Raw genomic sequence first — 230,686 nt, 5'->3', positions numbered from 1 at the left:
GCGTCCGGGCGTGGCAGACAAAGTGTTCCACATCACCGCGCAACACGAATGCCGCTTTAACTTCGCACTGAACAGCGTGAAACCGGCGTGGCCGGAACTGGCTTTGCCCGGCGCACACTCTGATATTGGCGGCGGCTATAACCCCGACGAGCACGAAGCCTACTTCCTTACCCGACCGGAGTTTGAAACCGTCCCCCTTTCCACCCCCGACACGGAAACGCGGATTTACCAACAGACCTGTGCGCAGCTTACAGCAATGGACGGCTATCCGGCGATAGCGCCACTGCTGAATGCGGTGGAGGTGAATGTTGATACCTGGCATGACGACAGAATGGCCGCCGACCGTTACGGAACGCTACAGAAACGCAGCGGTGCCGCGCTGGTTATCGACCGTCCGACGCGTAACGACTGGTCGAAGGTGGTGCTACGGGTGATGCTCGATGCGGCACAGGATGCCGGGGTAGAATTTTCCCCTATTTTACCTAAAGACGACAACCTGTCACTCCGGCCAGAGCTGAACAACCTGTGTGAAAAAGCGATTGTAATGGGCCGCGCCATAAGGGGAGGACAGCCTGCCCCCGGCTTTACCACGCCAGAAATTCTAATGCTGGCCGAAAAGTATATTCATTGCTCAGCCAACTGGAACAGCGTGGTGAGAGACGGCCTGGGAGGTATCAGCGGTGCAGTCAAACCAGCGAAGCTGGTGACGTTCACCAACCGGCCAGACGAGCGCTGGCAACGTACAGTTTACGATATGGACGGGAATAAAATATGGAAATAATCCGTGTGGCCTGGTTGTTTCCGTTGCTGATTCTGACGGCCTGTCAGGGGAAATCTTTGTCCGACACCGCCGCCCAAAACGATGAGCCAACAGAGTGGACTTTTGATTTTTTCACACCCAGGGCACTGCCCGCACTGGTGACGTACGCCGTTGTTCAGGATGCCGATGGCAAAGTTTATGAGTTTAATACCCTGAATCGTACATCTGCTCTACCAGACGTTATCGGCGAGTGGAACGACAAAGACCGTGTGTCTGGAGGCTACTGGAATCACGTTAAACGTCCCCCCCGACATATTATTTTTTGCTGGGACTCGATTATCGATAAAAAAGTCTATGAGACCGCACTGACGATCCCTAAACCTGTACTGGAGAAAATGCTCAGGCCGGGTGAGCGCAGAGATTATCGGGGGAGAATAGCGTATTACGACAGAGTGCAAATTGGTCTGGCTCCGGAGGGAAAAGTAGCCGTCTGGTTGCAGGGGATAAGCTCTGAGCCAAATTACCGCGTCATCCCATCAGTCCTGAAAACCGTCTCAGGGGATAAATTAGATATTTGCAAAGGAATAACGCGGTTTTCTAACGGCTATGAGTACGGAAAAGATACCGAGGATTTTATCAAAGGGAAAAAATATCCTTACGGTAGTTGGTAAGCAACCTATTGAACCCTGGAGGTTCTTCCCAAGATCCTTTGTGGCTTGGTGGTCAATTTTTAGTCTTAACGTACAATAATTTTCGATATCCAAACTGACCCCCTTATGACCATCGAGTATAAAGAGAAAGATCCCCGCATTGATTTACCGGCAAAAAAATAGCTCCCGCAGGAGCTATCTTTATCTGTGCCGCATCAGAACTTATAGCTGGCCGTTAATGAGAAATTACGCGGTTCGCCGTAAACGATATATTGGTTCACGCTGGTGTCATATTCTTTATCAAACAGGTTATTGATATTGGCCTGTAGCGTCAGCTGCTTAGTCACCTCATAGCGGCTGAACAGGTTCACCAGCGCATAGCTGCCCTGCTCCGCGTGCCAGGTGCCGTTGCCTTCCGGCGCGGGCACATCCTGCCAGACGTGCGTCTGCCAGTTTACGCCGCCGCCGACCGTCAGCGCCTGGAGCGACGGCAGACGATAGCTGGTGAACAGCTTCAGCGACGTGCGCGGCAGCTGAGGGTTAACCGCTTCGTCTTCGCTGTCTTCCGCTACATAACGGGTACCGCCCACGGTCATTTGCCAGTTATCGGTCAGCGCGCCGTTCACTTCAAATTCAATCCCGCGGCTCACGGTGCCCGATTTGCCTACGTAGGCGGTATCGGTCGATCCGGCAATGATCTGTCCGGTGCTCTGGGCTACGTTGTCCTGTTCGATGCGGAACACCGACAGCGAGGTCGTGAGGCGGCTGTTCATCCAGTCAGACTTCAGGCCTGCCTCGTAGTTTTTACCAACCACCGGCGACAGGTAGCTGCCGTTGATATCACGATAGGTCTGCGGCTGGAATACCGAGGTATAGCTGCCGTAGGCTGACCAGTTTTCGTTGATGTCATACACCAGGCCGCCGTACGGCGTGATATTGTTTTTCTCCATATCCTGGGTCAGCGTATTGGTGCTCCAGCGCGTATAGCGCGCGCCGAGGATCAAATGCAGCGGATCGGCCAGGGTAATACGGGTTGCCATATAGGCGGATTTCTGACGCGTCACGTCTTCCTGCGCGAGCGTTCGCTCGCTCCATTCTGTTTCCGGGTATTGGCCGTTATAGCTGTTGAAATCGCCCAGCATCTCTGAGGAAATGTTGTCAAAAGCGCTGTAATAAGTGTTCTTCTGCTTGCTGTAGCTGATGCCCGTCATCAGCTCGTGCTGGCGACCAAACAGCTCATAAGGGCCGCTGGCGAAGGTATCGACCGAGTCGACCTTGCGTTTACCGGTGTTATAACCGGTGCCGCCTACGACCGGATAATCCGCATAGGAAGAGACGCCCGCGCCGGTGTTCTTATCGAAGAAACCGTCGATATAGAGCTGACGGCTGTCAAGGAAGGTTTCGTTATGGGTGCCGTTTAGCGTCAGCATCCAGCCATTGTCAAAACGCTGCTTCAGGTTAACAAAAACCTTTTTGCTTTCTTTATCGTTATAGGCCCACTCTGGCGCCGTGTTATAGCCGCGACGATAGTCGGTGGGCGATCCATCGCTATGCCAGCGAGGCACGCCGCTCCAGGTTGGGCTGTCCGCGTTGGTTTGCTGGTATTCATAGCCAACGGAAAGCGTGGTGTAATCGGTCAGATCGGCATCCACCACGCCGTAGATAAATTTCTTTTCGGCGCCGTAGCGCTCAACGAAGCTGTTGTTGTCCTGATAACCGGCAACTACACGGCCTCGTACGTTGCCGGATTCGCTCAGCGGCGAAGAGAGATCGGCTACGTAACGCTGCTTGTCCCAGCTGCCGTAAGTGGCGGAAAGCTCGCCCGTCGCGGTTTTGCTGTCCGCATGTTTGCGCACCATATTGACCGCGGCGGAAGGGTTGCCCGCGCCGGTCATCAGGCCGGTTGCGCCACGTACGACTTCGATACGCTCGTACAGTGCCGTATCAGACTGGGCGTCGCCCAGATTCCAGCGCCCTTCAAATACGGTCGGGATGCCATCGACCATATAGTTGTCGATCAGGAAGCCACGCGAGTAATAGGTGCGGCGATCCATATCCGCTACGGACTGCATCACGCCCGTTGTATTGTTCAACACATCGCCCAGCGATTGCAGCTGCTGATCTTCCATGCGCTGCTTGCTGATAATACTGACTGACTGGGGAATATCGCGCGCAATCATCGGCATTTTGGTGCCCGAAGAGGTGACGGGAACGCTGTAATCGGTAGCGGAGGTATCGGTGACATTATCTGACGCGGCGCTCACCGTAAGCGTTTGTTCTGCGGTTTCCGCCGCTGCTGCCTGAGGCATCTGTAACGCCACGGCGACCAGCGCGGCGACGATGGAGTAAGAAGTGGCTACGCCGCCGTGCCGGCGGATTTCCCTGTTAATGTGCTGAGCAAAAAACATCACTACCTCGATCTTGTCATTAACGGCCTGAGCCGTTTAGCCACTGTGATTTTTGTTTTATGGAACGCTTTTACCGACGCTGCTACCCCGGCGATCGCCGAATGATACGGCCATCTACAAATGCGAATGAGAACTATAATTTTTTTTATTTCTTATGTAAAAGACTATTAATGAACTTTTCAGGATTTTGTAAGACGTAAGCCATGACGGGTAAACCGGCTACATAAGGGCATTCTGAAAAGGTTTACAACGGCGCTTTTTAGCCGTTAACATAGCGCCCAGACAGCCGGGCCAGCTCGGTTGCGTAAGCGTTAACGTCAACCAACGCATAATCAGCGGGCCGCGCCTGCTCTTTTTGCGATGTCGATAATGTCCCCAATTTTTACCCGTTCCGGTTTTTTCCTTACTGTTTTACTGCTTACCGCAGCCTGTTTGCGCGCCCCCCTGACGTCGATTGGCCCGGTGCTGGAAGATATTCGCCTGACCTTTAGCCTGACGGCTACCGACGCTGGCCTGCTTAATTTTATTCCGCTGATGATGTTTGCCCTGCTCGCGCCACCTGCAGCGTGGTCAGGCAATCGCTTTGGACTGGAGAAAACGCTGTGGCTCGCGGTCTGGCTGATCTTATCCGGTTCCGCTCTGCGCATTGCCGGCAGCAGCGCTGCGCTATGGCTGGGCACGGCGATCCTGAGCGGTGGTATTGCCGCCGCCAACGTGCTGCTGCCGCCGCTGATTAAGCGTGATTTCGCCCGGCATTCCGCCCGCTATATCGGTCTTTATGCCTGTGTCATGTCGATTACCGCCAGCCTGGCTTCCGGTATCGCGGTGCCGCTGGCATCGTTAACGAATGCGGGCTGGTTTTTTTCGCTGGCCGTTTGGCTGATCCCGGCGGCCATCGCGCTGGCGGCCTGGCTACCGCTGCTGAAACGCGCCCGGCAACGACAAACGACGCGCACACCGCTGGCGGTTTCTACGCTGCGCTCGCCGTGGCGTGCCGCATTAGGCTGGCAGGTTTCGCTGTTTATGGGATTGCAGTCGCTGGCCTTTTACACGCTGATTGCGTGGTTTACGCCCTGGGCTGAGGCGCAAGGATTCAGCCAGTTTGCCGCCGGCTGGCTGCTGTTTCTCTATCAGATTGTGGCAATCGTCGCCAATCTTGCCTGTATGCGGGCGCTGAAACGCCTGGCCGATCAGCGCGCTATCGCCCTGCTGGCTTCGCTGGCAATTTTTACCGGGCTGTGCGGCCTTTATCTGTTCCCTGCCCTGGCCGTGTTTTGGTTGATTATTGCCGGACTGGGCGCGGGCGCCTCTTTGGTGATAAGCCTTTCTCTGTTTGGTCTGCGTTCGGGCGATCATCATCAGGCTTCGCGCTTATCAGGCATGGCACAATGCGTAGGTTACGGTCTGGCCGCGCTGGGCCCGCTGGTTTTCGGCGTGCTGCACGAGCATTTTGACAGCTGGTCGGCCCCGCTGCTGTTTATGATTGCGTTAAGCCTGTTACAGGTGGCGATTGCGCCGCTGGCGGGAAGAAATAAGGTGATAGGTTAAGCCATTTGCCGCTTCGTTCCTGATTCGAAGCGGCACTTTACCCGCAAAAAATGCCTTTCTTACTGATAGTCTGTATCTGATTTAGCTGCGTTTTAGCCTGTATGAATGCGTGTTATCTCTGGAGTTTAGGTATGGAATTATTATCAGTACCTTTAGTATGATGTAACTAAAGTGCGATCATGACTCCCGTTAGCCGGTTTTTATCCATCACGATTATCGGAAAACTGAGATCTTGCCTGCTCAGGCGCGTCAGGTCTTTGTCTGCGCCGGTTAAAAAATGCGATAAGGCACATTTTAAGAAGAGACCTGACTGTTTTCAGACGCGGCCAGGCGCTAAAATAGCGCCTTAAAAGCCGTAGAGGATAGTGAGGTATAATGATCTGTCGTTTCACCCTGGCCGTAGCGATGGCCGCCATAACCCTGACCGGCTGCACCAGCCACAAGAAAGATGAACCGGCCACAACATCGATAACGGCATCGGCTAAAGATTTCTTTAAAGGCCCGGCCGTGGTTTCGGCCGAAGATTTCTCCACGGGGCCAACTCAGGTTGACGTTTCCCACGTCACCAGCCGTACCGATGACGGCTCTGCCGTTTATGTCACAGTGGACGGTAAAGATGCCGGCGCGCTGATCCGCGGTCAGAGCCTGCAACTGCATTTGCCCGCAGGCGAGCACCAGGTTGGCGGCTATGTCCCTACCCTGCTCGGCTTTGGGCGTGTCACTATCCCGGCGGTAAAAGTGACCACCACGCCGGAAAAAGTAAAAAAGGTAGCCTACTCCACCGGCCTGAAGACCCCTGCTTTTACTGAAACGGACGCAGGCCAGGGCTAAGTACACATCATGGTTGTATCCGGCCAGGGCAGGCTAAAAAAAACGGCGACCGCAGGGTCGCCGTTCAGCATATCAGCAGCTAAAAGACCGCATCAGAAATCCGCTTTCAGCACCACACGATAGTTCGCCTTACCGGCGCGCACGTGATCCAGCGCTTCATTGATTTTTGACATCGGGAAATACTCCACGCGCGGCGCGATATCGCGGCGTGACGCCAGCTTCAGCAGCGAGCGCAGCTGGCCCGGAGAACCGGTAGACGAGCCGGTCAACGCTTTATCGCCCATAATTAGCTGGAAAGCGGAGACTTCAAACGGTTTCAGCACGGCGCCCACGGTGTGGAATTTGCCCTGCGGCGCCAGCGCGTCGAAGTAAGGTTTCCAGTCCAGATCCACTGCTACAGTGCTGATAATCAGATCGAAACGGCCCGCCTGGCTTTTCAGCGCTTCCGGATCGCGGCTGTTGATGACCTCGTCAGCGCCCATTTCCAGGATGGACTGCTTTTTATCTGGCGTGGAGCTGAACGCCACCACTTCCGCGCCCATCGCGCGCAGGATCTTGATAGCGATATGGCCCAGGCCACCAATGCCGATGACGCCCACGCGGCTGGTCGCCGTGACGTTGCTCATCAGCAGCGGTTTAAAGACGGTGATGCCGCCGCACAGCAGCGGGCCAGCGGTCGCCGCGTCCAGGTTTTCCGGCAGCGGAATAACCCATTGCCAGTCGGCGCGAAGCTTCTCGGCAAAGCCGCCGTTGTTCAGAATGGTAGGGATTGAACCCTGCTCGCAGTTAACCTGCTCGCCATTGATACAGGCGTCGCAGTGCTGACAGCTTTTCGCCGTCCAGCCAATGCCCACGCGCTGGCCAACGGAAAGCCCTTTGGACTTCGCTGCTTCGCCCATGGCGGACACGCGACCAATCACTTCATGGCCGGCAATAGTCGGATAGCGTGAGATGCCCCACTCGTTATCGATCATTGAGAGATCGGAATGGCAGACGCCGCAATATTCCACTTCGACTTCCACTTCCTCGGCGCTCAGCTCCGGCGCATCATACTCATACAGCTCCAGGGCCTTACCGGCTTCCATCGCTGCATAGCTTTTGATTTTCATGCTCTCTTCCTCTGTTTCGTTAACGGACTGAGTTTAGCAAAGCTCGCCGGATGGTCAGGGAGCGAAACGAGTCATTAGCGGCAGGGAGTGTATCAGGATGTAAAAATTGACGATCTGCGCCGCAATATGTCCACTATTGCGGCAGCCCGTTGGAAGATGAAGCCGCTATTTGGTCAGATGCTGCGTCACGTTGCCGATGGCATCCACCACCTGCTCGGAGTTGTTCTGAATATTTACGATAACGTCGCCCGCTTCTTTTACCAGCGCCACGCCGCTGTCGGCCCGCGCCAGGTTTGCGGTAATATTTTTTTGCGCCAGCTGTGCCAGCTGCTGGTTACGATCGACCACGCTCGCGATCTCCTGGCTGGCGCTATTGATATTGGCCGCCAGGCTGCGCACCTCGTTAGCCACGACCGCAAAGCTGCGTCCATGCGTGCCCGCTCTGGCCGCTTCAACGGCGGCGTTTAACGCCAGCAGGTTGGTCTGATTGGCAATAGAACGGATCGTTTCCACTATCTCGCCAATTTGCGCGGACTGGGAGCTAAGGCCGTTGATGTCTCCTGAGACTTTATGCATCTCGCTGGCGACTTCGTTCATGCGCGCCACGCTGTTTTCAATCACGCTGACGCCGAGCCGCGTGTTTTGACTGGTTTCCACCGCCGCTTTATACGCGTGATCGACCGCTTCGCGCTCCTGCTGGTTTTTCTCTACCTGTGCCGTTACGTCGGTAGCGAATTTGACCACCTCATAAAGCTCGTTGTTAGCATCGAAAATCGGGTTATAGGTGGCGCGTAGCCAAATCGTTTCGCCCTTGCTGTTAACGCGGGGGAATTGCCCGGCGACAAAGTCGCCCTTTTGCAGCTTGTGCCAGAACTCGCTGTATTCACGGCTGTTATACACTTCCGGCGCGCAAAACATGCGGTGATGACGCCCGATAATTTGCTCATGGCTATAGCCGGTGGTTTTTAAAAAGTTCTGGTTGGCGCGTAATACTTCACCCTTCAGGTTAAAAGCAATCACCGCCATTGAGCGGCTGATAGCAGTCGTCATCGCCCGCTGCTCCTGCGCATCCTGAATATGGCTAGTAATATCGGAGGCTAGCTTAACGATTTTAATCACCCGGCCGTGGCGATCCTGTACCGGCACATAGTTAGCTTCAAGCCAGATCGGGCGCTGATGTTTTGCCAGCCGCAGGAACTTATCACTGAAGCTTTCGCCACGCGCAAGGCGCTGCCAGAACTGACCATATTCCGGCGAGTGGATCAGCTCGTCGGTACAGAAGAGCCGATGATGCTTGCCAACGATTTCGCTCAGTTTGTAGCCCATTGTCTCTAAAAAAAGCGCATTTGCCGTCAGGATATGACCCTGTGGCGTAAATTCGATCATGGCGATGGCGTTGTTCAGCGAGCTGAGCGTTGCGCGTAAATGGCTGGCGTTGGATTTCAGCCAGGATAATATCCCCGATTTGGTAGAGCCGATCATGTTGTAACCTTTTGTCATATTTATGGTATTCGTCACAAAATCGTTATCGGCACTTTGGGTAAAAAATTAACCTCGGCCGCGCCTGTTATTGCGATAGGCGCTGCTTTTTCCAGCTATTTTCCTTAAAAATTAACCTGTTCCTGACTTTTTTTTGCGTCATGAGCTGAGTAAAACACGCTTTACCCTCTTATTTCTGCATTTGATTTAAGTCCACTCGACTACAGTAAATAGAAATTTGGATTAAAACTTATTGAATCCTGACTAAAAAAGGTCTTTGCGTGGCTAAACTATTTTTACGCAGCGGAAGCCTGGACGCGGTTCTGCCTCTTGGCGAAAACGGTCAGCCCGTTTATTTATCAGCCCTGCAGCTGCGCGAGACGCTGCGCCTGCGGAAACAGCAGCAGATAGCTGACTGCCTGGCTATCCCTCAACCCAACGATGCCGGTGACCGTCTGGACTGGTATTCGCCCATTTCCGGCAAAGTTATCTCCTGGGCTGCGGCCAGCGACAGCGCACGCGCGCACGCGTTAAATCAGCTGGTTGCCTGTCAGCAAACGGTGGCCGACCTGTGCCAGCGTGCGCTGCAGTCGGATAAAAACAGTCAGAAACTTTTTGGCGCGCTGCTGGCTAAAGCGATTCAGTTTCCCGATCAAAACTTTGTCTATCTGGTCGGCGGCAAACCCGTTCTGACCTTCTGGGGATTTGTCAGCCTTGAGAAAAAAGGCCAGCTGGATCCGCTGGATTGTCTGCGCGCCGTCGAAGAAGAAGTGCCGTTGACGCTGTCGAAAATGACGGCGGCCGCGCCGGTGGTTGCCGTCGCGCCTGCGGTAAGCGCGCCGCCTGTCGCTGCCGCCGTCGCGCCTGTCGTTACGCCTGTCGTTACACCTGCCATTGCGGCTTATCAGACCTCCGCCGAGCCGGAAAATGCGCCTGAGCCGCCGCCCGCTGCATCAGCGCCCGTTAAACCCGAGCCTGTGAAAAATACGGCTAAGCAAAACCTGCTGCGCTATGGCTGGATACTGCCTGCTGCCGCGCTGCTGGTTGTGTTTGGCGTGCAGATGAAAAACTATTTTTCCGCCATGCGTCAGGAAGTGACAGCGTCACAAGCCGCGAACGTAAATGAGCCGAAACCTGCGGTTGCGCCCGAGAAAACCGCTGCTGATATCAAGCAATCTGCTGCCGAACCGGCTAAACAAACCGCTGAGACGAAGCCGGCTGCCGATGCGGCTAAACAACCTGCCGAAACGCAGCCTGCTGCTGATGCGGTTAAGCAGTCTGCCGTTGCGCTGCCGGTAGCACCCGCCAGCGTCGCGGCCGTTACGGTGACGCCGGCGCAGTCCGCTGCTGAGACCACGCCAGCCCCGGTTGAACAGCCGCCTGCCGTGCCTGCGGGTAAAGATGATTTAGTGCTGCCTGCGGACGCGGTCAAGCTAGGCTCTACCCGTTTCCTTAACGGCAACTGGCGCGTGATTGTCGGCATTAAAACCCCGCTCACCGGCAAGCCGCCCGTGCTGCGCTATCAGCTGCGCAACGGCAAAGGCCAGGCGCAGATGACCCAGGGCGACGGCACGGTTTGTCGCGTGGAGGTCTACGCGGGCGTGATGAAATCCGGCAACCTGGTAATTAATAGCCGCACCCGAGCAAAATGCAGCGACGGTTCGCGCTACCACATGCCCGAGCTGACCTGTGTACAGGGCGCCGAAGGCACCGCCGCCGCCTGTAGCGGCCAATATGATGCCGATACCGTATTACCGATGACGATGAAGCGCGAGAGTAAATAATGATGCTGGCGACCGCAGATTTTAAACCGAACATGACGCTGATTCAGAACAGCGGCATCCAGTTCCTGGATTTTGCCCTGACGCCGGATCCGGAAAACGATTTGCCGGGCAAATTTGTCCGCCAGACGGCCAACGGCCCGCTGCTGCGTCTGAACTTTAACGCGCAGAGCGGCAAATATTTGCTGCCGATCGCGGTGGGCGGCATGCCGGAAGTGGTGAAGCCCGAGTTTAGTTTCCCGCTGGCGCAGTCGCTGGCGCTGCTGGACGGCGTGTGGCTGCCGCTGCCCTTCTTTCGCTTTAATCCGCCCCGCACTTTTATCGGCGGGCCTGATAACTGGGCGCGCGTGCAGATTGTCGCGCTGGATAAGCCCGATCAAAACGGCAAGACGCATCGCATTTGCCTGGCTTTCGAAACCCGCACCTGGCAGGAAGGCGAAGACGAGTCGCTGGCGCTGGTGGAGAGCGACGTCAAAAACGGCGTCAGCTTCGCGCTGGCTTATCGCAGCAACGAGCTGGGCGAGTTTCTGGATCATACCTGGATCGACGGCTGGCTGCGCGAGGTCTTCAGCCAGCAGGCCGCCGCCGTCGAGCAGCGTCCGCAGGTTAATATCCGCACAGCGCTGCGCGAATTCGAATACCAGGCCCATTACCTGAATATTCTGCATATGCTCGGCCACCAGCTGGCGATGCCGGAGCTGAAGATCAGCGCCGCCACGCTACAGGAGCCGGCCATCCCGGTCGATTTGATCCTGGACGTTGGCAACTCGCATACCTGCGGCATTATGGTGGAAGATCACGTTGACGATCATCACGGCCTCAAGCACACCTATGAGCTGCATCTGCGGGATCTGGGCACGCCGCACCGCGTCTATAACGAGCTGTTCGAGAGCCGCGTTGAATTTGCCCAGGCCAGCTTTGGCAAGCAGAACTTCTCGATGGAAAGCGGACGCGATGACGCCTTTATCTGGCCTTCGATTACCCGCGTAGGCCGCGAGGCGAGCAACCTGGCGCTGCAGCGTTTAGGCACGGAAGGCGCAACCGGCATTTCCAGCCCGCGCCGCTATCTTTGGGATGAGGATGCCTACACGCCAGGCTGGCGCTTCAGCCGCACGCCGGGCAACGCCGCGCTGGAGCCGCTGGCAACCGCCGCGCCGCTGACTAATCTGGTTAATGACGAAGGCGAGCCGCTGTTCAGCCAGCCGCTGGAGGAGCGCCTGCCGGTCTTTACGCCGCAGTACAGCCGTAGTTCCGTAATGACGTTTATGCTTGGCGAACTGCTGGCGCAGGCGCTGCTGCAAATGAACAGCGCGCTGCAGCGCCAGAAGATGCTGCACAGCAGCGCGCCGCGCCAGCTGCGTAATATTATCCTGACGCTGCCTTCCGCTATGCCTAAACCGGAGCGCGAGATTTTCCGTCGTCGGATGCAGGAAGCGATCGCGCTGATCTGGAAAGCGATGGGCTGGCATCCGGCGGATGACGACTTTACCAGCGCCAAAGACAAGGCAAAAAGCAGCGTGCCGGTACCGGAAGTCCAGATGGAATGGGACGAAGCGACCTGCGGCCAGATGGTTTATCTCTATAACGAAACGCAGGTAAACTTCGGCGGTCGCGCCGAGGCGTTCTTTGTCAGCATGGCGCGCCCCGATCGCGTTCGCGCGCCCGACGAGCCGGTGGGCAAAACGCTGCGTATCGCCTCCATTGATATCGGCGGCGGCACCACCGATCTGGCGATCACCCAGTATCGCCTGGATGACGGCGTCGGTAACAACGTGAAGATTATGCCGCGCCTGCTGTTCCGCGAAGGCTTTAAGCAGGCCGGCGACGACATTCTGCTGGATGTGATCCAGCTTTACGTGCTGCCCGCCTTGCAGCACGCGTTCAAAGAAGCCGGTATGGTGAACCCGGAAGGCGTAATGACGCGGCTTTTCGGCCATGAAGGTCGTCTGGACGGACATTCCACGCTGCGTCAGCAGGTTACGCTGCAAATTTTCATTCCGGTAGGCCAGGCGATTCTGGAAGCCTATGAAAAATTCGATCCGCTGGAGCTGAACGCCGAGCTGGATGCCCGCTTTGGCGAGCTGCTGGCCCAGGCGCCGACGCAAAAGCTGCTCGACTATATCAACCGCGAGATCCAGCGCGAGCTGCCGAACGAGGCGGAAGCTTTCGATCTGCTGCGTGTCCCGCTGGTGGTCAGGCTGAGCAAGCTTCATGCGGAGTTCCTGTCGCCGCGTATGAATATTACCCAGAGCCTGCGCTCGATGTCGGAAGTGGTCGCCGTGTATGACTGCGATGTGCTGCTGCTGACGGGTCGCCCTTCGCGCTTCCCTGGCGTGCAGGCGCTGTTCCGCCATCTCCAGCCGCTGCCGGTCAGCCGTATTCTGTCGCTGGACGGCTACCACACCAACGACTGGTATCCCTTTAACAAACAGGGCCGGATTGAGAACCCGAAATCCACGGCGGCGGTCGGCGCTATGCTGTGCCTGCTGTCGCTGGATTTAAGGCTGGCGAACTTCTGGTTTAAGGCAGGTGATTTTCAGCCGTACTCCACTATTCGCTATCTGGGCATGCTGGACGGTAACGGCAGCCTGAGCGCCGAGAACGTCTGGTATGCCGATATCGATCTGGATGACGATAATTTCCGGCTCGACCCACGCGAGCGTTTTCAGGTTCGCGGCGCGCTGACGCTGGGATTCCGGCAGCTGGATAACGATCGCTGGCCCGCTTCGCCGCTTTACACCCTGTCGATCGCCGATCCGCAGCTGGCCCGCAGCGTGGCAGGCGACAAGGTGCTGAAGATCAAGCTGGCGGTGGCGGAAACCAAAGGCGAATTCGGCCCGGAAAGATTTGCTATTGCCGAGGCAACGCTGGACGACGGCAGCCGCGTGCCGCTGGAACATCTGCGGCTCAGGCTGAATACGCTGGCCAGCAGCGGCTCAGGATTAACCCATTACTGGATTGACAGTGGGAGCGTATATAAAAAATGAAAGCGTTGACGCCTAAGCCATCGGGGCAGTTCGGCAAAAAACTGGAAAACGTGACCAAGGGTATCGATCGCGCGCTGATTTGGCTGGAAAGCGCCCGTACCACCGCCCCACGTCTTAATATGGAAGCGGATCGCCTTGGCGTCCGGCTGCGGCATCAGCATAACAAGGCAACCCGGCTGAATGAGGCCGCGAGCAATGAGTGCGCGGTCGGCTTTTTCGGCCTGGCGCAGGCGGGCAAAGCCTGGCTGATCGCCGCGCTGGCCGCCAGTGAAAAAGGCCGGATGGAGCTGGCGCTGGGCAATACCACCTTTGACTATGCGCAGCTTAATCCGCAGCAGCAGAGCGCCACCATGGTGATGCGCTTCAGCGGCCGGCAGACCAGCACCGATAACGAATGGCCGGTGCAGCTGTCGCTGATGAGCGAAGAAGAGATCGCCGGCGTGCTGGCGCAAATCTGGGCCAAACGCAGCGGCAGCGAAACCATCGCGCTGGATGAGCAGCAGATTGCCGAGCGCATGAAAAGCGTCGCCGTTTATCGCCAGGCGCAGAGCGTGGAAGGCATGAGCAGCAATAACGTGGTGGCGCTGTGGCACCGTCTGAACGCCGCCCAGATTTGCCGCAGCAAGGCGCTGGAAAGTCATTTCTGGCCGCAGGCCGTGGAGCTGGCGCCGATGCTGGGCGTGGACGATCGCGCCCGCCTCTTTTCCCTGCTGTGGAATGAAGACCGCGATCTTTCCGCGCTTTATCGCCAGCTGGCGCACGTGCTGCATCATCTTTCCGGCGCGCGACGCGTGCTGGCGCCCATCAGCACGGTGGACGATCCCGGCCTGAGCGTATTAAACAGCAGCGGCCTGCGCTATTTTAACGCCTCATCGGATCGCGTTATTCAGGTAGTGCCGCAGCATAACGGCCGCAGCCTGAGGCCGGTTAACCTGGCGCTGGGCGAGCTGAACCTGCTGAGCCGCGAAGTGCTGCTGCCGTTCTACAGCGCGCCGCGTGAAAACCTGTTTGAACAGGTCGATCTGCTGGACTTTCCCGGTTTTGAAGAACCGTCAGTTCTGCCGGATGACAGCGCGCACGAACTGGCGCTGGCCTTTACCACCGCCAAGCGTCCTTTCCTGTTAACCCGCGCCGCAGAACGGCAGGATGTCGACTTGCTGATGGTCTGTAACGCTTCCAGCCAGCGCGCGGATACCCGCATCGTGGGCCGTGTGCTGGACAACTGGGTGAAGCAGACCCAGGGCCAGCCGCACAGCGGCCGCAAACCTGCGCTAATCTGGGCGCTGACGCCTTTTGACCAGCGTATTACGCACGGTCAGAACCACGACGCCGCCGTACAGCGCTACGTGGGCAATCCCGGCGATGCCTGGGGCACCATGCTGACGATGGACGATAAGGGCGTGAAGCGGATGGCGGGCTGGCTGACCAGCGAAGTCAGCCGCGAAAACAAAATGACGCGCTTGCAGGAACAGCTCAGCGAGATCCGTCGCGAGCTGAGCGATAACCTGCTGGGCCGCTGGTATCTGGCGGCGGAAAAAGAGGAGCCGGAGGCCCGCCTGCGCGTTGCCGAATCGCTGCTGAAGGCGTTGCAAACCAGAACCGGCGTGCACGGCGAGCTGCTGGAGCGGCTGCTGCCGACGCGCGAAACGCTGCGTCACCTGTTTATGCAGCAGCAACACCCCGCCGAGCGCCGCAGCAACGAAGAGTATGCCCTGACGGAAGAGGATCCCTTCGGCATTGGAATGAGTATCGATCTGTTGAGCAACGATCCTTTACCGCTGCCGCTGGATGCGCAGCAAACGGGCGAGGAGAGCGAAGCGGAAAATGGCTTTGCGCAACAGGTCTACCGTTACTGGATCAACCTGCTGGGACAGCTGCCCGAACAGGACGCGCTGCTGGAGCTGCTGGGCGTGACGCGCCCCACGCTGGAGATGCTGACCGAAGAGCTGACCACGGCCAGTATTCGTCTGGATATTGAAGGCGCGCTGGTGAAAATCCTGACGGATAAAGATGCGGCGAATACCCCGGCCGAGATGCTGGCCGATCGCCAGGTCTCCCGCGCGCTGAGCGTGCTGGGCGATTTCGTCGCCTGGCTCGGCTTCCAGCATCTGCCAGAGTCGGCGCGCCCCGACAGTAAAATCAATCGTGGCCAGAAGATCTTCGCCCGTCCGGAAACCCAGGCCGCCAGCCTGGGGCCGGGCCAGCGGCTGACAAAGCTGGCGCTGAAGCCTAATAACCATGCCGCCTACTATATCTATGACTGGCTGGTGGGGCTGAATGAAACCATTCTGCTGAACGCCGGTTATTCCGCCGCTCGGGAGATTGACGGCGAGCACCGCGCGCAGCTGGCTGAGATTTTGAAGCAGACAGGTAAGTAGCAGGCACGGGAGAAAGCCGTTGCAGGATGGCGGCGGTTTAGTTGAACCGCTGGTTACTTTCAATAAAGGTAAAAAACGCAGAGTACCCTTCCCATGTGCTCTGCGTTGCCATTTAACAGCAGCCCGAAATGAATACTTTTCAGGCTGCCTGACTCAGACCTGGGTTAGATCTCTGTCCATGGACGGCCGTCGCCGTCTGCCGCCCCGGTCGTGCTCTCCAGGCCGGGTTCGGTGCCCTGCCCAATCCACCATTTAGCCAGATAGTTTCGTCCTTTGTGCGTCACCCTGTCGCCTCCGACGTATATGCGACCGGCTTCCCAAAGCGGATAAAGCGGCGGAGCCAGCGCCACCGGTTCTTCAGGCACTTCAGGCACTTCAGGCACTTCAGGCACTTCAGGCACTTCAGGCACTTCAGGCACTTCAGGCACTTCAGGCACTTCAGGCACTTCAGGCACTTCAGGCACTTCAGGCACTTCAGGATGCTCCGTCAGCTCGTTATGCATAGAAAGATAAATATAATATTTTGCAAACAGGATATCACGCAGCGGACGGCTCAAAGCCATGACGGCCAGCCAGAGATCGTCTTTAGCCGCCGCATAATCCGCGCCCACAACCGCATGGTTAGCGGCAATCGCCAGCGAAGCGCTTTCCAGTCTCTCGGCCAGATCCGTTTCTGGGTTGTTGTTTAATTTTTCATTTTTCAGGCCGCTGGCCGTAATAACAAAATGATTGGTTTCGCCAGTAGCATCGATTATGCCGGATACGGCGGGCGACAAACGTAAACGAGAAGGTTCACGATGGTAGATTTCAATCCGATCCCCGTAAGAGAAAGCGATTTCGTCGTGAGCAATAAGGCGATCGTTGCCCAGAAAAGTTCTTTTATAGATTTCTCTGTTGCTGCCGTCGCGGATCGTAATCTGAGCATAGGTTTGATCCGGGAAATAAACGTGCGGACTGTTTCCACCCGCATTAATGCTGAGCAGGCCTTTGCTGTGGTCCAGCTCGACGCTGGCAAAACTGGCATCGCCCAGCCCCAGCAGGTTAAATACCTGATTAAGTAACGGTGAGGCTATTTTACGCTGGTAATGAATAACCTGCGCTGACTGCCCGGTTTTAACTTTCAGATAGCCTGGCTGCACAGCATACTTTTGGCTTTTACCGGTGGGTAAATGCAGCGTGTAAACGCCAACAGGCAGATCCTCAAGCAGCACTTCCTGCCGGTTAATTTTTACCTGCCGTACGACCGTTGCGCCGTCAAGCAGCGTCAGGGTTTCATTTTCAATCTGACGGAAGTCATCGATATCCAGTTTCAGGCTGACGCTGCCGGTCAGACCGGTTATTTTCAGTTGCTGAACATCCACCAGCGCCAGCGGACTACGCAAATTCAGCTGCTGCTGCAACGCCGCCAGCCGTCCCTCTTCTACCAGCTGATTTAACGGATAAACCGCCTTACCCTGGCAAAACAGATTATTGTCGCGCTGCTGGCGAGTGAGTGGCGCGCCAACCAGCTGCATAAAAGGCGTAACGTCAATTTTGGCGCCCGCTTCGGCAAAGCTGACAGAAAGCATATCCAGCAGCGAATGTTCTTCAGCAATAAAGCCGTCGCGGTTACTGAGCAGACGGTACTGCTGATTAAAGTGGGTAAAGGCTTCCATGCCCGCCTTGTTGACCATCTGCATCATAAAGTAGAGTTTCGAGCGCAGATCCCACTGATTTACTGGCGTGCCGTTACGCACAAAATCATTGATAACTTTTTCCACCGCAGCCTGTCTGCCGTAGTCGTACAGCCAGCCTTCCTGATATTGCCTGTCGCCCATTGTAAGATGCTGGTAGCAGGCACAGTGAATATTGTTCCAGACCTCGCGCACGTCGATAAATCTGTCCGACATGAATTTGCCTTCATAACCATGGGCAATTTCGTGCAGGCAGCCCCAGCCGGGCTCTTTGCTGAACAGCCAGAAGTCGCTAACGGTCGGGCTGGTTTCGGCGGTCCAGCGATCGCTGTAATAAGCCGCGCCCGGGCCGCTTTTGTCCGCCTTGATAAAGTAGCGGTTGCGGATATTCCTATCGGTAATAACAGGCGTCTGGAAAGAAAGGCCAAGCAGCGTGTTATAAAAATTAAAGATATTGCTGTAGCCTTCGATTAAACGGTCGATGCTATTTTGCGCGTGGAGCGTACGCAGTTTTTGTTTATCGGCTGCCGGAATTAAAATATCCACAAACTTGCTGCTGATTAATGCAAACTCAGCGTTCTGGCTGTCCCACAGCTGAAAGAAAGCGCTTTCGCTGCCGCCTTGCTCATAGACAGGCAGCGTGTTAGCCCTGTCGTCATATTCATATTCCACAACGGCAGTGGAAAGATCGTAAGGGGTATCAATAAAAGGCACAGAGGCCGCGCCGGCACTTAACTTCACCCAGGCGGAGCCAAAGCTGACAGAAGCTTCAGTTTGATCATCATTATTCAGTAAACGCAGCGTCAATGAGCCGTTATTGGGCGATAGCTGGCGGACTTTGATCGCCTGCCCTGCAGACAGGATAATTCCCAGATGCTGACGGTCATGATTAATTCCCTTACTCAGACCGGCCGCATCCATCCATACCGGCCTTTCCAGGGAATATATGTTTTTTACTTTACTCAGGGTTGCCATGATTATTTTCTCTTCAGGGGTTATGTCCAAAGAAAGATATCAGGCAAGCGTTATCGCCAGGCGGCAATTATTGATAACAGGTCAGCATTAAATGAAGGAGGTGGCTATATATTTAACTAATTAAAGGGTAAACGCCATGAAAAAAAGAATAGAAAAATATAATTACCCTGCTGGCTTAACAATAAAAGGTGACGCTCTTAACCCTGTCGCTAAATAATTTATTTTTTTAATAGTGAAATAATGGTTATTTAACAGGGTACTCTGTGGCAAAAATAGCAGAACGAAAAGGTAAGTTGGGCAGGTCTTCCGCCTATTTATTTAGTAAAGAGAGAATGCGACAGCAGTCGGGCCGCCGTCGCGTTTCTGTGTCCTATACAATAGCGGAAAGCTTAAACACGCTGACGCTACGCAGCAGATTTTCAGCCTGCTGCTGCAGGGACTGCGCCGCTACGGTCGATTCCTGCGACAATGAGGCGTTCTGCTGAGTGGCATCATCCATTTGCGTTACCGCGAGGTTAACCTGATCGATACCGACGCTTTGCTCATTACTTGCCAGCGAGATCTCTGCCACCAGCGAGCTGACGCGGTGCACGTTTTCCACAATATTTTCCATCGCCTGACCCGCGCGTTCGACCAGCGCGTTACCCGTATTGATACGGCTGACCGAGCTGTCAATTAAGGTTTTAATATCCCTGGCGGCAGCGGCAGAACGTTGCGACAGCGCCCGCACTTCAGCGGCCACCACGGCAAAGCCCCGCCCTTCGCTTCCTGCCCTTGCGGCTTCAACGGCGGCGTTCAGCGCCAGAATATTGGTCTGGAAGGCGATGCCATCAATCAGGCTGATAATATTGCTAATTTGGCTGGAAAAATGCTGAATCTCGCCCATCGTATGTACTACTTCCTTCACCACGCTGCCGCCCAGCTGCGCGGCTGACGTGGCATCCTGAGCGATATCGCTGGCATGACGTGCGTTGTCAGCATTTTTTCTGACTACGGATGTTAACTGCTCCATCGAGGCCGCCGTTTCTTCCAGCGCGCTGGCCTGTGCCTCATTACGACCGGAGAGATCCTGACTGCCCAGGGCAATCTGTGACGAAGCCGAGGCGATAGTTTCCGTGCCGTCACGCACGTCGGAAACGATACGCGTAAGATTGGTGTTCATCTCTTTCAGCGCGGCCATGAGTGAGGCCGTTTCATCACGGCCTTTCACCACGATTTGCGTCTGCAGATCGCCGGCCGCCACCGTCTGGGCGATTTTTACTGCCTGCGCCAGCGGCTGGGTGATGCTGCGTACCAGCCACCAGGTAATGATGCAGCCGGTCAACAGCGCTAACAGCATCGACAAGGCCAGGATCAGTCTGGTGTGCTGATAACTTTGCTGATTAGCAGCGGCGATCTGCTTATGTAGGCTTTGCGTGTGCGTCAGCACGTTGGCTACCACTTCGTCGATCATTTTTGTCGGCAGACGATCGACGCCGGTGACCAGACGATCGACGCGCTGCGCGCTGTCGGCATCACCCTGCTGGTAAGCCTGTAGCGCGCTGAGATAGCGCTCTTGCAGCTCGCCATGAAGCTTACGCGTCTCCCGCGCTTCACGGTTATCCATGCCTACCGTCGGCATCGTTTCGATCAGCGTGGCAAGCAGCTGCTGAGTCTTGTCGCCCTGTTCAATAAAAGCCGTCCTGTACTTAGCAAAAGCCTCCGGACTCTGGCCGCCGCGCAGCAGCGTATTTTTCCACTCCTGTACCTGAATCTTAAACTGCACTTGTGCATTTCGCGCGGTGTCGATAACCCGCTCAATCTGCATTTCCTGCTGCATGATCTGACTGCTTTGCTCAAGCGCGTTTTCGTTGATAGCGAGGCCGCGCAGGCCGATAAATAGCGTGGCGCAAAGCAATACTGCGGCCAGCAGGCCTAAACGCACGCCGATCTTATAATTAGAGAGTTTCATTTGATGCCCTGGTAGATGAAGCGGAAGCAATTTTCCGGTTCTTCAGGAGAAGTTATCGGCAGAAGAATAAAGAAGCTTTATAGCGGAGACTGGCCCCGAACGGGGCCAGTAAAGCAGCTTAAATCAGGCGGGCGTGGCGCAGTTCGCTTTTCAGATAGGCGTAAAACACCGGCGCGGCAACCACGCCCGCCAGGCCAAAGGCGGATTCAAACACCAGCATCGCCAGCAGGATTTCCCAGGTTTTGGCGTTGATACGGGTGCCAAAGATACGGGCATTGATGAAGTATTCCAGCTTGTGCACCAGAATCAGGAAAATCAGCGCGATCAGCGCTGCCTGCAAAGAGATGGAAAGCCCAATCAAAACAATAACCGTGTTGGAGATCAGATTGCCGATCACCGGCAGCATTCCGGCAATAAAGGTCAGGACGATAACGGTTTTGGCAAACGGAAAGTGCAGCCCGAACAGCGGCAGCACGCCGAACAGAAAGCCACAGGTCAGCAGCGTGTTGACCAGCGAGACTTTGATTTGTGCGAAAACCACATCGTGAAAAGAAGCCGCAAGCAGCGTCAGACGTTTTAGCATTGCCTGGGTTAGCGGCGCGTTGCTGGTATCGCTGCCGCTGATGCGCAGCGAGATAATCGCGCCCAGCAGCATTCCGATAAGCATAGTGGCAAAGGTGTGCGCGGCGGTACGGCCCAGCGTTTGCACCACAACCAGATGCTCGCGCAGCCAGGCCATAACCTGATGCTGCAGTTCATCGATATCTGCGGGCAGATAGCGCGTGACCACCGGCGACAGCGTATCCTGCGCATCTTCAAGCAGCTTGCTGGCGGCGGCATGGAAAGCCGCCGGACTGTGGAAGTCGTGCAGCAGAAAGCCAATCAGTTTGGTGATACCGCCCGCCAGCGCTAACAGCACCACCACGGTAAGAAAGAAAATGGTGATCCAACGCGCCAGCGGCCCTTTGACCAGCCTCTCTATCCAGGGCGTCAGCGCCAGAATGGTTTCGTAAACGATAAATCCGGCCAGAAAACACGGCAGCAGGCGTAAAGGAAAAATCATCAGCAGCGCGATAAAGACCAGCAGATAGCTGGCGGCTTCGCAAAGCTGGCGTTTGGTGAGGTTCCGTATCTCCATAGGGATTCCTGTCTGTCTGAAGTCAAAAAGCATTACAATTCAGACAGTATACAATCCTCCGCGTTTTTTCAGGCCTGTTTTGATTTGGTCGAACCTATATTTATGCACTGCGGCAGGAGAACGAAACGGAGGCGGGACGGAAAAGTTAGTTTTGCCCTGGTCGAACTGATATTTATGCGATGCGGCGAGGAACGAAACGGAGGCGGAACGGAAAAGTCAAAGCGGGCCGCTACGCCCGCCATTGAAAAGCAATCAGGCGCTGACCTGCACCTGACGACGCCATGCGCCCGGCGACTGGCCGAACTGACGTTTGAAGCTGCGGTTAAAAGATTGCTGGGAATCGAAACCGAATGAAATCGCCACGTCCAGAATAGGCTCGCCGCCTTTAGCCAGGCGCTCGGCGGATTTTTTCAGACGAGCGGATATATTCGCCTAAAGCGTGGCCGGTATGCTGCTTAAACATACGCTGCAGATGCCATTTGGAGTAGCCTGCCCGGCGGGCCACGGTATCCAAATCCATCTTGCCTTCAATATGCGTGTCGATCCACATTACCAGGTCGCTGATAAAATCATCATGGCTCATTGTCTTCCCCTTAGAATTATAACCTGTTTTTGCTGTTGACCTCCGCCGCCGGGCGGGGTAAAAGGTAACTGTCATTAGTGCATTTAGTAACGGTAAAACAGACGCGCGCTTAATGCAAGTATAATTGTTGCATTAAATGCGATCGCGAAGCGGCAAAAAGAGAGCGCACAACAAGCGGCGTAGTGCGTAAAGATTACGGCAGCCGTGGCGGCCCGACAGGATTTAAGACAATAAAAAAGCCGGGCATTGTCAGTGCCCGGCCATATTCAGGGTTATCTTGCCTTTCAGGTTTCAGCATTTTCACGGGTTTTCATCGCCTCGCAACTGCCTTCGGGATAGCGGCGGTCGCGCTCATAGATTTCCCGTAGCGCGTCGGCAACCGTCCGCTTCGCCAGCACGTTGAGCGACGCCTGCTCGGCCTCGTGAGCCAGCTCTTTAAAGAACCAGCAGGTGTTGGCGCTAACCAGACAACGCGCCGGCACTTCCGGGCGGCCTGCCAGCAGCGGTTTATCCTCCAGCACGGAAGTATAGATATCGCAAAGCGTAATCTCCTCCGCCGGACGCCCCAGCCGGATAGTTCCGGTACGGCCCAGCGTAGAGACGATAATGCCATCGCGGGTCAGCGGCACCATCATTTTACGGACAAAACTGGGGTTGGCCTCAAGGCCCATTGCCAGAATTTTGCTGGTGCTGCGTTTACCTTCCCGCTCCGCCTGGGCTATGCAGAGCACCATTTGGTTTCCCAGGACCAGTGACGCACTTTTTTAAATGGCGCATAGAAGCAGGCGGCGCTGGCCGCGCCCACCAGATGCCAGAAAATACCTGCAAAGATAAGGTGGCTCATGCTTTTTTTCCTTCATAGGAGGGTAAAATTCCCGGTAGGCTGAGTCTACGAAGGTTGCCTCTCTCCACACCTTTGGCTGGCTGCCTGCGCCGGCATGAAAATGGCAAAATCCACCGTCTTATCCCGTCTGCGATCACAGATACAGGTTATCTGTCTTTGTTCTGAAAAACAGCCAAATATCTCCATTAAACTGCTGTTTATTCAGCACTCTTCGTCAAATCTCTTTGTCTTTTTGCCAGTTTCACGCGTGGCGTGGCGCTCAGAGAAAGGCATTAACTCTCTCAATGCGGCAGCATAACTGCAACATTGCATTAACTAAAACACAAAATATCATTTACGGAGACGACGCCTGTGACGCGCCTGCATCATTGTTTTATTAACGGCCAGTTTGTTGAGAATCGCAGCGATCGCTGGATTGACGTAATTAACCCCGCTACCGAAACGCTGCTGTGCCGCATCCCGCAAAGCGATAAAGAAGAGGCCGATCGCGCCATCAGCGCGGCCAAAGCTGCCCAACCCGCCTGGGAAGCGTTACCGGCCGTTGAACGTGGACGCTGGCTGCGCCAGATTGCGGCAGGCATTCGTCGTCGTGAAGCGGAGCTGACCGCCACTATCGTGGCGGAAGGCGGCAAAACGCAGCAGCTGGCCCAGACGGAAGTGCTGTTTACCGCAGACTATCTGGACTATATGGCCGAATGGGCGCGCCGTTATGAAGGAGAGATTGTGCAAAGCGATCGCCCTGACGAAACCATCCTGATATTGAAAAAAGCGATTGGCGTGACCACGGGGATCCTGCCGTGGAACTTCCCTTTTTTCCTGATTGCCCGCAAAGCCGCTCCGGCATTGATAACCGGCAATACCATTGTGATCAAACCCAGCGAGCTGACGCCGGCCAACGCGATAATATTTGCTGAAATCGTTGAAGAGATTGGGCTGCCGCCGGGCGTGTTCAATCTGGTAACCGGCTATGGGCCGGAGGTAGGACAGGCTCTGGCCGCCAGCCCGGAAGTGGGAATGGTCAGCCTGACCGGTAGCGTAAACGCCGGGATCGCCACGCTGGAGGCGGCGGCAAAAAACGTCACCAAAGTCGCGCTGGAGCTGGGCGGCAAAGCGCCCGCCATCGTCATGAACGATGCGGATCTGGATCTGGCGGTAAAAGCCATCGTGGCTTCGCGCATGATTAATACCGGGCAGGTCTGCAACTGTACGGAGCGCCTTTATGTCCAGGAAGGCGTTTATGATGAGGTGGTGCGCCGCCTGACGGCGGCTTTTAATGCGGTCAGCTGCGGCGATCCCGCGCAGGACGACACGCTGGATATGGGCCCGCTGATTTCTGCCGACGCGCTGGCGCGGCTGGAGCACAAAGTGGCCCATGCTGTGGAACAGGGCGCGACTGTAGCGGCTGGCGGCAAACGCAAAGGCGATCGCGGGTTCTTCTTTGAGCCAACGCTGCTGACCAACGTACGCCAGGACATGGCTATCATCCGGGAAGAGACTTTTGGCCCGGTGCTGCCGGTTATCCCCTTCGCAACGCTGGATGACGCGATCGCGCTGGCTAACGACAGCGAATATGGGCTAACCTCCTCCATTTTTACCGAAAACCTGAATACGGCGATGCAGGCGATGAAAAAGCTGCGGTTTGGCGAAACCTACGTTAACCGCGAAAATTTTGAAGCGATGCAGGGTTTCCATGCTGGCTGGCGTAAATCCGGCATTGGCGGCGCCGACGGTCGCCACGGCCTGGAAGAATATCTACAGACCCACGTCGTTTATTTACAGGCACGCTGAATAACCAGGGCCGATGGTAGTCGGCCTTTTTCTTCTCACTCAAAAGTTACCACGCGCTTATAATTATGCATGTTACCTCCGCTTAGTTAATTTTTTTAAAATATAAAATATATTTTATTTCCAGCCTGATTTTTATCCCTCCTGATTATTAATACTCAACAAACCTTCTCAGCAAAATAATAAAGTGCGCGTTAAAACTTTTTTAATATCCGATGCGAGATCCGGATCACTGTTTATCCGGCGCGTTCAGGTTAGTTTCCTTGCCGCCGCCTGAGTAGTTTAATATCGCGCTCCGAGCGGAATAACCCATACTAAATTTTGATAATTTGGCAGCTTTTTAGATTATTATTTTAACCGGAGAGTACAATGCATATTCCTCAGGCAGCCGCAGAACCGCTTGCCGCTACGACGTGGCGTAAAACCGATACCGTCTGGATGCTGGGACTATACGGCACCGCCATCGGCGCAGGGGTGCTTTTCCTGCCGATCAATGCCGGCGTTGGCGGGTTAATTCCGCTGATTATTATGACCCTTCTCGCCTTCCCTATGACCTATTACGCCCATCGCGGGCTGACTCGTTTTGTGCTGTCGGGTAAAAATCCCGGCGAAGATATAACGGAAGTGGTGGAAGAACATTTTGGTCGCGGCGCAGGCAAGCTGATAACCCTGCTCTATTTTTTAGCTATCTATCCTATTCTGCTGGTTTACAGCGTGGCGATAACCAATACGGTAGAGAGTTTTCTGACGCATCAGCTGGGTATGATCAGCCCACCGCGTATGGTGCTGTCGCTGCTGTTGATCGTGGCGATGATGGCTATCGTGCGGTTTGGCGAACAGATGATCGTAAAAGCGATGAGCGTGCTGGTTTTTCCATTTGTCGCCGCGCTGATGGTGCTGGCCGTTTATCTGATCCCTCGCTGGAACAGCGCCGCGCTGGATACGCTTTCTTTTACTACGACCAGCTCAGGCAGCCTGATGTTGACGCTCTGGCTGGCGATACCGGTGATGGTATTTTCTTTTAACCATTCGCCAATTATCTCTTCTTTTGCCGTCGCCAAACGCAAAGAGTATGGCGCGGACGCCGAGCCGAAATGTTCCCGCATTCTGGCACGCGCGCACGGCATGATGGTGCTGACGGTGATGTTTTTTGTTTTCAGCTGCGTCCTCAGCCTGACGCCGGCCGATCTGGCCGCGGCTAAAGCGCAAAATATCTCCATTCTTTCTTATCTGGCCAATCATTTTAACGCCCCGGTTATCGCCTGGATGGCGCCGATTATCGCCATGATCGCTATAACAAAATCTTTCCTGGGACACTATTTAGGCGCGCGCGAGGGGTTTAACGGCATCGTAGCAAAATCGTTGCGCTCCGTCGGAAAAGAGATCGGGCCGAAAAAGCTTAACCGCCTGACGGCGCTGTTTATGCTGCTGACCTGCTGGCTTGTCGCCACGCTGAATCCCAGCATTCTGGGCATTATCGAAACGCTCGGCGGCCCGGTGATCGCCATGATCCTGTTCCTGATGCCGATGTATGCGATCCGCAGGATCCCGGCGATGCAGCAGTATCGCGGCCACCTCAGCAACCTTTTCGTGGTGCTGGCAGGCCTGGTCGCCATTTCGGGCATTGTTTACTCGCTGATGAATTAATCGGCCGGGCCTTCTCTTTTCGCGCGGAGTTTTTATGATTAGCGTTTTCGACATGTTTAAAATCGGTATCGGGCCTTCCAGCTCGCATACCGTCGGGCCAATGAAGGCCGGTAAAACTTTTATTGATGAATTAATTGCCCACCATCTGCTCCTTGACGCCACCTCGCTGGTTGTCGATTTATACGGCTCGCTTGCGGCGACGGGCAAAGGGCACAATACCGACACCGCTATTATTATGGGGCTGGCCGGCTGGCTGCCGGAAAGCGTCAATATTGATGCCATTGCGCCTTTTATGCAGCAGCTGGCTGCTACGGGTCGTCTTCCCCTGGCTGAAGGCAAACACGAAGTCGCCTTTCCGCTTGAGCAGTGCATGGTTTTTCACAGCGTGAATTTGCCGCTTCATGAAAACGGGATGCGTATTACCGCCTTTGCCGGTTCCCGGCGCCTGTTGACCAGAGTCTACTATTCCGTGGGCGGCGGCTTTATCGTTGATGAAGCGCATTTTCATCAGCCACGGCAAAGCGCCGTTGCGGTGCCCTGACCCTATAAAAATTCCGCCGACCTGCGCCAGCACTGCGCCGAAACCGGGCTGTCGCTTTCCGGGCTGATGATGCAAAACGAGCGGGCTTTACATTCTCCGCAGGAGTTGGATGCTTACCTGTTGCGGTTGTGGGAAGTCATGAGCAACGGCATTGCTCGCGGCATGACTACGGAAGGCATTATGCCAGGCCGTTTGCGGGTGCCGCGTCGTGCGGCAGCCCTGCGCCGCACGCTGGTCAGCAGCGATAAAACCACCAGCGATCCCCTGGCGGTAGTTGACTGGATCAATATGTTTGCGTTGGCGGTCAGCGAGGAAAACGCCACGGGCGGCCGCGTGGTAACCGCACCGACCAACGGCGCCTGCGGTATTATCCCGGCGGTGCTTGCCTATTACGATAAGTTTATTCGTGAAGTCAACGCCGGTTCGCTGGCTCGCTTTATCCTGGCCGCCAGCGCTATTGGCTCGCTGTATAAGATGAACGCCTCGATTTCGGGCGCGGAAGTAGGCTGCCAGGGAGAAGTGGGCGTCGCCTGCTCCATGGCAGCCGCCGGGCTGGCCGAACTGCTGGGCGGCAGCCCAGCCCAGGTTTGCATCGCGGCGGAGATTGCCATGGAGCATAACCTTGGGCTGACCTGCGATCCGGTGGCGGGCCAGGTGCAGGTACCCTGCATTGAGCGCAACGCCATCGCGGCCGTCAAAGCGGTTAACGCGGCACGGATGGCGCTTTATCGCGTCAGCGAGCCTCGGGTCTGTCTGGATAAGGTGATTGAAACCATGTATGAAACGGGAAAAGATATGAATGCTAAATATCGTGAGACTTCTCGTGGCGGCCTGGCAATTAAAGTGGTCACCGCCAGTTAAGCCAGGGTTGGCTTAGCCGTATCGATCGCCGCCCTGTTTGGCCCGCGTCATAGCCACGCGGGCTTTTTATCGCTTTAGAAAGGCGCGCGCCTGTCGCGTTTGGTTGCTGCACATAGCCTGAAAGGCGCATATCCGTTGTTTCAGGCTGGTTTTATAAGGCACGCATCTTTTGTTCCTGGCCAGTTGCCAGAGTTTTTAACAAAGGCTCGTTCCTGGCCGGTTGCCAGAGTTTTTACTAAAGGCATGAACCTTTCGTTTCGGGCTGCTTCTACAGCGCTTCACCCCGCTCGCCCGTTTGTTCTTCTCCTGGCCTGGTTTGACTTTTCAGTAGCGCCCAGCCGCTGAGCAGCGTCAGTGCCATCAGGTAATAGCCCGGTGCCAGGCTGGTGCCGGTCGCGCTAATCAGCAACGTACAGATCAGCGGCGCAAAACCACCAAACAAGGTCACAGCGACGTTGTAACTAATCGCCATACCGCTGGCGCGCGTGGTCACCGGGAAGAGATCGGCCATCATTGACGGCACCACTGAGAAGTAGACCGATTTCAGCAGCGCCAACCAGCCGACCAGCAACAGCAGCCTGCCCGCCGTCGGCTGGTTCACCACCAGCGCGAAAGCCGGATAAATAGTTACCAGCAGCAGCGACAGCGAGCCCCACATCAGCGGCCTGCGCCCGATTTTTTCCGCCCACAGCCCCATCAGCGGCGTGACCACCGTCAGGATTATGCCCGCAAGCAGCGTGGCGCTGAAGGCCGTGGTCGCAGAAAGATGCAGGCTTTTGGTGGCGTAGGTCGGCACGTAGTTAAGCATATAGTTGATGCCGGTTGAAATAATCATCAGGCCGATCGCCAGCAGCATCAGGCTTTTCTGCTGCCCTGCCAACAGCCGAAGCGGCGAGCGAATTTTCTCGCGGCGGCTGAAGCTTTCCGGCTCGTGCAAATGACGACGAATGTACAGCCCGACCGGGCCAATCAGCAGGCCGAAGGCAAAAGGAAGGCGCCAGCCCCAGCTTTCCATCTGCGCCTCGCTCAGAGAGTGTGCCAGCCCAAGACCAAACGCCGAAGCCATCAGCGTGCTGGCTCCCTGAGTGGCGAACTGCCAGCTGGCGATAAAAGCGCGGCGCTGCGGGAAGTGCTCAACCAGGAAAGCCGTCGAGCTGCCGAATTCGCCGCCGGCGGAAAAACCCTGGATCAGGCGAGCCAGCAGCACCAACACCGGCGCGGCCAGGCCGATAGTGGCGTAAGCGGGCATAAGAACAATGATAGCGCCGCCCAGCATCATCAGGGAAATGGACATCAGCAGCGCTTTTTTGCGCCCGACACGATCGGCATAGGCGCCCAGCACCACCGCGCCAAGCGGGCGGATCAGAAAAGAAACGCCAAAACTGCCGAAGGTCAGCAGCAGCGACACCGCCGGATCCGCCGTGGGGAAAAAAGCCTGCGCGATATAGCTGGCGAAGAAGCCATAAATCGCAATATCGAACCACTCCAGCGCGTTGCCGATACAGGTGGCGAACAGCGTTTTATACAGGTTGGGCGTGGCCGCTACAGAACGCTGCCGGTCGATTAAGGTACTCATTGCGCGCCTCCTTGCTGCTGCCTGAACCGCTGGTGGCTGGCAATCAGTTCGCTGCCCTTCTCGCCCAGATCCCACAGCAGCCGGGTCATTATCTGCAAACCCTCACGCGCAACAGATTGCAGCATGTGTTCATCCACGGCGTGTTGGCCGCAGGCCGGATAGGAGTGCGGGATCCAGAGCGTGGGCAGGTTCAGAATATGCGCGAAGACGTCATTCGGCAGTGAACCGCCCAGGTTTGGCAGCAGCGCGGGCTTTTTGCCGCTGACCTGCTGTATTGCCTCCAGCGCCCAGCCCACCAGCGGATTGCGCGGATCGAGCCGGGTTGCTGGCGAGCCGCGCAGCATCTTCACTTCTACCTGGCTGAATCCTGCTGCGGCCAGGTGCTCACGCAGGTGACGCTCAATGTTTTCCCAGTCGGTGCCCGGCACAAAACGCAGCTGGCAGACCGCCGTTGCGCTGCCGGGAATAGCGTTCATTGGCCGCGCCGGATTGCCCGTCAGAAAGGACAGCATCTCCAGAGTGTTCCAGCCATAGAGCCGTTCAGTGGGCGTCAGCCCCGCTTCGCCCCATTGCGCATCGATCTGCGGGCCGTTGACATCCTGTTGCAGGGTAATGTCGCTCAGGATCGCGCGGATCTCTTCCGTCAGCGCCGGCGGCTTCAGCGACGCAACCTGAAGCTGGCCATGCTGATTCACCAGAGAGGAAAAAGCGTTCGCCAGCTGGGTGCCAGGATTGCTGAGCAGGCCGCCCCAGTTGCCGGAATGGTAGTCGCGATCGCGGGTGTTGATGCTCAGCCGAACGTTTACCGCCCCGCGCGAGCCAAGAAACAGCGTGGGCCTTTCGGCACTCAGCCTGGGGCCGTCAGAGGCGATAAAAATATCTGCGCCGAGCAGTTCCGGGTTTTCGCGACAGATTTGCGCCAGGCCGGGCGAGCTGATCTCTTCGCCCATTTCGAACAAAAATTTGCAGTTAAACCCCAGCCTGCCGCCGCGAGCCGCGTAGATCTGTTCGAGCGCGGCGATATTGACCGAGTGCTGGCCTTTGTTGTCCGCGCTGCCCCGCCCGTACCAGCGGTCGCCCTCTTCCGTCAGCCGCCACGGAGCCAGCCCTTCGCGCCAGTTTTCGTCGTCGCCGAACACTACGTCGCCGTGTCCGTAGCAGAGCAGCGTCGGCAGCGCGGCGTCTTCAATACGCGAGGCCAGCAGAAACGGGTAGCGCGGCGCCTGAGGATTATCGATTGCGATTAGCTCAAAGCCCATTGCCTGCATGGCCGGGGCGATTTCCTGCTGCAGGTAGCGCTGGATCTCCGCCTCGCGGTTCTCCCGCTGGCTTTCGGAACGAATGGCGATGCGTCTGGCCAGCACCTGTTTAAACTCACCGCGGTCAAACCATGCCGTGGCCTGCGTCAGAAGCTGCTCGAGGGTCATAAGTCACCTGTGTTTGCTTTTATAGTGTTATGGCTTCCATCTAAGCTAAAATCTGGCTTTGCCACAATTATAAAAATATCAAACAAGCTTTGCTGCAAAAGCAAAGGTTCGCTGCACTACCAGGCAGCATGCACCATAAAGAGGCAGGTTTATGCTTAGTCCTGAAGTCCGCTATTTTCTGGCCGTCGCCAGTACAGGTTCGCTTAGCGCCGCCAGCCAGCAGCTGTTTGTGGCCGTTTCGGCTATCAGTCGTCAGATCCAGCGTCTGGAGGCAGATATTGGCGCGCCGCTGTTTGAGCGTCATGCGCGCGGTATGATCCTTAACGATGCGGGCAGAATTTTTGAGGGTCACGTCAGGCGAAGCCTGCTGGGCATGGAGCAGGCAAAAGCGGAAATCAAAGGCCTGAAGGCGGTACGGCGCACGGCGCTGCGCGTCGCCTGTACCGACGGCATGGCGTTCAGCCTGCTGCCGGGGCTATGTTCGCGGTTCCGTCAGCTCAATCCGGCGGTCAGCTTTAACCTGACCGTAGGAAGCGTTAAGGAGGTGGCGGATATTTTGCGCCAGGGCGAATGCGATGTGGCTTTTCAGTTCAGCCTGCATCCGGAGCGCGGCGTCGAGGTGCTGGGCTCCTGGCCCGCGCCGGTGCTGATGGTGATGCGTAAAGACCATCCGCTGGCGGAAAAGTCGATCCGGCTGCAGGATTTATCCGCCTGGCCGATGGCGCTGCCCGATCGCGCTACCACGGTGCGCCAGCTGTTTGATCTCTCCTGTCAGATGAACGGCACCTTTATCGAGCCGGTACTCACCTGCAATAATTTCAGCACGCTCTATGCATTTTTACAGCAAAACCCGCTGGCGATCACGCTATGCAGCCCGTTCACGGTGCTGTTCCAGTACGCCGGGCTGGATCTGGCGCTGCGTTCTCTCGGGATCGATCAGCTGACCCAGCGTACATTGCAGGTTCAGACCGTGACCGGCCGTCAGCGTTCAGCGGCGCTGAATCTGTTCCTTGCCTATGCCTGCGAAGAATTAGGCAAGCACAGCGGGAACGGGCGCTGAAATGGCCCGCTCCCGCGCCGAATAGCCGCGGCTATTTAAGATCGACCTGCCAGAAAAGGTGTTTGCCAAAAGGATCAACCTGATAGCCCGTCACCTCTTTGCGTACCGGTTCAAAAATGGTGGAATGGGCAATCATCACCGCCGGCATTTGATCGTGCATCATCTGCTGCGCCTGGCGGTAAAGGACCACGCGCTTCTGATGATCCTGTTCCGAGCGCGCCTCAGTAATCAGCGCATCAAACGGCTTGTAACACCACTTAGCCGAATTCGATCCGCCTTTCGCCGCGGTACAGCTGAACAGCGGCCCGAAGAAATTATCCGGATCGCCTGTCGCGGTGGTCCAGCCCATCAGCGCCGCCTGATGCTCGCCGTTTTTAACGCGCTGCAAATACTCGCCCCATTCAAAGGTGACGATATGGGCGTTGATGCCCACTTTTTGCCAGTCGGCTTGGATCATCTCCGCCATACGGCGCGCGTTGGGGTTGTAAGGCCGCTGAACCGGCATCGCCCACAGCTCTATGGCGGTGCCCGGCGCCACGCCCGCCTCTTTCAACAGCGCTTTAGCGCGCTGCGGATCGTAAGGATAATCCTGTAAATCGCTGGCGGCGCTCCAGACGTCAGGCGGCAGCAAATTTTTCGCCGTCGTGCCCGTCCCCTGAAAAATAGCGTCGATAATCGCAGGTTTGTTGATCGCCATCGCCAGCGCCTGGCGCACCCGGACGTTATCCGTCGGGGCTTTTTGCGTGTTAAACGCCAGAAAGCCCGTGTTGAGTCCGGGTTTTTGCATCACCACCAGATTGCTGTCCGCCCGTATTTTGGGCAAATCGGCCGGGTTGGGAAACGGCATCACCTGGCATTCATTTTTGGTCAGCTTGGCGAGACGTACCGAGGCATCCGGGGTAATAGAGAAAACCAGCCTGTCCAGCTTCGCTTTCCCCTGCCAGTATTCAGGGAAAGCGCGGTAAAGAATGCGCGAATCTTTCTGATACTGCGCGAGCACAAAAGGCCCGGTGCCGAGCGGATCGCTGTCGACCTTCTCCGGTGTGCCCGCTTTCAGCATGGCATCGGCATAGTCAGCCGAAAGAATAGAAGCAAAATACCAGGCCAGATCGGCCAGAAACGGCGCTTCGGCATGGGCCAGCGTAAAGCGCACGGTGTGCTCGTCCAGTTTCTCGATATTTTTAATCAGCGAGCCGAACTCCAGGCTTTCAAAGTTGGCGTAGGTGCCGCCGGAAACGTTGTGATAAGGGTGCTGCGGATCTTTCTGCCGCATAAAAGAAAAAATTACGTCGTCTGCGCCAAAATCGCGCGTGGGATGAAAATAGCGGTTGCTTTGAAATTTTACGCCTTTGCGTAAATGAAAGGTGTAAACGGTGCCGTCAGCACTGATATCCCAGCTTTCTGCCAGGCTTGGCATAAGTTCAGTGGTGCCGGGCTTAAAGTCCACCAGCCGGTTATAAACGGTCGCGGCGCTGGCATCTACGCTGGTGCCTGACGTATAAAGCTGCGGATTAAAATTTTCTGGCGATCCCTCCGAGCAGAATACCAGCGTATTGGCCGCCGCGCCCGTTGCCGCTGCCAGTAGCATAGCGGCTGTTACTCCTTTCAATACCGATTGCTTCATCCCCTTCTCCCCTGATTAACAGATTAAGTCAGTGCCGGATATCAATGCCGTGAAGCCTGAGTCGGAATCAAGCCGCAAACCACTATTAACCTTGTTTTATCCAAATAGCAAAGGGAATTCGGTTTGATATTTATCCATACAACTTACTGATGTTACGGTTAATCCTGAATGCGCGCCCCGGCAGAAGCGAAATAAAATAGCGCGTTGGAGATAACGCTGATTAAACAGACCTGCTGTTAAGATCGGCCAGGTTATTCAGAGGATGTTTACCGAGGGGATTTAATTAACGGGTAATTAGCAACACATTGCCAGTGCGCTATAAAGATATTTTCAGTAGAAAGAAGAAATAATACCCTGCCGGGCGGCAGGGTATCGGGGCCCGATTAGTTCAGCTTATAATCCAGCGTAATTTCCGCATTCATCAACTGGGAAACCGGACAGCCCGCTTTGGCCTGGTTGATGATTTCATCAAACTTAGCGCTGTCGACGCCCGGCAGAGCGATCTGGCTCTGCAGCGCGATTTTGGTGATCTTAAAGCCTTCGCCAACTTTATCCAGCGAGACGTCCGCCGTGGTGTCAATGCTGTCCGGCACCAGACCTTCGTTACCCAGCATCAGCGAGAGCGCCATCGAGAAGCAGGCAGCGTGTGCCGCGCCGATCAGCTCTTCCGGGTTAGTGCCCGGCTTGCCTTCAAAGCGGGTGTTGAAACCGTAAGGCTGTTCTTTCAGCGCGCCGCTTTCGGTGCTGATAGTGCCCTTACCTTTCTTGATATCGCCTTCCCAGTGTGCCTGACCTTTCTTATGAATAGTCATCAATATCCTCCCGTTTGCTTTGCATGAAGGGTAAGTATAGTGACTTTTCAGCAGTTTGCTGACGAAGCACTTGCAAATGCTCATTTACTAACCGTTAATAGAAGGAGACCACAGGAGAAATACCATGTTTAAAACTGATGATATTGTGCAAAGTAAAACCGGCGGCCCAAAGATGGTGGTATTGCAGGTTAAAGGCGAGACGCTTTATTGTGCCAGAGTGGATGACGCCGACAAAAAAGAGATCGAGGTGCCTGCCAGCTCGGTCAATCTTTACCATGAAGACGGCGACTTTGGCGTTTGCTGATAAGCAGGGCCGCCCGGCCCTTTTCTTCTCTTAAGCACAGGATTGTCTATGTCTCAGCAACTGGCCAGCCAGTTAACCAGCCGTTTTTTCCGCTATCTTGCCGTCACCAGCCAGAGCGATGCCGCCGCGACCAGCCTGCCCAGCACGCCCGGTCAGCAGACGCTGGCTAACCTGCTGGCGGAAGAGCTGCGCGCCCTGCGGCTGGAAAATGTGCAGGTCGATGAATGCGCGACCGTTACCGCTGTCCTGCCCGGCAAGGCGCCGGGCGCGCCGCGTATCGGTTTTATCACCCATATCGACACCGTCGATGTCGGCCTCTCGCCCCATATTCACCCGCAGATTTTGCGCTTTGAAGACCAGGATCTCTGCCTCAACAGTGAACAGGAGATCTGGCTGCGGGTGGCTGAACACCCGGAGATCGTCCCTTATCAGCATGAGGAAATTATCTTTAGCGACGGCACCAGCGTGCTGGGCGCCGATAATAAGGCGGCCGTTACGGTCGTGATGACGCTCCTGGAAAACCTCCGCGACGCAGCGACGCACGGCGATATCGTGGTCGCCTTTGTGCCTGATGAAGAGATCGGCCTGCGCGGTGCCAAAGCGCTGGATCTGGAGAAACGCTTTAACGTCGATTTCGCTTATACCATTGACTGCTGCGAGCTGGGCGAAGTGGTCTATGAAAATTTCAACGCGGCGTCGGCGGATATCCGCTTCACCGGCGTGCCGGCGCATCCGATGTCAGGCAAAGGCGTACTGGTGAATCCCCTGCTGATGGCCTGGGATTTTATCAGCCATTTTGACCGCCGCCAGACGCCGGAGCACACGGCCGGACGTGAAGGCTATATCTGGTTTAACGAGATGACGGCAAACGCGAGCGAGGCAAGACTAAAAGCCTCTATCCGTGATTTCGGGCTGACGGGCTTTGCGCAACGCAAGCAGCAAATCAACGAGGTCGCCGCCTTGATTGCCGGACAGTATCCGACCGGCAAGGTGGAGGTCAGCATCAGCGAGATCTACAGCAATATCAGCAACGCTATCGGCGAAGATCGACGAGCGATAGATCTGCTGTTTGCCGCGCTGGAGACGCTGAACATTACCGCGAAGGTTACGCCGATGCGCGGCGGAACCGATGGCGCGGCGCTGTCGGCGAAGGGCCTGCTGACGCCAAACTTTTTTACCGGCGCGCACAACTTCCATTCCCGCTTTGAATTCCTGCCGGTCTCCTCCTTTGTGAAGTCTTATCAGGTGGCAGAGCAGCTTTGCCTGCTGGCCGCGCGGCAGGCATAAAAAAAGCGCCGGGTTACGGCGCTTCAGGCTAAGGCATAACGAGGATCAGAAAGAGACCCAGTCATCGGCGCTGGCTTTCGCCACGGCTGGCCGTGCGCTAATCGGCGCGGCCTTGACGTAAGGCGTCGGTGACGGCCTGGCGGCTGTAGCCGGTGAGAGACGGAACTTAGAAACGGAGAGCGTCAGCTCTTCGGTCTGGCGCTCCAGCGCGCTGGCCGCTGTAGAAACCTCTTCCACCAGCGAGGCGTTTTGCTGCGTCACGCTGTCCATTTCGGTAATGGCGGTGCCAATCTGCGAAATGCCCTTGCTTTGCTCTTCCGAAGCGGAGGCGATCTGCTTCATGATCTCCACAACTTCCGCTACCGCCTGTAGCATGTCGTCCATGGTGCTACCGGCTTCGCCAACCAGTCGGGATCCCTGATTTACTCGAGTAACGGAATCTGCGATCAGCGTTTCAATCTCTTTCGCCGCCCCGGCGCTGCGCTGGGCAAGGTTGCGCACTTCGCTGGCTACCACGGCGAAACCACGGCCCTGCTCGCCTGCCCGCGCCGCCTCTACCGCTGCGTTCAGCGCCAGAATGTTGGTCTGGAAAGCGATGCTGTTAATCACGCTGGTGATTTCCGCAATCTTGCGAGAACTGCCGGAAATGCCCTGCATGGTATCCACCACGTCTTTTACCAGCTTGCCGCCCTTGCTGGCGGTGGTTGAGGCGCTCTGCGCCAGTTCGCTGGCCTGACGCGCGTTATCGGCGTTGAATTTCACGGTGGCCGTTAATTGCTCCATGCTCGCGGCGGTTTCTTCCAGCGCGGCGGCCTGCTGTTCGGTGCGAGAGGAAAGATCGTTGTTACCGGAAGAGATTTCCGCCGCGCCACGGTAGATATTATCCGTGCCGCTGCGGATGGCGCTGACGGCTTCACGCAGGCTATCCTGCATGGCGCGCAGCAGCGGCATCAGTCGGCCAACGCAGTTGCGGCCGATATCTTCCAGCGGATGGCTCAAATCGCCCTCGGCGATGCGGCGGAAGTGCTCGCGCATTCCATCCAGCGGGCGCACCAGCATTTTTACCAGGTAGCGGTCGGTAAAAAGCAGGATCAGCAGGCCGGCAATCACCGCCATAACAATGATCATTTTAGTCATGTCGGTCAGGTGATCGACGGTGACGCGCGTCACGTCCAGCTTTTCGCCAGCGGCAAGGTTGAATTTATCCACGCTGGCGCCAAAAGCGCGGCTGAGCGGCGGCGTCACGCTGGCGGCATGACGACGAAAATCGTCCGGCGACGCCTGCTGCGCCAGCTGCATCTGCGGCAGAACCCCTTCGTCCAGCAGTTTCTGCCAGCTGGCGATGACGGCAGCAGCGTAGCCTGGTGCCAGTGGGCCTGGCGCTTCGGCTTTGAAATCGGCCAGCAGCGTGGTCATGTTATCCAGCGCTTTTTGTACCGAGGCCATATCCGCAGCCGCCGTTGGGCTTCCCGCCTGGCGGGATTCTACTGCGCGCGTCAGACGAGTAATAAAGCGAAAATATTGATCGTTGCCCTTGCTCAGGGTGGTCATCTGGTTCACCAGCTCACGGTCAACCTCGTTGCCCTGGCCCAGCGAATTCAGCGCGCAGACGCTGTAAATGCCCACCGCCGTCCACAGCAGGCAGAAAAGCCCGAGGATCGACAGCATTACGCTGCGGATGGTAAAATCTTTTAGCAAATTCATAACTACTCCGTAACGATGTTAAAACCCGAGTGCTCGTCCTGCGTGGTGGACGCTTGACAGGAGTTATCGGCATCGCCAACAAAATCATGAGTAATTATTTCTTTCTTATTCAGGGCGTTACTGACCATAACGCAGCGTTAAGTCCTTGCTGCGCCTGTTATTTGTTTTTTAATCCGTTATAAATCCAGCGGGACGATGTTAAAAAATTATTCGCGGAGTTTAACAATATTTTTCATCAGCAGGCGAAACAGCTGCATCCGTCTGCGCATAAAGTTTTTCTCCAGCCTGAGCGTCGGGCCCGTTTCGCCGAAGCGCATCATTACGTCTGCGCCAGGCTGCCAAACCGGCCAGTCGGGTTCGCCTTCGAGCCGGTGAGAAAAGAGGCTGGCGTGGCGGGCAAAATTCAGCCAGTAACCGCTAACCTTTTTAGCAAACTCGCGATCGCCTGCGGTAAAGGGGCGATCGCCCATTTGCGTGGTCAGCTCGTCGAGGGTATTGAGCGTATAGGGGATCTCATTGCCGTGCCAGGTTCCTTCAGGATAAAGGTCACGCGAATTTTCTGATACGTAATCGAAGTAGTAGCGCCAGACAGGGATACCTTTGCGGGCGTGGGAGAGTGCGGCGATATAGCCCATGGCGGTAAAAGTCATATCACGCGCCACCTGCCTGCCGAGCTTGTCGTCATCATACAGGCCGTCGTACAGCAGGCGGATCATTTTCATACGCAATCCCAGGCGCTGCGTGGCGCGCAGCTGCCGGATAATCAGCGCGGGATCGACCCCAAAATAGCTGAGGACGCTGGCCTCATCGCTGTTGCTGCCGATCATTAACGGCAGTTTGTGCTGGGCGGCGTTGTTAAAGACTTTCAGCATGGGTACGGGTAAAACCCGATCGCCCGCTATCGCCACCGGGCCGTTAGCCAGCGAACTCTCCAGCGGCCAGAAGGCGTCGGCAGGCAGCGCGCGCAGCTGCTCCGCCGTGGCGTGCGGCAAATCAAAATGGCGGGCCAGCTTTTCGCCGTTTGCCAACGCCTTTTCGCGCGGTAGATCGGGCAGAGCATAGGGGCTTTGCGCGATGCCTTTATGGAACAATCCAACCGAAAGCGGCGAGGAAAAAAGCGAAAGCACGCTGCGCGCGCCGGATGATTCTCCGAAGATCGTTACGTTATGCGGATTGCCGCCGAAGGCAGCGATATTACGCTGTATCCATTGCAAAGCAGCGATTTGATCCAGCAGCGCAAAATTATTGACGACTTCGCCCGGCGCATACTCTTTATCCAGCGCCGGATGCGCAAAAAATCCCAGATGACCCAGCCGATAGTTAAGGGTAACCACCACCACGCCCTGCGAGGCCAGCGGCTGGCCGATATAGGGCGCCAGGCCCGCCGCGCCAATGGTAAAACCGCCGCCGTGGATCCAGACCATGACCGGCATTGGGCCCGCCGGCTCCGTTTCCGGCGTCCAGACGTTCAGATAGAGACAATCCTCACTGAACGCGCCCGGATCGCCGCCGCCCACCGCCATGCAATATTGCCGGTTCTGCCAGCTGGCCGCCCCCCATGCCGTGGCGTCACGCTCTCCCTGCCACGGCGTTACCGGCTTCGGCGATCTCCAGCGATACTCGCCGACAGGCGGCGCGGCATAAGGTATTCCCCTGAAAACAAAAACGTCCTTATCCAGACTGCCGCACAGGGTCCCTTCTGCCGTCCTTATCCTTATCAAGCGTTCGTTTTTCATTGCTGCGTCCTGAGTAATCTGCTGACTATTATTTGCAAGCGCCACGGCAAAGTCCAACAGGTGACCTCATTTACAGAAAATGCTTACGGTCCCTTAACATTTGGATCATGCTCTTCCAATTTTTCTGATTATTAATCAAATGATTATTATTTATCGAACCGTTCAGTTCATGCTGTAATTTGCAGCCTGCTAATCAACAGAACCGGGAAATCAACGTCGTTCTTTTGCAAGGCGTAAGGGGATATTTACAGCCAAAGTCAGCTCAAGCCGCATCGTTTCCGACACGGCTTTGATAACGAAATGGCGACGGCGGGCTGAAAGCTATTACCGCATCGTTTCCGACACGGTTTGATAACGAAATGACGCTGGCTGGCTGAAAGCTATTACCGCGCCGTTTCAGGCATGCGTTTGACGACGAAATGACGACGGCTGGCCGGAAACTATTCTTCGCTACGCTGGTGGCCGAAGCGGTATTTCGCCAGCAGCATCAGCGAGGTCAGCACAGCCGGAATAGCCAGGCTGGAGAAAACTTCCGTAATATGCCAGCCCATCGCCAGCATCTGCGCGCCGGCAAAGGCGCTGAGAATAGCGCCCATGCGCCCTACGCCGTGCATCCAGCTGGAGCCGGTCGCGCGGGCGTGGGTAGGATAATAGCTGGCCGACAGCGCGTTCATGCCGGTATTAGCCCCGTTAAGGCAGAAACCGCTGCAAAAAGCGACCAGGCTCAGCATTAGCGTATTTGCTGGCGCGTAGCCAATCGCTACCGTCGCGATAGCGCCGGTAAAGTAGATGGCGGCCAGCGCCAGGTTGGCGTTAAAGCGATCCATCATCCAGCCGGCAAACAGCGAGCCAACGGTGCCGCCGGCCTGATACATGGCGGTCACCAGCGCGGCCTGCGTAACCGTCATGCCCATATCTTTCACCAGCGAAGGTAGCCAGCTGCCGATCAGATAGACCAGAAACAGCCCCATAAAGTAGCTGCCCCACAGCAGCACGCTGCCGGAGAGATAAGGTCGCGTCAGCACCAGCTTCACCGCGCCCTCGCGCTGCGCTTTTTCCGCCATGGCGAACTGGCTTCCCTGCTGTACCTGGCCCGGCGCCATTTTTTCAACTATCTGCCGGATGCGCTCTACGGGCGCCTGCCGCGACAGCAAAAAGCGCACCGATTCCGGTAACCATTTCAGCAACAGCGGCACGATCAGCAGCGGCAGCAGCCCGCCCAGAATCAGCACGGCGTGCCAGCCGTAATGAGGGATTAGCCAGGACGCAGCAAAGCCGCCGCCCGCCGCGCCGAAGGTAAAGCCGCAGAACACCACGGTAATAATGAAAGCGCGCTTGCGTTCGGGAGAGTATTCCGCCACCAGTGTGCCCACGTTGGGCATGGCCGCGCCCAGCCCAAGGCCGGTAAGAAAGCGGAACAGCATCATCTGATCGGCGTTATGCGAAAAGGCGGTCGCCAGCGTCCACAGGCCAAAGAAAAAAACGCTGCTGATGATGATGACGCGACGGCCAAAGCGATCGGCTAGCGGGCCGGCAAACAGGGCGCCCAGCGCCAGACCGATCAGCGCGGCGCTGATGATAGCGCCCAGCTGCTGCGTGGTGACGCCCCAGGAAACCTTAAGCGCCGGCGCGATAAAGCCCATCAGGGCGATATCCATGCCGTCCATCGCCACTACCGCAAAGCAAAGGGCGATAATACGTTGCTGATAACGAGTGACGCCGCCTTCGTTGATCAGGGCGCGGACATCTGTCGCAACAATACTCTCCACGTTAACGCTCCATGGCCAGCAGTGTGCAAAGCGGCTGGCGTCGGTTCCGAAAAAAAGTGTTGGCTATCATAACGGATTGTTATCGATTTCACCCGGTGAATTACCCGTTTGTGTAGCAATTTCCCCGAAAAAAGCAAGCATCCGCAAGGAAAAAAAGGGCTTTTATCAGTAAAGGTGATGAGGCTATTGCCTCCGGGCGGCGAAAAGTGATGGAAAAACGCCCTTATGTTAATGAAATTTTGCAATAAGGTTAACAGTATTCCAACGCGCCGCTTGCCTGCCCGCCACCTTGCTGACTACGCTGCAGTTATGGAAAAAAATTACCTGTTTAATCAGCGCATTCGTCTGCGCCATCTGCATACTTTTGTCGCCGTGGCGCAGCAAGGCACGCTGGGGCGCGCCGCCGAGGTGCTGTCGCTTAGCCAGCCTGCGCTGTCAAAGACACTGAACGAGCTGGAAGAGATGGCCGGGGCCAGACTGTTTGAGCGAGGCCGTCTTGGCGCGCAGCTGACCACGGCGGGCGAGCAGTTTCTGACCCATGCGGTGCGGATTCTGGATGCGCTTAACCATGCCGGTCAGTCGCTCAGCCCCGTGGCCGCGCGCGATCCGGCCGTGCTGCGCATCGGCGTGTTAACCACGGTAGCGCTGGGGATGCTGCCTTCAATTCTGGAACGCTTTCACCAGCAGCAGCCCAGAACGCTGGTTCAGGTCGCTACGCTGCACAACAACGTGCTGCTTGCCGGACTGAGAGCGGGCGAATTTGAAGTTGGTATTGGCCGCATGGCCGAAACGGAGATGATGACCGGGCTGACCTACGAGCTGTTGTTTCTGGAGTCTTTGCGGCTGGTGGTAAGGCCCGAACACCCGCTATTAAGTGACAACGTCACGCTGTCGCGGGCGCTTAACTGGCCCGTAGTGATTTCACCGGAGGGCACCGCGCCGCGCCGTATCGCCGATGCGATGCTGAAAGATCACGGCTGCCGCCTGCCGGACGCGGTAGTGGAAACCTCTGCGACCTCGCTCGCCCGTCAGCTGGCGCTTCGCTATAACTATGTCTGGTTCGTGCCTTCCGGCGCGATCAAAGACGACCTGCTGCATAATGCGCTGGCCGCGCTGCCCGTCGCCTCACATGGGCCGGGCGAACCGGTTGGCATCATTACCCGTACCGGCGCGCCCCTTAGCCGCAGCGCCGAAGTGCTGATGGCGACCATCCGTAAATCCCACTCCGGCTAGCGGCTGCGCTTGGCGTGCCGTTCGCGATTGTCCAGGCGCGCCTGCTCGCTTTTACGTAGCCCCACATAGCAGGCGCCGTTGCCGCCGTGCTGCGGCTGAGCGCTGCAAAACGTCTGCACCTGATCAAACTGCTGTAGCCAGCGCGCCAGATAGCTGCGGACGATATTGGCGTGCGATTCATCCTCTTTGCCTTTGCCATGCACGATCAGCAGATTGCGGTAATTTTCGCGCTCCGCCTGCAGCATAAAGCTGTAAAGCGACTGACGGCAGATTTCCACCGGCTGACGCAGCAGATTAAGACTGGCATCGATCTGATATTTGCCCAACCGCAGCTTATCCAGCACGCCCTGCTGGATCCCCTCCGCTTTGTATTCCAACGGCGTTTCCCGGGGGATAACGGTCAAAAAGCCGCTGGTCAGCGGATTATCCAGCTGCTGCTCTTCCTGGCGCTGGCGAGGCGATTTCGTCGAAGGGGATTTTAACCAAAGAATGTTGCTGCAATCCTTGAGCGGCGTAACGTCTTCCATCGCGTCTTTAAACAGGTCTTCATCATTAAAGCTCATGATACAGGTTCCCCGGTGGCCACGATTAAGGATAGTGTAATGGTATCCTCACCGGGCCGCTCTGGCAAAACTTCAGGCGGACGCCGCCAGCGCATAACGTGCGCTCGCCTCGTCGGTGACCAGCCCGCTGATCCAACCGCCCTTTAGCACGGCGGCTATCGCCCGATGCTTTTCGCTGCCTCCCGCAAAGGCGACGATATTGCGTTGGGTATGGGCCGTCAGCCGCACGCTGGTCAAACGGCTGTCCAGAGCGGTTGCCGCTCTTTCGCCTTCCTCACCGATAAAATGGCCAAGCATCTCTGCGGCCACCCGATCCGCCAACAGCGTGGCCACTTCATCGTCGCTGATAAAGCCATCCGCGTTCAGCGGGCAGCCCGGCGAAACCTGACCAATGCCGACAAACATAATATCCGCCTGGGCGGCCTTCTCCGTAACGGTGCGGTAGATGCGATGATTGCACCACAAATCGCGATCGTCGACGCTGTCGGCATACAGCGGCGCGGGCAGGATAAAATAGCGTCCCTGCGTTTTTTCCGCCATCCACAGCGGCACATCGTAACGGGTACAGGAGCCGTCACTGGCGATAGCGCCGATCAACGAAACGCAGCTGTGCTGCGGCCTGTCCAGCTCTGGCAGCTCGTTGATAGTGGCCCGCAGGGTTCTTCCCGATCCTACCGCGACAATTTGCGGCCGCTCGCTTTTCAGCGTTTGCGCCATCACTTCCGCACCCGCTACGGCAATCATCTGCTGTAAGCCGCTGCCTTCCACATTGCCAGACGGCACTACCTGACAAAACGCCAGGCTGAATTTTTCCTGTAGCTGCTGCGCCAGCGTCATGCAGTCGGCCACGGCATGATTGACGCTGACGCTCACCAGCCCCTGTTCTGACGCCAGCGCCACCAGCCGCTGCGCTACCTGACGCGATACGCCAAGTTTTTCAGCGATATCCTGCTGAGTTTCTCCCGCCACGTAATACATCCAGGCTGCTCTGGCCGCCAGATCCAGCTTTTTGTCGTGCTTGCTCATTGTGATATCCCACTCCTTAAGCCCAATCCGAATAATTGCCCGATTGACGGGCAAAAGCAAATTTTGTGATCGCTCCCGCAGACCGTTGGTAAAAAATTCACCAGGCTGTAACGCAACTAAGCAAAAGCTCAACACAAGAGCAAAAGCCCATTTACAGGAGAGAATGATGACCGCTGCTTCCCCCTCTGTCTGGTTACATATCGGCGCCGGTTCTTTTCATCGCGCCCATCAGGCCTGGTATCTGCATCGTCTGTTGCAGCAGGACGGCCCGCGCTGGGAAATCGCGCTCAGCAATATTCGCGATGATGCCGTGCCCTTGCTGAATGCCCTGACGCAGCAAAACGGCGAATACGTGCTGGAAACGGTCACCCCAACAGGCGAACGTCAGTATGAGAAAATTACCTCAATCAAACATATCGTCCCGTGGGACGCCGGGCTGACGGCTATGGTTGCGCGAGGCGCAGACGCCGCCACGAAAGTGATCGCCTTTACCGTCACCGAGAGCGGCTACTACCTGGACAGCGACCACCGTCTCGATCCGCGTCACCCTGATATTACCGCAGATTTGCAGGGCGAAGCGCGCACGCTTTATGGCGCGTTACGCCGCGTTTTGCAGGCGCGAATGCAGGCGCATGGTCAGCCGGTTACGCTGTTAAACTGCGATAATCTGCGGCATAACGGCGAGCGTTTCCGTGAGGGCTTTCTCGCTTTTCTGCGTTTATGTCACGACGATGCGCTGCTGGCGTGGGTAACGGAGCAGACGACCTCGCCCAATACGATGGTGGATCGCATTACTCCGCGCCCGACGGCGGATATCGCCCCGCGCGTGCTGGAAGCGACCGGTTTTGCCGACAGCGCACCGGTTATGGGCGAAGCCTTTATTCAATGGGTGGTTGAAGATAACTTTGCCGCCGGACGACCTGCACTGGAGAAGGTCGGCGTGACCCTGGTCGACTCCGTTCTGCCGTGGGAAGAGGCGAAAATCCGCATTCTTAACGCCAGCCACAGCTGCATCGCCTGGGCAGGGACGCTGGTCGGACAGGACTTTATTCACCAGAGCACGCAGACCCAGGCGATCAAAGAGATGGCCTGGGAGTATGTGACCCAGGACGTTATTCCCTCGCTGTCGCCCAGCCCGCTTGAGCTGGAAGCATACCGCGACGTAGTGTTGGCCCGCTTTGCCAATCCTTATATCCGCGATACCAACCAGCGGGTCGCGGCGGACGGCCTGTCAAAAATCCCGGGATTTATTACGCCGACCCTGACGGAATGCTACGCCCGTGGCGAGACGCCTCGCGCGACGGCGGTGCTGCCCGCGCTCTTCTTCCTGTTTTTACAGCGCTGGCATCGCGGCGAGCTTCCTTATGTCTATCAGGATGGCGCGCTGGAAGCAGAAAGCTGGCACCGCATCATGGCAAGCCCGGACGCGCTCGCACGTTTTGCCGCCGACGAGGCGCTGTTTGGCCCGCTTGCCCACGATACCGCCTTTGCCACGCTGCTGGCGGAGACGGTTGCCACGCTCGATGAATGGGCCAAAGTCCCTCAACCGGTGAACGAGTAAGGAGTCGGTAATGTATCTCGGGATCGATCTTGGCACCTCTGAAATCAAAACGCTGGTTATCGATGCCGCAGGCGAAATCGTGGCCGCCAGCGGTGTAAAACTGGACGTACAGCGGCCGCAGCCCCACTACGCGGAGCAGGATCCGCACAGCTGGTGGCTGGCGCTGGAGCAGGCCATTGACGAGCTGCGCCAGCAGGCTGGTGCTCGCTGGCAGCAAATCCGCGCCATCGGGCTTTCCGGCCAGATGCATGGCGCGGTGCTGCTGGACAGGGAAAATCAGGTATTGCGCCCGTGCATATTATGGAACGACACGCGTAGCGCAGCCGAGTGCGAGGAGCTGACGCAACGGGCTGCCGACCTGCACAGCGTGGCGGGCAATCTGGCGATGCCCGGTTTTACCGCGCCGAAGCTGCTGTGGGTCGCCCGCCATGAACCCGAGATTTTTTCTCGCATCGCCAGCGTTCTGCTGCCTAAGGACTATCTGCGCTGGCAGATGTGCGGTGAAAAGATCAGCGATATGTCCGATGCCGCCGGTACGCTGTGGCTGGATATCGCCAGGCGCGACTGGTCGGATGCCCTGCTGGCGGCCTGCGGGCTGAACCGCGACCAGATGCCGCGGCTGACGGAGGGATCGCAGCCCGGCGGCAGGCTACAGGCTGATGTCGCGCGGCGCTGGGGCTTGCAGGAAGGTATAGTGATTGCGGGCGGCGGTGGCGATAACGCGGCCAGCGCGGTCGGGCTGGGGGCGATCGAACCCGGCGACGCTTTTATTTCCCTTGGCACCTCCGGCGTGCTGTTTGCGGTCAACGATCGTTTTCGTCCCGCGCCCGCCTCTGCCGTACACGCTTTTTGCCATGCCTTGCCCGATCGCTGGCACCAGATGAGCGTCATGCTGACGGCGGCCTCCAGCCTGCGCTGGCTGTGCGATCTGCTGAACGCCAGCGAAACCGATCTGCTGGCCAAGGTGGCGGCGCTAAGCGAGACAGTTCAGCGCAGCGCCCCGCTCTTTTTGCCCTACCTTTCCGGTGAACGCACGCCGCATAACGATCCGCAGGCCACCGGCGCTTTTCATGGTCTGACCCATGCCACTAACCGTGCAGCGCTGGCCTATAGCGTGCTGGAGGGCGTCGCCTTCGGCATTGCCGACGGCCTACAGGCGTTGCGGGCGGCGGGCACCGAGCTGGAAAGCTGTTCGTTGACCGGCGGCGGCGCGCGAAGCGGGTTCTGGGCGCAGCTGATTGCGGATACGCTGGATCTGCCGATAGTTACCCATCAGGGCGGCGAAGCGGGCGGCGCATTGGGCGCGGCGCGTCTGGGCTGGCTGGCCGACGGCGGCGATCCGGCCGAGGTCTGCCGTAAACCTGCCGTGCTGCGGCGCTATCTGCCCAATGCGCTTCGTCATCATCATTTGCAAAGGCGGCTCGACCACTTCCGCCTGCTCTACCAACAGCAGCGCGATGCTCGCGCATCCGGTTTCTGAACACTGATGCGGACGCCTCAGGCGTCCGTCACCTGCACGCCTGAGAGGAAATATGATGAAATCAGCCAATAACTGGTTCGGCCTCCCCTTGTCGTTAATATGGGGTTATATCGCCATCGCCGTCTTTATGAGCGGGGACGGCTTTGAAATGGCTTTCCTGTCGAAGCACATTACCGATCTCGGCTTTTCGCCCGCGCAGTCTGCGCTGGTGTTCACGGTTTACGGCGGCGCAGCGGCGCTGGCGGCCTGGAGCTCCGGCGTAGTCGCGGAGATCATTACGCCGCAGCGCGCAATGCGTATCGGTTTTCTACTGTGGGTAGTGATGCATATTCTGTTTATGACGCTGGGCCTGGGGCTGCGCAACTATCCGCTGATGCTGCTGTTCTACGGCATTCGCGGTCTTGCCTATCCGCTGTTCATTTATTCGTTTGTGATGCTGATTGTGCAGAACGTGCCTAAACACCAGCTCTCTTCCGCCATGGGCTGGTTTTGGGCGATGTATTCCATCGGCATCGGCTGCGTCGGCAGCTATCTGCCCAGCTTTACCATTCCCTGGCTCGGTGAAACCGGCACCCTGTGGTTTGCTATAGCCTGGGTAGCGGCTGGCGGGCTGATGGCGATGACTCTGCTGCGCAAGGTCGGCGGCGAGAGCGAGAAAGCCAATCTTTCCCCACGTGAAAAACTGACCGAGCTGTCGCGGGCCGTGACCATTCTCTTCACTAACCGCAACATCTTCCTGGCCTGCCTGATCCGCATTATCAATACGCTGTCGCTGTTTGGCTTTGCAGTGATTATGCCGATGCTGTTCGTCGGGCGCCTGGGCTTTACCATGTCGGAATGGCTGCAAATCTGGGCGGTATTCTTTTTCGTTACCATCTTCACCAATATTATGTGGGGTGTGCTGGGCGAATATATCGGCTGGATCCGTCAGGTGCGCTGGTTTGGCTGCCTGGGCTGCGCGATTTCCAGCCTGGCCTTCTATTACCTGCCGGTGACCTTTGGTCATAACTTCTGGATGGCGCTGGTGCCCGCCGTCATGCTGGGCATTACAGTCGCGGCGTTTGTGCCGATGACGGCGGTATTTCCCGTGCTGGAGCCGAAGCATAAAGGTGCGGCGATCTCCATCTACAACCTCTCCGCTGGCCTGAGCAATTTTCTTGCGCCCGCCATCGCCTCGCTGGTACTGCCCTTTTTTGATATCAAGGGCGTGGTCTGGACCTACACCGCGCTTTACCTGTTAGCCGGGGTGCTGACGTTGATTATTCAGGTAGAACAACCCTCCAGAAAAAGCGCCAAAAACAACCTTAATAACTACGGTTCAACGGCCGCGACGCCCGATAAAACGTAGGTTTGGCTTTTGGCACTTTTTTAAACGGGACGTCACCAAAAGTGACGTCCCTGTTTTTTATGTGGCTAAAAAGGCCTGGATGAGTTCCCTTTGCTGAGCAAAAAATGTTAAAATTGACCTCAATCAATAATCACTCGAGCCAACACTATGATCCCGGAAAAACGTGTTATCAACAGACGTATCCAGTCTGGCGGTTGTGCGATTCACTGTCAGGATTGCAGCATCAGCCAGCTCTGTATTCCTTTCACGCTGAACGAGCACGAACTCGATCAGCTGGATAACATCATCGAGCGCAAAAAGCCTATTCAGAAAGGGCAAACGCTGTTCAAAGCCGGTGACGAACTGAAGTCGCTGTACGCCATTCGTTCCGGGACCATCAAAAGCTATACCATTACCGAACAGGGCGACGAGCAGATCACCGGCTTTCACCTGGCGGGCGACCTGGTAGGCTTCGACGCCATCAGTGGCGGTCAGCACCCCAGCTTTTCTCAGGCGCTGGAAACCGCTATGGTCTGCGAAATTCCTTTTGAAACCTTGGACGATCTGTCTGGCAAAATGCCCAGCCTGCGTCAGCAGATGATGCGGCTGATGAGCGGCGAGATTAAGGGCGATCAGGAGATGATCCTGCTACTGTCGAAGAAAAATGCGGAAGAGCGTCTTGCCGCCTTTATCTATGGCCTTTCCCGCCGCTTCGGCGAGCGCGGCTTCTCCCAGCGCGAATTCCGTCTGACCATGACCCGTGGCGATATCGGCAACTACCTCGGCCTGACGGTTGAAACCATCAGCCGCCTGCTGGGCCGCTTTCAGAAAAGCGGTATGCTGGCGGTGAAAGGCAAATACATCACTATCGAAAATCATGAGGTGCTGTCGCAGCTGGCTGGTCAAAGCCGCGCGATTGCCTGATGCTATGCCGGACTGGTTCGCCAGTCCGGCTGCTTTTCTTCGACCGGTGACCCGGTGCGTTAATCCATCTGTTTTTCCATTCTCTGGCCCGGTGCGTTAATCCGGCCGGTTTTTCATTCTCTGGCCTGGTGCGTTAATCCGCCTGTTTTTCCATTGTCTGGCCCGGTGCGCTAATCCGGCCGGTTTTTCATTCTCTGGCCTGGTGCGTTAATCCGCCTGTTTTTCCATTGTCTGGCCCGGTGCGCTAATCCGGCCGGTTTTTCATTCTCTGGCCTGGTGCGTTAATCCGCCTGTTTTTCCATTGTCTGGCCCGGTGCGCTGACCTGGCAGTTTTGTCCATCCTGCCGCTTTCTTTCGGGGTCTGACGCTCCGTGGAACGAAAACTCAAGCCAGGAGATTATGGTAAGCCAGGATAAGCAAAAAGATCCTTATTAGATCCTTTTGCTTGTGAGAACCTTAGCTGTTTATATGGCTCTGAATTGGGCTTATGAAGAATTTCAATCGCAGTCAATTATTTTATTATTCCGACAAACCCATTTCGACCGTTTCAAGAGATTTAAGCATATAGGGGGTGAAATCTACTTCTTTCCCGTCGACGAGTTTGAGCATCGATCTTGAACCGCAGAAAGCAGAATAGCTCTGGTTTTGTATCAGGCAGAATGACATTTTTTTCTTCACCCCTTTCTTTTTTTCCTCCAGGGGAATATTGCGGTTTACTATCGCATAGCCACGGGCATTGACGGACCGGATATTATACAGATCCAGAGGCTGCAGCTCACTCAGGCTTTTAATGCCATAAACTTCAAGGGAACGTTGTGTACTTTCCCTGCTCAGGGCGTACTTTTTCTTTTTCCACTGTCCTGTTTTTTTATCAAGGTAGATCCTTTCAGGCAGGACCTGTCCCGGTCCGTATCCGTTGCTGATGACATCTACAGCATACAGACAAAGCCATGGGCTGGGACCTGATGGTGGATATTTATTATGCTCAGCTGGGTAGAATAATTTTAATGAAACAATTCCACAGCCTGTATCCGCCAGGTAGTCATATCGATGTAATGTTTTTTGGTAAAAAGGCAGAGCACTGAATTTGTCTGGAGTAGTAATCTCGGGGGTTATTTCTCCTGAGGAAAAAAACGGGATTGCCATCAGCAGTAATAATTTTTTCATCAGCCTTTCCTTAGCTGGTCTGATTCGGGTTTTTCGTTGACCGGGTTGTTATGGCTGTCCGGGAATTTCTGCTCGGTGAGGACGGCTATCGCGCTGCCGTAGACGCAGCAGCGGGTATCAAAGCCATTCAGCCCCTGATAGTGTTCGTTATCGATCTGACCCGGCAGGTTAACGGCGGCGCTGGCCTGCCAGAAGGCCTGGCTGCGATAGTAAATCTTTATCCCGCTCCGCCGGGGAGTGACGCTGCACCGCTCCAGCACATGTTCGGCATCAGCGTAGGGGGCCATACTCATTGAAACCCAGTAAAATCCGGCGCTGCTGGCCGCCTCATAGAGGTCGCTGCTGACGTTATTCCGCCACCGGATAATGTTCTCCGGGACGTGGTTTTCGGTATCAGACAGGTGATTGTCGGTGTAGCGAAGTGGGCGGTGTGCATACAGACGACGGTATTCATTTATCAGGGTGTTCCTGATATTTTCCGGGCAGGTTCGCCCCCTGAAGCTGAAATAATTAAAGTAGTTTTCAGGGTTAGTCAGCTGTAACAGGCCGCGCCCGTACCACGGGTAGTACCAGATGTTGTAGCGTCGAATGACCTGACGCGTGCGCGGGTCTGTTTCCGTATAGCGATACCCTTCCTCCATCGACCCCAGCCAGCCCGTTTCCTGAATGCCGTTTCCCAGGAAACAGGCGATGCGCAGCGGGGTGGTTATCAGGTATTTCTGCATTGCCCTGTTTATGTGCGTGCGGATGTTGTCCGCGACGCTGCCGGCGCCGTCCCGGTAGGTGATGGCCTCCCAGCGATAATCATTCCGGCCGGCCATTCTTAACAGGTTCCGGGGAACAAGCTGCTTCAGCTCTGACTTGCTGAGCCAGCAGCACTTGCGGAAATGGGCAATAAAAGCCGTCGGATGAAAATGCCACATCCGACCAGTACCGAGTTCTCCCGTGTCAAAGCACAGCGCTGAGGCATGACTTTTCAGCCGGGCATAGTCCTCATCAGACATGGCAGGAACATCGTCAGAGCCGGTTCTGAGCCAGGCATAGCGCGGGTCAAAGGTGGCGGCATTCCACTCCACCGGAAAATGGCAGACCAGACGGCTGCTCGGGTCGCTGAGGCGCCCGCTTTCCTGTAATGCGGCGATAAGAGGGGAATTACACTGGCTGTTGTTGTCCGTGTCATCGTCCACCATCCGCCACCCCGTCCAGTGCGGGAAGTCGGCATCGCTGAATTTTTTGATGTCAGGGGAAGCCAGATTGACCATGCCCGTTCCGCCGGGGAAGCTGACGGTACGCCACAGCGGGGCATCAGCGGGCGTCAGAGTTTCATGTCCGGTACTGATGACCCGGCCGAAACGGAGCAGTTCGAACCCGGCAGACGGATTCTGCGGGTACAGTCTACGGGCTGTCCGGTACAGACTGTATTCATACGGAATTTCATCATCAGCTACGGCATCGGTGTTGACCAATGGCTCCCCCACAGAGTCGAAAAGTGCCGCCGCAGTAGCGCTCTGTCTGCGGGTGACCATCGTACAGTCGCCTTTTTCGAAGGTCATGCTGACGTACAACGGTTCTGTGCTGGTATGGACAAAATTAAGGTGGTCTGTGACCGGTGAGCTTGCGTCAGGCACATGGTCATAAAACTGTGTGCCTGACGGTAAATAAAAATGGATATCGCCGTAAACCGTGTCGGTTCTGCCGTCACGGGTGATATCGAGTTCAGGCGTGGTGCGTCTGGTCAGTTTCAGCATGTTTTCGTTGTCACAGAACACCTCAAAGTGAAAGGCATTCACGTTATCCACCGTACCGCTCTGCCCGATGCGGTCCTTGCGCCAGATTCTGGCACCGTCCCTGATGGCGGGGGCCAGCCGTTCCCGTAGATGCATGTACAGGGAGTAATACACGACGCTACAGTTTTCACCGATATCGGTCTGATGCTTCAGCAGCACGTACCCGTCATTGGTTCTGCCATCATAATTCAGCGGGAATGCATCGCGTTTGTCTGTGGAAGACGGAGAACGAAAAGAAACAACCTCCCCGTCCGCAATGGCGCGGACGAACTCAATGCGGTCGTAGCCTTCCTCGCGGCGGTCGGTGTGGAGAACATGCACACCACCGTGCCATGACGCATGCCGGTTGAGCGGGAAGTCCCGGTTTATATCCACGGGCATCATTCTGTTGACCCATGACGGATCGCTTTCTCCGGCGTTCCGGGGGCGAACAAACGGCGGGCTGATTATCATGCTGACTCCCTGTCGGGTCCGAAATTTAAGAGGTCGCAGGGTAACGCACTTTTATTTATACAAACGTTGATGACGGACAGGGAAAGCGGCAAATCATTATGCTTCGCTCAGAATTTTATAGACTGTTGAGCGGGCAATATTCAGTCGGCGGGCTATTTCTGATGCATCCAAGCCTTCCTGCCGTAGAGCCAGCACCTGTTCCGGGTTGAGTGTTCGCTTGCGGCCAAAGCATATGGCTTTCAGCTTTGCCGCCTGTCTGCCTTCGTTTGTACGTTCCAGAATTCTCTGTCTTTCGGCTTGGGCTACAGCCGACAGAATAGTGACTACCATGTTTCCCAGAAACGAATGAGCAAACAGGTCAGTGATCTACTCCCGACTGTGGATTTGACAGAGCTGTTGCTCGAAATCAACGCCCATACCGGATTTGCTGATGAGTTTTTCCATGCCAGTGAAGCCAGCGTCAGAGTTGACGATCTCTCCGTCAGCAACAGCGCCGTACTAATGGCCGAGGCCTTCAATATCCTCCTGGAACCCCTGATATGATCATGTGATCCTGCCCTGACCCAACACCGACTGAACTGGAAAAAAGCAAACTACCTTCGGGCTGAAACTATCACCAGTGCGAATGCCAGGCTGGTTGATTTTCAGGCAACACTGGCGCAGGTCTGGGGTGGTGGCGAAGTGGCCTCTGCAGGCGGAATGCACTTTGTTACGCCGGTCAAAACAATCAATGCCGGACCGAACCGCAAATACTTTGGCCATAACAGGAGGATCACCTGATACAACTTTATGTCCGATCAGTATTCCGGCTTTCATGGCATCGTTATACCGGGGACGCTGAGGGACTCGATCTTTGTGCTGGAAGGCCTTCTGGAACAGGAAACAGGGCTGAATCCCACCGAAATTATGACCGATACCGCAGGGGCCAGCGATCTCGTCTTTGGTCTTTTCTGGCTGCTGGGATACCCGTTTTCCCCGCGCCTGGCTGATGCCGGTGCTTCGGTTTTCTGGCGCATGGACAATGACGCCGATTATGGCGTACTGAATGATATTGCCAGAAGGCAGTCAGATCCCCAAAAAATAGTCCTTCAGTGGGACGAAATGATCCGGGCCGCAGGCTCTCTGAAACTGGGCAAGGTACAGGCTTCGGTGCTGGTCCGTTCATTACTGAAAAGTGGACGCCCCTTCGGACTAACTCGGGCAATCATTGAAGTGGGACGCATTAACAAAACGCTGTATCTGCTTAATTATATTGATGATGAAGATTATCGCAGGCGCATCCTGACTCAACTTAACCGTGGAGAAAGCCGCCATGCCGTTGCCAGAGCTATCTGTCACGGTCAGAAAGGTGAGATAAGAAAGTGATATACCGACGGTCAGGAAGATCAACTGGGAGCATGGGGCTAGTCACTAACGCCGTCGTGTTATGGAATACTATTTATATGCAGGCAGCCCTGGATCATCTCCGGGCACAGGGGAAAACCCTGAATGATAAAGATATTGCACGCCTCTCACCGCTTTGCTTTGCCACGGACATATCAATATGCCCGGCCATTATGGCAAAACTGGTGACAAAAGGGCATCTGCGGCCATTAAAAGAGGCGTCAGAGGAAGACAATATTGTTTAATGTGAGTTTTCGTTCCACTGAGCGTCAGACCCATTTTCCGGCTTACCTCTTGCCTTTCACTATGCTGTCATAGCCCCCGTTTAGCCGTTTTCGCGCGGTGGAAAAGCGGGCAGACGACCGTACCAGCCGCTTTTAGCGATCCTTTTGTTATAATATTGATCTGGCTATAACTTTTTCTTTCTTTCCCGACGTTGATTGGGCTATCTTTTAAGCTAACCAGCGTATGGAGGACCCGTTATGGCTAAGTACCAAAACATTCTCGTGGCGATCGACGCGCAACAGGACGACCAGCCAGCGCTGCGCCGTGCTGTCTATCTTAATCAGCGCCTCGGTGGTCAGATCACGGCTTTTCTGCCTATCTATGATTTTTCTTACGAAATGACGACGCTGCTGTCGCCCGACGAGCGCGTCACCATGCGCAAAGGGGTGATTAGCCAGCGCACCGAATGGATCCGCGAGCAGGCAAAAGCCTATCTGGCCGCGGGCGTGAACATTGATATCAAGGTGGTCTGGCATAACCGCCCCTACGAGGCGATTATTCAGGAAGTGCTGGACGGCGGCTACGATCTGCTGCTGAAGATGGCACATCAGCACGACCGACTTCAGTCGGTGGTGTTTACGCCTACCGACTGGCACCTGCTGCGCAAGTGTCCCTGCCCGGTATGGATGGTAAAAGACCAGCCCTGGCCGGAAGGCGGCAAGGCGGTAGTGGCGGTAAATCTCGCCAGCGAAGAGCCACATCACGACCCGTTGAATACTCAACTGGTCAAAGAGACGCTGGAGCTGGCGAAACAGGTCAACCATACCGAAGTCCATCTGGTTGGCGCCTATCCTGTTACCCCGGTAAATATCGCCATTGAGCTGCCCGACTTCGATCCCAGCGTTTACAACGATGCGATCCGTGGTCAGCACCTGCTGGCGATGAAGGCATTACGGCAAAGCTTCAGCATCGACGAAAAGTTTACTCATGTAGCAAAAGGCCTGCCGGAAGAAGTGATCCCGGACCTGGCGGATCGGCTGGACGCTGGCGTGGTGGTGCTTGGCACTATTGGCCGCACCGGACTGTCAGCGGCTTTCCTGGGCAATACGGCGGAGCAGGTTATCGATCATCTGCGTTGCGATCTGCTGGCGATCAAGCCGGAAGGCTTCGTATCGCCGATCGAACTGGATGATGACGAAGACGACTGATCGTTAGTCAAAAAAAAGGCCGGGGAACTCCCCGGCCTCTTACCTTCAGCGCCTGTTACAGCGCTTTCAGAATGGCATCCACCGTGGCTTTCGCATCACCAAACAGCATCTGGGTGTTGTCACGAAAGAACAGCGGGTTCTGCACGCCGGCATAGCCGGTGTTCATGGAACGCTTAAAGACCACCACGTTCTGCGCTTTCCACACTTCCAGCACCGGCATCCCCGCGATTGGGCTACGCGGATCTTCCTGCGCCGCCGGGTTGACGGTATCGTTGGCGCCAATCACCAGCACGGTATCCGTTTCGCTGAAGTCGTCGTTGATTTCATCCATTTCCAGCACGATATCGTAAGGCACCCGCGCCTCGGCCAGCAGCACGTTCATATGGCCCGGCAGACGTCCGGCGACCGGATGAATGCCAAAGCGCACCTTAATGCCCTGTGCACGCAGCTTCTCGGTGATTTCCGCTACGGGATACTGCGCCTGCGCTACCGCCATCCCGTAGCCCGGGGTAATGATCACGCTGCGCGAGTTCTTCAGCAGTTCCGCCGTTCCCTGCACGTCGATTTCGCGGTACTCGCCCGCTTCCTCGCCTTCGCCGGTCGAGCTGCTGTCGGTGCCGAAACCGCCTGCGATAACGCTGATAAAGGAGCGGTTCATCGCCTTACACATAATGTAAGAGAGAATGGCGCCGCTTGAACCGACCAGCGCGCCGGTCACGATCAGCAGGTCGTTGCTGAGCATAAAGCCCGCCGCCGCCGCCGCCCAGCCCGAATAGGAGTTGAGCATAGATACCACGACCGGCATATCCGCGCCGCCGATGGAAGCCACCAGATGCCAGCCGAACGCCAGCGCAATGATGGTCATCAGCAATAGCGCAAAGCCCTGCCATCCCGTGCTGTCGGTGCGCACAAAGATAATCAGCAGGCAAAGCGATACCACCAGCGCCAGCAGATTAAGCCGGTGCCGGTGCGGCAGCGCCAGCGGCCGGGAAGAGAGTTTCCCGCACAGCTTGCCCCAGGCGACCAGCGAACCGGTGAAGGTCACCGCGCCGATAAAGATACCGATAAAGACCTCAGTGAGATGAATGTTCTCTATCACCGCATCCATTCCGGGCGCGTGATCGAGATAGCTGTTAAAGCCCACCAGCACCGCAGCCAGGCCAACGAAGCTGTGCAGCACCGCCACCAGCTCCGGCATTTCGGTCATTTCGACCTTTTTTGCCAGCCGCACGCCAATCGCGCCGCCGATCACCATCGCCAACAGCACCCAGCCGACGCTGCTGCTGTCGGGGCCAAGCAGCGTCGCCAGCAGCGCAATCGCCATGCCGCTGATGCCAAACAGGTTGCCCTGCTTAGCGGTTTCATGCTTCGACAGCCCGGCCAGGCTGCAAATAAAAAGAATTGCGGCAACAATGTATGCTGCAGTCACTAATCCGCCAGACATTGATTACCCCTTAGTTCTTACGAAACATTTTCAGCATGCGCTGAGTCACGGTGAAGCCACCGAAGATATTGATGCTGGCAATCAGCACGGCAATAAAGGAGAAGAAGCTGACCCAGCCGCCGTGCCCCATTTGCAGTACCGCGCCGACCACGATGATGCCGGAGATAGCGTTAGTGACCGACATCAGCGGCGTATGCAGCGCGTGGCTGACGTTCCACACCACGTAGTAACCCACCACGCAGGCGAGCGCGAACACGGTAAAATGGGTCAGGAAGGCGGGCGGCGCAACGTTAGCGAGCCAGCCGAACAGCACGATAGCCAGCGCAAACAGCGCATATTTTCGGAAGGGTGAAGCGGGTTTCGCTTCTGGTTTCTCTGGCGCTTTGGCGGCCGCAGGCGCCGCTTTCGGCGCGGCGGAAACCTGAATCGGCGGCGCAGGCCAGGTGATTTCGCCCTGGCGCACCACGGTTACGCCCCGGATGACCACATCGTCGAAGTCGACAGTAATCTCGCCATTCTTCTCCTTGCAAAGCAGTTTAAGCAGGTTGACGAGGTTGGTGCCGTAAAGCTGTGAGGATTGAGTAGGCAGGCGGCCCGGCAGATCGGTATAGCCGATAATTTTCACGCCGTTTTCAGTTGTGGTGACCTGGTCCGCTACGGTCAGCTCACAGTTGCCGCCGGTTTGTGCCGCAAGATCGACAATAACGCTGCCTGGCTTCATGGCAGCCACCATGTCGGCGGTGATCAGTTTCGGTGCAGGTTTGCCGGGGATTAGCGCAGTGGTGACAATGATATCCACTTCCTTCGCCTGCGCGGCGAACAGCGCCATTTCCGCTTTAATAAAGGCCTCTGACATCACTTTCGCATAGCCGTCGCCGCTGCCCGCCTCTTCCTCGAAATCGAGTTCAAGGAATTCCGCGCCCATGCTCTGCACCTGCTCTTTCACTTCCGGGCGGGTATCAAAAGCACGCACGATAGCGCCAAGGCTGCCTGCCGCACCGATGGCCGCCAGCCCGGCGACGCCTGCGCCGATAACCATCACCTTAGCCGGTGGCACTTTGCCTGCGGCGGTGATCTGGCCCGTAAAGAAGCGGCCAAACTCATGCGCGGCCTCGATGATCGCACGATAGCCGGCGATGTTAGCCATCGAGCTGAGCGCATCCAGCGACTGCGCGCGGGAAATACGCGGCACCGCATCCATCGACATCACGGTGACGTTGCGCGCCGCCAGCTTCTCCAGCAGCGCCGGATTTTGCGCGGGCCAGATAAAGCTGACCAGCGTACTGCCCTCACGGGTTTGCGTAATTTCTTCATCCCCGGGCGCGTTGACTTTGAGCACGATATCCGCCTGCCAGACGGCGTCGGTATCGACCAGCGTAGCGCCCGCTGCGGCATAAGCGTCGTCGTCAAAGCTGGCTAACCTGCCTGCGCCCCGCTCCACCGCCACGCTGAAGCCCAGCGCCAGCAGCTGCTCAACCGTTTTGGGCGTGGCGGCGACTCGCGTTTCATTGGGCAACCGCTCTTTGGTAATTCCAATCAGCATAGTATTCCCTTTCATCAGAGGTAAGACGATTTCTTACTGCGGCGGCGCGGCTTAAGCGCCACCTGTTTTACTGCGAACACTTTATAAACTACTGAAAACGGCACGGTCATACCAGCCGTTGCCGTACCGTTTGCCCTTTTTATATCTGAAAAATTCGGCGCAGGCGGCAAAAACGCGATTTTCAGCGCTTATTTCGCGATATTCCTCGCATAATCTGCTAAGGAAAAGTAACAAAACGGTAAAGAAGCGGCGACAAAAGGTAATATTTAACAGCCAATTAACTGTAATAACGATAGTATTTAGTGGCTTAAGTGGTAAAGCCGTTGGCAAAGGTATTATTTAACATTTTTTTAATATGACCTGCCGCCGCTGCGCTTATCGCGGTGCCGCCTGACTCAAAATGGCTGAGACAGGACGCATTATTACATGCAATAATCGAGAGCTAATCTGTTACACATCAAGAGTCCAGCACGTTTTCGTACTCATTTTTTTTGCGCAAGGCGAAGGATTATTTTTATGAAGCTGAAGATTACTATTCTGGCATCAGCCCTGTTGTCGCTCACCTCACTTTCCGCTTATGCGGCCCAGGAACTGACGCCGGAAAAAGCGGCGGCGCTGAAGCCTTTCGATCGCATCAGCATTACCGGCCGTTTTAATGCCATTAACGAAGCCAACGAGGCGATTTCAAAACGTGCCGACGAGCTGGGCGCGAAAGCTTTTTACGTACAAAGTATTAACGACAGCAACAACAATGGCGGCAACTGGCGCGTGGTGGCGGATATCTATCGCGACGATGCGCAGCCGGCGCCGAAATCGCAGGATCGCGTGATCAATGGCGTGCGCGAGCTGACCAAGTCGGAAGCCTATAAGCTGGAACCCTTTGATACGGTTTCCGTCAGCGGCTTCTACCACAGCCAGCCGGACGTTAACGACGCTATTACCCGAAAAGCGAAAGAGAAAGGCGCGGCTTCGTTCTTTATTATCCGTCAGATCGACGCCAACAGCGGCGGCAATCAGTATATTACCGCCTATGTTTACAAAGCCGATGCGAAAGCGCGCCAGGTGCAGTCTCCGGATCTGATCCCGGCCGATTCTCAGGCAGGTAAAGCTGCCATCGCCGCAGGCGGTACTGCCGCGAAGGCTGTGCAGATCCCCGGCGTCGCCTCTTCCGAAACGCCAAGCAATAAAGTTGGCCGCTTCTTTGAAACGCAGTCCTCTACCGGCGAACGCTATACCGTGAGAACGCCGCAGGGCAAAAGCGTGCAGGAAGTCAACGCCATTACCGCAGCGCAGATGCAGCCGTTCGACAGCGTAACCTTTACCGGCCACTTCGGTACGCCTACGGAGATCTCCGACGCCGTGGGCCGGGCCGCGATTGAGAAAGGCGCCAAGTATTATCATATTACTCGCCAGTGGTCTAACCAGAGCGGCGGCAACCTGACCGTTTCTGCCGACCTGTTTAAGTAAGCATCAGCAAAGGCGCGCCTGTACGTCTGGCGCGCCTCTCTCAGGCAAAACGCTACAGCGCTCACCGCCGCCCCGCTGCATAACTTCCCGCCATAATTTGCATACTCAATCACTTTTCGCCCTCTTTCGCATTGCATCTCGCTGGGCCACTCCGTAAAATCGCCGCCGGTTTCAGGGGATCTCTTCGGGTTTAGCCGTGCAAAGCGTATAAATTGCGAGCCATTCATCCTGTTATGGTTTTTTATTCTGGTTTTGGGATGCTTTTTTGGACAAAAAATTAGGTCTTACCGCGCTGACGGCGCTGGTACTGAGTTCCATGCTGGGCGCCGGCGTTTTTAGTCTGCCGCAAAATATGGCGTTAGTGGCCGGCCCGGCGGCGCTGCTGACGGGCTGGGCGATCACCGGCGTCGGCATTATTATGCTGTCGCTGGCGCTGCTGCTGCTGACCCGCCTTAAACCCGAGCTGGACGGCGGCATCTATACCTATGCCCGTGCCGGTTTTGGCGAGCTGGTCGGCTTCTGCTCGGCCTGGGGCTACTGGCTGTGCGCGGTTATCGCTAACGTCTCATATCTGGTGATTGTGTTCTCCGCCCTGAGCTTCTTTACCGACTCGCCGGGCCACGTGGTGTTTGGCGATGGCAATACCTGGCAGGCCATGCTGGGCGCTTCGGTGCTGCTCTGGCTGGTGCACTGGCTGGTGCTGCGCGGCGTGCAGACGGCGGCGAGTATTAACCTTGTCGCCACCCTGGGCAAGCTGGTGCCGCTGGGGCTGTTTGTGGTGCTGGCGATAGCGGCCTTCAATCTCGATCGTTTCCGCTTTGATTTTTCAGGTATCGAGCTGGGCGTGCCGGTTTGGGAGCAGGTCAAAAACACCATGCTGATCACGCTGTGGGTGTTTATCGGCGTGGAAGGCGCGGTAGTGGTTTCCGCACGGGCGAGGAACAAAAAAGACGTAGGACGCGCCACGCTGCTGGCGGTAATTGCCGCGCTGGTGGTCTATCTGTTGGTTACGCTGCTTTCTCTTGGCATTGTGCCGCGAGCGGAACTGGCCCAGATGCGTAATCCTTCGATGGCGGGCCTGCTGAACCGCCTGATTGGCTCATGGGGCGATATGGTTATCGCGCTGGGGCTGATCGTCTCGGTTAGCGGCGCCTATCTCAGCTGGACGATTATGGCGGCGGAAGTGCCGATGCTGGCGGCCGGAAACGGCACCTTCCCGCGCTCGCTGGCGAAACAAAACGCGCGCGGCGCGCCCTCTGCCTCGCTTTGGCTGACCAATCTGAGCGTTCAGGGCTGCCTGATCCTGATTTGGCTGACCGGTTCCGATTACAACACGCTGCTGACCATCGCTTCCGAAATGGTGCTGGTGCCCTATCTTCTGGTCGGTGCCTACCTGTTTAAAGTCGCTCGCGCGCAGCAGAAAACGGCGGCGCTGGTCGTCGCATTGGGTGCCACCGCCTACGGTTTGTGGCTACTGTACGCCTCCGGGCCGCTGCACCTGCTGCTTTCCGTGGTGCTTTATGCGCCCGGGATGCTGCTGTTTATCTGGGCGCGCCGCAACGGCCGGGGAAATGGCTATCTGAATAAACTGGAAAAAATAGCGATGGGCGTGCTGATTGCCGGTGCTGCACCGGCAACGTGGATGCTGCTGCGTTAGTGAGAAAAAGCGGGCATGGCGATCGTTAACCGATCGTCATGCTGTTCCAGCGAAAGTGGCTTGACGTACTCTTCGCGGATAGCCTCAAGCTGCTGTTCAGAAAGCGGATAAGGCAGCAGGATTTCAAAGCGTTCAATGTGCTGTTGTTCAGCCAGGGTTATCAATCGGGCGATATTTATCTCATCGCTTACCTGGGTAGAAATGATTTGCAGCGCCAGCGCTTTCAGCCTTTCCGATGGCGGACAGGACTGGTCGGGCGAGTTTTTGGTCACCATGCCGAAAATAGGCATGACGCCGTAAATAGCGTCGACAAAGCTCCAGCGTTTTTTACAGGAAGCCGCGAGAAAATCGATATAGTTCAGGCAGATATGGCAATCCCGTCCCGTTGAAGCCAGCTCTTTATCAGACACCCTTTTCTCCCCTTTCTCCGTTAATCAACGCACCGCGTCGTCAGGCAACAACCCTGTCGAATATAATGACATATTTTACGCCATTTATACTATACATCGAGAGTTATTTAGCCCTGACTTATAGTAGTCAGCGTAAACATTGGGTAATGTTGTTACTCCCAGGTAAAAAAATGTCGCTATGAATAAAATAGTATTCGTTGAGGACGATCGGGATGTGGGCGAACTTATCGCCGCCTACCTGAAGCGTCATGATATTGAAGTGATCGTAGAAAGCCGTGGCGACCGCGCCGAAGCCACCATTGAGGCCGCCATGCCGGATCTGGTGATGCTGGATATTATGCTGCCCGGCAAGGACGGCATGACGCTGTGCCGCGATCTGCGCGCCAGCCAAACATGGTCCGGCCCGATTGTGCTGCTGACCTCGCTGGACAGCGATATGAATCATATTTTATCGCTGGAGATGGGCGCCAACGACTATATCCTTAAAACCACGCCGCCTGCGGTACTGCTGGCGCGCCTGCGGCTGCATCTGCGTCAGGCCGCGACGCACAGCGGCGACGAGGCGGTGATTGCTCCGGCCGTGAGCGCACAGAAAACCCTGCGTTTCGGCACGTTGACCGTGGATGCCGTTAACCGCCAGGTCACGCTGGGCGGCGAAATCATCGCTCTTTCCACCGCTGACTTCGATCTGCTGTGGGAGCTGGCGACGCATGCCGGTTCGATTCTTAACCGTGATGCCCTGCTGAAAACGCTGCGCGGCGTGAGTTACGACGGCATGGACCGCAGCATCGACGTGGCGATCTCACGCCTGCGTAAAAAGCTGCTGGACAGCGCAACCGAGCCTTATCGCATTAAAACAATCCGTAATAAAGGCTATCTGTTTGCGCCACACGCCTGGGATACGCAATAAAAATCGTTCGTCTGGCGGATGTCGGTAAAATTTTGTTCTGCCGATCCGTGTCAGGACGATTGTGCAGCAGGCAGCCTTTTTGTTCTGCCGATTCGTTCAAGGACAATCGCGCAGCAGGTAGTCCTGTTCCCGACATTACCAGCCGGGACATGTAACCGAAACAGCGGCTCAGCACTTTAATAAAACCGAATAAACCTGTGACAAGGCCCACCGAAGTGGGCCTTTGCATTTTCAGTGGTAAAATCCGGTATGGCCCGGAGGGCCAAAATGCTGAGCCGCGCTCCGTGGAAGCGGCGGTGGCCCTATATGTTGACTGCCGCTGCCTGCTGTCCCTGGCGCACCAGCATGATGATGCCGGTCTGATGATGGGCTGGAATGATGATGCGTGCCGTCAGCCACTACGCAGCCAGCCAGGGCTGCGCTTCCCAATACTATGAGCAAACCTGATATTACTTTTTTTACAAACATAATCTTTTCCGGTTAAGTAGCACCCGCTCAGAATATGGCTGGGATTTTATACCAACGTTAAATGCAAAGGGAGTTTTACAGCATTCTTCAAATTTAATGCCCAGGATCAATTTAATACAGAAAATTTTTTCTGGCATGAGAAAACATGACACAAAAGCGAACACCCAAGGACATGCATCACTTTTTAGCGCCAAAATCCTTCTTTTCCTGTTCTGAAACCAGACGTTATAAGTTGATGATACCGTGAAAACAGATAAGCCTTTTCAACTTCTCTATAGGGTGAAAGAGGATTTATGCAAAGACACATTAACACATTCCAATTAAATAACTTTTTTGAAAATAAAAATCAAATAACCGCTATAAAAATAGCTATAAGTTCCAATATTAATAATTAAGTAAATCTGTTTTTGGAGAGAAATCCGTTGGGATTTTAAAGAATGTCTCTTTACAATCACCAGAGAAAAACACATAGTATTTTCATCTAACTCCCCTTCAGAAACGGCCTTATTTTAACTATCTTACCGGTAAGCTATTTCAATGGATAAAAGGATGAGTTATGGATAACTACTTAGCGAGAGCCCCCTTCACCCGTTACTTCCTTACAATGGCAGACCTTGAGGCACGGCAACTTTCAAGACTTGCTGCCCAACTGGCGGATCGCCACCTCAGAAATACAGCTGTAAGAATGGATTTCAGAGACAATATACAAAATTTTATCGTTCATCAGTTACAAACTATCCGAACCGCCCGGCAGGATCGTCTCTGCCAGCAATCTCTCAATAATCTGAAGCAGGAAAGAGCGTTTCTGGAAAGTCAGGATCGCCAGCTAAGCATGGGTAATGCTAAAATCGTTGCGACCGCTCAGTTAAGGCAGGAAAATGGAATATGGGGTTATGTAATTAATGGTGTTGGCGTAGTACTGAGTGGGTTTCAGATTGTTGCGGGTGGTGGGATATTAGCGGCTTCGATTGGATCGGGCAACATTATTGGAGTTGCATTTGGTGGTATGCTCGCCTTACACGGTCTTAACGCATTTCAGGAAAGCATTTCTGACTTTTTTGATGGTAAAAACGATCGTATTGGTGATTTAAAACAAGGTTATATCTACGCGGTGAAACTCCTTGGCTTCGATAGCAGAACCGGCAGGCTTGCATATAGCTATATGGATTTATTCTTATCAGCTTATGGTATGTCGCGACTGATTATGAAACCAGAAGCATGGAGGCTGTTTCACTACCTGAGATCGGATTATGTGCGGAACATTAAGAACATGTCACGAACCGACCTTCTGATTGAAATTGGAAGTGATGCCATGACAATTAAATCAATTCATGGTGAACATCATAACTAGCTGTTATTCCTGATAAACAGATATGCCTTGGCACCCAACTTTAACGGTGCCAGAAACCAGAAAACAATCAAAGTAAAAATTAATGTTAAAATGGTTGATAAAAAATCAGGCTGTCCTCTGATAAAATAAGCCCCTCCAAAATAAAAAAGCACAACTAAAAGAAATATTACACATCCAATAAACCTTTTCCTTAAGTCAATAAGCAGCGCCTGATACGTTGTTGTATCTTGTTCAACCCGATGTTTGAGCAAAGCAATTTCCCTGGCACTAAACCCCTGCTCTGAAAGTTTTTCTTCCATTTTAATATTTGTCATCTGTCATCCTTACTTGACGTTATCCCCATCAGTTATAATAACGCGCTCGATGCAAAGGGCAACACAAAACCCCATTTTTTCCGGGGCTATAACTGTACTATCAATAAGCTGTCCATGCTGAAACAGGGGTTCGCCGAATGTATAGCGGCGGTATTCATACTATAAAATTACCTCCCCCCGAGTTTTATACGTTAAGGGAGCAGAAAAAGCTTACGGGATATTTTCCAAAAATTTCCGTGACTCTTCAGCGGCGCGGATTTTGCACCACAAGGATACACAAGCTTTATTTTGTGTTCGTCTCCGGATCGAAGCGTGGTAGCCAGGCCTCTCACTATCGGGACTCTGGAACATCTATCCGGGACAGAGCCGTGAGGCGAGCAGGGTTTTATCGCCTCCCATATCAGTCAAGGCATACATTTTACCTGCTGGAGGCTATCTGCCGACGCAGGCCCGGCTTTCATTGCTAATCGGAGGATGCAGAAATGGTTTACACCGTCTGCTCACCGTGAATAAATGCACTGGGCCGAACTGTTGAACAAGCGCACAGGGGGATTACGTCCTGCCCCCACAGTGCCCTTTCAGCCATCGCGATATAGCTAAATTTATGTTTTTTAGGTAAAAAAAATGAAGAAGCTGTTTATTCAGTTTTATCTGCTGCTGTTTGTCTGTTTTCTGGTCATGGCGATGCTGGTGGGGCTGGTGTATAAATTTACTGCCGAGCGTGCCGGGCGAGAGTCAATGGATGACCTGATGAAAAGCTCGCTCTACCTGATGCGCAGCGAGCTGCGGGAAATCCCGCCCCGCGACTGGAATAAAACCATCGATAATCTGGATCTTAACCTCTCTTTTAAGCTGCATATCGAGCCGATGAACAAGTATCAGCTGGATGCGCCTACCATGCGCCGCCTGCGCGCGGGCGGGATCGTCGCCCTTGATGACGAATACACTTTTTTACAGCACATTCCGCGCAGCCATTATGTGCTGGCCGTGGGGCCGATCCCTTACCTCTTTTTCCTGCACGAAATGCGCATCCTGGATATCGTGCTGCTGGCCTTTATCGGCATTTCGCTGGCGCTGCCGGTGTTTATCTGGATGCGGCCGCACTGGAAAGACATGCTGCGGCTGGAGTCGGCGGCGCAGCGCTTCGGCCAGGGCCATCTGGACGAGCGGATCCATTTTGATAACGCCTCCAGCCTGTTGCGGCTCGGCGTGGCCTTTAATCAGATGGCGGACAATATCAATACGCTGGTGGTCAGTAAAAAGCAGCTGATTGACGGCATCGCCCATGAGCTACGCACGCCGCTGGTGCGCCTGCGCTACCGGCTGGAGATGAGCGATAATCTTAGCGCCAGCGAAGCCGCCGCGCTGAATCGCGATATCGGCCAGCTGGAGTCGCTGATTGAAGAATTGCTGACCTACGCCCGCCTGGACAGGCCAAAGGTCGATCTGCATCTTCAGTCGCTCGATCTGGCTGCCTGGCTGAGCGAACGGCTGGACGATATCCGCATGGTGCATCCCGAATTTACCCTGGAGCTGGATACGCCGCAGCGTCAGAACCTGGGCGTGGCGGACACGCGGCTGATGGAGCGAGTGCTGGATAACCTGGTCAATAACGCGTTGCGCTATGCCCGGCAGCGCCTGCGCGTCGGGCTGTGGTTCGACGGCGATACCGCTTGCTTGCAGGTAGAGGATGACGGGCCGGGCATTCCACTGGCCGAGCGCGAACGGGTATTCGAGCCTTTCGTGCGTCTTGACCCCAGCCGCGACCGCGCGACCGGCGGCTGCGGGCTTGGGCTGGCGATTGTGCACTCGGTAGCGCAGGCCTTTGGCGGCACCGTGACTATCGACGCCAGCCCGCTTGGCGGCGCAAGCGTTCGCTTTTGCTGGCCGGTTGATTTACCCTTAACGCCTCCTCGCGCTGTCTGACAGCGCCATGACTAAAAGGATATCTATGTCATCCGCCTATGCAAATCTGACCCGAACCTTTACCCGTCTTTCCCGCTTCGGCCATCTGTCAGCCATCGCCGGCTGGGATATGATGACCATGATGCCGCCCGGCGGCAGCAGCGCACGCGGCGCGGCGCTGGCCGAACTGAGCGTGCTGCGTCATGAAATCCTGACCGATAAAGCCGTGGCGCAATGGCTGGATCAGGCTGCCAATGAAACCCTGAATGACGTGGAGCGCGCTAACCTGCGTGAGATGCGCCGCGCTTACGATCAGGCCGCCCTGCTGCCTGCCGCGCTGGTCGAGGAAAAATCTCTCGTCGGCGCCCGCTGCGAACACGCCTGGCGTCAGCAGCGCCCCGCCAATGACTGGCAGGGTTTTGCCGCTAATCTGAAGGAAGTGGTGAAGCTGAGCCGGGCGGAAGCCGAACTGCGCGCGCAGGCGAACGGCTGCTCCCGTTACGATGCGTTACTGGATCTTTATGAGCCTGGCATGACCGCCGCTAAGCTGGACAGCACCTTCGGCGAGCTGAAGCAGTGGCTGCCTTCGCTGCTGGCGCGTATTGTCGAGAAGCAGTCCCACCAGCCGGTTGCCGTACCGGTTGGCCCTTTCGCGGTGGAGTCGCAGCAGCTGCTGGGCAACGCGCTGATGAAGCTGCTTAATTTTGACTTTAATGCCGGGCGACTGGACGTCAGCGCGCATCCGTTTTGCGGCGGCGTTCCGGAAGATGTACGCATTACTACCCGCTACAACGCTAACGAATTTATCAGCGCGATGATGGGCGTGATCCACGAAACTGGCCACGCCTGCTACGAGCAGAATCTGCCGAAGCAGTGGGCCGGTCAGCCCGTTGCACTGGCCCGCTCCACCGCGATTCACGAGTCGCAAAGCCTTTTCTTTGAAAAGCAGCTGGGCCGCAGCGCGGAGTTTTTGAGCCTGCTGCTGCCGCAGGTTAAAACGCTGATGGGCGACCGTCCTGAGCTGGAAGAAGCTAACTTTATCGCCCTTAACCAGCGCGTTAAGCCTGGTTTGATCCGCGTGGATGCGGATGAAGTGAGCTATCCCGCGCATATCATTCTGCGTTATGAGATCGAGCGTGCGCTGATCGAAAGCGAGATTGAAGTGGACGACATCCCGACGCTGTGGCAGGAGAAGATGCAGGCGCTGCTGGGGCTGGACACGACCGGCAACTATCGCGACGGCTGTATGCAGGACATTCACTGGACGGACGGCTCGTTCGGCTATTTCCCTACCTACACGCTGGGTGCCATGTACGCGGCACAGCTTTTCAACAGCGTGAAAAAGGCGCTGCCGCAGGTGCACAGCGATATCCGCGAAGGAAATCTGCAACCGATCTTTGACTGGCTACAGCAGAATATCTGGCAGCACGGCAGTCGTTTCACCACCCGTCAGCTGATTGAAAACGCCACCGGCGAAGATCTTAATCCGCGCTTTTTCCGGCAGCATCTGGAAAACCGCTACCTGTAACCAGTCCGCAAGCCCGTCGCGCCGGCGGGCTTTGTACAATCGGTAACACGCCGATACCAATCACTCACGGAAAGCCCGCCGCCCTTCCCTTATAGTCTCTTCACCGGCCCCGCAGTGGGCTGAAAAATGAAATAACACTTTGAGGGTTGTGCAATGAAAAAATTATTCGCTCTGGTTGTAGCCGCTGCTATGGGTATCTCTTCAGTTGCTTTTGCTGCTGAAACCACCGCCGCGCCAGCCACTACCGCACCGGCTGCTTCTACTACCGCCGCGCCAGCTCATGCCGCTAAGCATCACAAAGCGCACAAGAAAGCCGTGCAGAAAGCGCAGGCAGCTAAAAAACACAAGAAAGCCGTTAAACAGCCGGTAGCCCAGAAAGCTCAGGCAGCCAAGAAGGCCCACAAGAAAGCCGTTAAGCCAGCTGCACAGAAAGCGCAGGCTGCCAAGAAAGTACACCACAAAAAAGCGGCTAAACCAGTAGCGCAGAAAGCGCAGGCCGCCAAGAAAGTGCACCATAAAAAAGCAACCAAGCCAGTAGCGCAGAAAGCTCAGGCCGCCAAGAAAGTACACCACAAGAAAGCCGCTAAGCCAGTAGCGCAGAAAGCTCAGGCCGCCAAGAAAGTACACCACAAGAAAACCGCTAAGAAAGCCGCCGCGCCTAAAGCGTAATTGCCGAAGCAAGCCTTCAACTTAGTCTGTTCACTTAAACACCCGGTTCAGCCGGGTGTTTTTTTCCTGGAGTATCGGATGATGGTGCGCCGCTATTTATTCGAAATTATCCTGGCCTGTATGATTATCTGCGGCGCTATCGCCTTTAGCTTCTATCTTTAATATCCGTAGCCTGCTGATTTATAAATTAAACTTCCTTTTTACCGCCAGCCGACTATAGTTATTACCACCTGCGGTTTTTAATCTCCATTCAGAGAGAGACATGCGCCTGAAAGCTTTTTTTTTAATGGGATGTTTAGCCCTTTCATTTTGTAGCCACGCCGGTGACGACGACGCACAGGATGTCAGAACGCTGTTTTTCGGCAAAGACGATCGCCACCCTGTCAGCGATACCGCCAGCCAGCCGTGGGAAGCAATAGGCCAGCTGGAAACCGCCAGCGGCAACCTGTGTAGCGCCACCCTGATTTCGCCTCATTTAGCCCTGACTGCCGGCCACTGTCTGCTGGCGCCGCCGGGCAAAATCGATAAAGTCGTTGCGCTGCGTTTTATCGGGCATGATGGCGACTGGCGCTACGAAATTCACGATGTGGATACCCGGGTCGATCCCGCTTTAGGCAGAAAGCTTAAGGCCGACGGCGACGGCTGGATCGTGCCTTCATCGGCCGCACCTTACGATTACGGGCTGGTCGTACTGCATAATCCGCCTTCCGGCATAACACCCGTGCCGCTGTTTGACGGCAGCCGCAGCGATCTGACCGCCGCGCTGAAAACGCAACAGCGTCGGGTAACTCAGGCGGGCTACCCGGAAGATCATCTTGATACGCTCTATTCACACAGCAACTGTCTGATTACCGGCTGGGCGCAGAAAAATGTGCTGTCGCATCAGTGCGACACCCTGCCTGGCGACAGCGGTTCGCCGCTCCTGCTAAAAAGCGACAGCGGCTGGCAGCTGATTGCGGTACAAAGCTCTGCACCGGCGGCAAAAGATCGTTACGAAGCGGATAACCGCGCCATTGCCGTCACCGCCTTCCGGGACGGCCTGGAAACGCTGGCGCAGGAATAAAGGGATAAATGAATGCCGTCGGTTTGCGGCATTCAGGCAGGTTTTTAAGCTGTACTAGTGAATATCCTTTTTGCCTTTTCTCCAGCCGGATGCAGCAGGCAAAGCCGCTCACCAATCCTTAACGCGCTTTTACTGCTAATTCTTTTAGCAACAGCTATTTAAGTTTAAGAGCGTCCGCTGGCCTGTATTGCCAGCGGACGAGTTAATCTCAGAGCACTATCTCATCCATTGCCTGCTGAATACGCTTTTCCGAAACCGGATAAGGCGTGCCCAGCTGCTGAGCGAAATAGCTGACGCGCAGCTCTTCAATCATCCAGCGGATCTCTTTTACATCCTCATCATCGCGGCGAACCGGCGGCAGCTTGTTAAACCACCCCTGCCAGGCCTGCTGAACTTTCTCTATCTTGACCATTCTGGCGCGGTCGCTGTGCGGATCGACCGGCAGCTTTTCCAGACGGCGCTCGATAGCCTGCAAATAGCGAAGGGTGTCGGCAAGCTTGTTCCAGCCGTTGCCGGTAACGAAACCGCGATATACCAGGCCGTTCATCTGCGCTTTGATATCGGAAAGCGCCAGCGCCATCGTCATATCCACGCGCCCTTTCAGCCGCTTGTTGATAGCAAACACCGCCGTCAGGATCTGCTCGACCTTTTTGGCTATTTCCACCACGGTTTCGTTCAGCTCCGCTCGCACTTTTTCATGTAGCTGGCGGAAGCCCTCTTCCTGCCAGGTCGGGCCGCCATATTCAGCAATCAGCTTGTCCACGCCGCAGGCGATGCAGTCATCTATCAAATCCAGCACTTTGCCATAAGGGTTAAAGTAAAGCCCCAGCTTGGCTTTGTTCGGCAGCTTTTCATGCAGATATTTAATCGGCGAAGGGATATTGAGCAGCAGCAGCCTGCGCTGACCGCGCCACATCGCTTTTTTCTGCTCGTGCTCGGAATCAAACAGCCGGATCGCCACGCTCTCTTTTTCATCCACCAGCGCGGGCCAGGCCTTCACGCTGTAGCTGCCGCGCTTCTGCTCGAAATGGTCTGGCAGATCGCCGAAGCTCCAGATATGCAGGCCGCTCTGCTCCAGCCCGTCATCCGCCACCAGCGACAGCGTTTCCTGCACTTTGGCCTTCAGCTGCTCTTTCAGCGCGGCGAGATCGCGTCCTTCCGCCAGCTTGCGGTTATGTTCGTCCACCACGCGGAAAGTCATTTTAAGATGATCGGGCACCTGATCCCATTGCCAGGCCTCACGGTCGATAGTGACGCCGCTCATCCGACGGAATTCGCGCTCCAGCGCGTCCACCAGCGGCAGCTCCAGCGGCGTGGCGCGCGCCAGAAAAGCGTCGGCGTAATTCGGCGCGGGCACAAAGTTACGGCGTAACGGTTTTGGCAACGACTTAATCAGCGCGATAACCAGCTCCCGCCGCACGCCGGGGATCTGCCACTCGAAGCCTTTTTCCTCAACCTGATTCAGCAGCGGCAGCGGGATATGCACCGTAACGCCATCCGCATCGGTTCCCGGCTCGAACTGGTAGCTCAGCTTCAGCTTCAGGTTGCCCTGCTGCCAAAAGTTAGGGTAATCCAGCTTGCTGATGTTCTCAGCGCCTTCGCGGATCAGCATCTCTTTAGCAAAATTAAGCAGCTCGGGCTGCTCGCGGCTCGCCTTTTTCCACCAGCTGTCGAAATGGCGGGCGGAAATCACCTCGTGCGGAATACGCTGGTCATAAAAGGTAAACAGCGTCTCGTCATCCACCAGGATATCGCGGCGGCGCGATTTATGCTCCAGCTCTTCCACCTCTTCGCGCAGCTTAAGATTAGCGCGGAAGAAGGCGTGACGCGTCTGCCAGTCGCCTTCCACCAGCGCGTGGCGGATAAACAGCTCGCGCGACAGCACCGGATCGATCGGGCCGTAGTTGACCTTGCGCGCCGCTACGATCGGCAGGCCGTACAGCGTGACTTTTTCACTGGCCATCACGGCGCCCTGGCCTTTCTCCCAGTGCGGCTCGCTGTAGCTGCGTTTAATCAGATGCTGCGCCAGCGGCTCGATCCATTCCGGCTCGATACGGGCGGCAATACGGCCCCAGAGACGGCTGGTTTCCACCAGTTCAGCGACCATCGTCCACTTCGGCGGCTTTTTAAACAGGCCGGAGCCGGGGAAAATCGAGAAGCGGGCGTTGCGCGCGCCGGAGTACTCCTGCTTCTCGACGTCTTTCTGACCAATATGGGAAAGCAGCCCGGTCAGCAGCGCGGTATGCACGCCCCGGAAATCCGCCGGTTCGCTGTTCAGCGGAATACCCAGCTCGCGCACCACCTGCCGCAGCTGGGTGTAGATATCCTGCCATTCGCGCACGCGCAGATAGTTCAGGTAGTCCGTTTTGCACAGGCGTCGGAACTGGCTGGACGACAGCGCTTTCTGCTGCTCCTGAAGGTAGTTCCACAGATTGACGAAGGAGAGGAAATCGGACTCTTTGTCGGCAAAACGGCGATGTTTCTCGTCGGATGCCTGCTGTTTCTCAACCGGACGCTCGCGCGGATCCTGGATAGAAAGCGCGGCGGTGATAATCATCACTTCGCGGGTACAGGCGTATTTCTGCGCCTCCAGCACCATTTTCGCCAGGCGCGGATCGACCGGCAGCTGCGCCAGCGAACGGCCGGAAGGCGTCAGCTTGTAGTGCTGGTCGTCCAGGGTTATCGCGCCCAGCTCTTCCAGCAGCTTGACGCCATCCTGAATATTGCGTTTGTCCGGCGCTTCCACAAAAGGAAACGCGCCGATATCGCCCAAGCCCAGCGCGGTCATTTGCAAGATGACCGAGGCCAGATTGGTGCGCAAAATTTCCGGATCGGTAAAGGCCGGACGGCTTAAAAAATCCTCTTCCGAATAAAGGCGGATACAGATGCCCTCGGAAACGCGGCCGCAGCGTCCTTTACGCTGGTTTGCCGACGCCTGGGAAATCGGCTCAATCGGCAAACGCTGAACCTTGGTGCGGAAGCTGTAGCGGCTGATACGCGCCGTGCCGGGATCGATAACGTACTTAATACCGGGCACGGTCAGCGACGTTTCCGCCACGTTGGTCGCCAGCACGATGCGCCTGCCGCTGTGCGACTGGAAGACGCGGTTCTGCTCGGCGTTGGAAAGGCGCGCATAGAGCGGCAGGATCTCCGTATGCGGCAGATCGCGACGGTTCAGCGCATCGGCGGTGTCGCGAATTTCCCTTTCGCCGCTCATAAAGATCAGGATATCGCCACGGCTTTCCTGACCCAGCTCGTCCACCGCGTCAAAAATCGCCTGTAGCTGATCGCGTTCGGTGTCGTCCGCCTCTTCCACAATCGGCCGGTAACGCACTTCGACCGGATAAGTGCGGCCGGAGACTTCAATCACCGGCGCATGGTGAAAGTGCCGGGAAAAGCGCTGTGGATCGATAGTGGCCGAGGTAATGATAATCTTTAAATCGGGACGGCGCGGCAGCAGCTCGCGCAGATAGCCCAGCAGGAAGTCGATATTCAGGCTGCGCTCGTGCGCCTCATCAATAATGATGGTGTCGTACTGCATCAGCAGGCGATCCTGCTGGATTTCCGCCAGCAGGATACCGTCGGTCATCAGCTTGATCTGGGTCGTTTCGCTGACCTGATCGTTGAAGCGCACCTTGTAGCCCACGCAGCCGCCGAGCGAGGTTTCCAGCTCGGCCGCAATGCGATCGGCCACCGTTCTCGCCGCCAGACGACGCGGCTGGGTGTGACCAATCAGCCCCGTGATGCCCCGGCCCAGCTCCATGCAAATCTTCGGCAGCTGGGTGGTTTTCCCCGAGCCGGTTTCGCCTGCCACAATCACCACCTGGTGATCGCGAATAGCCTCGGCGATTTCCTGTTTCTTCTGGCTGACCGGCAGGTTTTCCGGGTAGCGGATGGTCGGCGTGGCCGCTTTCCGCAGCGCCACGCGCTGTTCCGCCGCGGCGATTTCGCCGCTCAGCTCATCGGCTATCGCCTGCTGAGCCGCAGGGTTCTTCACTTTTTTTGCGCCGTGCAGGCGCTTTTGCAGCCGCTGACGATCTCTGAGCATCAGCGCTTCCAGGCGCGGCGCCAGCGTCGTTAAAGGCGTACGGGGAGTATCAGACATAAAAAAGCTCGCTAATCGCCAGCAGGCTGGCAAACAAAGTATGAATAAAAAATTTTGCGTATTGTAGCACAGACAACCACTTAGCTACGGCTGCGGCGCGCTAACCTTGTTCAGTAAATTCGAACACGGGCTTCAGAATATTGCACTATCCCTACGGCTGATTTGCCAATAGAGTGTAAGTCATTGAGCGGACACATCCGCATAACAAAGGAAATTCATTATGAGCAAAGTTTTAGTACTGAAATCGAGCATTCTCGCAGGCTACTCACAGTCCAACCAGCTGGCCGATCACTTTGTTGCAGAGTGGAAAGCGGCGCACAGCGGCGATGAGATCGTGATCCGCGATCTGGCTGCAAATCCGATTCCGGTACTGGACGGCGAACTGGTCGGCGCGCTGCGTCCTTCCGATGCTGCTCTGACGCCGCGTCAGCAGGAAGCCCTGGCGCTTTCCGACGAGCTGATTGCTGAAATTCAGTCTGTGGATACCGTTGTTATTACGGCGCCGATGTACAATTTCAACATCCCGACGCAATTAAAAAACTACTTTGACCTGATTGCCCGCGCCGGCGTAACTTTCCGCTACACCGAGAAAGGCCCGGAAGGTCTGATCGTCGGTAAAAAAGTAATTGTGATCACCAGCCGCGGCGGCATCCATAAAGATACGCCAGCCGATCTGCAAACGCCTTACCTGAAGCTGTTCCTGGGCTTCCTGGGTCTGAGCGACGTACAGTTCGTTTACGCTGAAGGCATGGCATACGGCCCGGAAGCGGCCACCAAAGCCAGCGAAGAAGCGAAAGCCACGCTGAACCAGCTGGTTAACGCCTGATCTTTTCCTCAGATCTCGCCTGAAAAAGCAGCCGCCCGGCTGCTTTTTTATTGCCGCAGCGGCGCATCTTCGCCGTTTTTCAGCAGCGTCTGCACGTCTTTGTCCGCTTTAATCACGATTTCATGCTCGATTTTCACGTTCATATTGATGGTAATCGGCTCTTTTGGGGCAGCGACCTCAATACGGGGCACGCAGCCGCTGAGCAGCATCCCCGCGAGGATCGGCAGAGCTGTTTTCATTCGGTTTTTCCTTGTGCTGACAGCGTGGCGTGCTGCTCTGTCCAGGATTGCAAATTGTCACCAAAGCGCAGGCTACGCCACAGCTGAAAAATATTTTCCTGCTGCGTGTAGTGCAGCGAGACGTGCTGATTTTTATCGCTGAAGCGGCTGGTGCCGTTGACCTGCGCCGTCATGGTCATCTCGCCTTTATTATCAATATTCAGCGTGGCCCGACTGCGGGAAATTTCCATATAGCGCAGCCAGTCCATCGCCGCGCCGGTGGCAATATTACCGGAAGCCAGCGCGTCGGCGAAATCTTTATCCAGCCGCAGCGTCAGCGGGCCGCTGTTGGTGATCCAGCCCTCTTTGACCAGCCAGGCAGAATTTTGCAGCCACAGCGGCAGCGCGCCGTCAACGCGGCCGGACATGGCGATTTTTTTCGGCTGAATGGCCGTTACCAGCTCGCTCATGCTGATAGCTTTCAGCCGTAGCGTGGCCGCTTCGGTTTGCGGTAGCTGAAGGCTAAGCAAACTCAGCTCGCCGCCCAGCACCTCCACCCCGACGTTGCTCAGGCGCAGCGGCCGGGCGGCGCTCCACGGATACCAGCCCTGAAGATCGGCGCGAATATTTTTTAGCGCAAACTGGTTTTTAATTGCCTTGATGCGCAGCGAAACCGGGCCTTTGGCGCCAAAGTACCACTGGCCCGCTTGCAGCCTGAACGGCAAAGAGAAATCGATGCCGGTAAACTGGTTATCCGGCGTGCGCACGCTGCCGTCGCTGACCACCCAGTGGCCGCCTGCGGCAAAACCCTGATCCGCCGCCGCTGAAAAAGCGACCTGAGCTTTCAGCGTGCCGCCGCGAACAGACATTTTCAGATCGTCGTTCAACAGTGACTGGAAAACCCTTAGCGACTGCTGCGGCCACCAGGCCTGGCCACGCAGCCGCGTACCGTCCCAGCGGCCCTGTATCCGTACCGGGCCGACCGGATCGGCGGTCAGTTTGCCCTTATAGAGGAAACGAGCGGGATCGCTACCGTTGAGGTCAAGCATTAACTCTGCGGGCGGCAGATAGCCGCCGCTGTCGAGGCTGGTGCGCTGCGCGTTGAGCCGCAAGCTTGCGCTAAAAGCAGGGGTTTTCTCGTCGCGTAGCCAGCGAACCGGCCTGGCCAGCGTTAGCCTGGGCGCGGCCATTGTTACCCCGCCGTAGCGAATTTGATCGAATCCGGTGGACAAAGAAGCGAGTTCAATCTGCCGATCCTGCCAGCTTCCACGCCCTTTTACATCCCATTTGGCCGCCAGCGGCGCCATCAGCCCGTCGCCCCAATAGCGCCACAGCCAGCGGCCTTTGTCCGGCCAGAATCCCGTGGCGCGACCGTCCAGATGCAGGCGGAACCGTCCCATCTGGTTATCGTGCGCGCTAAGAATGGCCTGTAGCCGCCCCTCGATGCCCGCTGAAGAGACCGCCACCCCGGAAAGCGGCCAGCGCGCTTCGTCCACCTCCAGCGTAGAGAGCAGACGCCCGCGCATCCGCAACAGCGCGCCGGGCTGAAGGCGCAGAACGGGATCAAGCAGCGGGCCCTGTAACTTGCCGGGAATGCCGGCGAAAAAAAGCAGCTGCGCCAGTTTGCTCTCGCCCGTCAGGCGAAACGGCAGCTCGCTCTGCGTCCAGTCCAGATGGCCCGGCCCGACTGACAGCACGACATTGCCTTTGCCGCCGCGTCCCTGGGTCAGCACGTTGAGTCTCCCTGTGACTTCCATCCCCGGCAGCCCTTGCCGCCAGTCTTTTAGCGTCAGGGCCACGCCGCCGGACACCGGTTGTGCGGCCCAGGGCCAGCGCCATTTGCCCTGGCTAATCGCAATTTGCTGCGCGGAAACCCGCCACGGCAGCAGCAGCAGCGGCACCTCCAGATCCTGCGCCCTGAGGGTCAGCGTGCCGCTGTTCTGCTGCCAGTTGAGGCTGGCCCGCAGCGGCTGTGGAACGCTTGCCGTTTTCAGCGTGGCCGCCAGCTCGCCGCTATCCGGCAGCCGGTCAGGTATTTTCGGCATCGTCAGCAAACCGTTCATGGTGATGGGATCGGTCATGCCCGCTACGCTAAGCGCCAGCGACTGTACATCCAGCTGCTGGCCCGCCAGCACGGCCCGTAACGAAAGGTTTTCGCCCTGCCAGTGAATAAGCTGCCGTTGCGGATCGAGGTTGAGCCGCAGCGCTCCCGCCCAGCTTTGCCAGGGAAGCAGGCTGACGCGCTCAATGGCAACGTCTGCTTTTGGCAACATTGACTGCCACTCCGCCAGCGAACGCGGCGCGGCAGGCTGATCGCTGCTTGTTGACAGCTTGCTGAAACAGGCGCTGTTGACTTCAAGCAGCGTCGCGCCCAGCGTCCAGCGGCCTGCGGCTCTTCCCAGCGTCACGTTGCTCGCCTTTGCCAGCTCGCAGTCGCCTGTGCGATAGCGAAGGCCGGGCAGCCACAAGGCGCCTGAACGCCAGCGGGGGTTGCCATCCAGCCTGACCGTGGTGGCAGCGGGCAGCCAGAAGCCCGCCAGCCGCGGCAGCCACCAGCTCAGCGTCAGCAGCCCGGCGCCGCTTAAAACCGCAGCCGCTGCGATGGCGATAATAAATAGCTTCCAGCCCCGGCTCATACGTCAATCCATTCCTTAGGTTAAGGCGTAAATCATGGCACGTCCTGCGCGCCGCGAGAAGATTTTAGCGGGTAATTATTCACCTGCCGAACAAATATTGCCTGCCATTGGCTGACTAGCCGCCCAATGCAAAGTATTGTTAAGGGAGAGCTGTCTGACGGATACAGGAGATCATGCATGAAACTTGCGGTATACAGTACCAAACAGTACGACCGGAAATACCTTGAGCAGGTTAACGAAAGCTATGGATTTGAGCTGGAATATTTTGATTTCCTGCTGACCTCGCGCACCGCGAAGACGGCGGCCGGCTGCGATGGCGTCTGCATTTTCGTCAACGACGATGGCGGCCGCGAGGTGCTGGAGGAACTGGCGTCGCTGGGCGTCAAATATATCGCGCTGCGCTGTGCCGGATTTAATAACGTCGATCTGGACGCGGCAAAAGCGTTGGGATTGAAAGTGGTACGCGTGCCGGCCTACTCGCCTGAAGCCGTAGCGGAACACGCCGTTGGTATGATGATGACGCTGAACCGCCGTATTCACCGGGCTTATCAGCGAACCCGCGACGCCAACTTCTCGCTGGAAGGCCTGATCGGCTTCAATATGCACGGTCGTACCGCCGGTATTATCGGTACGGGCAAAATCGGCCTTGCCACGCTGCGTATCCTGAAAGGATTTGGTATGCGGCTGCTGGCTTTCGATCCTTATCCCAATCCCCAGGCGCTGGAACTGGGTGCCACCTACGTCGATATCAAAACGCTGTTCAGGGAATCGGATGTGATTTCGCTCCACTGTCCGCTAACGCCCGAGAATAATCATCTGCTGAATATGGCGGCTTTCCAGCAGATGAAAGATGGCGTGATGATTATTAATACCAGCCGTGGCGGCCTGATTGATTCTCAGGCGGCGATTGACGCGCTAAAAATGCAGAAGATCGGCTCGCTGGGTATGGACGTTTACGAAAACGAACGCGATCTCTTTTTCGAAGATAAATCTAATGACGTTATTCAGGACGATATCTTCCGTCGCCTGTCCGCCTGCCATAATGTTCTGTTCACCGGCCATCAGGCTTTCCTGACGGCAGAAGCCCTGACCAGCATCGCCGCGACCACCTTGCAAAATCTGCAACAGCTTGAAAAAGGCGAACTCTGCGATAACGAGCTGACGGGCTAACGCCGCTTTTTAGCGGGCGCAGCTGCCGCTGGCCAGCGCGCTTTCGCCGCAGCGACGCCCGTTGGCCAGCTGGCACATGCCTACAGCACTTCCATCCAGCTGGCGCGAAAGCGCCAGCGTTCCCCCGGCGTCTGAACAGGCGCTGGCGGCCAGGTCGGACATCACAACTTTAGGCGGCACGTGGGCGCTGGTAGCCTGCTGCGGCGGCTCGTTATCGTGGCTACAGCCGGTAAGCAAGACGCAACCAGCAAGCAGAAATATCGCTGCTCTCATCAGAAAACTCCGGAAGAAGGACTTGGGCGTGGGTCAGCATATGTCAGGATGCCGTCAGGGTCGAGCGCAGTCACGAATATTTACTAAATTAAAAATAATGAATGGCAATAGCCGCTGGTCTGATTTTACCAATAAGGTCATCAACGCAGACAGTAGTGACAGTGTCACCAGGATGAGCCTGGCTCCCGCCTGAAGCTGAGTATGAGCGTGACGTTGTCACCTTCATCGACTTTTAGCTGTTGGCATTACGTGCGTTGAAACTAAAGCCTGGCTGAATAAATAGCGTAACGACCTGAAGGCTTAAGCAATTTATGGCATGATAGCTTTCTCTCTTCGGCGGCTAATCCTGTCGAACGGAAACGGCCTTACACCGGGTTTTATCTAAGGAGAATAAAATGAGCGACAAACATGTGCGTATCGTGGCGAAGTTTACCGCCAGAGCAGGTAAAGCAGACGAACTGAAGAAAGTGCTAAACGCGGGCGTTAAGCCGGCACGCGCGGAAGAAGGCTGTATTCATTATGACCTGTACCGCAGCGTAGAAGACGGCAACGTGTTCCTTTTTCACGAAACCTGGCAGGACGCGCAGGCCGTAGAGACGCATGGCAATCAGCCGCACTTTAAAACGCTGATGGCCGATGCCGAACCTCTGGTGGCGCAGCCGCCGGAAGTGCTGAAGTTCTGAAGCAAGAACACCCTGTTCAGGGTGTTCCGGGCCTGCCGGCGCCGCTACTTCAAAAGTCGGGCGCGGCAGGTTTTCCCTTTGATTTTCACCTGCTGCAATTGCTTCATCACCTGGCGCGCGCTGCTCTGACGGATAGCGACATACGCCTGCGTTGGGCCAATATCGATTTTACCGATAGCGTCGCCGCTCAGCCCTGACTCACCGGTTAACGCGCCCAGAATATCGCCAGGGCGGATTTTTGCCTTACGCCCGCCGTCCAGGCTCAGCGTCGCCATTTCCGCCGGTAGCGGACGAGGCGCCACGCTTTTCAGCTCCGACACGCTGCGCCAGCTCAGCTTCTGCTGTAAAAAGTCTTCCAGCGCGTGGGCGCGGATCATCTCGTCCGGCGCAACCAGACTGATCGCCAACCCTTCCGCACCCGCGCGGGCCGTACGGCCAATGCGGTGCACGTGCACTTCCGGATCGTACGAAAGCTGATAGTTGACCACCATTGCCAGCGCTTTAATATCCAGTCCGCGCGCGGCGACATCCGTAGCCACCAGCACGCGACAGCTGCCGTTGGCAAAACGGATCAGCACCTGGTCGCGGTCGCGCTGTTCCAAATCGCCATGCAGCGCCAGCGCGCTGATTTGCTGCCCTTCCAGCGCGGCGGCGATATCGTCGCATTCGCGTCGGGTGTTGCAGAACACCACGCAGGAAGACGGCTGCTTATCGCTAAGCAGGCCGATTAACGCCGGCAGTTTCTCTCGCGAGCCGGCTTCATAAAAAGTTTGCTCAACCGCTGGCAAATCGCTGACCACATCTGTTTCCACGCTCAGCGGATCGCGCTGAACACGCTGGCTAATCTTTGCGATATCCTGCGGCCAGGTCGCGGAGAACAGCAGCGTCTGACGCGCGGGCGGCGTGTAGCTGATAATGGCGTCGATATCATCGCGGAAGCCCATCTCTAACATGCGGTCGGCTTCGTCCAGCACCAGCGTACTTAGCTGGCCCAGCTGCAAGGTTTCACGCTTCAGATGATCCAGAATACGCCCCGGCGTGCCGACGACGATATGCGGCGCATGCACCAGCGAATCACGCTGGGCGCCCATCGGCTGGCCGCCGCACAGGGTCAGAATTTTGATATTGGCGGTAAAACGCGCCAGGCGACGCAGCTCTTTGGTGACCTGATCGGCCAGCTCGCGCGTCGGGCAAAGCACCAGCGATTGGGTAACAAACTGCGTGGCGTCGATGCGCTGCATCACGCCGAGGCCGAAAGCGGCCGTTTTGCCGCTGCCCGTTTTTGCCTGCGCGCGGACGTCGCGACCTTCCAGGATCGCCGGTAACGATGCGGCCTGAATGGGGGTCATGGTGTGGTAGCCCAGCTCGTTCAGATTGGCGATCTGGCTGGCTGGCAGGGAAGTCAGGGTTGAAAAAGCGCTCACAAATTACTCTCTGAAAAACCGGAGGGGAAATTGCCGCTGAGTGTAGCAGAAAAGCGCTGGCGGACGTTACTGCCGCGGAGGGAATTGTGTGCCGGGCCGACGAAGGGATGCACGGGCAGCAAAAGCAGCGGCTGAAAAAAGCAGGCGCGGCTTCCGCTGCACGGTTAACGACGGGGAGCGGCCTCCCCGGCTTACTCAGATATTGGTGACGTCGATAAACATCGCTTTATCAATGTTGGTAGAGGAAACCGTCGCTTCGGTAAAAGCGTACTCCTCTCTTTCGCCTTCGCGATCCAACGGCAGATTGACGAAATCGAACAGATTGCGATCCGCCAGCTGGCTTGGACTGACGTTTTGCAGCGATTTGAATACGCTTTCCACGCGTCCCGGCTCTTTTTTATCCCACTCGGCAAGCATTGCTTTAATCGCCTGACGCTGTAGGTTTTCCTGCGATCCGCAAAGGTTGCAGGGAATAATCGGGAAGTCTTTCTGCTCAGCATAGGCGATCAGATCTTTTTCGCGGCAGTAGGCCAGCGGCCGGATAACCACATTGCGGCCATCGTCGGAACGCAGCTTGGGCGGCATTGCCTTCATGCGCGCGCCGTGAAAAATATTCAGAAACAGGGTTTCCACAATATCATCAAGATGGTGGCCCAGCGCGATTTTGGTGGCGCCGATGCGTTCTGCAAAAGAATAGAGCGTGCCGCGGCGCAGTCTTGAACAAAGCCCACAGGTGGTTTTGCCTTCGGGGATTTTCTCTTTTACAACAGAGTAAGTGTCTTTATCCACGATATAGTAAGGGATATTCAGGCTCTCGAAGTACTCTGGCAAAATATGCTCGGGAAAACCAGGCTGCTTCTGGTCGAGATTCACGGCAACCACCTCAAACTTCACGGGCGCAACCTTTTGCAGACCCAGCAAAATATCCAGCATGGCAAAGGAATCTTTACCGCCGCTCATGCAGGCCATCACCACGTCGTTCTCTTCAATCATATTGTAATCAATGATGGCGTTGCCGACGTTTCTTCTGAGGCGCTTTTGCAACTTGTTGAATTCGAGCGTCTCTTTTCTTGTATCAGTCTGATTCATAAATACTTATTACGCCGAGCGGACAAACCGGCGGCGGGTTTCCTGGTTGAGCGTTGGACTGTCGCGGATTATACGGGTTTTTAACAGAGGTGGAAATATTCGGGAAGCGGTCGTCAGCTGCAAAAAAGGCCGGCGATGTTAACCGGCCTGGCCGTGCTACATATGCGGCGGCGGATCGGTGATGGGATCCGGCATATCAGGCGGCGGATCGGGCATCGGCTGCGGTGTTGGAATAGGATCGGGAATCGGTACGGGATCGGTCGGCACCGGATCGGAAGCTCTTGGTGTATCCATTACGTAGTCGGACAGCATATCTTCCTCCTCGAACATAAGGTGAACTGTAAGCATAGGCACCACCGCCAGCGCTGGCAAACGGGCAAAAAAAAGCCGGCTTACGCCGGCCTGTATGAATTAAAAATGCTATGCAGTAATTCAAAAAAGGAAGTAAGACAATATGGAGCGCAACGCCCATCGCTTGACGTTGCATTCACCTGCGAGAAAGAGTTTGCCCCAGCCGTCTGCTCCTTTTATTGATATCGATCAGCTTTATTGCCCCTTTTTGCGCTTTATCGCGGCAGAGTGGCGGTAAATTACAGCCATTTACGGCGACGTAACCACCAGGCAACGCCAAGCACCAGCGCCACTAACAAAAAGCAGAAGGTGGCAAAGCCGAAGCGCCACTCGCCGCCCGGGATGCCGCCAAGGTTGACGCCAAACAGGCCGGTGAGAAAGGTTGTCGGTAAAAAGACCATCGCCAGCAGCGACATGGTATAGGTGCGACGGTTCATCGCTTCCGCCATCACCGTGCTGATTTCATCCGACAAGACTGCCGTGCGCGCCACGCTGGCATCCAGGTCGTCCAGCCCACGACCCAGCCTGTCGGCGATATCCTGCATGCGTCGTCGATCGTCATCGCTCATCCACGGCAGCCTTTCACTGGCGATACGCGAAAATACGTCGCGCTGAGGCGCCATATAGCGCCGCATAATAATCAGCTGTTTACGGATCAGCGCCAGCTCGCCTCTGGGCGGCACCTGCTGATCGACTACCGCATCTTCCAGTTCGATAATTTTATCGTGTAGGTCCTCAATAAACTCGCTGGTGTGATCGGTTAAGGCGTCGCAAACGTCCACCAGCCAGCCGCCGCCGTTGGTCGGGCCGTTGCCGTTTTGCAGATCGGTCAGCACTTCATCAATAGCGAACACCTTACGCTGGCGGGTAGAAACAATGAGCCGGTCATTAATAAATACCCGCACAACCACCAGCTGATCGGGACGCGATTCGGTATTCAGGTTGACGCTGCGCAGCGTAATCATCGTTCCGTCGCCCAGACGATTGACTCTTGGGCGCATACTGTCGCCGCCCAGGGCGTCACGCACGGCATCCGGGAGCAGCGGCGTGGACATCAGCCATTCTGCGCTTTCCCGGTGGGTGTAATTCAGGTGCAGCCAGCAGGGCTTGTCACAGTGAATTACGTCTTTATCATCAATCGGGATCAGTCCGCCCTTTCCGTCCAGCTGGCAGGAAATAATGGCGTCCGATACCTGTAAGGCCTTGCCTGCTATGCTTTCCACAACCTTTCCTCGCAGCATAATCAATGCGATACAGTCTAGCCTGCGCGAATGCCAATGCAAAACCTCCTTTCTGAGCACACAGGTTAAAAAGCGTGTCAGTGTGCAAATAAAACTCGATCCGCCTCACGATTCAGTCATCAACCCATCGCCGATGCTTGTTATTTGTTCGCCTTTAAGAAACTATCCTGAATGCTAATCAGGGTTGTCACTGTCTACGCAGGCAAAACCTGAACCGCTTATTTTCATGCCCGTGGCGAAAATAAGCGGTTCAGGTTTTTTTTTGGTTTTTTTCAGTTAAGGCGAAGGTGCAGGGAGCGTTTTATGAACTATCAGCAGCTGGCCCAACAAATTCTGCAAGGCGTGGGCGGCCGGGAAAACATAGCGTCACTGGTACACTGCGCGACCCGACTGCGCTTCAGGCTTAAATCCGTAGCGCTGGCCGATACGGCCTCGCTAAAAAACAATCCGGGAATTATTACGATCGTCGAGAGCGGCGGTCAGTATCAGGTGGTGATAGGCAATCATGTCGGCGACGTCTATCAGGCGCTGTTGAGCGAAGGCGGCTTAAGTGAAGGCGAACAGGCTGCCGCTGCGCCCGTAAAACTGTCTCTCTTTAATCGTTTTATCGATATCGTTTCGGGCATTTTCACCCCGTTCCTTGGCGTAATGGCCGCTTCCGGCGTGCTGAAAGGCCTGCTGGCGCTGGCGCTGGCGATCGGGCTGCTGCAGGAGCAGAGCGGCAGCTATCGGGTTCTTTTCGTCGCCAGCGATGCGCTGTTTTATTTTTTCCCCCTCGTGCTCGGCTACTGTGCCGGTAAAAAATTCGGCGGCAACCCTTTTACGTCGATGGCGATTGGCGCTGCGCTGGTGCATCCCTTAATGCTGGAAGCCTTTAATCAGGCGCAAAGCGGCGAAGCGCCGCTCTCCTTTTTCGGCGTTCCTCTGATCCTTATCAATTACGCCTCGTCGGTGATCCCCATTTTACTCGCCGCCTGGGTCGCCAGCCTGCTGGAGAAAATGGTTAATTCGCGCCTGCCGGATGCCATCCGGAATTTTATTACGCCGCTGCTTTGTCTGGGGGTGGTGGTACCGCTGAGCTTTTTAGTTATCGGTCCGGTCGCCACCTGGCTCAGTAACCAGCTGGCTGACGGCTATCTGTGGATTTACGCCCTGAGTCCGCTGATCGCCGGGCTTTTCCTCGGCGGTTTCTGGCAGGTGCTGGTTATTTTTGGCCTGCACTGGGGGCTGGTGCCGCTGATGATTAATAACCTCAGCATGCATAGCCAGGACTTTATGATGCCGCTGCTGTTCGCCGCCGTAATGGGCCAGAGCGGCGCGACGCTGGGCGTGCTGCTGCGAACCCGCGATCGCAGGCTGAAAGGCATTGCCGCTTCCGCATTCAGCGCCACCATTTTTGGCATTACCGAGCCGGCGGTTTATGGCGTTACTCTGCCTAACCGCCGTCCCTTTATTTTTGGCTGTATCGGCGGTGCGCTGGGCGCGGCGCTGATCGGTTTTTACCATGCCAGCGTTTATTCGTTTGGACTGGCCAGCATCTTTACGATTTTTCAGAGCGTGCCTAAAACGGGCATTGATATCACCGTTTATGCCGTGCTGGCAGGCGCCCTGCTGTCGCTGATTTTTGCGGCCGTCGCCACTTACTTTTTCGGTCTTGCTCCACAGCAGGAAACCGAAACCCTCGTCGATGCGACGCCGGAGCCTCCCCCGGAAAAGCTGACGCACACCTTTACCCTGACCAGCCCGCTAAGCGGCAAAGTAGTGCCGCTGGAACAGATCGCCGACGAAACCTTTGCCAGCGGCCTGCTGGGGAAAGGCGTAGGGATTGTGCCCGACTGCGGCCGTGTCGTTTCCCCACTGGACGGTCGCGTGGCTTCGCTGTTTCGCACCGGACACGCGATTGGCCTGATCGCCGAAAACGGCGTGGAGCTGCTGATCCACGTCGGGCTGGATACGGTACAGCTGAACGGCAACTATTTCACCGTTCACGTGGCGCAGGATCAGCCAGTGCGCCGTGGGGAGCTGCTCATTGAGTTCGATCTTCCGGCCCTGCGTGAAGCCGGCTATGACCTGACCACGCCCGTCATCATCAGCAACAGCGACGACTATCTTGACGTGCTTCCCGCCAGCGATCGGGAACAGGTAGCGGAAAACGGCGCGTTGCTGAAGCTGATTATGTAACTGCTTAAGGAGCGATTATGCATACATTTCCACAAAACTTTCTTTGGGGCGGCGCGATGGCCGCTAATCAGGTTGAGGGAGCATGGCGGGAAGGTGATAAAGGCCTGTCGACCTCCGATGTGCAACCGCACGGCATTTTTGGCGAACGCGTTGCGCGCCAGCCGGGCGATTTTAACATCAAGGATATTGCCATCGATTTTTATCATCGCTATCCGGAAGATATCCGGCTGTTCGCCGAAATGGGCTTCACGGTGTTACGCATCTCCATCGCCTGGACACGCATTTTCCCACAGGGCGACGAGGAGCAACCCTGCGAGGCCGGACTGGCTTTTTACGATCGCCTGTTTGACGAGATGGCTAAATATAATATTGCGCCGATGGTGACGCTTTCGCATTACGAAATGCCCTACGGCCTGGTCAGCAATTACGGCGGCTGGGGCAACCGTCAAACAATTGTTTTTTTTGAACGCTATGCCCGCACGGTATTTGAGCGCTACAGGCACAAAGTAAAATACTGGCTCACCTTTAATGAGATCAATATGTCACTGCATGCGCCTTTCACCGGCGTAGGCCTGCCGGAAAACAGCAGCAGACAGGCGATATACCAGGCCATTCACCATCAGCTGGTGGCAAGCGCACGGGCAGTAAAAGCCTGCCATCAAATTGTGCCTGAAGGCAAAATCGGCAATATGCTGCTGGGCGGCCTGCTTTATCCTCTGACCTGCCGTCCTGAAGATATGCTCGAAGCGCTACAAAAAAATCGTGAATGGCTGTTCTTTGGCGATGTACAGGCGCGCGGCGCTTACCCACCCTATATGGCACGCTTTTTTAAACAGCAAGGTATCGAAATAGCTATCAGCGAGCAGGACAACATCGATCTGCGCGAACCCGTTGATTTTATCTCCTTCAGTTATTACATGAGCGGCTGCGCCACGGCGGATAAAACAGCGGCCCTGGCGCGTGGCAACGTGCTGGATATGGTGCCGAACCCACATCTTCCCGCCTCTGAATGGGGATGGCAGATCGACCCGCAGGGACTGCGGCTGCTGCTGAATATGCTTGCCGATCGCTATCAAAAGCCGCTGTTTATCGTGGAGAACGGCCTGGGCGCCAGGGATAAGGCAGAAGCGGATGGCGCAATCAACGACGATTATCGCATCGCTTATCTGAACGATCATCTGGTGCAGGTGCGTGAAGCCATTAAAGACGGCGTGGAGGTCTGGGGCTATACCAGCTGGGGGCCAATTGATTTAGTGAGCGCCTCGAAAGCCGAGTTTTCCAAACGCTACGGTTTTATCTATGTCGATCGCGACGACCAGGGAAACGGTACGCTGGCGCGCAGGCCCAAAAAGAGTTTTTGGTGGTATCGCGAGGTTATAAAAACCCAGGGTGCCTCTCTGAGCCAGCGGTGAATAAATCCAGGCCGGACATGCTCAATCCGGAGGGCAGTTAACGCCTTCCGGCAATGTCGTTAATAGCCTGCCTGAATCGGTTAAAGGAATAACGGATGAGAAAGATCGCTTACACCTTTAAATTCAGAACGCTCATTACGCCAATCGTTTTTGGCCTGATGGTTTCAGGCCCGCCCGCTTACGCCAGCGAAGCCTGGCAGGGAGAGGCTCTGGGCTTTGTTCCTTCCAAGCCAGGGCTGCTCGGCGATATGGGTGGGGTAAGACCGGTTCTGGAGGCGGATGGTTTCCATTTCAACCTCGGCTATTTAAGTCAGGTTGCTTATAATGCTGCCGGTGGTTACAACCACGATCGTCATGCAGCCTATATCGATCAGTTTTCGCTGACGTTCGGGCAGGATCTTGAAGACCTGACGAATATTGCCGATGCCAAAATCGAGGGCAATATTGTTAATCGCAATCACGATGACAGCCTGACCTTTAAACGATTACAGGATCCCAGGGTCAGCGCTAACGATATTGCTCAGGAAAGCTCTGGCCGGGGTTCCATCACCCGTCTGGGCTGGTTAACTTTCGCCCGGACCTTTCACGATCGCCGTCTGCACTGGCGCATTGGTATGATGAACAAGGTGCAGGATTTCGATCAAATAATCCCCTGTGACTTTCAGCTACTTTCGCAGTGCGGCGGCAAATCAGCTAACTCTTTTACCTGGTATAACTGGAACGTGCATTACTGGGGAACCACGCTGCAATATAAACTTAACGATGAGCTGACCTTAAAAAGCGGCATAATGGAGCAGAACCCAAATGCTGAGTCGCGCGGCCATGCCTGGAGCGGGTCAACCAGAGGCAGCAAAGGCGTGGTGCTGCCGTTGGAGCTGGAAATAAAAACTCGCATAAATAACCTGCCCGGAATTTATAACCTGGGCCTGCTGTTTACCAATGCGCCGCAAACCGATTTTTATGCCGGAAAGTCCCAGGCTACCGGCGCTGACGATGCGGAAGGTTATCGTAGCCATCATCGAACCTGGTTTCTGTACGGCGGCTTTAACCAGCAGCTTACCCGACACAAAGACGATGCCACCCGCGGGCTGAGCTCTTCATTCAGTATGAGTTTAAGCGATAGGCGCAGTAACCTGCTGCATCGGGTCGCAGCCGTTTCGTTACGCTATCACGGCCTGGCCGATGCACGGCCCGATGACTGGCTGGGACTGGGCGCTACATGGATTGAAATAAGCAAGGATTACCGCCGGAACCAGCAATACCTTAACGAGCTACAGGGAACACACGACGATGTCGATGCGCTTTATCACCCTCTTCCTGGTCACACCGTTAACGCCGAGCTCTACTATCGCCTGCGTGCGACCTCGTGGCTGGAGGTTCAGCCAGTAGTGCAATACTGGCACCGTCCCGGTGCTTTACGGGAAACGCAGGACGCCTGGGTAACAGGAGTAAAAACGGTTATTACTTTCTGATTAAAAACATCGGCACGCCGCGATGAATTTTCTGCCGGTATAGGAGACTTCAGGCGGCGTTCTCTGATAGTGGATTTGTAAGCAGCCCTGATAAGGTTTGAAATCTGTAGCCTGTAATCCATATCACGTAAGCCGTACTTGTAATCCATAGCACGTAAGGCATAACTGATAATGCTTACTATAAGCCGCGGCCCGGTATCCCGATACCAGATTTCGTCGCCCTGCTCTTTGTCAGGCCTGCCCTGCGAGCTTACGCCTCATCCTCATGCTCTTCCAGGGCCAGCGTCTCTTTTCTGACCCGCTCAATATGAATGGTCAGAAACATGCGCTCTTCCGTTCCCAGCGTATAGGCATAATTTTTTACGATATGGCGGTCGATCTTCTCAACGCAGCGATAGGCTTGTGGGTAGCGGTTGCGCACCACGTCGTGCAGCGAGCGGTCGTCGCTGACCACGCCGTTTTTCCCCAACATCCGCTGGGCAAAGAACTTAAGATGGGTGACAAAGCGGTTATAGCTCAGCGAGTCGGGCTGATATTCGATCTGCAGATGATATTTCACGATATCCAAAATTTGCTGCATAAACCGCGTGATGGCGTGTACCTCCGGCATCGCGCTATGCAGCTGCGCGTTAACCAGATGCAGCGCAATGAAACCAGCTTCATCTTCTTCAAGACGCACGCCCAGCCGCTTCTCAATAATCGTCAGCGCCGCCAGGCCAAGCTCATATTCTTTAGGGTAAAGCGAGCGGATCTCCCAACGCAGTACGTTGCGCAAGGGAATTTGCTGCTGCTGGCGCTGAAGCGCGAAGTGGATATGATCGGTCAGACCAATCGCCACGCTTTCATGCAGAGCGGTGGTCAGCGCCTGCCTCGCCTGTGCGATAATGCATTCGCTGACGGCAAGCACCTCTGGCGGGATTTCCGTCAGCAGCTCGGCTAACCGCCCTGTCAGCTCGCTGCTTTGCAAGGCAAAGACTTTTTCCACCCGCGTGGGATCCAGCCGCTCGCCCGGTCGTTTCTGAAAGGCCAGCCCGCGCCCCATCACGACCTGCTCTTTGCCCTGTTTATCCAGCACTATCGCCACGTTGTTATTGAGTACTTTGATAATATCCATTTAGTTACCCACAAATAAAAAAACCTGACGGTCGGATCGCGCCGATGTCAGGTTTTGCCTGCAGCGAAGCAGTAGCAATCCAGCCGCTACCATAGATCATTGCGGGTGTAGCTCAAGCGCTGCGTGATGAAACTGTGAGATCTCTCGTAAATCGCGTTTTTCAGCCCGGCAGCGTGGCGGAACATTTGGTTTTTTCCAGTTGTTTCAACTGGATCATCCGCTGGTCAGCATGTTTCTGCGCCAGGCTTTTCGCCACGCCGTTGCCAATGCCGAAGTCACCGATAAAACCCAGTACGGTAAGCCCGCTGAACTCGCCGGTTTTATCAATCTGCTGCTGTACCTGCTGCTGGCTGGCAATTTCCTTTTGCACTGTCGGGCAGTCCAGAGTCGTTTTTTGTACTTCACTCACCGAGGGTGAAGAAGGATAGTGTTTCAACGCGCAGCCGGATAGCAGCACTAGTAAAGAAAGCAGCGTAACGATTTTAGTCATAAAGCACCTGATAACGGGGAGTCACTGTCCGTTATTATCTCTCGTCAATCCGATAACGATGCGTAAAGCACCTGCACGATTAGCTGGTTTATTGAGCGTTAGCGAAGAGGCCGCCTGCTATGGCCGGAGCGACAGCTGCTCCGGCGCGTACTTAGTTATGCTTAACGATATAAAGCATCCGGCTGTACGCCACATCCTCCGGATTCGTTATCGGATAACCTTTGACCCAGGGCTTGATCAGGCGGCCGTTAGAGAGTTGATAAAGAGGCGCGATGGGCACCCGATCCGCGAGGATTTGTTCCGCCCGATTGTAATTCTCATTACGGATCCCGGCATTGGTTTCCCGGCTCGCTTTGGTCAGCAAGTCGTCATAGGCCGTATCTTTAAAGCGCGAAATATTGCCGCTGTGGCTGGCGGTCAGCAGACTCAGGAAAGAGGAAGGCTCATTATAGTCGCCTACCCAGGAAGCGCGGATCACATCGAAACTGCCGCTATTGCGGCTGTCGATATAGGTTTTCCACTCCTGATTCTGTAGCTTCACGTTAACGCCCAGGTTTTTCTTCCACATAGACGCGACGGCGATGGCGACCTTCTGATTGTTTTCAGAGCTGTTATACAGCAGCGTCAGGCTGAGCGGGTGCGTCGGCCCATAGCCCGCCGCCGCCAGCAGCGTTTTAGCCTGAGCGTCCAGCTCTGCCTGAGAATGCTGCTGCAGGAAGCCCGGCTGCGGCTTAAAGCCGTTGGTAACGTCCGGCGTAAAATGCCAGGCGGGTTTCTCGCCGGTGCCCAGCACTTTTTCCGCAATAATACGGCGATCGATACTCCACGAAAGCGCTTTGCGCACGCGCACATCCGCCGTCGGCCCTTTCTGCGTGTTAAAAGCGTAGTAATAAGTGCCCAGCTGATCCGGCGTATACACCTCGTCAGGGATCTGTTTTTTCAGCAGGCCATACATGTTTTTAGGAAAAGATTCGGTAATATCGATATCGCCCGCGCGATAGCGTTTGGTCGCGCTTGACTCCTCGTTGATGGGCACGAAAGTCACTTTATTAATGACGCTATGCGCGTTATCCCAATAGCGATCGTTGCGCACCAGCACCAGCTTTTCATTTACCACCCTTTCCTGCAATTTATAGGCGCCGTTGCCTGTCAGCCTGTCGGGCTGCGTCCAGGCAGAGCCCTGCTGCTCCACTACTTTTTGCGGCACCGGATAGAGGCTAAAGTTAGCGGTCAGGCTGACGAAGTAAGGCACGGGCTTGTCCAGCGTCACTTTCAGCCGATGGTCGTCCAGCGTGCTAACCCCCAGCTTATCGGGCGTCATCTCGCCTTTAGTGATAGCGGCAGCGTTAGCGATCCCGGCCAGATCGGCAAACCAGGCGAAGGTGGAGGCGGTTTTCGGGTCGACCAGCCGCCGCCAGCTGTAAACAAAATCGCTGGCGGTCACGGGATCGCCATTCGACCAGCGGGCATCCTTACGCAGCGTGAAAATCCAGGTTTTATTGTCGGTAGTTTGCCACTGGATCGCCACGCCCGGCACGCTTTCGCCCTGCGCGTTTTGATTGGTCAATCCTTCAAAGAGATCGCGGATAACCTGGATTTCCGGCAGCCCTACCGCCTTAGCGGGATCGAGCGAGGCGGGTTCGTCTTTGATATGCCGAACAATTTCCTGGCGGGCGGCCAGTTCGGTGCCGGCCGGCACCTCTGCGGCGCAGAGAGAAGCGCTGACGCTCAGGGCCAGCAGCGTCAGCGTAAAACGAAAAGCGTTCCTCATCAGGATACCTCAGTCAGGGCAACGGAATTTAGAGGGAACTTTAGCGCAACTGATTGTGATAATTACAGCATTTTCCGGCTCGTCAGTTCACAACACGGAAAACATCCTCCTTTGAGTACGCCGAGTCTGCTATAAAAAGCTTTTAGACAAATCCTCTGGAGTCACTATGCCTCAGAATCATCCACGGCCCCGGCGCGGCAAGCTGGAGGCCGATCGCCTGCGCTATGGCAGCAGCGTGCTGGGCGCCCCCCTGCTCTGGTTTCCCGCACCGAATGCGGATGATGCCAGCGGGCTGATCCTGGCCGGGACACACGGCGACGAAACGGCGGCGGTGATCACCCTTTCCTGCGCCATGCGCACGCTGCACGAAAGGCATCGTCGCCATCACGTGGTGCTGGCGGTTAATCCCGACGGCTGCCAGCTTGGCCTACGGGCAAACGCGCGCGGCGTGGATTTGAACCGTAACTTTCCTGCGGCTAACTGGCAGCCGGGCGAGACAGTTTATCGCTGGAACAGCGCGGCGAATGAACGAGACGTGACGCTTTCCACAGGGGAAAGCGCCGGATCAGAACCGGAAGCGCAGGCGCTGTGTGCGCTGATCCATCAGCTCAAACCGGCGTGGGTGGTGAGCTTTCATGAGCCGCTGGCCTGTATTGAGGATCCGCTCGACAGCGAGGCGGGCCGCTGGCTGACCGAAAAGATGGGGCTGCCGCTGGTCACGTCTGTCGGCTACGCCACGCCAGGCTCGTTCGGCAGCTGGTGCGCCGATTTGGGGCTGCCGGTGATCACCGCCGAGCTGCCGCCCGTTTCGGCAGACGAGGCCAGCGAAAAATATCTGACCGCGCTGGTCGAGCTACTGAGTAAGACTTTCTGAAAGCGCGATTCTGCCGCAGCGGAACGGCAAGGCGGTCACGTCCTGCGCCAGCCAGGTAGGCCCGTCCAGATCGACAAAACGGGCCGTGCTGGCCAGCGGCAGCGCGGCGCGAATGGCTCTGGAGGTGCAAAGCATACAGCCCAGCATCACCTCCAGCCCGGCCGTTTTGGCGGCGGCGGCCAGCGCCAGCGCCTCGGTCAGCCCGCCCGTTTTATCCAGCTTGATGTTAATCATTTCATAACGTCCCGCCAGCTGAGGCAGGCTTTCGCGGGTGTGGCAGCTTTCATCGGCGCAGATCGGCAGCGGATGGATAAAGTTGGCCAGCAGCGCATCGTCCGCCGCCGGTAAGGGCTGCTCAAGCATCACCACGCCCAGATCCGCCAGCAGCTGACAGCGCGCCGCCAGGCCTTCGCTGTGCCAGGACTCATTGGCATCGACGATCAGCGTGGCGTCCGGCACGGCGGTGCGGATAGCCACCAGCCTTTCCGTGATCAGCGCGTTGTCCATTTTGATTTTCAACACCTTCGCGCCGTTCTGCCACAGCGCCAGCGCGCCGCTGGCCATGACTTCCGGCGAGTCGATACTGATGGTCTGAGCCATTTCCACCACATCGGGACGCACAACATGAGTCATCCGCCACAGATCGCTGTTTGCCCTGCGGGTTTCCAGATCCCACAGCGCGGAGTCGATAGCATTACGCGCCGCGCCAGCGGGTAACGCCTGCTGTAGCTGCTCACGCGTCATGCCCTGCTCCAGATCTTTGGTCAGCGCCGTGATTTGCGCCTGCACTGAAGCCGCCGTTTCACCATAGCGCGCATAGGGCGTGGCTTCGCCGGTGCCGACGATCCCCTCTTCCTCCAGTTCCACCACCAGCACGTCCGCTTCGTTGCGGCCGCCGCGTGCGATAACAAAAGGCGCGCGCAACGGCCAGGTTTCCGGCCAGACTTTGACACTTCTCATTAAAGGTTCCTTTTGGCAGAGCAATGATTCTTTCCACACCATAGCCATTCCACGGGGATTTTGACAATAAAGCGGGAAATGTTGTGTTTAGCGCTGTTGGAGTTTAGCCCCATAGCTTACACTCAGACATTCGTTTACCGCGTTAATAAGGAAAAGTTATGACTCAGACCGTACATTTTCAGGGCAATCCGGTCGCCGTGGCAGGCGAGCTGCCGACGCCGGGCCAGACCGCGAAACCATTTACGCTGGTAGCTAAAGATTTTTCTGATGTTTCGCTCTCGCACTATGCGGGCAAGCGCAAGGTGCTGAATATTTTCCCGAGCGTGGATACCGGCGTTTGCGCCGCCTCGGTGCGTAAATTTAATGAGCTTGCCGGAAAGGTAGAAAACACGGTAGTGCTGTGCATTTCTTCCGATCTGCCATTTGCCCAGTCGCGTTTTTGCGGCGCGGAAGGCCTGAATAACGTGGTTACGCTTTCCACCCTGCGTGGTGAGACGTTTAAAGAAGAGTATGGCGTGGCGCTTAACGACGGCGCGCTAAGAGGACTGACGGCGCGTGCCGTCGTCGTGCTGGACGAGCAGGATAAGGTGCTGCATAGCCAGCTGGTCGATGAAATCGCCACCGAGCCGGATTATGACGCCGCGCTGGCCGTGCTGAAGTAATTTAGTAAGCCGGTTAGTAACCGGCTTGTTATTTTTTAGGTGTTTTTATTAGCCACGTTTAATACTTTAGTTTTTCTTAAAAGAAAATCCATCTCCGTAAAATCTTACGGTTATCAATTCAAAAATTTTTAAATCTCAATCCTTTTGATGACCGTTAAACTCCCCTGCCATGCAGAAAAATATCTGCACTTCGTCCTGCAACTTATTGTAAGAATGAAATCTTTTTTTCTACATCATAAATCACTCGCAAAAATGATAATTACCATTATCATTTTCAGGTCTCGGCGTCATCTCAGGAAATCAAATTGTGTTGCCGCATATAAACTCAAAATTTATACGGGTAGCATTATGTTTAATATTTATAGCATTAACTATGTAGATCTTTCTTCGAGGGCAAAAATTGATTTGTATACCCTAAGGAAAAGCACTTTTTATGACAGACTTGGATGGGCTGTGACATGTATAAATGGAATGGAAAACGATCAGTTTGATGATGTACAAACAAACTATATTCTTGGTGTTGTCGATCAAGAAATAATATGCGGAACAAGAATAATCCCTATGAGTAATGCTAATATGCTTGAAAAAACATTCTTTAGCTTTTTCAAAGATATCGAAATACCGGAAGGAAAGTATATTGAATCAACACGCTTTTTTGTGGATAAAATGCGCACCAGAAATCTATTAGAATATAACTTCCCCGTCACTAAAATTCTTTTTTTATCGCTAATTAATTTTGCACGGAAACACCAATATGAAGGCATCATTGCTGTAGCCAGTCATGCTATGATGCAAATCATTGAACAATCAGGCTGGAAAATCACAAAACTGAAAACAGGACAGTCAGAGAAGGGCGAGCCTGTCCATTTATTATTAGGACATATTGATGATGAAAGTTGTAGGAAATTAAAAGAGGAAATCCTTGATAAAGAAAAAAAACTTCCTCAAACTTTGTTAGAACAGTGGCCTTTTGTGCTTAATAAGCTTTAATTTTTATCTAACTGGCCTCACAAGTTGAAGTTCCACGCCGAGACGCACTGCGTGCCTTGCATTTGTTACGCCTAACTTTTTAACGATATTAGACATATGAAACTTCACTGTAGTAGTTTTAATACCTAAAATCATTCCCGTTTCAGGGTAAGTTTTCCCCACACTTGTCCAATACAATACTTCATTTTCTCTTTCTGTAAAAAGATCAGTTCCAGATACAGTTTCCTCTTCGTTATCTGGCAATGAATTAAGCGCTAAGTATTTCTCATGGACGGTTGCAAGCAATAAGTCGATGAGAGCTTTATTTTCATTGAGACAGGATTTTATTTCTTCTTTTTTTTCAGGATCAATAATAAAAGAGAGAGTGGCAAGGTTATTTTTATAATCATGCAAAACACAGGTAAAACCATTAATGACACTATGCTTTTTTGCTTTGGCGAATATTCCTGATAAATCAAAATCGTTTCCAACCTTGATTTTCTCGTCCCAGAAGAATGGTGTGAGACGATTCAAAGCCGTAATAACCACGGGATCGGTGTATTGCAGGCTATTTTCTTGATAGTATTTCACCCATTCAGCAGGGTAATTAGTAACATGAAATATACGTGACAGATTTTTTTTAGAAAGGATAACGTAAGCCCATTTTAGCTCACCAAGATGGTGTAGTGCCGCTTCAATAAATTCTTTAAGAATATCATTGACTTGAAATTCCATCTTCATTTTCAACCTCCGGCAGTCAGTTTAGAAAATAATAATTTCGGTATTCTTTTTAATATGATACAGACATCCTTTAACATATCACTTTAAGGGCTTACAAATAAATCCTGGCAGCCACATTCACCATCTGTTGCTATTTTTAATCAACCATCTTAATAATAACCCTTGGTAAGGAAATTATGTTAATCATCACCAAGAGTTATACCATCCAGACGAGCTTATTTCTAGATGCCCCCCCTCATTTAGGGGGGCATCTGTTGCCTAACCCCAACACGAGAACCTTGTTACGGTCTTGCCTTAATTGATCAGATAAAATTTATCCGATGTCATTTTATTTTTCTTTAATGACTATGTGATCATATCAGCCATGACTCTTGCTGAACGATCATTAATCAATTATTTCCCTTCGCTGTCCGCTTTTTTACTCAGCCCATATTCCCTCAGCTTGTTGGCGATAGCGGTATGCGAGACGCCAAGCCGTTTCGCCAGCTTGCGCGTGCTGGGATAAGAGAGATAAAGTTTGGTCAGCACCGAACGCTCGAAGCGGCTGGTGATGTCGTCCAGCGATCCTTCCATTGCCTCTTCGCCAAGCTGAATATCCATCGAAAACTCCGGCAGAACGATATCCTGCGGCCGCAGCTCATAACCTTCCAGCTGGGTCAGCGCCCGATAAAGCGCGTTTTTCAGCTGGCGGACGTTGCCGGGCCAGGTATAGCGGCTAAGGAAGGCATTAAGCTGAGGAGAAAGCTTGGGTCTGGCGACGCCCTGCTCGTCGGCGAAACGCGCAACAAACATTTCCGTCAGCGGCAAAATATCCTGAGGGCGATCGCGCAGCGGCGGCAGGTTCAGCGTCAGCACGTTCAGTCGATAAAAGAGATCTTCGCGAAACTCGCCGCGCTGCACCATTTCCGTCAGGTTTTTCTGCGTGGCGCAGATTACCCGCACGTCTACGTGCACTTCATGCTCTTCGCCTACGCGGCGGAAAGTGCCGTCGTTAAGAAAACGCAGCAGCTTGGTTTGCATTCTTGGCGACATCTCGCCTATCTCGTCCAGCAGCACCGAGCCGCCGTTGGCCTGCTCAAAAAAGCCCTTTTTGCCTTCCAGCGCGTTGGGATAGGCGCCGGCGGCATGACCAAACAGCTCGCTTTCCGCCACGTCGTCCGGCAGCGAGGCGCAGTTCAGCGCCAGGAAAGGTTTTTTACCGCGCGCGCTGCGCAGATGGCAGGCGCGTGCCAGCATATCTTTGCCGGTGCCGGTATCGCCTACAATCAGCAGCGGCGCATCCAGCATCGCCAGCTTGCGCGCCTGGTCCACGACCTGACGCATTTTTGGCGTAACCGCCACGATATGCTGGAACTCGCTGTCGTCGTTAACCGCCAGGTTCTGTAGCTGTTGGCCCATTCGGGCGGTGGATTTAAGCATAACTACCGCGCCAGCTGGCCGGTCTGCCTGTTCGTGCTCGCCTGCGGTAAAAATAGGCGTGATTTCCATCAGAAAGTCGCGGCCCTGCAATACCACATGATGCGCCTGCGGCTCAATGCGCTCGTTTTCCAGCCAGCGCTGAAAATTAAAGCCGCCAATCAGCGCGCCTGCGCCGTAGTTACGCATTTTCTCTTCATTAAGCGAAAACAGCGCCTGAGCTGCCGGGTTCGCCAGCTCAATTTTGCTTTTCATATCGATGGAAAACACCGGCTCCGGCAGCGCAATCAGCAGCGCGCTCAGCGCCCGATGCTCGCGTTCGGACGGCAAAAACGCCACCGTGCGCACGTCGGTGACGCTGGGAATACGACGGATTTCCGCCATCAGCTGGCTGAACTGCTCGAAGGGCACAGCTGAAAAGTTAAGATAGATGCGGCCGATTGAGGCAATCTCGATGCCGCGCAGGTCGATGTTCCTTTCAACCAGCAGATCGAGCAGTTCGCGGGTCAGACCAAGTCGGTCGTGGCAAAAGACTTCCAGACGCATGTATAAACCTTTATCAATTCCGGGCGGACATTAATAATACCCCATTGCCGCAGGGGTCAGAAGCGTTCTGGAAGGAAAAGTTGACAGTTGCCTACTTCTGCAACGTCTCTTTCAATTTCACCACCAAGTCGCGGCGGAAATCGCCCAGCCTCGGCTTGTCGCCTTCCAGCCAGGGCAGCGGACGGCATAGCTCCATCGTCTTGATGCCCAGCCGCGCGGTGAGCAGGCCTGCGCCGATGCCCTGCGCGGCGCGAGCGGAGAAGCGCGCGGCAATGTCCTGCGACATCCAGTCCATACCCACTTCCCGCACCAGCTCGGAAGCGCCAGCGAACGCAATGTTTAACAGCACCAGCCGGAACAGACGAATGCGGCTGAAATAGCCCAGCTCGATGCCGTACAGCGCGGCGATACGGTTAACCAGCCGCAGGTTGCGCCAGGCGATAAACGCCATATCCACCAGCGCCAGCGGGCTGACGGCGATCATCAGCGTTGATTCGGCGGCGCTGCGGCCGATTTCGCGTCGCGCCTGACTATCCAGCATCGGCTGCACTATCTGTGCATAGAGCGCCACGACTTCGCGATCGTTATGCGTTTCGTGCAGCGAGGCATGCCAGCGTTGCAGCGCCGGGTTAGTGCGATCCAGCCCGGCCTGGCGCGCCAGCCTTTCACAAAACTCGCGCCCTTTGCCCATGCTCTGGCTGTTTAACAGCTCGCGACCGATATCTCGCTCTTCGGCCCGCTCGCGCAGCCGGTAAAGCCGTCGCCACTCGCCTACCAGGGAACCGGCGCCGGCCACGACGATCAGTCCGCCCGCCGCGTAGCCTCCCAGGGCGATCCAGTCCTGCGCCTGCCAGGCCTGATAAGTCCACTGCACGCCCTGCGCCGCCACGCTCAGGCCAAACAGCGCCAGACCGGTTTTTACCAGCGTGCGCCACAGGCTACGTTTAGGCCGCAGCGCCGCCTCGACCGCCTTTTCGCCCGCGTCTTCCTCTTCCACATGCGCTTCCGGCTCCGCAGCGATAAAGCTCGCCTCCTGCGGGGTAAAATGTCTGGCGGATTTTATAGCGGCATCTTTTTCCGCGGTCAGCGGCTGCGCAAAGTCGATACGCGGTTTAAGCGGTGCGTTCATCGCAGTTTATCTCCCAGTAAAAATTCCAGCGCCGCGTCCAGACGGATATGCGGCAAAGGCCTGTCTGCATCCAGCTGCTGCGGCCTGAACTGTTCAAAATGAAACCCCTGCTGCTGCCAGAATACGTTGCCCGGCAGGCGCGGCGGCACCTCGCCCGGATAGACGGTTAGCGGTTCGTTGTCGGTCAGCCGGTGACCGCGCAGCGCCGGTATCTTTTCGCCCTGATGATCGACCAGCCCGCTTTGCGTAGCCTGCACCGACGCCAGGCCCAGGCACTCCATATCGATACCCTCAAAAGCAGCATTCTGCCACGCATCCTGTACCAGCTGCTGCAACAGCGACACCAGGTTGGCGTGCTGATCGCTGGTAACGTGATCGGATTTGGTGGCGGCAAACAGGAGCTTATCGATTACCGGCGAGAAAAGGCGGCGGAACAGCGTGCGCTGGCCGTAGGAAAAGCTTTGCATCAGCTGCGTCAGCGCCAGCCGCATATCGTTAAACGCCTGTGGCCCGCTGTTAAGCGGCTGCAAACAGTCCACCAGCACGATTTGGCGGTCAAAGCGCAGGAAGTGGTTTTTGTAGAAGTCTTTAACCACGTGCTGGCAATAGTAGTTATAGCGCGCGCGCAGCATCCCGATATTACTGTTGGCATCCGCCTGCGCCAGCCTGGAGGCGTCCGCCTCTTCCGCCTGCGGCCAGGGGAAAAACTGTAAGGCTGGCGCGCCGGCCATATCGCCCGGCAGCACAAAGCGGCCAGGCTGGATAAAGTGCAGCCCTTCCCGTTTACACTTATGCAGGTAGTCTGTCCACGCCGCCGCGATTGCCGCCAGCCGGTTTTCATCCGCAGGCGCAAACGGATCCAGATCGGCGCAAAGCTTGCGCCATGGCGCTGACCAGCTGGCGCGATCGCCATTCAACAGACCCGTCATCTGTCGCGACCAGCCAGGATAGTCCTGCGCCAGCATGGGCAGATCCAGCAGCCATTCGCCGGGGTAGTCGACAATTTCAAGATAAAGCGTGGAGGCATCTTTAAAATGGCGCAGCAAAGATTCCTGCGAGCGATAGCGCAGCGCCAGACGCATTTCGCTGACCCCGCGCGTCGGCGTCGGCCAGGCGGGTGGCTCGCCATACAGCTGCGCCAGGCCTTCATCATAGGTAAAGCGCTGAATACCCATATCGCGCTGTGGCACGCGCTTAACGCCCAGCAGGCGACCTTCACGCGCAGCGGAAAACATCGGCAGACGCGCGTCGGCGTTAACGTTAAGCAGTTGATTGACCAGCGAGGTGATAAAAGCCGTTTTGCCGCTGCGGCTCAGGCCGGTGACGGCGAGGCGCAAATGACGATCTGCGCCCCGGTTCATTAATGAAAGCAGTTCTGTCTGAAGTCGTTTCATTGGTCCATATCCTTAAGGCCGACGGCTCAGAATAGCATAGCCGCGACGTTCAGGGTTTGTTCCAGCGCGCCGTTGCGCCCCGCAGCGCGCGGCGGATAAGCGGCTCCAGCGCCCAGGCTAACAATATTTTCAGCGGCCGACGCGCGACGGATTTCACCGCCCAGCCGGTCAGGCCAGCCGGGCCGTAGCTTAACGCGCCCAGCAGCACGAACTTACCGGCCTTTTTCAGCGTGGGCGCGGCGTTGCGGTGTAAAGCAGATTGCCAGTTACGCATGGTGTTCTCCGGGCGCCTACAGCTGACGGAATCGGCTGCGCACGCTAAAGGTTTCAGAAGTGACGTAGCGTTCTATATCGCGTACGCCTGGCTCACCGCCGCGCAGCTCCGCCTCCAGCTGGTCTAAAAGCATGTGTGCCGTCGGGGCGTTTTCCTCCGCGCTTTGCGGCTTCTCGTCCAGCACAAAGGCCAGCAGAAAATAGGCGATCAGCGTGAGCATAAACAGACCAAAGATCATCGACAGCACGACGATAACCCGCACCAGCCGTACCGGGATATCCAGATAGTCGGCAATCCCGGCGCAGACGCCTTTTACCTTGCCGCGCGCGGGAATGCGGTAAAGTTTCCTGCTGCTCATGGCTGCCTCCAGTTAGGGTGCTCGGCGTCGAGGATCTCCTCCAGCGCCTTGATACGTTCGCGCATCCTGCGGGCATCCTGAGTCAGCTGCTGCAGCCTTTGTAGCTCGCCTTGCGACAGTGTGGCATCACTGTTTTGACGCTTGCTGTAGTGCAGCCATAGCCAGATGGGGGCCACAAACAGCATAAATATCGTCAGCGGGATCGCCAGAAATAACGCGCTCATTCATTCTCCTTGAATTGATATGCCGGGCATTCCGGGGAATGCCACCGGCAAAGATTATTCGCTACGGTTCATTTTTGCCTTCAGCGCCGCCAGCTGCTCAGAGATGGCATCGTCGGCCTGAAGATCGGCGAATTCCTGATCCAGCGTTTTCTTTTTGCCAAAGCTGTGGCTTTCCGCCTCGGCTTCCATATGGTCGATGCGGCGCTCAAAGGATTCAAAACGAGCCATCGCCTCGTCAATTTTACCGCTGTCCAGCTGGCGACGCACGTCGCGGGAAGAAGAAGCGGCCTGATGACGCAGCGTCAACGCCTGCTGACGAGCGCGCGTTTCGCTCAGCTTTTTCTCCAGCTCACCGATTTCGCCCTTCATACGGGTCAGCGTTTCTTCGACCTGTTCGGCTTCGCGCGTGAGCGAGGCGGTCAGATCGTTCAGTCTTTGTTTCTCAATCAGCGCGGCGCGGGCCAGGTCGTCTTTATCTTTACGCAGCGCCAGCTCCGCTTTCTCCTGCCACTCGGCCTGCTGGATCTCCGCCTGTTCAATGCGGCGCTGCAGCTGCTTTTTCTCTGCCAGCGCGCGGGCTGAAGTGGAACGCACTTCCACCAGCGTATCTTCCATTTCCTGAATCATCAGGCGCACCAGCTTTTGCGGATCCTCTGCTTTTTCCAGCAGCGAATTGATGTTGGCGTTTACGATGTCGGCAAAGCGAGAAAAAATACCCATAATCTTCATCCTCTTAAATTGTTTTGGCGTTACGGGTATTACTATTCAAATCGCGTGCCAACTTTTATCTTATTGATTTTCCTTAATTACGCCGGTTTACAGCCGCGCCTTGTTTCTCTAAAGTGGCGTAATTAACCAATACCTGGTGAAAAAAATGGAAAAAGAAACCCTGCTTGGCGAGTCGAATAACTTTCTGGAGGTGCTGGAGCAGGTTTCACGTCTGGCACCGCTGAATAAGCCGGTGCTGGTTATCGGCGAGCGCGGTACCGGCAAAGAGCTGATCGCCAGCCGGCTGCACTATCTTTCCGAGCGCTGGCAGGGCCCTTTTATTTCATTAAACTGTGCGGCGCTGAACGAGAATCTGCTGGATTCCGAGCTTTTCGGCCACGAAGCCGGCGCGTTTACCGGCGCGCAGAAGCGTCATCTGGGTCGGTTCGAGCGCGCCGACGGCGGTACGCTGTTTCTGGACGAGCTGGCGACGGCGCCGATGCTGGTACAGGAGAAACTGCTGCGGGTGATTGAATATGGGCAGCTGGAACGCGTCGGCGGCAGTCAGCCTTTGCAGGTCAGCGTGCGGCTGGTCTGCGCCACCAACGCCGATTTGCCGCAGCTGGCCGAAGAGGGAAAATTCCGTGCCGATCTGTTGGACAGGCTTGCTTTTGACGTGGTGCAGCTGCCGCCGCTGCGCGAGCGTCGTAGCGATATCCTGGTGATGGCGGAGCATTTTGCTATTCAGATGTGTCGGGAGCTGGGCCTGGCTTTCTTCCCCGGCTTCTCGCCGGGGGCGCGGCAGGCTCTGCTGGACTATGGCTGGCCGGGTAACGTGCGGGAACTAAAAAACGTGGTGGAAAGGTCAGTCTATCGTCACAGCGAAACGGATCAGGAGCTGGATACCATTATTATCAATCCTTTTCAGCGCCTGTACGCCGCCCCCACAGCGCCAGCGGCAGAGCGGCTGCCCGCGCTGCCGCTGGATCTCCGCCGCTGGCAGCATCAGCAGGAAAGGGATCTGCTGCAAAAGAGTTTAAAGCAGGCGCTCTACAACCAGCGCCGCGCGGCGGATTTGCTGGGTGTCACCTATCACCAGCTACGCGCAATGATGAAAAAGCACAACGTGGAAATCGGCGCTGAAGACGGCGAGCTATAGGCAATTTTAGCCGCGCTGCTGGAGCAAATTGTGCCAGATAGCGTAACTCTCCTGCTCAAAGCAGACGATATTGACCTGTTCTACCGCCTCGTGCAGCCTGGCGGAGATCGCTTCAAAGGCAATTTCTGCCGCCAGCGTTTTGGGGAAACGATAGATGCCGGTGCTGATATTAGGAAATGAAACGGATTTGATCTTATGCTCGTCAATCAGGTCGAAGCAGCGGTGATAAGCGCTACGTAACAGGTCAGGCTCGCCGTTTTGCCCGCCGTTCCACACCGGCCCTACGGTATGGATAACGTAACGGGCAGGCAGGTTGCCCGCTCCCGTTATTACGGCATCGCCTTCTTTACAGCCGCCCTGTCGCGCGCGGATCGCCCTGCACTCTTCCAGAATCGATTTTCCCCCGGCGCGATGTATTGCGCCATCCACGCCGCCGCCGCCCAGCAGCGACGAGTTAGCCGCGTTGACCATCGCCTCGACGGGAATTTGCGTGATATCACCCTGTAATAATTTGATTTTATCAGACATAAGCGCCTCCTTTTAGCTACCAGTATAGTCGGCCGTGGCCTCTCTTTCACCGCGGCACGATCGTAGACCGCCGCAAAATGCGCAAAAAAAAAGCCCGCGCAGGGCGGGCTAAAAATACTGGAAGCAATGTGAGCAATGTCGTGCCCTTCTCCGGTAGAGCCACCGTTGAAGCGCAGAAGAATAATAATCATTCTCATACATAGCTGTAAAGTATTTATTGAGAATAATTCTCATTACCACACTAAGATCGGGCGTATTTCGCCAACCTGACCTTGCTCGCTGCCAGAAAACGCCTGACGTTTTTGACCAACGCTTCGCGACCTTTTATCAATAACAAAGGGGCATCAACCCCAAAGCACACAACGGCCCGCGTATGAAAAAACGTCAGTTGTCCCCGCAAACTTTGGGGGAGCACCAAGAGTGCGGTACACTGTGAGGATTGCCTGATATTTCAGATGACCTATGCGCAAACTACTCTGCACTTTTCTTGTCGGCCTTAGCCTGTTCAGCGCTATGGTTGCCGCCGCTCCGCCGGAAGACATCCGCCAGAGCGGCTTTGTCTATTGCGTGAACGGCGCGGCGACCACCTTTAATCCGCAGCTGGTCAGCGGCGGGCTGGTGGTTGATACGCTGGCTGCGCAGCTTTACGATCGCCTGCTGGATGTCGACCCCTACACCTATCGTCTGATCCCGGAACTGGCGGCAAGCTGGGAGACGCTGGATAACGGCGCGACCTACCGCTTTCATCTGCGGCACAACGTGCCTTTTCAGAAAACGGCATGGTTCACCCCTGGCCGACCTATGAACGCGGACGACGTGGTGTTCAGCTTTCAGCGTATTTTCGACCGCAAATCCGCCTGGCATGGCGTTAACGGCGGCAGTTATCCCTATTTCGACAGCCTGCAGTTCGCCGACAGCGTCGCCAGCGTGAAAAAGCTGAGCAGCGACACGGTCGAGATCCGGCTGAACGCGCCGGACGCTTCCTTTTTGTGGCACCTGGCTACCCACTATGCGCCGGTGCTTTCGGCGGAATATGCCGCGCAGTTGAGTAAAGTCGATCGGCAGGAGCAGCTGGATCGCCAGCCTGTCGGCACCGGGCCGTTTAAGCTTAGCGAATACCGCACCGGCCAGTATATCCGCCTCGCCCGCCATACTAATTACTGGAAAGGCATGCCGCGCATGCCGATGGTGGTGATTGATATGGGCGCGGGCGGCACCGGACGCCTTTCCAAACTCCTGACCGGCGAATGCGACGTGCTGGCCTATCCTGCCGCCAGCCAGATTTCAGTGCTGCGCGACGATCCGCGCCTGCGGCTGACGCTGCGGCCCGGTATGAATATCGCCTATCTGGCGTTTAACACGCGCAAAGCGCCGCTGGATCGCGCCGAGGTGCGTCAGGCGCTGGCGCTGGCAATTAACAATGAGCGGCTGATGGAGTCCGTTTACTACGGCACGGCGGAAACAGCGGCTTCTATTTTGCCACGTGCTTCCTGGGCTTATGATAACAACGCGCGCGTCACCGAATACAATCCGCAAAAATCACGTGAGATGCTTAAGGCGCTGGGCGTGGAAGATCTCCAGCTGACGCTGTGGGTACCGGCCACCTCGCAGGCCTGGAACCCCAGCCCGCTGAAAACCGCCGAGCTGATCCAGGCCGATCTGGCGCAGGTTGGCGTTACGGTCAAAATTGTGCCCGTCGAGGGACGCTTTCAGGAAGCGCGCCTGATGGAGATGAATCACGATCTGACGCTAACGGGCTGGGCTACCGACAGTAACGATCCCGACAGCTTTTTCCGCCCGCTGTTAAGCTGCGCCGCTATCGGCTCGCAGACCAATTTTGCGCACTGGTGCGACGCCGCTTTTGACGAGACGCTACAAAAAGCACTGCTCTCGCAACAGCTGGCGTCGCGCATCGAGTACTACGGCAAGGCGCAGGCTATGCTGGCGCAGTCGCTGCCGGTGCTGCCGCTGGCCTACTCGCTGCGGCTTCAGGCCTATCGCCATGATATTCACGGCCTGGTGCTCAGCCCGTTCGGCAACGCCTCTTTTGCCGGCGTTTATCGCGACCCAAGGACGAAGCCATGATTATCTATACGCTGAGAAGGCTGGTGCTGTGGCTGGTGACGCTGTTTCTGCTGACGGTGGTCGGTTTCAGCCTGAGTTACTTTACGCCCCACGCGCCGCTACAGGGCGCTTCGTTTAGTGATGCAATACTGTTCTGGTATCAGGGGCTGATGCAGTTTGACTTCGGCGTATCCAGCATTAACGGCGAGCCGGTTTCCCTGCAGCTGTTAGAAGTCTTCCCCGCTACGCTTGAGCTGTGCATTCTCGCTTTCGTGCTGGCGATGGCCGTTGGCATCCCGTTCGGCATTGCCGCCGGCGTGATGCGCAACCGCTGGCAGGATAAAGCGATCAGCGCGCTGGCGCTGCTGGGCTTTTCAATGCCCGTGTTCTGGCTGGCGCTGCTGCTGACGCTGTTTTTCTCGCTGGATCTGGGCTGGCTGCCGGTTTCTGGCCGCGTCGATCTGCTTTATCCCATGAAAAACATCACCGGTTTTGCGCTGATTGACGCCTGGCTGAGCGATTCGCCCTGGCGGCACGAGATGTTGAAAAGCGTGCTGCTGCACCTGATATTGCCGGTGACAGCGCTGGCCGTAGCGCCTACTACGGAAGTGGTGCGTCTGCTGCGTATCAGCACGCGCGAAGTGATGGAGCAAAACTATATTAAAGCCGCCGCCACTCGCGGTCTTTCACGACTGACCATTATCCGCCGTCATGTGCTGCATAATGCGCTGCCGCCGGTTGTGCCTCGCCTGGGACTACAATTCTCTACCATGCTGACGTTGGCAATGATCACTGAAGTGGTGTTCAGCTGGCCAGGTCTGGGACGCTGGCTGGTGGACGCCATCAGGCAGCAGGACTACGCGGCGATCTCCGCAGGCGTAATGATGGTTGGCGGTCTGGTGATTACCGTCAATGTGCTGGCCGATATTCTGGGCGCGCTGACAACGCCGCTGAAGCATAAGGAATGGTATGCCCTCCGATAACATTTACGCCGAAAAACGGCTGCCCAGCACTTTCCGCACCACGTGGCGGCTGTTTTATCATGACACCACCGCGATGGTCGGTTTCTACCTGTTTATCGCGCTGCTGCTGCTGTGCCTGTTTGGCCGCCTGCTTGCGCCTTACGGGCTGGCGCAGCAGTTTTTAGGTTATCAGCTGCTGCCGCCCTCGTGGTCGCGCTACGGCGATGTTTCATTTTTTCTCGGCACGGACGATTTGGGCCGCGATCTGCTGAGCCGTCTGCTGAGCGGCGCGGCGCCAACGGTAGGCTCGGCTATCGCCATTACCGTACTGGCCTCGCTTTGCGCCATGGTGCTGGGCGTTTTTGCCGGGCTGACCAGAGGATTGCGTTCGGCGGTGATGAACCACATTCTGGATACCTTTCTTTCCATTCCTTCGCTGCTGCTGGCGATCATCGTGGTGGCGTTTTTCGGCCCAGGTTTAAGTCATGCCTGGCTGGCGGTATTCCTGGCGATAATCCCTCGTCTGGTGCGCTCGGTCTATACCGCCGTGCACGACGAACTGGAAAAGGAGTATGTCACCGCCGCCCGTCTGGATGGTGCCTCCAGCATGAATATTCTTCGCTATGCAATTTTCCCCAATATCCTGGCGCTGCTGGTTTCGGAATTTACCCGCGCGCTGTCGATGGCTATCCTGGATATCGCCGCGCTGGGCTTTCTGGATCTGGGCGCGCAGTTGCCTTCTCCCGAATGGGGAGCCATGCTTGGTGATGCGCTGGAGCTGATTTACGTCGCACCCTGGACGGTGATGCTGCCCGGCGCGGCGATAATGCTCAGCGTGCTGATTGTCAATTTGCTGGGCGACGGTATTCGTCGCGCCATCGTTGCGGGAGTTGAATAATGCCGCTGCTCGATATTCGTAATCTGACCATTGAGTTTATGACCGCCGATGGCCCGGTCAAGGCGGTCGATCGCGTCAGTATTACGCTGACCGAAGGGGAAGTTCGCGGCCTGGTGGGCGAATCCGGCTCGGGCAAGAGCCTGATCGCCAAAGCGATCTGCGGCGTGACCAAAGATAACTGGCGGGTTACTGCCGACCGTATGCGCTTTGACGATATCGACCTGCTTAAGCTGTCGCCGCGCGAAAGGCGTAAACTTGTTGGCCATAACGTGTCGATGATTTTTCAGGAGCCGCAGTCCTGCCTCGATCCTTCTGAAAGCGTGGGTAAACAGCTAAAACAGGCTATTCCCCGCTGGACGTGGAAAGGCCGCTGGTACCAGCGTTTCGGCTGGCGGCATCGTCGCGCTATCGAGCTGCTGCACCGCGTGGGCATCAAAGATCATAAAGATATTATGCGCAGTTTTCCCTATGAGCTGACCGAAGGCGAATGCCAGAAAGTGATGATCGCCATTGCGCTGGCCAACCAGCCGCGCCTGCTGATTGCCGATGAACCCACTAACGCAATGGAGCCGACGACGCAGGCGCAGATTTTCCGTCTGCTTTCCCGGCTTAATCAGAACAACAACACCACGATTTTGCTGATCAGCCACGATTTGCAGATGCTGAGCCACTGGGCGAACCGCATCAACGTGATGTACTGCGGCCAGACGGTGGAAACCGCCACCAGCGAAGATTTAATCGTGCAGCCGCACCATCCTTATACGCAGGCGCTGATCAGGGCGATGCCGGACTTTGGGCGCTCGCTGCCGCATAAGAGTCGTCTGAACACCCTGCCCGGCGCGATCCCTTCGCTGGAGCACCTGCCCATTGGCTGCCGTCTGGGGCCGCGCTGCCCTTATGCGCAGAAAAAATGTATCGAAACGCCCCGCCTGGCGGGCGGAAAATCGCACCTGTTCGCCTGTCATTTCCCGCTGAATATGGAGAGTCAGTAATGGTTGAAACGCTGCTGGAGGTGCGCAACCTCAGTAAAACCTACCGTTACCGAACCGGCCTGTTTCGACGTCAGCATGTTGAGGCGGTCAAAGAGGTCAGCTTTACGCTACGTGAAAGACAGACGCTGGCGATCATCGGCGAAAACGGCTCCGGCAAGTCGACGCTGGCGAAAATGCTCAGCGGCATGATTGAGCCGAGCGCGGGCGAAATCCTGATTGACGATCGGCCGCTGCAATATGGCGATTACGGCTACCGCAGCCAGCGTATCCGTATGATCTTTCAGGATCCGTCCACTTCGCTGAATCCACGCCAGCGCATCGGCCAGATCCTGGATTTCCCGCTGCGTCTGAATACCGATCTGACCGCCGAAGCGCGGGAAAAGCGCATTATCGCCACCCTGCGCCAGGTCGGTTTACTGCGCGATCACGCTGCTTATTATCCTCATATGCTGGCGCCAGGACAGAAGCAGCGCGTCGGTCTTGCCCGCGCGTTGATCCTGCAACCTAAGGTCATTGTCGCCGACGAGGCGCTGGCCTCACTGGATATGTCTATGCGCTCGCAGCTGGTGAATCTGATGCTGGAGCTACAGGACAAGCACGGCATCGCCTATATCTATGTGACGCAGCATCTGGGCATGATGAAGCATATCAGCGATCAGGTAATCGTCATGCATCACGGCGAAGTGGTAGAGCGCGGCAGCACCGCAGATGTCCTCGCCTGCCCGCTACACGATCTGACGAAAAGACTGATTACCAGCCACTTTGGCGAAGCGCTGACGGCGGACGCCTGGCGTAAAGATCGTTAGTCCCGCTCTTTTAAACGCCCGTTCTGCCAGGAATGGGCGAATTTCCAGCCGGTTCCGCTGCTTCTTTCACCATTATGCTTTTCCGCTATTTATTAGCACCGATCGGTCTTTGCCGGTTATTCCGCTTGCGCGAGGATAGGCTTGCCCTCCGGTCCGTACTCAGGGCCAGCCAACTTGAAAAGGAATGACTATGGAACAGCGTCGGCTTAAAAGCCATAGCCACTGGTATCACGAAACCCAGGCCACGCTCGCCAGCCGGGCAGAGCCTCTGGTGCCCGAGGCCGCTGATATTGAAGACCGTTTTTTGCTGGGACTGGCCGCGCTTTGTGAAGGCGGGCTGCGGCAGACGCTACAGGAAGCGCAGCCGGCGCTGCTGGCTTCAAGAGATCTCTACTCGCTGCTGTTTCCTTCGTCGCTGACCGCCTCGCTGACGCATACGCTGACGTTATACGATCGTCTCAGCACCGCACTTACCGTGGCGCAGGTTACCGGCGTTCAGCGCCTGTGTAACCATTACGCCGCACGCCTCAACCCGCTAAGCGGGCCGGACTCTTCACGTGAGAGCAACCGTCGCCTGACGCAAATTACCGAATATGCCCGCCAGCTGGCGATGCAGCCGACGCTGATTGACGAGGCGGCATTGCAGCGGCTGGATGAGGCAGGCCTGACCGCGCCGGATATCATCACCTTTAGCCAGATTATCGGTTTTGTCTGTTATCAGGCGCGAGTGGCGGCTGGCGTGCATGCCCTGCTCGCCCTGCCGGTTCGCTGGATCCCTGGCGTAACCGTTCCGCCAGATGCGGACGAATGCGGCTTTACCGACCAGCATAGCTGGCAGCCCCGGCTGACGCCCGTTGAGCTGCGTTACGCCACGCACAGCCAGCTGGAAGCGCTGACCTTCTGCCAGCCGCAGCAGGCATTAAGCCGCAGCACCTGGCTGCTGGCGCACGACGGGGATGCCCTGTACGGCTGGGGTCAGCTGATTAAGGTACTGGAAGAGCAAACGATGACGCCGGAAGGCCAGCTTGCCGCCGCCGTAGCCGCACGGATCAACGGCAGTGCAGCCTGCTTTAACCGGTACGCGCCGGAAGCGCTGCGTAGCGCGTTAAAAACAGGCGTTGATGACGCGATCGGAAGCGCCAGCGCCGTCGATCGGGCAGTGATACAGACCGCCGCGCAGCTGACCCGCTCGCCGGAGCGCTTCAGCGCCGCGCATTTACAGCCGCTGAAAGAGGCGGGTTTTTCGCTGCAGAGAATGATGAACGTGATTTTCAGTACGGCGCTGGCAGGCTGGAATAACCGGCTGATGCAGTCGCTGGGGAGTTAGCGTTCGTCGCGGCTAACGTTCGCTAAGCCAGCGGCGTACCTCGTCAAAAAAGTGCTGGGAAAGCGGCGTCGCTCTGCCCGGCTCGGCAATGACCACTGCGGCCTGGCGGCTCATCGGCGCAATGGCCAGCGGGCGCGACTGCAATTCCGGCGTCATGGCCGGCAGCAGATGGCCGCGAGGCGAAATCAGGCAGCCCAGCCCTACCTGAACGCCCTGCGCCAGTTGAAACACGGAGGTGGTTTCCAGTATCACCCGCAGATGGATATCGGCTTCCCGAAAGTGGGTATCCAGATAGCGTCGGAAATAGCGCGTCTGCTCCGCCAGACACAGCGGGATCTCTTTAAGTTCGTTCAGGCTCAGCGGCGCTTCGCCCACCAGCTGCGGAAAATGTTCGGGATGGAAAACCACTTCCACGCCGTTGTCCGCCAGCGGTTCGGCCTGGAAATGCAGCTCGCGCAGCGTGACCAGCTCAAAGAAGCCAATGCCGACGTCCACCGTATAGCTGTTCAATGCGTCAAGCAGCTGATCGGCGCTGAGCACCGAGACGCGATAGTTAAGCTGCGGATAACGTTCCTGGATGCCTTTCAGCACCAGCGGCAGCGAGATGCTGCACTGCGGCACCACGCCAATACGTAGCGTGCCCGCAACGCCATGTTTTAACGATTCGACTTCCAGCTTGAGGCCCTGATAGACGGAGACGATTTCCCGCGCCCACGTCAGCACCCTTTCGCCTTCTGGCGTAAAGCCGTCGAAGTTATTGCTGCGGTTGATCAGCGATAGCCCCAGCTCGCGCTCCAGGTTTTTCAGACGCATCGACAGCGTCGGCTGGCTGACGAAGCTCGCCTCCGCCGCACGGCCAAAATGGCGCTCGCGCTCAAGGTTACACAGGTAAATAAGTTGTTTTATATCCATTTTTCTTATTTTTCAGAAGGTTATGTCAGACAGGCTTTATTGACTGGTAAGCAGGCATCCGGGCGCAAAATCAGCCCGGTCGACAGGCATTGCTGACTAAAGAAGATCTTCAGCCAGCGCGCCTGAGATGTCAATTTAAAGAGCCCTAAAGGCTAATGTCGTGCTGCTGAACGTCAATAATGGCTGTTGTCCGCGCTCATTCAGCAAAAGCATTTGTATGCAAGTTTCCCTGATAAAATTCCGTCGGAACAAATTTCAGGCTCAGGTACGTGCCTCCAGCCATTTTATAACATTGGGATTAATTTAGTGTGCCGGGTCAACCGGCTCTGATTATTTGCCTGCATACCTTACAGGCTTTTTTTACCTTCAGGCCAGATAGCTCGTTAATAATGGATTTTTATTATTGCAGCCCGACAATTGCGGCATTTTTTTTGGTGCGTAATAAAGTTGCCCGGCATCTCTTTACTGAAATGGTTAACGGTAGCTTTAGTTTTACGACAGAAGCCGTACATAAATACCGGGCCGCTCACAAAGAGATAAAGCCCTGAAGAGATATGCCGATGAACAACAGGGTTTAATTTCAGGAGAAAGAGATGGAAAACAAGTTCACCACCGCTAAAGATTTTAACGATGACGGCTTTTGGTAAAAATTGTTAAGTACGTTAAAAAAGCGGGGCATGAAGTCATTGAAAAAGCGCTTTGGTTCTATTTTTCTGCGCAGAGACCAGACACGCCAATTTGGGCAAAATGACGATTTACGCTGCGCTTGCTTATTTCGTTTTGCCGATTGATGCCGTCCCTGATGCTTTGCCCGTTGTTGGCTTTACGGATGACCCTGGTGTCCCGGCTGGGGCGCTGGCTGCTGTGTCGATGTATATCAACGAAGATGTAAAAAACCAGGCTACAGAAAAAATGGCAGACTGGTTCGACTAAACGTTATTGCTGATGACCGGTGACGATATCAGCCCAACGAGCGCGCCCGAAAGGGCTATCGGCGCTGCATTGGCTGTGGATCAAGAGCGTGGAAAATGACTTTAATGCCAAAGCCCCCATTACTGGGGGCGAACCACATTAAAAACTTTCCCAATCCCCGGCTGATACAGCGGCCGCCTTCGCGGGCGTACGGCTCACGGATGGCTTAACAAAGGTCTCGGTTTTTTTGTACATCCGCGTATCTGAAGTTAACTTAAAGGCAGACACCAGTTGGCTGAGCGTCTCCGCCTGATCCTGTAGCGATCTGGACGCGGACGAGGCTTCCTCGACCAGCGCAGCATTTTGTTGCGTCACTTCGTCCATCTGCCCGATAGCCAAATGAACCTGCTCAATACCGCGGCTTTGTTCCGCTGCCGAAGTAGCAATCTCATTGACAATAGTCGCGACCTGGTTGATTGAGCTGGTCACTTTTGCTGAGTTTTCACCCACGCTGGCCGCCTGCAGCGCCCCGCTTTCGACGTGCATAACAGAGGCGTTGATCAGATCTTTAATCTCTTTTGCCGCAGAGGAAGAACGCTGCGCAAGATTACGCACTTCGCTTGCCACCACTGCAAAGCCTCTGCCATGCTCGCCGGCTCTTGCCGCCTCAACGGCAGCGTTCAGCGCCAGAATATTGGTCTGGAATGAAATTCCCTCGATCAGCCCCGTTATTTCGGAAATTTTTCCGGAGCTGGTGCGGATATCTTCCATCGTATTCAACATATTCCTCACGGACTGACCGTTTTCTGTCGACAGCTTATTAGCGCTATCGGCCAGCGTGCTCGCCTCGCTGGCACTGAAGGAGTTATTTTTTACCGTTTCACTCAGTGCAGCCATACTCGAAGAGGTCTCTTCAAGCGAAGCCGCCTGCTGCTCGGTACGAGAAGACAAATCTTCATTACCTGCGGCAATTTGTGAAGATCCTGAGCTTACGGATAACGATGCGCTATTAACAGCCGTTAACGTCTCTGAAAACTTAGTCAGTAATTTATTAAACGCTGAAGCGGTTTTTCCTATTTCATCAGCGTGGCTGTCGTCAGCCTGACGAGTAAGGTCTAACGTGTTGCTGACTTCCAGCATTGTCTCTTCTATATTCAGAAGACTTCTTCTGATATTCAGAATGGTTTTTATGGCAAAAAAGCTGAGCAGCACAATCACCAAAATAACCGCAGTTGACATCATCCAGATTGTTTTTGAATAGATTTCTTTATTGATTTTTTTTAGCTCATTGCCAATCTGGATATTAAGTTCAATCTGCTTATTCAAATCTGATGCTAATTTTCTACCTGCAGCACCTATACCTGATTCACCCTGAAGCAAGGCCAGCGTTACGCTCTCATTTTGCGCGCGGGAAGCGTTAAGGAACGCCGGTAAGTCAGCCCGTACTGCGTCGATGTCACGGTAGATCTGCTCTGTCATACTACGATCTTCAGCACTGGAGATATCATTAGCCATGTAGTAATCAGTCAGCTTTTTCAATTCATCCAGCGTGTCGTCGATATGGCGTTCAGCGGCAGGCAGCTTTGTATCATCGGTAAGCGCCTGGTGCTTGTATAAGGCCAGGCCCAAACCGCTGGAAGCACTAATGGATTTGTTAAGATCCTTAATGCTGGGGATAGCATTATTCTGCACATATTCGAAGCGGGATTGAAAACCCGATATAATTGAGAACGATACCGCTGCCAGCGTGCATAAAGCCAGCGCCAACAGGGTAAACGTCAGGAACAAACGCTGCGTAATATTCATACCTACCTCAAACCTGATAATTTAATAAGCCCTAAGAAGACCTTTTGTCCCCAGGGTAGGGTTATCGGTATGCCATTGAAAAAAATTAGCCCTTGTATCAAGTTTAAATTTTTTTTCGTGCAGGGCAATACAACCTATTATTAATATTGATTTTATTACTTAAGTTACATTTGTTCACGTAATACTGACGTGCAAAGGATCCGTATTGTGCTATCGGCTTTTTATCGTTTTGGTCACCCGGCCCTTTTAATCTTCAGCCTGTAAGCCAAAACTCACTGTATGTGTTAATTAATTTAGCAAGTTATGTTTCATGTTTTAAGGATAAATCATCTGGACGCCCCTGTTTCTGGCGCCGTAACAGCCATTCCTGGCGCGGTCAGTATTAAACACGCCGATAAAAACCGCCCGGAGGCGGCTTAGCTTTTCAGCACTATTTAACCGTGAATAACAAAAAGGGATTTGCAATGTGGGCAGAGCAATGCCTGCTCTCGGGAAATTTTTGCAACTGAATGCTTAGAGCTTTTTCCGCATATAGGGCATTTGGCGTCAGCGTTTATTCTGGCGATACGGTCCATCATCTGAGCGAAAAAGGACATGGTATTTGGCCTTGTGAGAAGTGAGCCTGATTATACCATCCCTGCGCAAATTTTACTCAACTAACCTGCATTTTCGATCTGGATTAGGCTGCCGCACTTTAACGCCTGGCTTTCTCTGTGGGGAAACCTTGATCATTTGACTGTCTCAATGGTTGAACCGTGCGAATTCATCACGTAGACCTTGTCTCCCGGATAGATGTATTGATACAGCGTTCCATCCGCTTCTTTAAGGCCAGGCATTTTCACGCTATCCACCTCGCTGATAAGCACAGCTACAGCGTCCCCGACCAGTACGCCATCCCTTTCACTGATCATAATGGCCTCTTGCTGTAAGACTTTGCTTTTCTCTTCATTTTCATAGATAGCAGGCATTACCTCAGCAAAATCGGGATTGGGATGCTCTTTGGTCAGCGTCAGAACATAGCCGAAGGTTTCCGAACCGCGTCTTGCAATAGTGATATTGTTCACCTCACAGATATGCGTCACACCCCCGATGATACTTTTAACGGTCAGCATAGTGTTCTCCTTCTTCCGGACGTAAAAAAGCCCCGCGTTGGCGAGGCTCAGGTTGTTTGCGCACCTTATTCCAATAACGGACAGACAACGCTCAAAACGTTATCTCTTACGCTGATCCCCCTATAATACCCTTTATATAAAAAGGTTAATAAAGCGCAGGCGTAAAAAAAGGCCACCCAGGGTGACCTTCAGAACAAGTACTGGACCGCCGTCAGGGATTCGAACCCCAAACCTTCAGCTCCGTGGCTGATGCTCTCTCCAGGTGAGCTAACGGCGGTTTAATCCTGATGCCGGTTACGTTCCGGTAACCTGATGCCAGTTGCGTTCCGGTAACCTGATTCCGGTTACGTTCCGGTAAAATCGTTAGCGCAGCTTGTTCACCCGTCTCCCTGAGGAGAAGCAGGGTTGATACGTCCCTCGCGCAGGAGCATGTTCTGGTAGTGTAGTACACCGCAGACAGAAAAAAGGCCCTGCCTGAGCAGAGCCTGAAATTTGGTGCGCCTGTTTATCATCACTGATTAAGGGTCAGTCCGTCGGTCGGGCGGCGCATTGGCGACTACCTGATTAAGCATAGTTATGGTTCAGCAAATAGCAAATTAAGAGCCGATGGCCAGGCGCTGTGGTTCAGGCGAGATGACCAACCGCCGTGCCGGTAACAGCTGTTTAAAGTGGCCTGATGGCGGCACTTATGCTGCTAAACCTCTCTCCATACTTTGGCTCGCACGGCGGTATTGGCAGCATTTCAGGGTAAACATCCCTTAATAAGATTCGTCTCAGAACAAAATTTAACCACCGGGATGTGATTCGGATCACTTTATGGTCTGCGTATTACTTTAGGGTGGTGAGGCAAAACAGAGTTAACTTCGTTTTTTTGCCCGCGGCTCCCTGCGGGCTTTTTTTATATAAATAATGCTGAATAACGCCTTACCTGTCCGTGTCAGCACAGAGATGAGCATGATATAGCTGCTATTTTTACCAAAAGCGCGCACGGTTCAGGTTTAATAGGTGCTGATAAAAGCGCTAATATTTTCTATAGAGAGGTTACACTGAAAGCGAGCCAGAAAGCAGATAGTTAATTTAAAGCGAGGACAGATATTATAATAACCGTATTCAGTGGCACGAGGCCTTAACTATCCGTGTGCGATAAGATGGTTTCAGAATACAAGGTTTTTAGTGCCACTGTAAAATATAGAAAAGCTCATTAATTTCACCGCCTTTGTCTTTATTCCTTCACGGCGGCTAAGCCTTTAAAATTGATACCGGCACTGATATCCAGCTGCCTATTGAAGCGTGAACCACGGCGCGGTACACCGCCTCCGGTAAGGTTTTGCCCACGGAGGGCGCTCTTTCGTCCAGATAAGCGATAAACATCTGTTTATGGCCGCCGCTGCTCAGGAATATATTCAGATTGCTTATCAGATATCCAGCCTTGTCCCACGTCGTAGCCGCGCCTTTCGGCCAGGCGCCGCCTATAGCTTTAAGCACGGCCCATTCCAGGGCTTTGCCTTCCAGTTCGTCGGTTTGAACGGTTTCAGTCTGCATTATATTCCCCGTAAGCCTGCCTTGCCTGGCAGAAAAGCGTTAGCTGCTAAATTGTTGCCAGTTATTCCATACTTCGGTAACGAATGCACCCTGATAATGCTTTTGTCGCTTATATTCAGAATAGGACCATGTGTGTTTCGCCATCTTTTAATATTAACAACCCTCAGGCGAAACAGATTATTCTTATTTATAGACGCTTCCAGACTTATATTTATAACTCGGTGCCCAATATTAGTTTACATGCCAACACGATAAGGTTTATGTGACAACGTAACGATAGCGCCTGTTTCAGTTACTTCTCGCAGGCAGGATCGCCATGCCGCGATCGAAGACGACCGGTTTCCGTGTCTTTCAGATGAGATGCACCTGCGCGCCAGGCGCACGGGCAAAAACTTCAAAAGGGCCGGTAAGATCGAGCTGGGTTAAATCGGGGTAAAGCAAAAGGCCAATGGCAAGGGTTTGGGCAGACATGCTTTTCTCCTGAAAAAATGAAGTCCGTTTTTCGCATATTCACAGACAGGCGGCAAGCGTAAAAAAGCCGTCTTATACGGCGCACGCCCTTTCTCGCGATCTGAATTTTCTCCACCTGTTCCAAAAGAAGGATATAAACGAAGCGGCAAATCTGGAACCATGCAGATATAAAATTATCGGCAAAAGCGAAAATGAAGCTCCCACTTCTGAATAAGTTGTAGAAATTAATAATAATGCATAAAAAAACCCGCCACCCCTGAAACAGAGGGATGCGGGTTTTAGCCGGTTACGGGACAACCTTAAATTACTTTCTTCGGCCAACTTAATCAATCGGCTAATAGTTGAGCCAATTTAAACGGCCCGATACTACCTGTGGTCATCCCATACTACTTAGCTGCGGTGGCTGTTCTGCCCACCTTTTTTACCGGCTTCGGAGGCCTTATCACGGTCGTTTTTGAAAGAACCGCTGCTGCTCTGGCCGCCTTTCTTACCTGCTTCTGATGCTTTTTCACGATCCTCGGCGAAGTTGCCGGAATTTCCACGATGCTGAGTCATAATAGCTTCCTCTTCGTGTATTCAATTTCTCACCGGATAATATAGCTCGGCTACTGCTTTTTTTACCGAACGCCGGTGAACGTCGTGCATGAATAACTATAGCAACCTCTCATCAGCCTGCAAGAAAAAACCTTTATTTAATGGCGGATCGCCTGTTTCATTTTATATTCAACAGGCTTTCTCATACGCACCCTGAAAAAGCCAGCCAAATCAGTAAAGTATATAGACGCGAAAAATATGACATAATTTTTCAGGATTATTAATAATGTTTTAAAATAACAGTTAATAAACCACAGCAGGCTTAAGCCTTTATCTCTGTAATGAAATATACCCATTGCAATAGCAAGACGGCAGAAGGGCCGTCTGTCCCTGTCTGATTACGGCTCATCGCTGAACAGAGCGGTAAACAAGGCTCGCAGCCAGCGGTGCCCGGCGTCACGATGCGTGCGGTCGTGCCACGCCAGGATTTTGGTAAAGCCGGGAATGACCAGCGGCGGCGCCTGTATCGCCATTTTCTCGACGCCCACGGTCAGTCGATAAGGCGTTACCGCAATCAGATCGCTGAGCTGCAAAATTTCCGGCAGCATCAGAAAGCTGTTGATCGCCATGACCACCCTTCTTTCGCGTCCCAACGCCGCTAAAGCGCGATCGGTCACGCCGGAAAATCTGTCCCCGGTAAAAGAAACCAGAACCTGGTCAAGCTGGCAGAAACGGTCTAACGTCAGCGGCCGGGGGCCGGCATCAGGATGATCTTTGCGCATCATGCAGACATAGCGTTCATCAAAAAGGTGACGGGTGTGCAGCTCCTGCGGCGTGGTTTCAGGCGTGACCAGGGCGAAATCGATTTCGCCCCGCGCCAGCTGATCTGCGAGCTGGCCGGCCTCAACCGGCACCACAGCCACGCGAATGCCCGGTGCCTGTCGACGCAGCGCGGTCACAAACGGCACGATAACCGCTTTTAAAGCATAATCCGTGGCGGCGACGGTGATCTTCATCTCTGCGCTGGCCGGGTTAAACACTTTTCTTTGTAATAACGCTTCCGTTTCGCTGAGGATCCTTTTCACCGGCGCAGCCAGCTCCAGCGCGCGTGGCGTGGGCACTATCCCTCTTTGCGTTCGGCTGAACAGCGGATCGTCAAAACAGTCGCGCAGCCGCGTCAGCATTCCGCTGACGGCTGGCTGAGTAAGCGACAGCCTGGCTGCCGCACGCGTAACGCTGCGTTCATCCAACAATGCATCCAGGGTTTTCAACAGATTCAAATCCATTGTGCGGATATCCGTTTTCATCTCGCTTCGCTTCCCCTTTAGATATCATTCTTCATGATATCAGTAATAACAAACCCTGATTAGCCTTATATCAGCACTCTCCGCATACTCGCTTTACCAACAGCGACTGGCGCTGTGCTCTGTTTTTATGGGTGACTAATGAACGCTATTATCTGGCCTGAAGGCTATATTCCGGGTTTTTGTGATAACTTCGCCTCGAACGAGGTTATTGTGGCAGGTCTGTCCACGGCGGAAGTCTGGCCGCTGTTGAATACCCCAGCGCTGTGGCCAACCTATTATGAAAATGTTGCTGATATTCGTTTCTGTCACGGTAAAGGTCCGCAGCTGGCGCAGGAGGTGCGTTTCTACTTCACGACTTTTGGTTTTCCTGTCGAGGCGCAGGTAACTGAATGCGTAGCGCCATCCACCGGCGAACCGGCGCGCGTGGCGTGGCATGGCTGGTCCGGCGAAGGCGAAACGCGGCTGGATGTGCATCATGCCTGGCTGCTGGAAGATTTGGCCGGCGGACGCGTACGTATCCTGACCCAGGAAACCCAGAACGGCCATCCGGCTAAAGCACTGGCGAAAACCACGCCAAACCCGATGATTAACGGCCATCAGGCATGGCTGGATGGCCTGGTCGCCGCCGCCCTCGCCCGGAAAGCCTGACACGGCGAACGTTCTGTAAATGCGGCCTGCCAGGGACGGCAGCAGTCAGGCCACGCCCAGGGCAGCTTTCACCTCGCTGGCGATTTTTTCAACCTGCGGCCCGTAAATGACCTGGATATCGTGGTCGCTGACGCGGTTGATGCCGTTGGCGCCCGTGGTCATCAGCGTTTGATCGACGACCTCTTTCATCTCTTTTACCCGCACCCGCAGTCGGGTAAAGCAGCAATCGACGTCCTCTATATTGCCTTCGCCGCCCAGTCCGCTAATGATCACCCGAATACGCTGATCGGCCGCGACCGTTTTGCTTTCCGGCTCCGTCTCTTCCGCTTCCCTGCCCGGCGTTTCTACCCGCATACGCAGGATAACAAAGCGAAAACCGTAGTAGTAAACCGGCACGTAGATGGCGCCAAGCACCAGCGTCCACCACCATTGAGTTTTGCTGCCGCCAAGAATACCAAACACCACGAGATCGATAGCGCCGCCCTGAATATTGCCGATCATCAGGTGCAGCATCGACATCAGCATAAAAGACAGGCCGCTAAGGAGCGCGTGCAGCAGATAAAGAATGGGCGAAACAAAGATAAAGCAGAATTCCAGCGGCTCGGTGATGCCGGTCGTAAACGAAGTGAGCGCGCCCGCCAGCATCAGCGCTTTGACCCGCTGCTTGTGCTCCGGCCTCGCACAGTGATAGATCGCCAGCGCGGCCGCCGGCAGGCCAAACATCATCACCGGGATTTTTCCCTGCGCCAGGAACTGCGTGGCGTTTCTGATAATGTCATCCGGTACGGAGCCGGGATGGGTCAGCGCGGTATTAAAGATATTCAGCGCGCCCACGATGGTCTGATTATCCACGGTAGCGACGCCACCAATAGGCGTGAAGCGCACCGTTTCGTTAAGGATATGATGCAGGCCGGTAGGGATAAGCAGGCGTTCGCTGGTGCCATATAAGAAAGCCCCATACTGCCCGCTTTTGCCGATTAGCTCGCCAACCCAGGCGATACCGGCGCCGATAGTGGGCCAGATCGCCGCCAGCAGCACGCCCACCAGCGGCAGCACCAGCACGGTCACGATCGGCACAAAACGTCGCCCGCCGAAGAAGCTGATAGCGGTAGGCAGCTGCGTGGTATAGAAGCGGTTATGAATGGTCGCGGTCAGCAAACCGGCAATAACGCCGCCCAGCACGCTCATGTTATAGGTAAAGATACCCAGCATCGGGATATATTCCGCCGAGGTCATCATGGCGGCCGTTTGCTCCATGCCTTTCGCCTGCAGCGCTTCCGGCGTGGTCGTAGCCGCCGTCAATCCCTGCGCCGCAAGCGTGGCGCTGACGCCGACATGCATGGCGATAAAGCCGATAACGGCAGCAAAGGCGGCGGTCGGCTTTTCCGCTTTCGCCAGGCCAATCGCGCTGGCAACGGCAAAAAAGAGCGGCAGATTGGCAAACAGCGCGCCCGCCACCTTGCGGATAAAGCCAATAATCAGCTGTGGAACGTGCAGGCTGGCAAACGCATCGCCGGTTATCGCCGGGTTTTGCAGCGCGGCCGCCACGCCCAGAAAGATACCGGCGGCGGCGATAACGGAGATCGGCATCATCAGCGCTTTGCCGAAAGCATGAATTTTACTGGCAAATTCTTTCACAGGCCCCTCGTCTTTCCGGCTGAAAGCCTGAGTATGATCCAGCGCAAGACGGGACGCGGAGAAATGCATATGCTTCCGTATGATTCTTTGATATGTCTCACGCTTTAGCGATAAACCCCACCTATCGCATGATTAAAGCAATCAATTAGACAATTTTGTTAAGAAGTCACAGACTGTGCCGATAAAAGAAGTAATAACTTCTTAACAAGACAAAAACATTGTAACCACCTGCGAAGCACTATGAAATTTAAAACTGCAATAAAACCCTACCAGGCGGCGGCGGGCGGCTGGGGATCACTGGAAGCGACAACCCGTTTCGTTTTTGACAGCAAACAAGTTCTGAAAAATATGCGCAACCTGATGCGCATGAACAAAGCCAAAGGCTTTGACTGTCCCGGCTGCGCCTGGGGCGACGATAACAAAAGCACCTTCAGCTTTTGTGAAAACGGCGCCAAGGCCGTGACCTGGGAAGCGACGCGCCGCTTTATCGACGCCAGCTTCTTTGCTCAACACAGCGTTTCCGCCCTCTATAAGCAGAGCGACTACTTCCTGGAATATCAGGGTCGCCTGACCGAGCCGCTACGCTACAATCGTGAAACCGACCATTACGAGCCCATCAGCTGGGACGACGCGTTTGCCCTGATCGCCCGCCATATCAAGGCGATGGACAATCCTGACCAGATGGAGCTTTACACCTCTGGCCGCGCCAGCAACGAAGCCTCCTGGCTTTATCAGCTGTTTGGCCGTATGAACGGCAGCAATAACTTCCCGGACTGCTCAAATATGTGCCACGAGGCCAGCGGCACCGGCCTGAAGCGCAGCATCGGCGTGGGCAAAGGCACTATTCGCCTGGATGATTTCGATCATGCGGACGCTATTTTTGTTTTCGGCCAGAACCCCGGCACCAACCACCCGCGTATGCTGCACAGCCTGCGTCACGCCGCCGATCACGGTGCAAAAATCGTGACCTTCAACACGCTGCGCGAACGTGGCCTGGAGCGCTTTGCGGATCCGCAGAAGCCGCTGGAAGTGGTAACCAGTAAAGCGGGCACCATCAGCTCTACCTATTATCAGCCGAACCTCGGCGGTGATATGGCAGCGGTGCGCGGCATGGTGAAAGCGCTGGCGGAAACGCATTATGCCCGTCTGGCTGCTGGCGAACCTGGCCTGTTTGATGAAGTCTTTATCAATGCCAAAACCGAAGGCATGGAAGCTTACCTGGCTGCCGTCGAGGCGACGGAATGGTCGCATATCGTTCAGCAGTCCGGCCTGACCGAACAGCAGATCCGTGAAGCGGCCGCTATCTACCAGAGCGCCGAGCGCGTGATCTGTACCTGGGCGATGGGCATCACGCAGCACAAGCATTCTGTGGATACGGTGCGCGAGATCGTTAACCTGCAGCTGCTGTTTGGCCAGCTGGGCAAAAAAGGCGCAGGCCTTTGCCCGGTTCGCGGCCACAGCAACGTGCAGGGCAACCGCACCATGGGCATTGACGAGAAGCCTTCTCAGGCCTTCCTCGACAGCCTGGGCAAACACTTTGGCTTTGAGCCACCGCGCGAAATCGGTCACAACACGGTTGAAGCGCTGGAAGCGATGCTGCGTGACGAGATCAAAGTGCTGATCGCGCTGGGCGGCAACCTGGCCGCCGCCGCGCCGGACAGCCCGCGCACCGAAGAGGCGCTGCGTCGCTGCGGCCTGACCGTGCAGATCAGCACCAAGCTGAACCGCAGCCACCTGTGTCCTGGTGCCGTTGACGCGCTGATCCTGCCGACGCTGGGGCGTACCGAGCAGGATATCCAGGCGACCGGCCCGCAGTTTATCACCGTGGAAGACTCCTTCAGCATGGTTCACGCCTCTGAAGGCGTGGGCAAGCCTATCGCCGAGACGCAGCGTTCCGAAACGGCGATCGTTGCCGGTATCGCGCACGCCGTGCTGGGTTCGGAAAAAGTGGACTGGCTGGGCCTGGCAGCGGATTACAATCTGATCCGCGACCATATCGCCGCTACCATTCCGGGCTTTACGGATTTCAACGCTAAGTGCGATATCAAGGGCGGTTTCTATCTGGGCAACGCCGCGGCAGAGTTCCGTTTCAATACGCTGAACAATAAAGCGCAGTTCAGCGCCGCCAGCCTGCCGGACTCGCTGTTCCCGCAGCTGGATGTGGAAGTGCCGTTTACGCTGCAAACGCTGCGCTCGCACGACCAGTACAACACCACGATTTACGGCCTTGATGACCGCTACCGTGGCGTGTATGGCCAGCGCGAAGTGCTGTTTATCCATCCGGAAGATATGGCGCGTCTGGGCTTTGCGGCGGGCGACAAGGTGGATATCGAAACGCTGTGGAACGACGGGATCACCCGTAAAGTCAGCGAGTTCAAGCTGGTGCCTTACAACATTCCAAAAGGCAACCTGGCGGCCTACTATCCGGAAACCAACCCGCTGGTGCCGCTTTCCAGCTTTGGCGACGGCAGCGGCACGCCAACGTCTAAATCGGTGCCGGTGAAAATCACCCTGTCCGAAGTGAAGCCAGGCTTGCGTATCGCCTGAGTCACAATGCGCTAACACCAGGCCGGGATTTTCCCGGCTTTTTTATTTCTTACGGCTGGCGACAGGCATTCGCGGCTGGAAAATTCTTCCGCCCTTTTGCCGCCGCCAGCCCGTGCCAAAAAAAGCGCGGCAATTCAGCGCACAGCCTCGCAAAGCCCGCGATTTTCCGGGCTTTTTACTTGCCGCGGGGCGGTTAATCGCGTAAAACTGTCTGCCGCTCTTAGGCCACGAAAACGTTGAGATTATGTTCCAGGATAACCCGCTGCTCGCGCAGCTCAAAGAGAAACTCCACTCCCAGACGCCGCGTGTTGAAGGGGTGGTAAAAGGCACCGAAAAAGGCTTCGGCTTTCTGGAAGTTGATGCCCAGAAAAGCTATTTCATTCCGCCGCCGTTCATGAAAAAAGTGATGCACGGTGACCGCATTGTTGCCGTGCTGCAAACCGATAAGGATCGTGAAGTCGCCGATCCGGAAAAACTTGTTGAGCCTTTCCTGACGCGTTTTGTCGGCCGCGTGCAGAAGAAAGACGATCGCCTTTCTATCGTGCCCGATCATCCACTGCTCAAAGACGCTATTCAGTGCCGTCCCGACCGCAACCTGAATCATGAATTCCAGGCTGGCGACTGGGCCGTGGCCGAGATGAAGCGCCATCCGCTGAAAGGCGATCGCACTTTCTACGCCGAGCTGACCGCTTTTATCACCACCGCTGACGACCATCTGGCGCCGTGGTGGGTGACGCTTTCCCGCCACAATCTGGAGCGCGAAGCGCCGGAAGCCGTGGCTGGCGAGATGCTTGACGAGCAGCTTGAGCGCGAAGATCTGACCGCGCTGGATTTTGTTACCATCGACAGCGCCAGCACGGAAGATATGGACGATGCGCTGTACGTAGAAGCATTACCGGAAGGCCAGCTGCGCCTGACTATCGCTATCGCCGATCCGACCGCTTACGTGGCGGCGAACAGCGAGCTGGATGCTATTGCCGCCGAGCGCGCGTTCACCAACTACCTGCCGGGCTTTAACATTCCGATGCTGCCGCGCCAGCTTTCCGATGACGTCTGCTCGCTGCGTCCCAACGAGCGCCGTCCGGTGCTTGCCTGCCGCGTAACGGTAGCGGCCGACGGCACGCTGGGCGAAGATATCCACTTCTTCGCGGCCTGGATTGAATCCAAAGCCAAGCTGGTTTACGACCAGGTTTCCGACTGGCTGGAAAACAGCGGCGACTGGCAGCCGGAAAACGACGCGATCGCTACCCAGATCCGTCTGCTGCACAAGCTGTGCCTGGCGCGCGGCGAGTGGCGTAAAACCCACGCGCTGGTGTTTAAAGATCGCCCTGACTTCCGCTTCCTGCTGGGCGAAAAAGGCGAAGTGCTGGATATCGTTGCTGAACATCGCCGCATCGCTAACCGCATCGTGGAAGAAGCGATGATCACCGCCAACATCTGCGCTGCCACCGTGCTGCGCGAGAAGCTGGGCTTCGGGATCTACAACATTCACCTCGGTTTTGACCTGGTGAACGCCGAGCAGGCCGCCAGCGTGCTGGAAAACCACGGCGTGAAGGTCGATCCGCAGGCTATCGCCACGCTGGAAGGTTTCCGCGTGCTGCGTCGCGAACTGGACGCGCAGCCGACCCAGTTCCTGGACAGCCGCATCCGTCGTTTCCAGTCGTTCGCCGAAATCGGCATCGAGCCTGGCCCGCACTTCGGGCTGGGACTGGAAGCCTATGCGACCTGGACGTCGCCTATTCGTAAGTACGGCGATATGATCAACCATCGCCTGCTGAAAGCGATGATCAAAGGCGAAGCGGCTTCCCGTCCGCAGGATGAGATTACCGTGAAGATGAGCGAGCGCCGCCGCCTGAACCGTATGGCAGAGCGTGACGTGGGCGACTGGCTCTATTCCCGTTTCCTGCAGAAAGCGGCGGGCACCGACGAGCGCTTTGCGGCGGAGATTATCGATGTGTCTCGCGGCGGCATGCGCGTGCGCCTGACCGCTAACGGCGCCGTTGCCTTTATCCCTGCGCCGTTTATTCACGCGGTACGTGATGAGATGGTATGCAGCCAGGAAAGCGGCACGGTGCAGATCAAAGGCGAAGTGGTTTATCGCGTGACCGATCTGATCGAAGTGACCATCGCAGAAGTGCGGATGGAAACCCGCAGCATCGTGGCTCGTCCGGCAGCCTGATGCTCTGTCAGGCGGGACGCCCTGTCCCGCCTGCTTCTGTCGCCCTTGCTCTCTGAGGTCGCGCGGAGAAAAAAACCTCTTGCCTCACACTTCTTATTCCCCCTGCTTTCACTAACAAAATATCAACATTACTTTAGCGTTATCTCGCTGGGAGATAACAAGGAGTATTGTGATGATCAAGGTAAAATCGGCCATTGTCTGGGCCGGCGTGGCGATAGTCGGCGCGATCGCCTTCGCCATGCTGGCGCTCAGCCGCGGTGAACAGGTTAACGCGCTCTGGCTGGTGGTGGCCGCCGTGGCCTGCTACAGCATCGCATGGCGGTTCTACAGCCGCTTTATCGCCAAAAACGTGTTCGAACTGGACGACCGTCGGCTCACTCCCGCCGAAAGGCTCAACGACGGGCTGGACTACGTGCCCACCAATAAATGGGTACTGTTCGGCCACCATTTTGCCGCTATCGCCGGCGCCGGCCCGCTGGTCGGCCCGATTCTGGCGGCGCAAATGGGCTTTTTGCCCGGCACGCTGTGGATCCTGATCGGCGTAATGCTTGCGGGTGCGGTACAGGATTTCCTGATCCTGTTTATCTCCACCCGCCGCGACGGCCGCTCGCTGGGCGAAATGGCGAAACAGGAGCTGGGCGCGTTCGCGGGCGTTGTAACCATGCTGGGCGCGCTGGGCGTAATGATCATTATTCTTTCCGCGCTGGCGCTGGTGGTGGTCAAAGCGCTGGCCAACAGCCCCTGGGGATTGTTTACTATCGCGGCCACCATCCCTATTGCCCTGTTTATGGGGATTTATATGCGCTTTCTGCGTCCGGGAAAAATCGCAGAAGTATCGCTGATTGGTTTTGTGCTGATGATGGCGGCAATTATCTACGGCGGCAACATTGCGCAACACGAGTTTTGGGGGCCGTTTTTTACCCTCAAAGGCACTACGCTGACCTGGGTGTTAGTTATTTACGGTTTTGTCGCTTCCGTGCTGCCGGTGTGGCTGCTGCTGGCGCCGCGCGATTACCTTTCCACCTTCCTGAAAATCGGCGTGATTGTTGGTCTGGCTATCGGCATTTTGTTTGCCATGCCGGAGATGAAAATGCCCGCCGTGACGCGTTTTATTGACGGCAGCGGCCCGGTGTTCGCCGGCAGCCTGTTTCCTTTCCTGTTTATCACTATCGCCTGCGGCGCTATCTCCGGCTTTCACGCGCTGGTCTCCAGCGGCACCACGCCCAAGCTGATTGAACGTGAGAGCCATATCCGCATGATTGGCTACGGCGCGATGCTGATGGAATCGTTTGTCGCGATTATGGCGCTGATCTGCGCTTCGGTCATTGAGCCTGGCGTCTATTTCGCCATGAACTCGCCTGCCGCACTAATCGGCACTACGGTAGAATCCGCCTCGCAGGCTATTAACGGCTGGGGCTTTGTGGTGACGCCGGAAATGCTGAGCGGCATCGCCAGAGATGTTGGCGAAGGCACTATCCTTTCTCGTGCCGGCGGCGCGCCTACTTTTGCCGTAGGCATGGCGCATATCATTACCGAAGTGTTTAACAGCCGCGCCATGATGGCGTTCTGGTATCACTTTGCCATTCTGTTTGAGGCGCTGTTTATTCTGACCGCCGTGGATGCGGGCACCCGCGCCTGCCGGTTTATGGTGCAGGATCTGGTGGGCACCGTGGTGCCGTCGCTGGCGAACAACCGTTCCTGGCTGGGCAATATGGCGGGCACCACCGTGGCGGTAGCGGGCTGGGGGTTCTTTGTCTATCAGGGCGTGGTCGATCCGCTTGGCGGCATCAACACGCTGTGGCCGCTGTTCGGCATCGGTAATCAGATGCTGGCCTCAATGGCGCTGATCCTCGGCACCGTTGTCCTGTTTAAGATGAAAAAACAGCGTTACGCCTGGGTGACCATCCTGCCGACGGCGTGGCTTTTTATCACCTCAATGTATGCAGGCTGGCAGAAGATTTTCCACGAAAAACCGGCCATTGGCCTTCTTGCTCAGGCCAGAAAGTTTTCTAAAGGCATTGAGGACGGCATGATTATCGCGCCAGCCAAAACTGTAGCGGATATGCAGACTATCGTGTTCAGCAATCAGATCAACGCCGCGCTCTGCGCCTTTTTTATGCTGGTTGCCGTTACCATGCTTATCGCGGCTTTTTTCGTCATTCGTCGCGCATTAAACAGTCAAAGTCCGACGGTGCACGAAGCCGATATTTCCCTGCGAAGCGAGGCGCGTCATGGCTAGAGCGATTTTTTCCCGACCTGCAAGAAACCGGCTTCAGGTGATCCGCTGTCGACCTTTAGCCACAACGGTATTAAAAGAATCACTAACGTTACGTTTGTTAATGTCGCGGCTGGCGCAGTGTTTTCGCCTGATGGTTGGCGTTCAGGACTATCAAACCTACCTGCGACATATGCAGCAGCATCATCCCGCTAATAAGGCCATGACGGAGAAAGAGTTTCACCGCTACTGCCTGGAAGCCCGCTTTCCTTCCGTGGCGGGAAAAGTCGGAAAATGTCCCTGCTGATCTCCGCCCCGATCGCGCGGTCGGGGCTTTTTTCGCCATAGTTAATTTCCGACATAAAAAATATCTTAAACATTGCGCTTGTGATTATCCTGTTTGCCGAATACTGTTGCTAAAATAAGAAGATACAGCCTGTATTGCATCCTCCAGGGAGAAATCTGATGACCGATGAGCAAGGGCAATCACTACTTTATACCTGGTTTGGTACTAACAGCCCTCATTGGCGTTTAAAGTCCGACAGCGATGCGCTTTTATTTGCAGAGGATGAATCGGCCGATACGCACGTCGTTATCCCCTTAACGCCTACGCAGGCGAGCCTGCTGCGCGCGATGACCGTGATCACCTCCAGCGTGAACCTGACGGTGTCGCTGTATGGCGAGCCGCTTTCCATGCATCTGGTTGGCCGCCGCGTTAACCAGACCGAATGGGCGGGCAGCGCCTCCGCCTGGGGCGATACCGCAAGCGTGGCGCGCGATCTGGCGCTGGGCCTTTCGTTTGCCGAACAGGTGGTGTCGGAAGCCAACTCGGTGATCGTTATCCTGGACCAGCGCGGCAATATTCAGCGCTTTAACCGCAAAAGCGAGGAGTATACCGGGCTGAAAGAGCAGGAAGTTATCGGCCGCAACGTCTTCCAACTATTTATGACCCGCCAGGAGGCGGCTTCGTCACGTCGCAACATCAGCGGTTTTTTCCGCGACGGCAACTCTTACGAAGTGGAAAGATGGGTGAAAACCCGTCAGGGACAGCGTTTGTTTCTTTTCCGAAACAAGTTTGTCCACAGCGGCAGCGGGAAAAATGAAATCTTCCTGATCTGCTCCGGCACCGATATTACCGAAGAGCGACGGGCGCAGGAGCGTCTGCGGGTACTGGCGAACACCGACGGCATTACTGGCCTGCCCAATCGTAATGCGATCAATAACGCTATCGCAGAAGCGCTGGCGGAAGAGGTGCAGCAGCAGATCGGTATCGTCTATCTCGACCTGGATAATTTCAAGAAGGTTAACGACGCCTATGGCCATATGTTCGGCGATCAGCTGTTAAAAGCGGTGTCGCTGGCTATCTTAAGCTGCCTGGCAAAGAACCAGACGCTGGCGCGCCTGGGCGGCGACGAATTCCTGGTGCTGGCGGTCGGCGCGACGCAGCAAGAGCTGGAAGCGATGGCTACGCGCATTCTCGACAGGCTCAGACAGCCCTTCCGCATCGGGCTGATTGAAGTCTATTCCGGCTGCTCTATCGGCATCGCGCTGAGTCCGCAGCATGGCGAAGATCGCGAGAGCCTGATCCGCAATGCGGATACGGCCATGTATACGGCAAAAGAGAACGGGCGCGGCAAGTACTGCATTTTTGCGGCTGAAATGAATCAGCGGGTATTTGAATATCTCTGGCTGGATACCAATCTTCGCAAGGCGCTGGAGCAGGATCAGCTGATTATCCACTATCAGCCCAAGCTGGATCGGGCCGGTGAAGTGCATAGCGTAGAGGCGCTGGTACGCTGGGTGTCGCCGGAACGCGGGCTGGTTTCACCGGCGGACTTTATCTCCTATGCCGAAGAGTCGGGGCTGATCGTGCCGCTGGGCCGCTGGGTCATGCTGACCGCGCTTGAACAGATCCTGGCCTGGCGCAAAAAAGGCATCAACCTGCGCGTGGCCGTTAACGTCTCGCCGCGCCAGCTGCTTGATGAAAGCATCTATATCGATCTGAAGCGCGCGCTGGGCAAAGCGAACCTGGCGAGCTGCCCGCTGGATATTGAGCTGACCGAAAGCTGCCTGATTGAAAACGAGCAGCAGGCGTTGACGCTGATGAATCAGTTCCAGGCGCTGGGAGCGGAAGTGCATCTGGACGATTTCGGCACCGGTTACTCCTCCCTTTCGCAGCTGGCGCGCGTGCCGATTAACGCCATCAAGCTGGATCAAAGCTTTATTCGCGGCGTTAACAGTCAGCCGGTTTCACAATCGCTGGTGCGGGCGATTGTCGCGGTCGCGAAGGCGTTGAATTTGCAGGTTATCGCGGAAGGTATCGAAACGACAGAGGAAGAGACATTTATAATGGCGAGCGGTGTGGACGCTCGCCAGGGATTTTTATATGCCAGGCCTATGCCCGCAGACGCGCTGGAGCAATGGCTGGCAAAACGTTACGCCGGTGCTTAACCCGCTTTACGCATAACCTGCGCGCTGTGGCGGTTCTGCAGCTGTACCAGCCTTTCCATATAGGCTATATCCTTGGGTTCGATAGAAAAGGCGAATTCCACCCAATCTTCGGTGATATCCATCAGCTCTGCCCGCGTCAGCTGCAATACTCGCTGACGCGCCTTTAACATCGCTCTGACGCCGTTGAGTTTCGGTTTCATCGTGTCGATAAAGGTGCGGGTAGTCTGGTAGCCCTCGCCCGGCTGGAACAGCCGATCGACCAACCCTCGCGTTTCGAACCATTCCGCCGAATGCGACTCTCCTTCGCAGATCAGCTCTTCCGCCAGCTTCATGCCCGAACGCCGGGCCACCAGCGAATAGCCGCCCATGCCCGGAAACAGGTTGAACGCAATTTCCGGGAAGCCCATGCGCGCCGTGTCCTGCGCCAGGATAAAGTGGTGCGCCAGCGCGGCCTCAAAGCCGCCGCCCAGCGCGCTGCCCTCGATCATGGCGATGGTCACCGCGCCGGTATCAAACCCGCGCGCCGCCGCATGAATGCAGTCCACGCAGGCGCGCGCGTAGGCCCGCAGCGCTTCACGACGCCCGTTTTTAATGCATTCCACAAAAAATCCGAGGTCGCCGCCCGCATTAAACATCGTCGGCACCAGCGAGCCGGTTACCCAAAAGTCGATGGGCAAGCCGGAACGCTGCGCGGCATAGCTAAGGTTCATTATCTCTTCGATAAGCTCATGGTTAAAGCTGGGGCGCGGCTGCGCGCGTAGCATCATCCATAACGTGCGTCGTCCTTCTTCGTAGTAGGCGGAAAGCTGAGTGGTTTGTCCAGCTTCGCTAAACAGCCGGCAGGTGGTCTGATTAATTACGGTCATATTCTCATCCTCTGTTTATGGGTGCGCTTAAGCGCGCTCCAAGCGTAATGCAGAGTGCGAGACGGCTGTACTTTCGTTTGATTTTAAAGGTAAATTATTTTCACCCCGCCGGCCTGAAAGCCAGCGAGGTGCTAATAACTGACGGTTTTTACCGCAAAGACCGGTGGAAGGAAATAACGTTATGATTTCTGATTAAATTATTTTATCTGACCATACCAGGCATTGCTGCCGTGCTTGCGTAAATAATGGCAGTCCAGCAGCGGCTGCTGAATGGCGGGCAGCGACGGCGTTAACAGCTGGCTGTAAATGCCCATATAGGCGACTTCTTCCAGCACGACCGCCGAATGCACGGCTTTTTCCGGCGTTTTTCCCCAGCAAAACGGGCCGTGGGAATTGACCAGAACGGCCGGCACAGCCAGCGGATCCAGATCTTTTTCACGGAAAGTTTCGATAATCACCTGCCCCGTTTCCCACTCATAGCGGGAGCCGATTTCTTCCGGCGTCATTTGGCGACTACAGGGGATGGCGCCGTAAAAATCATCGGCGTGGGTAGTGCCCCAGGCGGGGATCTCTCTGCCCGCCTGCGCCCAAATGGTGGCATGGCGGGAATGCGTATGGACAATGCTGCCTACCTCAGGCCAGGCCAGATAGAGCGCGCGGTGCGTGTCGGTATCGGAAGAAGGCCGCATATTGCCTTCCCGCACCTCGCCGCTGTGCAGATCGACCACGACCATATCTTCGCGTTTCATCGCCTCATAGCTGACCCCGGAAGGTTTAATCACTATCAGGCCCTGCTCACGATCGACCGCGCTTACGTTACCCCAGGTGAACACCACCAGACCGTGGCGAGGCAGCGCCAGATTGGCTTCCAACACCTGTTGTTTCAGTTCTTCCAGCATTTGGTTTCTCCCACTTTTTTCTACATTGTCCCCGCTGGCCAGCCATCAGGGTATGGAGGCAATCGCTGGATGCGTGGCAGAAATTAGCTGGGTGACGGTAAAAAGCGTGGGAAATTAAGATTTTTTACCTGTGAAGACGATCGTCTATGCTTAGAATACGTGCCAGCAATACCTTTACAGAAATAAGTCTGAAACTTAACAAATGTGTAAGTGTTGCTTCACGAGTACGGTAAGAACGACGTGATATATGATGGCAATGTTTTATTTACGTGAGATAAATCGCTAAGAAACGGGCGTATCCGGGCCAAAAGGCAAGGTAAACCTCTATACTTATAGCGTTATTCCTGCAGCAGCAATGATGGAGAAGTGACTATGTCAGTAACAATTAAACGTATTACCGCTGGCCTGCTGGCCGCCACTCTGGTGCTTTCCTTAAGCGGATGCTCAAACTGGTCGAAACGCGATCGCAATACCGCTATCGGCGCGGGCGCGGGTGCTATCGGCGGGTCTATTCTTTCTAACGGCAGCGGTCTGGGCACCGTCGGCGGTGCCGCTGTGGGCGGGATCATCGGTCATCAGATCAGCCGTTAACGGCTGACCGTTAAGCAAAGAAAGCACAAGGCCGCGACAAAACGCGGCCTTTTTGCTTCAGCCGCCCGCCAGCTTCACTTTCAGTCCTTTAGCTTCCAGCAGCGTTTTCAGCAGATCGCGCTTGTCGCCCTGAATTTCAATCACGCCCTCTTTAACCGATCCGCCGCAGCCGCATTTTTTCTTCAGCTCGGCCGCCAGCTTTTCCAGCTCGGCATCCGGCAGATCGACGCCCGTGACCAGGCATACGCCCTTGCCTTTACGGCCGCTGGTTTGCCGCTGTATGCGCACGATGCCGTCACCTTTTGGCCGCTGTACCGCCGCTTTGGGTTCATCGATGCGTCCGGTTTCGGTGGAATAGACCAGACGGCTGTTGTTATCGCCCATTATGCCTCCTGAAGTGATGCGATGATGTTCTTCAACGCGGCTGCCGGGTCAGCGGCCTGGGTGACGGGACGACCAATTACCATATAATCCACCCCGGCCTGTAGCGCCTGCTGCGGAGTCATAATGCGCCGCTGATCGCCCGCCTCGCTGCCCGCAGGACGAATGCCCGGCGTGACCAATTTAAAATCGCTGCCCAGCGTCTGTTTGAAGCGCGCCGCTTCCTGCGCTGAGCATACCACCCCGTCCAGGCCGCACTGCTGCGTGAGCCGCGCCAGCCTTTCAGCATGCTCCGCTGGCGAAAGCTCGATGCCAATCCCGCGCAGATCCTCCGCTTCCATACTGGTCAGTACGGTCACGGCGATCAGCAACGGCGCGTCTTTACCAAAGGGCTTTAGCGCCTCACGAGCGGCCGTCATCATCCGCGCGCCGCCGCTGGCGTGGACGTTAACCATCCAGACGCCCAGATCGGCCGCCGCCGCAACGGCATGTGCGGTGGTATTGGGGATGTCATGGAATTTCAGGTCCAGAAACACCTCAAAGCCGCGCTGCTGTAAATCCCGCACCAGCTGGGGGCCAAACAGCGTAAACATCTCTTTGCCGACTTTCAGGCGGCAGCTGCGCGGATCGATACGGTCAACAAAGGCCATGGCGCTGGCGTGATTAGCGTAGTCCAGCGCCACCAGGATCCGGGAGCCGTGAGATGATTGCATGTTGAAACCCTCTGAAATAGCGCACCGCAGGGTGCAGGAGATAAACGGCAAGCATTCTACCTGCGACGTCGTTAAATTCACAGTTTAGCGGCAAGTTTTCCCTTTTCGCCTGCCAGACCATGCGGCTCTCATTGCTGCTGAAACCCTGATATGAAGTTTACTCATTAGTATGTTGTAACTATTTTTCACCTGTTAAAAAAGCCAGCGCTCCACAACAGGAGCCGCTGGCCGGTTTATTGCCCGTCCAGGCCGCGGATAGGTTTAACCGAGGACCAGGCGCGACAGGAAGGACAGTGCCAGTAAAGCGCATGGGCGGTAAAGCCGCACTTGTGGCAGCGGTAGCGCGGCTTGGTGCGGATCTGTTCGCCGACCATATCCCGCAGCACCATCAGGCTCTCTTTTGCCCTACCGTCTTCCGCTTCATGCAGGTGGTAATCCATCAGACGATGGAAAACGCGCATGGTAGGATGGCGCTGCAGCTGGCGATTAATATAGATCTGCGCCACTTCGCCGCCCTCGTCTTTTTCAATGACGTCAGAGAGGTAAAGCTCGGCCGCCGCGCCGGTATTTTCCTCAACGCAGCGCTTCAGATACTCGGCCCAGGCGTTGGGCTGTTGCAGCTGTTGATAGCAGGTTTCCAGCATCGCCAGCGTTTCACTGACCAGCTCTTTATCCTGTTCTATCACGCGCTGTAAAAACCCAACCGCTTTTGCATAGTCGCCTTTCGCCATGTGGATACGCCCCATCATGATCGAGACGCGGGCGCTCTGCCTGTCGGCAGATTCGCCTTTTTTCAGCAGGCCCATAGCGCGATCCAGATCGTCGCTGCCCATCGCCTGGAGCGCCAGCTCGCAGTAGAAATGCGCAATTTCCATACGCTGCTTTTCTTTGCCCAGCTTTACCAGCCGTTCGGCCACCTCGATGGCTTTTGGCCAGTCGCTGGTCGCCTGATGAATAAGCAGCAGCTGCTGCAGCGCGCCGACGCGGAAGTCCGTCTCATCGGTCAGCTGGCTGAACATTTCTTCCGCCCGATCGTAAAAACCCGCGGCCATATAGTCGCGGCCCAGCTGCTGCACGGCCAGCAGGCGCTGATCGTAGGTCAGCGAAGCGCTTTCCATCAGGGCCTGATGAATGCGGATAGCCCGGTCAACCTCGCCTCGCGAGCGAAACAGGTTACCCAACGTCAGATGCGCCTCTACCGTGCCGCTGTCTTCCTTCAGCATATCCAGAAAGAGATCGACCGCTTTATCCTGCTGATTGGACAGCAGGAAATTGACGCCGGCGACGTAATCGCGCGACAGGCGGCTCGCTTCCTGTTGCTTATCCTGCTGCGCGCTCCTGCGCCCCATATACCAACCATAGGCAGCGGCAACAGGCAGCAACAGAAACAGCAGTTCCAACATAGGGGATTATTCCTTAACGGCAGGCACGGCTGGCTGAGCCGCCGCTTCTTCTGCCTGCCCCAGCTTCTGCTGGAGACGTTTCAGTTTACGCTGAGAATTAGCCAGCGCCACGCGCAGACGGAGCCAGAACAGACCGCAAATCGCCCAGCCGATTAAAAAACCCGCAGCGAACAGCGTAGCCAGCAGCGTCGAAACGCGATATTCGCCCTGCGCCAGCAGATAGTTAAAGGTAACCACCTGATCGTTATGCGCGCCAAGCGTAATAGAGATAATGAAAATCACTAAAACCAGTAAAAAAATCAGCAAGTATTTCACAGTCCGTCCCATAGTCTGGTGATAACCAGATGAATTATGCCAAAAAATTAGCCCTGTTGCTTGCCTGATGCGCGCAGGGCGCATGAAATGCCTGCCCAATCCTCAGGTTATGGGGGCAAACGGCGCGAACACAATCACGCCTCGTCGCGTTCGCTTATTTCCTGCTCTTCCGCCGGCGGAACGGTGAGCGGCCCGCTGTAGCGCTGCACCAGCCAGGTCGCCAGCGTGACCAGCACCCAGCTGATAAGCGTTGAGGTAATCAGGTCGCGCGGCCAGTGCATTCCCAGCACCAGACGGCTTGCCATCACGCCAATCGCCCAGGCCACCAGCACGCACAGCGTGACGATACGGCGGCGAGGCCATAACAGCCCTACCGCCAGCAGCGCCCAGCTGGCTGCAAACATGGTATGACCAGAAGGGAAAGCATAGCCGGTTTCAAATTCCCAGTGCGCCTTCAGCCAGTCAGGCAGGCGAGGATCTTCCGCAATCGCTTCCCGCACCATTACGCTGCGCTGCTTGCGGGTTTGCTCGTAAAAGTATTTTTCATCAAGCCCGTGGTTTTGCTCCAGCCACAGCACATAAGGGCGCGGCTCGCGTACCTGATCTTTAATAAACGTTTTGGTGTACTGCCCGAGCAGGATTGCCGACACCACGATCAGCAACAGAATAATTGCCGACTTAAGACGATAGCGCAGGCACCACAGGAACCACGCGCAGAGGATCACGCTGGTTAAGGTTCCCCAGGGACTGGTCACGGTTTCGGTCAGCCAGAACAGCAGCTGATGGCCCCACCCTGTTTCCACCGGCTGCCAGCGCCAGCCGGACAGCAGCACGCCGAATGGCATAATCAACAGCAACAGAGCACCCAGCGTGGTGCGTTTGGCGATCTCAAACATGGCTTTCCCCGGCGATTCAGTAAGGCATTGATTTATTTCTGATGACAACGTGATAAAAAATAATAACATATTGATTGAGATGGCGATAATTGTGCGGTATTAAAACAATCGCTCGAAGAGGTTAACCGCCCGACGCCCGATTGTGGCAAAATAGCTATTATGAATGGTCGGCGCAAAGGTTAGCGCAGCCCCTGATGTATCTGGAGAGTCACATGCAGCTTAAACGGGTAGCAGAAGCCAAACTGCCCACGCCGTGGGGAGATTTCCTCATGGTTGGTTTTGAAGAACTGGCAACCGGTCACGATCATGTGGCGCTGGTTTATGGCGATATAACGAACAGCGAGGCGGTGCTGGCGCGCGTGCATTCCGAGTGCCTGACGGGCGATGCTCTGTTCAGCCTGCGCTGCGACTGCGGTTTCCAGCTGGAGGCGGCGCTGAACCATATCGCGGAAGAAGGCCGCGGCGTTCTGCTTTATCACCGTCAGGAAGGCCGCAATATCGGTCTGCTGAATAAAATCCGCGCCTATGCCCTGCAGGATAAAGGCTACGATACCGTTGAGGCTAACCACCAGCTTGGCTTTGCGGCCGACGAGCGCGATTTTACCCTTTGCGCGGACATGTTTAAGCTGCTGGGCGTTAATGAAGTGCGTTTGCTGACCAACAATCCGCGTAAGGTCGAGATCCTTAGCGAGGCGGGGATTAATATCATCGAGCGCGTGCCGCTGATTGTCGGGCGTAACCCTGAAAACGCGCACTACCTTGATACCAAAGCCGAGAAGATGGGTCATCTCTTGCCAAAAGAGTAACGGATACGGGGCCGACAGCGTCCCGTTTTGTTTTTCCGCGCGGCGCTTTCCCCCTTCCGCGCAAAAAAATGCCCCTTATCAGGGGCATTTTTATTTTAGCTCTCGACCAGCATGTTACGTATAACGTAGTGCAGGATGCCGTCGTTGCGGTAGTAGGTCAGCTCATTGCCGGTATCGATACGGCAGCGCGTTTGCAGCGTTTCCTGACTGCCGTCCGCACGGGTCAGCGTGACTTTCACCGTGCCGCCGGGCTTCAGCTGGCTCAGGTTTTCCACGTCGATCTGCTCGTCACCGGTCAGCCCCAGCGTTTTACGCGTTACGCCTTCCGGGAACTCCAGCGGCAGTATGCCCATCCCAATCAGATTTGAACGGTGGATACGCTCAAAAGATTCGGCGATGACCACGCGCACCCCCAGCAGGCGCGGGCCTTTAGCCGCCCAGTCGCGGCTGGAGCCGGAGCCATATTCTTTCCCGGCGATCACCGCCAGCGGCGTCCCCTGCTGCTGATATTTCATCGCCGCATCGTAGATCGCCAGCTGCTCGTCGCCGGGCACGAAACGCGTCATGCCGCCTTCCACGCCCGGCACCATTTCGTTGCGGATGCGAATGTTGGCAAAGGTACCGCGCATCATCACTTCATGGTTGCCGCGTCGCGAGCCGTAAGAGTTAAAATCGCCCCGCTCGACGCCATGAGCAAGCAGATAGCGCCCGGCCGGGCTTTCCGCTTTGATACTGCCGGCAGGCGAAATATGGTCGGTAGTGACCGAGTCGCCCAGCATCGCGAGGATCCTGGCGCCCTTGATATCAACAACCGGCTTCGGCTCTTTTTCCATATCATCAAAGAACGGTGAAAGGCGAATATAGGTAGATCCTTCGTCCCAGTCGTAGGTGGCCGCTTCGCTAACGCTGATGGCCTGCCAGTCCGGCGTGCCTTCAAACACTTCCGCGTACTCTTTATGGAACATATCGGTGGAAACCAGCTGTACCGCTTCCGCAATCGCTTCTGGTGACGGCCAGATATCTTTCAGATATACCGGCTTGCCGGTCTTGTCAGTACCAAGCGGATCCGTTTCCAGATTAACATTCATATTGCCGGCCAGCGCATAGGCCACCACCAACGGCGGCGAAGCAAGCCAGTTGGTTTTGACATAAGGATGGATTCGGCCTTCAAAGTTGCGGTTGCCGGAAAGCACCGCGCCAACCGTCAGGTCGCCTTTTTTAATCGCGCTCTCGATAGCGTCAGGCAGCGGGCCGGAGTTACCGATACAGGTAGTACAGCCGTAGCCAACAAGGTTAAAGCCCAGCTTGTCCAGATAAGGCGTCAGTCGCGCCGCCGCCAGATAGTCGGAAACCACTTTGGATCCCGGCGCCAGCGACGCTTTTACCCACGGCTTGCGGTCCAGGCCAAGCATTACCGCGTTTTTCGCCAGCAGGCCCGCCGCCATCAGGATACTGGCATTGGAGGTATTGGTGCAGGAAGTAATGGCTGAAATCACTACTGCGCCATCTTCCAGCTGATGCTCCTTGCCCGTGGCGCTGTCGCGATAGCTGACCGACTGGTGCTGTTTCTGCGCCCGATTGACTTCCAGCTCGTTACTGGCCTGGAAAGCCTGCGGCACTTCGCCCAGCGAAACGCGATCCTGCGGCCGTTTCGGCCCGGCCACGCTCGCTTCAACGGTAGCCATATCCAGCGCCAGTGAACTGGTAAATACCGGCTCATCGCCGGGATTACGCCACAGCCCCTGCGCTTTGGCGTAGGCTTCCACCAGCGCCACCTGTTCGCTGCTGCGGCCGGTAAGTTTCATATAGCCCAGCGTGACGTCGTCCAGGGGGAAAAAGCCGCAGGTTGCGCCATATTCCGGCGCCATATTGGCGATGGTAGCGCGATCCGCCAGCGGCAGGTCAGCCAGGCCATCACCATAGAATTCAACGAATTTCCCTACCACGCCGTGTTTACGCAGCATCTGGGTCACGGTCAGCACTAAATCCGTGGCGGTAATGCCAGGATTGAGTTTACCGTTAAGCTTGAAGCCAACCACGTCAGGGATAAGCATTGACACCGGCTGCCCCAGCATAGCGGCTTCCGCCTCGATACCGCCCACGCCCCAGCCCAAGACGCCCAGCGCGTTAATCATGGTAGTGTGCGAGTCCGTGCCAACAAGCGTGTCGGGATAGGCAACTTCCTCACCGTCCTGCATTTCATGCCATACCGCCTGGCCGAGATATTCCAGGTTGACCTGGTGGCAAATCCCGGTGCCCGGCGGCACCACGCTAAAACGGTTAAAGGCTTTCTGCCCCCAGCGCAAAAAGACGTAGCGCTCATGGTTACGCTCCATCTCCAGACGCACGTTTTCTTCAAAGGCGTCGTCGTCGCCGAAACGGTCAACGGTAACCGAGTGGTCGATAACCAGATCGACTGGCGAAAGCGGATTCACTTTAGCCACGTCCCCGCCCAGTCTTTTCACCGCTTCGCGCATAGCGGCCAGATCGACCACCGCGGGCACGCCGGTAAAGTCCTGCATCAGCACGCGGGCGGGCCGATAGGCGATCTCGCGGTCGGCATGCGCCTGAGCCAGCCAGCCTGCCAGCGCGCGAATGTCCTCATCGGTAACGGAATCTTCATCCTGCCAGCGCAGCAAGTTTTCCAGCAGCACTTTCAGGGATTTGGGCATACGGGAGAGATCGCCAAGCTGCCCGGCGGCTTTGGCCAGGCTGTAATAGTGATAACGTTGACCTTTAACTTCCAGCGCGTCTTTTGTTATTTCACGTAGGGTAGACGACATTACTCCTCCTTCGTTTATCTTCGCATAACCTGAATAAAAGCAGGGTTTGATTTAAAGATAGTACAAAGTTGGCGTAACGTTTTGATAACATCGATGAAGCATAAAAGAAAAACGCCCCGCTGATTGCTCAGCGAGGCGTCGTTAATATCTGTTTAAATATGCTTTATTAATGCATGACCATGCTCAGCCAGAGCAGGCTAGCCCAGAATAAGGCTGAAAACGTCCAGGCACTGAACCATGTCATTTGAGTTAAATTCATTTTTGCCCTCACTCAGGTCTTATAAGACCAAACGTATTACTTCAAAACCTCACGCCTTTGCGAGCAGGTTTTACCGTTTATCAATGGGTTGCCATTGTGGTTTCCCATCGTTGGGCCGACAGCGTGCCCTGACCAGAAATAGCTGGTCCGTTAAATAATGTTAATATTTATATTTGTCATGGTTAAAACAAAGAGTGAATATAAGCGTAAGGCTTAAGCTTTATTCGTTTTATCCGTCATAAAATCAATAAAGTTACGTTGCACTTCGCTCAGCCCCCAGCTTTCCGGGATGATGCTCTCTCTCGCTTTGCTTTTACACTCTACTTTTTTCAACTTAACAGCTTGCTGTGGTTTTTGATCCGAATACTGCAGGTGCATCGCTACCCCCATATCTGCCAAATCACGACTGCAACAGCTCCCCAAAACAGCGCCGATGCGGCGAATACCGCTAACCAGGCCTTACGTCTCAGATTGCTGTTACGCTGAACCTTCAGAGCCTTGTGACCGAAGTCGGTTTCTACAGAAATTCTGCTAGCCATAGTTTTTGATAATCACTCTCATTGAAACGATTGTTTTGAGCAATCAGAAATTAGGAGGAATCCTAAACATTTTATGGCGTGAAATCCAGCTATTTTTATTACGCCGAACGATTAATAGTATTCATTAAAGTTTATGAAATCTATTGATCGTACTTAACCAAACTCGCGTTAACAAATTACCCTTTAAGCCAAATTTACTGACAATAGCTGTTTTTTCGCACCATTGATAAATCAGCATTTATTGAAACCTCCTTGCCGTTCGCGCCCTGTTGCGCCTTGATAACCAGAGTATGAGAATCATCCTGGAGGTGCGCAAAGATGCCCGCTGAAAAATGTGTACTGTTTCTCATTTAATGAATAACTTTGGAAAAACATGTGATGGGGGCGGCATTTACGTAAAAAGAATAAAAAGATTTTATCAATTGCAGTAACAGGCAGGACCAATGATTATCGCAGAGCCGCGTCGCGGCTCTGAATAGGGATGCAGGGACGGAAAATTATTTGGCGGGTAATTTAATATCTTTAAACATTGCTTCAATATCTTCGTTCGAGCGCAGCCCCACGGCCGTATCGACGACGTCACGGGTCAGGTGCGGCGCGAAACGCTGAATAAAATCATACATGTAACTGCGCAAAAAGGTGCTGCGGCGGAAGCCGATTTTGGTGGTGCTGAAGCTGAAGACGTCCGTAGCTTCTATTCTGACCAGATCCGGATCCGAGACCGGATCGACCGCCATGCTGGCGATGACACCCACGCCCAATCCTAAACGTACGTAGGTTTTAATCACGTCCGCATCCGTCGCGGTGAAAACGATACGCGGCGTCAGGCCAGCCCGATTAAACGCCGTATCCAGCTCTGAACGTCCGGTAAAGCCGAAGGTATAGGTAACCAGCGGATACTCGGCTAACTCTTCGATAGAGACTTTTTCTTTGCCTGCCAGCGGATGATCCGGCGTCACCACGATGGCGCGATTCCAGTGATAGCAAGGCAGCATAACCAGATCGTCATAAAGATGCAGCGCTTCGGTAGCGATAGCAAAATCCGCGTTGCCTTTAGACACCGCTTCTGCAATTTGCGTAGGCGAGCCCTGATGCATATGCAGCGAAACGCGAGGATAGCGTTCGATAAAGCCTTTAATCACGTTGGGCAGCGCGTAGCGGGCCTGCGTGTGCGTTGTAGCAACATACAGCGAGCCTTTATCCGGCCAGGTATGTTCCCCGGCGACTGATTTGATGGCTTCGACTTTTGACAGCACTTCGCGGGCGATACGGATAATTTCCTGGCCTGCGGGCGTGACCTGCGTCAGATGCTTGCCGCTGCGGGCAAAGATCTGGATACCCAACTCGTCTTCCAGCATACGTACTTGCTTACTGATCCCGGGTTGCGATGTATAAAGCCCCTCAGCCGTTGAAGAGACGTTCAGATTGTGATTGACCACTTCAACGATGTAACGCAGCTGCTGCAATTTCATGTTTGATCCGTCCAGTTTGGCGCCGCGCGCCGACGGGCTGTGCTATCAGAGCACAACGTATCGGCCTAATGCGATTTTATAATAAGGAAAGGTATATCTATAACAATCATATCAAAGATGGGTGGAATGTATAGCAGGGCTAAAGCCGCAGGAGAAAAACGGGCCAGCTGAAACGCCGGCCCGACAGGTTATTTCTTACTGGCTTTCGCCGCTTTTTCGGTGACGGCCCATTTGCCGTCGACGTAGAACGCCGTCCAGCCTGTAGCCTTACCTTCTTTTTCCGTACTGACGTACTGCTGCTTCGTTTTGCGGCTGAAGCGCACTACCGTCTTGTTGCCTTCATCATCGGCAACCGGCGCGTCGGCCAGATAGCGCAGCTTTTCCGGCAGGCGATCGCGGAAGCGTTGCAGCTCTTCCACCAGCGGCGCGCGCGTTTCCCTGGATTTAGGGAAGGTGTTAGCCGCCAGGAAAACGCCTGCCGCGCCGTCGCGCAGTACAAAGTAAGCATCCGATTTTTCGCACTGCAGCTCCGGCAGCGGAACCGGATCTTCTTTCGGCGGCGCAACGTCGCCGTTACGCAGGATCTTACGGGTATTTTTACAGTCGTCGTTGGTGCAGGCCATGTACTTGCCGAAACGCCCCATTTTCAGGTGCATCTCCGAGCCACACTTTTCGCACTCTACGATCGGCCCGTCATAGCCTTTGATACGGAATTCGCCCTGCTCGATTTCGTAACCGTCGCAGCTTGGGTTGTTGCCGCACACGTGCAGTTTGCGCTGGTTGTCGATCAGATAGCTGTCCATCGCCGTGCCGCATTTGCCGCAGCGACGGCGCGCGCGCAGCGCGTTGGTTTCCGCATCTTCGCCTTCGAGAATATTCAGTACTTCATTCTCTGGGATCAGATTGATGGTTTGTTTGCAGCGCTCTTTCGGCGGCAGCGCATAGCCCGAGCAGCCGAGGAACACGCCGGTGCTGGCGGTACGGATACCCATCTTACGCCCGCAGGTTGGGCAATCGATGGTGGTCAGCACCATCTGGTTCGGCTGCATGCCGCCCTCTTCCGGATCTTTATCCGCCTTTTCCAGCTGCTGGCTGAAGTCGGCGAAAAATTTATCCAGCACGCCTTTCCACTGCGCTTCGTTGTTGGCAACCTGATCCAGGCTGTTTTCCATATGCGCGGTGAAGTCGTAGTTCATCAGCTCGCGGAAGTTTTCTTCCAGCCGGTCGGTAACGATTTCGCCCATCTTTTCCGCATAGAAGCGACGGCTTTCCACGCGCACGTAGCCGCGATCCTGAATGGTCGAGATAATCGAGGCGTAGGTAGAAGGTCGACCGATGCCGCGTTTTTCCAGCTCGCGCACCAGCGAGGCTTCGCTGAAGCGTGCCGGCGGTTTGGTAAAGTGCTGGCTTGGCTTCAGCTGCTGCAGCGCCAGCTCTTTACCCACTTCAACCGGCGGCAGCGTGCGATCTTCATCGCCCTTGCGCAGCGCAGGCATCACGCGGGTCCAGCCGTCAAAGCGCAGCGTGCGCCCTTTCGCCTTGAGTTTAAACTCGCCGGCGCTGACGGTCAGCGTCGTGGAGTCATACTGCGCCGGCATCATCTGACAGGCAACGAACTGACGCCAGATTAGCTGATACAGCTTCTGCGCGTCGGCTTCCATATCCTTCAGCTGCTCGGCCAGGACGGCGACGTCCGAAGGACGGATCGCTTCGTGCGCTTCCTGCGAGTTATCTTTGCTGGCATAGGCATTGGCGGCCTTCGGCAAATATTTTTCGCCAAATTCGTTTTCAATGTAGCCGCGCACCATGCTGACCGCATCCTGACTCAGATTGGTCGAGTCGGTACGCATATAGGTAATGTGGCCCGCTTCATAGAGGCGCTGTGCCATCATCATGGTTTTTTTCACGCCGTAGCCCAGACGGGTACTGGCCGCCTGTTGCAGCGTTGAGGTAATAAACGGCGCGCCGGGCTTGCTGCTGGTCGGCTTATCTTCACGGTCGGTAACCTGATAGCGCGCTTTTTCCAGCAGGCTGACGGCGGCCTGGGTCTGCTCGCCGTTAACCGGACGGAAAGGCTTGTCGTGCTGATGAGTCACTTCCATCGGCAGCAGCGTGCCTTCCGGCGTATTCAGATCGGCATGCAGTTCCCAATACTCTTCCGGCACGAACGCTTTGATTTCGCGCTCGCGCTCCACCACCAGCCGCACGGCGACCGACTGCACGCGCCCGGCGGACAGTCCGCGAGCGATTTTCTTCCACAGCAGCGGCGAAACCATATAGCCCACCACGCGGTCCATAAAGCGGCGCGCCTGCTGAGCGTTAACCCGATTGATATTCAGTTCGCCCGGCTTGTCGAAAGCCTGACGAATAGCATTTTTGGTGATTTCGTTAAACACCACGCGGCTGAAGCGCGAATCATCACCGCCGATCACTTCCCGCAGGTGCCAGGCAATGGCTTCCCCTTCGCGGTCAAGGTCGGTTGCGAGATAGATGTGGTCGGCATTTTGCGCCAGCGCTTTCAGCTCGGAGACCACTTTCTCCTTGCCGGGAAGGATCTGATAGTTCGCTTCCCAGCCGTGATAAGGATCGACGCCCATCCGGCTGACCAGCGCGGCCTTCTCGTCCTTTTTCACCTTTTTGGTGGTCTTACTGGTTGTAGAGTCAGCGCTCTTTTTAACTGTTGATCCACTGGTCGGCAAATCGCGGATATGACCGACGCTGGATTTCACCACGTAGTCGTTTCCGAGATATTTATTGATTGTTTTGGCTTTTGCCGGGGACTCAACTATTACGAGAGCTTTGCCCATATTTACCTTTACCTGATTAAAACATCCGAGAGTAAATTGTGCCGAAAGCCTGCGGGCAATCCAGCGCGTTAAAACCTTCATGGCCGACGGCAGAATCCGGCACTTTCCCTGTTAACGCTTCCCGCTCAGGAAGCCAACTCACTGATTAACGACACCTTTTACAAACTGTTAAGCGCATCACTAACAAAGCGTAAAGCCAGTTTTACGCCCGGAACCCGAAACGCCCACACTCTACCTGATAAAATCTGTTACGCAACTTAATTAGCATCCACAACGGATTTACGCCAGAAAGTCATAAAAAAGCGTGTGGGCAGGCAAGCGCCCATCGGCATTGAGTTTTTGCGGCAGCGCGGCGTAATATACTGCTCATCTGCCGTCTCTATAAAGGAGAGAATTCTGTGAAGCATACCCAGGCTATTGATAAATCCGCCCTCCTGCAAAAGGCGAACGAGCTCATCGCGGAGCACAAGGATTTTTTTCCCGGACTGAGCGCCACCGACGTGGAGCAGAAAGGCGACGTGCTGGTTTTTCACGGCGACTATTTTCTGGACGAGCAAGGCCTGCCCGGCAGTAAAAGCACGGTGGTGTTTAACGTTTTTAAGTTTCTGGCCACGGAGCTGTCGCCGCTTTATCACTTGCAGAAATAGCGCCCGCCAGGCAGGCGCTAACAGGGTTACAGCAGCGGCTTCTCGCCACGCTGCCACAGGCGCAGCAGCAGGCGTTCGACGCTGACGCTGGCGCTTTGCGTAAAGCGATCCATCATTTTTTTGCGCTTCACGTAGTGCACCGCAACCACTTCCCGCGCCTGCATCTGGTCGATAATCAGATCGTCGCTGGTGCCGATAGCGTCAACCAGGCCTTTTTCCAGCGCCTGGGTGCCGAACCAGTGTTCGCCCGTCGCCACGCTGTCGATGTCCAGCGTCGGACGCATCTGATGCACAAACTCTTTAAACAGCTGATGCGTCTCGTTGAGATCCTCGCGGAATTTTTCGCGGCCCTGCTCGGTGTTTTCGCCAAACAGCGTCAGCGTGCGCTTGTACTCTCCGGCCGTATGCAGCTCTACGTCAATTTCATTGCGCTTCAGCAGGCGGTTGAAGTTAGGGATCTGGGCAACCACGCCGATCGAGCCAATGATAGAAAACGGTGCAGCCACGATGCGATCGGCCACGCAGGCCATCATATAGCCGCCGCTCGCCGCTACCTTATCCACCGCCACGGTCAAACGGATGTTCTTATCACGCAGCCGCTGAAGCTGGGAAGAGGCCAGCCCGTAGCCGTGCACCACGCCACCCGGACTTTCCAGACGCAGCAGCACTTCATCCTGCGGTCTGGCGACGGCCATAACCGCCGAGATCTCTTCACGCAGCGAGGCAACCTCGTGCGCGTCCATGCTGCCTTTAAAATCCATCACGTACAGCGTGGGCTTGCTTTCGGCTGGTTTAATACCTTGTTTCGCCTCGGCTTTAGCGGTTTTCGCCTCCAGCTTGTCCTTTTTTTTCTGCTCTTTATACCAGCGTTTTTTGTCATGCGGCTTCATGCTCGCCAGGCGCATTTCATCCTTTATCTCCTGATACGCCTCATTCAGCCGCGTCAGGCGCAGCTGGCCGCCCTGAGCGCGTTTACGCATGGCCAGATGCGTAATCAAAATAGCAATGGCCGCGATCGCCACGACCACCGTGACCGTCTTGGCCAGAAAAAGTCCGTAGTAAGAGAGTAGTTCCACGCATTCCGCCTTATTTAACATCCAATTAGATCAGCAGCTAGTGTAGCCGAGTCGCTGCCCGTCGTCGCCCGGATCCGTTGAGTACGCAAAGATAGCGCTGCGCAGAGACCAGGCATTCGGGCGGTTTACTGTTGCGGTCAATGGATTAGCGGCGTTACCCTGTTTCCCTTCCGCACTAAGCATCGCCAGAGGCGCATCAATGAATTATCAACCTGCCAGTCAATTGCTCAACGATCGTATTATTCTTGTTACCGGCGCCAGCGACGGCATTGGCCGCGAGGCTGCTGTCACCTACGCTCGCTATGGCGCGCAGGTTATTTTGCTGGGACGCAACGCGCAGAAGCTGCAAAATGTGGCGGATGAAATCGCCGCTGTCGGCAAGCCTTCGCCGCTTTTCTTTACGCTGGATTTGGACAGCGCCACGCCCGAAGCGTGCCGTCAGCTGGCCGATGAAATTTCCCGTCATGTCCCCAGGCTGGACGGCGTGCTGCATAACGCGGGCCTGCTGGGCGACGTGGTGCCCATGACCGAGCAGGATCCCGCCGTCTGGCAGCAGGTGATGCGCGTAAACGTTGACGCCACTTTCTTCCTGACTCAGGCGCTGCTGCCGCTGCTGCTGAAGTCACAGGCCAGCTCGCTGGTGTTTACCTCTTCCAGCGTAGGCCGCCAGGGACGCGCGGGCTGGGGCGCCTACTCCGTCTCTAAATTCGCCACCGAAGGCATGATGCAGGTGCTGGCCGAAGAGTATCGCGGCCAGCTGCGCGTCAACTGCATTAACCCCGGCGGCACGCGCACCAAAATGCGTGCCAGCGCCTTCCCGCAGGAGAACGCAGGCAAGCTGAAAACCCCGGCGGATATTATGCCCACTTACCTTTACGTGATGGGCGATGACTGCACGGAAAGCGGCGTCAGCTTCGATGCGCAGCCAGGACGCAAACCGGGAGCAGCGGAATAATGGCCGACGATCGCCACCAGCAGCGTCAGCAAAAGCTGAAGGAGAAAGTTGACGCGCGCATTGCCGCCGCGACCGAAACGCGCGGCATTCTGATGGTGTTTACCGGTAACGGCAAAGGCAAGACCACGGCCGCTTTCGGCACTGCCGCCCGTGCGGTGGGCCATCAAAAGCGCGTGGGCGTCATTCAGTTTATTAAGGGCGAATGGCCAAACGGCGAACGCAATTTGCTGGAGCCGCACGGCGTGGAGTTTCAGGTGATGGCCACCGGCTTCACCTGGGATACGCAGAACCGCGAAACTGATACCGCCGCCTGCCTTGAAGTCTGGCAGCACGGCAAACGGATGTTGCAGGATGCGTCGCTGGATCTGGTGGTGATGGATGAGCTGACCTATATGGTGAGCTTTGACTATCTGCCGCTGGAAGAGGTCATGGCGGCGCTGCGCGCCCGTCCGCCTCAGCAGAGCGTTATCATTACCGGCCGGGGCTGTCATCGCGATTTGCTGGCGCTGGCGGATACCGTAACCGAAATGCGTCCGGTTAAACACGCTTTTGATGCGGGGATCCAGGCACAGCAGGGTATCGACTGGTAACAGGCAAAAAAAAGGGCGAATCGCTTCGCCCTTTTCTGTTAACGCTTGCTGGTCGTACGGCGGTTGCCGCTGACCTGAGTGTGGCGCTTGACGGCGCGACGGATCTGATTGGCCTTGGTACGGCGACGATCTTTTTCCAACGCCACTTTGCTGGTGGTTTCCGGCGGCAGCCCAACCAGCTCGCGCAGATAGTTGGTCGGCGGCAGATCCAGCTCCGTCCAGCCGCCGCGCGGCAGCCCTTTCGGCAGCGTGATGTCGCCGTAGCGGGTACGGATCAGACGGCTGACCTGCACGCCTACCGATTCCCACAGGCGACGCACTTCGCGGTTGCGGCCTTCGGTCAGCGTAACGCTATACCACTGGTTGATGCCTTCGCCGCCGGTAAACTTCAGCGTTTTAAACGACGCCGGGCCATCTTCCAGCTGTACGCCACGGCTCAGCTGCTTCAGCTTATCGTCATCGACCTGCCCAAACACGCGTACGGCGTATTCCCTTTCCACTTCCCGGCTTGGGTGCATCAAACGGTTAGCCAGCTCGCCATCCGTTGTGAACAGCAGCAGGCCGCAGGTGTTAACGTCCAGACGCCCTACGGCGATCCAGCGTGCGCCACGCAGCTTGGGTAAACGGTCGAATACGGTAGGACGGCCTTCGGGATCGTTACGGGTGCAGAGTTCGCCTTCCGGTTTGTAATAGGCCAGCACGCGGCAAACTTCATTAGTGGATTCCGCTACCGAAACCAGATGGCCGTCGATACGGATTTTTAATGCTTTACTCGGCTCTACGCGGTCGCCCAGCGTGGCCATTTTGCCGTCCACGCTAACGCGTCCGGCAGAAATCATGGTTTCAATTTCGCGGCGGGAACCATGCCCGGCGCGCGCTAAGACTTTCTGTAATTTTTCGCTCATGGCGCTGCCTCTTTGTCGCCTTCCCAGGCGTCATAAAATGAATGGGCCGTTACTCAGGAGGCGGGGCTTTTTGCGGCTGAATGCACGCGACGCCCGCCCCATTTTCAGGGGAAGCGCATTCTACACTAAGTTATCGGCTATTGATAACGCTACCGGGCCGTTTGCCAGGGAAAAGATGCGCCATCCTGAAAAGCGGCGGCGTCGCCCGCTATCGACGGACGGTCACTCATTCCCTGCGCTTACCAAAGCGGCCGCCCTAAGCCAATTTAACGCCGGGCCGCGCCGCGTTATTTAAGGCAAATGTTATCGCCTTGTTGATATATATTCACTTATTTTAAGTTAAATTAAAGTTAATGTATTTTCTGCCGATACTGCGCCGCGCCTGAATTTCACCTTAATTAAACCCAAATAGCCACCTCAGCAGAGGGTGAATCCATTAAGCAAAATGTTTCTCCGATGTTAAAACCACTTTTTTACGCCACACCAGTGATTCAAACTGACTTAACACAAATGACCCACACAAATGCTAAAGCCCTCTCCAAACAAATAGCTTATCGCCATTTTAGATTGAGTTAATTCATCGTAATTGCGGTTTTAATTATTTTCGGCTGTTTATTTATTTGATCCACTAATTAGTTTGTGTAGAATTCACTCAGGCCAAAAAGAGCCTGCACAGTGAACTGTTAAACAGTCACAATAAAAATTTTAGTTAAGTCGTAAATTATTTTTGCAGTAAACGTCAGTTAAAAAACAGAGGGGAGCACGACTCCCTGTATAACGCCGATTTCAATCGGCATCGGCCTTGCACGTCGTCAATCTTCACCAGGGATTTACTGACGTGTCCGACAAAGTGTAACTATTATGAAAAGAATAATGCCCCTCGCGGCGTTGGCTTTGCTGACGCTGACCGGCTGCTCTGTAGGTAAATATGAGTACAGCAGAGAAGCACTGAAACGTGTCGATATGAACTTTACCGGCATTCCTACCGTGCTGGGCGTCGGCTCGCTGGGTACCAGCATTCCGATTACGCCCGAGTACAGCCTGACTGCCGCTCACGTGGCTAAACTCTCCGTACAGCGCGTTAAGGCTTATCATCCTTACTGCGACCTGGCGATTATTTATCATAAAAACGACATGAAAACCCTGCCGAAATTTCGCGAAGGTGAAATTGGCGCGCCGGTGAAAATGTACGGCTACAGCTTTATTACCGCCATGCCGGTGGAATCTTCCGGCGTGAACCTGGCATTGACCGGTATTCGCAATGAGTGGAATAAACGTCCCTGCGTAGCGATGGCTTCCAATGCGGGCGTGGTGAAAGGCATGTCGGGCGGCGCGGTCTATAACGGCGATGATACAATCGGCGGCGTGATAGTCGGTTTTACCAATCAGATTAAGAGGCATAAGGCCGGTAGCGGACCGTTGAAAGATGTGTCACTTTATATTCCTTATGCGGACTTTAAAGACTGGCTGCAAAAAACAACGTCGTGAGAATAATATGCTCGCGTATTAATATCTGAAAAGTAATTATCTATGTTTATTTATTAAGGCTCGCCTTTTTGACGAGCCTGATATTATTCAGAGAAAAGGTTTAACGTCGCCTGCGCCTTCGCGCACGACCTGCGGCGTACTTTCGGTTAAATCGATAACCGTAGTAGGTTGCTGTCCCAGATAGCCGCCGTGAATAATTAAATCAACCTGCTTGCCGATCGTCTCCTGAATCGCTTCCGGATCGGATTCGGTAAAATCGTTGCCCGGCAGCATCAGCGAAGTGGACATTAAGGGTTCGTTCAGCGCCTCCAGCAGCGCCAGCGCCACCGGATTGGAAGGCACACGCAGACCAATCGTCTTACGCTTATCGCTCATCAGACGGCGCGGCACCTCTTTGGTCGCCTTCAAAATAAACGTGTAGTTGCCTGGCGTATTATTTTTAATCAGGCGAAACGCGGTATTGTCCACGTACGCATAGGTAGACAGCTCTGAAAGATCGCGGCAGACCAGCGTAAAGTTATGGTCGCTGTCCAGCTGCCTGATGCGACAGATGCGCTCCATCGCGTTTTTATCTTCCAGCCTGCAGCCCAGCGCATAGCCCGAGTCCGTAGGATAAACGATGACCGACCCTTTATGCAGCAGCTCTACGGCCTGTTTGATCAGCCGGGGCTGGGGGTTTTCCGGGTGTATATAAAAGAACTGACTCATAATCGACCTCATGCCTGTCGCGCGACGGGCGAACAGGATCAAATTTCAGGAAAGCGCAGCCAGACGGCTTCCACACCGGCCGGAAGCCATAATTTTTTTCCCAGCTCTATCCACGGACAGGGCTGATGGAAATCAGATCCCTGCGACGCGGCCAGCTGGTAGTCCTGCGCGTAACGCGCCAGCTGCGTGCGCTCGTTGGGCGCCTGCTGGCACTGTGCGACCTCCATTGCATCCCCCCCTTCTTCTTTAAAGTGGGCGATTAAACGCTTCAACCATTTTGCGGAAAGGCCGTAGCGGCCCGGATGAGCCAACACGGCACGCCCGCCAGAATGATGAATAGCATCAATGGCTTGTTTAATTGTACACCACTGTGGCGGCACGTAGCCGGTTTTGCCGCGCGCCAGGTAATTTTTAAAGACCTGCGCCATATTATCGGCCTTGCCCTGCGCAATTAAGAAGCGGGCAAAATGGCCTCGGGTGATCGCGCCGCCGTCGGCCAGCGCCAGCGCGCCTTCCAGCGCACCGGGAATGCGCGCTTTCTCCAGCCGTTCAGCTATCAGCTGCGCGCGAACCATTCGACGATCGCTCTGTGCCTGCAGAAACTGCTTCAGCACGGGATGCTCTTCTTCCACGCCCAGTCCGACAATATGAATTTCGTGATTTTCCCATAGCGAAGAAACTTCGACGCCCGCTATCAGCCGCAGCGGCAGCTGGTGTCTGGCGATGGCTTCGCGGGCGGGTTGCACGCCGTCAACCGAATCGTGATCGGTGATAGCAAGGACACCGACGCGTTGCTCCACGGCTCTGAGCACCAGTTCTTCAGGCGTTAACAGGCCGTCAGAGGCGCGGGTGTGGCTGTGTAAATCGTAGATGGGCCAGGGATTAAGCGGGGTTGCAGACAAAACGACTCCGGAAAGCGCTAAAAAGGTCGCTGCATGATACCCGCAATTGCGGGCAAGAGAAAAAGAGTATTGACATTTCCGCCACGAACCAGTTAACTAGTACGCAAGTTCACACACAAGGTAGCGAAAAATGAAAAACACAATGACAACGAACGGCTGGTGGCGTACTTCTTCCTGAACGGGCGGAGAAGTCGTGCACGCAGCTGTCGCTGTAACGCTACCCAGGCCCGCCGCAAGCGGGCCTTTTTTTTAGCCAAATTTGAGAACTGACCTTATGCAAACGCAAACTACAGTGAAGTTGATTACCGGCGCCGCGCCCTACCGTGAGGATCCGGCCGCGCTCTTCCACCAGCTCTGCGGCGCGCGTCCCGCTACGCTGCTGCTGGAGTCGGCGGACATTGACAGCAAACGCAACCTGAAAAGCCTGCTGATTATCGACAGCGCGCTGCGCATTAAGGCGCTGGACGATACCGTTACCGTCCAGGCGCTGTCGGAGAATGGCCGCGCGCTGCTGCCGCTGCTGGATGCCGCGCTGCCGGAGTCGGTTATCAATACCGTACGTCCCGACGGCCGCGAGCTGCGTTTTCCGCAGGATAATGCGGTGCAGGATGAGGATTCCCGTCTGAAGACGCTGTCGGTGTTCGACGCGCTGCGCCTGATCCCGCATTTGCTGAAAAGCCCGGCGGACGAGCGCGAGGCGATGCTGCTTGGCGGCCTGTTCGCTTACGACCTGGTGGCAGGATTTGAAGATCTGCCCGGGCTGGACAACGACCAGCGCTGTCCCGATTACTGCTTTTATCTGGCCGAAACGTTACTGGTGATCGACCATCAGAGCCAGAGCGCACGCTTACAGGCCAGCCTGTTTACGGCAGCGCCCGGCGAATTTTTACGCCTGCAGCGCCGTATCGAACAGCTGCACGGCCAGATGCTGCAGCCCGCGTCCGCTATTCCGGTGCAGCCGCTGGAGACAATGTCGCTTGCCGTCAGCCAGAACGACGAAGAGTATTGCGCCGTGGTGCGCAAGATGCAGGAAGCCATCCGCAGCGGCGAAATCTTCCAGGTGGTGCCGTCGCGCCGCTTCTCGCTGCCCTGCCCGTCGCCGCTGGCCGCCTACGACACGCTGAAGAACAGCAACCCCAGCCCCTATATGTTTTTTATGCAGGATCAGGATTTCAGCCTGTTCGGCGCCTCGCCGGAAAGCTCGCTGAAGTATTCGGCCGACAGCCGCCAGATCGAAATTTATCCGATTGCCGGAACCCGCCCGCGCGGTCGTCATGCCGACGGCTCGCTGGATCGCGATCTCGACAGCCGTATCGAGCTGGAAATGCGTACCGACCATAAAGAACTGGCCGAGCACCTGATGCTGGTCGACCTGGCGCGTAACGATCTGGCGCGCATCTGCGAGCCGGGCAGCCGCTACGTGGCCGATTTAACCAAGGTCGACCGCTACTCTTTTGTGATGCACCTGGTTTCCCGCGTGGTAGGCAAACTGCGTGAGGATCTGGATGTGCTGCATGCCTACCGCGCCTGTATGAATATGGGCACGCTGAGCGGCGCGCCGAAAGTTCGCGCCATGCGCCTGATCGCCGAGGCGGAAGGCACCCGGCGCGGCAGCTACGGCGGCGCGGTCGGCTACTTTACCGCCAGCGGCGATCTGGATACCTGCATCGTGATCCGCTCAGCCTACGTCGAGGACGGCGTCGCTACCGTTCAGGCCGGCGCGGGCGTGGTGCTGGATTCCAACCCGCAGGCGGAAGCCGATGAGAGCCGCAATAAAGCCCGCGCGGTGCTGCGCGCCATCGCCACTGCCCATCATTGCAAGGAGATTTTCTGATGGCTGATATTCTGCTGCTCGACAATATCGACTCTTTTACCTGGAACCTCGTCGACCAGGTGCGCGCTTTCGGTCATAACGTAGTGATCTACCGCAATAACGTGCCTGCCGACACGCTGATCGCCCGTTTGCAGGAGATGGACAATCCGGTGCTGCTGCTGTCGCCAGGCCCTGGCGCGCCGTCCGATGCGGGCTGTATGCCGGAACTGCTGCGGCGCCTGCGCGGACAGCTGCCGATTATCGGGATCTGCCTGGGCCATCAGGCAATTGTGGAAGCCTACGGCGGCCACGTCGGCCAGGCGGGCGAGATCCTGCACGGTAAAGCCTCAGCCATCGCCCATGACGAGTCGGCCATGTTCGCCGGGCTGAGCAATCCGCTGCCCGTGGCACGCTACCACTCGCTGGTCGGCAGCAACGTACCGATTGAGCTAACAATTAACGCGACTTTTAACGGCATGGTGATGGCGGTGCGTCACGACGCCGACCGCGTCTGCGGTTTCCAGTTTCACCCGGAATCGATTCTGACCAGTCAGGGCGCACGCCTGCTGGAGCAGACCCTGGCCTGGGCGCTGGCGAAATAAGGAGAGCATGATGAACGCAATACTGGAAAAACTGTACCAGGCGCAGACCCTGACCCGTGACGAGAGCCACCAGCTGTTCTCCGCCATTGTCACCGGACAGCTGGAGCCAACCCAGCTGGCCGGCGCGCTGATCGCCATGAAGATCCGCGGCGAACGGCCTGAAGAGATCGCCGGGGCCGCCACGGCGCTGCTGGCGGACGCCAAACCCTTTCCGCGCCCGGAGTACGCCTTTGCCGATATCGTCGGCACCGGCGGCGACGGTAGCAACAGTATCAATATTTCTACCGCCAGCGCCTTTGTGGCGGCGGCCTGCGGGCTGAAGGTGGCAAAACATGGCAACCGCAGCGTCTCCAGCAAATCCGGATCTTCCGATCTGCTGGCAGCATTCGGCATCAATCTGGCTATGCCAGCCGAACAGGCGCGCCAGGCGCTGGACGATCTTAACGTCTGCTTCCTGTTTGCGCCGCAGTACCATACCGGGTTCCGCCACGCGATGCCGGTGCGCCAGCAGCTGAAGACCCGCACGCTGTTCAACGTGCTTGGCCCGCTAATCAACCCGGCGCGGCCGCCGCTGGCGGTGATCGGCGTTTACAGCCCGGAGCTGGTGCTGCCGATTGCCCAGACGCTGAAAGTGCTGGGCTATCAGCGCGCGGCGGTGGTGCACGGCGGCGGCATGGACGAAGTGGCGCTGCACAGCACGACGCAGGTGGCGGAGCTGCGTGACGGCGAAATCACCAGCTATCAGCTGACGCCAGAAGATTTTGGCCTGAGCTATCATCCCCAGGAGGCGCTGGCGGGCGGCTCGCCGGAAGAAAACCGTGACATTCTGACGCGATTGCTCCAGGGTAAAGGCGAGCAGGCGCACGAAGAGGCCGTGGCCGTTAACGTCGCGCTGCTGCTGAAGATTTTCGGCCAGGAAGACTTACGGGAAAATGCGCAAAAGGCGCTGAAAGCGATCCGCAGCGGCCAGGCCTATGAGCGCGTGGTCGCGCTGGCAGCAAGAGGATAATATGGAAACCGTACTGAACAAAATTGTGCAGGATAAGGCGATTTGGCTGGCCGAGCGCCAGCAGCGCCAGCCGCTGGCCTCGTTTCAGAACGAGATCGAACCGGCGACCCGCAGCTTTTATCATGCGCTGTCAGGCGCCAGAACCGTTTTTATTCTGGAATGCAAAAAGGCCTCGCCCTCAAAAGGCGTGATCCGGGAAGATTTCGATCCGGCCGCCATTGCGGGCGTTTATAAAGATCACGCTTCGGCCGTTTCGGTACTGACCGACGAAAAATATTTCCAGGGCAGCTTCGATTTTCTGCCGGTGGTCAGCGCCGCCATTACCCAGCCCGTGCTGTGCAAAGATTTTATTATCGATCCGTATCAAATTTATCTGGCGCGCTACTACCAGGCAGACGCGATCCTGCTGATGCTTTCCGTAGTGAATGACGAGCAGTATCGCCAGCTGGCCGCCGTGGCGCACAGCCTGAATATGGGCGTACTGACTGAGGTGATCAGCGACGAAGAGCTGGCTCGCGCCACCGCGCTGGGCGCCAAAGTGGTTGGCATCAATAACCGCGACCTGCGCGATCTCTCTATCGATCTCGACCGCACGCGTCGTCTTGCGCCTAAAGTTGCCCATGGCGTAACGGTGATCAGCGAATCAGGCATCAATAACTATGCTCAGGTTCGCGAGCTGAGCCACTTCGCCAACGGCTTTTTAATCGGCTCCGCCCTGATGTCGGAGGCGGATCTTTCCGCCGCCGTGCGTCGGGTCATTATTGGCGATAACAAAGTGTGCGGCCTGACCCGCGCCGGGGATGCGCGGAGCGCGCTGGAAGCCGGGGCGGTCTACGGCGGCCTGATTTTCGCCGAAGGCTCGCCACGCAAAGTGACGCCGGAGCAGGCGAAAACGGTGATGGCGGGCGGCGCGCTGAAATATGTCGGCGTGTTCCGTAACAACTCCCTTAGTGACGTTGTCACTATCAGCCGCGAGCTGGGCCTTTCTGCCGTACAGCTGCATGGTGATGAAGATCGGGATTTTGTCGCCGAGCTACGCCGTCAGCTGCCGGATGAGGTAAAAATCTGGAAGGCGTTCAGCATTCGTTCCGCGCTGCCCGCCCGCGACTGGCCGCACGTCGATCGCTACGTCTTTGACAACGGCAGCGGCGGCACCGGCAACCGTTTCGACTGGGCACTGCTGGAAGGCGAAAAGCTGGATAACGTGCTGCTGGCGGGCGGCCTGGGCGCCGACAACTGCGTCAGCGCCGCCCGGCTTGGCTTCGCCGGCCTGGATTTTAACTCCGGCGTCGAAAGTGCACCCGGCCTGAAGGATGCGGACAAAATCGCCTCGGTGTTTCAAACGCTGAGAGCCTACTGACCGTCTGGCGTCGCTACGGCGGCGCAACTGCGAATAAGGAAGCGAAATGACTTTATTAAATCCCTGGTTTGGCGAGTTCGGCGGTATGTACGTGCCGCAGATCCTGATGCCCGCGCTGCAACAGCTGGAAGAGGCCTTTGTCAGCGCCCAGCGCGATCCTGAGTTTCAGGCGGAATTCCTCGGCCTGCTGAAAAATTACGCCGGTCGCCCCACTGCGCTGACGCTGTGTAAGAACCTGACCAAAGGCACCAAAACCCGTCTTTACCTGAAGCGTGAAGATCTGCTGCACGGCGGCGCGCACAAAACCAATCAGGTGCTGGGCCAGGCGCTGCTGGCGAAGCGCATGGGCAAAACCGAAATTATCGCGGAAACCGGCGCGGGCCAGCACGGCGTCGCTTCGGCGCTCGCCAGCGCCCTGCTGGGTCTGAAGTGCCGCATCTATATGGGCGCCAAGGATATCGAGCGCCAGTCGCCCAACGTGTTCCGCATGAAGCTGATGGGCGCAGAGGTGATCCCAGTGCACAGCGGCTCCGCCACGCTGAAAGATGCCTGTAACGAGGCGCTGCGCGACTGGTCGGGCAGCTATGAAAACGCCCACTATATGTTAGGCACGGCGGCGGGCCCGCATCCTTTCCCGACTATAGTGCGCGAATTCCAGCGCATGATCGGTGAAGAAACTAAAGTGCAGATCCAGGAGCAGGAAGGCCGCCTGCCGGATGCGATTATCGCCTGCGTGGGCGGCGGCTCCAACGCTATCGGCATGTTCGCGGACTTTATCGACGAGGCTTCCGTCGGGCTGATTGGCGTGGAGCCTGCCGGTCACGGTATTGAAACCGGCGAGCACGGCGCGCCGCTGAAGCATGGCCGCGTCGGCATCTATTTCGGTATGAAAGCGCCGATGATGCAGACGGAAGAGGGTCAGATTGAGGAGTCCTATTCGATTTCCGCCGGGCTGGATTTCCCTTCCGTGGGGCCGCAGCACGCGCATCTGAACAGCATTGGCCGCGCCGACTACGTTTCCATTACCGATGACGAAGCGCTGGACGCGTTTAAAATCCTTTGCCGCAGCGAAGGCATTATTCCCGCGCTGGAGTCTTCCCACGCGCTGGCTCACGCCCTGAAAATGATGCGTGAAGCGCCGGAAAAAGAGCAGCTGCTGGTGGTGAACCTGTCCGGCCGCGGCGATAAAGATATTTTCACCGTGCACGAGATTCTGACAGCGAAGGGAGAGATCTGATGGAACGTTATGACCAGCTTTTTCAGCGGCTGAACGCGCGTAAGGAAGGCGCCTTTGTGCCTTTCGTCACCCTGGGCGATCCCACGCCCGAGCTGTCGCTGCAAATTATCGATGCGCTGATCGCGGGCGGCGCCGACGCGCTGGAGCTGGGGATCCCCTTCTCCGATCCGCTGGCCGACGGCCCGACCATCCAGAACGCCACGCTGCGCGCCTTTGCCGCCGGCGTGACGCCCAGCCACTGCTTTGAGCTGCTGGCCGCCGTCCGCCAGAAGCATCCGACCATCCCGATCGGGCTGCTGATGTACGCCAACCTGGTCTTCGCCAACGGCATCGACAACTTTTATGCGCGCTGCCAGCAGGCGGGCGTGGATTCCGTGCTGATTGCAGACGTGCCGGTCGAAGAGTCCGCGCCGTTCCGCCAGTCGGCGATGCGGCATAATGTTGCGCCGATCTTTATTTGCCCGCCGAACGCCAGCGACGATCTGCTGCGCGAGATCGCTTCACACGGGCGCGGCTATACCTATCTGCTTTCCCGCGCGGGCGTAACCGGCACGGAAAGCCGTGGCGTCAGCCAGTCGTTGCATCATCTGGTGGACAAGCTGACCGAATACCACGCCGCGCCGCCGCTACAGGGCTTCGGGATTTCTGAACCGTCTCAGGTGAAGGAGGCGCTTGCCGCTGGCGCAGCGGGTGCGATTTCCGGCTCCGCTATCGTCAAAATCATCGAGCGTCATCACAATGAACCGGCCACGATGCTGGCCGAGCTGGAAGCTTTCGTCGCGAAGCTGAAGGCCGCCACGCGCTAACCGTCCGCCCTGTCGCTCTGGCAGGGCTTTGCCCCTCCTGTACTTTTATTATTTTTGCGGCTCAGTCGTGATTGCTGAGCCGTTACGCCCGCCCGATCGAGAGCAGGCCAGCCGCGTAGCCTCAGGCAGCAGCTTTACCGCCCCGTAAACAAGTAACACGCTCTTTTTGCGCTGTTTTGTGGAAAATTCGCCGCCCAGGTCTACGCTTCTTTTACAGAGCGAATCTGTAATCACGGCCCAGGCCATTCGGAAATAACAGGGAGATTTACCATGAAGCTGTTTAAAATGTTGACGGGTATGGTTATCGCAGCCGTTGTGGCTGTTTCAGTTAGCGCCTGCGCGCCAACGGCAAAGCAGGAAGGCACAGGCGGCTATATTGACGACACCGTCATCACCACCAAAGTTAAAACGCAGCTGCTGAACGATGAAGCGCTGAAGTCCCGTGAAATCAACGTGGAAACCTTTAAGGGCCGCGTACAGCTCAGCGGTTTCGTCAGCTCGGCCCAGATGGCCAGCCGTGCCGTGCAGGTGACCCGCAGCGTGAAAGGCGTAAAGTCCGTAGTAAATAATATGCAGATCAAATAACGCTTTTCGGGCGTAACAGGATCGACAAAAGGCGCAGCGTATGCGCCTTTTTGCTGTCTGACGGCGGCGATCAGAAGCGGTAACCCGCGCCAAAGAAGAACACGAACGGGTTGATATGGGTGTCGATACTCTGGCGGCCTGCGCCCGCCGCGTCAAAGCGCACTTTGGTATTAATATCCATGTACCACAGCGAGGCGTTCAGCATCCACTGCGGCGTTAGCTGATAGTCCAGGCCGACCTGGCCCGCCACGCCCCAGCTGTTTTTTACGCTCAGGTTGCTCAGGCCCGCATCGCGGCCGGTCTGGTTAAAATCGGTGTCATAAAACATGGTGTAGTTCACGCCGATACCGGCATAGGGCTGCAGCTTGCTGTTGTTATCCATGAAATACCACTGCGCCATCAGCGTTGGCGGCAGCTGATGCACGGTAGCCAGCGTGCCGGTAGAGGCCAGCCCGACCTTGTGACGGAACGGCGTGGCGCCCAGCAGCTCAACGCCGACATGATCGGTCAGCATATAGGTAAACGTCAGGCCCAGCTGGGTATTGTTGTTGATGTCGAATTCGCCCAGTCCCAGGACGTTATCCGAGCCGCCGGTTGGACGCACGGTCGCGGAACCCGCACGCATAAAGAAATCGCCAGCCTGATGTGCCGAAGCGGCTACCGGCGCGCAGGCCGCGACCAACAAGGCCAATACTGAAATTTTCATAATCACTCCTGTGTACATAGAAAAAAGCGCAAATTGTCACCCTTATTTTTAATGCGCTGATTTTATCTTTATTTTCAGAAAGATCATCCTCACAGAAACACAATAAACGGCAAATCCACTAAAAATTGATCTGGATCAAAACCACCTTTATTTCATAAAGAAAAATTAAGTTAAAAAGTGATCTGATGCGGGTTTATTGGCCAGATAGTGTTATATGAAGCGTGCAGGCGGTGTGCGTCAGACGGCACGAGAAATCGCCAAAGCGAAAGTTGTGTAAGCCAGGGTGCCAGGTTGGCTTAAGACCATGTACAATCGCCGGATCGCTAAATTCGGCTCTCAAGGAGTGTACATGTCATTCACGGCGGCTTCGTTATACCGTGACACGGGAAATTTCTTTCGCCATCAGTTTGTTACCATCGTACTGATCGCGCTGTTAACCTCTTTTATTACGGTACTGATCGGCCATGCGCTGACGCCTGATATTTCCGGGCTGGCGGATGGCAACAGCGGCTCAATGAGCCTGATGGAGTGGATCCGTACCATGACGCCAGAACAGCAGCAGCTGCTGCTGCACGCTTCCGCTGCGGGTACGCTTGCCTCGCTGGTCGGCAATACGCTGCTGCTGGGCGCGATGCTCTGCCTGATCCCTATGGTTACCGCCGGCGAGCGCGTCAGCGCCCTGCGCGCCATGGGCGCTTCCGCGCCGATGCTGCTGCGACTGCTGCCGCTGGTGTTTTTTATGACGCTGATTATTCAGCTCGGCTTTATGGCGTTGATGGTGCCCGGCATTATTTTCGCTATCATCCTGTCGCTGTCGCCGATGATCATGACGGCGGAAAAAGTCGGCATTTTCGCCGCGATGCGCGCCAGCACTCGGCTGGTGTGGGGACATGTTAAGGTGGTGGCGCCCGCTATCCTGGGCTGGCTGCTGGCGAAGGTGCTGGTGCTGCTGATGGCCTCGTCGCTGACCGTGCTGCCGGCCAACGTCACCTCGGTGCTGCTGAACGCGCTAAGCAATCTCGTTTCGGCGCTGCTGATCATTTACCTCAGCCGCCTGTATATGCTGTTACGTTAATCAGTCGCTGCGCGCTTCACCGGCGCGCAGCCGATGTGTTGATCTGATAACCGGAAGCCCTTATGAAGCAGTTACTCGATTTTCTTCCTCTCGTGGTCTTTTTCGTTTTTTATAAGCTCTACGATATTTTCGTCGCCTCGGGCGCGCTGATCGTCGCCACCGCGCTGGCGCTGGTGGCCAGCTGGCTGCTTTATCGCAGGCTGGAGAAGATGACCATCGTCACTTTTGTGCTGGTCGCCGTTTTCGGCACGCTGACGCTGGTTTTTCATAATGACGAATTTATTAAATGGAAAGTCACGGTTATCTACACGCTGTTCTCTGCCGCGCTGCTCTACAGCCAGTTCTGGATGAAACAGACGCTGATCCAGAGCATGTTGGGTAAAGAGCTGACGCTACCGCAGGCCGCGTGGCGCAGGCTGAACGTGGCCTGGGCGATATTCTTTCTGGCCTGTGGCCTGGCCAATATCTACGTCGCCTTTTGGCTACCGCAGGATTTCTGGGTTAACTTTAAAGTGTTTGGCCTGACCGGCCTGACTCTGCTCTTCACCCTGCTCAGCGGCGTCTATATCTATCGCCTGATGCCGCAGGAAGAAAAATAATTCAGCGCCGGATACGGCGTTTTTATGCGGAAGCAAGATAATGAGCGACGAACAACGACAGCCTGAGGGCGAAATGGTGCTGCGCACGCTGGCTATGCCTGCGGATACTAACGCCAACGGCGATATCTTCGGCGGCTGGCTGATGTCGCAAATGGATATGGGCGGCGCCATTCTGGCAAAAGAGATCGCGGGCGGCCGCGTGGTGACGGTGCGGGCTGACGGCATGACCTTTCTGAAGCCGGTTGCGGTAGGTGACGTGGTCAGCTGTTATGCGCGCTGCATTCGTACCGGCAGCAGCTCGATTACGATTAACGTAGAAGTCTGGATTAAGAAGGTGTCTTCAGAACCGATTGGCCAGCGCTACTGTACCACCGAAGCGGTATTTATCTACGTTGCCGTTGACAGCGAAGGCAAATCGCGACCGCTGCCACCGGAAAAAAGCCATTTTAGCGAAGCGTAACGGCATAAAAAACGGGAGCAAAATTTGCTCCCGTTTTTTTATGATGGGCAACATCACCCGTTACTCAATGCTGCTGCCGCCGTTGATTTTAAAGACAACGTTCATTTTCAAATCCTTGCCCGGCTTGCCCGCCTCATAGCGCCACTTACGCATGGCGTTTTTCACTTCACGCTCGAACATATTGCGCGGCTCGGCCTCGAGAATGCGGATATTTCCCACCTGCCCCGAGCTGTCCACGTCAAACTGCACGCGAACATGCCCTTCCAGACGCAGCGCAAAGGCGCGTGACGGATAGGCCGGTTTGCCAATGCTCATCGCTTTCGGGCCGGAAGAGACGGCCGTTGAAGGCGCTGCCGATGTTTTCGGCGCGGTAGAAGGTTTGGTCGCGGTAGCCGTACGATCGTTATTCAACGGCGCGGCCTGGCGAGGCTCCTCGCGCGGCTTCACCTCTTTCTTCGGCTTCACCACTTCCTTTTTAGGCTTAGGTTTGGGTTTAGGCCTGGGAACGGGTTTCGGGATCGGCACCGGTTCCGCTTTAGGCGGCTCCGGCTCCGGCACGGGTTCAGGTTCGGGTTCAGGCTCCGCTACCGGCTGCGGCGCAGGCTGGGGCGCTGGCTGTGGCTCCGGCTGCACTTCCGGCGCGACCAGAGAGACGCTGATAGGCTGAGACGCTTTTGGCACTTCCACGGTCTGGTGAAAAGAAGCATAAAGTATTCCGCCAATCACCACGGCGTGCAGACCCACGGAAAGCAGGGTCGGTAGCGAAAGTCGGCGAGGAAATGAAGTTTCTGTCAGCGTCGTCATAATCTTTCTGCTGTAAAAGTTGAGGCGTAAGTTTAAATGCAAATAGCAATCAGTTTCAACAACTCGCCTCTTTTCAGGCGTGAATTTGTCAGAAAATCGGTTAGCCTTACGCGCCGCGCCTGCAAGAGCATCTTTCATTTGCAGAATAGCGAACGATGCCTTAACGTGATCGCCAATCATTAGCGATGGACAGGAGTTAACGTGCTCTACGTAATTTATGCAGAAGATAATGCGGATTCACTGACAAAGCGGCAGGCGGTTCGCCCCGCGCATGTGGCACGTTTGCAGCTGTTACAGGATGAGGGACGCCTGATTATCGCCGGGCCGATGCCGGCGGTGGACAGCAACGAACCTGGCGTGGCGGGCTTTACCGGCTCTACCGTGATCGCCGAGTTCTCGTCGCTGGAAGAGGCGCAATCCTGGGCGCAGGACGATCCTTATATCGCCGCGGGCGTGTATAAGCAGGTTGCCGTTAAACCATTTAAGCGCACGTTTTAACGCCTTCCGCCTGGAACCCTGATGAAAATTGGCTATCTTTTCCCGGCCGCGGTCGGTATAGCAGGCGCGGCGCTGCTGATATGGTTTATCGCCAGCGGCGCCTGGATGCCGGGCGCCTGAGGCGCAGGCAGTAAAAGAAACCCGGCGCAAGGCCGGGTATTTACGCTCAGACCAGCTGGGTAATAAACAGAATAGAACGACGCTGCTGTTGGCTTAGCTGATGGCGAATGGCGTGCATCCGTCCGTAGCGTCTCGACTGCCCTTCCAGCCAGCGCGCCCGTCGGCGCTGAATTTGACGCGACATGCGCCAGCGTGCGACTTCATTTCTACTCCGTCTCATATTACCCTCTTCGCTTGCAAAAACTCGCGCCGCATTATAAAGACTTCTGTCTCTACGCCAAGTCCGATGACTTGAGGAAAAGGTTTCGTCCGCTCCGATCTGCACGTAAACTCCTGTAATCAGAGGTGAACAGGACTTCCGCTTTTATGACGACTTTTTATACTTTAATGAGCTGGCTGCTGCTGTTTGGTTACTGGCTGCTGATTGCCGGGGTCACGCTGCGCATTCTGATGAAGCGCCGCGCGGTGCCTTCGGCGATGGCCTGGCTGCTGATTATTTATATTCTCCCTCTGGTAGGCATCGTCGCCTATCTTTCCTTTGGCGAGCTGCATCTGGGGAAGCGTCGTGCCGAACGCGCCCGCACCATGTGGCCTTCCACCGCCAAATGGCTGAACGATCTGAAATCCTGTCACCATATTTTTGCCCGTGATAACAGCGACGTGGCGCGCTCGCTGTTTCAGCTTTGTGAAAACCGTCAGGGTATCGCCGGGGTAAAAGGTAACCAGCTACAGCTGCTCACCTCTACGGACGATACGATGCAGGCGCTGATCCGCGATATCCAGCTGGCTCGCCATAATATCGAGATGGTGTTTTATATCTGGCAGCCCGGCGGCATGGCGGATGAAGTGGCGGAAGTGCTGATGGCGGCGGCGCGGCGCGGCGTTCACTGTCGGCTGATGCTGGACTCCGCCGGCAGCGTGCAGTTTTTCCGCAGCGACTGGCCCGCGATGATGCGCAACGCGGGCATTGATGTCGTGGAGTCGTTGAAAGTCAGCCTGCTGCGCGTCTTTTTACGCCGCATGGATCTGCGCCAGCATCGCAAAGTGGTGCTGATCGATAACTATATTGCCTATACCGGCAGCATGAACCTGGTCGATCCGCGCTTTTTTAAACAGGATGCGGGCGTGGGCCAGTGGATTGACCTGATGGCGCGCATGGAAGGCCCGGTGGCAACCACCATGGGCATCATCTACTCCTGCGACTGGGAGATTGAAACCGGCAAGCGCATTCTGCCGCCGCCGCCGGACGGCACTATTATGCCTTTCGAGCAGGAAAGCGGCCATACCATTCAGGTTATCGCCTCCGGGCCGGGCTTTCCTGAAGATCTGATTCACCAGGCGCTGCTGACCGCCGTCTATTCGGCGCGCGAGCAGCTGATTATGACCACGCCCTATTTCGTGCCCAGCGACGATTTGCTGCACGCTATCTGTACCGCCGCGCAGCGCGGCGTCGAGGTGAGCATTATCGTGCCAAGACATAATGATTCACTGCTGGTAGGCTGGGCGAGCCGCGCTTTTTTTGCGGAACTGCTGGAAGCGGGCGTCAGAATTTATCAGTTTGAAGAAGGCCTGCTGCATACCAAGAGCGTGCTGGTTGACGGGCAGCTGAGCCTCATCGGCACGGTTAACCTGGATATGCGCAGCCTGTGGCTCAATTTCGAGATCACGCTGGTGATTGATGATGACGGTTTCGGCGGCGATCTGGCGCGCGTACAGGATGATTATATCGCCCGTTCGCGGCTGCTGGATGCAAAACAGTGGACGCGGCGCGCCTGGTGGCAGAGGATTGTCGAACGACTGTTTTATTTCTTCAGCCCGCTGTTGTAAAACGAGCGGCATTGCACAGCCCTGACGGGCATTATGGGAAATTTTATGGATTTAAATAACCGCCTTACCGAAGATGAAACCCTGGAACAGGCCTACGATATTTTTCTGGAGCTGGCGGGCGATAATCTCGATCCGGCCGATATCCTGCTCTTTAATCTTCAGTTTGAAGAGCGCGGCGGCGCAGAGCTGCACGATCCCGCCGAGGACTGGGCCGAGCATGTGGATTTCGATCTGAACCCGGACTTTTTTGCCGAGGTGGTGATTGGCTTGGGAGAAAACGACGGCGACCCGGTGACCGATATCTTCGCTCGCGTCCTGCTGTGCCGCGAAAAAGACCACAAGCTCTGCCATATTCTGTGGCGTGAATAAACCGCAGCCGCATCCCGTCGCCGGGATGCGGTCTGGTTTTTATAACGGATCGACCTTCAGGCAGGAGACCGCATGACGGAAGCTGCCTTCCAGCAGCGGACGCGTTTTGGCACACTCCGGCCCGGCTATCGGACAGCGGGTGCGAAATACGCAGCCCGATGGCGGATCGATCGGCGAAGGCAGCTCCCCTTCCAGCAGCTGGATAACCTTGTTTTTCTCCAGGTCGGGATCGGGGATCGGCACGGCGGACATTAAAGCCCTGGTGTAAGGATGCTGCGGGTTCTGATAAACCTCATCATAGGTGCCCAGCTCCACCGCATGGCCCAGATACATCACCAGCACGCGATCGGAGATATGTTTTACCACCGCCAGATCGTGGGCGATAAAGATCAGCGACAGCCCCATCTCGCGCTGTAGCTGCTGGAGCAGGTTGACCACCTGCGCCTGAATAGAAACATCCAGCGCGGAAACCGGCTCGTCGCAGATAATCAGTTTGGGCTCCAGAATTAACGCCCGGGCAATGCCGATGCGCTGGCACTGGCCGCCTGAAAATTCGTGCGGGTAGCGGTTAATCAGGTTCGGCAGCAGCCCCACCTTCATCATCATTGTTTTGACCCGCTCTTTGACTTCCTGACGCGCCATTTTGGGATGATAGGTACGCAGCGGTTCAGCAATAATATCGCCGATGGTCATACGCGGATTCAGCGAGGCCAGCGGATCCTGAAATATCATCTGGATATCGCTACGCGCCCTGCGCCACTCCTCTTCGCTTTGCCCCAGCAGGTCGCGGCCCAGCCAGGCGACGCGCCCTTCCGTGGCCTTGACCAGCCCGATGATGGCGCGGGCCAGCGTTGATTTCCCGCAGCCGGACTCGCCCACCACGCCCAGGGTTTCGCCTTCGTACAGGCGCAGGCTGACGCCGTCCACGGCCTTCAGCGTTTTCGGCGGCTGCCAGAACCACTGCCCGCTGTCTTTGATCGCGAAATGCACTTTCAGATCGGCGATTTCCAGCAGAACGTTCTTTTCTGTCGTGCTCATACCAGCTCCTCCGCAGGTTTAAAGCAGGCGCGCAGCCGCTCCTGTCCAAACGGCTCCAGCGGCGGCATCGTGGCGCAAATTTCCATCGCGTGCGGACAGCGAGGCTGAAACGGACAGCCTTTTGGCAGCCGCAGCAGGTTGGGCGGATTGCCGGGAATGGTGGTCAGGGATTCGCCCTCCGCGTCGAGGCGCGGCACGGCGTTGAGCAAACCAATCGAATAAGGGTGCGTTGGCTGATAGAAGATATCGCGCGCTTTGCCGTACTCCATCGTACGTCCGGCATACATCACCAGCACGCGATCGCAGATGCCCGCCACCACGCCCAAATCATGGGTGATCATAATAATCGCGGTGTTGAACTCTCTTTTCAGATCGTTGAGCAGCGTCATAATTTGCGCCTGCACGGTGACGTCCAGCGCCGTGGTCGGTTCGTCGGCAATCAGCAGCTTAGGCCGACACAGCAGCGCCATCGCGATCATCACGCGCTGCCGCATCCCGCCGGAGAACTCGTGCGGATACATCTTCATGCGCTTGCGCGCCTCGGGCATTTTCACCGCATCCAGCATCCGCACCGATTCTTCAAAAGCCTGCGCGCTGCTCAAGCCTTTATGCAGCTGCAACACTTCCATCAGCTGCTCGCCCACCCGCATATAGGGATTTAACGAGGTCATGGGATCCTGAAAAATCATCGCGATCTGTTCCGCCCGCAGCCGGTTAAGCTGCTTTTCCGGCAGGTTGAGGATCTCATTGCCGCGAAAACGCGCCGAGCCGCCGATGCGCCCGTTGCCCGCCAGCAGCCCCATCAGTGCAAAAGCCGTCTGCGACTTGCCGGAGCCGGACTCGCCGACGATGCCCAGCGTTTCGCCCGCCCGCAGGTCAAAATTAAGGTCGTTAACGGCGGTCACATCGCCGTCCGGCGTGGTGAAAGTCACGCGCAAATCTTTTACCGACAGCAGCAGTTCGCTTCCCGCCTGCGTGGCCATCGCTGGCTGTAATTGTGTAACGTTCATCGGGAAACTCCTTAGCGATCTTTCGGGTCGAGGGCATCACGCAGACCATCGCCGATAAAGTTGAAACAGAACAGCGTCACCACCAGAAAACCGGCCGGGAACAGCAGCAGCCACGGCGAGACTTCCATCGAGTTGGCGCCGTCGCTGAGCAGCGCGCCCCAGCTGCTCAACGGCTCCTGCGTGCCCAGGCCTAAGAAGCTGAGGAAGGATTCAAACAGGATCATGCTCGGCACCAGCAGCGAGGCATAAACCACCACCACGCCCAGCACGTTAGGCACGATATGGCGCAGCACGATGCTGGCGGTAGAGACGCCGCCGACATGCGCCGCCTCGATAAACTCTTTGCGCTTCAGGCTCAGCGTCTGGCCGCGCACGATACGCGCCATATCCAGCCAGGAAACCAGCCCAATCGCCACGAAAATCAGCAGGATATTACGGCCAAAAAAGGTCACCAGCAGGATCACGAAGAACATAAACGGAAAGGAGTTAAGGATTTCCAGCAGGCGCATCATCACCGAATCGACTTTGCCGCCCAGGTAACCGGCCAGCGAGCCGTAAAGCGTGCCCACCAGCACCGCCACCAGCGCGGAAGCGATGCCGACCATCAGCGAGATCCGTCCGCCGATCGCCACGCGCACCAGCAGATCGCGTCCCGACGAGTCCGTGCCGAAGTAGTGCTTAGACACCATATCCGGCGCGCTGGACATCATGCCCCAGTCGGTATCATCGTAGGTGAACGAGGAGAGCATGGGCGCGAAGATCACAAAGAGCGCAATCAGCACCAGCACGCTCAGGCTGGCCAGCGCCGCCCGGTTATGAATAAAGCGACGGCGGGCGTCCTGCCACAGGCTGCGGCCTTCGATCTCCAGCTTTTCGCTAAAGGCGTCGAGAGCTTCGCTGTTTTTCTTACTCAGTATCATGGCGAACTCCGCGATTAATAACGAATTTTTGGATCGATAACCGCATAAAGCACGTCAACGATCGCGTTAAAAAGAATGGTCAACACGCCGACCAGAATGGTCAGGCTGAGCACCAGCGAGTAGTCGCGGTTCAGCGCGCCATTCACGAACAGCTGCCCAATGCCCGGCAGGCCGTAAATGGTTTCGATAACCATTGAACCGGTAATAATGCCGACAAACGCCGGGCCAAGGTAGGAGAGCACCGGCAGCATCGCAGGCTTCAGCGCGTGGCGCAGAATAATGCGGCGCATCGGCAGCCCTTTCGCGCGCGCCGTGCGGATAAAGTTGGCGTGAAGCACCTCGATCATCGATCCGCGCGTGATGCGGGCGATACTGGCGATATAGGCCAGCGACAGCGCCACCATCGGCAAAATCATGTACTGGATAGCCCCGCCGTTCCAGCCGCCGCCCGGCAGCCATTTCAGCACGATGGCGAACACCAGCACCAGCAGCGGCGCCACCACAAAGCTGGGGATCACCACGCCGGTCATCGCCACGCCCATCACCAGGAAATCCCATTTGCTGTTCTGCTTCAGCGCGGCTATTACGCCCGCCGTCACGCCCAGCACAATCGCCAGGATAAAAGCAGCAAAACCCAGTTTGGCCGATACCGGAAAGGCGTGTCCGACCAGGTAGTTGACCGAATAGTCTTTGTATTTAAACGACGGCCCAAAGTCGCCGCGCGCCAGCTGGATCAAATAGTCCAGATACTGTTTCCAGATGGGATCGTTTAAATGATATTTGGCTTCGATGTTCGCCATCACTTCGGGCGACAGCGTACGCTCGCCGGTAAAAGGGCTGCCGGGTGCGAGGCGCATCATAAAGAAAGAGATAGTAATCAGGATCAGTAACGTCGGAATCGCTTCCAGAAAACGACGAAAAATAAATTTTAACATTGCCCGTACCTGCTGGCCTGTGCTTCAGCACTGCTCAAAAGAATTACATGGGGGAAGCGTTCCTTCCCCCGATTTTTTTAGTGTTTGATGATGTAGAGATTTTTATCGTACAGATAGTTCAACGGATCTTTGCCGGTATAGCCGCCGACGTAAGGCTTAACCAGGCGCGTATTGGCGTAGTAGAACACCGGCGCGATGGTCGAATCTTTATCCAGCTGCTGCTCCGCCTGGGTATAAGCTTTGCTGCGGGCCGCTTCGTCGCTGGCCGCCATGGCCGACGCCATAATTTTGTCGAAGGCTGGCGATTTATAGTGCGAGGTATTGTTGCTGCTGTCGGAGAGCATGGTGTTCAGGAACGAGGTCGGCTCGTTATAGTCCGCACACCAGGCGGCGCGCGCCACGTCAAAATTGCCCTGATGACGGGTATCCAGGAAGGTTTTCCACTCCTGGTTATTCAGCTTGATATTGACGCCCAGGTTTTTCTTCCAGATCGACGAGACGGCGATAGCCAGCTTCTTATGCAGATCGGAGGTGTTATAAAGCAGCTCGAAGGTCAGCGGCTTGTCGGCAGTGTAGCCCGCTTCCGCCAGCAGTTTTTTCGCCTCTTCGTTACGCTTCTCCTGCGTCCAGCTCATCCATTCCGGCTTGACCAGATTGGCACCGTCGGTGGCCGGCGGCGTATAGCTCCAGGCGGGCTGCTGACCCTGCGCCAGCACCTTGTTGACCATGATATCGCGGTCCAGCCCCAGCTTCAGCGCGGTACGGACGCGAGGATCGTTAAAAGGCGCTTTCTGGTTGTTGATTTCGTAATAATAGGTGCAGAGATAAGGGTCGACGCGCAATTCCTTCGGATTCTCTTTTTGCAGCTTTTTAAACAGCTCGATCGGCAGGTTGGTGTAGGTCATATCGCTGCCGTTGCTGCTGAAGTAGCGATTAACGTCGTTAACTTCAGAAGGGATGGGCAGGAAGGTGACCTTATCCAGCACGGTATGCGCGTTGTCCCAATATTGCGGGTTGCGCACCACGACGATGCGCTCGTTAATAATGTGTTCCTGTAGCTTATAGGCGCCGTTGCCGACCCAGTTTTCCGGCTGCGTCCACTTTTCGCCGGCCTTATCGATAGCGGGTTTATAGACCGGTGACATGGCGGCGTAGATCAGCAGTTTATAAAAATAAGGCACCGACTCGGTCAGCGTAACCTGAAGCGTGTGGGCGTCAAGCGCCTTTACGCCCAGCTGATCGGGCTTCTTTTTGCCCGCGATAATATCGTCGATATTGGCCAGATGCCCGTATTGCAGGTAGCTGGCGTAAGGCGATGCCGTTTTAGGGTCGGCCAGGCGCTGCCAGCTATAGACGAAATCCTGTGCGGTGACCGGCTCGCCGTTAGACCATTTAGCGTTGTTGCGCAGATGGAAAGTCCAGACTTTGCCGTCCTTGTTTTCCCAGCTTTCCGCCACGCCCGGAATGGGATGGCCGTTGGTGTCGTTGATCAGCAGCCCTTCCAGCAGGTCGTAGCTGACGTTAGATTCCGGCACGCCTTCAATTTTATGGGGATCCAGCGACTGCACTTCGTCGCCGTTGCCTTTAATCAGCTCCTGCTTAGCGGCAAGCTGCACGCCTGCGGGCACCGTGGCGGCCGATGCCATGCCGGTCAGCGCGCTCAGAATACCCAGCGCCAGCAGGCGCTTTTTCGTGATGTTGGTCATTTTGCTACTCCAGTTTTTATTATTACCGGGACGCTTTAGCTATCCCTCTTTGCCGGGCCACGGCTCATGACGGGGAACGAATACGTCACGGCCGTTTTTTATTTGCCCTGGCTGCTGTCATCACTAGCTATTACCTTCCTTACAAATCAATGCTTTATAATATATAAATATTTTATATCCGGCTGATCCTGCGGATCTTTACCGGTAAAACCGCCAACCCAGGGCTTGATCAACCTTGCGCTGACGCGGTAATAGACGGGAACGATAGCGGAATCGCGATCGAGCTGCTGCTCGGCCTGCTGATAAAGCGAGGCGCGCTGTGCGGCATCGTCGGCCGACAGCGTTTTTGCCAACAGCTCGTCGAATTTATCGCTTTTATAGAACGCCGTGTTGTTGGAAGACTGGCTCTGCATGGCGTTAAGAAAGGTGGAGGGTTCGTTGTAGTCGGCGCACCAGGTAGCGCGAGCCACCTCAAAATCGCCCTGATGCCGGGTATCCAGCATGGTTTTCCACTCCTGATTATCCAGCGTGACCTGCGCGCCCAGGTTTTTCTGCCACATTGAAGCCGCAGCGATAGCCTGCTTTTTATTTAAATCGGAAGTGTTATAAAGCAGCCGGAAACGCAGCGGTTTTTCCGCGCTGTAGCCTGCCTCGCTCAGCAAGGCCTTCGCCTGTTCGTTGCGCTGTTGCTGCGTCAGCTTCATCCAGGCCGGTGGAGGTAAATCCGCGCCGTCAATAAAAGGCGGCGTAAACCCGCCCGCCGGGATCTGCCCCTGCCCCATAATCTTGTTGGCGATAATATCGCGATCCAGGGTCAGCTTGACCGCTGTACGCACGCGCGGATCGTTAAACGGCGGTCGCTTATTATTCAGTTCATAATAGAAGGTGCACAGCAGCGGGCTGACGCGCACCTGAGTGCCCAGCGTTTTCTTCAGCATGGGGAAAAGCTCGGGCGGCAGCACGCTGTTGGTCATATCGATTTCGCCGCTGCGATAGCGGTTAACATCGGTCGCTTCAGACGTTATGGGCAGAAAGGTGGCCGTTTCGATAGTGGTCTGCGCATTGTTCCAGTAGTGAGGATTGCGCTTCAGCACGATTTTTTCGTTGATTACCCAGTCGCTGAGGGTATAAGCGCCGTTGCCGACGTAGTGCGCAGGCTGCGTCCACTTCTCGCCCCACTGTTCGACGGCTTTACGGTTTACCGGCTTTAGTGCCGCGTAGGCCGCCAGCGCGATAAAATAAGGTACCGGCTCGCTCAGCACTATCTGTAGATGAGTGTCGTCAACCGCGCGGATGCCAAGACTTGTCGGTGGTTTTTTTCCGGCCAGGATCTCGTCAATGTTTTCAATATGCGCGTATTGCAGATAGCTGGCATAGGGTGAAGCCGTATGCGGATCGGCCAGGCGCTGCCAGCTGTAAACGAAATCCTGTGCGGTTACCGGCTCGCCGTTGCTCCACGTGGCCTTACGCAGCGTAAAATTCCAGACCTTGCCCGCCTCGCTGTGCCAGCTCTCGGCCATACCCGGCACGATATGGCCATTGTTGTCGGTCGCCACCAGCCCTTCCAGCAGGTTGATCACCACGTTGCTTTCCGGCACGCCCTCAATTTTTTGCGGGTCGAGCGTGGAGACTTCGCCGCCGTTATTAATCGTGATGCTTTGCTGCGGGGCCAGTGCAATGCCTGCGGGCGCAGCGCTCAGGGAGGAAGCGGTCAACGCGCTACAGACAGCGACGGCCAGCTTCAGAGGCTTCAGCAATAATCTCATTAAACGATTTCTACCTCTGTACGAAAATTTCTGACGTAAACGTTGCCTGACAGGCTTTGCACATCTGATGCCAGTTTTGTCCGCTGCAGCAAAACCTATCAGATGCCGACTTTTCGCGCCAAGGTAAAATAACGAAAATGTTAACCAATTCGCTTTTATTACGCAGAAGTTAACGAATACATAACTTATTTTGAACAAAAAACAAAAGGCAACCCTTTGATTTGGAAATAATTTATTTAAAAATCCGCTATTTCTTGCCGTTATTTGTATGTTGCAGCAGAGATGAGGCTTTAACCCCTATTTCTCAGCATAAAATAATAGATGAAACCTTTATCATGACATTTACTGTGTGATGCACGCATCATAACAGCGATAAAATTTGTTATTGAAATAACATTTTCTGATGAGCTTCTGAAAAAAGGTTATTTTTCAGTAATTACATTAATAATCTGCGCAGCTGGTTAAGCCAGAAGAATACTCGCACCAAAAAAGGGCAGCGCGGCACTCTTTTGCACAATTTTGGGGCGCCATTTTATTGCATCGGTGAATTAAGCGCAGATTATGCCTCTACAGGCCCGTTTTATAGTGAGGAGTTTTATCCCACCAGCCCCGGAAACAGCGCCCTGACGCCGGTGACGATAAATTCGATACCCAACGCCATCAGCAACAGCCCCATAATACGGGTGATAACGTTGATTCCTGTCTGCCCCAGCGCCCTGACCATCAGCGGTGCCGCGCGAAACAGCAGCCAGCAGCAGACGGCGAAAAGCGCAATCGCCACGCTAAAGCCAAGCAGGTTTACCCAGCTGTGATAGCGGGTGCTCCAGACAATGGTCGAGCTGATGGCGCCAGGCCCCGCCATTAAAGGCAGCGCCAGCGGCACTACGCCCACGCTTTCGCGCACGGCGGTTTCTGTTTTTTCCTGCTTGTTCTGTTTATCCTCGCCCAGCTTGCCGCTGATCATCGACATCGCGATAGTCACCACCAGTATTCCGCCCGCAATGCGGAAAGAATCAATCGAGATACCGAACAGATGCAGAATGGCGTCGCCTAAAAATAGCGAGGTCCAGAGAATAATGGCGACGGAAAGGCTGGCCGTCAGGTTGGTTTTGTTACGGGCTGCCGGCAGCTGATAGCTGGTCATACTGATAAAGACGGGAATAATGCCGACCGGGTTTACCAGCGCAAAAAGCCCGACGAAAAATTTTATATAGCCTGAAAGATCGAGGATGGTCGGGTTCACGCTTTACTCCAGTAAGGGGGATGTCGCTTAACGCGTCGGTCAAGCCCGGGCTGCCGTAGATTTGCTCTCTCCGACAGCTGTTTAAGCAGTTAATTACTCTAATAATTCATATATTAGCAAACTATAGCGCTAATAATTTAGCCTGTTCGGCAAATGTAGCCTATTGAAAATTCAGGTAACAGGCCGCAAGGCTGATGCTGAAAGGTGTCAGCATGAATGCTTCTTGATCTACATCAAAATCATCGGCCAGACCTGTGCGTACTATTGTACTCAGTAAACGGAATTACCCGCAGATTCACCGCCTGTAACGGTAATGATGCGTAGACTCTTTTAGTAAACCTGTAGAACCTGGAAACCAAAAAGCCAGCACGTTTCGGTAACAACCAGGCGCCCTTGTCTATAATTGACAGTTCTGACTTGTTTACTAACAGAGTTTAACTTTCATCAGGAGAGCATTATGACCGTTACTAACGTTGCTGAGCTTAACGCACTGGTCGAACGTGTAAAGAAAGCCCAGCGAGAGTACGCGAATTTCACTCAGGAACAGGTCGACAAGATTTTCCGAGCTGCCGCTCTGGCTGCTGCCGACGCCCGCATTCCTCTGGCTAAAATGGCCGTAGCGGAATCCGGAATGGGGATTGTTGAAGATAAAGTCATCAAAAACCATTTTGCCTCTGAATATATCTATAACGCTTATAAAGATGAGAAAACCTGCGGTATTCTCGACACTGATGACACCTTCGGCACCATCACTATCGCCGAACCTACCGGCCTGATCTGCGGCATTGTACCCACCACTAACCCAACGTCCACCGCTATTTTTAAAGCGCTGATTAGCCTTAAAACCCGCAACGGTATTATCTTTTCTCCGCACCCGCGCGCTAAAGACGCCACCAACAAAGCGGCGGACATCGTGCTGCAGGCAGCTATTGCCGCCGGTGCACCAAAAGATATTATCGGCTGGATTGACGCGCCTTCCGTGGAGCTTTCCAATCAGCTGATGCACCATCCGGATATTAACCTGATCCTTGCGACCGGCGGGCCAGGCATGGTGAAAGCGGCCTATAGCTCCGGTAAACCGGCTATCGGCGTCGGTGCCGGTAATACTCCGGTCGTGATTGACGAGACGGCGGATATCAAACGCGCCGTAGCTTCCATCCTGATGTCTAAAACCTTCGATAACGGCGTAATCTGCGCCTCTGAACAATCTGTTATCGTGGTGGATTCCGCCTACGACGCCGTACGCGAACGCTTCGCCAGCCACGGCGGCTATCTGCTGCAGGGCAAAGAGCTGAAAGCGGTACAGGATATCATCCTGAAAAACGGCGGTCTGAACGCGGCGATTGTGGGCCAGCCAGCGGTGAAAATTGCCGAAATGGCAGGTATCAGCGTACCGTCCAGCACTAAGATCCTGATTGGCGAAGTGAAGCTGGTCGATGAGTCCGAACCTTTCGCGCATGAAAAACTTTCCCCTACGCTTGCCATGTACCGTGCAAAAGATTTTGAAGACGCGGTCAGCAAAGCGGAGAAACTGGTGGCGATGGGCGGTATCGGTCACACCTCCTGCCTGTACACCGATCAGGATAACGAGCGCGAGCGCGTTAACTACTTCGGCGACAGAATGAAAACCGCGCGTATTCTGATTAATACCCCGGCTTCGCAGGGCGGCATCGGCGACCTGTATAACTTTAAACTTGCTCCGTCACTGACGCTCGGCTGCGGCTCCTGGGGCGGCAACTCTATCTCCGAGAACGTAGGACCTAAACATCTGATCAACAAGAAAACCGTGGCCAAGCGAGCAGAAAATATGTTGTGGCATAAACTTCCTAAGTCTATCTACTTCCGCCGCGGTTCCCTGCCTATCGCCATGGAAGAAGTGGCGACCGACGGTGCCAAACGCGCCTTTATCGTTACCGACCGTTACCTGTTTAACAACGGCTATGCGGATCAGGTGGTATCGGTATTGAAATCTCACGGCCTTGAAACCGAAGTGTTCTTTGAAGTCGAAGCGGATCCGACGCTGAGCATCGTGCGTAAGGGCGCGGAGCAGATGAACTCCTTCAAACCGGACGTGATTATTGCTCTCGGCGGCGGTTCGCCAATGGATGCGGCAAAAATTATGTGGGTGATGTACGAGCATCCTGAAACCCATTTCGAAGAGCTGGCGCTGCGCTTTATGGATATCCGTAAACGTATCTATAAGTTCCCGAAAATGGGCGTGAAGGCGAAGATGATTGCCATTACCACTACGTCCGGCACCGGTTCAGAAGTTACGCCTTTTGCGGTGGTGACCGATGACGCGACCGGCCAGAAATATCCGCTGGCTGACTATGCGCTGACGCCGGATATGGCTATCGTTGACGCCAACCTGGTGATGAACATGCCGAAGTCGCTGTGTGCTTTTGGCGGTCTGGATGCCGTGACCCACGCGCTGGAAGCCTATGTTTCCGTGCTTGCTAACGAATATTCCGACGGCCAGGCGCTCCAGGCGCTGAAGCTGCTGCAGGAAAATTTACCGGCGAGCTATCGTGACGGCGCGAAAAACCCTGTTGCTCGTGAGCGCGTCCATAACGCCGCGACCATCGCCGGTATCGCTTTTGCCAACGCCTTCCTGGGCGTCTGCCACTCCATGGCGCACAAGTTAGGCTCTGAGTTCCATATTCCACACGGTCTGGCTAACGCCCTGCTGATCAGCAACGTTATCCGCTACAACGCTAACGATAACCCAACCAAGCAGACGGCGTTCAGCCAGTACGATCGTCCGCAGGCTCGCCGCCGCTATGCTGAAATAGCCGACCATTTGCGTCTTAGCGCGCCTGGCGACCGCACCGCGCAGAAAATTGAAAAACTGCTTGCGTGGCTCGAAGGAATGAAAGCGGAACTGGGTATTCCTAAATCGATTCGCGAGGCTGGCGTACAGGAAGCGGACTTCCTGGCAAAAGTGGATAAGCTGGCGGAAGATGCCTTTGACGATCAGTGTACCGGTGCTAACCCGCGCTATCCGCTGATTGCCGAGCTGAAGCAAATTATGATGGATACCTTCTACGGTCGTGAATACGTAGAGCCTTTCGATTCCGTAGCCGAAGCCCTGGTGGCGCAGCCGGTCGAAATGCGCAAGAAAGTGAAAAAATAATCTAACCTGACTGAAACCCGCCGCAAGGCGGGTTTTTTTTATCCTTAAGCCGGGCTAATCATCCTGCGCACATCAGGCGTTAAGAACCGCTCTGGTTTTGTCGCATCGCCTTTCCCCTTTTCAGGCTGGCTTGCGGCCTTTTTCCCCGTAAACCGCCTCCAGCGAGTGCTGCTCAAGCGCCGCCTTATAATGCTTACGGCAGACCGAGACGTAGCGCTCGTTGCCGCCGATCACTACCTGCTCGCCCTCATCGTAAGGCTCGCCGTTTTCATCGACTCTTAATACCATTCCCGCTTTTCTTCCGCAGTGGCAAACTGTTTTCAGCTCGACAAGCTTGTCGGCCCAGGCAAGAAGATAGTGGCTGCCGCTAAATAACTCCCCGCGAAAATCGGTTCGTAAACCATAACAGAGAACCGGGATATCCAGATTATCCACCACGTCAGATAACGCTTTTACCTGCTCTCTGGTCAGAAATTGCGATTCATCTATCAGCACGCAGTGAACCGGTTCCATTTGCTGTTCTGCTTTTATCTCATCAAAAAGTGCCGTGTCGTTATTATACAATTTTGCTGGAGAAGAAAGGCCAATACGCGAACTCACTTTGCCCGATCCAAAACGATTATCAATTTCTGCTGTATAGACCAGCGTGCGCATCCCGCGCTCATGATAGTTATATGAGGACTGCAATAGCGCAGTCGATTTACCTGCATTCATTACGGAATAATAAAAATAAAGCTGAGCCATCTGGCCTTGCTCCGAATTAAAGTTTAACGGGTTAAGATTATTGTATCACACTCATCAAAGACCAGGATGACCCTGCGGCGCGCCTTTTTCGTGCAGTATTGCGTAGCCGCTGGCGTAAAGACTGTACTAATGGACAGGCGAAATCGCCGGCCCCTTTTCGCAACGGGTTTTACCGCGGCTATTTTTATCGCATTTAACGATTAAAAAAAGGATTGTGTTCTTGCTATTATTCACTGCGTTTTCTGTGGGTTAGCTTTGAACACCATTTAGCAAAACAAGCCTACAACTTTGATTATAATTCCAGGCGTTGGGGTAAGCTGAAGTGGTTATCTGTTGCAACAATCAATCTTTTATTCATCTTAAGCCTATTTGTCCAGGGCTTAATAAGGGATTGTCAGCGTCGAAAGATAAACACATTTCTTTCCCTTACAAAATTAGCTATTGCAGTTCATTATGACGCACTCTATTATTATCAGGCAGAACATTCCCCCATTATAATTTTTGAGATTAGAACAATGAGCGAAGCACTTAAAATTTTGAACAACATCCGTACTCTGCGTGCACAGGCCAGAGAATGCTCGCTGGAAACTTTAGAAGAGATGCTGGAGAAGCTGGAAGTTGTTGTGCACGAACGCCGTGATGAAGAGAGCCACGCTCAGGCTGAAATCGAAGAGCGCACCCGTAAACTGCAGCAATATCGTGAAATGCTGATTGCCGACGGCATCGATCCTAATGAACTGCTTGCTACGCAGAACGCTGCAAAAAGCGTGGGTAAAGCCAAGCGCGCTGCCCGTCCTGCCAAGTATAAATATGTGGATGAAAATGGCGAAACGAAAACCTGGACCGGCCAGGGTCGTACGCCAGCCGTAATCAAAAAAGCTATCGAAGAACAGGGTAAAAAACTCGAAGATTTCATGCTGTAAATTTCTTCAGCGGATGAATTTTCATCCGGGCTACATAAAAAAAGGAAGCCGAAGCTTCCTTTTTTTATTACCGTTATACCTGATAGAAAGTGCGATACCAGTTAACAAATCGACTTACGCCTTCCTCTACACCAGTCTGTGGCTTAAATCCAATCGCCTTATAAAGCGCCGTGGTATCCGCGCTGGTCTCCAGCACGTCGCCTGGCTGCATAGGCAGCATGTTTTTCTCGGCGGTCATGCCTAACGCTTTCTCCAGCGCCTCGATATAAGCCATTAACGTCACCGGGCTGCTGTTGCCGATATTATAGACGCGATACGGCGCCGAACTGGTCGCCGGGCTGCCGCTTTCTACTGTCCAGCTGGCGTCTGGCTGAGGAATAACGTCCTGCAGACGTACGATGGCCTCGGCAATATCGTCGATATAGGTGAAGTCGCGGCGCATCTGGCCATTGTTATATACGTCAATCTTTTCACCCGCAATCATGGCGCGGGTAAACTTAAACAAGGCCATATCAGGGCGTCCCCACGGGCCGTAGACGGTGAAAAACCGCAGGCCAGTAGTTGGGATGCCATAAAGATGAGAATAGGTATGAGACATCAGCTCATTGGCTTTTTTAGTCGCCGCATACAGGGAAACCGGATGGTCTACCGTATCGTCGGTTGAGAACGGCATTTTGCGGTTCAGGCCATATACGGAGCTGGAAGAAGCATAAAGCAGATGACCGACTTTATTATGGCGGCATCCTTCCAGAATATTTAAATGTCCGATGAGATTGGCATCGGCATAGGCCAGCGGGTTTTCCAGCGAATAACGAACGCCTGCCTGTGCGGCCAGGTGAATAACGCGGTCAAAACCTTCGGCGGCAAAAAGCGCGGCCATCCCTTCCCTGTCGGCAAGGTCAAGCTCAATAAAAGTGAAGTTTGAAAAAGGTTTGAGTAAATCCAGGCGGGCGAGTTTGAGTTTTACATCATAATAGTCATTCAGGTTGTCGAGACCGACAACCTGGTGACCGGCGCCTGACAGGCGTTGTGCGACATGAAAACCGATAAAGCCTGCTGCGCCGGTAACCAGATATTTCATACTTCCCTCGTTAATTATGCAATTTGGATAGAAGCTCCGCGGCCGATTGCATAATAAACGAAACCGCGTTTGCTGACTCTTTCTGGATCATACAGGTTACGACCATCAAAAATCACGGGTTCTTTCAGCGCATTTTTAATGACATCAAAATCCGGCGCGCGGAAGTTTTGCCATTCGGTGCAGATAACCAGGCCATCTGCGCCCTGCAATGCCGCTTCTTTGGTGCCCATCAGCTTAAGATCGCTGCGGTGACCATAGATGCGCTGCGCTTCGTCCATCGCTTCCGGATCGAAAGCCTGAACGGAAGCCCCGGCCTGCCACAGTGCTTCCATCAGCACGCGGCTTGACGCTTCACGCATATCGTCGGTGTTTGGCTTAAAGGAGAGTCCCCACAGCGCAAAGGTTTTGCCCTGAAGGTTGTCGCCAAAGTGACGCTTGATAAAGTCCGGCAGCTTGTGCTTCTGCGAGTCGTTAACGTCTTCCACAGCCTGCAGCAGACGCGGCTTATAGCCAATCTGCTCGGCGGTGCGGATCAGCGCCTGCACGTCTTTCGGGAAGCAGGAGCCGCCGTAGCCGCAGCCAGGGTAAATAAAGGAGTAGCCGATACGGGAATCGGAACCAATACCCTGACGCACTTTCTCGACGTCCGCACCCAGGCGTTCAGCCAGGTTGGAGATCTCGTTCATAAAGCTGATTTTTGTTGCCAGCATGCAGTTAGCCGCATACTTGGTCAGCTCGGCGCTGCGGATATCCATCAGGATCATGCGATCGTGATTGCGGTTGAATGGCTCATACAGCTCGCGCAGCAGGTCTACTACCGCTTCGTTGTCGGTACCTACCACAATACGCTCAGGACGCATACAGTCGTTGACCGCCGCACCTTCCTTCAGGAATTCCGGGTTAGATACCACATCGAAAGCGATCTCTTTGCCACGCGCCTTCAGCGTTTCTTCCATCACGCCGCGCACGCGGTCAGCCGTTCCTACCGGTACGGTTGACTTGTCGATAACCACTTTATGATCGTTCATATGTTGGGCAATCGTACGCGCTACCGCGGTGACATATTTCAGATCCGCAGAGCCATCCTCATCCGGAGGCGTGCCCACAGCGATAAACTGCATAATGCCGTGGTTAACACCCTCTTCCGCATTGGTGGAGAACTTAAGGCGACCTGCCTCATAGTTCTGCATCACCAGCGGCGTCAGGCCTGGTTCAAAAATTGGAATGATCCCTTTCTTCAGATTCTCGACTTTGTTTGCGTCGACATCGATACAAAGAACGTCATGTCCGACTTCGGCCAAAACCGCAGCCTGAACCAGACCCACATAGCCGATACCAAATACGGTGACTTTCATTGAATTGTCCCGGTTAAAAAATTAATCTTATTTCTCGTTGCCAACGGTGCTTTCAAGCCATGCTTTGAAATCTGCACCCAGCGTATTATGACGCACGCCGTATTCGACGAATGCCTGCATATAGCCCAGTTTGTTACCGCAGTCGTGGCTGATGCCTTTCAGGTGGTAAGCTTCAACGGTTTCTTTGTCCATCAGCATAGCGATAGAGTCAGTCAGCTGGATTTCATCACCTGCGCCCGGAGGCGTTTTCGCCAGCAGAGGCCAGATATCCGCAGACAGCACGTAACGACCCACAACCGCCAGGTTAGATGGCGCTTTATCTGCTTTAGGCTTCTCTACCACACCGACCATCGGCGCGCTTTCGCCCGCTTTCAGCTCTGCGCCCTGGCAGTCAACCACGCCGTATGCGGTCACGTCTTCTACAGGCTCTACCATGATCTGGCTGTGGCCGGTTTCATCGAAGCGACGCATCATGTCGGCCAGGTTGTCCTGAGCCAGGTTAGATTCGTACTCGTCGATGATAACGTCAGGCAGGATAACCGCTACCGGCTCGTTACCGACAACCGGATAAGCGCACATTACCGCGTGGCCCAGGCCTTTCGCCAGACCCTGACGTACCTGCATGATGGTCACGTGAGGCGGGCAGATAGACTGGATTTCTTCCAGCAGCTGACGCTTAACGCGTTTTTCCAGCATCGCTTCCAGCTCAAAGCTGGTATCAAAATGGTTTTCGATAGAGTTTTTAGATGAGTGCGTTACCAGCACGATCTCGGTGATACCAGCAGCGATACACTCGTTAACGACATACTGAATTAACGGCTTATCAACCAGCGGCAGCATCTCTTTAGGAATTGCTTTGGTGGCAGGTAACATACGGGTTCCCAGACCAGCAACAGGGATAACCGCTTTTTTTACTTTGGACTTATAGGCAGACATCTAAGTACCTCTCTTTAGGCCGTTCAAGTTATTACTTGATATGTCGAGTTAAAAAACGAAGTGAGTATATCAGCTGAACCCGGATGGATTTATCCTGGTTCATTCATTTCCACGCAATTTAAGACTATTACCTAAGTGTAAAGCTTATCGCTGGTCCTGTCCCTGGCACGCAGCGATAAAAAGGAAAGGGACGTTTAATCGGTGGACAACATCAGGCGCAGCCTGCCGCCGGCGCCCCACACCTGACACTGCCAGGCATCGCAGCGCTGGCTGATTTGATTAAGATGCGTACTGCCCAGCGTGCCAAGCGGAACGCCATTACTCAGCTGTATTTGATGAGAATGAATATTCAGAGTGGCGTTTAAACCAGCAGAAACCAGGATAAGGTTTTTTAATCCCTGGTGATAATAGCCGACCAGCAATGGAAATTGCCCCTGAAGGTTGGCCTGGCGTAAAAGTAAATTAACCTGTTTCAGCAAACTATTTAGCTCGGGCAGACGTTGCGCCTGACCCGAAAGCTGATCCTGAAGCAGGCCGTTAAATAATGCCCTTAATAATAACGCGGCCAACACGCCGTTATCGCCCGCGCGCGTAACGTCCAGACAATAAAAAGCCAGGTCTTTATCAGAAAGCGCCGCGACGTCGAGCACCAGGCCCGGCTGTTCCGCCATCGTCAGCTGACGATAGTTAATGCGGCAGTTAGCGATTTCCTGCTGTACCGGCGGCTGCAGCTGCTTTAACAACTTTGCCGCCGCCTGGGGATCGCGCACCAGGGCGTCCCAGTCCTGAAAGAGCTGCTCGTCCTCTTCGACTTTGGAAGTAAACATAGAGGGATAGAGGCATTCGTAAACCGCCTCGCGCAGCCTTTCCAGATCTTTTAACGGCTTCAGCAGCACATCCTGCACGCCAAGGCGCAGTACGTGTGCGATATCAGACATGTTTTCAGTGGCGGAAATCACCAGGATCGGCACGGGGTTGCCCCGGGTGCGCAGATGTTCAACCAGCTTGATACCGTTCATGCGCGGCATAGCCAGGTCGCATATCATCAGGTCAAAGACCTGGTGCTGCATACTTTCCAGAGCCTGAACGCCATCATCGGCAAGCGAGGTAGTGGCGCCCAGCGCGCTCAGAAAATTATCCAGCAGAGAACGGAAAACCACTTCGTCTTCAACTATCAGGATCTGTTTTCCGCTTAATGGCTTCTCCATTGTCCCCCCTTGTGCGCCAGATAAGTCAATAGTGGCTCAAAAACCACAATTGCGCCTCTCAGATTTGCCCGAAGTCTGTTCATTTCTCTTCCGGCATTGCGTACTGACGGACCAGCGGAAGCAATTCATCCATCTTTTTCTCTACGGCAAGCCTGCCTGCCTCAATGGCCTCTTCCGCCCGATGAAAATCCAGGGTGGAAATCTGCGGGCAGAAAGGCTGTATCAGCACATCCGGCGGATCGCCGGCCATCCGGTTGCGCTTGACTCTGTTTTCGAGCACCTGAATCGAGGTAGTCATAATTTCCATCGCTCCCGGCGTTTGATTAACTTTTTTCTGGGCTAGCTCGCTCAGTTTTTGTCGCAGCTTGCCGCGCCAGCCATCGGCAGCAGCGGGCAGCTTCACGGTTTGTGGCGTAACGGAGAGTAAGTTTTGCTGCATCAGATGCGCGTCGTGCTGTAAATCGACGGCGATAACGATATCGGCGCCCAGCGCACGGGTTAAAGAAATGGGCACGGGATTGACGACGGCACCGTCCACCAGCCAGTAGCCGTTCCAGGCGACCGGCGAAAGCAGACCCGGCATACTGCATGAGGCGCGAATGGCCTGATGAAGATCCCCTTCCGTCAGCCAGAGTTCGCGTCCGGTACTGAGATTGGTGGTGACGGCGCCAAACGGCAGGCTGCAAGCCTCAATATGCGTATGCGGCAGCAGGCGACGTACATGGCTGAACACGCGCTCGCCGCGCAGCAGGCCGCCACGCTGCCAGGAGAAGTCCATCAGGCGCAGCACTTCCCAATAGCTGAAACCCTGCACCCAACCGGCGAGAAGAGGAAGACGTTGACTGGCATAAGCGGCGCCGACAAGCGCTCCCACGGAGCAACCTGCCACCACATCAATCCTGATGCCGGCTCGTTCCAGCGCCTCAATCACGCCGATATGAGCCCACCCTTTGGCTGCACCCGATCCCAGTGCCAGCCCAATCTTAACCTGTCTCATTCCACCTCTGGTGTTTGCTTAACGAACCAATGGCGCCACTCACACAGCTCGGTTACCATGACGCCCAAAACTCACTCTGCTTTTTATTATCCTCTGGAGACAACGTGTCTGAATCCTGCCCATGCTGTAGCGGATTGGAGTATAGCTTATGTTGCCAGCCCTGGCTCAATGGTGACGGCATTCCCCCTACGCCGCAAGCATTGATGCGCTCGCGCTATACCGCTTACGCCAAAGGCGATGCCGATTACCTGATTGCCACCTGGCATCCTGACTGCGATGCCGCGCGCTTCCGCGAGAGCCTGGAAGAGAGCTTTGCCGTGACCAGATGGCTTAGTTTACATATAGTTGAGGCACAAGCACCAGGGGATAATGCAGAAGGCTACGTCACCTTCTTCGCCCGTTTCTCTGAAAATCAGCGCAACAGCTTTATTCATGAACGTTCGCGCTTTCTTCGTCTGGCGCAACGCTGGTATTATGTTGACGGAACCTTCCCCGAAACAGGGCGAAATGACCGATGCCCGTGCGGCTCCGGAAAAAAATTTAAAAAATGTTGTGGCCAGTAATGGTCCCCCGCATTCCCTCAGAATTGCTTTGACAGGATTACCATCGCAATGCAAGCGCAAACACTACAACGAAAAGTTTTACGAACCATTTGCCCTGATGCCAAAGGCCTGATCGCCAAAATTACCAGCATTTGTTACCAGCACGAGCTGAACATCGTGCAGAACAATGAGTTTGTTGATCATCGCACCGGCCGCTTTTTTATGCGCACCGAGCTGGAAGGCGTTTTTAACGATGCCACACTGCTGGCCGAGCTGGACAACGCCCTGCCTGCCGGATCGTTCAGAGAGCTGAACGCTGCGGGCCGTCGCCGCGTGGTGATCCTGGTGACGAAAGAAGCGCATTGCCTGGGCGATCTGTTAATGAAGAGCACCTATGGCGGTCTGGATGTTGAAATCGCGGCGGTTATCGGCAACCACGAAACGCTGCGGACGCTGGTCGAACGCTTTGATATTCCGTTTATTCTGGTGAGCCATGAAGGCCTGACGCGGGAAGATCACGACAATAACATGGCGGCGGAGATTGACCGTTTCCAGCCTGATTATGTGGTGCTGGCCAAGTATATGCGCGTGCTGACGCCTGCTTTTGTGCAGCGCTATCCTAATCAGATTATCAATATCCACCACTCGTTCCTGCCTGCCTTTATCGGCGCGCGGCCTTATCATCAGGCCTACGAGCGTGGTGTGAAGATTATCGGGGCTACCGCGCACTACGTTAATGACAATCTGGACGAAGGCCCGATTATCATGCAGGACGTCATCCATGTGGATCACACCTACACGGCGGAAGATATGATGCGTGCGGGACGTGACGTAGAGAAAAATGTGTTGAGCCGCGCGCTTTATCAGGTGCTGGCGCAGCGCGTATTTGTCTACGGCAATCGCACTATCATTCTGTAAAGGTTAAAGACTGCTGTTTTGTCGGACAAAGCAGCAGTCAGAATAAAAAAGCGGCAAACGCGTTATAATCGCTGAATCCGGGCTTTACAGCGGGCCAGCATTTGATATGATGCGCCCCGCTTCAGCAAGCAGGAAGCAAGGCCAGTGGTGGGGTTCCCGAGCGGCCAAAGGGAGCAGACTGTAAATCTGCCGTCATCGACTTCGAAGGTTCGAATCCTTCCCCCACCACCATTTCCAACTTATGTTGGTTCGGCGTTTAAGCACGCTCTGTCATATTCCCCGCGGGGAAGGATGAGAAGCTTCGACCTCGAAGGTTTGACCCGAAGGGCACGGAACGCAGTGACGTGAATCCTTCCTGCACAGCAGCACAAGTTAGTTTGCACCATTTCCAACTTATGTTGGTTCGGCGTTTAAAGCCAACAAGTAGTACGCTTCCCCGGGTGGGGTTCCCGAGCGGCCAAAGGGAGCAGACTGTAAATCTGCCGTCATCGACTTCGAAGGTTCGAATCCTTCCCCCACCACCATTTCAGACCTCTTTGAATCCCAATGTTTAAGCACATTCTTCCAGATCCCCCACGGGGAAGGATGAGAAGCTTCGACCTCGAAGGTTTGACCCGAAGGGCACGGAACGCAGTGACGTGAATCCTTCCCGCACGATGCCAACCTCAGCACCACCATTTCAGACCTCTTTGAATCCCAATGTTTAAGCACATTCTTCCAGATCCCCCACGGGGAAGGATGAGAAGCTTCGGCCTCGAAGGTTTGACCCGCAGGGCACGGAACGCAGTGACGTGAATCCTTCCCGCACGATGCCAACCTCAGCACCACCATTTCAGACCTCTTTGAATCCCAATGTTTAAGCACAATCTTCCAGATCCCCCACGGGGAAGAATGAGAAGCTTCGGCCTAATCCTGTAAAGATGTATCAATAAAGTCACGGCGCGCGTTTTTTAAATGCCTTTGGCAAGCGGGATTGATGAAGAATGCCGACCACGGTCACCCCTTCAGGGTTCGGCACGAAAAAGATATAGTGTCTCTCATAAGGCCAGCTACGCACTCCCGGCCAGGTATTATCACTGGCGTCTTCGCCAATGCCGGGATTATCCGCAAGCCTTTGTATAGCAAGACGCATCCCTGTCAAATACGCCTTTGCAGTTTCACGGTTCCAGGTCTCCATTGAATAAGCTTTAATCTCTTCCACGTCCTGCTTTGCATCATCCGTAAGCGTATACTTTCCCATTACAAATCCTTCATGAGCTCATCAAATACGGCTTCGCCATCCTGAACCTGGCCGGCTTCCATCTGCGCAATCGAATGGGCCAACCTTGTGCGTAAGGCTTCCAGTTTCAGCTGTTCGATGACCTCATAATCTGCGGCAGAAACAACAACAACGGCAGGACGACCGTTACGGGTTATGCTGACTGGCTCGCGCTGTGCTTTGGTCATCAAATCACCAAACTGCGTTTTAGCCTGATTGGCGGTAAAACTTAACATAGAGGTTCCTCATGGGATAAATGGTGCGGATCGAACGATTCGTGTGAAGATAGAATAACCGAAAGCACGACGCCATGCTTTTTTATGACAAGCTCTGCAATAAGCCGGTCTGTCAATAGAGTAAAAGCGCGTTAATGACAGCCCGCGCCCGATTCTGCTACCATCCGCACATCTTTTTTCCCGCCACCGGGTGCAGTTATGAAATTCGTCTCTTTTAATATCAACGGGCTGCGCGCCCGCCCTCATCAGCTTGCCGCGCTCGTCGAGCAGCACCAGCCGGACGTCATCGGGCTACAGGAAACCAAAGTCCACGATGACATGTTTCCGCTCGAAGAAGTCGCCAGCCTGGGCTACCACGTGTTTTACCACGGACAGAAAGGCCACTACGGCGTCGCGCTGCTGACTAAAAGCGAGCCGGTAGCGGTACGTCGCGGTTTTCCCGGTGACGATGAGGATGCGCAGTGCCGCCTGATTATGGCGGATATCGCCAGCCCAATCGGCAATATTACCGTGATCAACGGCTACTTCCCTCAGGGCGAGAGCCGCGATCATGCGACAAAATTCCCGGCAAAAGAGAAGTTTTACCGCGATCTGCAAAGCTATCTGGAGCAGGAGCACCAGCCCGGTAATCCTGTACTGATTATGGGCGATATGAATATCAGCACGACCGATCTGGATATTGGTATCGGCGAAGAGAGCCGCAAGCGCTGGCTGCGCACCGGCAAATGTTCCTTCCTGCCGGAAGAGCGGGAATGGATGGATCGCCTGCTGAACTGGGGCCTGGTCGATACCTGGCGCGCGCAGAATTCTGACATCAACGATCGCTTCTCGTGGTTCGATTACCGTTCTAAGGGCTTCGATGACAACCGGGGCCTGCGTATCGATCTGCTGCTGGCAAGCCAGCCGCTGGCCGAGCGCTGCGTAGCAACCGGCATTGATTACGATATCCGCAGCATGGAAAAGCCTTCCGACCACGCGCCCGTCTGGGCCGAATTCCGCTTCTGATGGCGGCTGAACGGCTTGACGTAGTGGCCGCGCTGATTGTGCGTCAGGGGAAAATTTTGCTGGCGCAGCGCGGCCCGCATGGCGATCAGGCCGGCCTGTGGGAGTTTCCGGGCGGCAAAGTGGAGGCAGGCGAAAGCCAGCCTCAGGCGCTGCAAAGGGAACTGAAAGAGGAGCTGGGCATTGAGGCCGCTATCGGTGGCTATATCGTCAGCGAAAGCCGGGAAGTCAGCGGGCGGCAGATCCATCTGCACGCCTGGCTGGTAGAAGCCTTTACCGGTGAACCCGGGCTTAACTGTCATCAGGCGCTCGCCTGGTGTTTGCCGCAGGAAGCAATGCGTTACGAGCTGGCGCCAGCGGATATTCCCTTGCTGGCCGCCTGGCTCGCACAGATTACTTAATGGTCTGCCAAATCAGATTATTGGTGCCGTAAGATTTTTCATCGCGGCTGCACTGCAACAGCACCCCTTCCATCTTCACTACCGAACCTTCCGTATAGCTGCGATTTTGATAGGTACAGCAGCGCAGGCACGGCGGCTGATTGTTCTGCCCCTGCGTCCACGCTTCCGGCGGCATATCCACCATCACATCGGCATTGCCGCCGCCGCCCTGCGGTGGTTCCTGCTCATAATCGTCGTGGCCGGTGCTGAGATGCATGCCGCCTGCCGCATACAGCGGAGCACAAAACAGCAGCGCGACCGTGACTAAAATGCTTTTCATCGCTTAATTCCCCTTCGCTTTCGCCGCCTTACGCTGCGGCTTTTTACGGTTACCCGCCGGTGATGGAAGGCCACGGAACGCGTGCGCAGCGGGCTGCTGTCGCGCCTGATCGATCAGAGTATAGAGCGTCCCCACCAGCGGCTGCATAAAGTCCTGGTAGCGACACTGCTTCTCACTGATTTTGGTCAGCGTGGATTCCCACTGGGCGGTCATATCCGGACGCGCCGCCATTTCCGGCAGCGAGTGGATCAGCGCGCGCCCGGCGGGAGTCGCATTGATGTAACGCCCTTTCTTAATCAGGAAAGCGCGTTTAAACAGCAGTTCGATAATCCCGGCGCGCGTCGCCTCTGTTCCTAAACCATCGGTCGCACGCAGCACTTTCTTTAGATCTTTATCCTGAACAAATCGCGCAATGCCGGTCATGGCCGATAACAACGTGGCATCGGTAAAGGCACGAGGCGGCTGAGTCTGCTTGCTGACCACCTCTCCGCTTTCGCACAATAGCTCATCGCCTTTCGCCACTACGGGCAGCGGCGTGCCGTCGTTTTCCTCGTCCCGCTCTTTGCTGCCCAGCAGCGCGCGCCAGCCCGCTTCGGCAAGAAAGCGCGCTTTGGCGATAAATTTCCCGCCCGCGATGTCCAGCTCGATCACGCATTTACGGTAAATGGCATCGGGACAGAACTGCATCAGATACTGCGTGGCGATCAGGCGATAGATATTCGCTTCGTTTTCCGTCAGCCTGACCTGCCCGCTGCGCGCCGTAGGAATAATAGCGTGGTGCGCATCCACTTTCTTATCATCCCAGCAGCGGTTGCGGCGATCGCTGTCAAAATCGGCTGGCGGCGTGAGTTCTGGCTGATGCGCATTGATGGCGTTGAGCACCGCATGCCTGCCGGCAAAATGCTCATCGGGCAGATAGCGGCTGTCCGAACGCGGATAGGTGATGAGCTTATGCGTTTCATAAAGCTTCTGACAGGTATCCAGCACCGTTTGCGCGCTCAGGCCAAAGCGCCTAGCCGCTTCTATCTGTAAAGAAGAAAGCGAGAAAGGCAGCGGCGCGGTGTCGTTCTCGCGCTTGTCGTTATAGCTGGTCACGTGCGCTGGCTGGCCGCCGATACGCGCGACTACGTGCTCGGCGAGCTGGCGATTAAGCAGCCGTCCCTCTTCATCCTGATGCGGCTCGCAGGCTTCGCTCGGCTGCCAGGTAGCGACAAAGCGCTCATCCTTCGGCGTGACGATATGCGCCTTTACCTCGAAGAAATCTTTCGGCACGAAATTCTCGATCTCTTCATCGCGCCGTACCACCAGCCCAAGCACCGGCGTCTGCACGCGCCCGACCGACAGCACGCCATCGTAACCGGCATTACGGCCCAGCAGCGTATAGGCGCGGGTCATATTGATGCCGTAAAGCCAGTCCGCCCGCGCCCGCGCCAGCGCCGATACGCACAGAGGGATAAATTCGCGGTTCTCCCGCAGACGATCTATCGCCCTTGAAACGGCCTGTGGGTTCAGATCGTTGATCAGGCAGCGCTGTACCCGCTCGCGCTTCTGCGGCGGCAGCGCCAGATAGTCCAGTACTTCGTCCACCAGCAGCTGCCCTTCTCTGTCCGGGTCGCCCGCGTGTACCACGTCGCTGGCTTTCTCCAACAGCGTTTTAATGACGTTAAGCTGCTTTGCTACGGAAGGACGCGGCTGGAGGCGCCATTTTTCCGGCACGATAGGCAGGTCGGCCAGCGACCAGCGCGCATAGCGGCTATCGTAGCTGTCGGGCTGCGCCTGCTCCAGCAGGTGACCGACGCACCAGGTCACTACATCATCGCTGCCGCAGGCGATATAGCCGTCGCCCCGACGATGCGGCTTGGGTAGAACGTCCGCAATCGCGCGAGCGAGGCTGGGTTTTTCGGCAATAAACAAACGCATCCGGCGATGGCTTCCTTCAGGGGATAACAGTGGGTAGATGGTAGCGTTTTCAACAGACGGTGATAAGCGTTTCACCGTCCGTTCGCTTATTATCCCGGCAAAATGACGGTCAGGCGACTATTCTGCCTTTTTTGAAGGTGACAATCTGTCAGAAATAGCTGACAAAAGGCGTTGTATCGGGCGGAACAAGCGTGGTGGAGGATTTCAACTGCGGCGTGCCTAAATAAAGAAAGCCGACGATGGCGTCCTGCTCGCGGCAGTTAAACGCCTCGCGCACGGCCTGATGCTCGGTCCAGGCGCCACTACGCCAGATGCCGTTAAAACCTTGCGCCACGGCCGCCATCTGCATCGCCATCACCGCGCAGCCGGCGGACACCACCTGTTCCCAACGCGGCACCTTATGGTGCTCTTCACAATGGGCCACCACGGTGATAATCATCGGCGCGCGAAACGGCGACTGCTTAGCCTTCTCAATCGCTTTCGGCTCCATATTGTCGTCACGCGCGGCTTTTTCCAGCAGCTGGCTGAAGCGGTCGCGTCCTTCGTTCTCTACAACAATAAAACGCCACGGTTGCAGCGTGCCGTGATCGGGCGCGCGCATCCCGGCGCGGATGATATTTTCCAGCGCTTCTCCGGCGGGCGCAGGTTCGCTTAAACGTGAGGCGGAACGACGGTTGACTACCAGATCCAGTGCGTCCATAACTTACTCCTGATAAGAATGCTGAGCAGCTGAAGCTAGCACAGGATGATGATTTGTTACAGCATTCCGCTTTTTCCTGCTGACAAGTTTGCCCCTGCTCTTTAGGATGTCACCATCCCGACCCGGCACGGGCTGGTTTCCGTCGATTTTCCGGGTTTATTATCGCGATTATGGAGAGACTATGCGCACTTTGTGGCGAGCGATCGCTGGCGTTTTTAAATGGGCCTGGCGCCTGCTGAATTTTATTCGGGAATTTATTCTTAATCTTTTCCTGGTGCTGCTGATTTTGATCTGCGCCGTGGTCTATTTTCAGTTCACCAAATCATCCGCGCCTGTGGAAACGCAGAAAGGCGCGCTGGTGGTCGACCTTGCCGGTGTGATTGTCGACAAGCCTTCGGTCAGCAATAAGCTCAGCAAGATTGGCCGCCAGCTGCTTGGCACCAGCAGCGATCGGCTGAAAGAGAATTCGCTGTTTGACGTCGTGGACGCGATTCGCCAGGCGAAAAGCGATGCCAATATTACCGGCATGGTGCTCGATCTGCGCGATTTCGCCGGGGCCGATCAGCCCTCGCTGAGCTATATGGGCAAAGCGCTGCGCGAATTCCGCGACAGCGGCAAACAGATTTACGCCACGGGCGACAGCTACAGCCAGGCGCAATACTACCTCGCCAGCTTCGCCAATAAGATCTATCTGTCGCCGCAGGGCACGGTCGATTTACACGGTTTCGCCACCAACGGGCTTTACTACAAAACGCTGCTGGACAAGCTGAAGGTCAGCTCGCATGTTTTCCGCGTCGGCACCTATAAGTCGGCGGTAGAGCCTTTCCTGCGCGATGATATGTCGCCTGCCGCGCGTGATGCGGACAGCCGCTGGATTGGCGAGCTGTGGCAAAACTATCTTAATACTGTCGCTGCCAATCGCCAGGTAACGCCGCAGCAGCTGTTCCCGGGCGCACAGGGCGTGCTTGATGGCCTGCAGAAAGTAGGCGGCGATACCGCGCGCTATGCAAAAGATAACAAACTGGTGGATGAACTGGCTTCTCGTTCAGTCGTGGATGCGCAGCTGGGCAAAGTTTTCAGCTGGGACAAGCAGGCGCAGGACTTTAACGGCACCAGCATCTACGATTACCCGCTGAAGGACAAACCGGTGGCCAACGGCAATATTGCCGTCATCATGGCTAACGGCGCGATCATGGACGGCGAGGAAACGCCGGGCAACGTCGGCGGCGATACCACCGCGCTGGCTATTCGCAAGGCGCGCCTGGATGACAAGGTCAAGGCGATTATTCTGCGCGTCAACAGCCCTGGCGGCAGCGTCAGCGCGTCTGAAACCATTCGTGAGGAGCTGGCGGCGGCCAAAGCGGCAGGCAAGCCGGTGGTGGTGTCGATGGGCGGTATGGCGGCTTCCGGCGGCTACTGGATCTCTACGCCGGCGAATTACATTATTGCCAGCCCGAGCACGCTGACCGGCTCTATCGGTATCTTCGGGGTGATCAATACGGTTGAAAACTCGCTGGATGCGATTGGCGTCCATACCGACGGCGTGGCGACTTCGCCGCTGGCGGACGTGACGACGACCAAAGCACTGCCGTCGGAAGTGCAGCAGCTGATGCAGCTGAGCATTGAAAACGGCTATAAAAACTTCCTGGGTCTGGTAGCCAGCTCGCGGGGCAAAACGCCGGAGCAGATCGATCAAATCGCTCAGGGCCACGTCTGGACAGGCAGCGACGCCAAAAGCAATGGCCTGGTCGACGCGTTGGGCGACTTCGACGACGCGGTGGCGAAGGCGGCGGAGCTGGCGCATCTCAAGCAATACCAGCTGAACTGGTATCAGGATGAGCCGGGCTTTATGGATCTGCTGTTCAGCCAGATGGACGCTTCCACACGTGCGGCGCTGCCCGAGGCGCTGCAAGCGTATCTGCCTGCGCCAATGTATGACGTAATGGCCGCGATGAAAAATCAGCCGGGCCTGCTCGACAACCTGAACGACCCGCAGAATCGCTATGCGTTCTGCCTGACCTGTAGCCAGGTCAAATAAGCCGAAAGCAGCCCGCTGGTCGGGCTGCTTTTCCCGGTTTTTCCCCTTATACTGCCCTCTTTTTCAAGCCTGAGTAATCACATGCAAAAAAAATCCATCTATGTAGCCTATACCGGCGGCACCATCGGGATGCAGCGTTCCGAGCATGGCTATGTGCCCGTTTCTGGTCATCTGCAAAATCAGCTGGCGAAGATGCCGGAATTCCATCGTGCCGAAATGCCGGATTTTACTATTCACGAGTACCAGCCGCTGATCGACTCTTCCGATATGACGCCGCAGGACTGGCAAACGATTGCGGATGATATTCAGGCTAATTATGATAATTACGACGGTTTCGTGATCCTGCACGGCACCGATACCATGGCGTTTACCGCCTCCGCGCTCTCTTTTATGCTGGAAAACCTGGCCAAGCCGGTAATTGTGACAGGGTCACAGATCCCGCTGGCGGAGCTGCGTTCCGACGGTCAGCAAAACCTGCTTAATTCGCTGTTTGTCGCGGCTAACTATCCTATTAATGAAGTCGCCCTTTTCTTCAATAATCAGCTTTATCGCGGTAACCGCACTACTAAAGCCCATGCCGACGGCTTTAACGCTTTTGCCTCGCCTAACCTGGCGCCCCTGCTGGAAGCGGGTATCCATATTCGTCGTCTGAACACGCCTCCGGCTCCTGGCGGCCAGGGACCGCTCATTGTGCGCTCGATTACGCCTCAGCCTGTCGGCGTTGTCACGATCTATCCGGGAATTTCTGCCGACGTGGTGAGCAACTTCCTGCGCCAGCCGGTAAAAGCGCTGATCCTGCGCTCCTATGGGGTTGGCAATGCGCCGCAGAATCCGGCTTTCCTGAAAGAGCTGCAAGAAGCTTCCGATCGCGGCATTGTCGTGGTGAACCTGACGCAATGTATGTCCGGCAAGGTAAACATGGGCGGCTATGCGACGGGGAACGCGCTGGCGCTGGCGGGCGTGGTAAGCGGCTACGATATGACCGTGGAGGCAACGCTGACCAAGCTGCACTTCCTGCTCAGCCAGAACCTTTCCAGCGATGAAGTTCGCCAGCAAATGCAGGTGAATTTGCGCGGTGAGCTGACTCCTGACGAAAAGTGAGATAAGCATGAACCAGGCCCTGATCCTGATCGATCTGCAAAATGATTTTTGCCCCGGCGGCGCGCTGGCCGTGAAGGACGGCGACAGCACACTCGCCGTCGCTAACCAATATGCGGCAGAATTTCATCGGCTTCAGCGGCCGGTGGTGGCAACGCTGGACTGGCATCCGGCTAACCACGGCAGCTTTGCGTCAGTGTCGGGGCAATCGGTGGGCACGCTGGGCGAACTGGACGGCCTGCCGCAAATAGGGTGGCCGGATCATTGCGTGCAGCATAGCGCAGGCGCAGAGCTGCACCCTGAGCTGGATCGGCGCTATCTGACCACACAGATTTATAAAGGCGAGCAGCCGCTTATCGACAGCTATAGCGCATTTTTCGATAACGGCCACCGCAACAAAACAAGGCTGGATAGCTGGCTGAAAAGTCGGGGCGTCACCAGCCTGACGATGATGGGCCTGGCGACGGACTACTGTGTAAAATACAGCGTGCTGGACGCGCTGGCGCTCGGTTATCAGGTTCAGGTCGTCGCCGCAGGCTGTCGGGGCGTAAACCTGTCACCGCAGGACAGTGAAATCGCGCTGGCAGAAATGGCGGCTAAAGGCGCAGTCATTATTTAAACCGCGCCGCAGACGCTGCCTCGTTCGGCGTCGCATCCATGCAGCTTTTAGTCACCAGGCTAAGAGGGCCTGCTCGCCCGGTTATCAATACGTAGCCGAGCTTTATCACGATATCAAACGATGTTAGTGCAGCCTGATAGGCGTGATGTCGTCATCGATGCCAAATTCCTCTTTCAGCTGTTTCTTGCTTTTGGTCACCATCTCGCCGCCCTTGCCCACGCTCATATGCTGCGGCTCGTCGTTGTGACGCGCCTGCCATAGCATCACCAGCTGCAGGCTATTCTCTTTCTGCTCCGGTGTCAGGGCCACGCCGTCGGCCCATTTACCGGTTTCTACCGCCGTAGCCAGACGCTGATAAACCTCGGGCGTCATGGCAGCAATGATCTCATCCAGCTCCATAACGTCTATCCTTTAATCTGAGTGCCATCTTCATCGGTGAAACTTAATGAAGCGGAATTGACGCAGTAGCGCTCGCCTGTCGGCTGAGGGCCGTCGGGAAAAACGTGCCCCAGATGGGCATCGCAGGTACCGCAACGGATCTCGATTCGCTGCATCCCGTGCGAGTCATCTTCCAGATAGCGGATGGCGTCATCGCTGTAGGGCTGATAAAAACTCGGCCAGCCGCAGCCGGAATCATACTTGGTGCCGGACAGAAACAGCGGCGAGTTGCAAACGAGGCAGTGATAAATCCCTTCGTGCTTGTTATGCAGCAGCTTGCCGGAGTACGGCGGCTCTGTCCCGCGCTGCTGAGTGACGTAGCGCTGCATTTCGTTTAGATCGGTTTCAGGTTTCAGTGGGCGTTCGGCCATATCAGGTATCTCTGGCAAAGTGGTCTGAAGATTTCTACATTCTAACAAATGCATAACAACGTCAGGGGATTTTTCATGCTCAGGCGGAGTCTGAAAGTAAGCAGGCAATGAAATTGTGACCTGGATCACCCTTTAAAATCCCGACCCCTTTATATTCGGGCCGAATGCCCCAAACTAAAGGTAAGACGCTCGTCGCGGAAGGCGTTTTCAGGCAATTATTCCTGCTCCAGGGTTTGATTTGTCGCAACTATTGAAGCGATTCCGCTTGACGCCTGATAAGGTTTTTGTAATTTTACAGCCAACCTTTTATTCACTAACAACAGCTGGTGGAATATATGACTATCAAAGTAGGTATCAACGGTTTTGGCCGCATCGGTCGCATCGTTTTCCGTGCTGCTCAGCAGCGTTCTGACGTAGAAATCGTTGCAATCAACGATCTGCTGGACGCCGAGTACATGGCTTACATGCTGAAGTATGACTCTACTCACGGTCGTTTCGACGGCACCGTAGAAGTTAAAGATGGCCATCTGGTTGTTAACGGCAAAACCATCCGTGTTACCGCTGAAAGAGATCCAGCTAACCTGAAGTGGGACGAAGTCGGTGTTGACGTGGTTGCCGAAGCAACAGGTATCTTCCTGACCGACGAAACCGCTCGTAAACACATCCAGGCTGGCGCGAAGAAAGTTGTTCTGACCGGTCCTTCCAAAGATGACACCCCAATGTTCGTTATGGGTGTTAACCACAAGGCGTATGCTGGCCAGGAAATCGTGTCTAACGCATCCTGCACCACCAACTGCCTGGCACCGCTGGCAAAAGTTATCAACGACAAGTTCGGCATCGTTGAAGCGCTGATGACCACCGTTCACGCTACCACCGCTACCCAGAAAACCGTTGACGGCCCGTCTCACAAAGACTGGCGCGGCGGCCGTGGCGCATCTCAGAACATCATCCCATCTTCTACCGGCGCAGCTAAAGCGGTAGGTAAAGTGATCCCTGAGCTGAACGGCAAACTGACCGGTATGGCTTTCCGCGTACCTACTCCTAACGTTTCCGTGGTTGACCTGACCGCGCGTCTGGCTAAGCCTGCTTCTTACAAAGAAATTTGTGAAGCTATCAAGGCAGCGGCTGAAGGCGAGCTGAAAGGCATCCTGGGCTATACCGAAGACGAAGTGGTTTCTACCGATTTCAACGGCGAAACCCTGACTTCCGTATTCGATGCTAAAGCCGGTATCGCACTGAGCGACACCTTTGTTAAGCTGGTTTCCTGGTACGATAACGAAACCGGTTACTCTAACAAGGTTCTGGATCTGATCGCACATATCGCAAAATAATCGCGATTAGCTGATTCTGAGGGCGACTGCGGTCGCCCTTTTTTTTCGCTGAATAACAGGAGCTCCGATGAACGAAAAACTTTTTTCGCTGCCCGTAGCCGACCAAATCACGCCCTATATTTCACTGCGCTTAATGGGCGAGCTGCCCGTAGTAGTTATCGCGCATCCGAAGGTGCGCGCGGCGGTGACGCTTCAGGGCGCGCAGCTGGTTGCCTGGCAGCCCAGCGGCGAGAAACCGGTTATCTGGCTGAGTGAGAAAACGGCGTGGACGTCTGGCAAAGCCATTCGCGGCGGCGTGCCCGTCTGCTGGCCATGGTTTGGGCCGGCCGGCGAACCGGCGCACGGCTTTGCCCGCTCGCTGCCCTGGACGCTGTCGGCGCACGACGAGAACGAAGAAAGCGTGATGCTGACGCTGACGCTGGAAAGCAGCGAGCAGACGAAAAAATTCTGGCCGCACGATTTTACGCTGTTTGCCCGTTTCCGCTTCAGCGATCGCTGTGAAATTGAGCTGGAAGCGCACGGCGACTTTGAGGCCACCGGTGCCCTGCACACTTACTTTGCCGTTGAGGATATCGCGGGCGTAGAGGTGAGCGGACTGGGTCAGCCTTATATCGATAAGGTAAAAGAGAATGCTGAAGGCCGTGCCGAAAACGGCAGGCAAACCTATCCTGACCGCGTCGATCGCATATTTACCCAGCCGGAAGATTGCAGCACTATCCACGATACGGCGGGTAACAGGATCATAGAAGTTTATCATCACTATCATAGTGACGTTGTCACCTGGAATCCCGGCCCGGCGCTTTCGTGCAGCATGAGCGATATGGCAAACGAAGGCTATAAAAGCATGGTATGCGTGGAAACGGCTCACGTGACGCAGCCCATGGTCAGCGCGGGCGAGTCTCCGGCCCGGCTGGCAACCACGATTAAAGTGCGTAAACGCGCTTAGTGAAGACGGCGGGCCCAATGCCCGCCTGCGGTTCTACACCACGTCCAGCGGCATTTTGCGATTGGGCGGCGGGAAAGCTTCGTTGATTAACGCCAGCTCCTCATTGCTTAACACAACTTCCAGCGCGGCGGCGTTTTCAGCCACGTGCTGCAGCGAACTGGCTTTAGGGATCGCCATCACGTCTTCTTTGCGAATAACCCAGGCCAGCAGCAGCTGCGCCGTCGTAATGCCCTTTTGTTGTGCAATATTGTTCAGAACAGGATGGGTCAGCAAATCGTGCCGCAGTCGGCCAGCCTGCGCCAAAGGGCAATAGGCCATTACCGGGATCGCATGCTGCTGGCAGTCCGGCAATAAATCATACTCAATGCCGCGCGAAGCCAGATGGTAAAGCACCTGATTAGCCGCGCAGGCGTTGCCCCCCTCTTCGGCCAGCAGTTCTTTTAAGTCGCTACTGTCAAAATTTGACACGCCCCAGCGTCGAATTTTGCCTGCCTGCTGTAGCTTTTCCATCGCCGTGATGGTTTCTTCCAGCGGAACAGTGCCGCGCCAGTGGAGAAGATAAAGATCGAGATAGTCAGTTTGCAGACGACGTAAGCTGCGTTCGCAGGCTTCTACGGCATCCACTACGCCCGCGTTCCACGGATAAACTTTTGAAACCAGCCAGGCGCTGTCGCGACGGCCGCGCAGCGCTTCGCCTACCACCTCTTCCGCGCCGCCGTCCGCATACATTTCAGCGGTATCAATCAGCTTCAGCCCGTGCTCAAGGCCGGCCTGCAATGCCGCGACTTCCTGGCCTCGCTTGCTGCTTTCCTCGCCCATATACCAGGTTCCCTGGCCGATAGCCGGTACGCTCTGGTCGGAGAAAGTTACGGTTTTGGTCATCATGCCCTCCTGCACTGTTTCAGATCGCCATCATGATGCAAAAGGGCGCTGAGCGCCCTTTTATGATGCAGCCTTAATTAAAAGGTGTAGCTGATGCCGGTCCAGACGCTGACCTGAGAATCTTTGTCCACCATCGGGCTGTCTTTGACCTCGTCGCTCAGGCGCGTATAGCGACCGGCAACCGTGGCGTTCCAGCTCTGATTAATCGACCAGGCAGCCGTCAGCTCCAGGTAAGGGTTCCAGCTGTCGTCGGCCTCGTAGCTGCGCAATCCGCTACGGCGCGATTCATTCTTAGAAACGCCATAATAGTAATCGTTCTGGTTTTCGCTGCTGTAGAGCGCGCCGATGCCCGGCGTCAGGCTGAAATCGCCGAAGTGGAAGCTGTAGAGATAAGTCAGATCCCAGATATAGCCGTCGCTGTTATCCAGCATATCGCCAGCCAGCACCGTCCTGATCGTACCCCAGTCAGCCGTATGGCGATAAGCCAGGCCGCCCATCAGCGTCATATGACGCTTATCCAGCGCTTTCAGCTGTTTATTGTCGGTATCATCGGGATCGAAGTTCTGCGGCGAGCCCAACACCGTCAGCGACAGCTGATCCTGTGAATCTTTCCAGAGGTAGTAGCCCGCCGTCAGGCTGCGCACATAAAAGCTGTCGCCTTCATAGTTAATGACCGGTACCGGGTAATAACGATCGTCACCACCTTTGTAAGGGCTTTGGCTGTAAATCACCGAGGCGCCAAGCGTTAACGGATTAGCATGAGCTACGCCAGCGGTAAAACAAACGGGTAAAAGCGCGGCAAGCGCGCTAACTTTGAAATAGTTCACAATTAATTCATTCCATAAATATAACAATCAGCAGAGTGAGTTTATCAGTGTTACATCATTTGTTTAAAATTTTAAAGATTCTGCCGCACGCAGAATCAACTTTAACGCTGCCAGCGCCTGAAGATACCAGGCGTGCTTATTTACAAAATCCCGCCAGCCCGCATCAGGCAAGGGGCAGCGCTAAGATCAATTCTGACTTTGTTATTGAAATTGCATCAGAAATGCGAGGAGGTTCAGGAAATTTCCTGAATGCCAACTAAGCTTTAATCAAAGACGCTAAGTTTGAAGAGCAGAGTAACCATCTTTGTTGTGTATCCCGATTAGAAGTCAGGTTGGCATAAGGGTTGCTGTACTCATTATAAGTTCCTTCAGGGGCTTTCCCTCATTAGGCTCCTGGTACCTGTGCTAAAAACGAAAGGACGGGCATCGCTATGAATATATTCGATCACTATCGTCAGCGTTATGAAGCTGCCAAGGACGAAGAGTTCACACTGCAGGAATTTCTTACCGTTTGCCGGCAAGATCGTAGTGCATACGCCAACGCGGCAGAAAGGCTATTAATGGCTATTGGTGAGCCAATAATGGTCGATACTGCTCAGGAGCCACGCCTTTCCCGACTGTTTTCCAATCGCGTCATTGCACGCTATCCCGCCTTTGAGGAGTTTTACGGCATGGAGGAAGCGATTGAGCAAATCGTTTCTTATCTGAAGCATGCCGCGCAGGGGCTGGAAGAGAAGAAACAGATCCTCTATCTGCTGGGCCCGGTGGGCGGCGGTAAATCTTCGCTTGCCGAGCGTCTGAAATCTTTGATGCAGCGCGTACCCATTTACGTGCTCAGCGCCGACGGCGAACGTAGCCCGGTCAACGATCATCCGCTGTGCCTGTTTAACCCGCAGGAAGACGCCAATATCCTTGAAAAAGAGTACGGCGTGCCGCGGCGTTACCTCGGCACCATTATGTCGCCCTGGGCGGCCAAACGGCTGCATGAGTTTGGCGGCGATATCTCCCGCTTTAAAGTTGTAAAAGTCTGGCCGTCGATTCTGGAACAGCTCGCCATTGCCAAAACCGAACCGGGCGATGAAAACAACCAGGATATTTCCGCGCTGGTAGGTAAAGTAGATATCCGTAAACTGGAGAACCACGCACAGAACGATCCGGACGCCTATGGCTATTCTGGCGCGCTGTGCCGGGCTAACCAAGGGATTATGGAATTCGTAGAGATGTTTAAAGCGCCAATCAAGGTGCTGCATCCTTTACTGACCGCGACCCAGGAAGGTAACTATAACGGTACCGAAGGGATTTCCGCCCTGCCTTTCAACGGCATTATTCTGGCGCACTCCAACGAATCAGAATGGGTGACCTTCCGTAATAACAAAAACAACGAGGCGTTTCTTGACCGTGTTTATATCGTCAAGGTGCCTTACTGCCTGCGCGTGTCGGAAGAGATCAAGATCTACGACAAGCTGCTTGACCACAGTGAGCTGACGCACGCGCCATGCGCGCCAGGCACGCTGGAAACGCTGGCGCGCTTCTCCATTCTTTCTCGCCTGAAAGAGCCGGAAAACTCCAGCACCTACTCGAAAATGCGCGTCTATGACGGCGAAAGCCTGAAAGATACCGATCCAAAAGCTAAATCCTACCAGGAATACCGTGATTACGCCGGGGTCGATGAAGGGATGAACGGTTTATCCACCCGCTTCGCCTTTAAAATCCTGTCCCGCGTGTTTAACTTCAATCATACCGAAGTTGCCGCCAACCCGGTGCATCTGTTCTACGTGCTGGAGCAGCAGATCGAACGCGAACAGTTCCCGCAGGATTTAGCCGAAAAATACCTTGAGCACCTGAAAGGCTATCTGATCCCGAAATATGCCGAGTTTATTGGCAAAGAGATCCAGACCGCCTACCTGGAATCTTATTCAGAGTACGGTCAGAATATCTTTGACCGCTACGTAACCTATGCCGATTTCTGGATCCAGGATCAGGAATACCGCGACCCGGATACCGGCCAGCTGTTCGACCGCGAATCGCTGAATGCGGAGCTGGAAAAAATCGAGAAGCCTGCCGGGATCAGCAATCCGAAAGACTTCCGTAACGAAATCGTCAACTTTGTGCTGCGTGCCCGTGCCCACAACAGCGGGCGTAATCCAAACTGGACCAGCTATGAAAAACTGCGCACGGTAATCGAGAAGAAAATGTTCTCGAATACCGAGGAACTGCTGCCGGTTATTTCGTTCAATGCCAAAACGTCCACGGATGAACAGAAAAAACATGATGATTTCGTCGACCGTATGATGGAAAAAGGCTATACCCGCAAGCAGGTTCGTCTGCTGTGCGAATGGTATCTGCGCGTGAGAAAATCATCCTAAACCCGACTTCATAAATGCATTCCCGTGGGTCAGCAAACCTGGCCCAACGGCAACGTTGTTTGGGGGAATTATGGCCTATTTTATCGATCGGCGTCTTAACGGTAAAAACAAAAGCGCGGTGAACCGTCAGCGCTTTTTACGCCGCTATAAGTCGCAAATCAAACAGTCGATCTCCGAGGCCATTAATAAGCGTTCGGTAACCGACATTGAGAGCGGCGAGTCAGTTTCTATCCCCGTTGATGATATCAACGAACCGGTATTTCATCAGGGCCGTGGCGGCCAGCGCCATCGCGTGCATCCCGGCAATGACCATTTTGTGCAAAACGATCGTGTCGAACGCCCTCAGGGAGGCGGCGGCGGTGGCGGTAGCGGACAGGGCAATGCCAGTCAGGATGGCGAGGGCAAAGATGAATTCGTCTTTAATATCTCTAAGGATGAGTATCTGGATCTGTTATTTGAAGATCTGGCCCTGCCGAACCTGAAAAAGAATCAGCATCGTCAGCTGAACGAGTACAAGGTGCATCGTGCCGGCTTCACCTCTAACGGCGTGCCGGCAAATATCAGCGTGGTGCGTTCGCTCCAGAACTCGCTGGCGCGGCGTACGGCCATGACAGCCGGGAAGCGGCGAATGCTGGGCGAGCTGGAGGCCGCGCTGGAAGCCGTGCAGAAAGCCGAACCGGCCCAGCTGCTGGAAGAAGAACGCCTGCGCCAGGAGATTGCCGACCTGCGCGCCCGTATTAAACGCGTGCCCTTTATTGATACCTTTGACCTGCGCTATAAAAACTTTGAGAAGCGTCCCGAACCGTCCAGCCAGGCCGTGATGTTCTGCCTGATGGACGTTTCCGGCTCCATGGATCAGGCCACCAAAGATATGGCTAAACGCTTTTATATTCTGCTCTATCTGTTCCTGAGCAGAACCTATAAAAATGTTGAGGTGGTCTATATTCGCCACCATACGCAGGCGAAAGAAGTGGACGAGCAGGAGTTCTTCTACTCGCAGGAAACGGGGGGCACTATTGTTTCCAGCGCCCTGAAGCTGATGGATGAAGTGGTGAAAGAGCGTTACGATCCGGCGCAGTGGAATATTTATGCTGCTCAGGCTTCCGATGGCGATAACTGGGCGGACGATTCACCGCTCTGTCATGAAATCCTGGCCAAGCATATTTTGCCGGTAGTGCGTTATTACAGCTACATCGAAATTACCCGCCGCGCCCATCAGACGCTGTGGCGCGAGTACGAGCATTTACAGGCGATGTTCGACAACTTTGCTATCCAACATATTCGTGAGCCGGAAGATATTTATCCGGTATTCCGTGAGCTTTTCCACAAGCAGGCGGAAAACGCCTGAAAGTAGTGATAAATCAGTCAGCATTTCGGGCTGGCTGATTTTCTTACCCGCTTAGCAACATTCAGCGCTGCCTGAAGCCGCCTTTCAACCCCGGGCTGTTTACAGCTTTGGCAAAATGACGTGCCGGGCCGGGCAACGTACTATGCCTGGGTCAGGCAGCAGCCTTCTGAAAAAACCTTGCTCCTGAAGAGTGCATTGCGTTTCGCTTTCGATGCTTAAGCGTTTTTACCCTTCTCTCAGCCTTCGCCGCCGTCAGGCCAGGCTTACGCTAAAAACGACGTCCGATGCAACGCTTACCGCTGCTGATTATGCAGTAAATACCCCTTCTTTCTCCCGTTTCGCTCCCATCCTTCCCGCCAGTCCCTCTCAAGCTAACGACATTAATCGTATTCTGATGTCAAAAGCACAGGCTATTTGTTACTATTATTCCCGCGATCGTTCCAGAATTTCTAAATTATCATACACTTGTTAGCTGCAGCAGCAGAAAACACGCCAAAACAGCCGTGGCGAAACAAAATTGCCCCTATTCCTATATTCAGGGTATGCTTACGCCTCGCCATCGACGCAGTTTTTTTATCAGATACAGGAGATTGCCCCATTGGAAGCCAGTGCTATCTATAGTCTGTTTATCATCGGTTCAGTGCTGGTGGCGGCAAGCATCTTGCTCAGTTCCTTCTCTTCAAAGCTCGGCATCCCTATTCTGGTTATTTTCCTCGCGCTGGGCATGTTGGCCGGCGTGGACGGCATTGGCGGCATCGCTTTTGATAATTATCCTGCCGCTTACCTTATCAGTAACCTGGCGCTGGCGGTGATCCTGCTGGATGGCGGAATGCGCACCCAGGCCAGCTCGTTCAAAGTTGCGCTGGGCCCGGCGCTCTCGCTGTCGACCATCGGCGTGCTGATTACGGCCGGGCTGACCGGCATGGCGGCCGCCTGGCTGTTTAACCTGAGCATGATTGAGGGCTTCCTGGTCGGGGCGATTATCGGTTCGACCGACGCGGCGGCCGTATTTTCGCTGCTCGGCGGTAAAGGGCTGAATGAACGCGTCAGCGCCACGCTGGAAATGGAATCCGGCAGCAACGATCCTATGGCGGTGTTCCTGACCATTACGCTGATCGAAATGCTGGAACAGGGTCAGACCGGCCTGAGCTGGATGTTTATCGTGCATCTTATTCAGCAGTTTGGTTTGGGTATCGTGTTGGGCCTGGGCGGCGGCTGGGGGCTGTTGCAGCTGATTAATCGCGTCTCGCTGCCCAGCGGGCTTTATCCGCTGCTGGCCGTCAGCGGCGGCATTCTGGTGTTTGCGCTGACCACCGTGCTGGAAGGCAGCGGCATTCTGGCGGTCTATCTTTGCGGCTTCTGGCTGGGCAATAACCCAATCCGCAACCGGCACGGCATTCTGCAAACCTTTGACGGCATGGCCTGGCTGAGCCAGATCGGTATGTTCCTGGTGCTGGGGCTGCTGGTGAATCCTACCGATCTCTGGAATATCGCCTTACCGGCCATGCTGCTGTCGCTGTGGCTGATCCTGTTTGCCCGTCCGCTCTCCGTTTTTGTCGGCCTGCTGCCGTTTCGTGGGTTTACCACGCGTGAGCGCTTCTTTATCAGCTGGGTTGGTCTGCGCGGTGCGGTGCCTATTATCCTGGCGGTTTTCCCGATGATGGCCGGACTGCCGCATGCCTCGCTGTTCTTTAACATCGCATTCTTTGTGGTGCTGGTTTCGCTGATGGTACAGGGAACCTCTCTCGGCTATGCTGCCCGTAAAGCCAGGGTGATCGTGCCGCCTACCGCCTCGCCTGTTTCCCGCGTGGGCCTGGATATCCACCCTGAGAATCCCTGGGAGCAGTTTGTCTACCAGCTGGGCGCTGATAAATGGTGTATCGGCGCCGCGCTACGCGAGCTGAAAATGCCGCGCGAGACGCGTATCGCCGCGCTTTTCCGCGATAATCTGCTGCTGCATCCAACCGGCAATACCCGTCTGCGCGAAGGCGACGTGCTGTGCGTGATTGGCCGCGAAAAGGATCTGCCGGAACTGGGCAAACTGTTCAGCCAGTCGCCGCCCGTTTCGCTCGATCAGCGCTTCTTTGGCGACTTTATTCTTCAGGCCGATGCTCGCCTGCATGACGTTTCAGAAATTTACGGCATCGAGCTGGATGAAGAGATGAATATGCAGCAGACGCTCGGGCATCTGGTCGCCAGCATGATCGGCGGCGCGCCGGTGGTCGGCGATCAGGTGGAATGGAAAAACATGATTTGGACCGTGGCGGAAAAGCAGGATAACGAAATAGTGAAAATCGGCGTGCGGATGGCGGAAGAGCGAGAATAATCCTGGGGCCGACTGGCAAATAACGACTACGCTTAAAGTTCGTGTCTAATCCGGAAGGGAGAAAATCATGGGTCATGTCGTAAAGATTGGTCGCTATGAAATTATCGACGCAGAGCTGGATGCGCAAAATGTCGATACGGTCATTATTCCCTGCAAGACCAACCCGGCGCTGAGCTATCAGCTCGACGGGTGGGATAATGAGACCAGCGTGCCCGCCTGGATTGATGGCGAACCTGTCGATCTGGCTATCGGTCACTACGATACCGAGCAGGATCAGTGGGTACTGAAAAAGCCAGCCTGAATCTGAACCAAAGCCGCTTATCTTGCCGCCGCGTTATTTCGCGGCGGTGAGCTATAATAATGTCTTATATTTGTTATACGCCTGTCATAAATTATCTTTTGCAATTTAATTTCCCGCTTCGTTTACTTTCCATTTCCTTTCAAAAAGCATTTTTCCCATTTTAGGAATTACCCGTATTAACTAACTCTCTGCTCTCCTGCATACTCTGTCACTGCTTCATGATGAAACAACGCCGACGTGTTTCATTTATTTAATCTCCTGAAACATACGGCCGTTAACTATTTAATACGCTGAAATTAAAACACTTAATTTCAGTATGATAACCCCTGAACGCGTGCTTGATCCTCGTCAGGTCAGCAATCCCTTATGAAAAGAGAGCAGGCATTATGGCAAGTACTCTGGTACTGAATGACCGTCGCCGCGCATTTAGCGGCACCCGGAAAAACATTATCGCCAAGCTGGCATTAAGTCTTAGCGACTTAATCTCCATTAACCTGGCGCTGTTTTTATCCACGGCAACCGTACGAGGTATTTGGGGGAACCTGGATATATTTCTTCCCCCGCAGGAAGTGCAAATACGCTTTACCGCCCAGTTTGTGATGTCCGTGGTCTGTACGGCCTGGTTCTGGATGCGGCTTCGTCACTATACCTACCGCAAGCCTTTCTGGTTTGAGCTGAAAGAGATCATTAAAACCCTGGTGATTTTCTCCCTGCTCGACTTGGCGCTGATTGCGTTTTCAAAATGGGATTTCTCCCGTCTGCTGTGGAGCTTCACCTGGATCTATGCGCTGGTCCTGGTGCCGCTGCTGCGCTCCAGCGTCAAGCACGCCATTCTGAAAGCGGGACAGTGGCAGAAGCAAACTATCATCATCGGCTCCGGTAAAAACGCCCGCGAAGCCTATGCGGCGCTGCAAAGCGAAGAGATCCTGGGCTATGAGGTAAAAGCTTTTGTCGCCTCTAACGGCCATACCGGCGCGGAAAGCCTGAACGGCGTGCCGGTTATTACCGCGAAGGACATCGTCTGGGACACGGTCGATCTGGAAAACACCCAGTTTATCGTTGCCATGGAGTACGAGCAGCAGGCGATGCGCGATAAGTGGCTCAAGCTGCTGTCGAAAAAGAAATGCCGCAGCGTTTCGGTCGTCCCGACGCTGCGCGGTGTGCCGCTCTACGGCACCGATATGTCTTTTATCTTCAGTCATGAAGTGATGATCCTGCGCGTCAGCAATAACCTGGCCAAACGCTCTTCACGCTTCCTGAAGCGCGTGTTCGACGTGGTGGTCGCCTCGCTGCTGCTGCTGTTCCTGGCCCCGGCTTTCGGCCTGATCTGCTGGCTGGTGGGCCGGGACGGCGGTAACAAAATTTACGGTCACGAACGCGTCGGTCAGGACGGCAAGAAGTTTAAATGCCTGAAGTTCCGCTCAATGGTCACCAACTCGAAAGAGGTGCTGGAAGAGCTGCTGGCAACCAGCGCCGAAGCGCGCGCCGAATGGGATAAAGACTTCAAGCTGAAAAACGATCCGCGCGTAACCAAAATCGGTGCTTTCCTGCGTAAAACCAGCCTGGACGAGCTGCCGCAGCTGTGGAACGTGATCCGTGGCGAGATGAGCCTGGTGGGGCCGCGTCCGGTGATTGAAGCGGAGCTGGAGCGCTACGCGGGCGACGTTGACTATTATCTGATGGCGAAACCGGGGATGACCGGCCTGTGGCAGGTTAGCGGCCGTAACGATATCGACTACGATACCCGCGTCTATTTCGACTCCTGGTATGTGAAAAACTGGGCGCTGTGGACGGATATCGCCATCCTGTTTAAAACGGCTGGCGTGGTACTGCGTCGCGACGGCGCTTACTGAGTTCCGGGGCGGCTGCTGCGGCACCGCCCCATAAGTTTTCCTTTTCTTTTCTCCCCGTTATCACTACTCTGTGCGGCTTGCTTTTTTTACTGGACGCCGCCGCCTCGATGCAAAAATTCACCTTACTTCTTCTCAGCCTGGTTCTGTTAGCACCGCTTGGCATCGATCTTTATTTGCCTACGCTGCCCGATATCGCGCTTGGGCTGAATACGCCGGTCAGCACCGTGCAAACGACTATTCCTCTGTTTCTGCTGGTGATGGGCCTGGGGCAGATTGTCGCCGGCCCGCTGGTGGATAACCTGGGCAGAAAGCCCGTGGCGCTGGCCGGGCTGCTGCTGTATATCGTTGGCAGCGTGCTGGCCGCCACCGCTTCCGGCTGGCCGCAGTTCCTCTGCGCGCGCGTGGTGCAGGGCTGCGCCGTTTGCTGTACCGCCGTGGTCGCCTTCAGCGGCGTGCGCGACAGGCTTGACGGCGACGATGCCGCCCGCGCCTATGGCTTTCTGAACGGCGCGCTGAATATCGTGCCCGCGCTGGCACCAATGCTGGGCGGCTTTCTTGCCGAGGCCTTTGGCTGGCGCGCGCCCTTCTGGTTTTTAACCGCCTATGCGGTCGTCATTGGTCTGCTGGTGATTTTCTTTTTACCGGAGACCCGCCCGGCAGGCACGCTGGCCGTAAAAGGCATTCCGCTGCGTCAGTACTGGCAGATCCTGCGTCAGCCTCGCTTCCTGGCTTTCGCCTTTGCCAACGCGGGCGCGCTGGGGATGGTATTAACTTACGTCTCGCTGGCGCCGCAGGTGCTGATGACCGAGGGCCAGCTCTCTGCGCTGCAGTTCTCCATCGCCTTTGGCGCCAACGGCTTCTGGATCATGCTGGTCAGCGTGCTGGTGAATAAGATGATCCGCAAGCTGGGTCGCCCGATTTGTCTGGCGACGGGCAGCGTGGCGATGACGCTGGGCGCGGTGATGCTGTTGGGCGGCGTGCTGCTGTTACCGCTGGCATGGCAGCATCACTGGGCGCTCTATATGCTGCCGGTGGCGGTATCCGTCGCCGGGCTGGCTTTTACCGTCGGCCCGGCCACCAGCTACGCGCTGGAGCCCTATCAGAAACAGGCGGGCGTCGCTTCCGCGCTGGCGGGCTTTATCCAGATGGCCGGCGGCGCGTCGGGTGGGCTGTTGGCGATGGCGCTGCCGCTGGCGGAAAAATCCGCGCTGGCGCTGATGATGGTGGTGGGCGCGATACTGACGGGAACGGCCTGGTACTACAGTAAAAAAGTGCGCGGCACGCTGACCGCGCTTTAACCTTAAACGACGTTTACCGGTACGCGAGGCGCGAGCGCGCACATCAGCTCATAGCCTACCGTACCGGCCGCTTTTGCCACCTCGTCGATTTTGATGTTGTTACCCCACAGCTCCACCTGAGTACCGATGCCCGCCTGCTGGCAGGGCGTCAAATCCACCGTGATCATATCCATGGAAACCGCGCCGACAATCTGCGTTCTGACGCCATCAACCCAAACCGGCGTGCCGGTTGGCGCATGGCGCGGATAGCCGTCGGCATAGCCGCAGGCAACGATGCCGATACGCTGCTCGTCGCTGGCGCGGTAGCGTGCGCCATACCCTACGCCATCGCCGCGCCTGAGCGACTGGACGCCGATGATTTCACCGTTCAGCGTCATGGCTGGCCGTAGCCCGCTGCTGGCGACATCCTGCCAGTCGCCGCTTGGCGAAGCGCCATAGAGGATAATGCCCGGACGCACCCAGTCGTAATGGGTGTGGCTGTGCCACAACGTCGCCGCCGAATTCGCCAGCGAGCGCGGGCAGTTCAGCCCCTCCGCCGCCTGATTGATGCGCGCCATCGGCGCCGTCACGCCTTCATTGCTTTCCGCTTCGGCAAAATGCGCCATCAGCGTGATCTCGCCAACGTTCGGCAGCGTTTTAAGCTTGTGCCACACCTGCTGTACCAGCGCGGGCTGAAAGCCAAGACGGTTCATGCCGCTGTTCATTTTCAGGTAAATATCCAGCGGCGCGGAAAGCTTCGCCTTCGCCAGCGCCTGGATCTGCCAGTTGCTGTGCACGCTGGTGGTCAGCCGGTAGCGATCCAGAATCGGCAGCTCGTCCGCATGGAAAAAACCTTCCAGCAGCAGGATGGGCTTATTCCAGCCGCTTTCGCGCAGCAGAATAGCCTCTTCAAGATTCAGCAGCGCAAAACCGTCGGTCTCTGACAGGCTTTGCCAGACGCGAGCGATACTGTGTCCGTAGGCGTTGGCTTTTACCACCGACCAGACGCGGGAGCGAGGAGCAGCCTGGCGGGCGACGGCCAGGTTATGCCGCAACGCGCTGGTGTCGATAGTTGCGACAATAGGACGAGACATAACTTCTCCTGTTATAAGCGGAAACTAGCGCGCGCCGTGCAGTATTGGGCCTGTAGTGGGCAGAAATCCCGGCAGATAGCGCATAACCGATAAATCGTCAGCGGCAATCGCCGGAGCGCGTCCTGAGATAATATCAGAAAGCAGCTGTCCGGAGCCGCAGGCCATGGTCCAACCGAGCGTTCCGTGACCGGTATTCAGATAAAGATTTTTAAACGGCGTGCGGCCGACAATCGGCGTGCCGTCCGGGGTCATCGGACGCAGCCCGGTCCAGAACGTCGCCTGGGCGAGATCGCCGCCCTGCGGATAGAGATCCCGCACCACCATCTCCAGCGTTTCGCGTCTGGCGGGCAGCAGTTTGGTATTGAAGCCGACGATCTCCGCCATGCCGCCCACGCGGATCCGATTATCAAAACGCGTAATCGCCACTTTATAGGTTTCGTCCAGCACCGTGGAAACGGGCGCCGCCTCCGGATTGGTAATCGGGATAGTCAGCGAATAGCCTTTCAGCGGATAAACAGGGATAGCGATAATGTCGCGAAGCAGCGAAGTGGAATAAGAGCCGAACGCCACTACGTACGCGTCCGCCGTCACGATCTCAGCGCCGCATTTCACACCAACAATCTGGTTATGCTCCTGCAGCAGCGCGTCAACGGGCGTATTAAAGCGGAAAGTCACGCCTGCCGCCTTCGCCATCTCCGCCAGCCGACGGGTAAACAGCTGACAGTCGCCGGTTTCGTCGTTAGGCAGGCGCAGACCGCCGGTCAGCAGATGCCTGGTCGTCGCCAGCGCGGGTTCCGCTTCGGCCAGCTGGCTGGCTTCCAGCAGTTCATAGGGCACGCCCGCCTCTTTTAATACCGCAATATCCTTGGTGGCGCTTTCAAACTGCTGCGCGGTGCGGAAAAGCTGCAGCGTTCCACCCTGGCGTCCCTCATAGGCAATACCCGTCTCATGGCGCAGCGCCTTCATGCAGTCGCGGCTGTATTCAGCGATGCGCACCATGCGGCTTTTATTTTCCTGATAGTGGCGCATATCGCAGTTACGCAGCATTTGCCACATCCAGGCCAGCTGGAAACGGCTGCCGTCCGGGCGGATAGCCAGCGGCGCATGACGCTGAAACATCCATTTTATCGCCTTCAGCGGCACGCCGGGCGCCGCCCACGGTGCCGCATAGCCGGGCGAAATTTGTCCCGCGTTGCCCGCGCTGGTTTCCAGCGCCACGTCGGGCTGACGGTCGATAACCGTCACCTCATGCCCGCTTTGGGCCAGATACCAGGCGCTGGCCACGCCCACCACGCCACTTCCCAGAATGACAACTCGCATCGCTACTCCACCGCCGGTTTCTTAAAGATGAATACACTGGATACAGGCGGCCGCTGCGGTGAAAAAAGCTGCGGGATGACAGCGGACGCCCTGTAAAAATATTGCCCTTCTTTTTTACCCTGGGCGGGAATAAAAACAAGATGCCGATGATAAATCGGAGTTTAATATTGCAATAGTTGCGACGGCAGCAGCAAATAATCATGAAGGCGCTATTTATTCCTTTCCGCAGCAGAATATGATTACGCCATATTTTCCGCTTATATACAGGATATTATCCTGTCCGGATTATTATTTTTTGCGCTTTGCCTGACGTTAAAATGATTTTCCGGCTTCCGCTCTATTTTCTGCCGAAGATTTCCATTGTATTCCCCTGAGCGATCGGAGAGAGTGAACTATCATTGAGTTACTGGCTTCAATTCCAGGCCTGTTCCGACGGCGGCAGCGTCATGGCAGGTCGTAATGAAAACGGATGTTTGTCGCTACTGATGTAACGTCGAAAACCGGTTTTAAAAAAGGGGTGCGCTATGACGACTATCTTTGATGAGTCCATTACGAACAGCCAACGACTCAGCGACGGTCCCGACTGGACGTTCGATCTGCTGGACGTCTACCTTGCAGAAATTGACCGCGTCGCCAAACTCTATCGCCTTGATACCTATCCGCATCAAATCGAAGTCATCACTTCTGAACAGATGATGGACGCTTATTCCAGCGTCGGGATGCCCATCAACTACGCGCACTGGTCATTCGGTAAAAAATTTATCGAAACCGAACAGCGCTATAAGCACGGTCAGCAGGGCCTGGCTTATGAAATCGTCATTAACTCCAATCCGTGTATCGCCTATCTGATGGAGGAAAATACCATCACTATGCAGGCGCTGGTGATGGCGCACGCCTGCTATGGCCACAACTCCTTTTTTAAAAATAACTACCTGTTCCGCAGCTGGACGGATGCCAGCTCTATCGTTGACTACCTGATTTTCGCCCGTAACTATATCAGCGAGTGTGAAGAGCGCTACGGCGTGGAGGAAGTCGAACGGCTACTGGATTCCTGCCATGCGCTGATGAACTATGGCGTTGATCGCTACAAGCGCCCGCAAAAGATCTCCTTGCAGGAGGAGAAGGCCCGTCAGCGCAGCCGCGAAGAGTATCTGCAAAGCCAGGTGAACATGCTGTGGCGCACGCTGCCGCGTCGCGAAGCGGAGGCGGCCCATACCGAAGCAGCACGCTATCCCAACGAGCCGCAGGAAAACCTGCTCTATTTTATGGAAAAAAACGCGCCTCTGCTGGAGTCGTGGCAGCGAGAAATCCTGCGTATCGTGCGTAAAGTCAGCCAGTATTTTTATCCGCAGAAGCAGACGCAGGTGATGAACGAGGGCTGGGCGACCTTCTGGCACTACACCATCCTTAATCATCTGTATGACGAGGGCAAAGTCAGCGAGCGCTTTATGCTGGAGTTTCTGCACAGCCATACCAACGTGGTTTATCAGCCGCCCTATAACAGCCAGTGGTATAACGGTATTAACCCTTACGCGCTGGGCTTCGCCATGTTTCAGGATATCAAGCGCATCTGTCAGGAGCCGACGGAAGAAGATCGTTACTGGTTCCCGGATATTGCCGGTTCAGACTGGCTGGAAACGCTGCACTTCGCGATGCGCGAGTTCAAGGACGAGAGCTTTATCAGCCAGTTCCTGTCGCCCAAAATCATGCGGGATTTCCGCCTGTTTACGGTGATGGATGACGATCGCAATAACTTCCTGGAAATTGCCGCTATCCATGACGAGGCGGGCTATCGGGCGATCCGTCAGCAGCTTTCCGCGCAGTATAATTTAAGCAACCTGGAGCCTAATATTCAGGTTTATGATGTCGATCTGCGCGGCGATCGCTCATTAACGCTGCGCTACGTGCCGCATAGCCGCGCGCCGCTGGATAAGAGCCGCCGCGAAGTGTTGAAGCACGTGCATCGCCTGTGGGGCTTTGATGTCCATCTGGAGCAGCAAAATGACGACGGCAGCACGGAAATCCTCGACCGCTGTCCGCCCCGCCCCACTTCCCTGTAATAACCTGAAAAGCCGGTGCTGAAGACCGGCTTTTTTACGGCTTATCCAGAGATTTTACAGGAATACTAACGACGTATGCCGGATTCAGCGGGCATGGTGTTTTGCATGCCGTGCCAGATTTCACCGCTGCGATGGCCGTAATCGCGCACCGTTTCCACAATCTTGTCCAGCTGCTGGGCCTGACAAATCGTCAGCAGCTGCTGATAGAATTCACGCGCCACGCGACGCGCTTCCGGATTTGAAAAATAGTGACGGCCTACGCGGGTGTACAGCCCTTTCAGCCCGTTAAGGATCAGGCCGTAGATAGGATTACCGGAGGCAAAAGCCAGCCCGCGAAAGATATTGTAATCCAGCTCGGTATAGGCTTCCGCCTTGTCTTCTACCTGCTGCGCGGTGACCAGAACCGCCTCAGCTTTATCCGGATGAATACGGATAGCGCGGCGAATAAATACGGAGGAAATATCGGTGCGAACCGAAAGCAGGCTGTCGATAAGCTGCGGCACGCTGTCATGATCGAGACGCGCCAGCGTTTCAAGGATGCTTAAGCCCGAGGTTTCCCAGAAATTATTTACCCGGGTCGGCTTGCCGTGTTGAATGGTCAGCCAGCCGTCGCGCGCCAGGCGCTGCAGCACCTCACGCAGCGTGGTGCGGGTCACGCCGATCAGCTCTGACAGCTCGCGCTCAGCAGGCAGAATTGACCCCGGCGGGAAGCGGCTGTTCCAGATACTTTCGATAATATATTCTTCAGCGAAGCCCGCAGGGCTCTGGGCCTTAATAACCATAGCGTATTGTTTCCGTTGCGTTCAGGGCTGCAAAAATTCGGCTCATCATACCAGATGGCTTAGCCGTCACCTAGACTGACGAAAGCGTAAAACGCTGCCGAAATCGCATTTCTCCTGAAATTAAGCCCTTGATTTACGTTATTAAGCCGTGGCCGCTTTCAGCGCGCCGTCGAAGCGATACATTTTTTTACACAGCGGCTAAGCCGCGCCGTATTCAGCAGCGTAAATTTACCGCATAGTGGCTGGCACGGCAGCCCTTTTGGTTTACACTGCCGGTTCAACGCTTATTACAGGGATTGATTATGTTGCACTATTTTAATAGCCGTTCTCGTGGTCGCGGCGCCTGGTTGCTGATGGCGCTGACGGCTTTTGCTCTGGAGATGGTTGCGCTCTATTTCCAGCACGTGATGCTGCTAAAGCCCTGCGTGATGTGTATTTACGAACGCTGCGCCCTGTTCGGTATTCTTGGCGCTGCGCTGGTGGGCGCTATTGCCCCCAAAACGCCGTTGCGCTGGGTGGCGATCCTGATTTGGATCTATAGCGCCGTGGAAGGCGTGCGTCTGGCATGGGAGCATACGATGATCCAGCTGCATCCGAATCCTTTTACCACCTGTGATTTCGCCGCCCGCTTCCCGCAGTGGCTGCCTCTTGATAAGTGGCTGCCGTCGGTATTCGTTGCGACGGGCGACTGTGCGGAAAATCAGTGGTCGCTGTTTTCGCTGGGTATGCCGCAGTGGATGACGATTATCTTTGCCGCCTACCTCGTTGTCGCCCTGCTGGTGCTGCTTGCGCAGTTTTTCACGCCGAAAAAACGCGATCTTTTTTCCCGCTAAACGCTCTCCTTCTCCCGGTCGTGCCCGTTGTCTGCGGGCGGCCGGGCTTTGCCTTTTCCCACACGCCGCGTTGTCAGCCCTTAACAAGGCGGCTACGCTTTAGGCATACTTCGATGCGAAAAGGGAAACTATGAAAAACATTGCGTTAGCCCTCTCCTTTGCTTTTTCCGTTACGCTACTCTCCGGCTGCGCCCACTGGGGCGCCAATGATACGCACAGCCCGCCGCCGGCGCCGCCGAGTGGACAGCAGCCTCCGGGCGCACCGGGCGGCAGCGGCCCTGTCGGTCAGCCTCAGTCCTGAACCCGCCTCCCCTGAAGTCACGCGCTCAGGGGATTTTTTTGTCTTTCTCCCTCCGGCACCTTAAAGCCAGGCCGGGTTCAGAACGTCATTTCACCGTTTACCTCCCCTTTTTTAACCTGCTTAAAACATAAGAAATATTGTTAAGTTAATATCACGCCGCTTATTAAATCGTAACGAGTTAATCGCGTAAATATATGAAATAAATAATAAAAAACACTATTGCCAATTCTTCACCAAAGGAATACAGTGCAGTTACTGTATAAACATACAGTTAAAAACTCACTAACAAAGGATGGAAACATTATGGCTGATACACTGATTTTTAATGAAGTTGCTTCATTCGCCGCGCTGCGTGCTCGCAAACCTGCCGCTGAAGGCGAACGCGTTTTCCTGAGCTCCTGGAATGCCCGCGCTGCCGGCGACCGCTCTGTCACCTTCGGCGAAGGTTGGTTTACCGGTTATCTGGTCGCGGCGGCGGACGACGGCGGCTTTATCGCCAGCAACGGCGGCGCGTACCACTGGCGTCGCGACAGCGATATTGAAGCGTTAACCGTTCATGACTTCGGCGCCGTACCGGGCGGCAAGGTTGACTGCGCGCCTGCCGTTAAGGCGATGTATGAATTTATGACCGGCAGCTTCGCCCGCGGCTTTACCGACGGCCTTTCCAGCAAAGTCGGTATCCGTTTCGGCACGGGCACCTACCTGGTTAAGCCGCTCGACCTGCGCACCTATGGCGACAAAATCCCGGCCAACCATTCGGAACTGCCTTATAACCCAAGCGGCTACTTCGCCGCCGGCGATTTCGTGATGCGCGGCGTGACCACCAGCTTCGGTAAGCAGATCGGCACGCGTATTATCTCTGACAAATCCGCTTCGGCCGTGCTGGCGCTGAACCACCGCTACTTTTCCATCTACGGCATTGAGTGGGAAGGCCAGCAAACGGTGAAGCAGGACGAAAAAACCAATATGCTGATTGGCGCAACGGTGGGCGTGTTTAACGATACCGCCTCCAATAAACAGCCGTTTATCACTAACGAATGCGTGGGCGGCACCTTTGCCAACGTCTCCTACTTTAAAGCCAGCAATACCGGTGAAGCGGCGATTTACTACCTCGACAGTCTTGACAGTAAATTCACCCAGATTTACTGCAGCCGCGTGGCGGGCCCGGTGATTAAGGTAGGCTGGAGCAACCGTCCGTCCGGCGCCTGGGATCACTCCACGGCGATTGAGCTTACGGAATTTAACTTCCAGTACTGCTACGCGCCGGCTATCTGGATCCCTCGTCATGGTCAGGGCCTGATCCGTAACGGCTGGATCGAACACAGCGCCGTTCCGATGGATATCAACAACGGCCAGTGGCTGATTGAAGCGCTGAGCATTGAGTCCTCTACCTACGATGCCGTGTTCTTTAATTCACGCGTTATTATGTCGCAATGGTCAAATCCGACCGGCGTGGAGTACGACCGCACTTCTGCGCCAGGCAGCGCAACCTGGTTCAGCTATCCGAAAAACCCGGACGGCAGCGATATTGTCGCCAGACTCTCCGGGTATGAAATGGGCATGTCGCTGTTTCAAAACAGCGGCACCTATCTGGACCATCCGCTGCGCGCGCAGTGGCTGAGCGGCGTGCTGCGCGGCACCATTGACAGCAGCCAGCGCTGGTTGAATATCGGTACGTTTCGGATGCCGAAAACCGGCAGCCACTGGAAAATTGAGGTGGACTGCCGCAGTACCTACGGCGGCATCGGTGGCGACACCGCCATGCCGATCCAGAACGACCGTGCAGCCGGTACGCTGCATATCCACGTAGCGCGTGGCGCGGGCTCGGTTCCGGCAGTAAGCTACTGGATGGAAGGCACGCCGGGTATTAGCGAAGTGCAGTATATCCCTCAGGATTTTAACGATATCCTGCCGGGCCTGTGGGTCAAGCTGCCTGATACCATTGCCGAATATGGTGTGCACGTTCGCGGCACAGGTGAAATGCGCGAGGATAACGGCAGCTGGGCAAGGTTTACGCCAAGCGGCGTGACGCAGAGCGCAGCGCCGGAAGGCGGCGTGGCGGCGCAGGCGCGGATGTCGATGAACAACGGCCTGGCCGGTTTTGGCGCACAGGATGATGTTGCCGGGATCAGCACTCGCTCCCAGGCCTCGACTACCGTGCCGGTTGAGCAATCTAAACCGCGGCAGTGGATGCGCATTAACATCAACGGAATTGAATACGCGATGCCTTATTACGCCTTTACGCCGCAGATTGACACCCAGCCGGCAGCCACGGTTTCCGTCGCGGCGGGCGGCACGTTAAACCTGACCGTTGCGGCTAAGGATGCCGCAACCTGGCAGTGGCAGAAGTCGACCAACGGCACTACCTGGACGAATATCGCCAATGCGAAAAGCGCCACCTGGAGCAAAGCAGCCGTGACTACCGCCGATGCCGGCCAGTATCGCTGCGTGATCAAGGGACAGGTCGGTGCCGTGGACGCCACCGTGACCACCAACCAGGTAACCACGAACGTCTCAGTGGTCACCGTCACCGCTTAATACAGTACGGGGTGGCGACGCTTTGCGTCCCGCCCCCAGGCTACAGGCCGCATCGGAAACGATCTGCTCAGAACGTCAGGATGTGCCTGTAGCTGCCTTATGAACGCATTCCTTTATGTACCACCTCCAGCACCTTTCCCAGATCCTGTACGTCAACCTGCCCCGACGCCGAAGCGTCGCCAAACATAGCGAAAGTCAGCGCTGAACCGGACAGTTCTCCGCTCATACGTGACAGCACGCCCGTTTCACCCATCGACATCGTTAACAGCGGGCGCTGCGCATAATGCTGATGCATATCCAGCGTAGCGTTAAGCAGGGTCAGCACGTCTTCCGGGCCTTTCGGCATCGCCGCCAGCTTCAACACATCCGCGCCGCGCCGCTGCTGCTCGCTCAGGCGGGCAATAATTTCCTGAGCGGAAGGCGTAGCGTGCAGCTCATGGCTGGAGAGAATGATATGTTTACCCTGTTGATGCGCCAGCCCGATCAGCGGATCGGTCAGCGTGCTGTCGCGGTACATTTCAATATCCAGCAGATCGAACTGGCCAGCCGTCAGTAAGGCGTGATACAGCGCGGCATACTTCCGATCGCTGATGGCTTTCTTGCCGCCTTCGGCTTTGGTGCGAAACGTCAGCAGCAATAGCTTGTCGCCAAGACGCGAGAACACCTGCCGCGTTAAAGCCGCCATCGCGTCGGTATCGTCAACGTTGTCCAGCGGATCGAGCCTTAGCTCCAGCATATGAAAATCGCTTCTGTCCGCAATCTTATCAACGAAGGCTAAAACCGCCTTTTCGCTGCTGGCAGTGGTTGGGATAATTACTTTGGGCTGACCTTCGCCAATAGCGATCCCTTTCAGTTTCAGAACGGGTTTATCAAGCTGAGGCGGTGTCGAAGCTTCGGAGGCCGCTGCGGCGGCAGGTGTGGAAGACATAAGCGAAAGGGCGACCAGTGCGCCTCCGCAACCGATAAACTCTCTGCGATGCATAACGCTTTACCTCCCGGTTAAGGGTAAAGATTTTAAGCATAGCAAAGGAAATCAAGCCGGTAGCGCACTGCCCTTGACGGATGCCAGACGCTAATCGATCTTACGACAGTCGTACGAGCCGGAAATTTTTATCTGGCTGCGGCTGCTGCGCAATACCTCAACGTCAAGCGTGGCGCTACCCGCCTTATTCAGGTATGTCATCCCGTAATCGCCCTGAAATTTGGTAGCAGCCACGGTCCAGTGCATTTTCACATTGTCGACATCGCCTTTCTGCTGCAGCCAGCTGACCTGCTGCCTGCGGGTTTTTACGCCGTCCACGGTCGCCCAACTGCCGTTCGCCGTCTGCCCGGCCAGACGAAAAGGCCCGCATTTAATATCCGCCAAAGCAAGCTGTGGCAAAGCAAGTGCCACGGCAAGCATGGAAAGAAGGATCGGTTTCATTTTTACCTTGCGAATATAATTATCCATTGTAGAAGTGAGCATCTGGTGTTCCTTATTGAGTAAACTGCGGGCAATACCTGGAGCGGCATCAACGTCTACTGAATAATAGCTTACTTAGCGTTTAGCGCGGCGCACCCTGAGTTTAATTAGCCGACTTTTCTGCCCTACCTCAGAAATAATGCAAACCTGTCATTACTCCGGAAACAGCGCATTATTCTGGCATCTCTGTTTTGTATGGCTATGCTTTATGCATTCTTACACCGATGAGCCGTCGCCATGCAAAATTTTGATCCGCAGATGATGGTGCTGCTTTATTTTGTGCTGCCCGTCTGGCTTATTGCCGGTTTCGCCGACTATTTATGCCACAGAGCCACAAACATAGAGACTACCGCCGGGCTGAAAGAAACCTTTATTCATCTTCTGATGTTTCTGGAGATGGGCGCCCCGCTTCTCGCTGCGCTTTTCCTGGATATCAATGCGCTGGTGATTGGCTTTATGATCGTGATGTTCTTCTGCCACGAAGCGACAGCATTGTGGGATGTCAGCTATGCCGTAACCACCCGGCGCGTATCGCCCGTAGAGCAGCATATCCACAGTTTTCTGGAGATGGTGCCGTTAATGGCGCTGTTGCTGGTGATTTCGCGACACTGGTCGCAGTTTCTGGCGCTGTCTGGCCTGGGCGCAGAGCCTGCCCGCTTCGATCTTCATCAGCGAGCCGATCCTTTACCTGACGCATATATTGCCTGTGTTCTGGCCGGAATACTGTTTTTTGAACTTATACCCTATCTGGAAGAATACTGGCGGGGTAAGCAGGCTCAAAATAAGGGCTATAAAAAAGACTAATAACTTCACTTTTTATAAAGTTCAGATAGAGAATTTACCTGTATAAATAAATTTAACCCCGGCATTAAATGCCGGGGCTGGCGTATTAAGCGATAAATTTCCGTTCGCTTTTATTCAGACTTGCGTCCGCCGCCGTGGCTATGCTCACCCCCTTTCTTGCCTGCTTCTGATGCTTTTTCACGGTCGTTAGCAAAATTACCTCCGCTATTTTGACCGCCTTTTTTACCTGCCTCAGAAGCTTTTTCACGGTCTTCTGCAAAGTTTCCAGAACCGCCACGATGTTCAGCCATAATCTCCTCCTGAATACAAACTTCATTAGTTAATTGGCAACCGGCTTTTACGCCGGGAATTTCGTGTTGCGTAATTAAGAGTAGATAAAATCTTTGTATTTGCAAAAGTGTTAACCGCTTCGCTTAATAAAAAATTATACAAGCACACCGACGTGTACAAATTTAAATATAAGGCGCGTGATTTTTTCCGTTCAAGGATAATAATTTATCTAATGGAATAAGAATAACCCCAAAGGTGCAAGAAACAAAAAATTACATTTTGATATTTAAGAAAACACCAATGAAACAGACGAATTACCCTACCTCGCTGGTTACCTTGTCGTTCTTTGCGAATATCTGTGGACAGACTGCTCACTAACAAGCTGTTTTCGTTTAACTTTCTTGGGTGAAACTATGCGAACGGCTGATTTGCACTGCAACAACGTATTGCCGTCGTCTGGCTGTATTGGGCACAAATGTGCGGTCAGGCCAGACGGCGAGCTGATTTTGGCAGCTAACAACGTATTGCCGTCTACCATACACCCCAATCAGTCCATGGAAAGGTCAGAAATGGCCTGAAGCCAGCCCCTGAAGCAGTGAAAAGGCCAAATGACGAAGCGCAACGTTAATGCGTCGTGAGCTTGTTTTAAGCGTGCTAAAAAGCAAGCCGGCTCATCTTACGGAATGGGGATAACAGCCGGGCTTAGAAACAGAGCGGGACAACTGTCCCGCAGTCAGTCTGCGCTCTTATCGTTAGAGTGCGCAGCAGGACAGCTATTGCTGCATGTTAGCAAGCGTTTTTTCCTCGGTCGTCTCCTCGACGACCATGACCAAAGGGCATTTTTTAACCTTACAGGCCTGGGAGTAGGCAAGTTCACAAACCTCACACAGATCGCGTACCTCTGATTCGTATTCATATTCCATAAAATAACGAAACGTAGCGCTGCGCGATGCTGTTCTCCAGAACCTCTGCTGTTCCAATATTTCATCAAGTTGCCTGAAAGTCAGGGCTGAAGGGTTATGGAAACCCACTCTCACACGGTATGTAGTCATACCCTGATTATTTGCAGAGTGACGCAACTTATCCAGGCGGTGCTGATTCTCATTGAGATAGGCAAAACCTAAACTGCGTAGTCAGGTAACAGCAGTTTAACCCTGGTAGCTGGAGGATGTGGCCTTCTCTGCCAAACCAGAGGCCGGTCTCGCTATCAGCTGGCGCAGAGGATGCTCTTACGCCTCGCCTGCGCTGATTCACGAGTAGCTCCAGTTTAAGCGGGAGGAGAACGCAATCAGCAGCAAGGATCGGCGAGGTTTTGTCCGCAATGCCAATCGGTCAATTAGCTTTTTCAAAACAATCCCGTTGCCTTAGCCCGGGCCCCTCTCATCACGGCACGCCATTCCTTCTGTTTTATTGCTGTTTTAAAGTGAGCGGTTCAGATGCCTGCGGTAGAGCTATTGGCTAAATAGCCAGTAACTTATTGCGAGAGGTAAAGTGGGCCGAGGTTGACTCAGCATCAACGAGCGGAAAGTCAAACCAGCCCGGGCGGCACGCAGATATGTACCAATAAATTTCTTATAAAAATCATTTAAGTATGGTAAAAAAGCACTCGGTAACGGCTTGAATTTATATTTGGGGTACGGAAATGAATGGACTTCTTCATAGGTTTATAAAAAAAGGCGAAAGGGTAAATTGCCTTTTACTCTTTTTAGCCGCGCTGGCATGTTTTTTTTATATCAATAAATCGAATCCTCCGATGTCTTCGCCTGATGAACATTATCACATCGTAAGAGCCGATACATTATCGCGAGGAGAAATCCTGCTTGAAAATGAGCAAGGAAGGATCACCGGTACAACCCTGGACAGTGCTTATGTTGAGTTTATGAGCCTGTTTACTATGCTCGGCTTCGATAAAAATAAGATATCAATGGCCGGGCAAATTAACCAATCAAAGTCACTTAACTGGGGCGATAAAAAGCAGTACCTGAAAGCGCCGAATGTTTCGCTTTATTTTCCAGCCATATACATACCTCAATCAATAGCGTTAATTACCGGTAAAGCTTCAGGCATGAGTATATATAACACCTACATGCTTGCGAGAATAATCACGTTCATCTCGAGTATGCTTATAATTTTCCTGGCATGGAGAATTTACCCTATACCGGCGCTGGCTATAGCCGTTATGGCTTTGCCCATGAGTGTATTCCAGTTCTCCTCCGCCAGCATAGACGGAACGGTAATTGCTCTTACTTTCCTTATCATGTCTCTGTACGCTGCACTGATAAAGCAGGATGCAGAAGCCAGCACACATAGATGGCAAACCGTTCTTATCTATTCTCTTATATTTATTGTCGGCACCTGTAAGCCCAATCTTGCTGCGCTGCTTATCCTGCCATTCAGCCTCACATTTATCACCGGCAATAAAAAACACCTATTATATTCATTAGCTACAGCCTTACCCATCATCGCCTGGACAGTGATAGCGATTTTGCATACCAACGATGGCGGAGTGAGGCATAGCGGCATCTCGAATGCCGGAATATTTTCGCATTACCTGCACCACCCTATAGAGATGATAAACATCATTTTTGGAACAATGTTTGATCCCTTTTTCATCAACTCATTTGCTCATCAGTTTGTTGGTGTGCTGGGTTGGCTGGATGTGCCTTTGCCGGAATGGGTATTCAGGCTGTTTGTTGTGCTGTTAGTTACGCTTGTCATTATGGCATTAAAAGAATTCAAGCCGCTTTATAAAAAATCATGCTACATAGCCATCCTGGCGGGATTTTCTGCCAGCGTTATTCTGATTTTTTTCGCTTTGCTTATTCAATATAGCCCATTCCCAACCACGAGGGTGATAGGTATCCAGGGACGTTATTTTATTATGCCCGCTATCGTACTTTCTTATATTTTTAGCGCAAATAAAATAACGCAAAAAGAAACCGCTATTCTTTTTGTTATGTTTGCCATATCAACGCTTATGGTGAAAGAGCTGCTGTTTAAGCATTACTTTTGATGAACAGGGGCGCAAGCCCCTGCCCCAGCCAGAAAATTATCATGAGCCGGGTTTTATGGCTGATTAGTAATTTGACAGGCGTTTGCATCTGTCCGGCGCATAAAGGTTCGGGATGTCTGCCATAGCGAGAGAAATGCCGCGTCTCAGTGGTTTCAGCAAGATCAACGGCAAACAGATAAGCAAAAACAGCGTGGATCAGACTGGCCTTTTAAAGGCCAAATTCACTCGCGATGCCCCACCCATGCTCCAGAGCAGCGCAAGCTAAGCTAATCCTTTCAAATCAGTCTATTTACCGTACCAGCGCGGCTTATTGATGATGTGATCTTCCCAGTCCTGCACTTCGCTTTCGCGTACGGCAATATGGCGAACAGAAATACGTGCCGCGTGCATCGCCGCCTTGCTGCCGCTGCGCAACGGATGCCAGACGGGCAGATTCTTGCCTTCGGCCAGCACCCGGTAAGCACAGCTCGGCGGCAGCCAGGAAAACGTCGGCAGGTTATCGCGCGTCAGCTTGATACAGTCTTCTTCCAGCTCAAAGCGGCGTTCGTAGTTACGGCACTGGCAGGTTTTAATATTCAGCTGATTGCAGGCGACGTTAGTGAAGTAGATTTCATCCGTATCGGCATCCTGCAGCTTGTTCAGACAGCACTGGCCACAGCCGTCGCACAGGGATTCCCATTCCTCATCGCTCATTTGCTCCAGCGTCTTTTGCTGCCAGAAAGGGGTATCACTCATTTTGCTGTCCTGTTTAGTTAAAAGCCCGCACCTTATAAACAGTTCGGGCCTGAGTTGCAAGTCTTACAGCACGCGCGTCGCCACGCCGCGTCCGCCCAGCGACACTTCCAGCGTATCGCCAGAGGACATCGGGCCAACGCCTTCAGGCGTGCCGGTCAGGATAATATCGCCCGCGCGCAGCGTGAAGAACTTACTCATATAGGCAATCAGCGGCAGGATTTTATGGATCATATCCGCAGTGGAACCCTGCTGACGCACTTCGCCATTGACGATCAGCTTTAGCTCGATATCCTGCGGATCGGCGCCCAGCTCGCTGGCGGCAATAAAACCGGAAACCGGGCAGGAATTGTCGAAGCCTTTCGCTTTTTCCCACGGCTGTCCCGCTTTTTTACAGCCGGCCTGCACGTCACGCAGCGTTAAATCCAGCGCCACGCCGTAGCCTGCAATAGCTTTCGCCACGTGCTCTTCCGTTGCCTGTTTCAGCGTGGCGCCAATCAACACTGCCAGCTCAACTTCATGATGCACCGCGCCCAGATCTTTCGGGATCGACAGCGGCTGACGAAGATCGCACAGCGCGGTTTCCGGCTTGATAAACAGGACAGGCTCAGCAGGCGTCGCGCTGCCCATCTCTTTAATATGTTTTGCATAGTTGCTGCCTACGCAGACCACTTTGCTCACCGGGTAATCTAATAAAGCGCCCTGCCAGTTATGATGCTGATACATACTGTTCCCCTGCCTGTTTGCGTGAGTGGTCAGTGGACCACATCCTGTTGAGAAATGGCGTCGGCCATCATGCCGATACTGATGGCGAAATAATATGATCGGTTCCAGTGCATAATGACGCGGAAGTTGTCGTAAACCATAAAGGCCCGGCCCGGCGCGTCGTCGGGCAAAATAATCCAGCTGCGCTGCGCATTATCCGGCAGCGGCGCATCATCGCTGAAGCGTACGCCCAGTTTTTGCCAGTCGCCAACCGATTTCGCCTGGTCGGTTTTCAGCCCTGCCTGCGCTTTAGCAAAATCGACCGGCAGGATCACCTCCTGGCCCCAGCGCCCGCCGGGCTTCCAGCCTTCCGTTGCCAGATAGTTGGCCGTAGAAGCAAACACATCCTCCACGTTATTCCAGATATCGATTTGCCCGTCGCCGTCGCCGTCCGCGCCGTAGCGCAGGAAAGAAGAAGGCATAAACTGATTCTGCCCCATCGCGCCAGCCCAGGAGCCCTTCATCTGCGCCGCGCTGATATGCTGCTGCTGAATAATCCGCAGCGCCGCCATCAGCTCTTTAGTGAAGAAGGCTTCGCGGCGTCCTTCAAAAGCCAGCGTAGAGAGCGCAGAGACGATCTCTTCTTTTCCCTGGATTTTGCCGAAGCTGCTTTCCATCGCCCAAAGCGCCACTATATATTCCGGCTGCACGCCATAACGCTGGCTGGCCGTTTGCAGCTGCGGCAAATACTGCTGGAAGTTTTCGCGCGCACGCTGCTTTTTCCATTCCGGCAGCACGCGCGTCAGATAGTCGTCCAGCGTGACTTTCTTTTCTAACTGGTTACGGTCGGCAGAAATAGCGCGGTCGACGAAATGAATATTGCTGAAGGCAGTGTCGATAGTGGCGGCATCTATGCCCTGCTCCCGCGCCTGGCGCTTAAGCTCCTCGACATAGGCGGGAAACTCCGCCGGATCGCGCCCGGTTGCGGCCAGCGTGGTTTTCTGCTGCGCCGGCGCGGCGTTTTTTTTCTCAAGGGCTTTACTGTTCTTGCTGGCACAGCCGGCCAGCAGCAGGGAAAAAATAAGCGTGGTGAAGAGAGGTTGCTTCATAAAAGGCCCTTTTTACGTGCTTCCCGCCGTCAATAATATCCGGCGGGAAGAAAAGCGGTGGGAAAATAGCTTGCAGATGATTCCTAATTAATCTTTTTTACCTTTTCCCAGATGCATCTTAAGCAGACTTTCCATCGGCGGCGGCACCTGTAAATAATAACCTTGCTCCAGCAGCGCCGTTTTCACTTTTGCCTGGTCCGCATTGGCCAGGCGTTTACTGCCGTCCAGCGGCAGGACCATCGCCAGCTGGGGTTTACCAAATCCCTGAAGCAGTTCAGCAGGCACGCGCGAGAAATCGTCTTTTTTTTCAACATAAAGATAAGTCTGGTCACGTTTAGGACTTCTGTAGATCACACAAAACATATTTTTTACTCGAATTAACCTGGTCGGTGGCTTGCCTGAATATAGCAGTAACTATAACATGCTTGCTGAACTTCGGAATATCGTCCGGGCGCGATTAACCGTCACTCTGACGGAGATTTCGCCGGGATTTGAAATAACAGGACTGAGCGGGACAGATGTCACAAACGCCAATCGAGTTAAAGGGCAGCAGTTTTACTCTGTCTGTAGTTCACTTACACCACCACGATGCGGATGTGGTGCGCCAGGCGCTTCAGGATAAAGTCAGCCAGGCTCCCGCTTTCCTGAAAAACGCGCCGGTTGTGCTGAATGTTTCCACCTTAACCAGCGAGGTTAACTGGCGGCAGATGCAGCAGGCTATCGCGTCGACCGGCCTGCATATTGTCGGCGTCAGCGGCTGCAAAGACGAGGCGCTCAAGCGCATGATTGTGCGCGCCGGCCTGCCGCTGCTGTCTGAAGGCAAAGAACAAAAGCCCGCGCCTGAAGCGCCGGAGCCGGCTAAGCCCGTTGAGATCCCGGCGGCCAGAACGCGCGTCATCAACGCGCCCGTTCGCTCTGGCCAGCAAATATACGCGAAAAACAGCGACCTGATCGTCACCAGCAGCGTCAGCGCGGGTGCCGAACTGATAGCCGACGGCAATATCCATATCTATGGCATGATGCGCGGCCGGGCCTTAGCCGGGGCCGGCGGCGATCGCGACTGCCAGATTTTTTGCACGAATTTATCCGCAGAGTTAGTGTCCATTGCCGGTGAGTACTGGATTATGGACCAAATCCCTGCTGAATTTTTTGGAAAAGCGTCACGTCTTTGCTTAAAAGATGGCGCCCTGACTATACAGACACTGAACTGAGCCAGGCTCACGAGCCCTTTCTTTTCTTAAGGAAAATTATTATATGGCACGCATTATTGTTGTTACATCGGGTAAAGGAGGCGTGGGCAAAACCACGTCCAGCGCGGCCATCGCTACCGGTTTAGCCCAGAAAGGTAAAAAAACCGTCGTGATCGATTTCGATATCGGTCTGCGAAATCTCGACCTGATCATGGGCTGTGAGCGCCGGGTAGTCTACGATTTCGTTAACGTCATCCAGGGTGACGCCACGCTTA

General features: G+C 55.4%; 197 protein-coding genes, 3 tRNA genes and 7 pseudogenes (2 of these 207 cut by a window edge). 99 read left to right on the top strand and 108 right to left on the bottom strand.

All coding sequences use genetic code 11. The features are described 5' to 3' along the window. Both QZH36_RS01815 and QZH36_RS01810 read left to right on the top strand, forming a co-directional pair. Positions 1 to 781, top strand: the 3' end of a protein-coding gene (locus QZH36_RS01815) for a type VI secretion system family protein (protein ID WP_301729521.1). It extends 1,094 nt beyond the left edge of the window; 781 of the gene's 1,875 nt are visible here — the last part of the coding sequence; its start codon lies off the left edge, out of view; it ends in the stop codon at positions 779 to 781. Continuing rightward, a complete protein-coding gene (locus QZH36_RS01810) occupies positions 772 to 1,431 on the top strand; it encodes a DUF2931 family protein (protein WP_301729520.1) in 660 nt (219 codons plus the stop codon). The genes QZH36_RS01815 and QZH36_RS01810 overlap by 10 nt, the downstream gene beginning before the upstream one ends. A 194-nt stretch (positions 1,432 to 1,625) precedes the next feature. On the opposite strand, the gene fhuE is transcribed toward QZH36_RS01810, so the two are convergent. Continuing rightward, entirely contained in the window at positions 1,626 to 3,818 is a 2,193-nt protein-coding gene (fhuE, locus tag QZH36_RS01805; RefSeq protein ID WP_301729722.1) for a ferric-rhodotorulic acid/ferric-coprogen receptor FhuE, read from the bottom strand. 360 nt (positions 3,819 to 4,178) lie between these two features. Between fhuE and QZH36_RS01800 the strand changes: the two genes are divergently transcribed. Together QZH36_RS01800 and QZH36_RS01795 are read left to right on the top strand one after the other, a co-directional pair. Next, positions 4,179 to 5,366 carry a CynX/NimT family MFS transporter gene (locus QZH36_RS01800; protein WP_253454042.1) on the top strand — a complete coding sequence of 396 codons (1,188 nt, stop codon included), beginning with the start codon at positions 4,179 to 4,181 and terminating at the stop codon, positions 5,364 to 5,366. A gap of 375 nt (positions 5,367 to 5,741) precedes the next feature. Continuing rightward, positions 5,742 to 6,197, top strand: coding sequence for a hypothetical protein (locus QZH36_RS01795; RefSeq protein ID WP_253454040.1), 456 nt, complete (start codon positions 5,742 to 5,744; stop codon positions 6,195 to 6,197). A gap of 92 nt (positions 6,198 to 6,289) precedes the next feature. On the opposite strand, the gene ahr is transcribed toward QZH36_RS01795, so the two are convergent. After that, entirely contained in the window at positions 6,290 to 7,306 is a 1,017-nt protein-coding gene (ahr, locus tag QZH36_RS01790; protein ID WP_253454038.1) for an NADPH-dependent aldehyde reductase Ahr, read from the bottom strand. A gap of 165 nt (positions 7,307 to 7,471) precedes the next feature. After that, complete coding sequence (locus QZH36_RS01785; RefSeq protein ID WP_301729721.1) at positions 7,472 to 8,788, bottom strand: methyl-accepting chemotaxis protein; 1,317 nt, start codon at positions 8,786 to 8,788, stop codon at positions 7,472 to 7,474. 278 nt (positions 8,789 to 9,066) lie between these two features. Between QZH36_RS01785 and QZH36_RS01780 the strand changes: the two genes are divergently transcribed. From QZH36_RS01780 to QZH36_RS01770, 3 genes are read left to right on the top strand one after another with little or no spacing between them, the layout of a single operon-like run. Then, entirely contained in the window at positions 9,067 to 10,569 is a 1,503-nt protein-coding gene (locus QZH36_RS01780; protein ID WP_301250764.1) for an SrfA family protein, read from the top strand. Positions 10,570 to 10,571: 2 nt separating this feature from the next. Then, complete coding sequence (locus tag QZH36_RS01775; RefSeq protein WP_253460964.1) at positions 10,572 to 13,553, top strand: virulence factor SrfB; 2,982 nt, start codon at positions 10,572 to 10,574, stop codon at positions 13,551 to 13,553. Beyond that, positions 13,550 to 15,931, top strand: a complete 2,382-nt coding sequence (locus tag QZH36_RS01770; protein ID WP_253454033.1) for a virulence factor SrfC family protein — start codon at positions 13,550 to 13,552, stop codon at positions 15,929 to 15,931. Before QZH36_RS01775 ends, QZH36_RS01770 begins: the two co-directional genes overlap by 4 nt. Before the next feature lie 164 nt (positions 15,932 to 16,095). Here QZH36_RS01770 and QZH36_RS01765 read toward each other — a convergent pair whose 3' ends face one another. From QZH36_RS01765 to QZH36_RS01740, 6 genes and pseudogenes are all read right to left on the bottom strand, one after another. Next, positions 16,096 to 18,579 (bottom strand): putative mucin/carbohydrate-binding domain-containing protein, encoded by a 2,484-nt coding sequence (locus QZH36_RS01765; protein ID WP_301729519.1) that lies wholly within the window; start codon positions 18,577 to 18,579, stop codon positions 16,096 to 16,098. Positions 18,580 to 18,949: 370 nt separating this feature from the next. Further along, a complete protein-coding gene (locus tag QZH36_RS01760) occupies positions 18,950 to 20,530 on the bottom strand; it encodes a methyl-accepting chemotaxis protein (RefSeq protein WP_253454029.1) in 1,581 nt (526 codons plus the stop codon). A gap of 118 nt (positions 20,531 to 20,648) precedes the next feature. Beyond that, a complete protein-coding gene (locus tag QZH36_RS01755; RefSeq protein WP_253454027.1) occupies positions 20,649 to 21,668 on the bottom strand; it encodes an AI-2E family transporter in 1,020 nt (339 codons plus the stop codon). A 252-nt stretch (positions 21,669 to 21,920) separates the two neighbouring features. Continuing rightward, positions 21,921 to 22,251: pseudogene (locus QZH36_RS01750) on the bottom strand (helix-turn-helix domain-containing protein). Positions 22,252 to 22,535: 284 nt separating this feature from the next. Then, complete coding sequence (locus QZH36_RS01745; RefSeq protein WP_301729518.1) at positions 22,536 to 22,985, bottom strand: RrF2 family transcriptional regulator; 450 nt, start codon at positions 22,983 to 22,985, stop codon at positions 22,536 to 22,538. Beyond that, positions 22,982 to 23,095 (bottom strand): annotated as a pseudogene (locus QZH36_RS01740) (L-rhamnose/proton symporter RhaT); the annotation flags it as partial. The gene QZH36_RS01745 and the pseudogene QZH36_RS01740, both read right to left, overlap by 4 nt. 351 nt (positions 23,096 to 23,446) lie before the next feature. Here QZH36_RS01740 and aldA point away from each other — a divergent pair. The 3 genes and pseudogenes from aldA to QZH36_RS01725 all read left to right on the top strand — a co-directional run bounded on the left by aldA (position 23,447) and on the right by QZH36_RS01725 (position 27,929). After that, entirely contained in the window at positions 23,447 to 24,883 is a 1,437-nt protein-coding gene (gene aldA, locus QZH36_RS01735) for an aldehyde dehydrogenase (RefSeq protein ID WP_301729517.1), read from the top strand. Positions 24,884 to 25,249: 366 nt separating this feature from the next. Next, complete coding sequence (locus QZH36_RS01730) at positions 25,250 to 26,527, top strand: HAAAP family serine/threonine permease (protein WP_301729516.1); 1,278 nt, start codon at positions 25,250 to 25,252, stop codon at positions 26,525 to 26,527. Between the two features lie 34 nt (positions 26,528 to 26,561). Beyond that, positions 26,562 to 27,929, top strand: a pseudogene (locus QZH36_RS01725) (L-serine ammonia-lyase). Between the two features lie 268 nt (positions 27,930 to 28,197). On the opposite strand, the gene QZH36_RS01720 reads toward QZH36_RS01725, so the two are convergent. After that, the gene (locus tag QZH36_RS01720) at positions 28,198 to 29,505 is read right to left on the bottom strand and encodes an MFS transporter (RefSeq protein WP_301729515.1); all 1,308 of its coding nucleotides are present in this window, start codon (positions 29,503 to 29,505) and stop codon (positions 28,198 to 28,200) included. Beyond that, entirely contained in the window at positions 29,502 to 30,932 is a 1,431-nt protein-coding gene (locus QZH36_RS01715; RefSeq protein WP_301729514.1) for a M20 family metallopeptidase, read from the bottom strand. Before QZH36_RS01715 ends, QZH36_RS01720 begins: the two co-directional genes overlap by 4 nt. A 151-nt stretch (positions 30,933 to 31,083) precedes the next feature. Between QZH36_RS01715 and QZH36_RS01710 the strand changes: the two genes are divergently transcribed. After that, on the top strand, positions 31,084 to 31,992 hold the full coding sequence (locus QZH36_RS01710) for a LysR family transcriptional regulator (protein WP_301729513.1): 909 nt from the start codon (positions 31,084 to 31,086) through the stop codon (positions 31,990 to 31,992). Positions 31,993 to 32,023: 31 nt separating this feature from the next. Here the strand turns inward: QZH36_RS01710 and QZH36_RS01705 are convergent, their stop codons facing one another. Together QZH36_RS01705 and QZH36_RS01700 are read right to left on the bottom strand one after the other, a co-directional pair. Then, on the bottom strand, positions 32,024 to 33,580 hold the full coding sequence (locus QZH36_RS01705) for an ABC transporter substrate-binding protein (protein WP_445235111.1): 1,557 nt from the start codon (positions 33,578 to 33,580) through the stop codon (positions 32,024 to 32,026). 419 nt (positions 33,581 to 33,999) lie between these two features. Then, entirely contained in the window at positions 34,000 to 34,428 is a 429-nt protein-coding gene (locus QZH36_RS01700; RefSeq protein ID WP_125287630.1) for an OsmC family protein, read from the bottom strand. A 124-nt stretch (positions 34,429 to 34,552) separates the two neighbouring features. Between QZH36_RS01700 and QZH36_RS01695 the strand changes: the two genes are divergently transcribed. Together QZH36_RS01695 and pepT are read left to right on the top strand one after the other, a co-directional pair. Continuing rightward, positions 34,553 to 34,732: a GDFGVC terminal motif YodC-like protein gene (locus QZH36_RS01695; RefSeq protein ID WP_125287631.1), complete on the top strand. Its 180-nt coding sequence runs from the start codon at positions 34,553 to 34,555 to the stop codon at positions 34,730 to 34,732. Positions 34,733 to 34,780: 48 nt separating this feature from the next. Further along, positions 34,781 to 36,019: a peptidase T gene (pepT, locus tag QZH36_RS01690; RefSeq protein ID WP_301729511.1), complete on the top strand. Its 1,239-nt coding sequence runs from the start codon at positions 34,781 to 34,783 to the stop codon at positions 36,017 to 36,019. 45 nt (positions 36,020 to 36,064) lie between these two features. Here pepT and QZH36_RS01685 read toward each other — a convergent pair whose 3' ends face one another. The 3 genes from QZH36_RS01685 to QZH36_RS01675 all read right to left on the bottom strand — a co-directional run bounded on the left by QZH36_RS01685 (position 36,065) and on the right by QZH36_RS01675 (position 41,228). Beyond that, complete coding sequence (locus tag QZH36_RS01685) at positions 36,065 to 37,723, bottom strand: methyl-accepting chemotaxis protein (protein WP_301729510.1); 1,659 nt, start codon at positions 37,721 to 37,723, stop codon at positions 36,065 to 36,067. A gap of 206 nt (positions 37,724 to 37,929) precedes the next feature. After that, positions 37,930 to 39,459 (bottom strand): carboxylesterase/lipase family protein, encoded by a 1,530-nt coding sequence (locus tag QZH36_RS01680; protein ID WP_301729509.1) that lies wholly within the window; start codon positions 39,457 to 39,459, stop codon positions 37,930 to 37,932. Positions 39,460 to 39,899: 440 nt separating this feature from the next. Then, positions 39,900 to 41,228 carry an MFS transporter gene (locus tag QZH36_RS01675; RefSeq protein ID WP_301729508.1) on the bottom strand — a complete coding sequence of 443 codons (1,329 nt, stop codon included), beginning with the start codon at positions 41,226 to 41,228 and terminating at the stop codon, positions 39,900 to 39,902. 309 nt (positions 41,229 to 41,537) lie between these two features. Between QZH36_RS01675 and QZH36_RS01670 the strand changes: the two genes are divergently transcribed. After that, a complete protein-coding gene (locus tag QZH36_RS01670; protein ID WP_253453985.1) occupies positions 41,538 to 42,461 on the top strand; it encodes a LysR substrate-binding domain-containing protein in 924 nt (307 codons plus the stop codon). Here QZH36_RS01670 and smrA read toward each other — a convergent pair. Together smrA and QZH36_RS01660 are read right to left on the bottom strand one after the other, a co-directional pair. After that, positions 42,458 to 43,024 carry a DNA endonuclease SmrA gene (smrA, locus tag QZH36_RS01665; RefSeq protein ID WP_253453983.1) on the bottom strand — a complete coding sequence of 189 codons (567 nt, stop codon included), beginning with the start codon at positions 43,022 to 43,024 and terminating at the stop codon, positions 42,458 to 42,460. The two genes, QZH36_RS01670 and smrA, sit on opposite strands and share 4 nt — an antisense overlap. Positions 43,025 to 43,096: 72 nt before the next feature. Continuing rightward, positions 43,097 to 44,050 carry a sugar-binding transcriptional regulator gene (locus QZH36_RS01660; RefSeq protein WP_301729507.1) on the bottom strand — a complete coding sequence of 318 codons (954 nt, stop codon included), beginning with the start codon at positions 44,048 to 44,050 and terminating at the stop codon, positions 43,097 to 43,099. Positions 44,051 to 44,216: 166 nt separating this feature from the next. On the opposite strand from QZH36_RS01660, the gene dalD reads away from it, so the two are divergent. The 4 genes from dalD (at position 44,217) to fnr (ending at position 49,342) form a co-directional block, all read left to right on the top strand. Next, positions 44,217 to 45,611 (top strand): D-arabinitol 4-dehydrogenase, encoded by a 1,395-nt coding sequence (gene dalD / locus QZH36_RS01655; protein ID WP_301251723.1) that lies wholly within the window; start codon positions 44,217 to 44,219, stop codon positions 45,609 to 45,611. A gap of 10 nt (positions 45,612 to 45,621) precedes the next feature. Then, positions 45,622 to 47,091 (top strand): xylulokinase, encoded by a 1,470-nt coding sequence (xylB, locus tag QZH36_RS01650; RefSeq protein WP_301729506.1) that lies wholly within the window; start codon positions 45,622 to 45,624, stop codon positions 47,089 to 47,091. A gap of 55 nt (positions 47,092 to 47,146) precedes the next feature. After that, positions 47,147 to 48,439 carry an MFS transporter gene (locus tag QZH36_RS01645; RefSeq protein ID WP_253453976.1) on the top strand — a complete coding sequence of 431 codons (1,293 nt, stop codon included), beginning with the start codon at positions 47,147 to 47,149 and terminating at the stop codon, positions 48,437 to 48,439. A gap of 147 nt (positions 48,440 to 48,586) precedes the next feature. Next, positions 48,587 to 49,342, top strand: coding sequence for a fumarate/nitrate reduction transcriptional regulator Fnr (gene fnr / locus QZH36_RS01640; RefSeq protein WP_125287641.1), 756 nt, complete (start codon positions 48,587 to 48,589; stop codon positions 49,340 to 49,342). A gap of 519 nt (positions 49,343 to 49,861) precedes the next feature. Here fnr and QZH36_RS01635 read toward each other — a convergent pair. From QZH36_RS01635 to QZH36_RS01625, 3 genes and pseudogenes are all read right to left on the bottom strand, one after another. Next, complete coding sequence (locus QZH36_RS01635) at positions 49,862 to 50,509, bottom strand: hypothetical protein (protein ID WP_253453975.1); 648 nt, start codon at positions 50,507 to 50,509, stop codon at positions 49,862 to 49,864. Then, the gene (locus tag QZH36_RS01630) at positions 50,509 to 52,749 is read right to left on the bottom strand and encodes a M23 family peptidase (RefSeq protein WP_301729505.1); all 2,241 of its coding nucleotides are present in this window, start codon (positions 52,747 to 52,749) and stop codon (positions 50,509 to 50,511) included. Before QZH36_RS01630 ends, QZH36_RS01635 begins: the two co-directional genes overlap by 1 nt. A 96-nt stretch (positions 52,750 to 52,845) precedes the next feature. Further along, positions 52,846 to 53,088, bottom strand: a pseudogene (locus QZH36_RS01625) (helix-turn-helix domain-containing protein); the annotation flags it as partial. Positions 53,089 to 53,112: 24 nt separating this feature from the next. Between QZH36_RS01625 and QZH36_RS01620 the strand changes: the two are divergent. Both QZH36_RS01620 and uspE read left to right on the top strand, forming a co-directional pair. Further along, positions 53,113 to 54,377: pseudogene (locus QZH36_RS01620) on the top strand (Tn3 family transposase); the annotation flags it as partial. Positions 54,378 to 54,614: 237 nt separating this feature from the next. Next, complete coding sequence (gene uspE, locus QZH36_RS01615) at positions 54,615 to 55,565, top strand: universal stress protein UspE (protein WP_253453971.1); 951 nt, start codon at positions 54,615 to 54,617, stop codon at positions 55,563 to 55,565. A 55-nt stretch (positions 55,566 to 55,620) separates the two neighbouring features. Here the strand turns inward: uspE and pntB are convergent, their stop codons facing one another. After that, positions 55,621 to 57,009 carry a Re/Si-specific NAD(P)(+) transhydrogenase subunit beta gene (gene pntB / locus QZH36_RS01610; protein WP_253453969.1) on the bottom strand — a complete coding sequence of 463 codons (1,389 nt, stop codon included), beginning with the start codon at positions 57,007 to 57,009 and terminating at the stop codon, positions 55,621 to 55,623. Between the two features lie 10 nt (positions 57,010 to 57,019). Further along, the gene (gene pntA / locus QZH36_RS01605; RefSeq protein WP_301729504.1) at positions 57,020 to 58,552 is read right to left on the bottom strand and encodes a Re/Si-specific NAD(P)(+) transhydrogenase subunit alpha; all 1,533 of its coding nucleotides are present in this window, start codon (positions 58,550 to 58,552) and stop codon (positions 57,020 to 57,022) included. Positions 58,553 to 59,068: 516 nt separating this feature from the next. Here pntA and ydgH point away from each other — a divergent pair. Together ydgH and QZH36_RS01595 are read left to right on the top strand one after the other, a co-directional pair. Then, on the top strand, positions 59,069 to 60,019 hold the full coding sequence (ydgH, locus tag QZH36_RS01600; protein ID WP_253453965.1) for a DUF1471 family protein YdgH: 951 nt from the start codon (positions 59,069 to 59,071) through the stop codon (positions 60,017 to 60,019). Between the two features lie 265 nt (positions 60,020 to 60,284). Beyond that, positions 60,285 to 61,676: a basic amino acid/polyamine antiporter gene (locus QZH36_RS01595; RefSeq protein WP_301729503.1), complete on the top strand. Its 1,392-nt coding sequence runs from the start codon at positions 60,285 to 60,287 to the stop codon at positions 61,674 to 61,676. On the opposite strand, the gene QZH36_RS01590 is transcribed toward QZH36_RS01595, so the two are convergent. Continuing rightward, entirely contained in the window at positions 61,673 to 62,086 is a 414-nt protein-coding gene (locus QZH36_RS01590) for a hypothetical protein (protein WP_125287647.1), read from the bottom strand. The genes QZH36_RS01595 and QZH36_RS01590 overlap by 4 nt on opposite strands. Positions 62,087 to 62,264: 178 nt before the next feature. On the opposite strand from QZH36_RS01590, the gene rstA reads away from it, so the two are divergent. After that, the gene (gene rstA / locus QZH36_RS01585) at positions 62,265 to 62,996 is read left to right on the top strand and encodes a two-component system response regulator RstA (protein ID WP_301729502.1); all 732 of its coding nucleotides are present in this window, start codon (positions 62,265 to 62,267) and stop codon (positions 62,994 to 62,996) included. Positions 62,997 to 64,020: 1,024 nt separating this feature from the next. Continuing rightward, entirely contained in the window at positions 64,021 to 64,815 is a 795-nt protein-coding gene (locus QZH36_RS01580; protein ID WP_301729501.1) for a DUF4225 domain-containing protein, read from the top strand. Here the strand turns inward: QZH36_RS01580 and QZH36_RS01575 are convergent. After that, on the bottom strand, positions 64,812 to 65,129 hold the full coding sequence (locus tag QZH36_RS01575) for a hypothetical protein (protein WP_301729500.1): 318 nt from the start codon (positions 65,127 to 65,129) through the stop codon (positions 64,812 to 64,814). The two genes, QZH36_RS01580 and QZH36_RS01575, sit on opposite strands and share 4 nt — an antisense overlap. A gap of 624 nt (positions 65,130 to 65,753) precedes the next feature. Between QZH36_RS01575 and rstB the strand changes: the two genes are divergently transcribed. From rstB to QZH36_RS01555, 5 genes are all read left to right on the top strand, one after another. After that, positions 65,754 to 67,055 (top strand): two-component system sensor histidine kinase RstB, encoded by a 1,302-nt coding sequence (gene rstB / locus QZH36_RS01570; protein ID WP_253453955.1) that lies wholly within the window; start codon positions 65,754 to 65,756, stop codon positions 67,053 to 67,055. Positions 67,056 to 67,080: 25 nt separating this feature from the next. Further along, positions 67,081 to 68,562: a carboxypeptidase M32 gene (locus QZH36_RS01565; protein ID WP_301729499.1), complete on the top strand. Its 1,482-nt coding sequence runs from the start codon at positions 67,081 to 67,083 to the stop codon at positions 68,560 to 68,562. Positions 68,563 to 68,715: 153 nt separating this feature from the next. Beyond that, a complete protein-coding gene (gene asr, locus QZH36_RS01560) occupies positions 68,716 to 69,231 on the top strand; it encodes an acid resistance repetitive basic protein Asr (RefSeq protein ID WP_253453951.1) in 516 nt (171 codons plus the stop codon). Between the two features lie 78 nt (positions 69,232 to 69,309). Beyond that, positions 69,310 to 69,393, top strand: a complete 84-nt coding sequence (gene ydgU, locus QZH36_RS21505; protein ID WP_495849197.1) for a small membrane protein YdgU — start codon at positions 69,310 to 69,312, stop codon at positions 69,391 to 69,393. A 100-nt stretch (positions 69,394 to 69,493) separates the two neighbouring features. Continuing rightward, positions 69,494 to 70,294, top strand: a complete 801-nt coding sequence (locus QZH36_RS01555) for a trypsin-like serine peptidase (RefSeq protein WP_253453949.1) — start codon at positions 69,494 to 69,496, stop codon at positions 70,292 to 70,294. A gap of 208 nt (positions 70,295 to 70,502) precedes the next feature. Here QZH36_RS01555 and hrpA read toward each other — a convergent pair whose 3' ends face one another. Next, positions 70,503 to 74,399: an ATP-dependent RNA helicase HrpA gene (gene hrpA, locus QZH36_RS01550; RefSeq protein ID WP_301729498.1), complete on the bottom strand. Its 3,897-nt coding sequence runs from the start codon at positions 74,397 to 74,399 to the stop codon at positions 70,503 to 70,505. Between the two features lie 220 nt (positions 74,400 to 74,619). On the opposite strand from hrpA, the gene QZH36_RS01545 reads away from it, so the two are divergent. Then, on the top strand, positions 74,620 to 75,225 hold the full coding sequence (locus QZH36_RS01545) for an FMN-dependent NADH-azoreductase (protein ID WP_253453945.1): 606 nt from the start codon (positions 74,620 to 74,622) through the stop codon (positions 75,223 to 75,225). 47 nt (positions 75,226 to 75,272) lie between these two features. Here the strand turns inward: QZH36_RS01545 and QZH36_RS01540 are convergent, their stop codons facing one another. Together QZH36_RS01540 and QZH36_RS01535 are read right to left on the bottom strand one after the other, a co-directional pair. Further along, positions 75,273 to 75,464, bottom strand: coding sequence for a YnbE family lipoprotein (locus QZH36_RS01540; RefSeq protein WP_253453943.1), 192 nt, complete (start codon positions 75,462 to 75,464; stop codon positions 75,273 to 75,275). After that, positions 75,461 to 78,079, bottom strand: coding sequence for a YdbH family protein (locus QZH36_RS01535; protein WP_301729497.1), 2,619 nt, complete (start codon positions 78,077 to 78,079; stop codon positions 75,461 to 75,463). The genes QZH36_RS01540 and QZH36_RS01535 overlap by 4 nt, the downstream gene beginning before the upstream one ends. Before the next feature lie 177 nt (positions 78,080 to 78,256). On the opposite strand from QZH36_RS01535, the gene QZH36_RS01530 reads away from it, so the two are divergent. Next, positions 78,257 to 79,249 carry a 2-hydroxyacid dehydrogenase gene (locus tag QZH36_RS01530; RefSeq protein ID WP_301729496.1) on the top strand — a complete coding sequence of 331 codons (993 nt, stop codon included), beginning with the start codon at positions 78,257 to 78,259 and terminating at the stop codon, positions 79,247 to 79,249. A gap of 9 nt (positions 79,250 to 79,258) precedes the next feature. On the opposite strand, the gene QZH36_RS01525 is transcribed toward QZH36_RS01530, so the two are convergent. Then, positions 79,259 to 79,522 (bottom strand): putative hemolysin, encoded by a 264-nt coding sequence (locus QZH36_RS01525; protein WP_125287660.1) that lies wholly within the window; start codon positions 79,520 to 79,522, stop codon positions 79,259 to 79,261. A gap of 395 nt (positions 79,523 to 79,917) precedes the next feature. Between QZH36_RS01525 and QZH36_RS01520 the strand changes: the two genes are divergently transcribed. Next, complete coding sequence (locus QZH36_RS01520; RefSeq protein WP_253453937.1) at positions 79,918 to 80,205, top strand: putative quinol monooxygenase; 288 nt, start codon at positions 79,918 to 79,920, stop codon at positions 80,203 to 80,205. Between the two features lie 44 nt (positions 80,206 to 80,249). Here QZH36_RS01520 and dbpA read toward each other — a convergent pair whose 3' ends face one another. The 4 genes from dbpA to zntB all read right to left on the bottom strand — a co-directional run bounded on the left by dbpA (position 80,250) and on the right by zntB (position 84,292). After that, positions 80,250 to 81,629 carry an ATP-dependent RNA helicase DbpA gene (dbpA, locus tag QZH36_RS01515; protein WP_301729495.1) on the bottom strand — a complete coding sequence of 460 codons (1,380 nt, stop codon included), beginning with the start codon at positions 81,627 to 81,629 and terminating at the stop codon, positions 80,250 to 80,252. Positions 81,630 to 81,824: 195 nt separating this feature from the next. Beyond that, the gene (gene ttcA / locus QZH36_RS01510) at positions 81,825 to 82,718 is read right to left on the bottom strand and encodes a tRNA 2-thiocytidine(32) synthetase TtcA (RefSeq protein ID WP_253453932.1); all 894 of its coding nucleotides are present in this window, start codon (positions 82,716 to 82,718) and stop codon (positions 81,825 to 81,827) included. Between the two features lie 156 nt (positions 82,719 to 82,874). Further along, the gene (gene ynaL, locus QZH36_RS01505; protein WP_301251677.1) at positions 82,875 to 83,066 is read right to left on the bottom strand and encodes a proline-rich small protein YnaL; all 192 of its coding nucleotides are present in this window, start codon (positions 83,064 to 83,066) and stop codon (positions 82,875 to 82,877) included. Between the two features lie 242 nt (positions 83,067 to 83,308). After that, a complete protein-coding gene (gene zntB, locus QZH36_RS01500) occupies positions 83,309 to 84,292 on the bottom strand; it encodes a zinc transporter ZntB (protein ID WP_253453929.1) in 984 nt (327 codons plus the stop codon). 321 nt (positions 84,293 to 84,613) lie between these two features. On the opposite strand from zntB, the gene bglF reads away from it, so the two are divergent. The 3 genes from bglF (at position 84,614) to QZH36_RS01485 (ending at position 89,375) form a co-directional block, all read left to right on the top strand. Continuing rightward, positions 84,614 to 86,491, top strand: a complete 1,878-nt coding sequence (gene bglF / locus QZH36_RS01495; RefSeq protein WP_253453927.1) for a PTS beta-glucoside transporter subunit IIABC — start codon at positions 84,614 to 84,616, stop codon at positions 86,489 to 86,491. A 17-nt stretch (positions 86,492 to 86,508) separates the two neighbouring features. Further along, positions 86,509 to 87,903, top strand: coding sequence for a 6-phospho-beta-glucosidase (ascB, locus tag QZH36_RS01490; RefSeq protein WP_301729494.1), 1,395 nt, complete (start codon positions 86,509 to 86,511; stop codon positions 87,901 to 87,903). Between the two features lie 158 nt (positions 87,904 to 88,061). Beyond that, a complete protein-coding gene (locus QZH36_RS01485; protein WP_301729720.1) occupies positions 88,062 to 89,375 on the top strand; it encodes a carbohydrate porin in 1,314 nt (437 codons plus the stop codon). Positions 89,376 to 89,625: 250 nt separating this feature from the next. Here QZH36_RS01485 and licT read toward each other — a convergent pair whose 3' ends face one another. The 3 genes from licT to QZH36_RS01470 all read right to left on the bottom strand — a co-directional run bounded on the left by licT (position 89,626) and on the right by QZH36_RS01470 (position 92,750). After that, entirely contained in the window at positions 89,626 to 90,489 is an 864-nt protein-coding gene (gene licT, locus QZH36_RS01480) for a BglG family transcription antiterminator LicT (RefSeq protein ID WP_301251672.1), read from the bottom strand. Positions 90,490 to 90,649: 160 nt separating this feature from the next. After that, positions 90,650 to 90,979: a hypothetical protein gene (locus QZH36_RS01475; protein WP_301729493.1), complete on the bottom strand. Its 330-nt coding sequence runs from the start codon at positions 90,977 to 90,979 to the stop codon at positions 90,650 to 90,652. Positions 90,980 to 91,130: 151 nt separating this feature from the next. Next, the gene (locus tag QZH36_RS01470; protein WP_301729492.1) at positions 91,131 to 92,750 is read right to left on the bottom strand and encodes a peptide ABC transporter substrate-binding protein; all 1,620 of its coding nucleotides are present in this window, start codon (positions 92,748 to 92,750) and stop codon (positions 91,131 to 91,133) included. 166 nt (positions 92,751 to 92,916) lie between these two features. On the opposite strand from QZH36_RS01470, the gene mpaA reads away from it, so the two are divergent. Continuing rightward, complete coding sequence (gene mpaA, locus QZH36_RS01465) at positions 92,917 to 93,624, top strand: murein tripeptide amidase MpaA (RefSeq protein WP_301729491.1); 708 nt, start codon at positions 92,917 to 92,919, stop codon at positions 93,622 to 93,624. Here the strand turns inward: mpaA and ycjG are convergent. Then, entirely contained in the window at positions 93,604 to 94,584 is a 981-nt protein-coding gene (gene ycjG, locus QZH36_RS01460; protein ID WP_301729490.1) for an L-Ala-D/L-Glu epimerase, read from the bottom strand. The genes mpaA and ycjG overlap by 21 nt on opposite strands. A 158-nt stretch (positions 94,585 to 94,742) precedes the next feature. Between ycjG and tpx the strand changes: the two genes are divergently transcribed. Together tpx and QZH36_RS01450 are read left to right on the top strand one after the other, a co-directional pair. After that, a complete protein-coding gene (gene tpx, locus QZH36_RS01455) occupies positions 94,743 to 95,246 on the top strand; it encodes a thiol peroxidase (RefSeq protein WP_253453915.1) in 504 nt (167 codons plus the stop codon). 348 nt (positions 95,247 to 95,594) lie between these two features. Then, positions 95,595 to 96,236, top strand: coding sequence for an acyl-homoserine-lactone synthase (locus tag QZH36_RS01450; protein ID WP_253453913.1), 642 nt, complete (start codon positions 95,595 to 95,597; stop codon positions 96,234 to 96,236). A 3-nt stretch (positions 96,237 to 96,239) separates the two neighbouring features. Here QZH36_RS01450 and QZH36_RS01445 read toward each other — a convergent pair whose 3' ends face one another. From QZH36_RS01445 to pspA, 8 genes are all read right to left on the bottom strand, one after another. Next, entirely contained in the window at positions 96,240 to 96,956 is a 717-nt protein-coding gene (locus QZH36_RS01445; protein ID WP_301729489.1) for a LuxR family transcriptional regulator, read from the bottom strand. Positions 96,957 to 97,349: 393 nt separating this feature from the next. Then, positions 97,350 to 98,918 (bottom strand): transcriptional regulator TyrR, encoded by a 1,569-nt coding sequence (gene tyrR / locus QZH36_RS01440; RefSeq protein ID WP_253453909.1) that lies wholly within the window; start codon positions 98,916 to 98,918, stop codon positions 97,350 to 97,352. Positions 98,919 to 99,009: 91 nt separating this feature from the next. Then, on the bottom strand, positions 99,010 to 100,047 hold the full coding sequence (locus QZH36_RS01435; RefSeq protein WP_301251666.1) for a YcjF family protein: 1,038 nt from the start codon (positions 100,045 to 100,047) through the stop codon (positions 99,010 to 99,012). Then, positions 100,044 to 101,441, bottom strand: a complete 1,398-nt coding sequence (locus QZH36_RS01430; RefSeq protein WP_301729488.1) for a YcjX family GTP-binding protein — start codon at positions 101,439 to 101,441, stop codon at positions 100,044 to 100,046. Before QZH36_RS01430 ends, QZH36_RS01435 begins: the two co-directional genes overlap by 4 nt. A 49-nt stretch (positions 101,442 to 101,490) precedes the next feature. After that, a complete protein-coding gene (gene pspD / locus QZH36_RS01425; RefSeq protein WP_253453899.1) occupies positions 101,491 to 101,715 on the bottom strand; it encodes a phage shock protein PspD in 225 nt (74 codons plus the stop codon). 16 nt (positions 101,716 to 101,731) lie between these two features. After that, a complete protein-coding gene (pspC, locus tag QZH36_RS01420; RefSeq protein WP_253453896.1) occupies positions 101,732 to 102,073 on the bottom strand; it encodes an envelope stress response membrane protein PspC in 342 nt (113 codons plus the stop codon). Continuing rightward, a complete protein-coding gene (gene pspB, locus QZH36_RS01415) occupies positions 102,070 to 102,297 on the bottom strand; it encodes an envelope stress response membrane protein PspB (RefSeq protein WP_253453894.1) in 228 nt (75 codons plus the stop codon). The genes pspC and pspB overlap by 4 nt, the downstream gene beginning before the upstream one ends. Positions 102,298 to 102,351: 54 nt before the next feature. After that, entirely contained in the window at positions 102,352 to 103,017 is a 666-nt protein-coding gene (pspA, locus tag QZH36_RS01410) for a phage shock protein PspA (protein WP_253453892.1), read from the bottom strand. 154 nt (positions 103,018 to 103,171) lie between these two features. Here pspA and pspF point away from each other — a divergent pair, with 154 nt between their 5' ends. Further along, a complete protein-coding gene (gene pspF, locus QZH36_RS01405; protein ID WP_301729487.1) occupies positions 103,172 to 104,164 on the top strand; it encodes a phage shock protein operon transcriptional activator in 993 nt (330 codons plus the stop codon). A 6-nt stretch (positions 104,165 to 104,170) separates the two neighbouring features. Here the strand turns inward: pspF and QZH36_RS01400 are convergent, their stop codons facing one another. Next, positions 104,171 to 104,692 carry an O-acetyl-ADP-ribose deacetylase gene (locus QZH36_RS01400; protein WP_253453888.1) on the bottom strand — a complete coding sequence of 174 codons (522 nt, stop codon included), beginning with the start codon at positions 104,690 to 104,692 and terminating at the stop codon, positions 104,171 to 104,173. A gap of 462 nt (positions 104,693 to 105,154) precedes the next feature. Between QZH36_RS01400 and sapA the strand changes: the two genes are divergently transcribed. The 6 genes from sapA (at position 105,155) to QZH36_RS01370 (ending at position 111,741) form a co-directional block, all read left to right on the top strand. Next, a complete protein-coding gene (gene sapA, locus QZH36_RS01395; protein ID WP_253453886.1) occupies positions 105,155 to 106,777 on the top strand; it encodes an ABC transporter substrate-binding protein SapA in 1,623 nt (540 codons plus the stop codon). Further along, positions 106,774 to 107,739 carry a putrescine export ABC transporter permease SapB gene (sapB, locus tag QZH36_RS01390; RefSeq protein WP_125287685.1) on the top strand — a complete coding sequence of 322 codons (966 nt, stop codon included), beginning with the start codon at positions 106,774 to 106,776 and terminating at the stop codon, positions 107,737 to 107,739. The genes sapA and sapB overlap by 4 nt, the downstream gene beginning before the upstream one ends. Beyond that, positions 107,726 to 108,616: a putrescine export ABC transporter permease SapC gene (sapC, locus tag QZH36_RS01385; protein ID WP_253453884.1), complete on the top strand. Its 891-nt coding sequence runs from the start codon at positions 107,726 to 107,728 to the stop codon at positions 108,614 to 108,616. The genes sapB and sapC overlap by 14 nt, the downstream gene beginning before the upstream one ends. Beyond that, positions 108,616 to 109,608, top strand: a complete 993-nt coding sequence (gene sapD, locus QZH36_RS01380) for a putrescine export ABC transporter ATP-binding protein SapD (protein WP_253453882.1) — start codon at positions 108,616 to 108,618, stop codon at positions 109,606 to 109,608. The genes sapC and sapD overlap by 1 nt, the downstream gene beginning before the upstream one ends. Then, a complete protein-coding gene (sapF, locus tag QZH36_RS01375; RefSeq protein ID WP_253453880.1) occupies positions 109,608 to 110,414 on the top strand; it encodes a putrescine export ABC transporter ATP-binding protein SapF in 807 nt (268 codons plus the stop codon). The genes sapD and sapF overlap by 1 nt, the downstream gene beginning before the upstream one ends. Before the next feature lie 190 nt (positions 110,415 to 110,604). Next, positions 110,605 to 111,741, top strand: a complete 1,137-nt coding sequence (locus QZH36_RS01370; protein WP_301729486.1) for a CMD domain-containing protein — start codon at positions 110,605 to 110,607, stop codon at positions 111,739 to 111,741. Positions 111,742 to 111,753: 12 nt separating this feature from the next. Here QZH36_RS01370 and QZH36_RS01365 read toward each other — a convergent pair whose 3' ends face one another. After that, complete coding sequence (locus QZH36_RS01365) at positions 111,754 to 112,653, bottom strand: LysR family transcriptional regulator (protein WP_253453876.1); 900 nt, start codon at positions 112,651 to 112,653, stop codon at positions 111,754 to 111,756. Between the two features lie 747 nt (positions 112,654 to 113,400). Here QZH36_RS01365 and QZH36_RS01360 point away from each other — a divergent pair. After that, the gene (locus QZH36_RS01360) at positions 113,401 to 113,586 is read left to right on the top strand and encodes a YkvA family protein (RefSeq protein ID WP_301729719.1); all 186 of its coding nucleotides are present in this window, start codon (positions 113,401 to 113,403) and stop codon (positions 113,584 to 113,586) included. Between the two features lie 138 nt (positions 113,587 to 113,724). On the opposite strand, the gene QZH36_RS01355 is transcribed toward QZH36_RS01360, so the two are convergent. The 8 genes and pseudogenes from QZH36_RS01355 to QZH36_RS01325 form a co-directional block, all read right to left on the bottom strand. Beyond that, positions 113,725 to 115,371, bottom strand: coding sequence for a methyl-accepting chemotaxis protein (locus QZH36_RS01355; protein WP_301729485.1), 1,647 nt, complete (start codon positions 115,369 to 115,371; stop codon positions 113,725 to 113,727). Positions 115,372 to 115,805: 434 nt separating this feature from the next. Then, positions 115,806 to 115,967, bottom strand: coding sequence for a YnfU family zinc-binding protein (locus QZH36_RS01350; RefSeq protein ID WP_301251653.1), 162 nt, complete (start codon positions 115,965 to 115,967; stop codon positions 115,806 to 115,808). Between the two features lie 132 nt (positions 115,968 to 116,099). Continuing rightward, positions 116,100 to 116,483: a hypothetical protein gene (locus QZH36_RS01345; protein ID WP_253453872.1), complete on the bottom strand. Its 384-nt coding sequence runs from the start codon at positions 116,481 to 116,483 to the stop codon at positions 116,100 to 116,102. Positions 116,484 to 116,684: 201 nt separating this feature from the next. Next, a tRNA-OTHER gene (locus QZH36_RS01340) sits at positions 116,685 to 116,760 on the bottom strand. A 962-nt stretch (positions 116,761 to 117,722) separates the two neighbouring features. Further along, on the bottom strand, positions 117,723 to 118,025 hold the full coding sequence (locus QZH36_RS01335; protein ID WP_253453870.1) for a hypothetical protein: 303 nt from the start codon (positions 118,023 to 118,025) through the stop codon (positions 117,723 to 117,725). A 354-nt stretch (positions 118,026 to 118,379) separates the two neighbouring features. After that, positions 118,380 to 118,496: pseudogene (locus QZH36_RS21365) on the bottom strand (DJ-1/PfpI family protein); the annotation flags it as partial. A gap of 390 nt (positions 118,497 to 118,886) precedes the next feature. Further along, on the bottom strand, positions 118,887 to 119,051 hold the full coding sequence (locus QZH36_RS01330; RefSeq protein WP_301251651.1) for a con-10 family general stress protein: 165 nt from the start codon (positions 119,049 to 119,051) through the stop codon (positions 118,887 to 118,889). Positions 119,052 to 119,428: 377 nt separating this feature from the next. Continuing rightward, positions 119,429 to 120,337, bottom strand: coding sequence for a LysR family transcriptional regulator (locus tag QZH36_RS01325; RefSeq protein WP_301729484.1), 909 nt, complete (start codon positions 120,335 to 120,337; stop codon positions 119,429 to 119,431). Between the two features lie 138 nt (positions 120,338 to 120,475). Between QZH36_RS01325 and QZH36_RS01320 the strand changes: the two genes are divergently transcribed. Then, positions 120,476 to 120,985 carry an SRPBCC family protein gene (locus tag QZH36_RS01320; RefSeq protein ID WP_253453863.1) on the top strand — a complete coding sequence of 170 codons (510 nt, stop codon included), beginning with the start codon at positions 120,476 to 120,478 and terminating at the stop codon, positions 120,983 to 120,985. Positions 120,986 to 121,030: 45 nt separating this feature from the next. Here the strand turns inward: QZH36_RS01320 and QZH36_RS01315 are convergent, their stop codons facing one another. Beyond that, positions 121,031 to 122,578, bottom strand: a complete 1,548-nt coding sequence (locus QZH36_RS01315) for a PTS transporter subunit EIIC (RefSeq protein WP_369894825.1) — start codon at positions 122,576 to 122,578, stop codon at positions 121,031 to 121,033. 285 nt (positions 122,579 to 122,863) lie between these two features. Here QZH36_RS01315 and QZH36_RS01310 point away from each other — a divergent pair, with 285 nt between their 5' ends. From QZH36_RS01310 to pdeR, 5 genes are all read left to right on the top strand, one after another. After that, complete coding sequence (locus QZH36_RS01310) at positions 122,864 to 125,170, top strand: FdhF/YdeP family oxidoreductase (protein ID WP_253453861.1); 2,307 nt, start codon at positions 122,864 to 122,866, stop codon at positions 125,168 to 125,170. A gap of 244 nt (positions 125,171 to 125,414) precedes the next feature. Then, entirely contained in the window at positions 125,415 to 127,349 is a 1,935-nt protein-coding gene (locus QZH36_RS01305; RefSeq protein ID WP_301251650.1) for an exoribonuclease II, read from the top strand. 172 nt (positions 127,350 to 127,521) lie between these two features. After that, a complete protein-coding gene (locus QZH36_RS01300; RefSeq protein WP_301729483.1) occupies positions 127,522 to 129,588 on the top strand; it encodes a carbon starvation CstA family protein in 2,067 nt (688 codons plus the stop codon). Then, complete coding sequence (locus QZH36_RS01295) at positions 129,581 to 129,871, top strand: YbdD/YjiX family protein (protein WP_253453855.1); 291 nt, start codon at positions 129,581 to 129,583, stop codon at positions 129,869 to 129,871. Before QZH36_RS01300 ends, QZH36_RS01295 begins: the two co-directional genes overlap by 8 nt. A gap of 158 nt (positions 129,872 to 130,029) precedes the next feature. Further along, positions 130,030 to 132,015, top strand: a complete 1,986-nt coding sequence (gene pdeR / locus QZH36_RS01290) for a cyclic di-GMP phosphodiesterase (RefSeq protein ID WP_253453853.1) — start codon at positions 130,030 to 130,032, stop codon at positions 132,013 to 132,015. Here the strand turns inward: pdeR and QZH36_RS01285 are convergent. Together QZH36_RS01285 and QZH36_RS01280 are read right to left on the bottom strand one after the other, a co-directional pair. Continuing rightward, entirely contained in the window at positions 132,012 to 132,881 is an 870-nt protein-coding gene (locus QZH36_RS01285; protein ID WP_253453851.1) for a crotonase/enoyl-CoA hydratase family protein, read from the bottom strand. The genes pdeR and QZH36_RS01285 overlap by 4 nt on opposite strands. Before the next feature lie 197 nt (positions 132,882 to 133,078). Continuing rightward, on the bottom strand, positions 133,079 to 133,780 hold the full coding sequence (locus tag QZH36_RS01280) for an L-ribulose-5-phosphate 4-epimerase (RefSeq protein ID WP_253453849.1): 702 nt from the start codon (positions 133,778 to 133,780) through the stop codon (positions 133,079 to 133,081). A gap of 372 nt (positions 133,781 to 134,152) precedes the next feature. On the opposite strand from QZH36_RS01280, the gene osmB reads away from it, so the two are divergent. Continuing rightward, on the top strand, positions 134,153 to 134,371 hold the full coding sequence (osmB, locus tag QZH36_RS01275; RefSeq protein ID WP_125287704.1) for an osmotically-inducible lipoprotein OsmB: 219 nt from the start codon (positions 134,153 to 134,155) through the stop codon (positions 134,369 to 134,371). Between the two features lie 57 nt (positions 134,372 to 134,428). Here osmB and yciH read toward each other — a convergent pair whose 3' ends face one another. The 5 genes from yciH to pgpB form a co-directional block, all read right to left on the bottom strand. Then, entirely contained in the window at positions 134,429 to 134,755 is a 327-nt protein-coding gene (gene yciH / locus QZH36_RS01270; protein WP_301729482.1) for a stress response translation initiation inhibitor YciH, read from the bottom strand. Further along, a complete protein-coding gene (gene pyrF, locus QZH36_RS01265) occupies positions 134,755 to 135,516 on the bottom strand; it encodes an orotidine-5'-phosphate decarboxylase (protein ID WP_394148070.1) in 762 nt (253 codons plus the stop codon). Before pyrF ends, yciH begins: the two co-directional genes overlap by 1 nt. Positions 135,517 to 135,698: 182 nt before the next feature. Continuing rightward, positions 135,699 to 136,868 (bottom strand): lipopolysaccharide assembly protein LapB, encoded by a 1,170-nt coding sequence (lapB, locus tag QZH36_RS01260; RefSeq protein WP_253453843.1) that lies wholly within the window; start codon positions 136,866 to 136,868, stop codon positions 135,699 to 135,701. A 6-nt stretch (positions 136,869 to 136,874) separates the two neighbouring features. Next, the gene (locus tag QZH36_RS01255) at positions 136,875 to 137,183 is read right to left on the bottom strand and encodes a LapA family protein (protein WP_253453841.1); all 309 of its coding nucleotides are present in this window, start codon (positions 137,181 to 137,183) and stop codon (positions 136,875 to 136,877) included. Between the two features lie 134 nt (positions 137,184 to 137,317). After that, positions 137,318 to 138,079 carry a phosphatidylglycerophosphatase B gene (pgpB, locus tag QZH36_RS01250; protein WP_253453839.1) on the bottom strand — a complete coding sequence of 254 codons (762 nt, stop codon included), beginning with the start codon at positions 138,077 to 138,079 and terminating at the stop codon, positions 137,318 to 137,320. A 212-nt stretch (positions 138,080 to 138,291) separates the two neighbouring features. Between pgpB and ribA the strand changes: the two genes are divergently transcribed. Then, a complete protein-coding gene (gene ribA / locus QZH36_RS01245) occupies positions 138,292 to 138,885 on the top strand; it encodes a GTP cyclohydrolase II (RefSeq protein ID WP_125287710.1) in 594 nt (197 codons plus the stop codon). 95 nt (positions 138,886 to 138,980) lie between these two features. Here the strand turns inward: ribA and acnA are convergent, their stop codons facing one another. The 5 genes from acnA to topA form a co-directional block, all read right to left on the bottom strand. Continuing rightward, positions 138,981 to 141,668 carry an aconitate hydratase AcnA gene (acnA, locus tag QZH36_RS01240; protein WP_253453837.1) on the bottom strand — a complete coding sequence of 896 codons (2,688 nt, stop codon included), beginning with the start codon at positions 141,666 to 141,668 and terminating at the stop codon, positions 138,981 to 138,983. A 472-nt stretch (positions 141,669 to 142,140) separates the two neighbouring features. After that, positions 142,141 to 142,305 carry a YciX family protein gene (locus tag QZH36_RS01235; protein WP_253453836.1) on the bottom strand — a complete coding sequence of 55 codons (165 nt, stop codon included), beginning with the start codon at positions 142,303 to 142,305 and terminating at the stop codon, positions 142,141 to 142,143. A gap of 2 nt (positions 142,306 to 142,307) precedes the next feature. Beyond that, entirely contained in the window at positions 142,308 to 142,466 is a 159-nt protein-coding gene (locus tag QZH36_RS01230) for a YmiA family putative membrane protein (RefSeq protein ID WP_125287712.1), read from the bottom strand. Positions 142,467 to 142,963: 497 nt separating this feature from the next. Next, positions 142,964 to 143,938, bottom strand: coding sequence for an HTH-type transcriptional regulator CysB (cysB, locus tag QZH36_RS01225; protein WP_253453834.1), 975 nt, complete (start codon positions 143,936 to 143,938; stop codon positions 142,964 to 142,966). A 188-nt stretch (positions 143,939 to 144,126) separates the two neighbouring features. Further along, complete coding sequence (topA, locus tag QZH36_RS01220; protein ID WP_253453832.1) at positions 144,127 to 146,745, bottom strand: type I DNA topoisomerase; 2,619 nt, start codon at positions 146,743 to 146,745, stop codon at positions 144,127 to 144,129. 398 nt (positions 146,746 to 147,143) lie between these two features. Here topA and QZH36_RS01215 point away from each other — a divergent pair, with 398 nt between their 5' ends. Continuing rightward, positions 147,144 to 147,392, top strand: a complete 249-nt coding sequence (locus QZH36_RS01215) for a DUF2498 family protein (RefSeq protein WP_301729480.1) — start codon at positions 147,144 to 147,146, stop codon at positions 147,390 to 147,392. Positions 147,393 to 147,418: 26 nt separating this feature from the next. Here the strand turns inward: QZH36_RS01215 and sohB are convergent, their stop codons facing one another. Continuing rightward, positions 147,419 to 148,468: a protease SohB gene (gene sohB, locus QZH36_RS01210; RefSeq protein ID WP_125287716.1), complete on the bottom strand. Its 1,050-nt coding sequence runs from the start codon at positions 148,466 to 148,468 to the stop codon at positions 147,419 to 147,421. Between the two features lie 199 nt (positions 148,469 to 148,667). Here sohB and QZH36_RS01205 point away from each other — a divergent pair, with 199 nt between their 5' ends. Continuing rightward, a complete protein-coding gene (locus QZH36_RS01205; protein WP_301729479.1) occupies positions 148,668 to 149,423 on the top strand; it encodes a YciK family oxidoreductase in 756 nt (251 codons plus the stop codon). Beyond that, complete coding sequence (gene cobO / locus QZH36_RS01200) at positions 149,423 to 150,013, top strand: cob(I)yrinic acid a,c-diamide adenosyltransferase (protein ID WP_253453826.1); 591 nt, start codon at positions 149,423 to 149,425, stop codon at positions 150,011 to 150,013. The genes QZH36_RS01205 and cobO overlap by 1 nt, the downstream gene beginning before the upstream one ends. A 38-nt stretch (positions 150,014 to 150,051) precedes the next feature. Here the strand turns inward: cobO and rluB are convergent, their stop codons facing one another. After that, on the bottom strand, positions 150,052 to 150,918 hold the full coding sequence (rluB, locus tag QZH36_RS01195; protein ID WP_253453824.1) for a 23S rRNA pseudouridine(2605) synthase RluB: 867 nt from the start codon (positions 150,916 to 150,918) through the stop codon (positions 150,052 to 150,054). An 861-nt stretch (positions 150,919 to 151,779) separates the two neighbouring features. Here rluB and QZH36_RS01190 point away from each other — a divergent pair. Next, positions 151,780 to 152,406, top strand: a complete 627-nt coding sequence (locus tag QZH36_RS01190; RefSeq protein WP_253453822.1) for a serine protease — start codon at positions 151,780 to 151,782, stop codon at positions 152,404 to 152,406. 87 nt (positions 152,407 to 152,493) lie between these two features. On the opposite strand, the gene QZH36_RS01185 is transcribed toward QZH36_RS01190, so the two are convergent. Then, positions 152,494 to 153,114 carry an L-threonylcarbamoyladenylate synthase gene (locus QZH36_RS01185; protein ID WP_253453820.1) on the bottom strand — a complete coding sequence of 207 codons (621 nt, stop codon included), beginning with the start codon at positions 153,112 to 153,114 and terminating at the stop codon, positions 152,494 to 152,496. A 38-nt stretch (positions 153,115 to 153,152) separates the two neighbouring features. After that, positions 153,153 to 154,016 (bottom strand): RNase RNM, encoded by an 864-nt coding sequence (gene rnm, locus QZH36_RS01180; RefSeq protein ID WP_301251638.1) that lies wholly within the window; start codon positions 154,014 to 154,016, stop codon positions 153,153 to 153,155. Positions 154,017 to 154,290: 274 nt separating this feature from the next. On the opposite strand from rnm, the gene QZH36_RS01175 reads away from it, so the two are divergent. From QZH36_RS01175 to QZH36_RS01150, 6 genes and pseudogenes are all read left to right on the top strand, one after another. Continuing rightward, positions 154,291 to 155,850: an anthranilate synthase component 1 gene (locus QZH36_RS01175; RefSeq protein WP_253453816.1), complete on the top strand. Its 1,560-nt coding sequence runs from the start codon at positions 154,291 to 154,293 to the stop codon at positions 155,848 to 155,850. Next, positions 155,850 to 157,440 (top strand): annotated as a pseudogene (gene trpD / locus QZH36_RS01170) (bifunctional anthranilate synthase glutamate amidotransferase component TrpG/anthranilate phosphoribosyltransferase TrpD). The gene QZH36_RS01175 and the pseudogene trpD overlap by 1 nt, the downstream one beginning before the upstream one ends. Before the next feature lies 1 nt (position 157,441). Beyond that, positions 157,442 to 158,800 (top strand): bifunctional indole-3-glycerol-phosphate synthase TrpC/phosphoribosylanthranilate isomerase TrpF, encoded by a 1,359-nt coding sequence (trpCF, locus tag QZH36_RS01165; RefSeq protein WP_301729478.1) that lies wholly within the window; start codon positions 157,442 to 157,444, stop codon positions 158,798 to 158,800. 46 nt (positions 158,801 to 158,846) lie between these two features. Then, positions 158,847 to 160,037, top strand: coding sequence for a tryptophan synthase subunit beta (trpB, locus tag QZH36_RS01160; RefSeq protein WP_301729477.1), 1,191 nt, complete (start codon positions 158,847 to 158,849; stop codon positions 160,035 to 160,037). Continuing rightward, positions 160,037 to 160,843: a tryptophan synthase subunit alpha gene (gene trpA, locus QZH36_RS01155; RefSeq protein WP_253453811.1), complete on the top strand. Its 807-nt coding sequence runs from the start codon at positions 160,037 to 160,039 to the stop codon at positions 160,841 to 160,843. Before trpB ends, trpA begins: the two co-directional genes overlap by 1 nt. Before the next feature lie 270 nt (positions 160,844 to 161,113). Beyond that, positions 161,114 to 161,428 (top strand): BON domain-containing protein, encoded by a 315-nt coding sequence (locus QZH36_RS01150; RefSeq protein ID WP_125287728.1) that lies wholly within the window; start codon positions 161,114 to 161,116, stop codon positions 161,426 to 161,428. 70 nt (positions 161,429 to 161,498) lie between these two features. Here the strand turns inward: QZH36_RS01150 and ompW are convergent, their stop codons facing one another. Next, on the bottom strand, positions 161,499 to 162,134 hold the full coding sequence (gene ompW, locus QZH36_RS01145) for an outer membrane protein OmpW (RefSeq protein ID WP_253453809.1): 636 nt from the start codon (positions 162,132 to 162,134) through the stop codon (positions 161,499 to 161,501). Positions 162,135 to 162,483: 349 nt separating this feature from the next. On the opposite strand from ompW, the gene QZH36_RS01140 reads away from it, so the two are divergent. From QZH36_RS01140 to yciA, 3 genes are all read left to right on the top strand, one after another. Beyond that, positions 162,484 to 163,209, top strand: a complete 726-nt coding sequence (locus QZH36_RS01140) for a YciC family protein (protein WP_253453807.1) — start codon at positions 162,484 to 162,486, stop codon at positions 163,207 to 163,209. A gap of 62 nt (positions 163,210 to 163,271) precedes the next feature. Further along, a complete protein-coding gene (locus QZH36_RS01135) occupies positions 163,272 to 163,808 on the top strand; it encodes a septation protein A (RefSeq protein ID WP_253453805.1) in 537 nt (178 codons plus the stop codon). Between the two features lie 40 nt (positions 163,809 to 163,848). Further along, complete coding sequence (gene yciA, locus QZH36_RS01130) at positions 163,849 to 164,268, top strand: acyl-CoA thioester hydrolase YciA (RefSeq protein ID WP_253453803.1); 420 nt, start codon at positions 163,849 to 163,851, stop codon at positions 164,266 to 164,268. A gap of 60 nt (positions 164,269 to 164,328) precedes the next feature. Here the strand turns inward: yciA and tonB are convergent, their stop codons facing one another. Beyond that, a complete protein-coding gene (gene tonB / locus QZH36_RS01125; protein ID WP_301251630.1) occupies positions 164,329 to 165,072 on the bottom strand; it encodes a TonB system transport protein TonB in 744 nt (247 codons plus the stop codon). A gap of 201 nt (positions 165,073 to 165,273) precedes the next feature. Here tonB and QZH36_RS01120 point away from each other — a divergent pair, with 201 nt between their 5' ends. Next, a complete protein-coding gene (locus QZH36_RS01120; RefSeq protein ID WP_253453799.1) occupies positions 165,274 to 165,570 on the top strand; it encodes a YciI family protein in 297 nt (98 codons plus the stop codon). A 21-nt stretch (positions 165,571 to 165,591) separates the two neighbouring features. Further along, positions 165,592 to 165,690, top strand: a complete 99-nt coding sequence (locus QZH36_RS01115) for a YoaK family small membrane protein (RefSeq protein ID WP_148101246.1) — start codon at positions 165,592 to 165,594, stop codon at positions 165,688 to 165,690. Positions 165,691 to 165,736: 46 nt separating this feature from the next. On the opposite strand, the gene QZH36_RS01110 is transcribed toward QZH36_RS01115, so the two are convergent. Next, positions 165,737 to 165,910, bottom strand: a complete 174-nt coding sequence (locus QZH36_RS01110) for a YciY family protein (RefSeq protein WP_125287735.1) — start codon at positions 165,908 to 165,910, stop codon at positions 165,737 to 165,739. Positions 165,911 to 166,056: 146 nt separating this feature from the next. Here QZH36_RS01110 and cls point away from each other — a divergent pair, with 146 nt between their 5' ends. Both cls and QZH36_RS01100 read left to right on the top strand, forming a co-directional pair. Next, positions 166,057 to 167,517 carry a cardiolipin synthase gene (cls, locus tag QZH36_RS01105; protein ID WP_253453797.1) on the top strand — a complete coding sequence of 487 codons (1,461 nt, stop codon included), beginning with the start codon at positions 166,057 to 166,059 and terminating at the stop codon, positions 167,515 to 167,517. A gap of 45 nt (positions 167,518 to 167,562) precedes the next feature. Further along, positions 167,563 to 167,886 carry an HI1450 family dsDNA-mimic protein gene (locus QZH36_RS01100; RefSeq protein WP_125287737.1) on the top strand — a complete coding sequence of 108 codons (324 nt, stop codon included), beginning with the start codon at positions 167,563 to 167,565 and terminating at the stop codon, positions 167,884 to 167,886. 39 nt (positions 167,887 to 167,925) lie between these two features. On the opposite strand, the gene oppF is transcribed toward QZH36_RS01100, so the two are convergent. The 7 genes from oppF to QZH36_RS01065 form a co-directional block, all read right to left on the bottom strand. Next, positions 167,926 to 168,924 (bottom strand): murein tripeptide/oligopeptide ABC transporter ATP binding protein OppF, encoded by a 999-nt coding sequence (gene oppF / locus QZH36_RS01095; protein ID WP_253453794.1) that lies wholly within the window; start codon positions 168,922 to 168,924, stop codon positions 167,926 to 167,928. Continuing rightward, entirely contained in the window at positions 168,921 to 169,934 is a 1,014-nt protein-coding gene (locus QZH36_RS01090; protein WP_253453792.1) for an ABC transporter ATP-binding protein, read from the bottom strand. The genes oppF and QZH36_RS01090 overlap by 4 nt, the downstream gene beginning before the upstream one ends. Before the next feature lie 11 nt (positions 169,935 to 169,945). Beyond that, positions 169,946 to 170,854, bottom strand: a complete 909-nt coding sequence (oppC, locus tag QZH36_RS01085) for an oligopeptide ABC transporter permease OppC (RefSeq protein WP_125287740.1) — start codon at positions 170,852 to 170,854, stop codon at positions 169,946 to 169,948. A gap of 14 nt (positions 170,855 to 170,868) precedes the next feature. Next, positions 170,869 to 171,789 (bottom strand): oligopeptide ABC transporter permease OppB, encoded by a 921-nt coding sequence (oppB, locus tag QZH36_RS01080; protein WP_253453790.1) that lies wholly within the window; start codon positions 171,787 to 171,789, stop codon positions 170,869 to 170,871. 77 nt (positions 171,790 to 171,866) lie between these two features. Further along, a complete protein-coding gene (oppA, locus tag QZH36_RS01075) occupies positions 171,867 to 173,495 on the bottom strand; it encodes an oligopeptide ABC transporter substrate-binding protein OppA (protein ID WP_301729476.1) in 1,629 nt (542 codons plus the stop codon). 146 nt (positions 173,496 to 173,641) lie between these two features. Continuing rightward, entirely contained in the window at positions 173,642 to 175,261 is a 1,620-nt protein-coding gene (locus tag QZH36_RS01070; RefSeq protein WP_301729475.1) for an ABC transporter substrate-binding protein, read from the bottom strand. 595 nt (positions 175,262 to 175,856) lie between these two features. Further along, positions 175,857 to 176,504 (bottom strand): YchE family NAAT transporter, encoded by a 648-nt coding sequence (locus QZH36_RS01065; RefSeq protein WP_125287744.1) that lies wholly within the window; start codon positions 176,502 to 176,504, stop codon positions 175,857 to 175,859. Between the two features lie 457 nt (positions 176,505 to 176,961). Here QZH36_RS01065 and adhE point away from each other — a divergent pair, with 457 nt between their 5' ends. Further along, positions 176,962 to 179,637, top strand: coding sequence for a bifunctional acetaldehyde-CoA/alcohol dehydrogenase (adhE, locus tag QZH36_RS01060; RefSeq protein ID WP_301251624.1), 2,676 nt, complete (start codon positions 176,962 to 176,964; stop codon positions 179,635 to 179,637). A 120-nt stretch (positions 179,638 to 179,757) separates the two neighbouring features. On the opposite strand, the gene tdk is transcribed toward adhE, so the two are convergent. After that, positions 179,758 to 180,381 carry a thymidine kinase gene (tdk, locus tag QZH36_RS01055; RefSeq protein ID WP_125287746.1) on the bottom strand — a complete coding sequence of 208 codons (624 nt, stop codon included), beginning with the start codon at positions 180,379 to 180,381 and terminating at the stop codon, positions 179,758 to 179,760. Positions 180,382 to 180,896: 515 nt separating this feature from the next. Here tdk and hns point away from each other — a divergent pair. Beyond that, positions 180,897 to 181,304, top strand: a complete 408-nt coding sequence (hns, locus tag QZH36_RS01050) for a histone-like nucleoid-structuring protein H-NS (protein WP_253453780.1) — start codon at positions 180,897 to 180,899, stop codon at positions 181,302 to 181,304. A gap of 73 nt (positions 181,305 to 181,377) precedes the next feature. On the opposite strand, the gene QZH36_RS01045 is transcribed toward hns, so the two are convergent. The 5 genes from QZH36_RS01045 to rssA form a co-directional block, all read right to left on the bottom strand. Beyond that, complete coding sequence (locus tag QZH36_RS01045) at positions 181,378 to 182,385, bottom strand: NAD-dependent epimerase (RefSeq protein WP_253453778.1); 1,008 nt, start codon at positions 182,383 to 182,385, stop codon at positions 181,378 to 181,380. 14 nt (positions 182,386 to 182,399) lie between these two features. Further along, positions 182,400 to 183,740 carry a UDP-glucose dehydrogenase family protein gene (locus QZH36_RS01040; RefSeq protein ID WP_253453776.1) on the bottom strand — a complete coding sequence of 447 codons (1,341 nt, stop codon included), beginning with the start codon at positions 183,738 to 183,740 and terminating at the stop codon, positions 182,400 to 182,402. Between the two features lie 27 nt (positions 183,741 to 183,767). Further along, the gene (gene galU / locus QZH36_RS01035; RefSeq protein WP_125287750.1) at positions 183,768 to 184,676 is read right to left on the bottom strand and encodes a UTP--glucose-1-phosphate uridylyltransferase GalU; all 909 of its coding nucleotides are present in this window, start codon (positions 184,674 to 184,676) and stop codon (positions 183,768 to 183,770) included. Between the two features lie 194 nt (positions 184,677 to 184,870). Beyond that, positions 184,871 to 185,884: a two-component system response regulator RssB gene (gene rssB, locus QZH36_RS01030; protein WP_301251621.1), complete on the bottom strand. Its 1,014-nt coding sequence runs from the start codon at positions 185,882 to 185,884 to the stop codon at positions 184,871 to 184,873. A gap of 79 nt (positions 185,885 to 185,963) precedes the next feature. After that, the gene (gene rssA / locus QZH36_RS01025; protein WP_301729474.1) at positions 185,964 to 186,881 is read right to left on the bottom strand and encodes a patatin-like phospholipase RssA; all 918 of its coding nucleotides are present in this window, start codon (positions 186,879 to 186,881) and stop codon (positions 185,964 to 185,966) included. Positions 186,882 to 186,985: 104 nt separating this feature from the next. Here rssA and QZH36_RS01020 point away from each other — a divergent pair, with 104 nt between their 5' ends. The 4 genes from QZH36_RS01020 to QZH36_RS01005 all read left to right on the top strand — a co-directional run bounded on the left by QZH36_RS01020 (position 186,986) and on the right by QZH36_RS01005 (position 188,865). Further along, entirely contained in the window at positions 186,986 to 187,444 is a 459-nt protein-coding gene (locus QZH36_RS01020) for a YchJ family protein (protein ID WP_253453771.1), read from the top strand. Between the two features lie 48 nt (positions 187,445 to 187,492). After that, a complete protein-coding gene (purU, locus tag QZH36_RS01015) occupies positions 187,493 to 188,341 on the top strand; it encodes a formyltetrahydrofolate deformylase (protein ID WP_125287754.1) in 849 nt (282 codons plus the stop codon). A 146-nt stretch (positions 188,342 to 188,487) separates the two neighbouring features. Further along, positions 188,488 to 188,572 (top strand) — tRNA-Tyr (locus QZH36_RS01010). A gap of 208 nt (positions 188,573 to 188,780) precedes the next feature. Continuing rightward, positions 188,781 to 188,865: transfer RNA gene (locus QZH36_RS01005), tRNA-Tyr, on the top strand. 410 nt (positions 188,866 to 189,275) lie between these two features. Here the strand turns inward: QZH36_RS01005 and QZH36_RS01000 are convergent. Beyond that, on the bottom strand, positions 189,276 to 189,581 hold the full coding sequence (locus QZH36_RS01000; protein WP_253453769.1) for a type II toxin-antitoxin system RelE/ParE family toxin: 306 nt from the start codon (positions 189,579 to 189,581) through the stop codon (positions 189,276 to 189,278). Then, the gene (locus tag QZH36_RS00995) at positions 189,581 to 189,835 is read right to left on the bottom strand and encodes a type II toxin-antitoxin system Phd/YefM family antitoxin (protein ID WP_253453767.1); all 255 of its coding nucleotides are present in this window, start codon (positions 189,833 to 189,835) and stop codon (positions 189,581 to 189,583) included. The genes QZH36_RS01000 and QZH36_RS00995 overlap by 1 nt, the downstream gene beginning before the upstream one ends. A gap of 198 nt (positions 189,836 to 190,033) precedes the next feature. On the opposite strand from QZH36_RS00995, the gene xthA reads away from it, so the two are divergent. Continuing rightward, on the top strand, positions 190,034 to 190,840 hold the full coding sequence (gene xthA / locus QZH36_RS00990) for an exodeoxyribonuclease III (RefSeq protein WP_301729473.1): 807 nt from the start codon (positions 190,034 to 190,036) through the stop codon (positions 190,838 to 190,840). Beyond that, positions 190,840 to 191,238, top strand: a complete 399-nt coding sequence (locus QZH36_RS00985; protein WP_301729472.1) for a pyrimidine (deoxy)nucleoside triphosphate diphosphatase — start codon at positions 190,840 to 190,842, stop codon at positions 191,236 to 191,238. The genes xthA and QZH36_RS00985 overlap by 1 nt, the downstream gene beginning before the upstream one ends. On the opposite strand, the gene QZH36_RS00980 is transcribed toward QZH36_RS00985, so the two are convergent. The 3 genes from QZH36_RS00980 to QZH36_RS00970 form a co-directional block, all read right to left on the bottom strand. Next, positions 191,231 to 191,494 carry a YnjH family protein gene (locus QZH36_RS00980; RefSeq protein ID WP_445235115.1) on the bottom strand — a complete coding sequence of 88 codons (264 nt, stop codon included), beginning with the start codon at positions 191,492 to 191,494 and terminating at the stop codon, positions 191,231 to 191,233. The two genes, QZH36_RS00985 and QZH36_RS00980, sit on opposite strands and share 8 nt — an antisense overlap. A 66-nt stretch (positions 191,495 to 191,560) precedes the next feature. After that, positions 191,561 to 193,477 carry a DNA topoisomerase III gene (locus QZH36_RS00975; protein ID WP_253453760.1) on the bottom strand — a complete coding sequence of 639 codons (1,917 nt, stop codon included), beginning with the start codon at positions 193,475 to 193,477 and terminating at the stop codon, positions 191,561 to 191,563. Positions 193,478 to 193,625: 148 nt separating this feature from the next. Further along, a complete protein-coding gene (locus tag QZH36_RS00970) occupies positions 193,626 to 194,177 on the bottom strand; it encodes an NAD(P)H nitroreductase (protein WP_301252746.1) in 552 nt (183 codons plus the stop codon). Between the two features lie 181 nt (positions 194,178 to 194,358). Here QZH36_RS00970 and sppA point away from each other — a divergent pair, with 181 nt between their 5' ends. The 3 genes from sppA (at position 194,359) to pncA (ending at position 197,932) form a co-directional block, all read left to right on the top strand. Further along, complete coding sequence (sppA, locus tag QZH36_RS00965; RefSeq protein WP_301729470.1) at positions 194,359 to 196,215, top strand: signal peptide peptidase SppA; 1,857 nt, start codon at positions 194,359 to 194,361, stop codon at positions 196,213 to 196,215. A gap of 81 nt (positions 196,216 to 196,296) precedes the next feature. Then, positions 196,297 to 197,316: an asparaginase gene (ansA, locus tag QZH36_RS00960; RefSeq protein ID WP_253453753.1), complete on the top strand. Its 1,020-nt coding sequence runs from the start codon at positions 196,297 to 196,299 to the stop codon at positions 197,314 to 197,316. A gap of 7 nt (positions 197,317 to 197,323) precedes the next feature. Then, a complete protein-coding gene (pncA, locus tag QZH36_RS00955; protein ID WP_253453750.1) occupies positions 197,324 to 197,932 on the top strand; it encodes a bifunctional nicotinamidase/pyrazinamidase in 609 nt (202 codons plus the stop codon). Between the two features lie 123 nt (positions 197,933 to 198,055). On the opposite strand, the gene QZH36_RS00950 is transcribed toward pncA, so the two are convergent. Beyond that, positions 198,056 to 198,331 (bottom strand): YeaC family protein, encoded by a 276-nt coding sequence (locus tag QZH36_RS00950; protein ID WP_253453748.1) that lies wholly within the window; start codon positions 198,329 to 198,331, stop codon positions 198,056 to 198,058. Positions 198,332 to 198,336: 5 nt separating this feature from the next. After that, positions 198,337 to 198,741 carry a peptide-methionine (R)-S-oxide reductase MsrB gene (gene msrB, locus QZH36_RS00945; protein WP_125287764.1) on the bottom strand — a complete coding sequence of 135 codons (405 nt, stop codon included), beginning with the start codon at positions 198,739 to 198,741 and terminating at the stop codon, positions 198,337 to 198,339. A gap of 335 nt (positions 198,742 to 199,076) precedes the next feature. Between msrB and gapA the strand changes: the two genes are divergently transcribed. Both gapA and QZH36_RS00935 read left to right on the top strand, forming a co-directional pair. Continuing rightward, positions 199,077 to 200,072, top strand: a complete 996-nt coding sequence (gene gapA, locus QZH36_RS00940) for a glyceraldehyde-3-phosphate dehydrogenase (protein ID WP_199746355.1) — start codon at positions 199,077 to 199,079, stop codon at positions 200,070 to 200,072. Between the two features lie 67 nt (positions 200,073 to 200,139). Continuing rightward, the gene (locus QZH36_RS00935; protein WP_301729469.1) at positions 200,140 to 201,018 is read left to right on the top strand and encodes a D-hexose-6-phosphate mutarotase; all 879 of its coding nucleotides are present in this window, start codon (positions 200,140 to 200,142) and stop codon (positions 201,016 to 201,018) included. Between the two features lie 33 nt (positions 201,019 to 201,051). Here QZH36_RS00935 and QZH36_RS00930 read toward each other — a convergent pair whose 3' ends face one another. Beyond that, a complete protein-coding gene (locus QZH36_RS00930) occupies positions 201,052 to 201,900 on the bottom strand; it encodes an aldo/keto reductase (RefSeq protein ID WP_301729468.1) in 849 nt (282 codons plus the stop codon). A 77-nt stretch (positions 201,901 to 201,977) separates the two neighbouring features. Further along, complete coding sequence (locus QZH36_RS00925; protein WP_253453742.1) at positions 201,978 to 202,727, bottom strand: MipA/OmpV family protein; 750 nt, start codon at positions 202,725 to 202,727, stop codon at positions 201,978 to 201,980. A gap of 47 nt (positions 202,728 to 202,774) precedes the next feature. Between QZH36_RS00925 and QZH36_RS00920 the strand changes: the two genes are divergently transcribed. The 7 genes from QZH36_RS00920 to QZH36_RS00890 all read left to right on the top strand — a co-directional run bounded on the left by QZH36_RS00920 (position 202,775) and on the right by QZH36_RS00890 (position 212,219). Beyond that, positions 202,775 to 202,987 (top strand): hypothetical protein, encoded by a 213-nt coding sequence (locus tag QZH36_RS00920; RefSeq protein WP_253453740.1) that lies wholly within the window; start codon positions 202,775 to 202,777, stop codon positions 202,985 to 202,987. Between the two features lie 171 nt (positions 202,988 to 203,158). After that, positions 203,159 to 205,093, top strand: coding sequence for a protein kinase YeaG (gene yeaG, locus QZH36_RS00915; protein ID WP_301729467.1), 1,935 nt, complete (start codon positions 203,159 to 203,161; stop codon positions 205,091 to 205,093). A gap of 70 nt (positions 205,094 to 205,163) precedes the next feature. Continuing rightward, positions 205,164 to 206,441, top strand: a complete 1,278-nt coding sequence (locus tag QZH36_RS00910) for a YeaH/YhbH family protein (protein WP_253453738.1) — start codon at positions 205,164 to 205,166, stop codon at positions 206,439 to 206,441. Positions 206,442 to 207,039: 598 nt separating this feature from the next. Continuing rightward, the gene (locus tag QZH36_RS00905; RefSeq protein WP_253453737.1) at positions 207,040 to 208,767 is read left to right on the top strand and encodes a potassium/proton antiporter; all 1,728 of its coding nucleotides are present in this window, start codon (positions 207,040 to 207,042) and stop codon (positions 208,765 to 208,767) included. 67 nt (positions 208,768 to 208,834) lie between these two features. Continuing rightward, on the top strand, positions 208,835 to 209,068 hold the full coding sequence (locus QZH36_RS00900) for a DUF1480 family protein (RefSeq protein ID WP_253453735.1): 234 nt from the start codon (positions 208,835 to 208,837) through the stop codon (positions 209,066 to 209,068). Positions 209,069 to 209,454: 386 nt separating this feature from the next. Then, positions 209,455 to 210,921: an undecaprenyl-phosphate galactose phosphotransferase WbaP gene (gene wbaP / locus QZH36_RS00895; protein ID WP_253453732.1), complete on the top strand. Its 1,467-nt coding sequence runs from the start codon at positions 209,455 to 209,457 to the stop codon at positions 210,919 to 210,921. A 107-nt stretch (positions 210,922 to 211,028) separates the two neighbouring features. Beyond that, positions 211,029 to 212,219, top strand: a complete 1,191-nt coding sequence (locus QZH36_RS00890; RefSeq protein WP_253453730.1) for a multidrug effflux MFS transporter — start codon at positions 211,029 to 211,031, stop codon at positions 212,217 to 212,219. Positions 212,220 to 212,221: 2 nt separating this feature from the next. On the opposite strand, the gene dadX is transcribed toward QZH36_RS00890, so the two are convergent. Further along, positions 212,222 to 213,292 carry a catabolic alanine racemase DadX gene (dadX, locus tag QZH36_RS00885; RefSeq protein WP_301729466.1) on the bottom strand — a complete coding sequence of 357 codons (1,071 nt, stop codon included), beginning with the start codon at positions 213,290 to 213,292 and terminating at the stop codon, positions 212,222 to 212,224. Positions 213,293 to 213,316: 24 nt separating this feature from the next. Next, positions 213,317 to 214,612: a D-amino acid dehydrogenase gene (locus QZH36_RS00880; RefSeq protein ID WP_253453724.1), complete on the bottom strand. Its 1,296-nt coding sequence runs from the start codon at positions 214,610 to 214,612 to the stop codon at positions 213,317 to 213,319. 524 nt (positions 214,613 to 215,136) lie between these two features. On the opposite strand from QZH36_RS00880, the gene QZH36_RS00875 reads away from it, so the two are divergent. Next, entirely contained in the window at positions 215,137 to 216,672 is a 1,536-nt protein-coding gene (locus tag QZH36_RS00875; RefSeq protein ID WP_301729465.1) for a SpoVR family protein, read from the top strand. A gap of 65 nt (positions 216,673 to 216,737) precedes the next feature. Here QZH36_RS00875 and fadR read toward each other — a convergent pair whose 3' ends face one another. After that, positions 216,738 to 217,454: a fatty acid metabolism transcriptional regulator FadR gene (gene fadR / locus QZH36_RS00870; protein WP_253453719.1), complete on the bottom strand. Its 717-nt coding sequence runs from the start codon at positions 217,452 to 217,454 to the stop codon at positions 216,738 to 216,740. Positions 217,455 to 217,756: 302 nt separating this feature from the next. On the opposite strand from fadR, the gene dsbB reads away from it, so the two are divergent. The 3 genes from dsbB (at position 217,757) to QZH36_RS00855 (ending at position 221,126) form a co-directional block, all read left to right on the top strand. Then, positions 217,757 to 218,287: a disulfide bond formation protein DsbB gene (dsbB, locus tag QZH36_RS00865; RefSeq protein WP_253453716.1), complete on the top strand. Its 531-nt coding sequence runs from the start codon at positions 217,757 to 217,759 to the stop codon at positions 218,285 to 218,287. Between the two features lie 130 nt (positions 218,288 to 218,417). Then, positions 218,418 to 218,588, top strand: coding sequence for a hypothetical protein (locus QZH36_RS00860; protein WP_253453713.1), 171 nt, complete (start codon positions 218,418 to 218,420; stop codon positions 218,586 to 218,588). 303 nt (positions 218,589 to 218,891) lie between these two features. Beyond that, positions 218,892 to 221,126 carry a putative phage tail protein gene (locus tag QZH36_RS00855; protein ID WP_301252779.1) on the top strand — a complete coding sequence of 745 codons (2,235 nt, stop codon included), beginning with the start codon at positions 218,892 to 218,894 and terminating at the stop codon, positions 221,124 to 221,126. A 97-nt stretch (positions 221,127 to 221,223) separates the two neighbouring features. Here the strand turns inward: QZH36_RS00855 and aroD are convergent, their stop codons facing one another. Then, positions 221,224 to 222,108 carry a type I 3-dehydroquinate dehydratase gene (gene aroD, locus QZH36_RS00850; RefSeq protein ID WP_301729464.1) on the bottom strand — a complete coding sequence of 295 codons (885 nt, stop codon included), beginning with the start codon at positions 222,106 to 222,108 and terminating at the stop codon, positions 221,224 to 221,226. A 90-nt stretch (positions 222,109 to 222,198) separates the two neighbouring features. Continuing rightward, entirely contained in the window at positions 222,199 to 222,591 is a 393-nt protein-coding gene (locus QZH36_RS00845; protein ID WP_301729463.1) for an STY1065/STY2022 family phage-derived protein, read from the bottom strand. Between the two features lie 234 nt (positions 222,592 to 222,825). Here QZH36_RS00845 and QZH36_RS00840 point away from each other — a divergent pair, with 234 nt between their 5' ends. Continuing rightward, entirely contained in the window at positions 222,826 to 223,392 is a 567-nt protein-coding gene (locus tag QZH36_RS00840; protein ID WP_301729462.1) for a diguanylate cyclase, read from the top strand. Positions 223,393 to 223,502: 110 nt separating this feature from the next. On the opposite strand, the gene QZH36_RS00835 is transcribed toward QZH36_RS00840, so the two are convergent. Together QZH36_RS00835 and QZH36_RS00830 are read right to left on the bottom strand one after the other, a co-directional pair. After that, the gene (locus QZH36_RS00835; RefSeq protein ID WP_301252782.1) at positions 223,503 to 223,682 is read right to left on the bottom strand and encodes a con-10 family general stress protein; all 180 of its coding nucleotides are present in this window, start codon (positions 223,680 to 223,682) and stop codon (positions 223,503 to 223,505) included. 753 nt (positions 223,683 to 224,435) lie between these two features. Further along, positions 224,436 to 224,714, bottom strand: a complete 279-nt coding sequence (locus tag QZH36_RS00830; protein ID WP_301729461.1) for a hypothetical protein — start codon at positions 224,712 to 224,714, stop codon at positions 224,436 to 224,438. Positions 224,715 to 225,304: 590 nt separating this feature from the next. Between QZH36_RS00830 and QZH36_RS00825 the strand changes: the two genes are divergently transcribed. Continuing rightward, positions 225,305 to 226,675, top strand: a complete 1,371-nt coding sequence (locus tag QZH36_RS00825; protein ID WP_301729460.1) for a DUF2142 domain-containing protein — start codon at positions 225,305 to 225,307, stop codon at positions 226,673 to 226,675. Positions 226,676 to 226,960: 285 nt separating this feature from the next. Here the strand turns inward: QZH36_RS00825 and ycgN are convergent, their stop codons facing one another. From ycgN to QZH36_RS00805, 4 genes are all read right to left on the bottom strand, one after another. Further along, the gene (ycgN, locus tag QZH36_RS00820; RefSeq protein WP_253453697.1) at positions 226,961 to 227,410 is read right to left on the bottom strand and encodes a cysteine cluster protein YcgN; all 450 of its coding nucleotides are present in this window, start codon (positions 227,408 to 227,410) and stop codon (positions 226,961 to 226,963) included. Between the two features lie 63 nt (positions 227,411 to 227,473). Beyond that, positions 227,474 to 228,133 carry a fumarylacetoacetate hydrolase family protein gene (locus QZH36_RS00815; RefSeq protein WP_301252788.1) on the bottom strand — a complete coding sequence of 220 codons (660 nt, stop codon included), beginning with the start codon at positions 228,131 to 228,133 and terminating at the stop codon, positions 227,474 to 227,476. Between the two features lie 29 nt (positions 228,134 to 228,162). Further along, entirely contained in the window at positions 228,163 to 229,221 is a 1,059-nt protein-coding gene (locus QZH36_RS00810; protein WP_253453691.1) for a lytic murein transglycosylase, read from the bottom strand. A gap of 87 nt (positions 229,222 to 229,308) precedes the next feature. Beyond that, positions 229,309 to 229,584 carry a YcgL domain-containing protein gene (locus QZH36_RS00805; RefSeq protein ID WP_301729459.1) on the bottom strand — a complete coding sequence of 92 codons (276 nt, stop codon included), beginning with the start codon at positions 229,582 to 229,584 and terminating at the stop codon, positions 229,309 to 229,311. 155 nt (positions 229,585 to 229,739) lie between these two features. Between QZH36_RS00805 and minC the strand changes: the two genes are divergently transcribed. Next, entirely contained in the window at positions 229,740 to 230,432 is a 693-nt protein-coding gene (gene minC / locus QZH36_RS00800; RefSeq protein ID WP_253453685.1) for a septum site-determining protein MinC, read from the top strand. A gap of 43 nt (positions 230,433 to 230,475) precedes the next feature. Continuing rightward, a protein-coding gene (gene minD / locus QZH36_RS00795; protein WP_125287791.1) for a septum site-determining protein MinD crosses the window boundary here: on the top strand, positions 230,476 to 230,686 show its 5' portion. 602 nt of this gene lie beyond the right edge of the window; the window shows 211 of its 813 coding nt (coding positions 1-211); it begins with the start codon at positions 230,476 to 230,478; its stop codon lies off the right edge, out of view.

The organism is Erwinia wuhanensis (assembly GCF_030484085.1).
Classification (GTDB): domain Bacteria; phylum Pseudomonadota; class Gammaproteobacteria; order Enterobacterales; family Enterobacteriaceae; genus Erwinia; species Erwinia aeris.
Note: the sequence above shows the minus strand (reverse complement) of the source record. Positions and strands in the feature narration are given on the sequence as shown.

Excerpts from the sequence above, each read along its gene's own strand:
- aroD (WP_301729464.1), bottom strand. The coding sequence starts at position 222,108 with ATGCATCGCAGAGAGTTTATCGGTTGCGGAGGCGCACTGGTCGCCCTT.
- dalD (WP_301251723.1), top strand. The coding sequence starts at position 44,217 with ATGACCGCTGCTTCCCCCTCTGTCTGGTTACATATCGGCGCCGGTTCT.
- smrA (WP_253453983.1), bottom strand. The coding sequence starts at position 43,024 with ATGAGCTTTAATGATGAAGACCTGTTTAAAGACGCGATGGAAGACGTT.
- QZH36_RS00950 (WP_253453748.1), bottom strand. The coding sequence starts at position 198,331 with ATGGAGCTGGATGAGATCATTGCTGCCATGACGCCCGAGGTTTATCAG.
- pspA (WP_253453892.1), bottom strand. The coding sequence starts at position 103,017 with ATGGGTATTTTTTCTCGCTTTGCCGACATCGTAAACGCCAACATCAAT.
- QZH36_RS01470 (WP_301729492.1), bottom strand. The coding sequence starts at position 92,750 with ATGAGGAACGCTTTTCGTTTTACGCTGACGCTGCTGGCCCTGAGCGTC.
- QZH36_RS01040 (WP_253453776.1), bottom strand. The coding sequence starts at position 183,740 with ATGAAAGTCACCGTATTTGGTATCGGCTATGTGGGTCTGGTTCAGGCT.
- ahr (WP_253454038.1), bottom strand. The coding sequence starts at position 7,306 with ATGAAAATCAAAAGCTATGCAGCGATGGAAGCCGGTAAGGCCCTGGAG.
- QZH36_RS00875 (WP_301729465.1), top strand. The coding sequence starts at position 215,137 with ATGACGACTATCTTTGATGAGTCCATTACGAACAGCCAACGACTCAGC.
- QZH36_RS01110 (WP_125287735.1), bottom strand. The coding sequence starts at position 165,910 with ATGAGACGGAGTAGAAATGAAGTCGCACGCTGGCGCATGTCGCGTCAA.
- tonB (WP_301251630.1), bottom strand. The coding sequence starts at position 165,072 with ATGACGACGCTGACAGAAACTTCATTTCCTCGCCGACTTTCGCTACCG.
- QZH36_RS01325 (WP_301729484.1), bottom strand. The coding sequence starts at position 120,337 with ATGAAAACGGATATCCGCACAATGGATTTGAATCTGTTGAAAACCCTG.
- fhuE (WP_301729722.1), bottom strand. The coding sequence starts at position 3,818 with ATGTTTTTTGCTCAGCACATTAACAGGGAAATCCGCCGGCACGGCGGC.
- QZH36_RS01235 (WP_253453836.1), bottom strand. The coding sequence starts at position 142,305 with ATGCACCTGCAGTATTCGGATCAAAAACCACAGCAAGCTGTTAAGTTG.
- acnA (WP_253453837.1), bottom strand. The coding sequence starts at position 141,668 with ATGTCGTCTACCCTACGTGAAATAACAAAAGACGCGCTGGAAGTTAAA.
- QZH36_RS01575 (WP_301729500.1), bottom strand. The coding sequence starts at position 65,129 with ATGACAAATATTAAAATGGAAGAAAAACTTTCAGAGCAGGGGTTTAGT.
- QZH36_RS01785 (WP_301729721.1), bottom strand. The coding sequence starts at position 8,788 with ATGATCGGCTCTACCAAATCGGGGATATTATCCTGGCTGAAATCCAAC.
- gapA (WP_199746355.1), top strand. The coding sequence starts at position 199,077 with ATGACTATCAAAGTAGGTATCAACGGTTTTGGCCGCATCGGTCGCATC.
- QZH36_RS01710 (WP_301729513.1), top strand. The coding sequence starts at position 31,084 with ATGCTTAGTCCTGAAGTCCGCTATTTTCTGGCCGTCGCCAGTACAGGT.
- QZH36_RS01365 (WP_253453876.1), bottom strand. The coding sequence starts at position 112,653 with ATGGATATAAAACAACTTATTTACCTGTGTAACCTTGAGCGCGAGCGC.
- QZH36_RS01280 (WP_253453849.1), bottom strand. The coding sequence starts at position 133,780 with ATGCTGGAAGAACTGAAACAACAGGTGTTGGAAGCCAATCTGGCGCTG.
- cls (WP_253453797.1), top strand. The coding sequence starts at position 166,057 with ATGACGACTTTTTATACTTTAATGAGCTGGCTGCTGCTGTTTGGTTAC.
- rstA (WP_301729502.1), top strand. The coding sequence starts at position 62,265 with ATGAATAAAATAGTATTCGTTGAGGACGATCGGGATGTGGGCGAACTT.
- sapF (WP_253453880.1), top strand. The coding sequence starts at position 109,608 with ATGGTTGAAACGCTGCTGGAGGTGCGCAACCTCAGTAAAACCTACCGT.
- topA (WP_253453832.1), bottom strand. The coding sequence starts at position 146,745 with ATGGGCAAAGCTCTCGTAATAGTTGAGTCCCCGGCAAAAGCCAAAACA.
- purU (WP_125287754.1), top strand. The coding sequence starts at position 187,493 with ATGCAAGCGCAAACACTACAACGAAAAGTTTTACGAACCATTTGCCCT.
- QZH36_RS01760 (WP_253454029.1), bottom strand. The coding sequence starts at position 20,530 with ATGAAACTCTCTAATTATAAGATCGGCGTGCGTTTAGGCCTGCTGGCC.
- QZH36_RS01525 (WP_125287660.1), bottom strand. The coding sequence starts at position 79,522 with ATGAGAGCAGCGATATTTCTGCTTGCTGGTTGCGTCTTGCTTACCGGC.
- fadR (WP_253453719.1), bottom strand. The coding sequence starts at position 217,454 with ATGGTTATTAAGGCCCAGAGCCCTGCGGGCTTCGCTGAAGAATATATT.
- QZH36_RS00810 (WP_253453691.1), bottom strand. The coding sequence starts at position 229,221 with ATGAAGCAACCTCTCTTCACCACGCTTATTTTTTCCCTGCTGCTGGCC.
- pgpB (WP_253453839.1), bottom strand. The coding sequence starts at position 138,079 with ATGTTTGAGATCGCCAAACGCACCACGCTGGGTGCTCTGTTGCTGTTG.
- QZH36_RS01555 (WP_253453949.1), top strand. The coding sequence starts at position 69,494 with ATGCGCCTGAAAGCTTTTTTTTTAATGGGATGTTTAGCCCTTTCATTT.
- cobO (WP_253453826.1), top strand. The coding sequence starts at position 149,423 with ATGGCCGACGATCGCCACCAGCAGCGTCAGCAAAAGCTGAAGGAGAAA.
- QZH36_RS01335 (WP_253453870.1), bottom strand. The coding sequence starts at position 118,025 with ATGCAGACTGAAACCGTTCAAACCGACGAACTGGAAGGCAAAGCCCTG.
- ttcA (WP_253453932.1), bottom strand. The coding sequence starts at position 82,718 with ATGAATCAGACTGATACAAGAAAAGAGACGCTCGAATTCAACAAGTTG.
- pncA (WP_253453750.1), top strand. The coding sequence starts at position 197,324 with ATGAACCAGGCCCTGATCCTGATCGATCTGCAAAATGATTTTTGCCCC.
- QZH36_RS00855 (WP_301252779.1), top strand. The coding sequence starts at position 218,892 with ATGGCTGATACACTGATTTTTAATGAAGTTGCTTCATTCGCCGCGCTG.
- ydgU (WP_495849197.1), top strand. The coding sequence starts at position 69,310 with ATGATGGTGCGCCGCTATTTATTCGAAATTATCCTGGCCTGTATGATT.
- trpB (WP_301729477.1), top strand. The coding sequence starts at position 158,847 with ATGACTTTATTAAATCCCTGGTTTGGCGAGTTCGGCGGTATGTACGTG.
- trpA (WP_253453811.1), top strand. The coding sequence starts at position 160,037 with ATGGAACGTTATGACCAGCTTTTTCAGCGGCTGAACGCGCGTAAGGAA.
- QZH36_RS01310 (WP_253453861.1), top strand. The coding sequence starts at position 122,864 with ATGAAATTTAAAACTGCAATAAAACCCTACCAGGCGGCGGCGGGCGGC.
- ribA (WP_125287710.1), top strand. The coding sequence starts at position 138,292 with ATGCAGCTTAAACGGGTAGCAGAAGCCAAACTGCCCACGCCGTGGGGA.
- QZH36_RS00860 (WP_253453713.1), top strand. The coding sequence starts at position 218,418 with ATGAAAAACATTGCGTTAGCCCTCTCCTTTGCTTTTTCCGTTACGCTA.
- cysB (WP_253453834.1), bottom strand. The coding sequence starts at position 143,938 with ATGAAATTGCAGCAGCTGCGTTACATCGTTGAAGTGGTCAATCACAAT.
- pspF (WP_301729487.1), top strand. The coding sequence starts at position 103,172 with ATGGAAAAAGAAACCCTGCTTGGCGAGTCGAATAACTTTCTGGAGGTG.
- pntB (WP_253453969.1), bottom strand. The coding sequence starts at position 57,009 with ATGTCTGGCGGATTAGTGACTGCAGCATACATTGTTGCCGCAATTCTT.
- pspC (WP_253453896.1), bottom strand. The coding sequence starts at position 102,073 with ATGAGCAGCAGGAAACTTTACCGCATTCCCGCGCGCGGCAAGGTAAAA.
- QZH36_RS01660 (WP_301729507.1), bottom strand. The coding sequence starts at position 44,050 with ATGAGCAAGCACGACAAAAAGCTGGATCTGGCGGCCAGAGCAGCCTGG.
- QZH36_RS01295 (WP_253453855.1), top strand. The coding sequence starts at position 129,581 with ATGGCTAGAGCGATTTTTTCCCGACCTGCAAGAAACCGGCTTCAGGTG.
- QZH36_RS01775 (WP_253460964.1), top strand. The coding sequence starts at position 10,572 with ATGCTGGCGACCGCAGATTTTAAACCGAACATGACGCTGATTCAGAAC.
- oppF (WP_253453794.1), bottom strand. The coding sequence starts at position 168,924 with ATGAGCACGACAGAAAAGAACGTTCTGCTGGAAATCGCCGATCTGAAA.
- uspE (WP_253453971.1), top strand. The coding sequence starts at position 54,615 with ATGGCTAAGTACCAAAACATTCTCGTGGCGATCGACGCGCAACAGGAC.
- QZH36_RS01810 (WP_301729520.1), top strand. The coding sequence starts at position 772 with ATGGAAATAATCCGTGTGGCCTGGTTGTTTCCGTTGCTGATTCTGACG.
- rssA (WP_301729474.1), bottom strand. The coding sequence starts at position 186,881 with ATGAGACAGGTTAAGATTGGGCTGGCACTGGGATCGGGTGCAGCCAAA.
- QZH36_RS01430 (WP_301729488.1), bottom strand. The coding sequence starts at position 101,441 with ATGAAACGACTTCAGACAGAACTGCTTTCATTAATGAACCGGGGCGCA.
- QZH36_RS01205 (WP_301729479.1), top strand. The coding sequence starts at position 148,668 with ATGAATTATCAACCTGCCAGTCAATTGCTCAACGATCGTATTATTCTT.
- QZH36_RS00840 (WP_301729462.1), top strand. The coding sequence starts at position 222,826 with ATGCAAAATTTTGATCCGCAGATGATGGTGCTGCTTTATTTTGTGCTG.
- sapD (WP_253453882.1), top strand. The coding sequence starts at position 108,616 with ATGCCGCTGCTCGATATTCGTAATCTGACCATTGAGTTTATGACCGCC.
- pepT (WP_301729511.1), top strand. The coding sequence starts at position 34,781 with ATGTCTCAGCAACTGGCCAGCCAGTTAACCAGCCGTTTTTTCCGCTAT.
- rstB (WP_253453955.1), top strand. The coding sequence starts at position 65,754 with ATGAAGAAGCTGTTTATTCAGTTTTATCTGCTGCTGTTTGTCTGTTTT.
- QZH36_RS01345 (WP_253453872.1), bottom strand. The coding sequence starts at position 116,483 with ATGCTGACCGTTAAAAGTATCATCGGGGGTGTGACGCATATCTGTGAG.
- QZH36_RS01400 (WP_253453888.1), bottom strand. The coding sequence starts at position 104,692 with ATGTCTGATAAAATCAAATTATTACAGGGTGATATCACGCAAATTCCC.
- QZH36_RS01685 (WP_301729510.1), bottom strand. The coding sequence starts at position 37,723 with ATGAATTTGCTAAAAGATTTTACCATCCGCAGCGTAATGCTGTCGATC.
- yciH (WP_301729482.1), bottom strand. The coding sequence starts at position 134,755 with ATGGGCGATAACAACAGCCGTCTGGTCTATTCCACCGAAACCGGACGC.
- QZH36_RS01530 (WP_301729496.1), top strand. The coding sequence starts at position 78,257 with ATGAAACTTGCGGTATACAGTACCAAACAGTACGACCGGAAATACCTT.
- QZH36_RS01090 (WP_253453792.1), bottom strand. The coding sequence starts at position 169,934 with ATGAACGTTACACAATTACAGCCAGCGATGGCCACGCAGGCGGGAAGC.
- QZH36_RS01330 (WP_301251651.1), bottom strand. The coding sequence starts at position 119,051 with ATGACTCAGCATCGTGGAAATTCCGGCAACTTCGCCGAGGATCGTGAA.
- QZH36_RS00835 (WP_301252782.1), bottom strand. The coding sequence starts at position 223,682 with ATGGCTGAACATCGTGGCGGTTCTGGAAACTTTGCAGAAGACCGTGAA.
- QZH36_RS00900 (WP_253453735.1), top strand. The coding sequence starts at position 208,835 with ATGGGTCATGTCGTAAAGATTGGTCGCTATGAAATTATCGACGCAGAG.
- QZH36_RS01535 (WP_301729497.1), bottom strand. The coding sequence starts at position 78,079 with ATGAGCCGGGGCTGGAAGCTATTTATTATCGCCATCGCAGCGGCTGCG.
- fnr (WP_125287641.1), top strand. The coding sequence starts at position 48,587 with ATGATCCCGGAAAAACGTGTTATCAACAGACGTATCCAGTCTGGCGGT.
- QZH36_RS00805 (WP_301729459.1), bottom strand. The coding sequence starts at position 229,584 with ATGTTTTGTGTGATCTACAGAAGTCCTAAACGTGACCAGACTTATCTT.
- pspD (WP_253453899.1), bottom strand. The coding sequence starts at position 101,715 with ATGCGTAACTGGCAATCTGCTTTACACCGCAACGCCGCGCCCACGCTG.
- QZH36_RS01645 (WP_253453976.1), top strand. The coding sequence starts at position 47,147 with ATGAAATCAGCCAATAACTGGTTCGGCCTCCCCTTGTCGTTAATATGG.
- QZH36_RS00815 (WP_301252788.1), bottom strand. The coding sequence starts at position 228,133 with ATGTATCAGCATCATAACTGGCAGGGCGCTTTATTAGATTACCCGGTG.
- QZH36_RS01630 (WP_301729505.1), bottom strand. The coding sequence starts at position 52,749 with ATGATAATCAGCCCGCCGTTTGTTCGCCCCCGGAACGCCGGAGAAAGC.
- QZH36_RS01635 (WP_253453975.1), bottom strand. The coding sequence starts at position 50,509 with ATGAAAAAATTATTACTGCTGATGGCAATCCCGTTTTTTTCCTCAGGA.
- QZH36_RS01150 (WP_125287728.1), top strand. The coding sequence starts at position 161,114 with ATGAAGCTGTTTAAAATGTTGACGGGTATGGTTATCGCAGCCGTTGTG.
- QZH36_RS01520 (WP_253453937.1), top strand. The coding sequence starts at position 79,918 with ATGAGCGACAAACATGTGCGTATCGTGGCGAAGTTTACCGCCAGAGCA.
- QZH36_RS01350 (WP_301251653.1), bottom strand. The coding sequence starts at position 115,967 with ATGTCCTTTTTCGCTCAGATGATGGACCGTATCGCCAGAATAAACGCT.
- QZH36_RS00970 (WP_301252746.1), bottom strand. The coding sequence starts at position 194,177 with ATGGACGCACTGGATCTGGTAGTCAACCGTCGTTCCGCCTCACGTTTA.
- QZH36_RS01175 (WP_253453816.1), top strand. The coding sequence starts at position 154,291 with ATGCAAACGCAAACTACAGTGAAGTTGATTACCGGCGCCGCGCCCTAC.
- QZH36_RS01765 (WP_301729519.1), bottom strand. The coding sequence starts at position 18,579 with ATGGCAACCCTGAGTAAAGTAAAAAACATATATTCCCTGGAAAGGCCG.
- QZH36_RS01770 (WP_253454033.1), top strand. The coding sequence starts at position 13,550 with ATGAAAGCGTTGACGCCTAAGCCATCGGGGCAGTTCGGCAAAAAACTG.
- rluB (WP_253453824.1), bottom strand. The coding sequence starts at position 150,918 with ATGAGCGAAAAATTACAGAAAGTCTTAGCGCGCGCCGGGCATGGTTCC.
- QZH36_RS00880 (WP_253453724.1), bottom strand. The coding sequence starts at position 214,612 with ATGCGAGTTGTCATTCTGGGAAGTGGCGTGGTGGGCGTGGCCAGCGCC.
- trpCF (WP_301729478.1), top strand. The coding sequence starts at position 157,442 with ATGGAAACCGTACTGAACAAAATTGTGCAGGATAAGGCGATTTGGCTG.
- QZH36_RS00975 (WP_253453760.1), bottom strand. The coding sequence starts at position 193,477 with ATGCGTTTGTTTATTGCCGAAAAACCCAGCCTCGCTCGCGCGATTGCG.
- QZH36_RS00995 (WP_253453767.1), bottom strand. The coding sequence starts at position 189,835 with ATGTTAAGTTTTACCGCCAATCAGGCTAAAACGCAGTTTGGTGATTTG.
- QZH36_RS01370 (WP_301729486.1), top strand. The coding sequence starts at position 110,605 with ATGGAACAGCGTCGGCTTAAAAGCCATAGCCACTGGTATCACGAAACC.
- sapA (WP_253453886.1), top strand. The coding sequence starts at position 105,155 with ATGCGCAAACTACTCTGCACTTTTCTTGTCGGCCTTAGCCTGTTCAGC.
- oppC (WP_125287740.1), bottom strand. The coding sequence starts at position 170,854 with ATGATACTGAGTAAGAAAAACAGCGAAGCTCTCGACGCCTTTAGCGAA.
- ycjG (WP_301729490.1), bottom strand. The coding sequence starts at position 94,584 with ATGAGAAGTGTCAAAGTCTGGCCGGAAACCTGGCCGTTGCGCGCGCCT.
- QZH36_RS01755 (WP_253454027.1), bottom strand. The coding sequence starts at position 21,668 with ATGGAGATACGGAACCTCACCAAACGCCAGCTTTGCGAAGCCGCCAGC.
- QZH36_RS01000 (WP_253453769.1), bottom strand. The coding sequence starts at position 189,581 with ATGGGAAAGTATACGCTTACGGATGATGCAAAGCAGGACGTGGAAGAG.
- msrB (WP_125287764.1), bottom strand. The coding sequence starts at position 198,741 with ATGGCCGAACGCCCACTGAAACCTGAAACCGATCTAAACGAAATGCAG.
- QZH36_RS01230 (WP_125287712.1), bottom strand. The coding sequence starts at position 142,466 with ATGGCTAGCAGAATTTCTGTAGAAACCGACTTCGGTCACAAGGCTCTG.
- tpx (WP_253453915.1), top strand. The coding sequence starts at position 94,743 with ATGACTCAGACCGTACATTTTCAGGGCAATCCGGTCGCCGTGGCAGGC.
- QZH36_RS01540 (WP_253453943.1), bottom strand. The coding sequence starts at position 75,464 with ATGAAAACAGCTCTGCCGATCCTCGCGGGGATGCTGCTCAGCGGCTGC.
- QZH36_RS01045 (WP_253453778.1), bottom strand. The coding sequence starts at position 182,385 with ATGAAATATCTGGTTACCGGCGCAGCAGGCTTTATCGGTTTTCATGTC.
- sppA (WP_301729470.1), top strand. The coding sequence starts at position 194,359 with ATGCGCACTTTGTGGCGAGCGATCGCTGGCGTTTTTAAATGGGCCTGG.
- ascB (WP_301729494.1), top strand. The coding sequence starts at position 86,509 with ATGCATACATTTCCACAAAACTTTCTTTGGGGCGGCGCGATGGCCGCT.
- sapB (WP_125287685.1), top strand. The coding sequence starts at position 106,774 with ATGATTATCTATACGCTGAGAAGGCTGGTGCTGTGGCTGGTGACGCTG.
- hns (WP_253453780.1), top strand. The coding sequence starts at position 180,897 with ATGAGCGAAGCACTTAAAATTTTGAACAACATCCGTACTCTGCGTGCA.
- ynaL (WP_301251677.1), bottom strand. The coding sequence starts at position 83,066 with ATGCTTACAGTTCACCTTATGTTCGAGGAGGAAGATATGCTGTCCGAC.
- QZH36_RS00910 (WP_253453738.1), top strand. The coding sequence starts at position 205,164 with ATGGCCTATTTTATCGATCGGCGTCTTAACGGTAAAAACAAAAGCGCG.
- ydgH (WP_253453965.1), top strand. The coding sequence starts at position 59,069 with ATGAAGCTGAAGATTACTATTCTGGCATCAGCCCTGTTGTCGCTCACC.
- QZH36_RS00825 (WP_301729460.1), top strand. The coding sequence starts at position 225,305 with ATGAATGGACTTCTTCATAGGTTTATAAAAAAAGGCGAAAGGGTAAAT.
- QZH36_RS01800 (WP_253454042.1), top strand. The coding sequence starts at position 4,179 with ATGTCGATAATGTCCCCAATTTTTACCCGTTCCGGTTTTTTCCTTACT.
- QZH36_RS01715 (WP_301729514.1), bottom strand. The coding sequence starts at position 30,932 with ATGACCCTCGAGCAGCTTCTGACGCAGGCCACGGCATGGTTTGACCGC.
- QZH36_RS01670 (WP_253453985.1), top strand. The coding sequence starts at position 41,538 with ATGGAAAAAAATTACCTGTTTAATCAGCGCATTCGTCTGCGCCATCTG.
- QZH36_RS01745 (WP_301729518.1), bottom strand. The coding sequence starts at position 22,985 with ATGGTGCTCTGCATAGCCCAGGCGGAGCGGGAAGGTAAACGCAGCACC.
- QZH36_RS01565 (WP_301729499.1), top strand. The coding sequence starts at position 67,081 with ATGTCATCCGCCTATGCAAATCTGACCCGAACCTTTACCCGTCTTTCC.
- QZH36_RS00930 (WP_301729468.1), bottom strand. The coding sequence starts at position 201,900 with ATGACCAAAACCGTAACTTTCTCCGACCAGAGCGTACCGGCTATCGGC.
- QZH36_RS00845 (WP_301729463.1), bottom strand. The coding sequence starts at position 222,591 with ATGCTCACTTCTACAATGGATAATTATATTCGCAAGGTAAAAATGAAA.
- QZH36_RS01320 (WP_253453863.1), top strand. The coding sequence starts at position 120,476 with ATGAACGCTATTATCTGGCCTGAAGGCTATATTCCGGGTTTTTGTGAT.
- yciA (WP_253453803.1), top strand. The coding sequence starts at position 163,849 with ATGAGCGACGAACAACGACAGCCTGAGGGCGAAATGGTGCTGCGCACG.
- tyrR (WP_253453909.1), bottom strand. The coding sequence starts at position 98,918 with ATGCGTCTGGAAGTCTTTTGCCACGACCGACTTGGTCTGACCCGCGAA.
- QZH36_RS01445 (WP_301729489.1), bottom strand. The coding sequence starts at position 96,956 with ATGAAGATGGAATTTCAAGTCAATGATATTCTTAAAGAATTTATTGAA.
- yeaG (WP_301729467.1), top strand. The coding sequence starts at position 203,159 with ATGAATATATTCGATCACTATCGTCAGCGTTATGAAGCTGCCAAGGAC.
- tdk (WP_125287746.1), bottom strand. The coding sequence starts at position 180,381 with ATGGCTCAGCTTTATTTTTATTATTCCGTAATGAATGCAGGTAAATCG.
- QZH36_RS00985 (WP_301729472.1), top strand. The coding sequence starts at position 190,840 with ATGGCGGCTGAACGGCTTGACGTAGTGGCCGCGCTGATTGTGCGTCAG.
- QZH36_RS01680 (WP_301729509.1), bottom strand. The coding sequence starts at position 39,459 with ATGAAAAACGAACGCTTGATAAGGATAAGGACGGCAGAAGGGACCCTG.
- pntA (WP_301729504.1), bottom strand. The coding sequence starts at position 58,552 with ATGCTGATTGGAATTACCAAAGAGCGGTTGCCCAATGAAACGCGAGTC.
- QZH36_RS01545 (WP_253453945.1), top strand. The coding sequence starts at position 74,620 with ATGAGCAAAGTTTTAGTACTGAAATCGAGCATTCTCGCAGGCTACTCA.
- QZH36_RS01355 (WP_301729485.1), bottom strand. The coding sequence starts at position 115,371 with ATGAATATTACGCAGCGTTTGTTCCTGACGTTTACCCTGTTGGCGCTG.
- pspB (WP_253453894.1), bottom strand. The coding sequence starts at position 102,297 with ATGAGCGCGTTATTTCTGGCGATCCCGCTGACGATATTTATGCTGTTT.
- QZH36_RS00830 (WP_301729461.1), bottom strand. The coding sequence starts at position 224,714 with ATGACTACATACCGTGTGAGAGTGGGTTTCCATAACCCTTCAGCCCTG.
- QZH36_RS01795 (WP_253454040.1), top strand. The coding sequence starts at position 5,742 with ATGATCTGTCGTTTCACCCTGGCCGTAGCGATGGCCGCCATAACCCTG.
- ansA (WP_253453753.1), top strand. The coding sequence starts at position 196,297 with ATGCAAAAAAAATCCATCTATGTAGCCTATACCGGCGGCACCATCGGG.
- QZH36_RS01435 (WP_301251666.1), bottom strand. The coding sequence starts at position 100,047 with ATGAACGCACCGCTTAAACCGCGTATCGACTTTGCGCAGCCGCTGACC.
- ompW (WP_253453809.1), bottom strand. The coding sequence starts at position 162,134 with ATGAAAATTTCAGTATTGGCCTTGTTGGTCGCGGCCTGCGCGCCGGTA.
- adhE (WP_301251624.1), top strand. The coding sequence starts at position 176,962 with ATGACCGTTACTAACGTTGCTGAGCTTAACGCACTGGTCGAACGTGTA.
- xthA (WP_301729473.1), top strand. The coding sequence starts at position 190,034 with ATGAAATTCGTCTCTTTTAATATCAACGGGCTGCGCGCCCGCCCTCAT.
- QZH36_RS00980 (WP_445235115.1), bottom strand. The coding sequence starts at position 191,494 with ATGCATCTCAGCACCGGCCACGACGATTATGAGCAGGAACCACCGCAG.
- QZH36_RS01315 (WP_369894825.1), bottom strand. The coding sequence starts at position 122,578 with ATGATGCCGATCTCCGTTATCGCCGCCGCCGGTATCTTTCTGGGCGTG.
- QZH36_RS01185 (WP_253453820.1), bottom strand. The coding sequence starts at position 153,114 with ATGAGTCAGTTCTTTTATATACACCCGGAAAACCCCCAGCCCCGGCTG.
- dadX (WP_301729466.1), bottom strand. The coding sequence starts at position 213,292 with ATGTCTCGTCCTATTGTCGCAACTATCGACACCAGCGCGTTGCGGCAT.
- QZH36_RS01140 (WP_253453807.1), top strand. The coding sequence starts at position 162,484 with ATGTCATTCACGGCGGCTTCGTTATACCGTGACACGGGAAATTTCTTT.
- QZH36_RS01450 (WP_253453913.1), top strand. The coding sequence starts at position 95,595 with ATGTTTAATATTTATAGCATTAACTATGTAGATCTTTCTTCGAGGGCA.
- QZH36_RS00935 (WP_301729469.1), top strand. The coding sequence starts at position 200,140 with ATGAACGAAAAACTTTTTTCGCTGCCCGTAGCCGACCAAATCACGCCC.
- QZH36_RS01305 (WP_301251650.1), top strand. The coding sequence starts at position 125,415 with ATGTTCCAGGATAACCCGCTGCTCGCGCAGCTCAAAGAGAAACTCCAC.
- mpaA (WP_301729491.1), top strand. The coding sequence starts at position 92,917 with ATGCCTCAGAATCATCCACGGCCCCGGCGCGGCAAGCTGGAGGCCGAT.
- licT (WP_301251672.1), bottom strand. The coding sequence starts at position 90,489 with ATGGATATTATCAAAGTACTCAATAACAACGTGGCGATAGTGCTGGAT.
- QZH36_RS00890 (WP_253453730.1), top strand. The coding sequence starts at position 211,029 with ATGCAAAAATTCACCTTACTTCTTCTCAGCCTGGTTCTGTTAGCACCG.
- minC (WP_253453685.1), top strand. The coding sequence starts at position 229,740 with ATGTCACAAACGCCAATCGAGTTAAAGGGCAGCAGTTTTACTCTGTCT.
- asr (WP_253453951.1), top strand. The coding sequence starts at position 68,716 with ATGAAAAAATTATTCGCTCTGGTTGTAGCCGCTGCTATGGGTATCTCT.
- dsbB (WP_253453716.1), top strand. The coding sequence starts at position 217,757 with ATGTTGCACTATTTTAATAGCCGTTCTCGTGGTCGCGGCGCCTGGTTG.
- rssB (WP_301251621.1), bottom strand. The coding sequence starts at position 185,884 with ATGGAGAAGCCATTAAGCGGAAAACAGATCCTGATAGTTGAAGACGAA.
- QZH36_RS01695 (WP_125287631.1), top strand. The coding sequence starts at position 34,553 with ATGTTTAAAACTGATGATATTGTGCAAAGTAAAACCGGCGGCCCAAAG.
- QZH36_RS01190 (WP_253453822.1), top strand. The coding sequence starts at position 151,780 with ATGAAAAGAATAATGCCCCTCGCGGCGTTGGCTTTGCTGACGCTGACC.
- osmB (WP_125287704.1), top strand. The coding sequence starts at position 134,153 with ATGTCAGTAACAATTAAACGTATTACCGCTGGCCTGCTGGCCGCCACT.
- QZH36_RS01285 (WP_253453851.1), bottom strand. The coding sequence starts at position 132,881 with ATGACCGTAATTAATCAGACCACCTGCCGGCTGTTTAGCGAAGCTGGA.
- oppB (WP_253453790.1), bottom strand. The coding sequence starts at position 171,789 with ATGTTAAAATTTATTTTTCGTCGTTTTCTGGAAGCGATTCCGACGTTA.
- bglF (WP_253453927.1), top strand. The coding sequence starts at position 84,614 with ATGAACTATCAGCAGCTGGCCCAACAAATTCTGCAAGGCGTGGGCGGC.
- QZH36_RS01115 (WP_148101246.1), top strand. The coding sequence starts at position 165,592 with ATGAAAATTGGCTATCTTTTCCCGGCCGCGGTCGGTATAGCAGGCGCG.
- QZH36_RS01070 (WP_301729475.1), bottom strand. The coding sequence starts at position 175,261 with ATGAGATTATTGCTGAAGCCTCTGAAGCTGGCCGTCGCTGTCTGTAGC.
- QZH36_RS01720 (WP_301729515.1), bottom strand. The coding sequence starts at position 29,505 with ATGAGTACCTTAATCGACCGGCAGCGTTCTGTAGCGGCCACGCCCAAC.
- QZH36_RS01475 (WP_301729493.1), bottom strand. The coding sequence starts at position 90,979 with ATGACTAAAATCGTTACGCTGCTTTCTTTACTAGTGCTGCTATCCGGC.
- hrpA (WP_301729498.1), bottom strand. The coding sequence starts at position 74,399 with ATGTCTGATACTCCCCGTACGCCTTTAACGACGCTGGCGCCGCGCCTG.
- wbaP (WP_253453732.1), top strand. The coding sequence starts at position 209,455 with ATGGCAAGTACTCTGGTACTGAATGACCGTCGCCGCGCATTTAGCGGC.
- QZH36_RS01705 (WP_445235111.1), bottom strand. The coding sequence starts at position 33,580 with ATGCTACTGGCAGCGGCAACGGGCGCGGCGGCCAATACGCTGGTATTC.
- sapC (WP_253453884.1), top strand. The coding sequence starts at position 107,726 with ATGCCCTCCGATAACATTTACGCCGAAAAACGGCTGCCCAGCACTTTC.
- galU (WP_125287750.1), bottom strand. The coding sequence starts at position 184,676 with ATGTCTGCCTATAAGTCCAAAGTAAAAAAAGCGGTTATCCCTGTTGCT.
- QZH36_RS01700 (WP_125287630.1), bottom strand. The coding sequence starts at position 34,428 with ATGACTATTCATAAGAAAGGTCAGGCACACTGGGAAGGCGATATCAAG.
- xylB (WP_301729506.1), top strand. The coding sequence starts at position 45,622 with ATGTATCTCGGGATCGATCTTGGCACCTCTGAAATCAAAACGCTGGTT.
- ycgN (WP_253453697.1), bottom strand. The coding sequence starts at position 227,410 with ATGAGTGATACCCCTTTCTGGCAGCAAAAGACGCTGGAGCAAATGAGC.
- QZH36_RS01100 (WP_125287737.1), top strand. The coding sequence starts at position 167,563 with ATGGATTTAAATAACCGCCTTACCGAAGATGAAACCCTGGAACAGGCC.
- QZH36_RS01300 (WP_301729483.1), top strand. The coding sequence starts at position 127,522 with ATGATCAAGGTAAAATCGGCCATTGTCTGGGCCGGCGTGGCGATAGTC.
- QZH36_RS01580 (WP_301729501.1), top strand. The coding sequence starts at position 64,021 with ATGGATAACTACTTAGCGAGAGCCCCCTTCACCCGTTACTTCCTTACA.
- lapB (WP_253453843.1), bottom strand. The coding sequence starts at position 136,868 with ATGTTGGAACTGCTGTTTCTGTTGCTGCCTGTTGCCGCTGCCTATGGT.
- oppA (WP_301729476.1), bottom strand. The coding sequence starts at position 173,495 with ATGACCAACATCACGAAAAAGCGCCTGCTGGCGCTGGGTATTCTGAGC.
- QZH36_RS01485 (WP_301729720.1), top strand. The coding sequence starts at position 88,062 with ATGGTTTCAGGCCCGCCCGCTTACGCCAGCGAAGCCTGGCAGGGAGAG.
- pdeR (WP_253453853.1), top strand. The coding sequence starts at position 130,030 with ATGACCGATGAGCAAGGGCAATCACTACTTTATACCTGGTTTGGTACT.
- QZH36_RS01135 (WP_253453805.1), top strand. The coding sequence starts at position 163,272 with ATGAAGCAGTTACTCGATTTTCTTCCTCTCGTGGTCTTTTTCGTTTTT.
- QZH36_RS01730 (WP_301729516.1), top strand. The coding sequence starts at position 25,250 with ATGCATATTCCTCAGGCAGCCGCAGAACCGCTTGCCGCTACGACGTGG.
- QZH36_RS01360 (WP_301729719.1), top strand. The coding sequence starts at position 113,401 with ATGACGATTTACGCTGCGCTTGCTTATTTCGTTTTGCCGATTGATGCC.